At 71.1% G+C, this 230,686-nt stretch carries 196 protein-coding genes, 16 tRNA genes, 1 rRNA gene, 1 other RNA gene, 3 pseudogenes and 1 riboswitch (1 of these 218 cut by a window edge); of the genes and pseudogenes, 102 read left to right on the top strand and 115 right to left on the bottom strand.

From position 1 onward, the window contains the following. A protein-coding gene (locus MB828_RS10290; RefSeq protein WP_301647898.1) for an MATE family efflux transporter crosses the window boundary here: on the bottom strand, positions 1–920 show its 5' portion. It extends 418 nt beyond the left edge of the window; 920 of the gene's 1,338 nt are visible here — the first part of the coding sequence; its start codon is at positions 918–920; its stop codon lies off the left edge, out of view. Positions 921–1,379: 459 nt separating this feature from the next. On the opposite strand from MB828_RS10290, the gene dnaB reads away from it, so the two are divergent. Together dnaB and MB828_RS10280 are read left to right on the top strand one after the other, a co-directional pair. Further along, positions 1,380–2,855 carry a replicative DNA helicase gene (dnaB, locus tag MB828_RS10285; RefSeq protein WP_133023723.1) on the top strand — a complete coding sequence of 492 codons (1,476 nt, stop codon included), beginning with the start codon at positions 1,380–1,382 and terminating at the stop codon, positions 2,853–2,855. An 89-nt stretch (positions 2,856–2,944) separates the two neighbouring features. Further along, complete coding sequence (locus MB828_RS10280) at positions 2,945–4,330, top strand: serine hydrolase domain-containing protein (protein ID WP_301647897.1); 1,386 nt, start codon at positions 2,945–2,947, stop codon at positions 4,328–4,330. An 82-nt stretch (positions 4,331–4,412) separates the two neighbouring features. Here MB828_RS10280 and MB828_RS10275 read toward each other — a convergent pair whose 3' ends face one another. Continuing rightward, on the bottom strand, positions 4,413–4,865 hold the full coding sequence (locus MB828_RS10275; protein ID WP_301647896.1) for a GNAT family N-acetyltransferase: 453 nt from the start codon (positions 4,863–4,865) through the stop codon (positions 4,413–4,415). 9 nt (positions 4,866–4,874) lie between these two features. Continuing rightward, complete coding sequence (locus MB828_RS10270; RefSeq protein ID WP_133023726.1) at positions 4,875–5,333, bottom strand: MarR family winged helix-turn-helix transcriptional regulator; 459 nt, start codon at positions 5,331–5,333, stop codon at positions 4,875–4,877. Positions 5,334–5,476: 143 nt separating this feature from the next. Between MB828_RS10270 and MB828_RS10265 the strand changes: the two genes are divergently transcribed. Both MB828_RS10265 and MB828_RS10260 read left to right on the top strand, forming a co-directional pair. Continuing rightward, complete coding sequence (locus MB828_RS10265) at positions 5,477–6,685, top strand: MFS transporter (protein WP_301647895.1); 1,209 nt, start codon at positions 5,477–5,479, stop codon at positions 6,683–6,685. A 105-nt stretch (positions 6,686–6,790) separates the two neighbouring features. Next, positions 6,791–7,210 (top strand): GlcG/HbpS family heme-binding protein, encoded by a 420-nt coding sequence (locus MB828_RS10260; protein WP_301647894.1) that lies wholly within the window; start codon positions 6,791–6,793, stop codon positions 7,208–7,210. Between the two features lie 84 nt (positions 7,211–7,294). Here MB828_RS10260 and MB828_RS10255 read toward each other — a convergent pair whose 3' ends face one another. Then, the gene (locus MB828_RS10255; RefSeq protein WP_301647893.1) at positions 7,295–8,161 is read right to left on the bottom strand and encodes a GNAT family N-acetyltransferase; all 867 of its coding nucleotides are present in this window, start codon (positions 8,159–8,161) and stop codon (positions 7,295–7,297) included. Positions 8,162–8,328: 167 nt separating this feature from the next. Between MB828_RS10255 and MB828_RS10250 the strand changes: the two genes are divergently transcribed. Both MB828_RS10250 and MB828_RS10245 read left to right on the top strand, forming a co-directional pair. Then, complete coding sequence (locus tag MB828_RS10250; RefSeq protein ID WP_301647892.1) at positions 8,329–8,955, top strand: HAD family hydrolase; 627 nt, start codon at positions 8,329–8,331, stop codon at positions 8,953–8,955. A 309-nt stretch (positions 8,956–9,264) separates the two neighbouring features. Continuing rightward, positions 9,265–10,545, top strand: coding sequence for a globin domain-containing protein (locus tag MB828_RS10245; protein ID WP_301647891.1), 1,281 nt, complete (start codon positions 9,265–9,267; stop codon positions 10,543–10,545). 4 nt (positions 10,546–10,549) lie between these two features. On the opposite strand, the gene MB828_RS10240 is transcribed toward MB828_RS10245, so the two are convergent. From MB828_RS10240 to MB828_RS10220, 5 genes are all read right to left on the bottom strand, one after another. After that, positions 10,550–11,032: an NUDIX domain-containing protein gene (locus MB828_RS10240; protein ID WP_046727581.1), complete on the bottom strand. Its 483-nt coding sequence runs from the start codon at positions 11,030–11,032 to the stop codon at positions 10,550–10,552. A gap of 84 nt (positions 11,033–11,116) precedes the next feature. Then, positions 11,117–12,022, bottom strand: coding sequence for a LysR family transcriptional regulator (locus MB828_RS10235; protein WP_301647890.1), 906 nt, complete (start codon positions 12,020–12,022; stop codon positions 11,117–11,119). Positions 12,023–12,252: 230 nt separating this feature from the next. After that, positions 12,253–13,401: a cystathionine gamma-lyase gene (locus tag MB828_RS10230; protein WP_301647889.1), complete on the bottom strand. Its 1,149-nt coding sequence runs from the start codon at positions 13,399–13,401 to the stop codon at positions 12,253–12,255. Further along, positions 13,398–13,889 carry a low molecular weight protein-tyrosine-phosphatase gene (locus MB828_RS10225; protein ID WP_301647888.1) on the bottom strand — a complete coding sequence of 164 codons (492 nt, stop codon included), beginning with the start codon at positions 13,887–13,889 and terminating at the stop codon, positions 13,398–13,400. The genes MB828_RS10230 and MB828_RS10225 overlap by 4 nt, the downstream gene beginning before the upstream one ends. A gap of 7 nt (positions 13,890–13,896) precedes the next feature. Next, positions 13,897–14,274, bottom strand: coding sequence for a phage holin family protein (locus tag MB828_RS10220; RefSeq protein WP_133023735.1), 378 nt, complete (start codon positions 14,272–14,274; stop codon positions 13,897–13,899). A 59-nt stretch (positions 14,275–14,333) separates the two neighbouring features. Here MB828_RS10220 and MB828_RS10215 point away from each other — a divergent pair, with 59 nt between their 5' ends. From MB828_RS10215 to MB828_RS10200, 4 genes are all read left to right on the top strand, one after another. Then, positions 14,334–14,651, top strand: coding sequence for a cupin domain-containing protein (locus tag MB828_RS10215; protein WP_046727576.1), 318 nt, complete (start codon positions 14,334–14,336; stop codon positions 14,649–14,651). 163 nt (positions 14,652–14,814) lie between these two features. Then, entirely contained in the window at positions 14,815–15,027 is a 213-nt protein-coding gene (locus tag MB828_RS10210) for a DUF5326 family protein (RefSeq protein WP_301647887.1), read from the top strand. 275 nt (positions 15,028–15,302) lie between these two features. Further along, positions 15,303–16,028 (top strand): helix-turn-helix domain-containing protein, encoded by a 726-nt coding sequence (locus MB828_RS10205; RefSeq protein WP_133023961.1) that lies wholly within the window; start codon positions 15,303–15,305, stop codon positions 16,026–16,028. Positions 16,029–16,127: 99 nt separating this feature from the next. Continuing rightward, the gene (locus MB828_RS10200) at positions 16,128–16,565 is read left to right on the top strand and encodes an SsgA family sporulation/cell division regulator (protein WP_046727573.1); all 438 of its coding nucleotides are present in this window, start codon (positions 16,128–16,130) and stop codon (positions 16,563–16,565) included. A gap of 147 nt (positions 16,566–16,712) precedes the next feature. Here the strand turns inward: MB828_RS10200 and MB828_RS10195 are convergent, their stop codons facing one another. After that, complete coding sequence (locus MB828_RS10195; protein ID WP_301647885.1) at positions 16,713–18,311, bottom strand: YibE/F family protein; 1,599 nt, start codon at positions 18,309–18,311, stop codon at positions 16,713–16,715. Positions 18,312–18,552: 241 nt separating this feature from the next. Here MB828_RS10195 and thiC point away from each other — a divergent pair, with 241 nt between their 5' ends. Beyond that, the gene (gene thiC / locus MB828_RS10190) at positions 18,553–20,373 is read left to right on the top strand and encodes a phosphomethylpyrimidine synthase ThiC (protein ID WP_301647884.1); all 1,821 of its coding nucleotides are present in this window, start codon (positions 18,553–18,555) and stop codon (positions 20,371–20,373) included. Between the two features lie 128 nt (positions 20,374–20,501). On the opposite strand, the gene MB828_RS10185 is transcribed toward thiC, so the two are convergent. From MB828_RS10185 to MB828_RS10175, 3 genes are all read right to left on the bottom strand, one after another. After that, a complete protein-coding gene (locus tag MB828_RS10185) occupies positions 20,502–21,371 on the bottom strand; it encodes a hypothetical protein (protein ID WP_301647883.1) in 870 nt (289 codons plus the stop codon). A 181-nt stretch (positions 21,372–21,552) separates the two neighbouring features. Next, complete coding sequence (locus MB828_RS10180) at positions 21,553–22,641, bottom strand: metallophosphoesterase (RefSeq protein WP_301647882.1); 1,089 nt, start codon at positions 22,639–22,641, stop codon at positions 21,553–21,555. A gap of 254 nt (positions 22,642–22,895) precedes the next feature. Further along, positions 22,896–24,008 carry a LacI family DNA-binding transcriptional regulator gene (locus MB828_RS10175; RefSeq protein ID WP_133023741.1) on the bottom strand — a complete coding sequence of 371 codons (1,113 nt, stop codon included), beginning with the start codon at positions 24,006–24,008 and terminating at the stop codon, positions 22,896–22,898. 460 nt (positions 24,009–24,468) lie between these two features. Between MB828_RS10175 and hisC the strand changes: the two genes are divergently transcribed. The 4 genes from hisC (at position 24,469) to cydD (ending at position 31,905) form a co-directional block, all read left to right on the top strand. After that, on the top strand, positions 24,469–25,548 hold the full coding sequence (gene hisC, locus MB828_RS10170; protein ID WP_133023742.1) for a histidinol-phosphate transaminase: 1,080 nt from the start codon (positions 24,469–24,471) through the stop codon (positions 25,546–25,548). A gap of 241 nt (positions 25,549–25,789) precedes the next feature. Continuing rightward, positions 25,790–27,298 (top strand): cytochrome ubiquinol oxidase subunit I, encoded by a 1,509-nt coding sequence (locus MB828_RS10165; RefSeq protein ID WP_301647881.1) that lies wholly within the window; start codon positions 25,790–25,792, stop codon positions 27,296–27,298. A gap of 18 nt (positions 27,299–27,316) precedes the next feature. After that, positions 27,317–28,324, top strand: coding sequence for a cytochrome d ubiquinol oxidase subunit II (cydB, locus tag MB828_RS10160; protein ID WP_301647880.1), 1,008 nt, complete (start codon positions 27,317–27,319; stop codon positions 28,322–28,324). Between the two features lie 59 nt (positions 28,325–28,383). Further along, positions 28,384–31,905 carry a thiol reductant ABC exporter subunit CydD gene (gene cydD / locus MB828_RS10155; RefSeq protein WP_301647879.1) on the top strand — a complete coding sequence of 1,174 codons (3,522 nt, stop codon included), beginning with the start codon at positions 28,384–28,386 and terminating at the stop codon, positions 31,903–31,905. Between the two features lie 87 nt (positions 31,906–31,992). Here cydD and MB828_RS10150 read toward each other — a convergent pair whose 3' ends face one another. The 6 genes from MB828_RS10150 to MB828_RS10125 all read right to left on the bottom strand — a co-directional run bounded on the left by MB828_RS10150 (position 31,993) and on the right by MB828_RS10125 (position 37,879). Continuing rightward, positions 31,993–32,880 carry an HAD hydrolase family protein gene (locus MB828_RS10150; protein WP_301647878.1) on the bottom strand — a complete coding sequence of 296 codons (888 nt, stop codon included), beginning with the start codon at positions 32,878–32,880 and terminating at the stop codon, positions 31,993–31,995. 97 nt (positions 32,881–32,977) lie between these two features. Beyond that, positions 32,978–33,880, bottom strand: a complete 903-nt coding sequence (locus MB828_RS10145; protein ID WP_301647877.1) for an LLM class flavin-dependent oxidoreductase — start codon at positions 33,878–33,880, stop codon at positions 32,978–32,980. A gap of 63 nt (positions 33,881–33,943) precedes the next feature. Beyond that, a complete protein-coding gene (locus tag MB828_RS10140; RefSeq protein WP_301647876.1) occupies positions 33,944–34,411 on the bottom strand; it encodes a hypothetical protein in 468 nt (155 codons plus the stop codon). 19 nt (positions 34,412–34,430) lie between these two features. Beyond that, complete coding sequence (locus MB828_RS10135) at positions 34,431–35,030, bottom strand: RNA 2'-phosphotransferase (protein WP_301647875.1); 600 nt, start codon at positions 35,028–35,030, stop codon at positions 34,431–34,433. A 121-nt stretch (positions 35,031–35,151) separates the two neighbouring features. Next, positions 35,152–36,108 carry a MerR family transcriptional regulator gene (locus MB828_RS10130; RefSeq protein WP_301647874.1) on the bottom strand — a complete coding sequence of 319 codons (957 nt, stop codon included), beginning with the start codon at positions 36,106–36,108 and terminating at the stop codon, positions 35,152–35,154. Positions 36,109–36,118: 10 nt separating this feature from the next. Continuing rightward, a complete protein-coding gene (locus MB828_RS10125) occupies positions 36,119–37,879 on the bottom strand; it encodes an SDR family oxidoreductase (protein ID WP_301647873.1) in 1,761 nt (586 codons plus the stop codon). Positions 37,880–38,159: 280 nt separating this feature from the next. Between MB828_RS10125 and MB828_RS10120 the strand changes: the two genes are divergently transcribed. The 6 genes from MB828_RS10120 to MB828_RS10095 all read left to right on the top strand — a co-directional run bounded on the left by MB828_RS10120 (position 38,160) and on the right by MB828_RS10095 (position 42,306). Beyond that, positions 38,160–39,125, top strand: coding sequence for an ABC transporter ATP-binding protein (locus tag MB828_RS10120; protein ID WP_133023751.1), 966 nt, complete (start codon positions 38,160–38,162; stop codon positions 39,123–39,125). Further along, the gene (locus tag MB828_RS10115; protein WP_046727557.1) at positions 39,115–40,023 is read left to right on the top strand and encodes a membrane protein; all 909 of its coding nucleotides are present in this window, start codon (positions 39,115–39,117) and stop codon (positions 40,021–40,023) included. The genes MB828_RS10120 and MB828_RS10115 overlap by 11 nt, the downstream gene beginning before the upstream one ends. After that, positions 40,020–40,931 (top strand): ABC transporter ATP-binding protein, encoded by a 912-nt coding sequence (locus MB828_RS10110; protein ID WP_133023752.1) that lies wholly within the window; start codon positions 40,020–40,022, stop codon positions 40,929–40,931. The genes MB828_RS10115 and MB828_RS10110 overlap by 4 nt, the downstream gene beginning before the upstream one ends. 10 nt (positions 40,932–40,941) lie before the next feature. Continuing rightward, entirely contained in the window at positions 40,942–41,661 is a 720-nt protein-coding gene (locus tag MB828_RS10105) for an ABC transporter permease subunit (protein WP_301647872.1), read from the top strand. A 79-nt stretch (positions 41,662–41,740) separates the two neighbouring features. Further along, positions 41,741–41,938, top strand: coding sequence for a hypothetical protein (locus MB828_RS10100; RefSeq protein WP_133023754.1), 198 nt, complete (start codon positions 41,741–41,743; stop codon positions 41,936–41,938). Positions 41,939–42,218: 280 nt separating this feature from the next. Then, positions 42,219–42,306, top strand: a tRNA-Ser gene (locus MB828_RS10095). Between the two features lie 116 nt (positions 42,307–42,422). Here the strand turns inward: MB828_RS10095 and MB828_RS10090 are convergent. The 9 genes from MB828_RS10090 to MB828_RS10050 form a co-directional block, all read right to left on the bottom strand. After that, positions 42,423–43,220: an HAD family hydrolase gene (locus MB828_RS10090; protein ID WP_301647871.1), complete on the bottom strand. Its 798-nt coding sequence runs from the start codon at positions 43,218–43,220 to the stop codon at positions 42,423–42,425. Continuing rightward, positions 43,217–44,494: a serine--tRNA ligase gene (gene serS / locus MB828_RS10085; RefSeq protein ID WP_301647870.1), complete on the bottom strand. Its 1,278-nt coding sequence runs from the start codon at positions 44,492–44,494 to the stop codon at positions 43,217–43,219. Before serS ends, MB828_RS10090 begins: the two co-directional genes overlap by 4 nt. 530 nt (positions 44,495–45,024) lie before the next feature. After that, the gene (gene pheA, locus MB828_RS10080; RefSeq protein ID WP_133023756.1) at positions 45,025–45,960 is read right to left on the bottom strand and encodes a prephenate dehydratase; all 936 of its coding nucleotides are present in this window, start codon (positions 45,958–45,960) and stop codon (positions 45,025–45,027) included. Between the two features lie 95 nt (positions 45,961–46,055). After that, entirely contained in the window at positions 46,056–47,333 is a 1,278-nt protein-coding gene (gene efeB, locus MB828_RS10075; protein ID WP_301647869.1) for an iron uptake transporter deferrochelatase/peroxidase subunit, read from the bottom strand. 8 nt (positions 47,334–47,341) lie between these two features. Then, the gene (locus MB828_RS10070) at positions 47,342–49,444 is read right to left on the bottom strand and encodes a copper resistance CopC/CopD family protein (RefSeq protein ID WP_301647868.1); all 2,103 of its coding nucleotides are present in this window, start codon (positions 49,442–49,444) and stop codon (positions 47,342–47,344) included. Positions 49,445–49,458: 14 nt separating this feature from the next. After that, positions 49,459–49,911 carry a copper chaperone PCu(A)C gene (locus MB828_RS10065; protein WP_301647977.1) on the bottom strand — a complete coding sequence of 151 codons (453 nt, stop codon included), beginning with the start codon at positions 49,909–49,911 and terminating at the stop codon, positions 49,459–49,461. A 74-nt stretch (positions 49,912–49,985) separates the two neighbouring features. Then, a complete protein-coding gene (locus MB828_RS10060; protein WP_301647867.1) occupies positions 49,986–50,639 on the bottom strand; it encodes an SCO family protein in 654 nt (217 codons plus the stop codon). Between the two features lie 107 nt (positions 50,640–50,746). Next, positions 50,747–51,493, bottom strand: coding sequence for a YcnI family protein (locus tag MB828_RS10055; RefSeq protein WP_301647866.1), 747 nt, complete (start codon positions 51,491–51,493; stop codon positions 50,747–50,749). A gap of 136 nt (positions 51,494–51,629) precedes the next feature. Continuing rightward, positions 51,630–52,487, bottom strand: coding sequence for a hypothetical protein (locus tag MB828_RS10050; protein ID WP_301647865.1), 858 nt, complete (start codon positions 52,485–52,487; stop codon positions 51,630–51,632). A 404-nt stretch (positions 52,488–52,891) separates the two neighbouring features. Here MB828_RS10050 and MB828_RS10045 point away from each other — a divergent pair, with 404 nt between their 5' ends. The 4 genes from MB828_RS10045 to MB828_RS10030 all read left to right on the top strand — a co-directional run bounded on the left by MB828_RS10045 (position 52,892) and on the right by MB828_RS10030 (position 55,840). Continuing rightward, on the top strand, positions 52,892–53,341 hold the full coding sequence (locus MB828_RS10045; protein ID WP_133023762.1) for an ATP-binding protein: 450 nt from the start codon (positions 52,892–52,894) through the stop codon (positions 53,339–53,341). A 38-nt stretch (positions 53,342–53,379) separates the two neighbouring features. Continuing rightward, positions 53,380–53,955 (top strand): GNAT family N-acetyltransferase, encoded by a 576-nt coding sequence (locus MB828_RS10040; RefSeq protein ID WP_301647864.1) that lies wholly within the window; start codon positions 53,380–53,382, stop codon positions 53,953–53,955. 99 nt (positions 53,956–54,054) lie between these two features. Beyond that, entirely contained in the window at positions 54,055–55,008 is a 954-nt protein-coding gene (locus MB828_RS10035; RefSeq protein WP_301647863.1) for an intradiol ring-cleavage dioxygenase, read from the top strand. 10 nt (positions 55,009–55,018) lie between these two features. Further along, on the top strand, positions 55,019–55,840 hold the full coding sequence (locus MB828_RS10030; RefSeq protein ID WP_301647862.1) for a triphosphoribosyl-dephospho-CoA synthase: 822 nt from the start codon (positions 55,019–55,021) through the stop codon (positions 55,838–55,840). 92 nt (positions 55,841–55,932) lie between these two features. Here MB828_RS10030 and MB828_RS10025 read toward each other — a convergent pair whose 3' ends face one another. Next, complete coding sequence (locus MB828_RS10025; protein ID WP_301647861.1) at positions 55,933–57,420, bottom strand: aminopeptidase P family protein; 1,488 nt, start codon at positions 57,418–57,420, stop codon at positions 55,933–55,935. Positions 57,421–57,536: 116 nt separating this feature from the next. Then, positions 57,537–58,922: a PP2C family protein-serine/threonine phosphatase gene (locus MB828_RS10020; protein WP_133023766.1), complete on the bottom strand. Its 1,386-nt coding sequence runs from the start codon at positions 58,920–58,922 to the stop codon at positions 57,537–57,539. Between the two features lie 614 nt (positions 58,923–59,536). Here MB828_RS10020 and MB828_RS10015 point away from each other — a divergent pair. Further along, a complete protein-coding gene (locus MB828_RS10015) occupies positions 59,537–60,211 on the top strand; it encodes a bifunctional DNA primase/polymerase (RefSeq protein WP_133023767.1) in 675 nt (224 codons plus the stop codon). 55 nt (positions 60,212–60,266) lie between these two features. Next, positions 60,267–60,794: pseudogene (locus MB828_RS10010) on the top strand (hypothetical protein); the annotation flags it as partial. Between the two features lie 503 nt (positions 60,795–61,297). On the opposite strand, the gene MB828_RS10005 reads toward MB828_RS10010, so the two are convergent. From MB828_RS10005 to MB828_RS09995, 3 genes are all read right to left on the bottom strand, one after another. Beyond that, positions 61,298–62,263, bottom strand: a complete 966-nt coding sequence (locus tag MB828_RS10005) for a DUF5926 family protein (protein WP_133023768.1) — start codon at positions 62,261–62,263, stop codon at positions 61,298–61,300. Positions 62,264–62,521: 258 nt separating this feature from the next. Continuing rightward, a complete protein-coding gene (locus MB828_RS10000) occupies positions 62,522–63,160 on the bottom strand; it encodes an ATP-binding protein (protein WP_301647860.1) in 639 nt (212 codons plus the stop codon). A 193-nt stretch (positions 63,161–63,353) separates the two neighbouring features. Continuing rightward, the gene (locus tag MB828_RS09995) at positions 63,354–64,181 is read right to left on the bottom strand and encodes a glycerophosphodiester phosphodiesterase (protein ID WP_133023770.1); all 828 of its coding nucleotides are present in this window, start codon (positions 64,179–64,181) and stop codon (positions 63,354–63,356) included. Positions 64,182–64,438: 257 nt separating this feature from the next. Here MB828_RS09995 and MB828_RS09990 point away from each other — a divergent pair, with 257 nt between their 5' ends. Together MB828_RS09990 and MB828_RS09985 are read left to right on the top strand one after the other, a co-directional pair. Continuing rightward, positions 64,439–65,896 (top strand): S1C family serine protease, encoded by a 1,458-nt coding sequence (locus MB828_RS09990; protein WP_301647859.1) that lies wholly within the window; start codon positions 64,439–64,441, stop codon positions 65,894–65,896. Positions 65,897–65,956: 60 nt separating this feature from the next. Beyond that, positions 65,957–66,043, top strand: a tRNA-Ser gene (locus MB828_RS09985). Between the two features lie 135 nt (positions 66,044–66,178). Here the strand turns inward: MB828_RS09985 and MB828_RS09980 are convergent. Together MB828_RS09980 and MB828_RS09975 are read right to left on the bottom strand one after the other, a co-directional pair. Next, positions 66,179–66,499: a hypothetical protein gene (locus MB828_RS09980; RefSeq protein WP_301647858.1), complete on the bottom strand. Its 321-nt coding sequence runs from the start codon at positions 66,497–66,499 to the stop codon at positions 66,179–66,181. A gap of 254 nt (positions 66,500–66,753) precedes the next feature. Beyond that, the gene (locus tag MB828_RS09975; RefSeq protein WP_301647857.1) at positions 66,754–67,014 is read right to left on the bottom strand and encodes a hypothetical protein; all 261 of its coding nucleotides are present in this window, start codon (positions 67,012–67,014) and stop codon (positions 66,754–66,756) included. A gap of 1,481 nt (positions 67,015–68,495) precedes the next feature. On the opposite strand from MB828_RS09975, the gene MB828_RS09970 reads away from it, so the two are divergent. After that, positions 68,496–68,849, top strand: coding sequence for a DUF6233 domain-containing protein (locus MB828_RS09970; RefSeq protein ID WP_301647856.1), 354 nt, complete (start codon positions 68,496–68,498; stop codon positions 68,847–68,849). 113 nt (positions 68,850–68,962) lie between these two features. On the opposite strand, the pseudogene MB828_RS46825 reads toward MB828_RS09970, so the two are convergent. Then, positions 68,963–69,052: pseudogene (locus MB828_RS46825) on the bottom strand (WhiB family transcriptional regulator); the annotation flags it as partial. A 141-nt stretch (positions 69,053–69,193) separates the two neighbouring features. Here MB828_RS46825 and MB828_RS09965 point away from each other — a divergent pair. Next, positions 69,194–70,291 (top strand): hypothetical protein, encoded by a 1,098-nt coding sequence (locus tag MB828_RS09965; RefSeq protein WP_301647855.1) that lies wholly within the window; start codon positions 69,194–69,196, stop codon positions 70,289–70,291. A 350-nt stretch (positions 70,292–70,641) separates the two neighbouring features. On the opposite strand, the gene MB828_RS09960 is transcribed toward MB828_RS09965, so the two are convergent. From MB828_RS09960 to MB828_RS09880, 17 genes are all read right to left on the bottom strand, one after another. After that, positions 70,642–72,003, bottom strand: a complete 1,362-nt coding sequence (locus MB828_RS09960; protein ID WP_301647854.1) for a tyrosine-type recombinase/integrase — start codon at positions 72,001–72,003, stop codon at positions 70,642–70,644. Between the two features lie 59 nt (positions 72,004–72,062). Continuing rightward, complete coding sequence (locus MB828_RS09955) at positions 72,063–72,248, bottom strand: helix-turn-helix transcriptional regulator (RefSeq protein ID WP_301647853.1); 186 nt, start codon at positions 72,246–72,248, stop codon at positions 72,063–72,065. 156 nt (positions 72,249–72,404) lie between these two features. Next, the gene (locus MB828_RS09950) at positions 72,405–73,661 is read right to left on the bottom strand and encodes a DUF3631 domain-containing protein (RefSeq protein ID WP_301647852.1); all 1,257 of its coding nucleotides are present in this window, start codon (positions 73,659–73,661) and stop codon (positions 72,405–72,407) included. Positions 73,662–73,851: 190 nt separating this feature from the next. After that, positions 73,852–74,778: a bifunctional DNA primase/polymerase gene (locus MB828_RS09945; RefSeq protein WP_301647976.1), complete on the bottom strand. Its 927-nt coding sequence runs from the start codon at positions 74,776–74,778 to the stop codon at positions 73,852–73,854. 131 nt (positions 74,779–74,909) lie between these two features. Then, positions 74,910–75,356 carry a single-stranded DNA-binding protein gene (gene ssb / locus MB828_RS09940; RefSeq protein ID WP_301647851.1) on the bottom strand — a complete coding sequence of 149 codons (447 nt, stop codon included), beginning with the start codon at positions 75,354–75,356 and terminating at the stop codon, positions 74,910–74,912. Positions 75,357–75,358: 2 nt separating this feature from the next. Further along, positions 75,359–75,529: a hypothetical protein gene (locus MB828_RS09935; protein ID WP_301647850.1), complete on the bottom strand. Its 171-nt coding sequence runs from the start codon at positions 75,527–75,529 to the stop codon at positions 75,359–75,361. Between the two features lie 11 nt (positions 75,530–75,540). Next, entirely contained in the window at positions 75,541–76,044 is a 504-nt protein-coding gene (locus tag MB828_RS09930) for a hypothetical protein (protein ID WP_301647849.1), read from the bottom strand. Positions 76,045–76,063: 19 nt separating this feature from the next. Beyond that, a complete protein-coding gene (locus tag MB828_RS09925) occupies positions 76,064–76,255 on the bottom strand; it encodes a hypothetical protein (RefSeq protein ID WP_301647848.1) in 192 nt (63 codons plus the stop codon). A gap of 371 nt (positions 76,256–76,626) precedes the next feature. Next, positions 76,627–78,753, bottom strand: coding sequence for a hypothetical protein (locus MB828_RS09920; RefSeq protein ID WP_301647847.1), 2,127 nt, complete (start codon positions 78,751–78,753; stop codon positions 76,627–76,629). 1 nt (position 78,754) lies between these two features. Then, positions 78,755–80,347 carry a hypothetical protein gene (locus MB828_RS09915; protein WP_301647846.1) on the bottom strand — a complete coding sequence of 531 codons (1,593 nt, stop codon included), beginning with the start codon at positions 80,345–80,347 and terminating at the stop codon, positions 78,755–78,757. 93 nt (positions 80,348–80,440) lie between these two features. Continuing rightward, on the bottom strand, positions 80,441–80,683 hold the full coding sequence (locus tag MB828_RS09910; RefSeq protein WP_301647845.1) for a hypothetical protein: 243 nt from the start codon (positions 80,681–80,683) through the stop codon (positions 80,441–80,443). Between the two features lie 189 nt (positions 80,684–80,872). Further along, positions 80,873–81,883, bottom strand: coding sequence for a hypothetical protein (locus tag MB828_RS09905; RefSeq protein ID WP_301647844.1), 1,011 nt, complete (start codon positions 81,881–81,883; stop codon positions 80,873–80,875). A gap of 14 nt (positions 81,884–81,897) precedes the next feature. Beyond that, positions 81,898–82,266, bottom strand: a complete 369-nt coding sequence (locus MB828_RS09900) for an RRQRL motif-containing zinc-binding protein (RefSeq protein ID WP_301647843.1) — start codon at positions 82,264–82,266, stop codon at positions 81,898–81,900. Next, positions 82,266–82,601, bottom strand: coding sequence for a hypothetical protein (locus MB828_RS09895; RefSeq protein WP_301647842.1), 336 nt, complete (start codon positions 82,599–82,601; stop codon positions 82,266–82,268). Before MB828_RS09895 ends, MB828_RS09900 begins: the two co-directional genes overlap by 1 nt. Then, entirely contained in the window at positions 82,598–82,888 is a 291-nt protein-coding gene (locus MB828_RS09890) for a hypothetical protein (protein ID WP_301647975.1), read from the bottom strand. Before MB828_RS09890 ends, MB828_RS09895 begins: the two co-directional genes overlap by 4 nt. A gap of 532 nt (positions 82,889–83,420) precedes the next feature. After that, positions 83,421–83,600, bottom strand: coding sequence for a hypothetical protein (locus MB828_RS09885; protein ID WP_301647841.1), 180 nt, complete (start codon positions 83,598–83,600; stop codon positions 83,421–83,423). A gap of 90 nt (positions 83,601–83,690) precedes the next feature. Continuing rightward, positions 83,691–84,074, bottom strand: coding sequence for a RapZ C-terminal domain-containing protein (locus tag MB828_RS09880; RefSeq protein ID WP_301647840.1), 384 nt, complete (start codon positions 84,072–84,074; stop codon positions 83,691–83,693). 387 nt (positions 84,075–84,461) lie between these two features. Here MB828_RS09880 and MB828_RS09875 point away from each other — a divergent pair, with 387 nt between their 5' ends. Both MB828_RS09875 and MB828_RS09870 read left to right on the top strand, forming a co-directional pair. Then, on the top strand, positions 84,462–85,271 hold the full coding sequence (locus MB828_RS09875) for a GntR family transcriptional regulator (protein ID WP_301647839.1): 810 nt from the start codon (positions 84,462–84,464) through the stop codon (positions 85,269–85,271). Further along, the gene (locus MB828_RS09870; protein WP_301647838.1) at positions 85,268–85,933 is read left to right on the top strand and encodes a YdcF family protein; all 666 of its coding nucleotides are present in this window, start codon (positions 85,268–85,270) and stop codon (positions 85,931–85,933) included. Before MB828_RS09875 ends, MB828_RS09870 begins: the two co-directional genes overlap by 4 nt. 292 nt (positions 85,934–86,225) lie before the next feature. On the opposite strand, the gene MB828_RS09865 is transcribed toward MB828_RS09870, so the two are convergent. Beyond that, positions 86,226–87,935 carry a replicative DNA helicase gene (locus MB828_RS09865; RefSeq protein WP_301647837.1) on the bottom strand — a complete coding sequence of 570 codons (1,710 nt, stop codon included), beginning with the start codon at positions 87,933–87,935 and terminating at the stop codon, positions 86,226–86,228. Between the two features lie 431 nt (positions 87,936–88,366). Between MB828_RS09865 and MB828_RS09860 the strand changes: the two genes are divergently transcribed. After that, positions 88,367–88,452, top strand: a tRNA-OTHER gene (locus MB828_RS09860). 351 nt (positions 88,453–88,803) lie between these two features. Here the strand turns inward: MB828_RS09860 and MB828_RS09855 are convergent. Together MB828_RS09855 and MB828_RS09850 are read right to left on the bottom strand one after the other, a co-directional pair. Continuing rightward, the gene (locus tag MB828_RS09855) at positions 88,804–89,211 is read right to left on the bottom strand and encodes a hypothetical protein (protein ID WP_301647836.1); all 408 of its coding nucleotides are present in this window, start codon (positions 89,209–89,211) and stop codon (positions 88,804–88,806) included. 421 nt (positions 89,212–89,632) lie between these two features. Beyond that, a complete protein-coding gene (locus MB828_RS09850) occupies positions 89,633–90,553 on the bottom strand; it encodes a bifunctional DNA primase/polymerase (RefSeq protein WP_301647835.1) in 921 nt (306 codons plus the stop codon). Positions 90,554–90,915: 362 nt separating this feature from the next. Between MB828_RS09850 and MB828_RS09845 the strand changes: the two genes are divergently transcribed. The 8 genes and pseudogenes from MB828_RS09845 (at position 90,916) to MB828_RS09810 (ending at position 98,868) form a co-directional block, all read left to right on the top strand. Beyond that, positions 90,916–91,233 (top strand): hypothetical protein, encoded by a 318-nt coding sequence (locus MB828_RS09845; protein WP_133023789.1) that lies wholly within the window; start codon positions 90,916–90,918, stop codon positions 91,231–91,233. Between the two features lie 154 nt (positions 91,234–91,387). Beyond that, entirely contained in the window at positions 91,388–92,560 is a 1,173-nt protein-coding gene (locus MB828_RS09840) for an acyl-CoA dehydrogenase family protein (protein WP_301647834.1), read from the top strand. Then, positions 92,541–93,515: a bifunctional MaoC family dehydratase N-terminal/OB-fold nucleic acid binding domain-containing protein gene (locus MB828_RS09835; RefSeq protein ID WP_301647833.1), complete on the top strand. Its 975-nt coding sequence runs from the start codon at positions 92,541–92,543 to the stop codon at positions 93,513–93,515. Before MB828_RS09840 ends, MB828_RS09835 begins: the two co-directional genes overlap by 20 nt. Position 93,516: 1 nt before the next feature. Beyond that, positions 93,517–94,557, top strand: a complete 1,041-nt coding sequence (locus MB828_RS09830) for an acyl-CoA dehydrogenase family protein (RefSeq protein ID WP_301647832.1) — start codon at positions 93,517–93,519, stop codon at positions 94,555–94,557. 10 nt (positions 94,558–94,567) lie between these two features. Then, positions 94,568–94,963, top strand: a pseudogene (locus MB828_RS09825) (MaoC family dehydratase); the annotation flags it as partial. A 191-nt stretch (positions 94,964–95,154) separates the two neighbouring features. Continuing rightward, positions 95,155–96,321: a lipid-transfer protein gene (locus tag MB828_RS09820; RefSeq protein ID WP_301647831.1), complete on the top strand. Its 1,167-nt coding sequence runs from the start codon at positions 95,155–95,157 to the stop codon at positions 96,319–96,321. Positions 96,322–96,492: 171 nt separating this feature from the next. Next, positions 96,493–97,062 (top strand): SigE family RNA polymerase sigma factor, encoded by a 570-nt coding sequence (locus MB828_RS09815; RefSeq protein ID WP_133023794.1) that lies wholly within the window; start codon positions 96,493–96,495, stop codon positions 97,060–97,062. Positions 97,063–97,212: 150 nt separating this feature from the next. After that, on the top strand, positions 97,213–98,868 hold the full coding sequence (locus tag MB828_RS09810; protein WP_301647830.1) for a long-chain fatty acid--CoA ligase: 1,656 nt from the start codon (positions 97,213–97,215) through the stop codon (positions 98,866–98,868). Positions 98,869–98,971: 103 nt separating this feature from the next. Here the strand turns inward: MB828_RS09810 and MB828_RS09805 are convergent, their stop codons facing one another. Both MB828_RS09805 and MB828_RS09800 read right to left on the bottom strand, forming a co-directional pair. Continuing rightward, on the bottom strand, positions 98,972–103,423 hold the full coding sequence (locus MB828_RS09805; protein ID WP_301647829.1) for a hybrid sensor histidine kinase/response regulator: 4,452 nt from the start codon (positions 103,421–103,423) through the stop codon (positions 98,972–98,974). 240 nt (positions 103,424–103,663) lie between these two features. Next, positions 103,664–104,128, bottom strand: coding sequence for an SSI family serine proteinase inhibitor (locus MB828_RS09800; RefSeq protein WP_301647828.1), 465 nt, complete (start codon positions 104,126–104,128; stop codon positions 103,664–103,666). 167 nt (positions 104,129–104,295) lie between these two features. On the opposite strand from MB828_RS09800, the gene MB828_RS09795 reads away from it, so the two are divergent. Both MB828_RS09795 and MB828_RS09790 read left to right on the top strand, forming a co-directional pair. Further along, a tRNA-Ser gene (locus MB828_RS09795) sits at positions 104,296–104,389 on the top strand. Positions 104,390–104,589: 200 nt separating this feature from the next. Then, positions 104,590–104,662 (top strand) — tRNA-Arg (locus MB828_RS09790). A gap of 55 nt (positions 104,663–104,717) precedes the next feature. Here MB828_RS09790 and MB828_RS09785 read toward each other — a convergent pair. From MB828_RS09785 to MB828_RS09770, 4 genes are all read right to left on the bottom strand, one after another. Further along, positions 104,718–104,942 (bottom strand): hypothetical protein, encoded by a 225-nt coding sequence (locus MB828_RS09785; protein ID WP_133023797.1) that lies wholly within the window; start codon positions 104,940–104,942, stop codon positions 104,718–104,720. A gap of 44 nt (positions 104,943–104,986) precedes the next feature. Beyond that, positions 104,987–105,220, bottom strand: a complete 234-nt coding sequence (locus tag MB828_RS09780) for a hypothetical protein (RefSeq protein ID WP_301647827.1) — start codon at positions 105,218–105,220, stop codon at positions 104,987–104,989. Between the two features lie 112 nt (positions 105,221–105,332). Further along, a complete protein-coding gene (locus MB828_RS09775; RefSeq protein WP_301647826.1) occupies positions 105,333–106,316 on the bottom strand; it encodes a quinone oxidoreductase family protein in 984 nt (327 codons plus the stop codon). A 76-nt stretch (positions 106,317–106,392) separates the two neighbouring features. Then, the gene (locus tag MB828_RS09770; RefSeq protein WP_133023800.1) at positions 106,393–106,890 is read right to left on the bottom strand and encodes a MarR family winged helix-turn-helix transcriptional regulator; all 498 of its coding nucleotides are present in this window, start codon (positions 106,888–106,890) and stop codon (positions 106,393–106,395) included. Between the two features lie 167 nt (positions 106,891–107,057). Here MB828_RS09770 and MB828_RS09765 point away from each other — a divergent pair, with 167 nt between their 5' ends. From MB828_RS09765 to MB828_RS09730, 8 genes are all read left to right on the top strand, one after another. Beyond that, entirely contained in the window at positions 107,058–107,444 is a 387-nt protein-coding gene (locus MB828_RS09765; protein WP_301647825.1) for an HGxxPAAW family protein, read from the top strand. A 657-nt stretch (positions 107,445–108,101) separates the two neighbouring features. Then, positions 108,102–108,974, top strand: coding sequence for a DUF2797 domain-containing protein (locus tag MB828_RS09760; protein WP_301647824.1), 873 nt, complete (start codon positions 108,102–108,104; stop codon positions 108,972–108,974). A gap of 238 nt (positions 108,975–109,212) precedes the next feature. Beyond that, entirely contained in the window at positions 109,213–109,953 is a 741-nt protein-coding gene (locus MB828_RS09755) for a response regulator transcription factor (RefSeq protein WP_046727718.1), read from the top strand. Beyond that, the gene (locus MB828_RS09750) at positions 109,950–111,608 is read left to right on the top strand and encodes a sensor histidine kinase (RefSeq protein ID WP_301647823.1); all 1,659 of its coding nucleotides are present in this window, start codon (positions 109,950–109,952) and stop codon (positions 111,606–111,608) included. The genes MB828_RS09755 and MB828_RS09750 overlap by 4 nt, the downstream gene beginning before the upstream one ends. Before the next feature lie 14 nt (positions 111,609–111,622). Next, complete coding sequence (locus tag MB828_RS09745) at positions 111,623–113,140, top strand: bifunctional glycosyltransferase family 2/GtrA family protein (protein WP_301647822.1); 1,518 nt, start codon at positions 111,623–111,625, stop codon at positions 113,138–113,140. After that, a complete protein-coding gene (locus MB828_RS09740; RefSeq protein ID WP_301647821.1) occupies positions 113,137–115,437 on the top strand; it encodes a glycosyltransferase family 39 protein in 2,301 nt (766 codons plus the stop codon). Before MB828_RS09745 ends, MB828_RS09740 begins: the two co-directional genes overlap by 4 nt. A gap of 116 nt (positions 115,438–115,553) precedes the next feature. Further along, the gene (locus MB828_RS09735; RefSeq protein WP_301647820.1) at positions 115,554–116,936 is read left to right on the top strand and encodes an MFS transporter; all 1,383 of its coding nucleotides are present in this window, start codon (positions 115,554–115,556) and stop codon (positions 116,934–116,936) included. A 133-nt stretch (positions 116,937–117,069) separates the two neighbouring features. Next, positions 117,070–117,876 (top strand): TetR/AcrR family transcriptional regulator, encoded by an 807-nt coding sequence (locus MB828_RS09730; RefSeq protein ID WP_301647819.1) that lies wholly within the window; start codon positions 117,070–117,072, stop codon positions 117,874–117,876. 8 nt (positions 117,877–117,884) lie between these two features. Here the strand turns inward: MB828_RS09730 and MB828_RS09725 are convergent, their stop codons facing one another. The 4 genes from MB828_RS09725 to MB828_RS09710 form a co-directional block, all read right to left on the bottom strand. Further along, positions 117,885–118,346 (bottom strand): PPOX class F420-dependent oxidoreductase, encoded by a 462-nt coding sequence (locus MB828_RS09725; RefSeq protein WP_301647818.1) that lies wholly within the window; start codon positions 118,344–118,346, stop codon positions 117,885–117,887. Between the two features lie 54 nt (positions 118,347–118,400). Then, positions 118,401–119,222 carry a YceI family protein gene (locus tag MB828_RS09720; RefSeq protein ID WP_133023808.1) on the bottom strand — a complete coding sequence of 274 codons (822 nt, stop codon included), beginning with the start codon at positions 119,220–119,222 and terminating at the stop codon, positions 118,401–118,403. Between the two features lie 117 nt (positions 119,223–119,339). Further along, on the bottom strand, positions 119,340–121,904 hold the full coding sequence (locus MB828_RS09715) for an MFS transporter (protein ID WP_301647817.1): 2,565 nt from the start codon (positions 121,902–121,904) through the stop codon (positions 119,340–119,342). A 20-nt stretch (positions 121,905–121,924) separates the two neighbouring features. Beyond that, positions 121,925–122,503, bottom strand: a complete 579-nt coding sequence (locus MB828_RS09710) for a MarR family winged helix-turn-helix transcriptional regulator (RefSeq protein WP_301647816.1) — start codon at positions 122,501–122,503, stop codon at positions 121,925–121,927. 194 nt (positions 122,504–122,697) lie between these two features. Here MB828_RS09710 and MB828_RS09705 point away from each other — a divergent pair, with 194 nt between their 5' ends. Then, the gene (locus MB828_RS09705) at positions 122,698–122,901 is read left to right on the top strand and encodes a hypothetical protein (RefSeq protein ID WP_046726388.1); all 204 of its coding nucleotides are present in this window, start codon (positions 122,698–122,700) and stop codon (positions 122,899–122,901) included. A 306-nt stretch (positions 122,902–123,207) separates the two neighbouring features. Here the strand turns inward: MB828_RS09705 and MB828_RS09700 are convergent, their stop codons facing one another. The 5 genes from MB828_RS09700 to MB828_RS09680 form a co-directional block, all read right to left on the bottom strand. Continuing rightward, entirely contained in the window at positions 123,208–123,948 is a 741-nt protein-coding gene (locus MB828_RS09700; protein ID WP_301647815.1) for a hypothetical protein, read from the bottom strand. Positions 123,949–124,154: 206 nt separating this feature from the next. Continuing rightward, positions 124,155–125,081, bottom strand: coding sequence for an RNA polymerase sigma factor SigF (locus MB828_RS09695; protein WP_133023812.1), 927 nt, complete (start codon positions 125,079–125,081; stop codon positions 124,155–124,157). 331 nt (positions 125,082–125,412) lie between these two features. After that, positions 125,413–126,315 (bottom strand): RNA polymerase sigma factor SigF, encoded by a 903-nt coding sequence (locus tag MB828_RS09690; RefSeq protein ID WP_301647974.1) that lies wholly within the window; start codon positions 126,313–126,315, stop codon positions 125,413–125,415. Between the two features lie 183 nt (positions 126,316–126,498). Next, on the bottom strand, positions 126,499–126,792 hold the full coding sequence (locus tag MB828_RS09685; RefSeq protein WP_133023813.1) for a Dabb family protein: 294 nt from the start codon (positions 126,790–126,792) through the stop codon (positions 126,499–126,501). 18 nt (positions 126,793–126,810) lie between these two features. Beyond that, positions 126,811–126,987 carry a hypothetical protein gene (locus tag MB828_RS09680; RefSeq protein WP_165941485.1) on the bottom strand — a complete coding sequence of 59 codons (177 nt, stop codon included), beginning with the start codon at positions 126,985–126,987 and terminating at the stop codon, positions 126,811–126,813. A gap of 176 nt (positions 126,988–127,163) precedes the next feature. Between MB828_RS09680 and MB828_RS09675 the strand changes: the two genes are divergently transcribed. Further along, complete coding sequence (locus MB828_RS09675; protein ID WP_301647814.1) at positions 127,164–127,367, top strand: PLDc N-terminal domain-containing protein; 204 nt, start codon at positions 127,164–127,166, stop codon at positions 127,365–127,367. Between the two features lie 43 nt (positions 127,368–127,410). On the opposite strand, the gene MB828_RS09670 is transcribed toward MB828_RS09675, so the two are convergent. The 4 genes from MB828_RS09670 to MB828_RS09655 all read right to left on the bottom strand — a co-directional run bounded on the left by MB828_RS09670 (position 127,411) and on the right by MB828_RS09655 (position 129,163). Then, positions 127,411–127,495, bottom strand: a tRNA-Ser gene (locus tag MB828_RS09670). Between the two features lie 78 nt (positions 127,496–127,573). Beyond that, positions 127,574–128,005, bottom strand: coding sequence for a tRNA adenosine(34) deaminase TadA (gene tadA / locus MB828_RS09665; RefSeq protein WP_133023815.1), 432 nt, complete (start codon positions 128,003–128,005; stop codon positions 127,574–127,576). A 59-nt stretch (positions 128,006–128,064) separates the two neighbouring features. Beyond that, the gene (locus MB828_RS09660; RefSeq protein WP_301647813.1) at positions 128,065–128,592 is read right to left on the bottom strand and encodes a hypothetical protein; all 528 of its coding nucleotides are present in this window, start codon (positions 128,590–128,592) and stop codon (positions 128,065–128,067) included. 364 nt (positions 128,593–128,956) lie between these two features. Next, positions 128,957–129,163 carry a hypothetical protein gene (locus MB828_RS09655; RefSeq protein WP_046726395.1) on the bottom strand — a complete coding sequence of 69 codons (207 nt, stop codon included), beginning with the start codon at positions 129,161–129,163 and terminating at the stop codon, positions 128,957–128,959. 126 nt (positions 129,164–129,289) lie between these two features. On the opposite strand from MB828_RS09655, the gene upp reads away from it, so the two are divergent. After that, the gene (gene upp / locus MB828_RS09650; protein WP_133023817.1) at positions 129,290–129,925 is read left to right on the top strand and encodes a uracil phosphoribosyltransferase; all 636 of its coding nucleotides are present in this window, start codon (positions 129,290–129,292) and stop codon (positions 129,923–129,925) included. Between the two features lie 322 nt (positions 129,926–130,247). Here the strand turns inward: upp and MB828_RS09645 are convergent, their stop codons facing one another. Next, positions 130,248–130,901 carry a LytR C-terminal domain-containing protein gene (locus MB828_RS09645; protein WP_301647812.1) on the bottom strand — a complete coding sequence of 218 codons (654 nt, stop codon included), beginning with the start codon at positions 130,899–130,901 and terminating at the stop codon, positions 130,248–130,250. 112 nt (positions 130,902–131,013) lie between these two features. Further along, positions 131,014–131,310, bottom strand: coding sequence for a type II toxin-antitoxin system VapB family antitoxin (locus tag MB828_RS09640; protein ID WP_003999914.1), 297 nt, complete (start codon positions 131,308–131,310; stop codon positions 131,014–131,016). Between the two features lie 113 nt (positions 131,311–131,423). On the opposite strand from MB828_RS09640, the gene MB828_RS09635 reads away from it, so the two are divergent. Beyond that, positions 131,424–132,953, top strand: coding sequence for a helicase HerA-like domain-containing protein (locus tag MB828_RS09635; protein WP_301647811.1), 1,530 nt, complete (start codon positions 131,424–131,426; stop codon positions 132,951–132,953). Between the two features lie 59 nt (positions 132,954–133,012). On the opposite strand, the gene MB828_RS09630 is transcribed toward MB828_RS09635, so the two are convergent. From MB828_RS09630 to MB828_RS09615, 4 genes are all read right to left on the bottom strand, one after another. Then, positions 133,013–133,141 carry a hypothetical protein gene (locus tag MB828_RS09630; protein ID WP_301647810.1) on the bottom strand — a complete coding sequence of 43 codons (129 nt, stop codon included), beginning with the start codon at positions 133,139–133,141 and terminating at the stop codon, positions 133,013–133,015. Between the two features lie 57 nt (positions 133,142–133,198). Next, positions 133,199–133,552 (bottom strand): hypothetical protein, encoded by a 354-nt coding sequence (locus MB828_RS09625; RefSeq protein ID WP_301647809.1) that lies wholly within the window; start codon positions 133,550–133,552, stop codon positions 133,199–133,201. A 94-nt stretch (positions 133,553–133,646) separates the two neighbouring features. Continuing rightward, a complete protein-coding gene (locus MB828_RS09620; RefSeq protein WP_301647808.1) occupies positions 133,647–134,297 on the bottom strand; it encodes an HdeD family acid-resistance protein in 651 nt (216 codons plus the stop codon). Positions 134,298–134,570: 273 nt separating this feature from the next. Then, on the bottom strand, positions 134,571–135,200 hold the full coding sequence (locus MB828_RS09615) for an HhH-GPD-type base excision DNA repair protein (protein ID WP_301647807.1): 630 nt from the start codon (positions 135,198–135,200) through the stop codon (positions 134,571–134,573). Between the two features lie 135 nt (positions 135,201–135,335). Between MB828_RS09615 and MB828_RS09610 the strand changes: the two genes are divergently transcribed. From MB828_RS09610 to MB828_RS09590, 5 genes are all read left to right on the top strand, one after another. After that, on the top strand, positions 135,336–137,435 hold the full coding sequence (locus MB828_RS09610; protein ID WP_301647806.1) for a penicillin acylase family protein: 2,100 nt from the start codon (positions 135,336–135,338) through the stop codon (positions 137,433–137,435). Beyond that, positions 137,428–138,042, top strand: a complete 615-nt coding sequence (locus MB828_RS09605; RefSeq protein WP_301647805.1) for a GNAT family N-acetyltransferase — start codon at positions 137,428–137,430, stop codon at positions 138,040–138,042. The genes MB828_RS09610 and MB828_RS09605 overlap by 8 nt, the downstream gene beginning before the upstream one ends. A 141-nt stretch (positions 138,043–138,183) precedes the next feature. Continuing rightward, positions 138,184–139,986: a copper resistance CopC/CopD family protein gene (locus MB828_RS09600; protein ID WP_430381357.1), complete on the top strand. Its 1,803-nt coding sequence runs from the start codon at positions 138,184–138,186 to the stop codon at positions 139,984–139,986. 138 nt (positions 139,987–140,124) lie between these two features. Further along, on the top strand, positions 140,125–141,858 hold the full coding sequence (locus MB828_RS09595; RefSeq protein WP_301647804.1) for a stealth family protein: 1,734 nt from the start codon (positions 140,125–140,127) through the stop codon (positions 141,856–141,858). Positions 141,859–141,872: 14 nt separating this feature from the next. Next, complete coding sequence (locus tag MB828_RS09590; protein ID WP_301647803.1) at positions 141,873–143,762, top strand: stealth family protein; 1,890 nt, start codon at positions 141,873–141,875, stop codon at positions 143,760–143,762. Between the two features lie 87 nt (positions 143,763–143,849). Here the strand turns inward: MB828_RS09590 and MB828_RS09585 are convergent, their stop codons facing one another. Both MB828_RS09585 and MB828_RS09580 read right to left on the bottom strand, forming a co-directional pair. Next, a complete protein-coding gene (locus MB828_RS09585) occupies positions 143,850–144,731 on the bottom strand; it encodes a hypothetical protein (RefSeq protein ID WP_301647802.1) in 882 nt (293 codons plus the stop codon). Between the two features lie 46 nt (positions 144,732–144,777). After that, the gene (locus tag MB828_RS09580; protein ID WP_301647801.1) at positions 144,778–145,410 is read right to left on the bottom strand and encodes an RNA polymerase sigma factor; all 633 of its coding nucleotides are present in this window, start codon (positions 145,408–145,410) and stop codon (positions 144,778–144,780) included. A 167-nt stretch (positions 145,411–145,577) separates the two neighbouring features. On the opposite strand from MB828_RS09580, the gene MB828_RS09575 reads away from it, so the two are divergent. The 6 genes from MB828_RS09575 (at position 145,578) to MB828_RS09550 (ending at position 151,210) form a co-directional block, all read left to right on the top strand. Continuing rightward, positions 145,578–146,057 carry a DUF1877 domain-containing protein gene (locus MB828_RS09575; RefSeq protein WP_301647800.1) on the top strand — a complete coding sequence of 160 codons (480 nt, stop codon included), beginning with the start codon at positions 145,578–145,580 and terminating at the stop codon, positions 146,055–146,057. Between the two features lie 459 nt (positions 146,058–146,516). After that, positions 146,517–147,704, top strand: coding sequence for an ANTAR domain-containing protein (locus tag MB828_RS09570; protein WP_301647799.1), 1,188 nt, complete (start codon positions 146,517–146,519; stop codon positions 147,702–147,704). Between the two features lie 240 nt (positions 147,705–147,944). Beyond that, on the top strand, positions 147,945–148,406 hold the full coding sequence (locus MB828_RS09565) for an SPW repeat protein (protein ID WP_133023970.1): 462 nt from the start codon (positions 147,945–147,947) through the stop codon (positions 148,404–148,406). 290 nt (positions 148,407–148,696) lie between these two features. Then, positions 148,697–149,350 carry a HemK2/MTQ2 family protein methyltransferase gene (locus MB828_RS09560; RefSeq protein ID WP_301647798.1) on the top strand — a complete coding sequence of 218 codons (654 nt, stop codon included), beginning with the start codon at positions 148,697–148,699 and terminating at the stop codon, positions 149,348–149,350. A gap of 362 nt (positions 149,351–149,712) precedes the next feature. Beyond that, on the top strand, positions 149,713–150,684 hold the full coding sequence (locus tag MB828_RS09555; RefSeq protein WP_430381355.1) for a Rieske 2Fe-2S domain-containing protein: 972 nt from the start codon (positions 149,713–149,715) through the stop codon (positions 150,682–150,684). Beyond that, the gene (locus MB828_RS09550; RefSeq protein ID WP_301647797.1) at positions 150,668–151,210 is read left to right on the top strand and encodes a DUF1360 domain-containing protein; all 543 of its coding nucleotides are present in this window, start codon (positions 150,668–150,670) and stop codon (positions 151,208–151,210) included. The genes MB828_RS09555 and MB828_RS09550 overlap by 17 nt, the downstream gene beginning before the upstream one ends. A gap of 68 nt (positions 151,211–151,278) precedes the next feature. Here MB828_RS09550 and MB828_RS09545 read toward each other — a convergent pair whose 3' ends face one another. Beyond that, positions 151,279–152,373: a carboxylate-amine ligase gene (locus MB828_RS09545; RefSeq protein ID WP_133023832.1), complete on the bottom strand. Its 1,095-nt coding sequence runs from the start codon at positions 152,371–152,373 to the stop codon at positions 151,279–151,281. A 1,004-nt stretch (positions 152,374–153,377) separates the two neighbouring features. Here MB828_RS09545 and MB828_RS09540 point away from each other — a divergent pair. After that, positions 153,378–153,809: a DUF7144 family membrane protein gene (locus MB828_RS09540; RefSeq protein ID WP_301647796.1), complete on the top strand. Its 432-nt coding sequence runs from the start codon at positions 153,378–153,380 to the stop codon at positions 153,807–153,809. Between the two features lie 431 nt (positions 153,810–154,240). Here the strand turns inward: MB828_RS09540 and MB828_RS09535 are convergent, their stop codons facing one another. Both MB828_RS09535 and MB828_RS09530 read right to left on the bottom strand, forming a co-directional pair. Beyond that, positions 154,241–155,662, bottom strand: coding sequence for an ATP-binding protein (locus tag MB828_RS09535; protein WP_301647795.1), 1,422 nt, complete (start codon positions 155,660–155,662; stop codon positions 154,241–154,243). A 636-nt stretch (positions 155,663–156,298) separates the two neighbouring features. Further along, entirely contained in the window at positions 156,299–156,847 is a 549-nt protein-coding gene (locus tag MB828_RS09530; protein ID WP_301647794.1) for a hypothetical protein, read from the bottom strand. Between the two features lie 167 nt (positions 156,848–157,014). Between MB828_RS09530 and MB828_RS09525 the strand changes: the two genes are divergently transcribed. After that, positions 157,015–157,236 carry a hypothetical protein gene (locus MB828_RS09525; protein WP_301647793.1) on the top strand — a complete coding sequence of 74 codons (222 nt, stop codon included), beginning with the start codon at positions 157,015–157,017 and terminating at the stop codon, positions 157,234–157,236. Positions 157,237–158,349: 1,113 nt separating this feature from the next. On the opposite strand, the gene MB828_RS09520 is transcribed toward MB828_RS09525, so the two are convergent. Beyond that, positions 158,350–158,434 (bottom strand) — tRNA-Ser (locus MB828_RS09520). Positions 158,435–158,506: 72 nt separating this feature from the next. Between MB828_RS09520 and ffs the strand changes: the two genes are divergently transcribed. The 6 genes from ffs (at position 158,507) to MB828_RS09490 (ending at position 167,916) form a co-directional block, all read left to right on the top strand. Next, positions 158,507–158,605, top strand: an RNA gene (ffs, locus tag MB828_RS09515) — signal recognition particle sRNA small type. Between the two features lie 58 nt (positions 158,606–158,663). Continuing rightward, on the top strand, positions 158,664–161,000 hold the full coding sequence (locus MB828_RS09510; RefSeq protein WP_301647792.1) for a DNA polymerase III subunit gamma and tau: 2,337 nt from the start codon (positions 158,664–158,666) through the stop codon (positions 160,998–161,000). A 618-nt stretch (positions 161,001–161,618) separates the two neighbouring features. Then, positions 161,619–162,872 (top strand): phosphoribosylamine--glycine ligase, encoded by a 1,254-nt coding sequence (gene purD / locus MB828_RS09505; protein WP_301647791.1) that lies wholly within the window; start codon positions 161,619–161,621, stop codon positions 162,870–162,872. 298 nt (positions 162,873–163,170) lie between these two features. Then, complete coding sequence (locus MB828_RS09500) at positions 163,171–165,177, top strand: hypothetical protein (RefSeq protein WP_301647790.1); 2,007 nt, start codon at positions 163,171–163,173, stop codon at positions 165,175–165,177. Between the two features lie 250 nt (positions 165,178–165,427). Then, complete coding sequence (locus MB828_RS09495; protein WP_301647789.1) at positions 165,428–166,924, top strand: N,N-dimethylformamidase beta subunit family domain-containing protein; 1,497 nt, start codon at positions 165,428–165,430, stop codon at positions 166,922–166,924. A gap of 92 nt (positions 166,925–167,016) precedes the next feature. Continuing rightward, the gene (locus MB828_RS09490) at positions 167,017–167,916 is read left to right on the top strand and encodes a phosphoribosylaminoimidazolesuccinocarboxamide synthase (protein WP_133023836.1); all 900 of its coding nucleotides are present in this window, start codon (positions 167,017–167,019) and stop codon (positions 167,914–167,916) included. A gap of 44 nt (positions 167,917–167,960) precedes the next feature. Here MB828_RS09490 and MB828_RS09485 read toward each other — a convergent pair. The 8 genes from MB828_RS09485 to MB828_RS09450 form a co-directional block, all read right to left on the bottom strand. Continuing rightward, a tRNA-Gly gene (locus MB828_RS09485) sits at positions 167,961–168,033 on the bottom strand. A 22-nt stretch (positions 168,034–168,055) separates the two neighbouring features. Further along, positions 168,056–168,670, bottom strand: coding sequence for a response regulator transcription factor (locus tag MB828_RS09480; RefSeq protein ID WP_046733683.1), 615 nt, complete (start codon positions 168,668–168,670; stop codon positions 168,056–168,058). Further along, a complete protein-coding gene (locus MB828_RS09475; RefSeq protein WP_301647788.1) occupies positions 168,667–169,908 on the bottom strand; it encodes a sensor histidine kinase in 1,242 nt (413 codons plus the stop codon). Before MB828_RS09475 ends, MB828_RS09480 begins: the two co-directional genes overlap by 4 nt. A gap of 17 nt (positions 169,909–169,925) precedes the next feature. Then, positions 169,926–170,756, bottom strand: a complete 831-nt coding sequence (locus MB828_RS09470) for an ABC transporter permease (RefSeq protein WP_301647787.1) — start codon at positions 170,754–170,756, stop codon at positions 169,926–169,928. Further along, entirely contained in the window at positions 170,753–171,691 is a 939-nt protein-coding gene (locus tag MB828_RS09465; RefSeq protein WP_301647786.1) for an ABC transporter ATP-binding protein, read from the bottom strand. The genes MB828_RS09470 and MB828_RS09465 overlap by 4 nt, the downstream gene beginning before the upstream one ends. 136 nt (positions 171,692–171,827) lie before the next feature. Continuing rightward, positions 171,828–171,903 (bottom strand) — tRNA-Gly (locus MB828_RS09460). Between the two features lie 80 nt (positions 171,904–171,983). Then, positions 171,984–172,055 (bottom strand) — tRNA-Gly (locus MB828_RS09455). 134 nt (positions 172,056–172,189) lie between these two features. Then, positions 172,190–172,507 (bottom strand): histone-like nucleoid-structuring protein Lsr2, encoded by a 318-nt coding sequence (locus MB828_RS09450; protein ID WP_046733685.1) that lies wholly within the window; start codon positions 172,505–172,507, stop codon positions 172,190–172,192. Positions 172,508–172,836: 329 nt separating this feature from the next. On the opposite strand from MB828_RS09450, the gene purS reads away from it, so the two are divergent. The 7 genes from purS to purM all read left to right on the top strand — a co-directional run bounded on the left by purS (position 172,837) and on the right by purM (position 180,283). Then, positions 172,837–173,100 (top strand): phosphoribosylformylglycinamidine synthase subunit PurS, encoded by a 264-nt coding sequence (gene purS, locus MB828_RS09445; protein WP_015659417.1) that lies wholly within the window; start codon positions 172,837–172,839, stop codon positions 173,098–173,100. Then, a complete protein-coding gene (gene purQ / locus MB828_RS09440; RefSeq protein ID WP_046733686.1) occupies positions 173,097–173,777 on the top strand; it encodes a phosphoribosylformylglycinamidine synthase subunit PurQ in 681 nt (226 codons plus the stop codon). Before purS ends, purQ begins: the two co-directional genes overlap by 4 nt. Further along, positions 173,774–176,032, top strand: coding sequence for a phosphoribosylformylglycinamidine synthase subunit PurL (gene purL / locus MB828_RS09435; RefSeq protein WP_301647785.1), 2,259 nt, complete (start codon positions 173,774–173,776; stop codon positions 176,030–176,032). Before purQ ends, purL begins: the two co-directional genes overlap by 4 nt. Positions 176,033–176,140: 108 nt before the next feature. Continuing rightward, entirely contained in the window at positions 176,141–176,938 is a 798-nt protein-coding gene (locus MB828_RS09430) for a maleylpyruvate isomerase family mycothiol-dependent enzyme (RefSeq protein ID WP_301647784.1), read from the top strand. Between the two features lie 78 nt (positions 176,939–177,016). Next, positions 177,017–177,427, top strand: a complete 411-nt coding sequence (locus MB828_RS09425; RefSeq protein ID WP_301647783.1) for an META domain-containing protein — start codon at positions 177,017–177,019, stop codon at positions 177,425–177,427. 221 nt (positions 177,428–177,648) lie between these two features. Then, positions 177,649–179,178 (top strand): amidophosphoribosyltransferase, encoded by a 1,530-nt coding sequence (purF, locus tag MB828_RS09420; RefSeq protein ID WP_133023843.1) that lies wholly within the window; start codon positions 177,649–177,651, stop codon positions 179,176–179,178. 34 nt (positions 179,179–179,212) lie between these two features. Beyond that, positions 179,213–180,283, top strand: coding sequence for a phosphoribosylformylglycinamidine cyclo-ligase (gene purM / locus MB828_RS09415; RefSeq protein WP_301647782.1), 1,071 nt, complete (start codon positions 179,213–179,215; stop codon positions 180,281–180,283). A 169-nt stretch (positions 180,284–180,452) separates the two neighbouring features. Here purM and MB828_RS09410 read toward each other — a convergent pair whose 3' ends face one another. Both MB828_RS09410 and MB828_RS09405 read right to left on the bottom strand, forming a co-directional pair. Continuing rightward, entirely contained in the window at positions 180,453–180,716 is a 264-nt protein-coding gene (locus tag MB828_RS09410; RefSeq protein WP_046733692.1) for a DUF3073 domain-containing protein, read from the bottom strand. Positions 180,717–181,016: 300 nt separating this feature from the next. Further along, positions 181,017–182,108 (bottom strand): Leu/Phe/Val dehydrogenase, encoded by a 1,092-nt coding sequence (locus MB828_RS09405; protein WP_133023845.1) that lies wholly within the window; start codon positions 182,106–182,108, stop codon positions 181,017–181,019. A gap of 244 nt (positions 182,109–182,352) precedes the next feature. Between MB828_RS09405 and MB828_RS09400 the strand changes: the two genes are divergently transcribed. Then, a complete protein-coding gene (locus tag MB828_RS09400; RefSeq protein ID WP_301647781.1) occupies positions 182,353–183,195 on the top strand; it encodes a hypothetical protein in 843 nt (280 codons plus the stop codon). Between the two features lie 618 nt (positions 183,196–183,813). After that, positions 183,814–184,020 carry a developmental transcriptional regulator BldC gene (bldC, locus tag MB828_RS09395; RefSeq protein WP_301647780.1) on the top strand — a complete coding sequence of 69 codons (207 nt, stop codon included), beginning with the start codon at positions 183,814–183,816 and terminating at the stop codon, positions 184,018–184,020. Between the two features lie 505 nt (positions 184,021–184,525). Here bldC and MB828_RS09390 read toward each other — a convergent pair. The 4 genes from MB828_RS09390 to MB828_RS09375 form a co-directional block, all read right to left on the bottom strand. Beyond that, positions 184,526–184,726 (bottom strand): DUF6274 family protein, encoded by a 201-nt coding sequence (locus MB828_RS09390; protein WP_301647779.1) that lies wholly within the window; start codon positions 184,724–184,726, stop codon positions 184,526–184,528. A gap of 473 nt (positions 184,727–185,199) precedes the next feature. Beyond that, positions 185,200–185,274: transfer RNA gene (locus MB828_RS09385), tRNA-Asp, on the bottom strand. Positions 185,275–185,367: 93 nt separating this feature from the next. Next, the gene (gene hrpA, locus MB828_RS09380) at positions 185,368–189,312 is read right to left on the bottom strand and encodes an ATP-dependent RNA helicase HrpA (protein WP_301647778.1); all 3,945 of its coding nucleotides are present in this window, start codon (positions 189,310–189,312) and stop codon (positions 185,368–185,370) included. Positions 189,313–189,450: 138 nt separating this feature from the next. After that, positions 189,451–189,864 (bottom strand): hypothetical protein, encoded by a 414-nt coding sequence (locus tag MB828_RS09375; RefSeq protein WP_301647777.1) that lies wholly within the window; start codon positions 189,862–189,864, stop codon positions 189,451–189,453. Positions 189,865–190,069: 205 nt separating this feature from the next. On the opposite strand from MB828_RS09375, the gene MB828_RS09370 reads away from it, so the two are divergent. After that, positions 190,070–190,543: a PH domain-containing protein gene (locus tag MB828_RS09370; RefSeq protein WP_301647776.1), complete on the top strand. Its 474-nt coding sequence runs from the start codon at positions 190,070–190,072 to the stop codon at positions 190,541–190,543. Positions 190,544–190,581: 38 nt separating this feature from the next. Here MB828_RS09370 and MB828_RS09365 read toward each other — a convergent pair. From MB828_RS09365 to MB828_RS09345, 5 genes are all read right to left on the bottom strand, one after another. Beyond that, positions 190,582–190,655, bottom strand: a tRNA-Phe gene (locus MB828_RS09365). A 24-nt stretch (positions 190,656–190,679) separates the two neighbouring features. Further along, positions 190,680–190,754: transfer RNA gene (locus tag MB828_RS09360), tRNA-Asp, on the bottom strand. A gap of 38 nt (positions 190,755–190,792) precedes the next feature. After that, a tRNA-Glu gene (locus tag MB828_RS09355) sits at positions 190,793–190,865 on the bottom strand. Positions 190,866–191,053: 188 nt separating this feature from the next. Continuing rightward, on the bottom strand, positions 191,054–192,514 hold the full coding sequence (locus MB828_RS09350) for a metallophosphoesterase family protein (protein WP_430381354.1): 1,461 nt from the start codon (positions 192,512–192,514) through the stop codon (positions 191,054–191,056). Between the two features lie 70 nt (positions 192,515–192,584). Beyond that, positions 192,585–192,935, bottom strand: a complete 351-nt coding sequence (locus MB828_RS09345) for a metallopeptidase family protein (protein ID WP_046733699.1) — start codon at positions 192,933–192,935, stop codon at positions 192,585–192,587. Between the two features lie 201 nt (positions 192,936–193,136). Between MB828_RS09345 and MB828_RS09340 the strand changes: the two genes are divergently transcribed. The 7 genes from MB828_RS09340 (at position 193,137) to MB828_RS09310 (ending at position 203,708) form a co-directional block, all read left to right on the top strand. Next, positions 193,137–193,667 carry a hypothetical protein gene (locus tag MB828_RS09340; protein ID WP_301647775.1) on the top strand — a complete coding sequence of 177 codons (531 nt, stop codon included), beginning with the start codon at positions 193,137–193,139 and terminating at the stop codon, positions 193,665–193,667. A gap of 643 nt (positions 193,668–194,310) precedes the next feature. Continuing rightward, on the top strand, positions 194,311–196,497 hold the full coding sequence (locus tag MB828_RS09335; RefSeq protein ID WP_301647774.1) for a DEAD/DEAH box helicase: 2,187 nt from the start codon (positions 194,311–194,313) through the stop codon (positions 196,495–196,497). A gap of 162 nt (positions 196,498–196,659) precedes the next feature. Further along, complete coding sequence (locus MB828_RS09330) at positions 196,660–198,186, top strand: amino acid permease (RefSeq protein WP_301647773.1); 1,527 nt, start codon at positions 196,660–196,662, stop codon at positions 198,184–198,186. 98 nt (positions 198,187–198,284) lie between these two features. Continuing rightward, a tRNA-Lys gene (locus tag MB828_RS09325) sits at positions 198,285–198,357 on the top strand. A 264-nt stretch (positions 198,358–198,621) separates the two neighbouring features. Beyond that, complete coding sequence (locus MB828_RS09320) at positions 198,622–199,971, top strand: MFS transporter (RefSeq protein ID WP_301647772.1); 1,350 nt, start codon at positions 198,622–198,624, stop codon at positions 199,969–199,971. 187 nt (positions 199,972–200,158) lie between these two features. Further along, entirely contained in the window at positions 200,159–200,578 is a 420-nt protein-coding gene (locus MB828_RS09315) for an effector-associated constant component EACC1 (protein WP_301647771.1), read from the top strand. After that, on the top strand, positions 200,565–203,708 hold the full coding sequence (locus tag MB828_RS09310) for a caspase family protein (protein WP_301647770.1): 3,144 nt from the start codon (positions 200,565–200,567) through the stop codon (positions 203,706–203,708). The genes MB828_RS09315 and MB828_RS09310 overlap by 14 nt, the downstream gene beginning before the upstream one ends. A 39-nt stretch (positions 203,709–203,747) precedes the next feature. Here MB828_RS09310 and MB828_RS09305 read toward each other — a convergent pair whose 3' ends face one another. Together MB828_RS09305 and MB828_RS09300 are read right to left on the bottom strand one after the other, a co-directional pair. Beyond that, positions 203,748–204,389: a GTP cyclohydrolase II gene (locus MB828_RS09305; RefSeq protein ID WP_133023883.1), complete on the bottom strand. Its 642-nt coding sequence runs from the start codon at positions 204,387–204,389 to the stop codon at positions 203,748–203,750. Positions 204,390–204,555: 166 nt separating this feature from the next. Further along, the gene (locus MB828_RS09300; protein WP_301647769.1) at positions 204,556–205,080 is read right to left on the bottom strand and encodes a MarR family winged helix-turn-helix transcriptional regulator; all 525 of its coding nucleotides are present in this window, start codon (positions 205,078–205,080) and stop codon (positions 204,556–204,558) included. 107 nt (positions 205,081–205,187) lie between these two features. On the opposite strand from MB828_RS09300, the gene MB828_RS09295 reads away from it, so the two are divergent. The 4 genes from MB828_RS09295 to MB828_RS09280 all read left to right on the top strand — a co-directional run bounded on the left by MB828_RS09295 (position 205,188) and on the right by MB828_RS09280 (position 209,130). Next, positions 205,188–206,327: a dihydrofolate reductase family protein gene (locus MB828_RS09295; protein ID WP_301647768.1), complete on the top strand. Its 1,140-nt coding sequence runs from the start codon at positions 205,188–205,190 to the stop codon at positions 206,325–206,327. Between the two features lie 79 nt (positions 206,328–206,406). Next, positions 206,407–206,480, top strand: a tRNA-Met gene (locus MB828_RS09290). Positions 206,481–206,800: 320 nt separating this feature from the next. Then, a riboswitch (cyclic di-AMP (ydaO/yuaA leader) is annotated at positions 206,801–206,960 on the top strand. Between the two features lie 9 nt (positions 206,961–206,969). Beyond that, positions 206,970–208,004 carry a M23 family metallopeptidase gene (locus tag MB828_RS09285; RefSeq protein ID WP_301647767.1) on the top strand — a complete coding sequence of 345 codons (1,035 nt, stop codon included), beginning with the start codon at positions 206,970–206,972 and terminating at the stop codon, positions 208,002–208,004. A 163-nt stretch (positions 208,005–208,167) separates the two neighbouring features. After that, positions 208,168–209,130, top strand: a complete 963-nt coding sequence (locus MB828_RS09280) for an aldo/keto reductase (RefSeq protein WP_133023887.1) — start codon at positions 208,168–208,170, stop codon at positions 209,128–209,130. Between the two features lie 156 nt (positions 209,131–209,286). Here MB828_RS09280 and MB828_RS09275 read toward each other — a convergent pair whose 3' ends face one another. The 4 genes from MB828_RS09275 to MB828_RS09260 form a co-directional block, all read right to left on the bottom strand. Further along, positions 209,287–210,600, bottom strand: coding sequence for a PrsW family intramembrane metalloprotease (locus MB828_RS09275; protein WP_301647766.1), 1,314 nt, complete (start codon positions 210,598–210,600; stop codon positions 209,287–209,289). A gap of 10 nt (positions 210,601–210,610) precedes the next feature. Then, entirely contained in the window at positions 210,611–211,492 is an 882-nt protein-coding gene (gene trmB, locus MB828_RS09270) for a tRNA (guanosine(46)-N7)-methyltransferase TrmB (protein WP_301647765.1), read from the bottom strand. Between the two features lie 53 nt (positions 211,493–211,545). Further along, positions 211,546–212,766, bottom strand: coding sequence for an L-2-hydroxyglutarate oxidase (lhgO, locus tag MB828_RS09265; protein WP_301647764.1), 1,221 nt, complete (start codon positions 212,764–212,766; stop codon positions 211,546–211,548). Between the two features lie 151 nt (positions 212,767–212,917). Continuing rightward, positions 212,918–214,342, bottom strand: a complete 1,425-nt coding sequence (locus MB828_RS09260) for a hypothetical protein (RefSeq protein ID WP_046734475.1) — start codon at positions 214,340–214,342, stop codon at positions 212,918–212,920. A 725-nt stretch (positions 214,343–215,067) separates the two neighbouring features. Between MB828_RS09260 and MB828_RS09255 the strand changes: the two genes are divergently transcribed. Together MB828_RS09255 and MB828_RS09250 are read left to right on the top strand one after the other, a co-directional pair. Beyond that, positions 215,068–217,146: an asparagine synthase-related protein gene (locus MB828_RS09255; RefSeq protein WP_301647763.1), complete on the top strand. Its 2,079-nt coding sequence runs from the start codon at positions 215,068–215,070 to the stop codon at positions 217,144–217,146. A 563-nt stretch (positions 217,147–217,709) separates the two neighbouring features. Further along, positions 217,710–220,997 (top strand): BTAD domain-containing putative transcriptional regulator, encoded by a 3,288-nt coding sequence (locus MB828_RS09250; protein WP_301647762.1) that lies wholly within the window; start codon positions 217,710–217,712, stop codon positions 220,995–220,997. Here MB828_RS09250 and MB828_RS09245 read toward each other — a convergent pair. Both MB828_RS09245 and MB828_RS09240 read right to left on the bottom strand, forming a co-directional pair. Continuing rightward, positions 220,984–222,906 carry a sigma-70 family RNA polymerase sigma factor gene (locus MB828_RS09245; RefSeq protein WP_301647761.1) on the bottom strand — a complete coding sequence of 641 codons (1,923 nt, stop codon included), beginning with the start codon at positions 222,904–222,906 and terminating at the stop codon, positions 220,984–220,986. The two genes, MB828_RS09250 and MB828_RS09245, sit on opposite strands and share 14 nt — an antisense overlap. A gap of 221 nt (positions 222,907–223,127) precedes the next feature. Beyond that, positions 223,128–223,892 (bottom strand): TetR/AcrR family transcriptional regulator, encoded by a 765-nt coding sequence (locus tag MB828_RS09240; RefSeq protein ID WP_301647760.1) that lies wholly within the window; start codon positions 223,890–223,892, stop codon positions 223,128–223,130. A gap of 425 nt (positions 223,893–224,317) precedes the next feature. Here MB828_RS09240 and MB828_RS09235 point away from each other — a divergent pair, with 425 nt between their 5' ends. Both MB828_RS09235 and MB828_RS09230 read left to right on the top strand, forming a co-directional pair. Beyond that, on the top strand, positions 224,318–225,697 hold the full coding sequence (locus MB828_RS09235; RefSeq protein ID WP_301647759.1) for an NAD(P)/FAD-dependent oxidoreductase: 1,380 nt from the start codon (positions 224,318–224,320) through the stop codon (positions 225,695–225,697). Between the two features lie 184 nt (positions 225,698–225,881). Next, positions 225,882–227,528 carry an ATP-binding SpoIIE family protein phosphatase gene (locus tag MB828_RS09230; RefSeq protein WP_301647758.1) on the top strand — a complete coding sequence of 549 codons (1,647 nt, stop codon included), beginning with the start codon at positions 225,882–225,884 and terminating at the stop codon, positions 227,526–227,528. 228 nt (positions 227,529–227,756) lie between these two features. On the opposite strand, the gene MB828_RS09225 is transcribed toward MB828_RS09230, so the two are convergent. Then, the gene (locus tag MB828_RS09225; protein ID WP_301647757.1) at positions 227,757–229,049 is read right to left on the bottom strand and encodes an MFS transporter; all 1,293 of its coding nucleotides are present in this window, start codon (positions 229,047–229,049) and stop codon (positions 227,757–227,759) included. A 122-nt stretch (positions 229,050–229,171) separates the two neighbouring features. Between MB828_RS09225 and MB828_RS09220 the strand changes: the two genes are divergently transcribed. Then, positions 229,172–229,720, top strand: a complete 549-nt coding sequence (locus MB828_RS09220; protein WP_133023899.1) for a MarR family winged helix-turn-helix transcriptional regulator — start codon at positions 229,172–229,174, stop codon at positions 229,718–229,720. Between the two features lie 631 nt (positions 229,721–230,351). Continuing rightward, positions 230,352–230,686: ribosomal RNA gene (locus MB828_RS09215) — 16S ribosomal RNA — on the top strand; the annotation flags it as partial.

Genomic DNA, 230,686 nt, shown 5'->3' with positions numbered 1-230,686 from the left:
GCGTCCTCCGCACCGAGGTAGCGGCCGATGATGGCCTGTCCGGCGATGGCGATCGCGTCCAGGGCGAAGGCCAGCAGGCTCCACAGGGACAACACGATCTGGTGGGCCGCGATGTCGGCGTCACCCAGCCGGGCCGCCACGGCTGTGGCGATCATCAGGATGGCCCGCAGCGAGAGCGTCCGGACGAGCAGGGGCAGGCCGGCCTGCGCCGAGGTCCGGATGCCGGCGGCATCGGGGCGCAGAGAAGCCCCGTGCTTGCGGGCGCCGCGCACGACGACGGTCAGATAGACGGCTGCCATGGCGCACTGGGCGATGACTGTGCCCCAGGCGGAGCCGGCGATGCCCAGTCCGGCGCCGTAGACGAGTGCCACGTTGAGTCCGGCGTTGGCGACGAAGCCCGCGACGGCGACGTACAGCGGGGTCCGGGTGTCCTGGAGGCCGCGCAGGACACCGGTGGCGGCGAGAACGACCAGCATGGCCGGGATACCGAGCGAGGAGATCCGCAGGTAGGTGGTCGCGTAGGGAGCCGCAGTGGCTGAGGCGCCGAAGACGTCCACGATGCCGGGGGCGAGGGGCAGGACCAGGGCGATCACCGCGGCGCCGAGCAGCAGTGCCAGCCAGATGCCGTCCATGCCCTGGCGGATGGCGGCTGGGAGATCACCGGAGCCGACCCGGCGGGCGACCGCGGCCGTGGTGGCGTAGGCCAGGAAGACGAAGACGCTCACCGCGGTGGTGAGGAGGGCTGAGGCGACCCCGAGGCCGGCGAGTTGTGCGGTGCCGAGATGGCCGACGATCGCGCTGTCCGCCATCACGAAAAGCGGCTCGGCGACGAGCGCACCGAAGGCCGGGACGGCGAGGGCGACGATCTCTCGGTCGTGCTGCCGACGGGTGGCCTGGGGGATCGCGGGAGCCTGAGGCATGGACGCTAATCTAATCGTCCACAGGTAAGAGATGCAATCGAGCACTGCCCCTTACTGACAGTTGTGTGCGCCACGCTTTCGCGCGCTGTTCGAAGCGATCTTGGTCCGACTGGGAAAGTTTTTCTTCTGCACAGCCGGTGGACGGGAAAGGGGCAGGTCAGGGCAGGTTGCTCGGAAGGATCGAGGGCTTGTTCACAGGGCTGTCCACCGCGTCGTGCACAGGTTTTGGGGGGTTCTCCACAGCATACGGGCGGTCGTCCACATGGCCTGTGGATAACCAGATTGGCTGACGGTGCCCGCGGGCCTAACGTGGTCCGGCACCCGCTCCTTGTCACGGCCCCGGAAACCTCACGAAACCGACGTGGTCAGAACCGGAATGGGGCGACCTAGTTGTCAGTGCCGTGCCGTAGAAAAGAGGGCATGGCGAGGTCCGCCGGGCGGACGGGAGGAGGTGGCTCGGTGAGCATTTCCGAGCCCTTGGACGATCCGTGGGCCGACGCCGGTCCCAGTGATCGTCTGCCCGCCTCCCGCCGACGCGGCGAGGGCGGCCGCGGCCGGGACGACCGGCACGACCGGGGCCGGGACAGCGGCGACTGGGAGGGCTCGGGCGCCACCTTCGAGCGGATCCCCCCGCAGGACCTGGACGCCGAGCAGTCCGTGCTCGGCGGCATGCTGCTCTCCAAGGACGCCATCGCCGACGTCGTCGAGATCCTCAAGGGCCACGACTTCTACAAGCCCGCACACGAGACGATCTACCAGGCGATCCTCGACGTCTACGCCAAGGGCGAGCCGGCCGACCCCATCACCATCGCGGCCGAGCTGACCAAGCGCGGCGAGATCAACAAGGTCGGCGGTGCCGCGTACCTGCACACCCTCGTCCAGACGGTGCCGACGGCGGCGAACGCCGAGTACTACGCGGAGATCGTCCACGAACGGGCGGTGCTGCGCCGCCTGGTCGAGGCCGGTACGCGCATCACGCAGATGGGATACGCGGCCGACGGCGACATCGACGAGATCGTCAACAGTGCCCAGGCCGAGATCTACGCCGTCACCGAGCAGCGGACCAGCGAGGACTACCTGCCGCTCGGCGACATCATGGAGGGCGCCCTCGACGAGATCGAGGCGATCGGCTCCCGCACCGGCGAGATGACTGGTGTACCCACCGGCTTCACGGACCTGGACTCGCTCACCAACGGGCTGCACCCGGGACAGATGATCGTCATCGCCGCCCGTCCCGCGATGGGCAAGTCCACCCTCGCCCTGGACTTCGCGAGGGCCGCGTCGATCAAGAACAACCTGCCCAGCGTCATCTTCTCCCTCGAGATGGGCCGCAACGAGATCGCGATGCGCCTGCTGTCCGCCGAGGCCCGGGTGGCCCTGCACCACATGCGCTCCGGCACCATGACCGACGACGACTGGACCCGGCTCGCCCGCCGGATGCCGGATGTCTCCGCCGCGCCGCTATACATCGACGACTCGCCGAACCTGTCGATGATGGAGATCCGCGCCAAGTGCCGTCGGCTCAAGCAGCGCAACGACATCAAGCTCGTGATCATCGACTACCTCCAGCTGATGCAGTCCGGCGGCAAGCGCTCCGAGAGCCGTCAGCAGGAGGTCTCGGACATGTCCCGTAACCTCAAGCTGCTGGCGAAGGAGCTGGAGGTCCCGGTGATCGCGCTCTCCCAGCTGAACCGTGGTCCCGAGCAGCGCACGGACAAGAAGCCGATGGTGTCCGACCTGCGTGAGTCCGGCTCCATCGAGCAGGACGCCGACATGGTCATCCTGCTCCACCGTGAGGACGCCTACGAGAAGGAGTCGCCGCGCGCGGGCGAGGCGGACATCATCGTCGGCAAGCACCGTAACGGCCCGACCGCGACGATCACCGTGGCCTTCCAGGGCCACTACTCCCGCTTCGTGGACATGGCAGGGACCTGATCGTTGCCGGTGGGTTCGACTGAGGGGCCGACGGGCCCGTGCCGTGAAATGAACTCGACGCCGGTCCGTGCACCGGGTGGACTGGGCGCATGACGACATTCCAGGAAGAGCTGCTCCCCGCCACCCGGCGGGCCCTGCTGCATCGGATCGCCGTGGCGCAGGCCGAAGGCAGGGCCCCGTCGCTGGTGGCCGCGGTCGTACGAGGCGGCCGGGCCGTCTGGCACGGGGCGCGGACCTCGGTGGACGGGCACGGTCCCGACGAGAACGTGCAGTACCGGATCGGCTCCATCACCAAGACGTTCACCGCCGTCCTGGTGCTCCGGCTGCGTGACGAAGGGCTGCTGGACCTCGGTGACCCGCTGGAGAAGCACCTGCCCGGCACCGGGGCGGGGGAGGCGACGATCGCCGAACTCCTGGCGCACACCGCCGGGTTGGCGGCCGAGTCACCGGCGCCCTGGTGGGAGCGGACCCCGGGCTCGCTGCGGCCGGAGCTGAGCGACGTCCTCGGCGAGCAGCCCTTCCTGCATCCCGTCGGGCGCCGGCACCACTACTCCAACCCCGGCTACACCCTGCTCGGCGCGCTGGTCGAGGAACTCCGCGGTGCCCCCTGGGAGGAGGTCCTGCGGCGGGAGGTGCTGGAGCCCCTGGGCCTCGACCGCACGAGCGGAGAGCCGCAGGCGCCGCACGCGGGTGGCTGGGCGGTGCATCCCTGGGCCGACGTCATGCTCCCGGAGCCGCTGGAGGACCTCGGCCGGATGGCGCCCGCGGGGCAACTCTGGTCGACCACCGGAGACCTGGCCCGCTTCGCCGTCTTCCTGGTGGCCGGCGACGACCGGGTGCTGAGCGCCGAGTCCCTGCGTGAGATGCGGACCCCGGCGGCGCCCGCCGAGCCCGCCGACGTACTGGACGGCAGCACCTACGGTCTCGGCCTGCAGATCCAGCGCCGTGACGGCAGGCTGCTCGTCGGGCACGGCGGCTCGCTGCCCGGCTTCCTGGCCAGCCTCACCATCAGCGTGGACGACGACGTGGCGGCCGTGGTGCTGACGAACTGCACCTCCGGCCCGCTGGTCTCCGCCGTCGGTGCCGACCTCGTCCGTATCGTCGCGGAGGCCGAGCCGCGCATCCCCGAGCCCTGGCGGCCGCTGGGCCAAGTCGATCCGGCCGTGCTGGAGTTGGCGGGGCAGTGGTACTGGGGCACGCACCCCTTCGTGCTGCGGGTGGCGGCCGACGGTCTGGTCTCGCTGGGCCCGCTCTCGGGCACCGGCCGGCGGGCCCGTTTCCGGGCCAACGGCGACGGCACCTGGACCGGCCTGGAGGGCTACTACGCCGGAGAGCTTCTACGGCCCCTGCGGCGGCCGGACGGCACGCTCGACCACCTGGACCTCGGATCGTTCGTGTTCACGCGTCAGCCGTACGACGAGACGTCCTCCGTGCCCGGTGGGGTGGACCCGGAGGGGTGGCGGGGAATCGGCTAGCCGAGAACGGACCGGGGTGGTGTTTCACGTGAAACACCACCCCGGTCCGTTCTCGGCGACATCGTCCGTGCCTCCGCGATGCTCAGATCTCCAGCTTGAAGCCCACGTGCGAGGCGGTGAAACCGAGCCGTTCGTAGAAACGGTGGGCGTCGGTGCGTGAACCGTCCGACGTCAGCTGCACCAACCGGCAGCCCTGACGGCGGGATTCTTCGATCGCCCACTCGATGAAACGGCTGCCCAGTCCGCTGCCGCGTTCGTCGGCGTGGATCCGTACCCCCTCGATGACCGAGCGGGTGGCGCCGCGCCGTGACAGACCGGGAATGATCGTGAGCTGGAGTGTGCCGACGACACGGCCCTCGCGTACGGCGACGACCAGGTGCTGGTTGGGGTCGGCGCTGAGGCGCTCCAGTGCGCTCAGGTAGGGCGCGAGGTCGTCCGGCGACTCCCGCGCGGCGCCGAGCGGGTCGTCGGCGAGCATGCCGACAACGGCCGGGATGTCGTCGGCTTCGGCGGCGCGTATCTCTAGATCACCCATGGCCGCAGCCTATGCGGGCACGCTCAGCGACTCCACGACCTGGACCAGGGGAGCCAGTTCCGGGTTCCTGGCCGCCGCGTCGAGGGCTTCGCGCAGCGCTGTGTCATTGGTGGGGCGGGCCTCTTCGAGCAGGCGCAGCCCGGCTTCGGTGACGTTGGTGTAGATGCCCCGCCGGTCGGTCGGGCAGAGGTAGCGCTCCAGGAGGCCGCGGTCCTCCAGCCGGGTCACCAGCCGGGTGGTCGCGCTCTGGCTGAGTACGACCGCGTCGGCGACCTGCTTCATCTGGAGATGTCCGCCCTCGTCGTCGTGCTGTCTGCTGAGGACGTCGAGCAGGGAGTACTCGCGCACGCTCAGGTCGTGCTTCGCCTGAAGAGCGCGTTCGATATGGGCCTCGATCCTCCCGTGCAGCAAGGAGAGGGCGCACCAGCCCTGGGCGAGGGCGGTCAGTGCGGGGTCCGTGGCAGTCATGGGGGCGTTTCCTCCGTCCCGGAGCGGGTGAACCCAGGATAGAGCAGGTTCGCAATATCCCTCGGTTGCATATAGCCAGCGTCTGCAACTATTGTGGACGCACGTTAAGCGCACCTGCAATCGTCTGGGAAGGTTCTATCCCCATGCCTCTCGCGCTTCTGGCCCTCGCGATCGGGGCCTTCGGAATCGGAACGACCGAGTTCGTGATCATGGGCCTGCTGCCCGAGGTCGCGGGCGACTTCGGGGTCTCCATCCCCACAGCCGGGCTCCTGGTGACCGGCTATGCCCTCGGTGTGGTGATCGGTGCCCCGCTGATGACCGTCCTCGGCACCAAGGTCCCGCGCAAGCGGATGCTGATGCTGCTGATGGGACTGTTCATCGCCGGCAACCTGCTGTCGGCCGTGGCCCCCGTCTTCGCCGTCATGCTGATCGGCCGCGTGGTCGCCTCCCTCGCCCACGGCGCGTTCTTCGGCATCGGCTCGGTGGTGGCTGCCGAACTGGTCGCCCCGAGCAAGAAGGCAGGTGCCATCGCGATGATGTTCACCGGCCTCACCGTCGCCAACGTGATCGGCGTCCCCCTAGGCACCCTCGTGGGCCAGCACGTCGGCTGGCGCGTCACGTTCGCAGTCGTCGCCGCTCTCGGTGTCGTCGGCCTGGCGGGTATCGCCAAGCTGGTGCCCGAACTGCCCAAGCCGGCGGGCGTGCACCTGCGGCACGAACTGGCCGCCTTCAAGAACGCCCAGGTTCTGCTCGCCATGGCGATGACCGTGCTCGGTTTCGGCGGTGTCTTCGCGGCCATCACCTACATCGCCCCGATGATGACCCATGTCGCCGGCTTCGCGGACGGCTCCGTCACCTGGCTACTCGTCCTCTTCGGCCTCGGCATGGTCGGCGGCAACCTCGTCGGCGGCAGGTTCGCCGACCGCGCCCTGATGCCCATGCTGTACGTGTCCCTGGGCGCCCTCGCCGTCGTCCTCGCCCTCTTCACGCTGACCGCGCACAACAAGATCGCGGCCGCCGTGACCGTGGCCCTGATCGGTGCCCTGGGCTTCGCCACCGTGCCGCCGCTCCAGAAGCGCGTCCTCGACCAGGCACACGGCGCACCCACCCTGGCCTCGGCCGTGAACATCGGCGCCTTCAACCTCGGCAACGCGCTCTCCGCCTGGCTCGGCGGCATCGTCATCGCCGCCGGTTACGGCTACACCTCCCCGAACTGGGTCGGCGCCGCCCTCGCCGCGGCCGCCCTCGTCCTCGCTTTCCTGTCGGCCGCGCTGGAGCGCCGCGACACCGCCCCGGCCGCCGTGACCGCCGACGGCGCACCCGCCCGGCAGCACGAGCCGGTCCACCACTGACTCACGGTCCACCACTGAGTTCCGGCCCACCACTGAGTCCCGGTCCGGCGCCGCACGCGACCCACTCCGTTTCCACCTCAGCGACACCCCTTGGAGAACCACCTCATGAGCACCACCACCATCGCCCCGCTCACCATCCAGGACGCCGAGCTGCTGATCGCCGAGGCCCGGCGTGCCGCCGAGACCGCCGGTGTCACCGTCAGCGTCACCGTCCTGGACGCCGGAGGGCATCTGCTGGCCTTCCGCCGGGACGACCGCGCGGTGCTGATCTCCGGCGAGACCAGCACCCGCAAGGCGTACACCGCGCTTCAGCTGAACACCGCGACCGCCGACCTCGTCGACGCCGTTCAGCCCGGCGGTCTCTTCCACACCCTGCCGACGGCGCTCGACCGGCCGCTGCTCTTCATCGCCGGCGGTGTCCCGGTCCAGCGCGACGGCAGGCTGATCGGCGCGATCGGCGTCGGCGGCGGTGCTCCCGACCAGGACCACGGCTTCGCCATCACCGCCGTGAAGGCACTGGTCTGACCGCACGCACGGCCGGACGGCACCACGGCCCAGTACAGAACGCCGGTTCCCTTGGGAGCCGGCGTTCGCTGTACGGAGAAGCTCTCAGCCGGCCGCCACTGTCAGCGGCGCGAACCGCCGTGTCCAGTCGCCCGGCAGCTCCGTGATGCCGTACGTCATGACGGCGTTCATGGCGACCGAGGCCAGTCCGCGCTCCTTCGCCCACGCCAGCAGCTCTTCGTGCCGGGCGTCGACATCGGTTCGCAGCCGCCGGTCGGTGTGCGCGGCGAGCGAGGCGATGAGGGACTTCGCCGTCTCCGTGTCACGCGCGATCAGCGGTCCGACGACATGGGTGTCCATGTTCGGCCAGGCGGCCGCGTAACCCACGATCCGGTCTCCGTCCACGGCCACGCGCAGCTGATCCGAGAACGCGGGCAGCCGTGTGACGAGCGGGGTGCGATCGGTGCCGAACACCTCCGCGTCCAGCCGGAGGACGGCGCCCAGATCCTCGGCCGTGGCCGCCCGGGTCGTCACCCGGGGTTCCGGTCCGCCCGGAGTGAAGTGCCCGGCCAGCATTTCCGAGCGCCCTGTGGTCTTGAACCCCAGCTCCTCGTAGAGCGGACGGCCGTACGGCGTCGCGTACAGGGTCAGGGGGGTCGTCACCATCACCGAGAGAACGTGCCGCATGAGGCGGCGCCCGATGCCCTGACGGGCATGCCGTTCGGCGACCAGGACCATGCCGATCGCACCGAGATCAGGGCGTTCTCCCGGGCCGTACTCCGTCACGACGCAGGCGGCGACCAGGCCACCGCCGGGGTCGTCGATGCCGTATCCCTGTCCGGCCGTCAGCAGGAGGCGCCACTTGTGTTCCTCGCGAGGCCACCCCCGGTCCTCGGACAGGTCCGCGCAGGCGGTGAGATCGCGTGGCGTCAGTCGGCGAATGGGCAGAGCGGTGACGGAAGGTGTTGGCACGCAGGTCAGGCTGGCCGACCGGCGCCCCCCGCGTCCACCTGTTTCAAGGGAGACGCACGTGCTTTTGGCCATGCCGTAGCCCCGAGCACAGACCCTGGACAGATACCGGGTGTTTCACGTGAAACAACGCAGGACGGCCGTCGGCTGTGTGCGACTAGCCTCGGCCCATGACGCGACTCCACCTTTTCGATCTCGACGGCACTCTGCTGCACGGCACCTCCGCACCCGTCGAGATATCCCGTCAACTCGGCCTGGAAGCCCAGACGACGGAGCTCGACCGGGCGATCGTCGCAGGTCTGATCGACCCGCCGGACTATGCGGCGGCGGTGCACGCCCTCTGGGCCGAACTCACCGAAGCGCATGTGGCGGCCGCATTCGACGGTGCGCCGTGGCTGGCCCGCATCCGGGACGTCTGGGCCGAGATCAGGAACACGGGGGACTACTGCGCGGTGATCTCGCTCTCGCCCTCGTTCTTCGTGGAGCGCTTGCTGGACTGGGGAGCCCACGCGGCCTTCGGATCACGCTTTCCGGCGGTGCCGTTCGTGGAACCGGTGAACCCGGCCGGAATACTCACGGCAGCGGCCAAGATGATCATCGCGGACCGTCTGTGTGAGCAGTTCGGGGTCGATCGTGCGGACTGTGTCGCATACGGCGATTCGATGTCGGACAGGGACTTGTTCGCCGCGGTTCCGGTGTCCGTGGCGGTCAACGCGGACGGACATCTGGCCGGTCTCGCGACGTACTCCTATACGGGTCTGGATCTGTGGGATGCCTACGAATTGGCCTGTGAGTAAAGGTAGTTGAGGGAAGCGGTGGTACGCCCGTTGCCTGATTGGGGAGGGATGCGGAGGGTACTTGTGCGCCGGGCGGTGGCCGGTAGTGTCGAGTCCGGTCCAGGGTGGCGGCGGGGTGTCCACCGGGATCAAATGCGGCTCATGTCACACTCTCGCCTTACTTGTCCGTAGACGTGGGGACCACGGGTTCAATGGGGCCCTGCCGGCCTCGGGCCTGACCAGGAGGGGCCGGCCGTCGACGGGGGAACGCAAGCACCTTCCGAGTGAGGTGCGCAGACCGACCGCAAGATGTTCGAGGTGAGGCACACCATGGACGCTCCGACCACCACGTCGACGGGCGACGACGGGGCAGGCGGAGGCGGCTGGTTCACACCGCTCCACGGCAGCCCTCCGGGCGACCCCTCCGCCGGGTCGCCGGTCGTGGTGCCGGATGACGTGCGGGAGGCACCCGGGCACCACGTCCCGCCGCGGCAGGACGCCTCTCCGGACGCGGTCCGCGTGCGCGCCACCATGGCGGAGATACGTCCGATCGCGGACAAGGTCACCTCGTACTTCTACGCGCTGCTCTTCGTCCGCCATCCCGAGCTGCGTTCGCTCTTCCCGGCCGCCATGGACACCCAGCGCGACCGGCTGCTGAAGGCGCTGCTCACGGCCGCCGAGCACATCGACAACCCGCCCGTCCTGGCCGAGTACCTCCGGAACCTGGGCCGCGGGCACCGCAGGTACGGCACCCACGCGGAGCACTACCCGGCCGTCGGCGAGTGCCTCATCGGCGCGCTGAGCAGGTACGCCTCGACCAGCTGGGACCCCGGCACGGAGGCGGCCTGGGTACGGACGTACACGACGATGTCCCAGGTGATGATCGACGCCGCGGCCACGGACGCGCTGCGGGCGCCGGCCTGGTGGCACGCACAGGTCGTCAGGCACGAGCTCAGGACCGCGGACGTCGCGGTGCTCACGCTCCGCCCGGACCAGCCGTACCCCTTCCTCGCCGGGCAGTACGCAGGCATGGAGACTCCCTGGTGGCCGCGGGTCTGGCGGCACTACTCCTTCGCCTCCGCGCCCCGCCCGGACGGACTGCTCACGTTCCATGTGAAGGCCGTCCCGGCGGGCTGGGTCTCCAACGCCCTGGTGCACCGCGCCCGCCCCGGTGACGTGGTCCGCCTCGGGCCGCCCGTCGGCTCGATGACCGTCGACCACACCAAGGACCACGGACTCCTCTGCCTGGGTGGCGGTACCGGCATCGCACCCATCAGGGCGCTGGTCGAGGACGTCGCCGAACGCGGCTCCCACCGCCCGGTCGAGGTGTTCTACGGCGCCCGGACCGACCAGGACCTGTACGACATCGACACCCTGCTCAGGCTCGAGCAGAACCATCCCTGGCTCGCGGTGCGCGCGGTCGTCGACCGGCAGGCACGCGTCCAGCTGCCCGACGCCCTACGCGGGCACGGCCCGTGGCACGGGTACGACGCCTATGTCTCGGGCCCGCCCGGCATGATCCGCAACGGCGTCCACGCCCTCCGGGAGGCCGGCGTCCCCGCCCACCGGATACGGCACGACTCGGTCGAGGAACCGTTCGTCATCCCCTGAGCCGTCACCCGAGGTCGGGGGCGTGCATGGCCCGGACACCCTCGATGTTGCCGTCCAGGTAGTGCCGCAGCGACAGCGGTACGAGGTGCACGGAGGCGATCCCGACCCGGGTGAAGGGGACCCGGACGATCTCGTACTCGCCCGCGGGCTCCTCGATCTCGGGGCCGTGCCGCAGCGCGGGGTCCATGGACTCCAGCCGGCAGACGAAGAAGTGCTGCACCTTCACACCGGTCGCGCTGCCGCTGTCCCCTATGTGTTCCACGGTGTCCACGAAGCAGGGCACGACGTCGGTGATCTTGGCGCCGAGCTCCTCGTCCACCTCGCGGTGCAGGGCGTCGACGACGGTGCTGTCCTCCGGTTCGACCCCGCCACCGGGGGTGACCCAGTAGGGATCGACACCGGGCTTGGTGCGCTTGATCAGAATCAGGTCATCGCCGTCGAGGAGAACGGCACGAGCGGTGCGCTTGACCACGGGTCGGACGGTCATGGGAGAAATGTGGCCCAGCTGGTTCCACGTGAAACATCGTGGGGCGCCATCGGGTCGCCGTACCCGTGAACCCGGGAAACCCGCTCAGGCCCAGCCCACCGCCGCGTGCCGGAGCCATTCGTGCGCCCGCGCCACATGGGGCATGGCGAGTGTGCCGGTGCGCACCACCAGGAAGTACGTCCGCAGGGGAGGCACCGCGGGATCGTGCAGGGCCGTCACCTCACCGCGTTCCAGGGCGGCCGCGCACAGATAGCGGGGCAGGACGGCGAGGCCGGCGCCCGCGATCGTGCACGCGAGGACCGCGCGCAGATCCGGCACCACGACCGTGCCGGAGGCGGCCGGCCGGGCGTCGAAGACGGAACCCCAGTAGCGGGAGACGAAGGGCAGCGACTCATGGACCTCGACCACGGGCAGGTACTCCAGGGCGGGCGCACCCTTGTCTCCCACCGTCCCGGTGCCGATCTCCTCGGCCCAGCGCGGAGCGGCGACCAGCACATGCTCCTCGTCGCAGAGCGCGGTGGCGGTGAGCAGCGCGCCGCGTGGCCGGATCGTACTGATGGCCAGGTCGTGGTGTCCGGCGGACAGTCCCTCCAGGGTCTCCTCGGCGTTTCCGAAGGAGGCGCGCAGCGCGAAGCCCTGGCCGTCCTCGCCGGCGAGCTCCGTGAGGGCGGGCAGAGCGCGTTCGGCGGTGAACTCGGGCGGGCCGGCCAGATGCAGGGTGCGGACCGAGAGGTCGTCTTCGAGGCCGCGCTCCGTGATCTCCACGAGGGCGTCGAGGTGCGGAGCGGCCTTGTGGGCGAGTTCGTCACCGATGGTCGTGGGAGTCACACCACGGGCCTGGCGCAGGAAGAGCGGGCGGCCCAGCTGCCGTTCCAGGGTCCGGATCTGGGAGGTCACGGCCGGCTGCGAGAGGCCGAGCAGGGCGGCGGCACGGGTGAAGGAGCCGGCCCGGTGCACGGTCACGAAGGTGCGCAGCAAGGCCAGATCCATCGCACGCCCTCCCGTTCGCCCTGCCTCGTCTCCCGGCTCTGGACAGGTCCACAACTATAAATAAGTCGATAGGTCTCTGCCGCTACAGTGATTGGACACTGACGCAGAGTCAACTAGCCTTGGTCGCGCGGTTCTTGGCGCGCGAGAACCGGGGCGGTCCGAGCCACGAGGGGGGAGGCTCGGACCGTCCGTCATGCGTAGCCGGAACCGCGCCGGTGTCCGTAATCCGGTCACCGGGCCGACTCGTCGAGTGCGCGCAGCACATCGGCCACCAGGTCCTCGGGGTCCTCGGCTCCCACCGACAGCCGGATGAAGCCCTCCGGCACGTCGTCCCCACCCCAGCGCCGGCGCCGCTCGGCCGTGGAGCGCACCCCGCCGAAGCTCGTCGCGTCGTCGACCAGCCGAAGGGACTGGAGGAACCGCTCGGCACGCGCGCGCGAGGGCAGCGTGAACGAGATCACCGAGCCGTAGCGGCGCATCTGCTGCGAGGCGATCTTGTACGCGGGATCGTCGGTCAGCCCCGGATGGCGCAGCCCGGTCACCTCGGGCCGCGCGCGCAGCGTCTCGGCGAGCAGCAGGGCGGTCGCGTTCTGCCGGTCCACCCGCAACTGGAGAGTCGCGAGGGAGCGGTGCGCCAGCCAGGCCTCCATCGGACCGGCGATCGCACCGATGATCTTGCGCCAGCGGCGTACGGCGGCCATGGCCTCCGCGTCCCGCCCGACGACGTACCCCAGCAGGACATCCCCGTGCCCGGTGAGCTGCTTGGTGCCGCTGGCGACGGAGAAGTCGGCGCCCAGCGCCAGCGGCCGCTGGCCGAGCGGGGTGGCGAGGGTGTTGTCGACGGCGACGAGGGCACCGCGCGCGTGCGCCGCCCCCGCGAGCCGGCGGATGTCGCACACGTCGAGCCCCGGGTTGCAGGGGGACTCGATCAGAAGCAGCCTCGCCCCGTCCAGGACGTCGAGCTGGGCGTCGCCGGCGGTCGGCGCGGTGCGCACCTCGATGCCGTACGCCTCCAGCTGGGCGCGGATCAGGGGCAGCACCTGGTAGCCGTCGGAGGGCAGGACGACCGTGTCCCCGGCACGCAGCTGGGAGAAGAGCACCGCCGAGATCGCGGCCACGCCGGAGGCGAACACCAGCGTCTCGACGTCCTCGCCGGGCGCCTCCAGCTCCCCGACGGCCCGCTCGAGGTGCGTCCAGGTCGGGTTCTCGTCCCGCCCGTAGGCGTACGGGCCGCTCACCTCGCCCGGCAGGTGGAAGTGCGCGGCGAACACCGGCCCGGGCAGGGTCGGCTCGTTCTTGACCGGCTCGGGCAGTCCCGCGCGCACCGCGCGCGTGCCCTCGCCCTGCACGGAACCGGCGTCGAAGCCCGAGTCGCTCATACGGCCGTTCCCTCCACTTCGTCGCGTACGGCGGCGAGCAGCCCCTCGCTCGCCCTCTCCACCATCTCAAGACACTCCTCGAAGCCGTCCAGAGCGCCGTAGTACGGATCCGGTACGTCGAGGTCGTCGCCCGCCGCAGGGTCGTAGGAGCGCAGCAGCCGGATCTTGCGCGCGTCCTCCTCGGTGGGGGCCAGGCGGCGCAGGGCCTTGAGGTGCCCGGAGTCGAGCGCGATCACCAGGTCGAGGCGGGTGAACCAGGACGCCTGGAACTGGCGGGCGGTGTGGGCGCTGTCGTAACCGTGCTCCTCGAGGACGCGGACGGCACGGGGGTCGGCCCCGTCGCCCTCGTGCCAGCCGCCGGTACCGGCGCTGTCGGCCGCCACCCGGTCGTCGAGCCCGGCCTCGGCGGCGCGGGCACGGAAGACGGCTTCGGCCATCGGGGAACGGCAGATGTTGCCGGTGCAGACGAAGCAGACGCGGTAGGTCATCGGGCGCTCAGTCCGAGTCGGGAAGGATCATGTTCAGGGCCCAGGACACGATCGAGATGATCAGGCCGCCCAGCACGGCCGTCCAGAACCCCTCCACGTGGAAGCTCAGGTCGAGCTTGTCGCACACCCACGACGTCAGCAGCAGCATCAGCGCGTTGACCACCAGGGTGATCAGGCCGAGCGTGAGGATGAACAACGGGAAGGTCAGGATCTGCACGATCGGCTTGACCACGAAGTTCACCAGGCCGAAGACCAGGGCGACCAGGATCAGCGTCCAGACCTTCTTGGTGGTGCTGTCGCCGGTGAGGGTGATCTTGTCGAGCAGCCATACGGCGACCGCCAGGGCGCCCGCGTTGGCGATCGTCTTGACTACGAAATTCTTCATGTGTCTGATCGTGACAGACGAGATCGAACGCACGTAGAGAGGCGAGGGCGACAACGGCGATGAAGGCATTCCGGCTGGACGAACTGGAGGCGGAGCGCGCCGCCAACGACGGTGCCTACCTGCAGTTCCTGCGTGAGCGGAACATGTCGGTCGGCCTCTACGCCCTGGACGCGGGCGAGCGGGACCCACAGCAGCCGCACAACCAGGACGAGGTCTACTTCGTCGTCAGCGGACGCGCCTCCATCACCGTCGGCCTGGAGACCACCCAGGTCGCGCGGGGCAGCGTGGTGTACGTGCCGGCCGGGGTGGCCCACAAGTTCCATCACATCAGCGAGGACCTGCGGGTCCTGGTCGTCTTCTCTCCGCCTGAGGCCTGACGCCGGCTCTCGGGGTTCCCTAGGGGGCGGATCAGGGGAGGACAAGGGATCCGGGACCCCCGAACGGCCCCCTCGCGGCTCTAGCATCGAGTGCAGGACATCGCATCGTGCGGGACGCACGAGACATACGTGCCGAGCGCACGAGAAAGCTGAGGACTGGGCAATGCGAGAGATCTTCACGGGTCTGCCGTGGTGGGTGAAGTGGATCGCGGTGCCGGTCATCGCGCTGGTGGTGTTCGGCGGTCTGATCGGCGCGATCGTCGGTTTCCTGGCCTACCTGCTCTTCAAGCTGCTGATCTTCGTGGCGCTGGTCGGCGGACTGATCTACATCGTGCGGAAGTTCATGTCGAACTCCACGTCGAAGAGCGACTGGTGAGGACCGAGGGAATCGGTGACCGGTAACAGGAATCGCCGGTTCCCTCGGGCGAGGGAAGTTTCCCCCAACGGGCCGACCGGAGGCGGCGACAGACGGTTAGAGTCGCTGACCCCCTCGCGCTCCGGGAGCGACTCTTGGCCACGCTTGACGCCACCTCTGCACCCACGGAACACCGCCCACCCCCCGCCCAACGCAGTTCCAGCACACCCCCCGTGCAGCGGCCGCCCGCCCAGGCCGACTCCGCACAGCCGCACTCGGCCACCCTCATCGGCTCCGTGCAACGCGCCATGCGCCTGCTGGAGTGCGTCGCCGGACACGAACACGGCGCGCCCGCCAAGCAACTGGCCCGCGAGACCGGGCTCGCCCTGCCCACCGCCTACCACCTGCTGCGCACCCTCGTGCACGAGGGCTATCTGCACCGCGACAAAGGGCTGTTCTTCCTCGGCGAGGCCGCCGAACGGCTGAGCAGCAGCGGAGCGCAGCAGAAACGTCGCAGCGCGGTTGTCGACACCCTCGCCCGCTGGCGCGATTCCATCGGCGTGCCGGTCTACTACGCGATGTACCGGGACGGCGAGATCGAGGTCAGGTGCGTCTCCGACTCCCCGGGCAGCCCGGCGGTCGAGGAGTGGGCGGACTTCCGTGAGACCGGCCACGCCCACGCCATCGGCCGCTGTCTGCTCTCCCAACTGGACGAGGACGCCCGCCGCGACCATCTCGACCGGTACCCCGTCCAGGCGCTCACTCCGTACACGGTGCGTGACAGCCACGCGCTGCTGCGCCGGCTGGAGCGCACCCGGCGGATGGAGCCGGTGGTGGAGCGCCAGGAGTACGCGCTCGGGACGGTGTGCGCGGCGATTCCCATCACGGTCGGCGCCACGGCCGCCACGATGGCCATCTCCCTCCCCCTGCACCAGGCCGACCGACTGCTGCCCGCGGTGCGGGAGTTGCAAGCCGAGGTCGGACGTCATCTGGGCTCCCTGGCCATCGCTATCAGTATCTGAAAACTCACTCCTTGTGATCTCTCGTGTACGTTGAGCAAGATTTGACCATCATTGAAGGGGTAAATCCCGGCCAGTCGGCGTCATATGACGGGGTAGACGATGCGCGAGTCCGTACAAGCAGAAGTCATGATGAGCTTTCTCGTCTCGGAGGAGCTCTCCTTCCGCATCCCCGTGGAGTTGCGCTACGAGACCTGTGATCCGTATGCCGTACGGCTCACCTTCCATCTGCCCGGGGACGCACCGGTGACCTGGGCCTTCGGCCGTGAGCTGCTGATCGACGGGGTGGGCCGGCCGTGCGGCGAGGGCGACGTGCACATCGCGCCCGCCGACACCGAGGTGCTGGGCGAGGTGCTGATCCGGCTTCAGGTCGGTGGTGACCAGGCGATGTTCCGGTCCTCGGCGCCCCCGTTGGTGGCTTTCCTCGACCGTACGGACAAGCTGGTGCCGCTCGGCCAGGAAGGCGCGCTCGCCGATTTCGACGCCCATCTGGACGAGGCCCTGGACCGCATCCTCGCCGAGGAGCAGAGCACCGGCTGAAGCGTTACGGCACCGGGGGCGAGCCGCACGGCCCGAGCCGGGCGAGGACTGGCAGGAACGCTTCTGCGAGCCCCTGTGGGCCCCTGTCGGCCCTCGCCGAGCCCTGGGAAGCCCTGGAAGCGCTCTTCGGTGGGTCCCCGGTGCCCCTCAGTGCTTCCGGCGTCGCCCGCGGCCGCCACGCGCCGAAGCGTCCCCCGCCGCGACCGCCGCCGTGCCCGGCCGGTCGGCCGACACCACCAGGGCTGCCAGCAGCGTGGTGACCGGCACGGAAGCGACCAGGCCGATCGAGCCGACCAGGGTGCGCACGATCTCCTCGGCCACCAACTCGCTGTTGGCGACCGTCGTCACGCTGCTCTGCGCGATCGAGAAGAGCAGTAGCAGCGGCAGCGCCGCGCCCGCGTAGGCCAGCACGAGGGTGTTGACGACGGAGGCGATGTGGTCGCGGCCGATACGGATGCCCGCCCGGTACAGCCCGCGCCAGCCCATCGTCGGGTTGGCCTCGTGCAGTTCCCAGACGGCCGACGTCTGGGTCACCGTCACGTCGTCCAGGACACCCAGCGAGCCGATGATGACGCCGGCCAGCAGCAGACCGCTCATGTCGATCGACGGGTACAGACCATGGATGAGGCCGGTGTTGTCGTCGGTGTTGCCGGTGAGCGCGGCCCAGTCGATGAACTCCGAACCGAGAAGGCCGATCAGGCACAGCGAGACCAGTGTGCCGAGCACCGCCACCGAGGTACGCGCCGACAGGCCGTGGCACATGTACAGGGCGATCAGCATGATCGCGCTTGACCCGACCACCGCCACCAGCAACGGATTCGAGCCCTGCAAAATCGCCGGCAGGATGAACAGGGTCAGCACCATGAAGCTGACGGCCAGCGCCACCAGCGCCATCACACCGCGCAGCCGGCCCACCACCACGACGGCGAACGCGAAGATCCCGGCCAGCAACGCCATGGGGAACTTCCGGTCCACGTCGGTGACCGAGTACTGCAGGTCCTTGGGCGCCGAGGGCTCGTACGCGACGACGACCTTCTCGCCCTGGTGCAACTGCCGTGACTGGTCGGGCTGCACGATCTCGGTGAAGGTGCGGCCCTTGTCCTTGCCGGTGTCGACCCGGACCGTGGCCTTCTTGCAGGTGCCGCCGTCCTCCTCCGCCGCGGAGGTCCCGTCCCCGGTGGAGGCGTCGCCCGTCGTGCCGCCCCCGGAGGCATTGACGGACTTGCAGCTGACCGAGACGACCTTGACGACCGTGGCCGCCTGCGTCTGCCGGTCGAAACCGACGCCGGTGCGCTCGTGCGGCGGGGCCCCACCGGGCCACAGCACCACCAGACCGACCACGACCGCGGCGGTGAAGGGGATGAGGATCGCCGCGATGACCTTGCGCAGATGCTTCGAGACGGGTGCGGCGGGACCGTGGCTGTGCGAGTGCCCGTGCCCGCCACCGGAACCACCGTGACCGTGCCCGTGACCGGGACCCTGTTCCTGATGCCCGGGCCCTCCATGCCCCGGCCCAGGGACCTGCCCATGGCCGTGACCATGACCTTCCCCATGGCCATGACCCTGTCCCTGCCCGTGACCGTGCCCCTGGTCGTGCCCGTGACCGTGCCCCTGATCGTGGCCGTGTTCCTGGTCATGGGCGGCACCGCCACCATGGCCCCCTTGGCCGGGTCCGCCGCCACGGGGCGCGCCGTTGGCGCGCCTTGGGTCAGGGGGCGGATAGGAGGACTGCTGTGTCGTGGTCACCGCCAGATCATCGCAAGAACGGCAGGGGCCCCCTGTTCACCGCGCCCGAATTGACGCTAGCGTGGAGGCACCTTTGCACACGCGGGAGCTCGGAGCACCGGGCTGAGAGGGCGCTGACCTCCGTATTCGCGATGTTTCACGTGGAACGAGTGATGTTTCACAGGAAGCGCCGCCCCACGGAAGCCGCTGCGTCGACCGCCGAACCTGTTACCGGGTAATGCCGGCGTAGGGAGTAGGTCTCATGACCAACAAGGACGCACGCACGCCTGCCCTCAGCCAGGACGAACAGCCCATTGCGGGCGAAACGTCCGAGAGGGCCGGAGAGTCCATCGGCTGGCACAAGGGGTATGTCGAGGGCTCCCGCCCCGACCTGCGAGTGCCGGTCCGTCAGGTGCACCTCACCAACGGGGAGTCGGTCACGCTCTACGACACCTCGGGCCCGTACACCGATCCGCTCGTCGAGACCGACGTCCGCAGGGGCCTGCCCCCGCTGCGGGAGAACTGGATCATCGGCCGCGGCGACACCGAGGAGTACGCGGGCCGTCCCGTCCGTCCCGAGGACGACGGGATCAAGCACACCTCACCGCGCGGCGGTCTGCGCAACCTGGACGCGGTGTTCCCGGGCCGCCCCCGTCAGCCGCGCCGCGGCCGGACCGGTGAGGCGGTCACCCAGCTCGCGTACGCGCGCCGGGGTGAGATCACGCCCGAGATGGAGTACGTGGCCATCCGGGAGAACGTCACGCCGGAGGTCGTCCGTGAGGAGATCGCGGCGGGGCGGGCCGTGCTGCCGGCCAACGTCAACCACCCGGAGATCGAGCCGATGATCATCGGCAAGCGGTTCCTGGTGAAGGTCAACGCCAACATCGGCAACTCGGCGGTGACCTCCTCGATCGAGGAGGAGGTGGAGAAGATGACGTGGGCGACCCGCTGGGGCGCCGACACGGTCATGGACCTCTCCACCGGTCGCAACATCCACACCACCCGTGAGTGGGTGCTGCGCAACTCCCCCGTCCCCATCGGCACGGTGCCGCTCTACCAGGCGCTGGAGAAGGTCGACGGCCGGGCGGAGGAACTGACCTGGGAGATCTACAAGGACACCGTCGTCGAACAGGCCGAGCAGGGCGTGGACTACATGACCGTCCACGCGGGTGTCCGGCTGCCGTTCGTCCCGCTCACGGCGAACCGCAAGACCGGTATCGTCTCGCGCGGCGGCTCGATCATGGCGGCCTGGTGCCTCGCCCACCACAAGGAATCGTTCCTGTACGAGAACTTCGAGGAACTCTGCGAGATCCTCGCCGCCTACGACGTCACGTACTCGCTGGGCGACGGCCTGCGGCCCGGCTCCATCGCGGACGCCAACGACGAGGCCCAGTTCGCGGAGTTGCGGACGCTCGGGGAACTCAACCGGATCGCCAAGCGTTTCAACGTACAGACCATGATCGAAGGCCCGGGCCATGTCCCGATGCACAAGATCAAGGAGAACATCGACCTTCAGCAGGAGATCTGCGATGAAGCTCCGTTCTATACGCTCGGCCCGCTGACCACGGACGTCGCGCCGGCGTACGACCACATCACCTCCGGCATCGGTGCCGCGATGATCGCCTGGTGGGGTACGGCGATGCTCTGCTACGTGACCCCCAAGGAGCACCTCGGCCTGCCCAACCGGGACGACGTCAAGACCGGTGTCATCACCTACAAGATCGCGGCCCACGCGGCGGACCTCGCCAAGGGCCACCCGGGTGCGCAGGAGTGGGACGACGCGCTGTCCGACGCGCGCTTCGAGTTCCGGTGGGAGGACCAGTTCAACCTCGCCCTGGACCCGGACACGGCCCGTGCGTTCCACGACGAGACCCTTCCGGCGGAGCCGGCGAAGACGGCCCACTTCTGCTCCATGTGCGGGCCGAAGTTCTGCTCGATGAAGATCAGTCAGAGCATCACGGAGCGGTTCGGCGGCGCGGCTGCCGAGGGGGCGTCACCCGAGGAGGTCGCGGAGGGGATGCTCCAGAAGTCGAAGGAGTTCGCGGCCAGCGGGAACAGGGTGTACCTGCCGATCGCGGACTGAGAACGGGGTTCACTGCCGCCGGCCAGGCGGGCATCCTCTGACGCTTTTCTGCTTGCCGGCGATCTCAGGGGCCTGTTCGGCTCGGTCGGGTGTCCGGTCCGCGCCCCCGGGTGGGGGCGCAGACCGGGCTATTCCGGCTGGTGTTCCGGGCCTCCGAAGTCCGGGCTGGTGTAGTCCGGGCTGCTGAAGCTCGGGCGGGACGCGGGCGTCGCGCCGTCGTCGGTGCTGAAGGCGGGGCGGTCGTAGCCGAGGCGCGGCATCCGGCCCGCCGGGCCCGACGGGGCCGTGCGGTGCAGTTCGGCCGGGCCCGCGTCGGTGGCCAGCGCTTCCCGCAGGAAGGGCAGGATGCCACGCTCCAGCAGGGCGTCCCGCCAGGCATCCCGGGCCTTGGCCACCTCCCCGCCGGGTTCGCCGTAGGCTCCGGCCTCCAGCGAGGGGCTGTTGCGCAGTGCGGTGAGCAGCAGCCCCGCGCCCGCCATGAGGATGGCGGCCGCGGTCACGGCGCCGAACACCCAGCCGGCGGTGAGCATGGTCTGGGCGAACGCCGGGGCCGGGTCCAGCATCTTCAGGACGTATCCGACGAGCAGGAAGATCGCGGCGGCGGTGCCCGCGAGCACCGGCGCCAGGACCAGGGCGAGGGCGAAGCCGCCCGCGCCGGTGGTCTCGGCGGCCTCGCCGAGGGTGGCGGCGAGCCCCAGCGCGCCGCCCACGGCCGGCTCGGCGGAGTCGGACTGCTGGGCGGGGGCAGGGGTGGACCGCGCGGGATTGCGCAGTTCCTCGCGGACCTTCACGTAGTGCTGGTACTCGGTCGCCGCGGCCGCCGTGATCAGTGCGGTGGCGTTGAGCGCCATGGTGCGCAGCTGTTCGGAGTTCAAATGCCGGCCCATGGGGGCCAGTTCGGGACGGTAAGGGGCGGAGCGCAGCGCCTCATCGAGGATCCGCTCGTATTCCTGGCGGTCCTCGCTGTGCAGGTGCTGCGGAACGCTGTTCATGTGCATCCCCCGATGCTCCGTAGGGCTTGTGGCTCGCACGCCGGCGAACCGTCGGGCAGAAACGGAGGGGAGCCTGCTACGGATAAACCGATGGTAGAGCCGTTAAGGCACGCGGTGACAGGGGGTTGCCCGAAATTGGGGGTGGCCCGCGTGTGACGCCGGAGGGACAGAACAGCGTACAGAACGCTCAGACGTCCAGAGGGAGTTGCCTCACCAGCAGCTTTCCGGCCATGGTCACTCCGCCGTCCATGGCGATGGCGAGGCCGTCCGCGTAGATGTGCGGACCTTCCACAACGGGCCTGGTGCCCTCTTCGTCGTCCTCGGAGCCGACTTCGCCCAGCAGATAGGGAATCGGGCTGTGTCCGTGAACGATGCGGGTGCCGCCGTACGTATCGAGAAGGGAACGGACGGCGTCTGCACCCCCCTCGTCGCGGAAGGAGAAGCGCTTGGTGAACTTACGGAACAGGTCCCAGACCTCGTCCGCGTCATTGCGGGTGATGGTCTCGCGGATCGTGTCGTTGACCGCCTCGATCGAGTCGCCGTAGTCGAGGTAGGCGGTGGTGTCGGAGTGGACCAGCAGATAGCCGTCGACCTCCTCCACCGCGTCCAGGCGCGCCATCCACTGGAGGTGGTGGTCCTGGAGCCGGTCCATGTCGGTCTTCTGGCCGCCGTTGAGCAGCCAGGCCGCCTGGAAGGTGGCGGTGCCCGCCCCGGAGTGGACGGGGGTGTCGCCGAACCTCTTGGCGCCGAGCAGCAGCAGCTCGTGGTTGCCCATGAGGGCCTTGCAGTAACCGCCGGCCGCCGCGGCCTCGGCGGACAGCCGCATCACGAGGTCGATGACGCCGATGCCGTCCGGGCCGCGGTCGGTGAAGTCGCCGAGGAACCACAGGCGGGCGGTGCCCGCGCACCAGCGGCCGTCGGCGTCGACCAGGCCCTGCTCGCGCAGCGCGGTGAGCAGTTCGTCGAAGTAGCCGTGCACGTCTCCGACGACGTACAGCGGGCCGGGGCCGTCCGCGGGCTGCGCGGCCGGGGCGGCGGCCGGTTCGACCGGCATCTGGAGCGTGTCGCCGCGGTTGATCACGGGCAGGTCGCGCTCGGTCGGGGTGTACCCCTCCGGGTAGTCCTCGGGGTACGGCTCGTCGAGCGGCGGGGCGGCCTCGGCGGGATGGGTGCTGTGGGCGTACGGACCGGTCTCGTTGACGTACGCGGGCACCCGGAAGTCGCGCAACGTCGCCGTCCGTTCCGCCTCGGGTCCCTGACCGGCCCCCTGAGTCATCAGACCCCTCCACCATCGCGCCGCAACTGCACCGGTTCGGACTGCCTGGTCGCAGCGGCCCGCGGTGTCGTGGGCCCATCATAGGAATGCCGGTCGCGCCGTGTGATGACCCAGGGGTGGTGAATCGGGACCGGCCTCCGGTTCGGTGCCGCTTTCGCCCCGGTTGGGCAGGGCTTCGACCGTCGGCCGTTCACCTGCCGGCCCCCGCCCGGCGGTGGCGGGCAGGCGGCCGGGGGCCCCTCCGTGTGTCCGTGCTACTCCTCCTCCGGTGCCCGCGGCGGGCTCACCGTGGTGCGTGGCGCCCGTCGCTGGGAGGAGGTACGCACGATCAGTTCGGTCGGTATCACCTGTTCGACCGGCTGGTCCGACTCGACGCCCTCGATGGCGTCGATGAGGAGCTGCACCACCGCCGTGCCGATCCGGCGCGGCTTCAGCGAGAGCGTGGTGATGGGCGGCTCGGTGTTGGCGTACACGGTGGACTCGCTGCAGCACACCAGCAGCAGGTCGTCGGGGACCCGCAGCCCGTAGCGGCGGGCGGCGGCGAGCAGGTCGGTGCCGTTGGGGTCGAACAGGCCGTAGACGGCGTCGGGCCGGTCCGGGCGGGCGAGCAGCCGGTCGGCGGCGACGGCGCCCGCACACGGGTCGTGCGCCGGGTAGGCCTCGTAGACCGGATCCTGGCCGACGCGCTCGCACCAGCGCAGGTAGGCGGTGGTCGACAGGTGCGTGTAGGTGTCCGTCGTGGTGCCGGTGAGCAGGCCGATCCGGCGGGCGCCCGCGGCGGCGAGATGGTCGAGGATGCCGAGTACGGCGGCCTCGTGGTCGTTGTCCACCCAGGCCGTGACCGGCAGCGAACCGGCCGGGCGGCCGTCGGAGACGACCGGCAGCCCCTGCCGGACCAGCTCGCTGACCACCGGGTCCTGGTCGGAGGGGTCGATGACGACGGTGCCGTCCAGGGCGACGTTGGACCAGACGTCGTGGCGTGAGGTCGCGGGCAGGATGACCAGGGCGTAGCCGCGGGCGAGCGCGGCCGAGGTGGCGGCCCGGGCCATCTCGGCGAAGTACGCGAACTCGGTGAAGGTGAAAGGTTCATCCCCGTACGTCGTCACGGTCAGGCCGATGAGTCCCGACTTGCCGGTACGGAGGGTGCGGGCGGCGGCGGAGGGGCGGTACCCCAGCCGGTCGGCCACCTCGCGGACATGGCGCCGGGTGGCATCCGGAAGCCGGCCCTTGCCGTTCAGGGCGTCGGAGACGGTCGTGATGGAGACTCCGGCGGCGGCGGCCACGTCTCTGATGCCCGCCCGGCCCGGCCGGCTGCCTCGCCGAGAGGTTTCCGCGCGGCTCACCTGGTGCTTCCCTGCTGCTGTCATGGCGAGCCGATAGTAGGGCTCATGCGGTGGGGTAGTGCGGACGCATATGCACGCGTTGACAGGCACGTTTCTGCAAGGTCAAAAAGGGTCAACTACCTTAGAAAGAAAGTCAGTTGAACGATCCAATGGCGAGACGTGACTTGTCGGCACGGATGGGCCTGCCAAGTGCCCGATGTTTCGAAGAGGTCTCAACTCACCTGCACGGGTGATGCGCGCTACGGCGTGAGCCACCGGCGCGTAGATATATGTAGGGCGCGCCCCCGATAAATGCGCCTTCGTACAGTGATGCCCGTGATGCCTGTGGGACCTATGGGGTTGACCACGGCCGGTTCCCGACGCGTCCCGCGCGGCCTCTCGCGCGCTCCGCGACTGTACGCAGTGGCGCCGAATCCTCATAAGGTGAGCAGTATTGGATGCCGGCGGTGCGGACGGTCCGCCGGTGGTCGCGAGGAGGACTGCGGTGAGCGAGACGAGCCCCAAGCTGCGCGCCGAGCTGGAGGGTATCCCCACCTACAAGCCGGGCAAGCCGGCCGCGGCCGACGGGCCGGTCGCGTACAAGCTCTCCTCCAACGAGAACCCGTATCCGCCGCTGCCGGGCGTGATGGAGTCCGTCACCGCGGCCGCCACCGCCTTCAACCGGTACCCGGACATGGCCTGCACCGGGCTGATGAACGAACTGTCGGACCGCTTCGGGGTCCCGCTCGGGCATCTGGCCACCGGCACCGGCTCGGTCGGTGTCGCCCAGCAGCTGATCCAGGCCACCAGCGGTCCCGGCGACGAGGTGATCTACGCCTGGCGGTCCTTCGAGGCCTACCCGATCATCACGCAGATCAGCGGTGCCCGCTCGGTGCAGGTGCCGCTCACCCCCGGTGACGTGCACGACCTGGACGCGATGGCGGACGCCGTCACCGACCGCACCCGCCTGGTCTTCGTCTGCAACCCGAACAACCCGACCGGCACGGTCGTGAACCGTGCGCAGCTGGAACGATTCCTCGACCGGGTGCCGAGTGACGTGCTGGTGGTCCTCGACGAGGCGTACCGGGAGTTCATCCGCGACCCTGAGGTGCCCGACGGCGTCGAGATCTACCGTGAGCGGCCGAACGTCTGTGTCCTGCGGACCTTCTCCAAGGCGTACGGTCTCGCCGGGCTGCGCGTGGGCTTCGCGATCGCCCATGAGCCGGTGGCGGCGGCGTTGCGCAAGACGGCCGTGCCGTTCGGTGTGAGCCAGCTCGCGCAGGAGGCGGCGATCGCCTCGCTGCGGGCCGAGGACGAGCTGCTCGGCCGGGTGGGCTCGCTGGTGTGCGAGCGGCAGCGGGTGGTCGGTGCGCTGCGCGCCCAGGGCTGGACGGTGCCCGAGAGCCAGGCCAACTTCGTGTGGCTGCGGCTGGGGGAGCGCACGACGGCCTTCGCGGGCGCCTGCGAGGAGCACGGCGTGGTGGTCCGGCCGTTCCCGGGCGAGGGTGTGCGGGTCACGATCGGCGAGAACGAGGCGAACGACATCTTCCTCAAGGTGGCGGAGGGCTTCCGCAAGGAGCTCTGACCCCTGGCGGTGTCCACGGGTGCGGGGTCGCGAGGCCGATCAAGGGCCGGGCGGCCCCGCACGTGCGTCAGCGGGGTGCCGAACGGCTCATGCGCCACCCCCCTTCAGGTTCCGACAATCAGTGCGTCATAATGGCTTGTGAATGTGAATGCATTCACAAGCGTCGCCTGTTTGTCGCGTGATGCACGTGACAAAGGGGGCGAATGCCGCTGTACCTCGGCGACGTAAGGAGACTGACGACGTGGACCTGGCTTTGGCGCCGGAGACACTGGCGCGCTGGCAGTTCGGCATCACCACCGTCTACCACTTCCTGTTCGTCCCGCTGACGATCTCGCTGGCCGCGCTCACGGCCGGCCTCCAGACGGCCTGGGTGCGCACGGAGAAGGAGAAGTACCTCCGGGCGACCAAGTTCTGGGGCAAGCTCTTCCTGATCAACATCGCGATGGGCGTGGTCACCGGCATCGTGCAGGAGTTCCAGTTCGGTATGAACTGGTCGGACTACTCGCGGTTCGTCGGCGACATCTTCGGCGCTCCGCTCGCCTTCGAGGCGCTGATCGCGTTCTTCTTCGAGTCCACCTTCATCGGGCTCTGGATCTTCGGCTGGGACAAGCTGCCCAAGAGGATCCACCTGGCCTGCATATGGATGGTCTCCATCGGCACCATCCTGTCGGCGTACTTCATCCTCGCGGCCAACTCGTGGATGCAGCACCCCGTCGGCTACAAGATCGACAAGGCGAAGGGGCGGGCCGAGCTCACCGACTTCTGGGCCGTGCTCACCCAGAACACCGCCCTGGCCCAGGCCTTCCACACGCTGAGCGCCTGCTTCCTGACCGGCGGCGCCTTCATGGTCGGCATCGCCGCCTTCCACCTGTTCCGCAAGAAGCACATCAGTGTGATGAAGACCTCGCTGCGGCTCGGTCTGATCACCGTGGTGATCGGCGGTCTGCTCACCGCGGTCAGCGGTGACACGCTCGGCAAGGTCATGTTCAAGCAGCAGCCGATGAAGATGGCCGCCGCCGAGGCCCTGTGGGACGGCCAGAACTCGGCGCCGTTCTCGATCTTCGCCTACGGCGATGTGAGCAAGGGCCACAACACCGTCGAATTCTCCGTCCCGGGCGTGCTGTCCTTCCTCGCCGACGACGACTTCAACTCGTACGTGCCCGGCATCAACGACACCAACAAGGCCGAGCAGCAGAAGTACGGCGCCGGCGACTACCGGCCGATCATCCCCGTCACCTTCTGGGCGTTCCGCTGGATGATCGGGTTCGGGATGGCGTCCTTCGCCATCGGCCTGGCCGGACTCTGGCTGACCCGCAAGAAGTTCATGCTGCCGCAGCATCTGAGGGTGGGCGAGGACGAGGTGCCGAACCTGGTCCTCTTCAGGAACAAGGCCCTCAGCCCGAAGCTCGGCAGGCTGTACTGGCTGGTGGCGATCTGGACCCTGGGCTTCCCGCTGATCGCCAACTCCTGGGGCTGGATCTTCACCGAGATGGGACGTCAGCCGTGGGTCGTCTACGGCGTCCTGCAGACCCGTGACGCGGTCTCCCCCGGTGTCTCCCAGACCGAGGTCCTCATCTCGATGCTCACCTTCACCGCGCTCTACGCCGTCCTCGCCGTGGTCGAGGTCAAGCTCCTGGTGAAGTACATCAAGGCCGGCCCGCCCGAGCTCACCGAGGCCGACCTGAACCCGCCCACGAAGATCGGCGGCGAGGCCCGTGACGCCGACAAGCCGATGGCCTTCTCGTACTAGGCCGAGGGAGACGCAGTCATGGAACTTCACGACGTCTGGTTCGTCCTGATCGCCGTCCTGTGGACCGGCTACTTCTTCCTGGAGGGCTTCGACTTCGGAGTCGGCATCCTCACCAAGCTGCTCGCCCGCGACCGGCTGGAGAAGCGGGTGCTGATCAACACGATCGGCCCCGTCTGGGACGGCAACGAAGTGTGGCTGCTCACCGCGGGCGGCGCGACCTTCGCCGCCTTCCCCGAGTGGTACGCCACCCTCTTCTCCGGCTTCTACCTGCCGCTGCTGGTCATCCTGGTCTGCCTGATCGTCCGGGGAGTCGCCTTCGAGTACCGGGCGAAGCGGCCTGAGGAGAACTGGCAGCGCAACTGGGAGACCGCGATCTTCTGGACCTCGCTGATCCCGGCGTTCCTGTGGGGCGTGGCCTTCGGGAACATCGTCCACGGCGTGAAGATCGACCGGAACTTCGAGTACGTCGGCACCCTCTGGAACCTCCTCAACCCGTACGCGCTGCTCGGCGGGCTGGTGACGCTGACCCTGTTCACCTTCCACGGGGCGGTGTTCACCGCGCTCAAGACCGTCGGTGACATACGGGTCCGGGCACGGAAGCTGGCGACCAAGGTCGGGCTGCTCACCGCCGTGGTCGCACTGGTCTTCCTGCTGTGGACCCAGATCGACAGTGGTGACGGCAAGAGCCTGGTGGCCGTCGTCGTGGCCGTGGCCGCGCTGCTCGCCGCTCTCGGGGCGAACCTGCGAGGCCGCGAGGGCTGGGCCTTCGCTCTGTCCGGTGTGACCATCGTGGCCGCTGTGGCGATGCTCTTCCTCTCGCTCTTCCCGAACGTCATGCCGTCGTCGCTCAACGGGGACTGGAGTCTCACGGTCACCAACGCCTCGTCGAGCCCGTACACCCTGAAGATCATGACCTGGCTGGCGGTGATCGCCACGCCCCTGGTGATGCTCTACCAGGGCTGGACCTACTGGGTCTTCCGCAAGCGGATCGGTACGCAGCACATCGCGACCGAAGCCGCGCACTGAGTCCGAGGACGGGGTGTTTCACGTGAAACACCCCATCCGGGCCGAAGGGCATGTTTCACGTGAAACCAATCGATCCCCGTCTGCTGCGCTACACGCACGCCACCCGCCTCTTCCTGGTGGCCGTGGTCGGACTCGGTGCCGTCGGTGCCGCACTGGTCATCGCCCAGGCCATGCTCATCGCGGAAGTGGTGGTCGGAGCCTTCCAGCACGGCCACCCGGTCTTCGAACTCCGCACTCCTCTGTTGCTGTTGGCCGCCGTCGCCGTCGGCCGGGCACTGGTCTCCTGGCTCACCGAGCTCGCCGCGCACCGGGCCAGCGCGGCGGTCAAGTCCGACCTGCGAGAACAGCTTCTCGACCGGGCGGTCGCCCTCGGTCCGGACTGGCTGAGCGGCCGGCGGACCGGGTCGCTGGTGACCCTCGCCACGCGCGGTGTCGACGCGCTCGACGACTACTTCTCGCGCTACCTGCCGCAGCTGGGGCTCGCGGTGGTGGTGCCGGTCGCGGTGCTGGCGCGGATCGTCACGGAGGACTGGGTGTCGGCGGCGATCATCGTCGGGACGCTGCCGCTGATCCCGCTCTTCATGGTCCTGATCGGCTGGGCCACGCAGTCCCGGACCGACCGCCAGTGGCGCCTGCTGTCCCGGTTGTCCGGCCACTTCCTGGACGTGGTCGCCGGACTGCCCACGCTGAAGGTGTTCGGCCGGGCCAAGGCGCAGGCCGAGTCGATCCGCCGGATCACCGGCGAGTACCGGCAGGCGACCATGCGGACCCTGCGGATCGCGTTCCTCTCGTCCTTCGCGCTGGAACTGCTCGCCACGCTGTCGGTGGCGCTCGTCGCCGTGACCATCGGGATGCGGCTGGTGCACGGCGACATGGATCTGTACACCGGGCTGGTCATCCTGGTGCTGGCGCCCGAGGCATACCTTCCGCTGCGCCAGGTGGGCGCGCAGTTCCACGCGGCGGCGGAGGGGCTCGCGGCGGCCGAGGAGATCTTCGCGGTGCTGGAGACGCCGGTACCGGTATCGGGCGCCGGTGAGGTGCCTGCCCAGGCTTCCCTCGCCTTCGAAGGGGTGACGGTCCGCTATCCGGGCCGGTCGGCGGACGCGGTCACCGACGTCTCGTTCACGGTCGAACCCGGGGAGACCGTCGCGCTGGTCGGCCCCAGCGGGGTGGGCAAGTCGACCCTGCTGAACGTGCTGCTGGGGTTCGTGCGGCCGGCCGAGGGGCGGGTACGGGCCGGGGGCGCGGATCTCGCCGACGTCGACCTGGAGAAGTGGCGGTCGCGGATCGCGTGGGTGCCGCAGCGGCCCCACCTGTACGCCGGGACGATCGCCGAGAACGTACGGCTCGCGCGTCCCGACGCGGACGACGACGCGGTGCGGGAGGCGTTGCGGGACGCGGGGGCGCTGGAGTTCGTGGACGCGCTGCCGGACGGAGCGGAGACGGTCCTCGGCGAGGACGGGGCGGGCCTGTCCGCGGGGCAGCGGCAGCGGCTGGCCCTGGCACGGGCGTTTCTGGCCGACCGGCCCGTGCTGTTGCTGGACGAGCCGACGGCCGCACTGGACGGGGCGACCGAGGGGGAAGTCGTCGCGGCGGTACGGCGGCTCTCCGAGGGGCGCACCGTGCTGCTGGTGGTGCATCGGCCGGCGTTGCTGTCGGTGGCGGACCGGGTGGTACGGCTCTCCGGTGGCGACGCCTCCGGGAGGCGGAGCCTCCTGGACCCCCGGAACCACACCCCGTCCGTCACCCGACCCGGTTCACCGGACGGGGAGGCCACGGAACGGTCCGTGCGAGCCGTGGACGGCTCCGTGGATCCGGTGTCCGTGCGCCGGCGCGGTGTCCTCGGCCGGGTACGTGCCGCCTCCCGGGCCCGGCAGGGGCGACTGCTGCTCGCGCTGCTGCTGGGGGCTCTCGCGCTCGGCAGCGCCGTCGGTCTGATGGCGACCTCCGGGTGGTTGATCTCACGGGCCTCGCAGCGGCCGCCGGTGCTATACCTGATGGTCGCCGTGACGGCCACCCGGGCCTTCGGGATCGGGCGGGCCGTGTTCCGCTACGGCGAGCGCCTCGTGTCGCACGACGCCGTGCTGCGGATGCTGGCCGATACGCGGGTCGCCGTGTACCGGCGGCTGGAGCGCCTCGCCCCGGCCGGGCTCCGGGCGACCAGGCGGGGCGATCTGCTCAGCCGGCTGGTCGCCGACGTGGACACCCTCCAGGACTACTGGCTCCGATGGCTGCTGCCCGTCGGTGTCGCCGTGGCCGTGTCCGCCGGCGCGGTGGGGTTCACCGCCTGGCTGCTGCCCGAGGCCGGGGCGGCGCTCGCGGCGGGGCTGCTGGCCGCCGGCGTGGGGGTTCCCCTGCTGACCTCCGCCGTCGCCCGCAGGGCCGAGCACCGGCTGGCACCCGCCCGGGGGCTGCTCGCCACCCGGGTGACCGACCTGCTCACCGGCACCGCCGAACTGACCGTCGCCGGTGCGCTGCCCGCCCGGAGCGCTGCGGCCCGGCGGGCCGACGGCACGCTCACCCGGATCGCCTCGCGGGCCGCCACCGCCACCGCGCTCGGGGACGGCCTGACCACCCTGCTGATGGGGCTCACCGTCGCCGCCTCCGCGCTGCTGGGCGCCCAGGGGGTCGCCGACGGGCGGCTGAGCGGGGTGGCGACGGCCGTCGTCGTCCTCACCCCGCTGGCCGCCTTCGAGGCCGTACTGGGCCTGCCTACGGCCGTCCGGCACCGTCAGCGGGTACGCAAGAGCGCCGAGCGCATCTACGAGGTGCTGGACGCGCCCGAGCCGGTACGTGAGCCGGAGCGGCCGCGCCAGGCGCCCGCCCTGCCCTTCCCCGTCGTACTGAAGGGGCTGACGGCCCGGCACCACGGGCAGACACGGGACGCGCTCGCCGGGGTCGACCTCACCCTGCACGAGGGGCGCAGGGTCGCGGTGGTCGGTGCCTCCGGCTCCGGCAAGACGACCCTCGCCCAGGTGCTGCTGCGGTTCCTCGACCCGGACGCGGGCACCTACACGGTCGCCGGCGTGGACGCGTACGGCCTGGACAGCGACGACGTACGGCGGCTGGTCGGACTGTGCGCCCAGGACGCGCACCTCTTCGACAGCTCTGTGCGGGAGAACCTGCTGCTCGCCCGGAAGGACGCCGACGAGGCGGATCTGCGGGACGCGCTGGACCGGGCCCGGCTGCTCGACTGGGTGGACGGGCTGCCCGAGGGGCTCGACACCCTGGTGGGTGAGCACGGGGCGCGGCTGTCCGGCGGGCAGCGCCAGCGGCTGGCGCTCGCCCGGGCGTTGCTCGCGGACTTCCCGGTGCTGGTCCTGGACGAGCCCGCCGAACACCTCGACCTGCCCACGGCGGACGCGCTCACCGCGGATCTGCTGGCGGCGACCGAGGGCCGCACCACGCTGCTCATCACGCACCGGCTGGCGGGCCTGGCCGCGGTGGACGAGGTGATCGTGCTCGACGGGGGACGGGTGGTGCAGCGCGGGCCGTACGCGGAACTGGTCGCGGTGGCCGGCCCGTTGCGGATGATGGCGGAGCGGGAGGCGGCGGCGGAGTCGTTGGTCGGAGCGGCCTGACCCGCCGGACCGCCCTCCCGAATCGGCCGGACCGTCCATCGGAACCGGCCGGAGTGCCCTCCGGAACCGGCCGGACCGGCGTTCGGATCAGTCGCGCGCTGCCAGCAGCTGTTCGATCACGACCGCCACGCCGTCCTCGTTGTTGGCGACCGTGCGGCCGGAGGCGGCGGCGATGACGGCGGGGTGGGCGTTGCCCATCGCGTACGACTGGCCGGCCCAGGTCAGCATCTCGACGTCGTTGGGCATGTCGCCGAAGGCGACGACCTCCTCGTGCGAGATACCGCGCTCGGCGCACTCCAGGGCGAGCGTGCTGGCCTTGGAGACACCCGGGCCGCTGATCTCCAGCAGGGCGCTGGGGCTGGACCGGGTGACGGTGGCGCGGTCGCCGACGGCCAGCCGGGCGAGGGTGAGGAAGGCGTCGGGATCCAGGTCGGGGTGGTAGGCCAGGATCTTGAGCACGGGCTCGCCGGCACTCGGACCGTCGACGGCGAGGATGTCCTCGGCGGCCAGCAGGTGGTCCGGTATCTCCATGTGCAGCTTGGGGTAGGCCGGCTCCTGGTGGAAGCCGTACGTCTGCTCGATCGCGTACACCGTGCCCGGCGCGGCGTCGCGCAGCAGCCGTACGGCGTCCAGCGCGTTCTCCCTGGCCAGCTCGCGCACCTTCACGAAGCGGTGGGCGCCGGGGCCGCCGTGCAGGTCGACCACGGCGGCGCCGTTGCCGCAGATCGCCAGGCCGTGGCCGTGGACGTGGTCGCTGACGACGTCCATCCAGCGGGCCGGGCGGCCGGTCACGAAGAAGACCGCGATTCCCGCCTCCTCGGCGGCCGCCAGTGCGGCGACCGTCCGTGCGGAGACCGACTTGTCGTCGCGCAGCAGGGTGCCGTCGAGATCGGTGGCGATCAGCCGGGGCGGGGTCGCGCAGGCAGGGGTCTCGGGCTGTCGGGTCGCTGAGGYCACCGGGCCATTCTCGCGCATATGCCCGCACGGCAGTGCGGCACGGTGCACAGATGAGACACAGACGACTCCGAAGCGTCCTGGCAGCCGGGCCCGGGACCCCGGCCGGGACCGATGGTCAGCCCAGCTGGGCCGGGGCCTCCATGGCTATCCGCTCGAAGACCTTCTGCTCGGCGGCGAACATCGAGTCGGGGATCGGCCAGTGGATCACCAACTCGGTGAAGCCCAGCTCCTGGTGGCGGCCGGCGAAGTCCACGAAGGCGTCCAGCGACTCCAGCGGACCGCCGCGGTCCGGGGTGAACCCGGTGAGCAGGACCCGGTTCAGCTCCGACACGTCCCGTCCGGCAGCCGCGCAGGCCTCGGTGAGCCGGCCGAGCTGTCCGCGCAGCGCCTCGTAGGACTGCTCGGGCGTGCCCGTCTCGTACAGCTTGGGGTCACCGGTGGTCACCCAGGCCTGGCCGTACCGCGCGGCGAGCCGCAGCCCGCGCGGGCCGGTGGCGGCCACCGCGAAGGGCAGCCGGGGCCGCTGTACACAGCCCGGGATGTCGCGCGCCTCGCCGGCCGAGTAGAACTCGCCCTCGTAGGTCACCGTGTCCTCGGTGAGCAGCCGGTCGAGCAGCGCCACGAACTCGGCGAACCGGTCGGCCCGCTCACGCGGGGTCCACGGCTCCTGGCCCAGTGCGGTGGCGTCGAAACCGGTGCCGCCCGCGCCGATGCCGAGCGTGATCCGGCCGCCGGAGATGTCGTCGAGGGAGATCAGCTCCTTCGCGAGCGTCACCGGGTGCCGGAAGTTCGGGGAGGTGACGAGCGTGCCCAGCCGCAACCGCTCGGTGCGGGCCGCGGCGGCGGTCAGCGTCGGTATCGCACCGAACCACGGGCCGTCCCGGAAGCTGCGCCAGGACAGGTGGTCGTAGGTGTACGCGGTGTGGTAGCCCAGTTCCTCGGCGCGTGTCCAGGCGGCGGAGCCGCCCTCGTTCCAGCGGCGGTACGGGAGGATCACGGTGCTCAGACGCAGACTCATGGGTCCGAGACTAAGGGGGCGCGTCGGCGGGGGACGAAACGGTCACCGGCGGCGCGGGAGCGGTCACCGTACGCGGCTGCTCAGCCAGGGGGTGAGCAGGTGCGCGGCGAGGTGCTCCCGGTAGGTGCGGTCCCCGGGCAGCGGCACGACGAGGGAGGCCGCGGGCGGGAAGCGGCGGCCCCGGACGTGGCTCAGGCCGCCGAAGACGGAGTGCAGGAAGCCGGGGACGTCGTCGCGCGGGACGTCGTGGAACGCGACGCCCTCGACCGTGATCAGCGCGTCGTCCTCCGGGAAGAGCCGCACGCTCACCCGGGGCACCCCGCTGAACTCGGCGTACGCCTCGTGCGGCAGCGAACCGTCCGGGTCCGTGGTGACGCCGAAGCCCGCCGCGCTGCGCCGGGAGGTCCGGTCGGCGCCGATGTCGTGTGTGACCTCGATCTCCAGCCCGTACTGGGCTGCGATCGTGTGGAGAGCGCCGACGGCCGCCTCGGTCGTCGGCAGGTGTTCCCGGTAGTGCCCCGAATGGTCCATACCACTCATGATGCCGGGGTCAGTGCGCTTCGGGGAAGTGCAGGTAGGCGGGTGGTACGGCCTGCGTCAGCCATACCCCGTTCGCGCTGAGGTGGAAGACATGGCCGTCCCGGTGCATCGCGCCCGCGTCGACCGACAGCACGACGGGGCGCCCGCGCCGGGCGCCCACCCGGGTCGCCGTCTCGCGGTCGGCCGACAGGTGCACGTCGTGCCGGTTCATGGGCTTCAGGCCGGCCGTCCGGATCGCGTCCAGGTTCCGTGCGACGGTGCCGTGGTAGAGGTACGGCGGCGGGGTCGCCGGCGGCAGTCCGAGGTCCACGTCGACGCTGTGGCCCTGGCTGGCGCGGATCCGGGTGCCGTCGACCGCGAAGCGCTGCTTGTCGTTGGCGGCGACGACGTGGTCCAGTTCCTCGCGGCTGACCGGGAACCCGTGGGCCGCGGTCGCCGCGAGCAGGGCGTCGATCTCGACCCAGCCGGCCTCGTCCAGCGTCAGTCCGATGCGGTCGGGCTGGTGGCGCAGGTGCTTGGAGAGGTATTTCGACACCTTCACGGTGCGCCGATCTTCGTTCTGTACGGTGCGCCGATCTTCGTTCTGTCTGACGGTCTTCTTGTCGTTCATGCCACCAGCGTGCCGGGAGAGACGCGGATCACGCAGATATTTTTCGTCGCGGGTTTGGTCCACAGCCAAGTGTGGTTATCCACAGGGGAATTGGCGGCACTGTGGACAACGGGCGGGCGTTTCAAGGTGTTTCGTCAAGATCGTTAACAGGCCTGTGATGTGCGGCCAGAGTGTCCAAGTGACGTGAGCGCACCTCGCGTTCGGCGGCGAGCGCGATGAACTCCGGAGTGTGTTCGGGACCAACAAGGCCTCGTACGGCCTGGACCGTCTCGGCGGGCAGCGCCACGGAACGCGTCTCGGCAGGTGCGGTCGACCGCACTTCCGCACCGAGCTGCCTGCGTACCTCGCGGGGCGCGAACAGGCCCATGGCGCGGGCGAGTTCGGCGTCCACGGTCTGCTGGGCCAACGGCCGCAGACGCCGGACCAGGTCGGCCGCCTCGGCCGCTTTCGCGTCGGTGCGCAGGTCCGGGTCGTCGAGATAGCGGGCGAAGACGTGCTCGGTGGTGAACTCCAGGAAACGGGCGGCTATGTGCTCGACCTGGACCCTCAACTCCCGCAGGTGGCCCGCGATCACGGACAGCGGCACCCCGGCTCTGTGCAACTCCGCGGCGACCGCCAGCTCTTGGGGGCTCGGGACGAGGAAGGCGTCCGGGTCGTCGTCCACCGGCTCCAGGACGCCGAGGGCCACGGCCTCCGCCACGGCCGCGTCGTCCGAGGAGCCGCCGAAGCGGGCGGCCAGCTCGGCGCGGGACAGCCGGGCCGGTTCCTCGTCGGTCCAGGGACCCTCCGCCTCGGTGACGAGACCGAGCACGCCGGCCAGGCCGCGGCCGGTGTCCCAGGCGTCGAGGAGTTCCCTGATGGAGGCGAGGGTGTAACCGCGGGCGAGGAGGTCGGCGATCTGGTGGAGCCGGGCCAGGTGGGCGTCGGAGTACAGGTTGGCGCGGCCCCGCCGTTCCGGACGGGGGAGGAGACCCTTGTCCTGGTAGGCGCGGACGGTGCGGACGGAGGTCCGGGAGAGGCGCGCCAGGTCCTCGATCCGGTAGGCGGCCTGGGACGGGAGGCCGGTGAGGTCGGTCATACGGGGCTCCTCACATCCTCGGCTCCACCCTCGCGAGCCGCCGCGACATCCCGGGCACCAGGCGCGAGAGCGCCCGCATCCCCCGCGCCTCCGGCGTCACCGGCACCATCGGACGGTTCCGCTCCACCGCGTCCAGGATCGCCGAAGCCACCTTCTCCGGCGGGTAGTTCCGCATCCCGTACAACCGCGCGGACCGCTGCTGCCGACGCCGTTGCTCCTGCTCGTTCACCCCGGTGAAGCGGGCGGTCGAGGTGATGTTGGTGTTGACGAAGCCGGGGCAGATCGCGCTCACGCCGATGCGCCGGTCCGCGAGTTCCGCGCGCAGGCACTCCGACAGCATCAGGACCGCCGCCTTGGACGTGCTGTAGGCCGGCAGCGCGCGGGAGGGCTGGTACGCGGCCGCCGACGCGACGTTCACGATGTGCCCGCCCTGGCCGCGTTCGGCCATCCGGGCCCCGAAGAGCCGGCAACCGTGGATCACGCCCCACAGGTTCACGTCCAGGACCCGCCGCCAGTCCTCCGGTGTCGTCGTCAAGAAGGAGCCCGACAGGCCGATGCCCGCGTTGTTGACCAGCACGTCCACTACGCCGTACGCGCGGTGGACCTTCTCCGCGAGCTTCTCCATGGCCTGCTCGTCGGAGACGTCGGCGGTCTCGGCCCAGGCGTCCGCCGCGCCGGCCAGCCGGGCCAGTTCGGCGGTGCGGGCGGCGGCCTCCCCGTCCCGGTCCACGGCCACCACCCGCGCGCCCGCCTCCGCGAAGGCGAGCGCGGTCGCCCGCCCGATGCCGCTGCCCGCCCCCGTGACCAGCACCAACTGGCCGCCGAAGCGCTGTGCGTGACGGTCCGCGCGCGGGGGCTGGGTGTCCTGCCCGCTCTCGACGGCCAGCACGAACTGCTCGATCCAGGCGGATACCTGGTCCGGGCGGGTGCGCGGGATCCAGTGCTTGTCGGGCAGGGTGCGCCGGGTGAGCCTCGGAACCCAGTGCTCCAGATCGTCGTAGAGGCGTTCGGAGAGGAAGGCGTCGCCGAGGGGCGTGATGAGCTGCACGGGCGCGTGCGCGTACGCGTCCTCGCGCGGGCGGCGCAGCCGGGGCCGGACGTTGTCGCGGTACAGCCATGCTCCCTGCGCGGCGTCGGAGCGCAGGGAGGCGGTCGGGTAGTCGCCCGTGGGCAGCCCCTCGGCCCGTCGGAGGATCCCGGGCCAGCTCCTGCCGAGCGGGCCGCGCCAGGCCAGTTCGGGGACGACCGGGGTGTGCAGCAGGTACACGTACCAGGACTTGGCGCCCTGGCCCAGGAGCTGGCCCACCCGGCGGGGCGTCGGGCGTTTCACACGCGCGTTCATCCAGTGCCCGAAGTGGTCGAGGGACGGCCCGGACATCGAGGTGAAGGAGGCGATACGGCCCTCGGTGCGGCCCACCGTGACGAACTCCCAGGACTGCACCGATCCCCAGTCGTGGCCGACCAGGTGCACCGGGCGGTCCGGGCTGACCGCGTCCACCACCGCCAGGAAGTCGTCGGTCAGCTTGGCGAGGGTGAAGCCGCCGCGCAGCGGTTTCGGGGCGGTGGAGCGGCCGTGGCCGCGGACGTCGTACAGCACCACGTGGAAGCGGGCGGCCAGCCGGGACGCGACCTCGGACCACACCTCCTTGCTGTCCGGGTAGCCGTGGACGAGGACGACCGTCGGGGCCGACGGGTCTCCCAGCTCCAGCACGCACAGGTCGATCCCGCCCGTGTGCACCCGGCGCTCGCGCGCGTCCTCCAGTGTCGTCACCTGTCCTCCGTCCTCGGGCTCCGCGGTGCGTTCTTCTCTCGGTGCCGTCGTCATCCGCCCCGTCCTCGTCGACTGCGGTACGCGTCCGTAACGTGACAGTGGTGAATGTGACAGTTGTTAGAGGCAGCGTCAATAGGTTCACCAAGGCCTGTGGATAACTCTGTGTAGCCCTCAGGAAGGGGATCCCCTAGGGCCCCGTAATACTCGAGGGTGATGTGAAGACGGCTCTCGGGTCTGACGACCGGGCGTGGTCCAGGTCACTACCTTCGACGTTGTGACTGTGATCGCGACCGAAAGCCTGAGCAAGCGGTTCCCCCGGGTGACCGCGCTCGACCGGCTGTCCGTGGACATCGGACCCGGTGTGACCGGACTCGTCGGAGCCAACGGCGCCGGCAAGTCCACCCTGATCAAGATCCTGCTGGGTCTGTCCCCCGCGACCGAGGGCCGCGCCGAGGTGCTCGGCCTCGACGTCGCGACCAAGGGCGCGGCCATCCGCGAGCGGGTGGGCTACATGCCGGAGCACGACTGCCTGCCGCCCGACGTCTCGGCCACCGAGTTCGTCGTGCACATGGCCCGGATGTCCGGCCTGCCGCCCACCGCCGCCCGCGAGCGCACCGCGGACACCCTGCGCCATGTCGGCCTCTACGAGGAGCGGTACCGCCCCATCGGCGGCTACTCGACCGGCATGAAGCAGCGCGTGAAGCTCGCCCAGGCCCTGGTGCACGACCCGCAGCTGGTCTTCCTGGACGAGCCGACCAACGGCCTCGACCCGGTCGGCCGCGACGAGATGCTCGGTCTGATCCGCCGTATCCACACGGACTTCGGCATCTCGGTCCTGGTCACCTCGCACCTGCTCGGCGAACTGGAGCGCACCTGCGACCACGTGGTCGTCGTCGACGGCGGCAAGCTGCTGCGCTCCAGCTCCACCACGGACTTCACCCAGACCACGACCACCCTCGCGATCGAGGTCACCGACAGCGACGAACACCCGGACGGCACCCGCGCGGTCCGCGAGGCGCTCACCGCGCGCGGGGTGGAGACCGACAACGAGGGCGCAGGTCTGCCCGGCGCCGGCCACATCCTGCTGCTCACCGCCCAGGGCGAGGAGACGTACGACCTGGTCCGGGACGTGGTCGCCGACCTCGGCCTCGGCCTGGTGCGCATGGAGCAGCGCCGGCACCACATCTCCGAAGTGTTCACCAGCAGCGACGAGCAGCGGAAGGAGGCGGCCGTCCATGGCGGTTGAGCAGCCCCTGGCCACCCCCGCGGGGGACCAGTCCCGCATCCACGACATCGGCTACCGCGGCTACGACGGCCCGCGCCTCGGCCGCGGCTACGCCCGGCTCTCCCTGTACTCGCAGACCCTGCGCGGCTCCTACGGCCTCGGCCGCTCGGTCAAGTCCAAGGTGCTGCCGATGCTCCTGTTCGCGGTGATGTGCGTGCCGGCGGCCATCATGGTCGCCGTCGCCGTCGCCACCAAGGCGCACGACCTGCCGGTGTCCTACACCCGGTACGCGATCATCATGCAGGCCGTCATCAGCCTGTACGTCGCCTCGCAGGCACCGCAGGCCGTCTCCCGCGACCTGCGCTTCAAGACCATCCCGCTGTACTTCTCGCGGCCCATCGAGACCGCCGACTACGTCCGGGCCAAGTTCGCGGCCCTGGCCTCCGCCATGTTCATCCTCACCGGTGCCCCGCTGCTCGTGCTGTACCTGGGCGCGCTGCTCAGCAAGATGGACTTCGCCCACCAGAGCAAGGGGTTCGGCCAGGGACTGGTCTCGGTGGCCCTGCTGTCCCTGCTGTTCGCCGGCATCGGCCTGGTCATCGCGTCGGTCACGCCGCGCCGCGGCTTCGGCATCGCCGCCGTGATCGCCGTACTGACCATCTCCTACGGCGCGGTCTCCACCCTCCAGGCCATCGCCGACGCCCAGGGCAGCTCCGGCGCCGTCCCGTGGATCGGCCTGTTCTCGCCGGTCACCCTGATCGGCGGGCTGAGCAGCGGACTGCTCGGCGGCACCAACACCTTCCCGGGCAGCGACGGACCCACGCACGGCCAGGGCGCGGTGTACCTGCTCGTCATCCTCGGTCTCGTCGCCGCGACCTACGGCCTGCTGCTGCGCCGCTACAAGAAGGTGGGACTGTGACCACGCTCTCCATCGACCACGTATCCCGCTGGTTCGGCAACGTGGTGGCCGTCAACGACATCACCATGACCATCGGCCCCGGAGTCACCGGCCTCCTCGGCCCCAACGGCGCCGGGAAGTCCACCCTCATCAACATGATGGGCGGCTTCCTCGCCCCCTCCACCGGCACGGTCACCCTCGACGGCCGGCAGGTCTGGCGCAACGAGGCGATCTACAAGCACATCGGCATCGTCCCCGAGCGCGAGGCGATGTACGACTTCCTCACCGGCCGCGAGTTCGTCGTCGCCAACGCCGAGTTGCACGGACTCGGCGCCAAGGCCGCCCAGAAGGCGCTCGCGACCGTCGAGATGGAGTACGCCCAGGACCGCAAGATCCAGACGTACTCCAAGGGCATGCGTCAGCGCGTGAAGATGGCCTCCGCCCTGGTCCACGACCCGTCCCTGCTCCTGCTCGACGAACCCTTCAACGGCATGGACCCGCGCCAGCGCATGCAGCTGATGGACCTGCTGCGCAGGATGGGCGACGAGGGCCGCACGGTCCTGTTCTCCTCGCACATCCTCGAAGAGGTCGAGCAACTGGCCTGGCACATCGAGGTCGTGGTCGCCGGACGGCACGCGGCCAGCGGCGACTTCCGCAAGATCCGCCGCCTGATGACCGACCGCCCGCACCGCTACCTGGTCCGCTCCAGCGACGACCGGGCGCTCGCGGCGGCGCTCATCGCCGACCCCTCCACCGCGGGCATCGAAGTGGACGTGACCGAGGGCGCGTTGCGCATCCAGGCCGTCGACTTCGGCCGTTTCACCGCGCTGCTGCCCAAGGTCGCCCGCGACCACGGCATCCGGCTGCTCACGGTCTCGCCGTCCGACGAGTCCCTCGAATCCGTGTTCTCGTACCTGGTCGCGGCGTAGGAGGCCCAAGATGTACGACCCCACAGTCGCCCGGCTCACCTACCGGGCCCTGCTCGGCCGTCGCCGGGCCCTCATCCTGGGCGCGCTGCCCCTGCTGCTGATCGTGATCTCCGTGGTCGTCCGCGCCCTCGCCGGAGCCGACGACCAGACGGCCGCCGACCTGCTCGGCGGGCTCGCCCTGGCCACCATGGTGCCGCTCATCGGCGTCATCGCCGGCACCGGCGCGATCGGACCCGAGATCGACGACGGCTCGGTGGTGTACCTGCTGTCCAAGCCGATCAAACGGCCGACGATCATCTTCACCAAGCTGATCGTGGCGATCGCCGTGACGATGGTGTTCTCCGCCCTGCCGACCCTGATCGCCGGCTTCATCCTGAACGGCAACGGCCAGCAGATCGCCGTCGCCTACACGGTGGCCGCGCTGGTCGCGTCGATCACCTACGCGGCGCTCTTCCTGCTCCTCGGCACGGTGTCCCGGCACGCGGTGGTCTTCGGGCTGGTCTACGCGCTGGTCTGGGAGGCGCTGTTCGGCTCCCTGGTCCCCGGTGCGCGGACGCTGAGCGTCCAGCAGTGGTCGCTGGCGGTCGCCCACAAGGTGACGGGCGGCGACCTGGTCACGTCGGACGTGTCCCTGACGACGGCCACGGTGCTGCTGATCGTGGTGACCGTCCTGGCGACCTGGTACGCCGGACAGAAGCTGCGCTCGCTGACACTGGCGGGCGAGGAGTAGACGGCCGGCTTGTTGACGGGGACTTCATCCGTGCCCGGGCAGACTGGGCAACAGGGACGTTCTGTGGAGAGGAACGGGGATGGCGGAGGACTGGGACGGCGTCGTTCTGAACGAGGACTTCATACGGTCGGCCGAGACCTCGGAGCCGTCCGCCCGGGCGCGGATGCTGGCGGCGCGGTGGCGCACGGAGAAGCCGGAGCCACAGCCGTGGCGGTCCGACGAGGCGCCCGCGGGGTGGTTCTTCAGCAAGGCACGGCGCAAGTGGTGGCGCCGGTAAGCCGTTCTTCGGCTGCGCGCCGGTGGGGGCCGGTCGCGCAGTTCATCGCGCCCCTGGCGGGGCGCTTGCGGTGGGCGCCTCTCAGATAATCACTGGCGTCCAACTCGGCGCGGAGGCACAGTTGTTGTGTCACCCACCAGCCGGGAGAGGAGCCGGACGATGTCCATGCACGACAGTACGTCCCGCTCCCGTCAGGGCAGCCTTCGGCGGATCGCCGTGTAGCTGCCCGGGGCGGCCGCTTCGAGCACGCGATGGTCGCTCTCGCGTGGGCCGCCCACCCGGAGGATTGGCCGAGTGGTAAGGCACCGGCTTGCTAAGCCGTGGTCGGGTCTGAAAAGCCCGCGCACGTTCGATTCGTGCATCCTCCGCAGAATTTGTGAGCACGCATGAGTGGTCCCACGCAAGGGGCGCGGGGCTGTATCAATGTGCGGCTCCGCCGCGTGGGCGCGACCAGCCCCCACACACTCGCAGGCAACCGACGACCTCAGCCGAGCAGACGCTCCAGCACCACGGCGATCCCGTCCTCCTCGTTGGAAGACGTCACCTCGTCGGCCACCGCCTTCAGCTCCTGATGGGCGTTGGCCATCGCCACCCCGCGCGCCGCCCACGCGAACATCGGGATGTCGTTCGGCATGTCGCCGAAGGCGATCGTGCCGGCCGCCTTCTGGCCGAGCCGGCGCGCGGCCAGCGACAGGCCCGTGGCCTTCGACAGGCCGAGCGGGAGCAGCTCCACGATGCCCTGGCCCGCCATGGCGACGGTGACGAAGCCACCGGCGGCCTGTCGTGCCGCCTCGGCCAGCTCGTCGTCGGACAGCTCGGGGTGCTGTATGTAGATCTTGTTCAGGGGTGCCGACCACAGGTCCGCGGCGTCCGTGAACGGGGTCGCCGGAAGGTGGCCCGTCACCGCGTACCCCGGGCCCACCAGCACGTCGCCGTCGAGTCCGTCCCGGCTCGCCGCCAGGTACAGCGGGCCCACCTCGGCCTCGATCTTCGCCAGGGCGACCCCGGCCAGCTGACGGTCCAGCGTCACGGAGGTCAGCAGCCGGTGCGACCCGGCGTCGTACACCTGCGCACCCTGGCCGCAGACGGCGAGGCCGTCGTAGCCGAGGTCGTCGAGGATGTGCCGGGTCCAGGGGACCGCGCGGCCGGTGACGACGATGTGCGCGGCGCCCGCCGCGGTGGCCGCGGCGAGCGCGTCACGGGTGCGCCCGGAGATCGACTCGTCGGAGCGCAGCAGCGTCCCGTCGAGGTCGGTGGCGATGAGCCCGTAGGGGAAGGTCACCGGGACACCGGCTCCAGTACCTCCCGGCCGCCCAGGTACGGGCGCAGCACCTCGGGCACGCGCACCGAGCCGTCGGCCAGCTGGTGGTTCTCCAGGATCGCCACGATCGTGCGCGGTACGGCGCACAGCGTGCCGTTGAGCGTCGCGAGCGGCTGCACCTTCTTGCCGTCCCGCATCCGGACGGACAGCCGGCGGGCCTGGAAGCTGTCGCAGTTGGAGGCCGAGGTCAGCTCGCGGTACTTGCCCTGGGTGGGGATCCACGCCTCGCAGTCGTACTTGCGCGAGGCGGACGCGCCGAGGTCGCCGGAGGCCACGTCGATGACCTGGAAGGGCAGCTCGAGGCCGGTCAGCCACTGCTTCTCCCAGTCCAGGAGCCGCTTGTGCTCGTTCTCCGCGTCCTCGGGGGCGACGTAGGAGAACATCTCGACCTTGTCGAACTGGTGCACCCGGAAGATGCCCCGGGTGTCCTTGCCGTACGTGCCCGCCTCACGGCGGAAGCAGGGCGAGAAGCCCGCGTAGCGCAGCGGCAGCTGGTCGGCGTCCAGGATCTCGTCCATGTGGTACGCGGCGAGGGGGACCTCGGAGGTGCCGACCAGGTAGTAGTCGTCCTTCTCCAGGTGGTACACGTTCTCGGCGGCCTGGCCGAGGAAGCCGGTGCCCTCCATGGCGCGCGGGCGGACCAGCGCGGGGGTCAGCATCGGGACGAAGCCGGCCTCGGTGGCCTGCGCGATCGCCGCGTTGACCAGCGCCAGCTCGAGAAGGGCGCCGACACCGGTCAGGTAGTAGAAGCGCGAGCCGGACACCTTGGCGCCGCGTTCCACGTCGATGGCGCCCAGCGCCTCGCCGAGCTCCAGGTGGTCCTTGGGCTCGAAGCCCTCGGCGCCGAAGTCGCGGATGGTGCCGTGCGTCTCCAGGACGACGAAGTCCTCCTCGCCGCCGACCGGGACGTCGGGGTGGACGAGGTTGCCCAGTTGCAGCGCGAGGCGCTTGGTCTCCTCGTCGGCCTCGTGCTGCTCGGCGTCCGCGGCCTTGACGTCGGCGGAGAGCTGGCTCGCCCGCGTCAGCAGTTCGGCCTTCTCGTCGCCCGAGGCCTTGGGAATGAGCTTGCCGAGCGACTTCTGTTCGTTGCGCAGCTCGTCGAAGCGGACGCCCGAGGACCTGCGCCGCTCGTCGGCAGACAGGAGGGAGTCGACGAGCGCGACGTCCTCTCCACGGGCGCGCTGGGACGCGCGCACACGGTCGGGGTCCTCACGGAGCAGGCGAAGGTCAATCACGGAGCCAAGGCTACCGGTGTGGGGTTGCCGCTCACGAATCACTATTCCTACGTGTTCCGATTCGCTACATACGTTCCGTTATGACGGAATTGCCGAGCGTGTCAATAAAAAGTGTCTCACTCCCCGGGACGGGGCACGTCGACGGGCTGCGGTTGACTCGATTTCCTTGTGGAGAGCGGAACTTGGAGGTGTGGTTGTCCACAGGGGCCCGCGCTCTCGCGAAAGTTATCCACAGGGTGTGTGGATGAGGTGTGACCTCCGGAATTGATCACTCCGTAACACCCCTGTGAAGAGAGGAATTCCCGGTTCAAACCGGGACAACACCCACTTTCGAGTGGAAAGGCATCGCTCCAAAAGATGAACCATGGGAAACGAGTGGACGAAGGGTGATGCGGGCGACCGGGGGCGCATCGGCGGCCCGTAGGACGATTTGTCGACAGACTCACGTGGTGCTGTCGACTTGTCCCCAGGTCGAGAAGAGTGCCTGTGGATAACTCCTGTGGATAACGAAGATACGAAGGTGGGACTGGCTAGAAGCGGCCGTCCTGGCAGCGCGCCACCCAGTCCGAGGCGGCCACGAACTCCTCGTCGGACGTCCCGGGCAGCGTCGGGCCCACGGTCTCGCCGGGCCGGACGTCCGCCCGCGGATAGGAGCCCAGGAACCGCACCTGGCGGCAGATCCGCTTCAGCCCCATCAGGGCCTCCGCCACCCGCCGGTCGGAGATGTGCCCCTCGGCGTCGATGCAGAAGCAGTAGTTGCCGATGCCGGCACCGGTCGGCCGGGACTGGAGCAGCATCAGGTTGATGCCCCGGGTGGCGAACTCGCCGAGCAGGTCACGCAGGCCACCGGGGTGGTCCTCGTTCTGCCAGAGCACGATCGAGGTCTTGTCCGCGCCGGTCGGGGCCGCGGGCCGGGCCGGACGGCCGACGAGCACGAACCGGGTCTGCGCGTTCTCCGCGTCGTGGATCCCGGCCTCCAGTACCTCCAGACCGTACCGCTCGGCCGCGAACTCACCGGCGAACGCGGCGTCGTAGCGGCCCTCCTGGACCAGCCGGGCGCCGTCCGCGTTCGAAGCGGCGGACTCCCAGACGGCTTCGGGGAGGTGGGCCCGCAGCCAGTTGCGGACCTGCGGCTGGGCGACCGGATGCGCGGTCACCGTCTTGATCTCGGAGAGCTTGGTGCCCGGCCGGACCAGCAGCGCGAAGGTGATCGACAGCAGCACCTCGCGGTAGATCATCAGCGGCTGGCCGGCGACCAGCTCGTCGAGGGTCGTGGTGACCCCGCCCTCGACGGAGTTCTCGATCGGCACGAACGCGGCCTCGGCCTCGCCGTTCCGTACGGCGTCCAGTGCCGACTGCACGGAGACGTAGGGGACGAGCTCCCGGGTGGCGGACTCCGGAAGCGTGCGCAGAGCGACTTCGGTGAAGGTGCCTTCAGGACCGAGATACGCATAGCTCGCTGGCATGTCCCTCACCCTAATGGGCCCAGGAACGCCAAGCCGACCTGTCTCACCGGAACCACTCGACCGGGTGGTTTGAAACCCGGAAGCGCACCGAGGGATCAGCCTTCCAGCAGCCGCTGCCCCACGTACTCCCCTTCGGCCGCGCCACCCGGCACCGCGAACAGCCCGCTCGCCTCGTGCCGGATGTACTGCGACAGCGCGTCCCCGCGGTCCAGCTTCCGCTGCAACGGCACGAACCCGCGCAGCGGATCCGCCTGCCAGCAGACGAAGAGCAGCCCCGCGTCCGGCGTCCCGTCCGCGTCGATCCCGTCGTGGTACGAGAACGGGCGCCGCAGGATGGCCGCGCCCCCGTTCTGGTCGGGCCGGGTGATCCGGGCATGGGCGTTGACCGGCACCACGTACTCGCCGTCGGACCGCGACTTCTCCAGGTCCATCGGGGTCGTCTCGGTGCCTCCGGACAGCGGTGCCCCGTTCGACTTCTTCCGCCCGATCACGTTCTCCTGGGCCGCGAGCGACAGCTTCTCCCAGTCGTCGAGGAGCATGCGGATCCGTCGTACTACGGCGTAGGAGCCGTTCGCCATCCAGGCGGGCTCGCCGGACGAGGGCACGAAGATCCGTTCGTCGAAGTCCGGGTCGGCCGGCTTCGGATTGCGGGTGCCGTCCAGCTGGCCCATGAGATTGCGGGCCGTCATGGGGTGGGCGGTGGCGCCCGGGGTGCGGTTGAAGCCGTTCATCTGCCAGCGCACCCGGGCCGCGCTGCCCGCGTCCTTCTGGAGGGCGCGCAGGGCGTGGAAGGCGACCAGCGCGTCGTCGGCGCCGATCTGCACCCACAGATCGCCGTTGCTGCGCGACCTGTCCAGGTGGTCGGAGGAGAAGTCGGGCAGCGGGTCCAGGGCGGACGGCCGCTGCTTCTCCAGCCCGGTGCGGGCGAAGAAGCTGTTGCCGAAGCCGAAGGTGATCGTCAGCGACGAGGGACCCGCGTCCCGGGCCACCTCGGTGTCGTCCTGCGTCATTGGCTCGCCCGCCATCAGCCGCCCGGCCGTCGTCGACCAGCGGCGCAGCAGCGCCGCGGCCTGCGCGCGGCCCGCGCCCGCCGCCAGGTCGAAGGCGACCAGATGGCCGCGCGCCTGAAGACCCTCGGTGATGCCCGGCTGATGTTTCCCGTGAAACATCGCCTCGCCGGAGCCCACCGAGCTGAGCGGGGTGGCCTGGGCGGGCGCGGCCGCGTAGCCGACACCCGCGCCCGCGGCGCCGAGCACGAGCCCGGTGGCCCCGGCCGTGCCGAGCAGCGCGCGCCGGCTGACGCCGCCCGTGGCGGTGGCCGAGGGGGCTTCCCCGGTGACCGGGGTACGAAGGGACTGGGACGGTTCAGCCATGGTGCGGTTCAGCCGATCTGCGCGTGCTTGGAGACGGTCACCTGGTCGATGTCGGAGGTCCGCACGGTCACGGAGACCGTCCAGTCTCCGGCCATGGGGATCTGCACGCCGTTGGCGGCCCAGTGCCCGGTGGTGATGTGGTCCGGTGCCACGGGAAGCGGCCCGATCTTCTTGGCGTCGAGCGTGAAGGCGACCTTCACCTCGGGGATGTCGAAGGCGCGTCCGTTGGGCCGCTGGACGTAGACGTGCATCTCGTTGCTGCCCACGGTCGCGGGGTCGAGGTCGACGCGGACGACGCCCTTGCCGTCCTTGCCGCCGGTGTCGAAGGACATGTCGAGGGTCAGCGCACCGGAGGACGAGTCCGACGAGGAGGACGACGAAGACGACGAGGACGCCGAGGACGACGAGGCGGCGGCCTTGGCGTCCAGTTCGGTCCGGCCCGGCTCGGTCTGGGTCAGCACGGTCGTCACCGCGAGCAGGGCGACGGCGACCCCGGCCTCCGCGAGCACCGAGCGGCGCAGGCCGAAGCGGTTGGGGTCGGCGTCCCGGACGCGCTTCTGCCGGGCGAGGTCCTTGGCGGTCTGCTGCCGGGCCAGCTGCGCGGCGCGCTCGGGGTCGGTGTCGTGGTCGCCGGGAGCGGCCTTCCCTGCGGACGCCTCCTCGCCGGGCCCGGTGACCCGGGCGCGGGCCGTGCCGGACGCCTCCTTGGCCGCGGCGGACGCCTTGACCCTCTCCTTCTCGGCCTGCTTCGTCGCGGCGGACGCCTTGACCGTCTCCTCCCCGGCCGACGCCTTTCCGGTCTCTGCCCCGGCCGGCACCTTCGCGGTCTCCTCCCCGCCCGTGGCCCTCCCGGTCTCCTCCCCGGTCTCGGTCAGTGCGGTGTCCGCGAGCCGGCCCGTCCAGCGCCGCGAAATGGACGCGATGCCGACGAGCAGCGCCACGAGCGCGATCTTGACCAGCAGCAGCTGTCCGTACGCGGTGTCGGTGAACGCCGACCAGGAGCCGAGCTGGCGCCAGGACTGGTAGACGCCCGTGCCGACCAGTGCCAGCACGCTCCCGAAGGCGACCTGGGAGAAGCGTCGTACCGCCGCGGACCCGACCGGGGTGTCGGCGGGCGCCCGGTACAGGGCGACCAGCAGGGCGGTGAGGCCGCCGAGCCAGGTGGCGACGGCGAGCAGGTGGACGACGTCGACCGGCATCGCGATGCCCGGCTGGAGTCCGGTGGAGGCGTGCTCGGCCATGGCCCAGCTCGCCGCGAGCCCGGCGGCCACGACGGTCCCGCCGATGGCGAGTCCGAAGGTCAGGTCGCGCTTCTCCGCGCCCTCCTCGCGCTTGTCGTAGGCGCCGAAGAGCACCGCGATGAACAGCGCGGCGGCGGCGAGCAGCAGCAGCCGGGAGACCAGCGCAGCGCCGGTCTTGGTCTGTAGGACCTGGCCGAGCAGGTTCAGGTCGAAGATGTCGCCGACGCTGCCGGAGGTGGTGTAGGAGCCGCGCAGGAGCAGCAGCCACAGGGTGGCCGCGGTGAGCGTCAGCCAGCCGCCGACGACGAGCCGTTGCAGGGCCCGGACACCGGAGCCGCGTTGCCAGCAGGCCAGCACGAACGCGGCGCCGCCGACGAGCACGATGTAGCCGGCGTACGACATGTAGCGCCCGAAGCCGTAGAGCCAGCCGACGAAGCCGCCGCCGGCCTCCTGGTCCCCGACCGAGGCGACGGTCGCGGACGGCGCCCCGACGGAGAAGGTGTAGGCGCCGGCGACGGGGTGGCTGTCCGCCGAGACGACCTGCCAGGCGACGGTGTACGTGCCCTTGCCCAGGCCGGTCTTGAGCTGGACCCCGTAGGTCGTCCCGGACAGGTTGTCCGGCTTGGCGGTGTCGACCCGCTTGCCCTTGGGGTCGAGGACCCGGATCGAGTTGCTGTTCAGCGACACGTTCTCGGAGAACGTGAGGGAGACCTGGTCGGGCGCCTTCGGGACCACCACCCCCTGGGCGGGGTCGCTGCCGGTCAGCGCGGCGTGCGCGGAGGCCGGCCCGGCCCCGGCCAGCAGTGCGCCGGCGACGGCGAGGATCAGCAGCACCAGGGTGCGCAGGCGGGGGGTGATGGTCCGCGTCAAGGTCGGTCCCTCCCTCAGTGTCCGGTCGACGGGTTGTACGTGGCGGACTTCACCGGCATCTCGACCGTGAGCGGACCGGATTCGGCGAACTTGAGTTTCAGCGTGATCGTGTCGCCCTGCTCCGGGCGGTGCTTCAGCTTCTCGAACATCAGATGGTTGCCACCGCTTTTGAACACGAGTTGACCGTGTGCGGGCACCTCGAAGGAGCGGACCTCCTCCATGGCGCCGCCGTTGGTCTCGTGCATGGTGATCTCGCCGGCGGAGTCGCTGGTGACGGAGGTCAGTTCGTCCTTCGTGCCACCCTTGTTGGTGATCGTCAGGAACCCGGCTGCCATGTCGGCGGAGACCGGCTGGGGCATGTAGGAGGCGCCCACCGACAACTCGGCCCCCGAGGCGGCCGAGCCGCCGCAGCCCACCAGGACCAGCGCGCCCGCCAGAGCGGTGCCGGTGGCGGCCACACCGGTCAGCGCAAGCCGCCTTCCGGTCAGGGCCGGACGGCGGACGGTCAGACCCGGACGGCGGACGGTCAGACCCGGGCGCCTCACGGGTTCTCCCCCTTGATCAGCTTGGGGAGGTCCTTGGTGTAGTCGTCGACGGTGGCGTTCTCGCCGTACAGGACGTAACCGCCGTCGGTCTTCGGCGAGAACGCGATGACCTGGGTGCCGTGCACCGAGACGACCTTGCCGGTCTTCTTGTCCTTGTGGGTCGGCTCGATGGAGATGCCGAGGGTCCGGGCGCCGGCCTGGATGGTGGCGAAGTCGCCGGTCAGGCCGACGAAGCTGGAGTCGATGCCCTTGAGCCACTTGCCGAGTTCGGACGGGGTGTCACGGGCCGGGTCGGTGGTGACGAACACGACCCGCAGCTTCGCCTGGTCGGCCTTGGAGAGCGCCTTCTTGGCGACCGCGAGATTGTTCATGGTCAGCGGGCAGACGTCGGGGCAGTGCGTGTAGCCGAAGTAGATCAGCGTGGGCCGGCCCTTGGTCTCGGCGCGCAGGTCGTACTTCTTGCCCTGGGTGTCGGTGAGGACCAGGTCCGGCTTCTCGAACGGCTGGTCCAGGATGGTCGCGGCCTTGTTCGAGTTGTCCCCGGCGACGACGGTGACGGGCGATGTGGCGTCGTCGCCGCTGCCGCAGGCGGAGAGGGTGAGGGTGGCGGCGGCGAGCAGGGCGGCCGCGGCGAACGTCTTCTTGCGCATAGAAAAATGTCCCAGATGTGAGAGATCCGGCGCGCACCGGGGTCGTACGGGGCCGCGGAGCCCCGACAGCCTCGCACGACCCCCTGTGCGCGTCACGGACGTGGTACTCAGGCCTCGGAGCCCGTGGACCGGCGGCGGCCGGCGAGTACGCCGTAGGCGACTCCGGCCGCGCCGACGACGATGCCGACGATGCCGAGGACGCGGGCGGTGGTGTCGCCGCCGGACGAACCGGCGTCGCCGGAGGCCGTGGTCCCGGTCTTGGCGGCGGTCTCCGCGGCGGTGTCCTCGGCGGTCGTGGAGCCGTGGTGGTCGTCGGTGGCGGCGGACAGCGTGAGGACCGGGGCCGGGTTCTCCGGCTCCTCCTGGCCCTTCTGCTGGACCTCGATCCAGCGGACGACCTCCTTGTTGGAGTACGTCTGCAGCGCCTTGAAGACCAGTTCGTCGGTGTTCTCCGGAAGCGCGCCCACGGAGAGCGGGAACTTCTGGAAGTAGCCCGGCTCGATGCCCTTGGCGTCGGAGGCGGTCCAGGTGACCTTGGTGACCGCCTCGCCGATCTTCTCGCCGTGCATCTCCAGCGGCTTGGCCAGCTTGGACTTGGTGACGTCGATCTTCCAGCCGGCCATCGGCTGCGGCATCACGGACGCGATCGGGTGGTCGGCGGGGAAGGTGACCTCGACCTTGGTGGTCGAGGCGTTGTCGCGCTCGTTGGGGACCTTGAAGTCGATGACCGCGTAACCGCCCTTCGCGGCGGTGCCCTCGGGCTGCACACTGACGTGCGCGAACGCGGGCGAGGAGACAGCGAGTACGGCCGTACCCGCGACGGCGGTGACGGCGGCGAGACGAGAAGCCTTCATGGCAGGAGCACTCCACTCCGAGTGAGTTCTGTCGTCGAGGGGGCGTGCGGGCGGATGCGCACGCACGCGCGCGTGCCGCACGACGGCGGCAGGCCCCTCCGGACGAACTCCGGGGGAGTGCTCTGGTCGCGTCGTGTCAGGCGGCGAGAACGAGTGCGGCGGCCGCCGGCGGGCCGCGCCGGAGCAGGGAGTGCTGGAGGGTGACGGTGTGCGGTGCGGGCGGTTCGTCCCAGGCGCCGCGACCGCCTCGCGCGGGCGCCTCGGGCACCGCGACGAGCCCGGCGCACAGTGCGCACGCCAGCGCGAGCGCGCCGCGCAGTGAGCGGACGAGCGCTCCCTCGGCGACTCCGTGCGCCGACAGGTCGACCAGCCGGAGCACTGCCAGATCGCTCCGGCGCAGCAGCCAGCCGGCCACGACGGCCGCCAGCAGGTGACCGAGCAGCATGGACACGGAGGGCAGCATCAGGGCGGAGGACCCGGCGTCCGACGCCGTTCCGCTCATGTCCATGGCCGAGCCGGAGGTGCCGAGGGCCGAGCCCGAGGTGCCGAGGTGCGCGGCGGTGAGGATCTTGTACGCGTGAGCGGGGCTGATCTGCCCCACCCCGGCCCCGCACACCAGCTCGGCGGCCCGCTGGACCAGCGCCGCGTCGCCCGCCGCCGTCGCCGACGACATCCCGGAGCCGGTCATCGCGGAACCGCCGGCCATCGCCGTACCGCCGTGCTGGCCGAGCCCGAACAGCGTGTGCAGCACGGTCTGCAGGACCGCGAGCAGGGCGACGGTCCCCGGCAGCGAGCGGGCCCGCCCGGTCAGCGGGGCGACGAGTGCCAGGGTGCCCAGGAAACCCGCGCCGAGCGTCCACAGCGGAACGGTCGCGCAGGACGCCAGGGTGTGCCCCGCCGCGGCCAGTACGACGCAGAGCGCGGCGAACACCGCGGCCCGCAGGAGCCGCAGTCCGCTTCCGGGACGCGCGGTGCGCGGGCGGGGGGCAGTCATGGCGGGCTCATCATCGCACTGGACCCGGGCCTCCTTGACGGCAGGTCCGGAAGATTCCGTTACGACCGGAAACGCTGGAAGGCCTCGCGGAGGACGGCCGGGACGCCCGGGGCGCCGGGGTCGGACGGGGTCCGGCGGCGGCCGGGAGCCGGCCGGGCGCGGCCGAAGCGGAAGGCGTCGCGCAGGGCGGCGGAGGGCTTTCGGGGCGGGAAACGAGAGGGGAACAGCAGGAGAACAAGAAAGAGAAGCGGAAGATCGATTTTGTCCCGAACCCGCCGCTCATACACCGAAACCTCCCCAGGCGCATCCCCCGGATGGGCGTTCTCACATGAACGGAGTGCTTACACCCGCGCACGGCTGGCAATAGGTATCGGTATGTCGAGCCGCGGCCGGGAGGCTGGAGCATGAGCATCTGGTGGTCACTCCATCTGCGGCGTGAGGCCGCCAGCGTGCCACTCGCCCGCAGGCTGCTGATCGGCACCATGGAGACCGCGGGCGTCGATCCCGACATCTCCTACGACCTCTCCGTCGCCCTCAGCGAGGCCTGCGCGAACGCCGTCGAGCACGGCGGGGCCGGCCGTACCTCGGAGGCGTACCGGGTCACCGCCTACCTGGACGGCGAGAAGTGCCGTATCGAGGTGGCCGATTCGGGTCCGGGCATCGGTCCGGGGTTCGCCCGCACCCAGGACATCAGACCCGCCCGCCTCGACGCCGAACACGGCAGGGGGCTCTGTCTCATCAGGGAACTCGCCGACCACGTCCACATCGGCAGCAAACCGGGCCGCGGCGGCACGGTGGTCAGCTTCGACAAGATCCTCAAGTGGAAGAAAGATCCTTCCCTGCTTTCGGCATGACTCTCGCCCCCGCATAACCCGCGCGCTAGGGTGCGCGCATGTTTCTCAGAATGATTAAAGAAATCCCGGTCCTGCCCGACGTGATATTGCGTCCGCTTGCCGTCGGTGACGCGCGAGCGCTGAGCATCGCATACACCGTCAACCGAAGCCATCTCGAACCCTGGGAGCCGGTCAGACCCGAGTCCTTCTTCACCGTCGAGGGGCAGACCGAACGCATCGACGACCTGCTGAAACAGGCCGCGGACGGGGTCCTGCTCCCGCTGCTCATGGAGTCGGCCGGTACCGGCCGGATCGTCGGTGCGATCACTCTTACCGGAATTTCCCTGGGGCCTTTCTGCAGCTCCTACGTCGGCTATTGGGTGGCCGGCGATCAGCAGGGCCGCGGGCTGGCCACGGCCGCGCTGGAACGGGTCTGCGGGATCGCGAGAGAGGTTGTCGGACTGCACCGGATCGAGGCATCCACCCTCATCGACAACATGACGTCCCAACGCGTGCTGAAGAAATGCGGATTCGAGACGATCGGTGATGCCCCGCAGTATCTGCACATCAATGGCGAGTGGCGGGACAGCCGTCTCTTCCAGCGGATCCTGCACGACCGTGACCCGGCCCTGTGACCAGCGGCTTCCAGCCGGTTTCAGCTTCCTGGGCGTTCACAGGTCGTTCCCAGCTCTTGCCCATGCCCCTGACAAACGGCGTTTCTAGCTTCGTCGCCCATGACGGGAAACCACAAAGACACGTCGATCACCCGCCGCCGCGCCCTCGCGGTGTCCGGCGGCACGGTGGCGGCCGGCGGCCTCGCGGTCGCCGGCTTCCAGTCGGCCTTCGCCGACACGACCGACGGCACCGACGCGGACGCCACGGCCTCCGCGAGCTCCACCAGCAGTGAGTGCATGACGCTGATGACCAGCGTCACGGAGGGCCCGTACTACCTCGATGGTGCCTTGGTGCGCAAGGACATCACCGAGGGCAAGGCCGGCGTTCCGCTGACCCTCCGCCTGACCGTCGTCGACGCCACCGACGGCTGCACCCCGGTCAAGGGCGCGGCGGTCGAGATCTGGCACTGCGACGCCTGGGGCTACTACTCCGGTTACACCACCGCCAACCCCGGCGGCTCCGCCCCCGCGGAAAGCGAGGAGGGCGACTCCGCCAACGACCAGACCTACCTGCGCGGTTACCAGATCGCCAACGCCAACGGGGTCGTCAAGTTCGAGACGATCTTCCCCGGCTGGTACACCCCGCGCACCTGCCACATCCACGTGAAGGTGCACACGGGCGGCGAGAAGGAGGACGGCACCTACGAGGGCGGCATCGTCAACTACACCGGCCAGCTGTTCTTCGACGACGACATCGCCGAGGAGATCTTCGCGCTGGAGCCCTACTCGAAGCACACCGGCAGCTACACCGTCCTCGCCGACGACATGGTGTACGACGGCGGCGGCGCTTCCAGCGGGCTGCTGACCCTGAAGGCGGTGCACAAGAAGGACCCCTCGAAGGGCTACAAGGGCTCGCTGACCCTGGGCATCGACCCGGACGCCGAGAACACGGGCGCCGGCAGCGGCGGTGGCGGTACGCCGCCGAGCGGTGCCCCGAGCGACGCGCCGACGGGCACCCCGCCGAGCGACGCTCCGACCGACAGCGCCTCCCCCTCGGCCTCCGCCTCCTCCTAAGGTAAGGAACATGACAAGCCGCGAGGACGACGCGCTGGCGCTGGCCGCGGTGGCCGCGCTCACCGGGCAGCTGGCCCTGGCCCCGAAGCCGGGGCTGCCCGACCCGCGTGACCTGGACGCCCACAGCACGCGCCGGGAGCACGACAGTCTGCGCTGGTCGGCCAAGGCGCTCGCGCCCGGCCTCGCGGCGATGGCCGCCTCCGCCCGCCGTACCGGCGAACCCTCGCCGGCCCTGCGGGCGGAGCTGGGCGCGATCGGCCGGTGCACCGAGCACTCGGTCGGCCTGGCCGGCGGCGGCCACAAGGGCGCGCTGTGGGCCCTCGGCTTACTGGTCGCCGCGGCGGCCCTCGACCCGCGGGCGAAGGCCCGCGAGATCGCCGCGACGGCCCGCAGGATCGCCGCGTTCAACGACAAGGGCGCCCCCAGACGCCCCTCCCGCGGTTCGACGATCTCCGCGAAGTACGGCGCGGCCGGCGCCCGGGGCGAGGCCAGGGCCGGATTCCCGCACGTGCGCAGGGCTTTGGAGGCACTGGCGACGGCCCGCAGGGCGGGCGCCACCGAGAACGAGGCCCGCCTGGACGCCCTCCTCACCGTGATGTCCACCCTCCAGGACACCGAACTCCTCTACGAAACAGGTCCGTTGGGCCTGCGCCACGTACAGGCGGGCGCGCGGGGAGTGCTGGAGGCGGGCGGCACGTCGACGAAGGCGGGCGCGGAGGCCCTGACAGCCCTGGACGCCGACCTGCACGACCGAGGCTGGAGCCCAAGAGGAAGCGCGGGCCTGCTGGCCGGCGCACTGTTTCTGGACGCCTTGTCTGGAGCGCCCCTTTAGGGGCGCGGGGAACTGCGCGACCAGCCCCCACACACCCGCAGAACGCGACGATGGCCGGGCACCCACCCAGGTACCCGGCCATTCATCTCACGTCAGCTCTTCAGAGAGGCCATCCAGGCTTCCACCTCGTCCGACCGCCGGGGCAGCCCCGCGGACAGGTTCCGGTTCCCGTCCTCGGTCACGAGGATGTCGTCCTCGATCCGCACGCCGATCCCCCGGTACTCCTCCGGCACGGTGAGGTCGTCGGCCTGGAAGTACAGCCCCGGCTCGACGGTGAGCACCATCCCCGGCTCCAGGACGCCCTCCACGTACGTCTCGGTCCGCGCGGCGGCACAGTCGTGGACGTCCAGGCCGAGCATGTGCCCGGTCCCGTGCAGCGTCCACCGGCGCTGCAGGCCCAGCTCCAGCACCCGCTCCACCGGCCCCTCCACGAGCCCCCACTCGACGAGCCGCTCGGCCAGCACCCGCTGTGCGGCATCGTGGAAGTCGCGGTACTTGGCACCCGGCTTCACCGCCGCGATGCCGGCCTCCTGGGCGTCGTACACGGCGTCGTAGATCTTCTTCTGGAGCTCGCTGTACGTGCCGTTGACCGGCAGGGTGCGTGTGACGTCGGCGGTGTACAGGCTGTGCGTCTCGACGCCGGCGTCCAGGAGCAGCAGCTCGCCGGAGCGCACCGGCCCGTCGTTGCGGACCCAGTGCAGCGTGCAGGCGTGCGGGCCGGCTGCGCAGATGGAGCCGTAGCCGATGTCGTTGCCCTCCACGCGCGCGCGGAGGAAGAACGTGCCCTCGATGTACCGCTCGCTGGTGGCCTCGGCCTTGTCGAGGACCTTCACGACGTCCTCGAAGCCGCGCACGGTCGAGTCGACGGCCTTCTGGAGCTCGCCGATCTCCCACTCGTCCTTGAGCAGGCGGGCCTCGGAGAGGAAGACGCGCAGTTCCTCGTCGCGCTCGGCGGTGACCTTGTCGGTCAGCGCGGCCTCGATGCCGGCGTCGTACCCGCGCACGACGCGGACCGGGCCGGTCGCCTCGCGCAGCTTGTCGGCCAGCTCGCGGACGTCGGCGGCGGGGATGCCGTAGAGCGTCTCGGACTCGGTCAGGGAGTGGCGGCGGCCCACCCACAGCTCGCCCTGCCCGGAGAGCCAGAACTCGCCGTTCTCACGGTCGGAGCGGGGCAGCAGGTAGACGGTGGCCACATGGCCGTCGCCCTTCGGCTCCAGGACGAGTACGCCGTCCTCGGTCTGGTTGCCGGTGAGGTAGACGTACTCGACCGACGCACGGAACGGGTACTCCGTGTCGTTCGAGCGGGTCTTCAGGTTGCCTGCCGGGATCACCAGGCGCTCGCCCGGGAAGCGGGCGGACAGCTCCGCGCGGCGGCGGGCGGTGTGCCCGGCCTGCTCGACGGGCTCGAGGCCGCGCAGCTCGGTGTCGGCCCAGCCGGACTTCATGCTGTCGGCGAGCTCGTCGGACACGCCCGGGTACAGGCCGTTCTTGCGCTGCTTGATCGGCTCTTCGTCCGCCGCGTCAGCGGCATGGTCGAGCACACTTTCCGGGGTCTCCGGGAGCTCGTCGGCCACGTTCATCCTCCTCGACACTGCTGTGGATCCCGTCCATCGTACGTTCGTACCGAACGGCGTCCCAGGGACCGGGGACCCATGGCCGTATGAAGGGGGTCGGCCTCCGTCTGCTGACTGGCCGGTCAGTCGAACCGGGCGGCCAGCAGGACGACGTCCTCCTCGCTCTCCGCCGTGTCCAGGCCGTCCGGCAGCACCGTGCGCAGCACGTGGTCGGCGACCGCCCCCGGGTCGTGGCGCAGCGCCCGCGGGATGCTCGCGGCGGCCGTGTGCAGGCGCGCGAAGGCGCGGTCCATGGGGTCGCCGGTGCGGTGCAGCAGCCCGTCGGTGTACAGCAGAACCGTCTCTCCCGCCGCGGCCTGGATCTCCACGCTCGGCGCCTCCCAGCAGGCCAGCATCCCGAGCGGCGCGGACACCGAGGTCTCCGCGAACTCGGTGCGGTGCGGACCGATCAGCAGCGGCGGGCTGTGGCCGGCCCCGGCCAGGGTGACCTTGCGCAGCGCGGGTTCGCAGTACGCGAACAGGGCGGTGGCGGAACGGGCCGGTTCGGTCAGCCTGAGCAGCAGTTCGAGGTCGGAGAGGACCGCGACCGGGTCCTCGCCCTCCATCACCGCGTAAGCCCGCAGGGAGGCCCGCAGCCGGCCCATCGCGGCGACCGCGCTGGGCCCGGAGCCGGTCACCGAGCCGACCGCGAGACCGAGGGCGGCGTCCGGCAGCGGCAGCGCGTCGTACCAGTCGCCGCCGCCGCGCGGGCCGGTCCGGTGCCGGGCGGCCAGCTGGACGCCGCCCACCCGGGGCAGCCGGGACGGCAGCAGTTCCTCGGCGATGGTCGCCATGCACGCGCGCGTGCGCTGCACCTCGAGGAGCCGCACCAGGTGCTCGGCGGCGTGCCGGACGTACAGGCCGATGAGGTGGCGCCGCCGCTCGTTCGGTTCGGCCGGTTCGTCGTAGAGCCAGACGACCGCGCCGAGACGGGCGCCCGCGTCGGCGGCGAGGGGGAGCGCGTAGCTGGCGGCGTAACCGAGGCGGGCGGCGACCTCCCGGTGTCGCGGGTCGAGGCCGTCCTCGGCGAACAGGTCCGGGTGCGCGATCTCGCCGGCGGTACCGCTGTCGTACGGCAGCGCGCCGCGCGGGACGGTCTCCAGGTGGCCGAGGTCCGCGGGACCCAGGCCGAGGCCGATCGTGGTCCGCGGCCCGAGGCCGTCACCGGGCTCCAGCGCTACGAGGCCGCGCCGGGCGCCCACGAGGGCGGCACCGGCGCGCAGCAGCTCCTGGAGGGCGGGCTCCAGTCCGTCGGTCCGGGCGAACCGTTCGGTTAGTTCATGGAGGGTGGTGAGGTCGGAGACCCAGCCGGCCAGCCGGTCCTGGAGGAGGGTGCCGGGGGCCGGGACGGCGGGGGCCTTCGGGACGGAAGGTGCGCCCGGGGCGGGGGGAATCGGCGCGACAGTGTGTGCGGGCGTGGGAACCGTTGAATCGATTCCAGCCACTTTCGGAGGGTGCGGGGCGTTCATCGCGTCCGGCTTTCAGACCTGTGCGTACTGCTCAAAAGCATCGCAAACCCCCATGTCTTTCTGCGCCGCCGGCAGTGTCTCCACATGTACACGCACTCGTAAGGAGATGTCCAGCATTGTCCTGCTGGGATTCCTGGTGTCCGTGGGACCTTGTGGAGGTGTCTCCCGGACGGCTTGCACAAAAGCAAAGTTGGCTTAAAACTGACTCGGGCAACGGTTCATTGCGGTCGACTGGCCTTGCTCCACGGAGCGTCACAACGGTCGTGATGGGTACGTACTCGGTGAAGGCCAGGGGTGGTTGGGGAGCACCCGGAACCTGGCGACGGACCCGGGCGTCTTAACCACCGACGACCGTGCCCCATCCTCCCGTGGCGGAGGCGGAGAGAAACACTCGGAACGGCAAAACGCCAGACTTCGCCACCCCCGCGCCGTGTCCGTGGTTTTGATAGAGGCAGTACGGGACGCGGGTGCGGCCCCCGCTCGACCCCCTGGGGTTCCCCTTGCCCGGCGCAAGGGTGTGATGCGCCAACAGGTACGCACAGTGAAGTGATCGACACATGGTGTGATGTGGTCCTCGGTGTTGCCAGCGGTGCAACGGAAAGGAACGAGCGCTCATGCGCGAGATCCTCAAAAGGCGACGCAGGCTCCTGTCCAAGCGCAACGACAAGGGGCCTGAGTTCCTCGGCGCGGCCCTGACCTTCGCGACGGAATGGCAGTGGCCCGTACTTCCGGGAGTGGCCCCGGATCCGCAGGGCCGGGCCCGGTGCGCCTGCCCCGACCCGGAGTGCACGGTGCCCGGCGCGCACCCCTTCGACCCCGGTCTGCTCGCCGCCACCACCGACGAGCGCATGATCCGCTGGTGGTGGGGCAACCGGCCGACGGCCCCGATCGTGCTCGCCACCGGAGCGGCCGGCGGCAAGGCGCCCTGCGCGGTCAGCCTGCCCGCGCTCGCCGCCTCCCGCGCGCTCACCCTCCTCGACCGCCGCGGCATGCGCCTCGGCCCGGTGGTGGCGGCGCCCAACCGCTGGGCGCTGCTCGTCAAGCCGTACTCCATGGAGCAGTTGGGCGAGTTGCTGTACGCCAAGGACTTCGTCCCCGGCTCGCTGCGCTTCCACGGCGAGGGCGGCTATCTCGCCCTGCCGCCCTCGGAGACCGGGCAGGGCGCCATCCGCTGGGAGCGGGCTCCACTGCCCGGCTCGGCCAAGCCCTGGGTGCCCGATGTGGAGGCCGTGGTGGACGCCGTGGTCGACGCCCTCACTCGTACGGGTGTGAGCGCACCCGAGTTGTGAGGATGTCGGGCGCGCGCGCGTGGCTTGTCCCGTCGTGGTCGTTATCTTCCGCTACATGAACGTACGTCTGCTCGCCCTCGCGGGCGTCGTGGTGTGCGCGGTCGCGCTGCCGCTGACCGTGGCTTCCGCAGGGCAGGTGGGCGACGCCGCCGCACGCCCCTCCGATCCGTCCGGGCGGCGCGACGACGCGAAGCTGCCGGTGCCCGCCCGCTCCCCTCTGGTGCTCGGGCTGGGCCTGGCCACGGCCGCCCGCTGCGGTCCCGAACTCACCTCGCCCGACGGCGTCGAGGCGCAGACCTGTGTGATGACCCAGGGCGCGGACACCTGGGCGCGCACCTACTACCGCAACGCCACCGGGGCCGGCCTGGACTCCGTGCTGAGTCTGATGGGCCCGCACGGCCACACCGTGCAGACGCACTGCGACGCCGGCGCCGACGACGAGCCCGCCACCTGTGAGACACCCCGGGAACACACGCGGGGCGCGCTGGACGCCTACACGGCCGTCTCGGAGTTCGCGGCGCGGGACGACGACGGGCCACTGCTGCTGCGCTCGGCGAGCAACTCCGGGAGCGACTCCCGGAGCGGCTCCGCAGGCAACTCCGGGAGTGACTCCGCGGGCGACTCCGGGAGTGACTCCGCGGGCGACTTCGGGAATGACTCCGCGGGGAACTCCGTGAGCGACAAGCCCGGGGGCGCGTCCGCCAGCGGTTACGAGGCGGGCCGGCGGGGTGGTGCCGGCGGCAATTCCGGGGGCGGCACCGGCATCGGTTCCGCGGATGTTCCCGAGGCCGGCCCCGCGGTGTCGTCAGGCAGCAACTCGAAGTCAGCTCACGGAAGTTGACGCTTCACTGTGGTCCGTACACCGGACGCGGGCATGAAAAAGGCCCGGTTGCTGGCGACGGGGGATGCACCAGCAACCGGGCTACTGAGACCGTAACAAGAGATCGGCGGTTCGCAAATTCGATCTCGGCTATTCGGACACGTATTTGCTTGCCACGTAGGGAAGTTGTGACAGGAGTCACCTGAGCCGACGGACCTGGCACGGCTGACCGGTCGGTCAGCCGCGCCCCGCGTCCGCGCTGATCGTCAGCTGAGCGTGACCTGCCGGTTGGTGAGCCCGCCACGGGCCCGCCGCTCGTCCGCCGTGAGCGGTGCGTCCGAGGCCAGGGCGGCCGTGAGCCGCTCGGCGAACTCCGCGGCCGGCTTCTCCACGTCCTCCGCGCCGACCCCGCTCGGCAGGTCCCAGACCGGCACGGTGAGCCCGTGGGCACGGAAGGAACCGACCAGCCGGGTGCCCTCGCCGAGGCTCGAGCTGCCCGCCGCGTGCAGCCGCGCGAGAGCGTCCAGAAGCTGCTCCTCGGCATACGGCATGACCCAGCGCAGGTGGTTCTTCTCCGGCGTCTCGCACCAGTAGGCGGAGTCCACGCCGGTCAGCTTCACCGTCGGGATGGCCGCGGCGTTGGCCCGCTCCAGGGAGGCGGTCACGTCCGGGGTGGCGTTCTCCGCGTCCGGCACCCAGAACTCGAAGCCCTCGTGCACAACTGGCTCGAACGCGCCCTCGGGGTCGAGTAGGTCCTGCAACCGGGGGCCGTCGGCGGGTGCCCGGCGGCCCTGCACCGGGGTGCCCGGCTCGGCGGCCAGCGCGCGCTGGAGGATGTCGGCGAGGTCGCGGCTGATGTCACCGGACGCCGTGTCGTTCTGCAGGCCGAGCAGGACCGAGCCGTCGTCGCGGCGCAGGGCCGGCCAGGCCATCGGCAGCACCGTCGCGAGCGTGACCGACGGGACGCCCTCGGGGAGGCCGTCCTTCAGGGTGAGCTCGACGGTGGCGGCGGGCACCAGCTCGCGCAGCGCGACCCAGTCGCCCTCGCCCGCCAGCCCCTCGAACGGGCGGTGCACCAGCTCGGTCGCCGCGTGCGCGGCCGCGCGGCCGTGGCACGCCTTGTAGCGCCGGCCGCTGCCGCACGGGCAGGGTTCGCGGGCGCCGACTACCGGGATCTCAGCGTCGCTGAGCTGCGGCCGCGTGGCCTTCGTCTGGGGTCGCTTCTTGGCCATCTGGGTGTCTCCCGGTTACGGCTCGTCTCGTACTGGCGGGAGCCTAGCCGTTCGCGCCCCGGACCACGGGAACCTGTGGACAGAGGCGCGGTGGGAAGCGGTCCGGAAAGGGCCGATCGTGGACGGGGCGCCGGGGAAGGCGGCCCCGTCCGGTCTGCCGGGCATGTCCGTCGCGCCGAACGCGTCCGGGGTATGTGGCTCCCGGTGCGGCGAGCGTGTCCGGGGTATGCGGCTCCCGGTGCGCCGAACGCGTCCGGGTCAGTCCAGGTCGTCGAACGCGTCCGTGAAGTCCAGGTCGGTGAGTTCCGGGCCCGCGGGTGTCGCGACGTGTGCGGCGAAGGTGTCGTGGCGGTCCCGGGTGCGGGGGACGCGCGCGTCCTCGTGCACCACGACCCAGACGGTCACCTCGCCTCGGGCGTCGTCCCGGACACCCCAGTCGTCGGCGAGCGCGGTGATGATGTTCAGCCCGCGGCCGCCGTGTGCCGTGACCGAGGGCGTCATGGGGGCCGGCCGGGTCGGTCCGCCGCCGTCCGTGACCTCGACGACCAGCCGTCCGCGTGGGTCCACCCGCCAGGCGGCCCGGACGTCACCGTCTCCGGCCAGGGCGTCCCCCAAGGGGCGCCCGTGCTTGCAGGCATTGCTCAAAAGCTCGGAAAGGATCAGTACGGCATCATCGATGACCGCTTCCGACAGGCCGCCCGTGCGCAACTGGTCGCGCATACGGTGTCGCGCCTTCCCCACGCCCGCAGGGCCATGGGGAACGGCCATGCTCGACGACGTGGGCACCTCCTGTGCCACCACCAACGCCACCCCCGAGACCTCCTTTGCCCCACGCCACGGTGTGGATGCCCCATCGGCCTGAACCGGAAACCGGCCAATGAATGTCCGGTGACGCATTCGAAACGAGCGAATACGTACCGAACGCGCCGGAGCACTCCCTGTGACGGGTCGTCGCCGCGTCCCCCAGACACGGCTTCGTATGGCTTGATTTCATTGGTGTGGCCGAAAGTGAGAATGGTGCGAGTGGGGCGCCTGGGTCAAGAGGTGCGAGACGTCCTTTACGTGTCTCTTTATCTGAGACATATTCAGCTCACCGTCCCAGCCGGCGCAGCACCGCCGCGGGCCGGTTGGTGATGATCGCGTCGATGCCGAGCTCCACGCACAGGTCCACGTCCTCCGGCTCGTTCACCGTCCACACGTGCACCTGGTGGCCGTTGCGCTTCAACCGCTCGATGTACGAGGGGTGGTTGCGCACGATCCGGATGGAGGGGCCCGCGATCCGCACACCGGCCGGCAGCCGCCCGTCACGCAGCCGGGGCGAGAGGAACTGCAGCAGGTAGACCGTCGGCAGGGTCGGCGAGGCCGCCCGTACCCGGTGCAGCGACCGCGCGGAGAAGCTCATGACGCGCACCGGCGAGTCGGCCGCCGTGGCCGGGGCGTCCAGCCCGAACCGCTTCAGCAGTGTCAGCAGCCGGTCCTCCACCTGGCCCGCCCACCGGGTGGGGTGCTTGGTCTCGATCGCCAGCTCCACCCGCCGCCCGGCGTCCGCGACCAGCTCCAGCAGCCGTTCCAGCGTCAGTACGGAGGTGTCCTCGCGGTCCTCCGGCCGGAACTCCCAGTCGGGCTCCTCGTCCCGCCCCCGCCAGGCCGGGCTCTTCTTCCACGCGCCGAAGTCCAGGGCGGCCAGGTCCGCGAGTTCCAGGGCCGAGACCGCGCCCCGTCCGTTGGACGTACGGTTGACCCGTCGGTCGTGCACGCACACCAGGTGTCCGTCGGCGGTCAGGCGAACGTCGCACTCCAGGGCGTCGGCGCCGTCCTCGATGGCCTTCTTGTAGGCGGCCAGCGTGTGCTCGGGGGCGTCCTCGGAGGCTCCGCGGTGGGCGACGACCTGGATGCGATGCTGTGGTGCGTGGGTCACCGCGACATGGTGCCACCGCCAAGGGGTACCCGGGGGCATCCCCGATGCCAGCAAAGGGAACTTTTGTCGGACAGGCCCTATGTAAAGGTTGTCCGTGTACCCACAGCCACCGCTTATGGTGCTCTGACGGCCTGTGGGAAAAGCTGACGGCATACAAAAGCACATGCACAGCTGAATCGCGCCGGACCGACAACAAGCGTGAACGAGCGTGACCGAGTGCGACCGACAAAAACAGCCGTGGACCGAGGAGAGAAGCTGTGAGCACCGAGAACGAGGGCAACCCGGTACCCCCGGCCCCGTCCACACCTCCAGTGCCGCCGGCGACTCCCGCTGCCTCCCCGCAGCCTGCCGCTTCCGAGGGGGACGCGCCGACCGCACCGATCCCGCCGGCCCCCCAGGGCGCTCCCGCCCCGGCCGCGGGTGACCCGTACGCGGCCGCACCGCCGGCACCCGAGGGCGCCTGGCCGCCCCCGCCGCCCGCGACCCCTTCCTACGCGGACGCCGGAGCGGGTGCCGGAGCCGGCTGGGGTTCGCCGTACGACCAGCAGCACCACCCGTACCAGCAGCCGCAGCCCGCGCCGAAGAAGGGCAGCGGACGCGGCGGCCTGATCGCCGCCGTCCTGGTGGCCGCGCTGGTCGCGGGCGGTGCCGGCGGCGGTCTCGGCTACACGCTGGCCAAGAACAACGACGACAGCGGCTCCACGACCGTCTCCGCGTCCACCGACAGCGGTGTCACCCAGGTCAAGCGCGCCGCCGGCACCATCGCGGCGGTCGCGAACAAGTCGCTGCCCAGCACGGTCACCATCGAGGCCGAGTCCACCAGCGGCGACGGCGGCACCGGCACCGGGTTCGTCTTCGACACCCAGGGCCACATCGTCACGAACAACCACGTGGTGGCCGACGCCCTCGACGGCGGCAAGCTGACCGCGACCTTCCCGAACGGCAAGAAGTACGACGCCGAGGTCGTCGGCCACGCGCAGGGCTACGACGTCGCGGTGATCAAGCTCAAGAACCCGCCGTCGGACCTCAAGCCGCTGCCCCTGGGCGACTCCGACAAGGTGGCCGTCGGCGACGAGACGATCGCGATCGGCGCCCCCTTCGGCCTGTCCAACACCGTCACCACGGGCATCATCAGCGCCAAGAACCGCCCGGTCGCCTCCAGCGACGGCAGCGCCTCCAGCAAGGCGTCCTACATGAGCGCCTTGCAGACCGACGCCTCCATCAACCCGGGCAACTCCGGCGGTCCGCTGCTGGACGCCACGGGCGCGGTGATCGGCATCAACTCGGCGATCCAGTCCGCCTCCAGCGGCGGCCTGGGCAGCACCGGGCAGTCGGGCTCGATCGGCCTCGGCTTCGCCATCCCGATCAACCAGGCCAAGTACGTGGCCCAGCAGCTGATCAAGACCGGCAAGCCGGTGTACGCGAAGATCGGCGCCTCGGTGTCCCTGGAGGACTCGTCGAACGGCGCCCAGATCACGGACTCCGGCTCGGGAGGCTCCGCCGCGGTCGAATCGGGCGGCCCCGCCGCCAAGGCCGGACTCAAGCCCGGCGACGTCATCACCAAGCTGGACGACTCGGTGATCGACAGCGGCCCGACCCTGATCGGCGAGATCTGGACCCACCAGCCCGGTGACAAGGTGGAGATCACCTACAAGCGGGGCGGCTCGGAACACACGGTCACCCTCACCCTCGGCTCCCGAGTGGGCGACAACTGACTCCCACCCGCCCGCACGAACCGGTTACCCTGTTCCCCGCGCCGATCTCGATCAGCGCGGGGTGGGTTGCCCGAGCGGCCTAAGGGAACGGTCTTGAAAACCGTCGTGGCAGCGATGTCACCGTGGGTTCAAATCCCACACCCACCGCAGCAGGTCAGAGACTTGCAGGTCAGAAGGGGTGCCACTCTCCGGAGCGGCACCCCTTCGGCATGACCGTGTCTCACCCTGATTCGCCGGTATCCCGGTTTTGACCAGCATGTGCGGCCAACCTGCGGCCAGGATTTACGGCCCCCGCGTCGAACCGGATGCACTGCTGGGAAGGTCGTCATCGTGGGTGTCGGCTATGAGTTCGGCGAGGGTGAAGTGGGCCTCGTAGTTCGACCATCGGCTTTCGACGCGCACGACGTAGCTGCGCTCGGACACGCGGAAGACCCGTCTTCTCTCACGGCGACGTCCTGCTTCGGTTAAGGCTTCTGCACAGGTGTCGACGATCCGCAGCATCACGGCAAGGGCTTGCGCCTCGGTCCCTTCCACCTCCTTATGGATGTTGTACCGGAAGGCTTCCGCCTCACCGTCAGCCTTCACGATGGCCCATCGAGGCATGGTGTTCTCCAGTCCGTGAGACGACGCGAGCTGCGTAGTCACTAGCCGCGTCGCACAGTCGGTCCGCACGCGACTTCGGGCGTGGAGACCTTGGCGCGGGGAGATTAACGGAAGAGGAAGGGCTCAGGGCCTGCCTTTTGGATCTTCAGTGCTCGCGAGGCTCCTATAGCGGGCCCTACCGGCGAGCGAATAGCGGACGCGCGTGAGCCCCCTCCCTACCGCTGTGGCGGGGAGGGGGCTCGCGCGCGTGGACGTTAGTTGCGGCTGCGCTCGTCCTGGTGGTGGCCGGCTGGGGTCATCCCGCTTCCGCGCCGGTCGAGGGCCTTCGGGGGTTCCGGCTTCTTGCGGGGGATCCAGATGCAGTCGAGTACGACGACGGTGGTGAAGACGGCGGCGGCGGTGCGGATGCCGTACTGCTGGTCGAGCATCCAGGCTTGGGCGGTGGCGAGGAGGGTGATGGCGGGGGTGGGGCGTGTCCACATGACGCCCAGGGGGCGCCAGGCTCGTGGTTCCATGGGTGTGTCCTTCCGGAGTCTTCGCGGTTTTCGGGTGCAGGACGTCGCGGGGGGTCGCCTGTGCCGGGCGGCCCCCCGCTTGTGCGTTGGGGAGTCTTCAGGCCATGCCGTCGTCGCGGGGTGCGGGGGCCTGATGTCGTACGACGGTATGCGATCGGATCTGGCCTTGACTCCATCAAGGGTTTCTGTTGGCCAACTGGCGCGGATCCGCGCCGATGATCTTCGACAAAGTTGCAGGTCAGAGATTTTCTGACATCGGTGTTGGACTGTGACAGCTGATCAAATCCGCAGGTGGGAAATGGCCCGCTTCAGGCTTTCCTAGGTTGGCCGGAAGTGTTCGGTCTGCCCGGTCTCGGTGACCGACCTATCCGGTGTTGGGCGGTGGGTTCAGTGAGGTCCGGGTGATCCGGCAGGTGGCTCAGACCTTTCTTGATGCGGGCCAGGGTGCTACGGGTGCCGCCTGTCGGGATCTGGTGTATCCGGTCGTTCGATCACCGTCAATGCACGCTCTGCTACGCTACGTAACTTCCAGAGCGCCGACGAGCACGGATTCGTTCGGGCGGACGGTTCGTGCGCGCTGACGTTGACGTTAGGCGATCAAATCAGGCCCTGGCTTTGGTGGGAGTTTTCCTCGGCCACTCGTTGCGATCTTGCGGGGCGATCTGCGCGGATCGCCAGGGAGTTCTCGCAGGTCAGAGGGTCTAGAGGGTTTCCTTCAGACATTGTGTGATCGCACAAAACCTCAGCCAGCAGCCGGAGTTGAGGCTTGGCGAGAAATCGACTCCACTCGAATCGGCATGGATCGCCAGATCGAGCGCCGAATGTCCTGTGTCACCGAACCTTGAGCATCTGCCATCGAAGTCTGAGCGGCGAAACTGCAGGCCATCGCCGCCCAGGCACTTAACCGCGAGTGGGCGCCACAGTGTCATCACCGACGGACCGCGCCTACGGTGACGAGATCCCGCCGGGCTACATGTCCTGGCCGGTGTACTCACTCGTGACCATTACATGTAGGGAGCTCCCGCACTGCTTGCAATGGCGGTCCTCGTACTGATAGCTCATCCTGTTGTCCGGGCCACCGCCCCAGTAGCGGGCCATCACCCTGTAGCGGGTGTGCGGGCAGCTATCTCGATGGTGCTCATAGGAGAAGAGACGCCTCAGCCACATTTTGAGCGGGTTCATGGTGCCCCCACTTGGCCTATGGGATACCCGTGCCTCTACGTCCAGGATGACTCATCAGGCGCGCGCACCGATCGTCGGCGACCTGGAAGCTCTACGGCCCAGCGGCCCCCCTTGGTGACTCGCGTGGAGGAGCGGAGACGACATCCAGGACTCAGTGTGGGCAGCTGAGCGGCACACTCAAACTTCGGTGACACGAACTCGCATCTGTCAAAGTTCGATGGCGCACGCCCAAGATTCATTGACACAGGACACCGAGGCGCGCCAGTACGACAGGGTCGTCACAGCCTAGAATCGAACGCGTGACCGATAACCCGCCTTCTCGCCTCGATCTGCTGCTCTTCGCACGCCGTGTGGTGGTGCAGCAGGCGACGGCGAGCTTGCGGCAGATCGACGGCTGGATCGCGGAGGAGGAACGGCGGGAGGCGGAGCGGCGCCGGGGGGAGGAGGCGCGGCCGGCTGAGGCCGAGTGGCTGGTGCAGTGCGGGCTGAACCGGCGGAACGTGGATGCGGTGCACGTGGGTGACTGCTGGGCGGCGAAGAAATCCGGCCGGTGCCGTCCGGTGACCCGGGCGCAGGCGCTGGAGGCTCTGCGGCAGCAGGTGAAGGCGTGCATGCACTGCCGTCCTGATACGACGCTCGGCGTGCTGGACTGACCGCGCAGCGAGAGGCCCCCGCCCGAGTTCGGGCGGGGGCCTCTCGCTGTGTCAGCTCTCGTCGGCGACGGCCGCGGCGGCGCGTTCGCGCGCGAGCTGGTCGCGTTCGTCGACCCCCAGACGCCGTCTCGGTAGTCGTTGGCGATGGCGTAGTCGGTGCGGGCGTCGCGGACGGGGCAGCGGGCGCACATGGCCTTGGCTTCGGTCGTCTTCTCCTTGAGGGGGGACGAACAGGTCCGGTCGTTCTTTGCAGGGGGTGTCGGGGCGGGTGCAGGAAACGGTGGTGCCGCTCGGGGCTCGGCGCCCTATCCTGCTCTGTTCGCTTACAGAGGGGGTAGCACGTCGTGAATAGCCTGATAGATCCGCTCGACGAGGGTCAGCAGTGTCTCGTTGACATCGTCTGGTCGACGTTCGCTGAGCACGGGCGGTTCCCCGCGTTCTTCTACGTGGAGTATGTGATGCGGCGCAACGGGCACGACGCGGCCGCCGTGCTCAGCAGCTTCCCTGCGGTGGGCACGCTTCTCACCCGCCGCTATCGGGCGGTCGATTGGTGGGGAGCTGGTCACAGCCCCGACCGTGATGGGCCAGTCGTCCTGACGATGGCTGGGCTGTATCACGTTCACGATGACCCGACGGCCAAGGTGATCAGGGATGCCCTGCTTGCGTTCATGCGGGAGTGCAGTCGGGAACAGGAGGCGATTCTGGCCTCGCCGTTCACCATGCCGCCCGTTGATCTCGATCTGGATATGTACGTGAAGGTGGCCGGTGTTCCGGGGGCCTACGTGGGGCACATGGCGGAGGTGGCCAAGCATGAGTGGCCTGGAGTCCGCTACAACGAGGGGAGCAGGTCCGGCCATTTGGGCTGGCTGGGCGAGGTCGAGTTCGCCACGGTCGAGGACTATCTGGTCTCGGTCAGTGCAGCGCTGTCGCCGCCCGAGCCGCCGGCCGCGCTGTCGTACGCCGAGCCGCGTGCTCTCCTGCGGGCGATCAACTTCCTCGACGTGACGAGTGAACTCGTCCTCGGTAGTCGGCTCGTGGCTCGACCGCCGATGGACCGGTCCAGTCTCCTGGCCCTGGATGTCGAGGACGAGGCCGGGTTCCATGCTGGCCTGGTGGTGCTGACGGAGATCCTTCGTGACTTCAAGGTGCCGGGCTCGACCCCTCCCTCTGGGCTCGGTCGCCTCGAAAGTCACCTCGTCGGGCTGCTGCCCACGATCGACCGGGCCGTAGTTCATCAGGCTGTGGAGCGCCTTGACCAGATCCGGATTGTGCGGAACTCGGCCGTGCACCCCAAGCCGTCTTCCCGGCTCCTCACTGCTCACCAGGCGCTCGGCCTGCCTTTCCCGGTTCGGGATTTCGCAGCCGCCTGGGACAGCGTCCGTGCCCATGCCGAGCGGGAGCTGAGTCGCGTCCAGGAGGCGGTCCAGGCCGCGCGTCCGTGAGTCGGACTGCGGGCGGCCCGCGCGTGGTCGGTCTACTCTGCAGGGCCCCGCTCGGATGAGGCGGGGCTCATGGGCGTCAGTCCGTGGCGTATGCAGTGGCTCTGTTTCACGAGAAACGACAGCATCTGTTCACCGGTTTGGACGGCACCGGCGTTGCGTGAAAAGTCCCGTCGTTCGCCCGAAGGGCGGGCCGCGCGGCGTCAGGTGCGTGCTCTCGGCGTGCCGGGCGGAAGTCCTCGTACTGGATGTACTTGGGCTTTCGCCCGGTGCGGCGAGTGGGGGTCCCCCCGGCCGGAGGCTGGGGGAGCGTGCATGGCGTCGCGCGGCAGGCGGGACTTTCGCAACACGCCCTAGGCCTCGTGCTCGGCCAAGCCCTGCTCGATCAGCGTGTTCATCCGTTCCTCCTCGCCGTCCAGAACCTTGGCGTAGTAGCGCTGGAGTACGGCCACGCTCTGCCCTGCCCGGCGGGCAGTCTCGGCGAGGCTCACTCCGGAGCGGAGCCAGAAGGACACGCACGCGTGCCGCAGGTCGTACGGGATGGCGGCCAGGGGAGATGCCACCTGCGCGGGCGTTAGCGCCTGGCGGCGAGCCTCCTTCCACACCGCTCCGTACTCCTGCGATCGGATGGGGCCGCCCCGAACCGCGCTGAACAGACGGCCCTCAGCGGTTGTCCCGAACGCTTCGAGATGGGCGCGCAGGATGGCGACCAGGACCGGCGGGATGGGTACCGGCCGGACGGCACGGCGGGCCCGGTGCTTGAGCTGCCTTTCTTCGTACGGCTTGCCATCGTCGGTCCAGGCGGATCCCACCTGGGGCCGGGCGCCGGCGAGCATGAGCCGTCCCCAGCCTTCCGTGGGCAGGTCGCACTGATCAGCGCTCAGCATGGACACTTCCTCGGGTCGCAGTGCCGCGTAGTACATGCACGCGAAGAACGCGACCAGGTGGGCGCCACGCTGACCCTGGGCACGGACCGCGTCCAGCAGCATCCGTGCCTGTGCAGGAGTGGCGACGCTGCGGACGTCCAGCTCTTCTACGGCCTTGGGAGTCTCCCAGTGCACCCGGTGAAGAGGGTTGGCGGGCAACAGCTCCTGCTCCACAGCGAGGCGAAGACAGTTACTCAGAACCGCCCGACGGCGCCGGAACGTGTTCGCCGCGGCTGCCTTGCCGTTCTGGCGTGTGGCCAGGTGCTCCAGCACCACGCGCACGCGCTTCGCGCTGTCCAGGTCGATGACGGCCGGCGAGTTGCTCGCCACCCATGCCAGCGCCTTGGCTTCCGGTTCCGGCGGGTCCTGGTCGTGGCGTCCGGCGTTGAATCCCCACTGGTAGAGCGCACGGCGCAAGAGGTCGTCCGTCGGGCGTCCCTTCCCGTCCGGGCACAGCGCCATGGTGGCGATGGTCAGGCTCTCTGCAATGCTCGCGCGGTGCTTGGCCGCTGCGGTCGGCCACTTCCGTGCAGCGTGGGCACGGGCGTGGGAGTACCAACTCGTACGGTTCCGCTCGCGCACCTCCGAGACGGGCAGTCCCGTCTCTGTGTCGAACGGCTCCCCCTTGCGGGTCGCGGTCAGCAGCTCCGCACGGCGAGCGTCCGCGAGCGTCTTGGTCGCGAACTTCTCCTGATACTCCTCACCGTCGACCAGCCAGCGCAGTTGGAACGGGGCCGCCTTGCTGGAACGCTTCCGGACGTTCCAAATGCGCACGTCGTAGCTATGCATCGTGCTCCTCACAGAGATGGGCCCCGCCGTACGGCGGGGCCCATCGGGTAGTTGAACGGTCAGGCTGCGATCTCGTGCTTTGCCCACCACGCGTCCAGGTCGCTGCGGCGACACCGGATCTGGCCGTTCGGCAGCTTGATGAGCTTGGGAGCCTTGCCGCGGGCGCGCATCCTGTAGAAGGCGGCGCGGCTCATCTCGATCTCTTCGAGGACTTCGGGGAGTTTGAGCATCTCGGGGCGAGCCATCGTTGCTACTCCTCGCTTGGAGCCTTCTGGGGAATCCGCAACATCCGCCACGCCGCAACATTGCTGGTCAGCGGCTTGAATTTGTGGCGGATGGCGATTGTGTTGCGGATAGGTGCCGCCACGGGCGGGGTGGCGGCACCTGTCGAGTGGGCAGCGTCAGCCGACGCTGCGGAGGGCGCGTGTGTCGGATTCCGCAAACATGTGGCGGGTCTCGGAAGGCGTATCCGCCACAGATTCACCCGTGTTGACCTGCGGTGTTGCGGCTGTTGCGGCTGTTGCGGATTCTCCGGGGGGAGGGGGGCAGTAGCGGGCCCACGCGTCGCTGAGATCCTCCGCGTAGTAGCCCTTCGGGGTGGTGCTGCCGACGCGGATTCCCTTGGGCTTGATCGGGGTGTTGTCGGGGCGGACGTACTGGCTGAGGAGCTTGGCCATGGCGCGGGCGGTGAGCGGCTTGATCTGCTGTCCGTCCTCGCTCATGTCGGCCCACGGCGCGTCATCGATGCCGAGCAGGACTTCGAGGATGGCGGCGGTGGGCAGCTTGTCGACCCCGCAGAACACGCGGTCGCGCAGGTCGGTCAGGAGCCGCACCCCGAGGGAGGCTTCGTCGCCTTCCCGCGCGGCCTTGATGAGGGCGACGCAGGCGGCGCGGGCTCGTTCGGGCCAGTGCCCGCCGGCCGCATCCGCCACCGCGAGCAGGGGTTCCCACACGTCGGCCGGACGGTCCGTGACACCTTCGGGCATGTCCGGCCAGGCATTCGCGATCTGGTCGTGCAACGGGGCTGCCCACTCCGCCAGCCGGTCCCGCAGGGCATGGCCCTGCTTCTCGTGGACGCGGCGCCGGTAGGGCTCGCACTTCTCGTTGGGCGCCTTCTTGCGCATCCGGATGATGACGGAGCGGGTCAGGATCGTGTCCGGCAGCGAGCCGAGCCCGGCCATGGCGACCGCGCAGAACGACGGGAGGAACGCGGCTTTCTGGTCGGAGCCGTCCCCGACGCAGCGCAGGGACTTGGCGCCGCGCCGGTAGCCGGAGTTGAGGAACCCGCGGACTTCCTCGTTCCCGCCCGCTTTCGGCCCGAATACGGTGTCGATCTCATCGAACAGCAGCGTCGGGGTGCCCTCATCTGCCGAGACGAGCCGGAACAAGGCGTTGGCGGAGGCGTTGACGGTGGTCGCGGAGCGCGGGGTGAGGGTTTCGATGATCTCCAGTGCCCGTGACTTCCCCGAGCCCGGTTCGGGGCTGAGGAAAGCGATACGGGCGGTGCCGTCGAGCGCGTCCATCAGGTGCGCGTGCGCGTCCCACAGGGTGACGGCGACGTAGGCGTGTTCGGTGGGGAAGACGTTGAAGCGGCGGTGGAAGGCTTCCACCTCATCGAGCAGTGCGGCGCCGTCGATGGGGGCGTTGGGCCTGTTCATGCGGCGTTCCTCCCTTCACGGTGGCGGGACGGGCACGGAGTGCGGTGAATCGAGGGGAAGAGCTGAAAGGACGCCCTTCGGGCGACCTTCTTTCGGCCGCCCACCGTGGTCCCGGCGCGGGCGGGCGGGGCGCCCTGCGGTCCGAACGGGGTGCAGGAGAGGCAATCCAGGAGGGGGGAGCGGGAGGTGGTCATGCGGTTTCCCGCGGTGTGGCGTGCGCGGTGATCCACTCCATGGCGCTGCGGATCGTCGTGCGGCACTCGGCAGCCGACAGGCCCGTCGACTCCCCCGCCGCCTGGATTGCCTCTTCGACCGTGTGCCGGGGGATGTGTCCCCAGGCCACGAACCGGGCCACCTTGCAGGCACTGCGGTACAGCGTGTTGTTGCGCCCGCCGGGCCCACCCTTGGCCGCCGCGGCCACGACCGCGCATTCGCGTTCCAGCGCGGTCCGGGCGGCCTTCGTGCCGTCCCGGACGGGGATCAGGGCGGGCACTGTGGCCGGTTTCGCGGGTTCGGTCAGCAGAGCGCCCAGCCATCCGGGCAGGGGCGCCACGACGGCCGCCTCGGCGACGTCGTAGGCGCCCTGGGGGGTGGTGCTGCCCGCGGCGACGACGTAGCCGCCCCAGGCCCGGGTGTCGATGTGCGGACCGAGCTTCTTCACCGTGCATTTCAGCCGGGTGCCGGGCGGGGCGGTGAAGTACAGGTGTTGGCCCCCGCTGGGAGTCCGCACCCGGTAGGTGAGCGGGAAGGGCTGACCGGCGCGCTCGCAGAGCGCGTTGAAAGAAGTGGCGCCGTCAGGCGCTCCTTCCTGCTCTTGTGGTTTCGGCACGTCCAGGTCGACCACGAGCAGACCGGCCGGGCCGGTCGCGATCCCCACGTTGTAGGCGCGGTTGGCCCACGCGGTCTGGATCAGGTCGGGGTCGGTGGTGGCACGCTGCTCCGGGGTGCGGTGCCCGCCCGCGCACCGCCCGATCCGGGGGCAGTCGCGTTCGGGGTGCCCGGAGGGGCGTTTGGTGCCGGGGTGTAGGGGGATGACGGGCCAGCCGCGCTCTGCGGACAGCAGCGCGGCGGCCAGCAGGTGCAGGCTTTCCAGGGCCACGGTCACCGGCTGGTTCATGCTGCGGTCATCCGCTCGCGGGATGGCGGCGGGTTGGGTCATGCTGGATGCCTCCAACAGGTCTGTTGTGGACTGGTTGGCCGGGGCGGTCGCGTGTCTTTGGCGAGATCGGGCGACCGCCCCGGGCACGGCTAGAACGGCGGTTCGGCGTCCGCGGCGGGAGTGCCCGGGGTGTTCCACGGGTCGCCGGCCGGGGCGGCGCCGCTATTGGTGCGCTTGGCGTTGACGGTGACGGTGGTGAAGCGGACGGACGCGCCGATGTCGTCGATCTCGACGGCGAGCATGGAACGCTTCTCGCCCTGGTCGGTGGTCCAGTCGTGCTGGCGCATCCGGCCGGTGGCCACGACCCGCGAGCCCTTGCTCATGGATTCGGCGACGTGTTCGGCGAGGGTGCGCCAGGCGGCGCAGCGGTAGAAGGCGGTGGTGCCGTCCTTCCACTGGTTCGACGTGCGGTCGAAGCTGCGCGGGGTCACGGCGATGGTGAACTTGGCGAGCGCGGCGCCGCCTTCGGTGAACTTCACCTCGGGGTCGTCGGTCAGGTTGCCGACGAGGGTGATCGGGGTTTCTCCGAACGACATGATCACTCGCTTTCGGGGTTGGTGGGCTGGTGGTCGACGGTGAAGTACAGGCGCACGCGCTGCTGGTCGCGGGTGGGGTACTGCCGTCCCGGGCCGGTGCCGAACGCAGCGGCCAGGGTCTGGCTGACGCGGTCGGCGTCGGCCGGCTCGCAGATGACGCGGATCTCGAACACGACGCTCCCGGTCAGCGGTTGAGTTCGTTGCGGTTGCGGGCGATCAGCCCGTACGCGGGGGCGGTGATCGTGTTGGTCTCCTGCCGCACGGGCCCGACGTAGTGGTGGTGCGTTTCCGTGCGGGTGGTCTTGAGGGAGCGCAGCGCGGATCCGATCGCGGCGACGACACCGGCCACGGCGGCGATAGGGAGGGTGACGAACAGAACCGAGGTGAGGGTGACGGCGGCGAAGCCCTGGCAGGCGAGCCAGATCCCGCATCCGATGCCGACGCAGGTGGCGCCGACGCCGATGCCGGCCACGGCGGTGCCCGCGGCCCAGGCCGGGACGATCCGGTGGTCCGGCTGCGGGACGGGCGGGGTGGTGCCGTAGGCGGGCAGGGGGCTGGTGTCGCGGTAGGAGGTCGGTATCTGGTGGGCGGCCTGGTAGGCATCGGCGATGATCCGGCGGGCTTCCGCGGTGGCTTCGGCGTCGGTCATGCGCGGCTGCCAGGCCGCACTGTGGTCGTACTCGGGCATGGCAGATCTCCTGGCAGGGTCAGGTGAGGTGGCGGGCGGCGTCGGCGAGCGCGAGGCACATTGCGCGGACGGGTCCGGCGGCGCCGGTGCCGGCGGTGAAGAACCCGAACAGGAAGAGCACGGATGCGCTGAACGGTCCGAGGTAGCGGCCGCGCAGCAGGACGAAGGCCAGCACCCCGAAGAGGGCGACGGCGGACAGGGAAACGATCACGAGCGGCCTCCTGGAAAACAGGGCGGGCAGCGCCCGGTGGCCGGGTGCTGCCCGCGTGATGGCTTGTCGCGTTGCTTGTCGTCTGTGCTTGTCGTGCGGCTTGTCGCTTGTCTTGTCTTGTCGCTTGTCGCCTCCCAGTTCACAAGCCGTTTCCGGGCCTCACAGAGCCATCCGGAGCCCTTTCTGGGGGCATGGGTGACAAGCGACATGGGGCATGCAGGAGGTCTTGTCAGTGGCTCTGGTTACTGTGCGGAACGCTTGGCCGGACGGAGATCGTGAAGGACTCGCGGCCATGGGGGGTGGGTAGGAAGGTCCCCGGCACCCAGCCCGGGACTGGAATTGGGATCCGTGGTCCCACCCCCCTTCTCCGTTCATCCGTCGGCACCGGTTCCGGGGGCGTGTTGGCGGTGGACGTAGCGGGCTTTGGTGCCCTCCCCGACGCGGACGGCGGTGCCGTCGCTCACCCATGCCTTGAGCCAGCCGACGACCGTCTGACGGGTCGTGCCGTACTCATCCGCGAGCGCGCGGGCGATCGCGGACGCGCCGGTGCCCTCGGTGCCGGCGCCGAGCAGCAGGGCGAGTGCGGCCTGTTGAGCCGAGTTGTCCTGCTCGCCTCGCAGCGCCGACAGATTCAGCCCCGGCGCCGCGGCCGGCGGCGGCGCCTGCTCGGTCGGGGCGTGCGGGTCGGGCGCGGTCGCGAACTGCGCGTCGATCTCGGCCCGGAAGCGGGCCAGCATCTCGTCTTCCGGCGAGTCCTGCTCGCTCCCACGGCCGTCGTCCAGGGCGGACAACTTCAGGCTCGATGCCGGGCCGTACTGCGTGGCCTTGGTGTCGTTGGTGGGGGTGTGGTCGCGCATCCATGCGGTGCGCTCCGCGTCCCACCGCCGGGCGTAGGCGGATCCGGCGGCCTTCGCGGACACGTCGTCCAGCAGGGGGTGCCGGTCGGAGGTGGCGGCGATGATGTCGCGGATCTGGTTGGGCAGGATCCGCCACGTCTTGAACAGCCCGGCCGAAGACTCGGGGGTGGCCATGAAACCGGCGCCCTTGTAGGGGGCCTGGTCGACGCGCAGGCCGCGGGTGCCGGGGAACATCTTGCTCAGGTCCATGCCCTCGGTCTCACCCCCGGTGAGCGCGACGCGCACCTTGGCTTCCCGGCGGATCATCAGGTTGCCCAGCACGCTGCCGGTCGCTCCGAGGGCGGTCAGGACGGTGCGCAGGCCCATGGCACGGGCGATCCGGATGACTTCGAGGATCTTCTCCGCGAGCTTGCGCATCTGCCGGTCCGGGCTGGCCAGGATCTCCGCACCCTCATCGATCACCAGCATGATCTGCGGAATCTGCGGGCCGATCGGCAGGAGATCGGTGTTGGCCTTGGACAGCAGGTCCTGGTAGCCCATCTTGCGCTGCTTGGCGACCTTCACGGCGGTCTCCAGCATCAGCAAGGCCTCATCGAACGTGCCCGCGAGCCAGTCGACTCCGGGCCGTACCGGCTCGCCATCGCTGCTGTCGATCTGCCCGTTGAGCGCGGGCAGCACCCAGGGCAGACCGGCCGATCCGGCGTTGAGGTCGATCACCCACGTCAGGACGTCTTCGGCGCGGGCGAAGCCGGCCAGGATCGCGTGGACCATGTTGGTCTTGCCCGATCCGGTGGGGCCCACGACCAGAGCGCACTGTTCGCGCAGGTAGGCGAGGATGTTCTCCGCATTGGTGCGGTAGCCCCACGGGATGCCCGTGTGCACCGAGAGCGGGGCGTAGTCGGTGGGGTAGGTGCGCTCTTCCTCCAGGACGTTGACGGTGGTCACGTCGATGATGACCCGGCCCTGGTGGATGCCCGGGGTGGCGACGGCGGTGCAGCCGTGGGGGAGGCGGGCGTCCGCGGACAGGCGCGCGGACTCGGAGGCGATTTTGGCGTAGGTGGCGCCGCCGGGCGGGAGTTCCGCGTCGATGGAGAACCCGGTCCCGGTGGGCCACATCTCGACCCCGAGGACGCGCACGGTCAGGGAGCACACCCGTTGGATGCGGTCGACCCATTCCGCGGCGATGGCCCGGCGCTCCGCGGAGAGTTCCGCGGCGATCTGCCGCTCCTGCGCCGCGATCGCCTCGTCTTCCCGGGCCTCCTCGAACAGCGCGGCGGAGCGGGCGGCGGCGCCGATCCCGACACCGAGGGTGGCCAGCGAGCCGAGAGCGGCCCAGGTCAGGGGGCCGTGGGTCATGGCCCAGGTGGTCCATCCGGCCCCGACGAGCCAGGACGCTGCGCGGGTAGCCAGGGTGCGGCCGGCGTTGCGTACCCGCAGGCCGATCACGGTGTGCCCAAGGGCGCCAGCGGCGCCGACGGCAAGCGCCCAGCCGGGCGGCATGGCGGTGGCGGCGCCGGTCGTGGCGACGGCGAAGGCTCCGGTGGTCGCGGACAGGGCACCGGTCACGGGTCCGTGACCGGCCGCCCAGTCCAGCACCGGGCCACTGCTCTGCTGCGTCTTTGCGATGGCGGTGCTGCTCATCTCAGACGTTCCAGCCCTTCTCTGCCTCGGTGCCGTTGCGAGGGTCTTCGTGGCGGGCGATGTCCTGCGCGTGGACCTTCCGGAACAGCGGGCCCATGTCCTCGGCGACCGCGACGGCGCTCATCAACGCGCCGTAGATGTCGCTGAAGCCGTTGGCGACGTCCTTCTCCAGCGGGAACTCGTTGTCGGAGCGCTCCGCGAGGATCTTCATCACGTTGGCCACGCTGGCCAGTGCGGCCGGGAGCCCTTCGACCATGGCGAGGATCTCCATGCAGTCGTCCGGCTGGTAGGCGTTGGCGGCCTGCTCCATCTCGGAAGCGGCCTCTTCGAACCGGAAACCGGTCACGTGCTCTCCTTCACTGACCTGGACCGTGCTGGGGGCGGGGGTGTGGGTGGGGACCCTGGCGGCGGGCCGCTCGACACGGTCCGCGATGCCTTCCGTGCCGTCGTGGCCGGCCTGCGCGTCGGCGGCGTCCTCCTGCTGCCGCAGGTGCTGGCGGGTGGCTTCGTCGCGCTCCGCGCGCTGGTCAGCCGCCGTCAGCACGAGTCGGCGGAACAGGCGGCGGCCGGGGTGCATCAGGGCCGGGATGTCGAACTTCCGGCCGATGGGGGTGGTGAGCATCCCGAGCAGGCCGGTCGGCAGGGCGAGCAGGGCGGCGAGCAGGCGCCGCCGGTGGAACCGGGCCGCGGACCTGCGCAACGCCTGACGTGCAGCCTTGCGAGCAGGGGCCTTGCGGATGCGGGCGCGCTGAGTGTCGACGGTCCCGCCGTTCTTGGCGTCGCGTTTCGCGCGTTGCTTGGCGACGGCCGCATCCCGCGCGGCACGGGCCTTACGGGCGGTGCCGTCGGCAAGGCGGCCGGTCAGACTAGACCGCTTGCCCGAATGGGTCTTGTTGGAAGGGGTGTTGGTGTTGCGGCGGGCGTCGGCGACCGCGCGGCGGGCCGCGGTGGTCTGTGCCCGTTGCCCGGCACGTGAGCCGGCCGCCTGCTGCTGCGCTGCGCGCAGGGCCCGTATCTGCCGGATCCGGCCCGCGGCCTTGCCGTTCCCGGTGCCGCCCGCACGCGGGGAGGCGCCGCGGCCGGTCGTACTGCTGGTCTTCCCGCTCGGGGTGGTGCCGGTGCTGTTGTGGCGGGCGGCCGGGCCGCTACTGCTGCGGTGCCGGCCCGGTGTGCTGCCGGACCGGCCACCTGCGCGACCGCCACGGGAGCCGGTCAACCCGGTCCCGTTCCTGCCCGTTCCGCCAGCGTTGCCGTGGCGTAGGGCCGTGGTACGGCCGGCGGTGCGGGCGGCGCTCCGGCGGGCGGCGCGGCGGGAGTTGGGGGTGCGGGCGCGGGTGGCGGCGACCGTGCCGAGAACGACCAGCCCGGTCGCGGCGACGGCCGCGGCGATCGGCCCGCCGGCCAGGGAGGTGGCGGCGACCATGCCGACGGTGCTGTTCGCCCCGGACAGGGCGAGCGGGACGACCGGCCAGCCGCCGGGGGTGTGCTCCACCTCCGTCCCGCCCTGCGCCGGGGCGGGCGCGGTCTCGGGCGGCGGGGACGGGTTGGCCGGGGCAGCCTCGACGGCTACCGGCTCGGTGCTGAGTTCCGTCATGCTGTGAGCACTCCTTTGCGGAGTAGAGCAAAGGCCCGGACGCCCTGCCGTCCAAAGCGCGCGTCCGGGCCTTCGCGTTGCGGAAAGCACTGGTCAGAGCTGGTTGGATGCCAGCTCGAAGTAGCCGACCGAGGCACCGCGCAGATTCGCGTCCTGCTCGGTGACGGACCGGTAGATGAAGTGGTAGACGTCCTGCCGGGTGCTGCCCGGCGGGGGCGTGAACGTGCCCTCCTGCGTCACGGAGAACCGGCCCGGCTTCTCCAGCGTGAGGATCCAATGGTGCGTGCCCTGCGCCTGCGGGATGCTGTCGGCGGCGGGGGCGGTCTGCGTGGTCACGGTCTCGGCTCCTGCGTCTCGGTCGGGAGGGGTGATGTTGCTTGCCGGGTCTGCGCGCCGGGTCTGCGAAAGTGCCGCTCGCCGGGGCTCACCGGGTCTGCTTCACTGGTGCTCGACTGCTTCTGGCAGTCGCAACGGCGGCCAGCCCACTAGTCCTGGGCTGGCCGTCATTGGTGTGTGCCGGACGCTCTACGGTTGTGCGTCTTCCGCGTCGATCAGCGCGGCGTACGCCTTGCGCACCCGCTCCTCCTTCGCGGAAAACCCTGCCGCGCGGTATGCGGCCAGGGCCTTGCGGTAGGACAGCGGCGGGTTGTCGGAGTGACGCAGCCACCGCAGCACGACCGTGAGCTGCTCCTCGCTCAGCGGCTCGCCCGGCGCCGGGGTCTCGACACCCGCCACGGCCGCCACGCCAGCGAGCCCGGACAGGTCGACCGGGCCGTGTCCCGCGCCATGCGGGCCGGTCAGTTCGCCGATCGGGGACACGGCACCGACCTGCGGGGACACGGGGGACACACCCGGGGACACACCCTCACCCGACCACTGGCCCAGCACCTGCACCAGATCCTCATCCGAGAACAGCGCCGGAACTTCCCGCACGTCGTCATCGACGGGGTGTTCCTGGGTGAGCTTCGTGAGTTCCGCGGCGGCCTCGTGGCGTACCTTCTGCGCCTTCCCCCGGGCCTTGCGCTCCTCGCGCTCCAGCACGGCCGAGGTCTTGTGCCGGTCAACCTTGGCGCGGGTGACGGCCCGGCCGATAGCGACCTGGTCCCGGGTCGCGCTGCGGACCGCGTCGATCTGCTGCTGCGCTCCGGAGGAAATCCGGGTGGACTCCCGTTCCACGGCCATGATGAGCGTGGCCTTCGCGGCGGCTGGGACCACCGCACCGATGACCGCGACGGCCGCCGTGGCGTACATCAGGCCGTGGGTGAAGAGCACACCGACCGAGGTCACCAGGAACACCCAGCCGAGAACTGCGGGCAGGGTTCCCTTGGAGCCCTGGCGGCGGTGCGCGGTCTCCATGGCCAGCGCGTACAGCCACACCGCGTCGTAGATCCCGGCCACGGTGTACGCGAGCGGTCCGGGCGCCTGGCGGGAGAGGATCTCTCCCACGGCGTAGACGGTCCATCCCAGCGACATGCCGGTCAGCGCGACCGGCAGGCTCCAATGAGCCGCCTTCCGCGCTACTTGCTTGGTTTCCATGTACTTCACTCCGTTCATTGATCGTCGGGATAGGCGCACGGGACGCACACCCCGAGGGATGCGGGGATGACGTATCCGGCGTCTATGCGGCACTGCGGGCAGGTCCGGCGGGCGCGCATCGCGCACTCCAGCGCGCGGCGCCTGGCCGGCGTCATCGGCCGGACCGGCAGGGCCTTGTCGAGCCGGTAGAGGTAGGCGACCAGCGGCCCGCGCCGGTAGCGCGGGCGCAGGATCTGCCCGGCGACCGGCTGCCCGCCGGGGCGCAGACCGCGGGCCCGTAACTGCCGCCTGGTCGCCAGCCCGTCCGGGGCGCAGCGCCAGGGGTAGGTGGGGATGCCGAACCGGGCGCCGTTCGGGTCGAAGCACTTGCCCCACGCGGCCATCAGACCGCGGACCCGACCGGCGCGGGTGCGTGTGCGGGTACGTCGCCGAAGCCGGTCAGCTCCAGCGCGGCGCCCGCGTAGTCGACGGACGCCTTCAACACCCTCGTGCGGCCCCCGCTCTGCTCGCTGTAGACGACGTCGTCCGGGACGATGCCCAGCGCGTCCCGCCAGGTCTCGAAGCCGGCCAGGTCGTCATGGAACCTCAGCCGCAACAGGTCCGGGAACACGGGCGACACGTCGACGTCCGGCGCGGGCAGGTGCCCGAAGTCCACGGCGAGCAGGCGCAGCACCCGCAGCGGCACGGCCAGGCCGTCCAACGTCAGATCCTGGCTCATGCCGCGGCCCCCCGGCGCACCGGACGGCGGCGGGCCGGTCGGGTCAGCGGGACCACGTCGAAGAGCTCCGGGTGGCAGTCGACCACCTGCGCGGCCAGCCGGATCAGGTCCGGCATGCTGCTGTAGTCGGGGTCGGTCAGGATGTCGCGGGCCGCGTCCAGCCGGGCCGCACGCTCCTCCTCCGACTCGCCGTCGACACCGAGCCACAGCTCAAGGGGGGTACCGAGGGCGAGTTCGAGGAAATCCCGAGGATTGTCGGCCCGATGGCCGGACACGAAAGAACGCATGAGAACTCCCAGCTCGAAGAGATGAAAGAGGCCGACGACCGCGAGCAACTCAGCGGCGAGACAGACGGCCGGAAAGGCGGCCACCACCGCGAGCGCGGCGGGCCACAGCGCCCCGACCGGGAGTCGAACCCAGCCTGCGACCATCGGGGCGGTTGAAATCAGCGGCCAGTCAGACCGCGTACGGGTGCGGACCGCGCGGACGTGGCGGCAGCGGATCCTTCGTCTTCTCGTGCTCCGATCCGGCCATCAACGGCTGCCCCGGGCACGGGCGTTGTCCTCACTGCGCTTGTTCTGCTCGGTGTTCTTCCGCGACAGCTCGTCGCGCTGGGCGTCTGTCAAACTGGTGATCACAGGTGCCTCCAACCAGGCGTCTGTGCGCGGGTCCCGGGTTGCCTCCCGGGGCCCGCTCTCGTAACGGAGCCAGCCGATTCCAGCTCCCCCGCCCCGCCCGTACGACCGCCGCGAAGGGCGGGCCGGACGGGCGGGAGAGGCAACCGGCCGCACAGCGGCGGGCCGTGTGCTCAGCGGGTGGTCAGCGGCCCCAGCGGGGAAAGCCGCGGCGCTCGGACTCGTCGATCATTCCGTTCAGGTCCTCGTGGAACGCGGCCTCGCGCTGCTTGTCGCCGTTCTGACGCGCCTCTTCCGCAGCGGCGGCGGCCAGCTCCATGCTCTGCACGAGGTCCGCGTCCGATGCCTTGTTGAACCATGCCATGGCGTGCTCTCCCTGCTCAGGTAGGTTGCGGGTGGAACGCTGAACGGTTCCCCTCACCGCCCGTGCGAGATGGGCGGATCGGGCAGCCGTTCAGCGCTGGACGACGTCTTTGCCCATGTCGCGGTGGCGGACGCTCACCGTGTGGCCGGCGGCGGTCAGCCGGTCGGCCAGGGCGCGGGCGAAGGTGGGGGCACGATGCCGTCCGCCGGCGCAGCCGTCGGCGACCGTCACGGTCCCGGCACTTGGACCGGCCGCGAACGCGGCGACCGCCGTCGCCGTGGCGTCGACCAGCGCGGCGATACCGGGGGTGTCCATCACGGCGGCCCGCACCGGCTCGTCATCGGCGGTCATGTACCGCAACTCCGGGCTCACATGCGGGTCCCGGAAGTGGTGCCGCAAGTCGATGGTGAGATGCGCCGCCGGGGGCGCATCGTGCAGGTAGCCGAACGAGACGATCTCGACAGTCGCGGCCATGCGGACTCCCAGAAGAGTGAAGGGGTGTTCCGGCTCCCCTCAGCGCTGCACGTACGAGACGTGCAGCGGAGGCAACCGGCCCGCAGCTGGTGAGCTGCGGAAACGTTCGATGTCGTGCAGGTGTCTCCTTCGGGAGCGCGCTCCCGTTTCAGGCGTGTGGAGACGTGACCTTTCGGTCTCAAGCCCTCCGGATGACCAGGAGTCCGGGTCCCTCGGCCCGCTCTGTCCCGGGCCCCTAACCGACTGCGGAGGACAGCCAAAGAGGGCTCCCTCCGCCTCGCTGTCCTAGGACTGCGAGCGGCCTGAGAAGAGAATGCATCGCAGTCCTAGGACTGTCAACTGTCCTAGGACTGTGTGCTTCACTTGGATCTGTCGGGAGGAGTCGACATGGCAGCGAAAACGCCAAAGTGGCGGGAACTGGCGGACCGGTATGCCGGGCTGATCAGGAGCGGGGAGATTGCGCCTGACGAGCAGCTTCCGCAGATTCGGGAGCTTGTAGAGGCAGGCGAGGGCTCAAAGGAGACGGTCCACAAGGCCTACAAGACGCTGGAAGCAGAAGGGCTGGTCACGATGACCCGGGGGCGCGGCACCACTGTGCGCCCTCGGCCCCGACTCAAGCGAGTAGGCATCGACCGGTATGACAAAGCCAAATGGCGCGACGGCGATGAGGTCGCGTTCATCGCTGACCGCGTGGCGTCCGGGCGCTCGTACGACCGGAACGAGCAGACTCAGACGGTCAGCCGCGTGAAGGCGCCGGCCGTCGTGGCCGCCGCTTACGGCCTGCATGAGGGCGCCGACGTCTACGCGCGGGCGCGCCTGGTCAAGGAGGGCACGCAGCCGACACACACCCTGACCAGCTACTACCGGCCCGAACACGTAGAAGGAACCCGCATCGTGAACCCTGCTCCGGGTCCGGCCGGGCGGGGCGGCGGGTTCCGCGTCCTGTACGACGCTGGGTACGAGATCGACCACATGACCGAGGAACTGTTCGCGCGCGTGCCCACGGCCGAAGAGGCTCAGCTACTCCAGCTCTCTCCGGGCGAGTGGGTGGTGGAGCTCCACCGGACGACGCGCACGGCAGATGGAACCGTGGTTGAGTTCGCCATCGGGGTGCACGCGGCGACACGGTTCGCATGGTCGTACGACTTCAAGGTGCCCGACTCGGCAAAGACAGAGGTGGAGGGCGAGAGCAAGTGATCTCGGCTCAGGCGTGGGCGGACGCTCAGACACTGTGGGACTTCCAGCAGATGGGCCAGCAGCCCCGTCCATGCTCTGTCGCTGTCGGTCTCGGCAGTCACGACCTGGGGGTGGCTGACACCACAGCGGAGCTGTACCACCGGGGCATGTTCCCGCTCGTCGTCTTCACCGGAGCGACCAGTCGTACGACTCAGGAGCGGATGCCGCGCGGCGAAGCCGAGCACTACCGCGAGCGCGCCATAGAGCTGGGGGTGCCAGCGGAGGCGATCCTCGTGGAGCCCGAAGCGCGGAACACAGGAGACAACATCCGGTTTTCTCGCGCGGCCCTGGAAGAGGTGGGCGTGCCTGTCTCGTCCGTCCTGCTGGTCAGCAAGCCGTACGAGGAACGACGTTCGTACGCGACCGCCCGGAAGCTGTGGCCGGGTGTCGAGTGGGTGTGTGCGTCCACCCCCATGACGCTCCCCGAATACATCGACTCGATCGGAGACGCGCGCCTTGTACTCGACATGATGGTTGGCGCTCAGCAGCGACTCATGATCTACCCCCGGCAGGGGTTCATGATCGAGCAGGAGATTCCCGACGACGTCCGGGCCGCGTTCGAGCGGCTATGCGAAAGCGGCTTCACGAGCCGGCTCGTGCCGGAAACCGCAGATCAGGCCTGACAGGACCGGGGACTACTCCGTCTCCCTTTCCGTCTCATTCACCCCCGTCCGGGGCCGTCCACGGCGGTTCACGCGGCGGACCGGAGTACGGGAATGAACGAGGCTGAACGGCTCCGGATCATGCCCTGACCAGCACGAACAGACCTCGAAAGAGAGCGGGGCGCAAGCGTGAGAGATTGAATGCTTCCCATAGGGAGAAGGGACGCGCAGTTCATCGAAACTAGGCGTCTCTTCGACTGGTCAATCAACGAGCCTGGAGCCCGGGAGGTTATCTCTTCAGGGATCGAACCGTTTAAAGGGCCCCTGTCATGCTTACGAACCTTGCGTAGTGTCCCTGGAAGGCAACTGTGGCTACACCAACAGGACCAGTCCGATTCTTTCCGACGATCAGGTCCGCTTCACCCGCCCTGGGGGACTCGCGGTCGTATGCATCCTCGCGGTGAAGGAGGATCACTGTATCTGCATATTTCTCCAGTGGCCTTGGTACGTCGTGCAGGTCCGGACGCTGGACGGGATATCGATGAGCAGGCCGTTCCGTCTGAAAAAGAGCCACGATAGAGATGTCCAGTCGTTTGGCCAATTTGCGCAACTCGCGAGCCATGAAGGTTAGGTCTCTTTCGTACTCGGCGGGCGAATTCTGAGATTCGAAATCCATGATGTCGATGCTGTCGATTAGAACACACTGCAAATGCTTGAAGCTGCTGAGCCATTCGCAGGATGCCACCAATTCTTGGAAAGTGTAGAGAGGGTCATCCTTCATATATATGGGAGCCTGGGATATGGACGGCATGACCTTTACGAGGCGCTCCCAATCTTCATCTTCCATGGTGGTCGATCTCATGCGATGAAGCGCCACGCGGCCCTCAGCAGACATGATCCGCATTGCCATCTCCTGCTGGCTCATCTGCAAAGACACGAGTAGGCTGGTCCGGGCGTGCCTCAGCGAAATACTGCGCGCGAAGTCGATGGCTAGAGTAGACTTCCCAATCCCAGGGGCGCCGCCCACAATTATGAACTCGCCAGGTTGAAACCCTGAGATCAGTGCGTCAAGTTCGGCGAGTCCGCTTGGAATTGCTTGTCGGGGATGCCTTCTGCCTATTCCCTCGGCTTCATCAAGCGCCGATTCTAGGACAGTGGTGAACCTGCTTATCCTGTGAATTTCTTCAAGGAACGAGAACACCTCGTCCGTGACGCTGTCTACCAGCGAGTCAATATCAGCGATTTGCTCACTGCCTAGTGCTCGGCCAGCCAGGTCTGTGAATGCTCCACCCAGTAGGGCGACCCGTTTCACCTTAGCGATTCGGATGGCTAGGTCCGCGTAGTTCGTCGCATCCGATAGGTCGACATCCATTGCCTGGAGTGAAGTCAGGTACTCTGGCACGTTTATCTCCGTTGAAGTTACCTTCTCGGCAACCTTCTCGCATGAGATATCTTGAGAATCGGCATACAGTTCTAGGAGCGCCCCGTATATCTCCCTGTTGAGTGCAGAGCTAAAGCTATCTGGCGTTATCGGTTCGACGATATCTGCGATTGTCTCGGAAGATTGCAGCATGCAGCTCAATAGGCTTTGCTCAATATGGCTCTCGGCCTCTAGTATTAGCTTGAGAGTGTCTGAAGATGCAATGTTCTCCTTTTTCGATTCTTGGTTGTTGAGATCTTCATTTTTGGCGGTGATGCCCAGTGCGTTATCGTGTGCGGCATCGCGAAGTGTCAGCAGTCTCTGGATGTATTCCTTCGGGTCCTGCGATTCCTCTGATCTGATTTCTCCTTCTCTAATCAACCACAACGCCAGGCTAACTAGTTGCCGAGGGTTGGGTAGCTGTTTACCGTTAAGGATCTTTCCAATAGCCTGATAGTTGACCGTGCCGGGCGCGGAGTTGTCGTTTTTGAGCCCCGTAGATATTTGCCGCAGGCCCGGCCGGCCAGCTTCTGCGTAAGCCTGATGCAGGGCAGCGAGGAGTTGCCGGTGTGGGCCAGCAGGTACCTCTTCCTCGCTTGGCATCGTCAGTCCGCGCTTGCCTCGTGTTGAGCTCAAGTCGCACCCCCGAGTGTCTCCAAGTGTTTCCCAGAGCAGCTTGCCACGCTCACTCGTTGCAGGTCAGGTACTTCGCTGGACTCGCCAAGTGTCTATTTGTGGCGCCAGGCGGATACCTCCCGGGTACGGACGTTGACGCTGGGATTACCGACTACGGAGGGAAGAGCATGCGTCGATGTCAGAAGAGGCGAGCCGATACCGGTCACGGCGACCTTGGGAGGGAGCTCAAGGTGCTTGTGGTTTTGACGGTTGTTCAAGTGACGCTCACTGTTGGTCTCAACGCGCTCACAACGACGGCTCTCTCGTGGGCAAGGTAGCGATGCAGTGAGTCGCATGCGGCCATCCTCTGGCCAGGACACCGACCCTGAGCCTGTTGATTCGAGGGAATGTGCTGGTCAGTGGTGGTCTCGGCTGTAGGGATTGACCGGTCTTGAAAACCGTCGTGGCGAGAGTCACCGTGGGTTCAAATCCCACACCCACCGCATGACACGAACGGCCCCTGACCAGGCAAGACGGTCGGGGGCCGTTGCTGTGTGCGCTCCCCCTCGGGCAGCACTGCCCCCTGGTTTCCCGCTCTGCCGGGCACGGAAGGGACCCGGCTGGGGCACGACCTGAAGGCCTCGGATCATGATCTGAGGTCCCCGGACGGCTCAGGGGATGATCTGCGGCGGATCTGGAACGGGCGCGAGGGGGATGCCGGCGGGTTCCCCGCTGTTCCCCGTGGTTCTTCGCGGGATCTGGCACGCATCTGGCGCGTCCGTCCGGTACATCGCCAGCGGTTGGCAGGGCGCGCGAGTCCTCCGCTGCCGTCCGCGCTTGTCGATGCCAGCTGGTGTCAGATCTCGTCCATGTTCCCCGGGCCCTCGACGCATTTCCCGCTCGGGTCCACTAGGTAGATGACGTCACGGGTCCCCACTGCGCCCTCTGCCTTACCAGGCTCGGGGTTGATGAATGGGCAGACCGACTCCACTCCGCGGACAACGACCTTGTACGTCTGGGGCCACGCGCGTTCCTCGGTCCACCCCATGACGGAACCGCCGCTCTCTCCGGGCTTCCGGTCTGGTTCCCCTTCGACCACAACGCCGAGCTTCCCGCACCCTGGACAACCGAACACGTGGGCATCCCAGGCCGACTCGTTGACCACGTGCACCGGCAGCCCTTTGTCATGGGAACTGCCACACCCCGTAACAGAGACGGCAACGATGCCGAGCGCGACCAGCAGCGAAATACGCGGCCGCTTCATGCGCCGACGGGACACGGCGTCGGGACAGCCTGGTCTCGGAGGCATTCCTGGACTCTCTCGTAATGATGATCCGGACCGAATCATTGCAGGTCACAGCAGAGAAGGACAACGGTCGCCGTTGTCCCTAGACGGTGAGCAGAGCAGAAAGAAGCAGAGCTGCCATCGCAGTGAAGACCCGAGGTTTCCTCCAGCCGGGCCCTGAAGCCTGGCGGTTGAGTTCCCAGGCGCACACGACACCGCCACCCAGGCCAAGCGCGCTTCTCAGCAGGAAGACGGCAGTCTGCATTGTGAGCCTCCAGGAGCGTTCCGGCCGGATGCGGTCGCTCGTGTGTACGTCCGCCGCAGGGGTTCTGTGCAGCCGGGGTTTTCCCAGGCTGCGGAGGTTTTCCCGGGTTGCGGAGGGGGTGGTGTCAGGGGGTGTTCAGGGGCGGTGGCCTGTCATGCGTGCGGCCGAGGCGATTGTCGCGTGGGCTTCGCGTTCTGTCAGGCCCGTGTGGACCGCCGCGTCGATCAGTGGGGCCCGCAGGGCGCGGCCGATGCCGTTCTCGTAGGCGCGGCAGGCCGCCCAGAAGAGGCGGGTGTTGCGCTGGCCCTCGTGGGCGGCGAGGACGAACTGGACCAGGCCCTGGCCGCGGTCGCCGACCGAGGGGTGGGTCGCGGGGTGGGGTGCTCGCGGGGGCGGCAGCAGCAGGCGGAGGAGGGACGGCGGGCAGGGGGCCGGGACCAGGTGGGCGGTGCCGGGGGCGGTGGCGTAGACGCCGTGGTCGGTGCGGGAGCCGGGGCCGACCAGGTAGCCGCCGGCGCCCCTGATGTCGATGCCGGGGGCGAGCCGGCCCGCCGAGTTGGGGATGACGGCGTCCGGTGGTCCGGTCAGCCAGACGTGCCGCCCGCCGCTCGGCGTGAGCACGACGACCGTCGGCGGGATGGTGAACAGGTGCCGCAGCGCCAGTTCGCGCAGGGCGCCGGTGGCGTCCGTGCCGGACTTCACGTCGAGGTCGACGCCGATCAGGCGGTGCGGGGGCAGTCCGCAGGCGATGCCGTAGCCGGTCGCCCAGGGGGCCGCGGCGAACAGCTCGCGGATGCGGGCGGGGTCGGTGGTGGCGTCGTACACCCCGTGTCCGGGACGGCCGCATTCGCCGTGGCAGGGCGGTGGCACGGGTTCCGGGTCGGAGTGCTGGGAGTGGTGGGAGTCCGGGTGTGCGGGTCCGGGCGCGGGGCGGTGCGGGGAGCGCAGCGCCGGGAGCTTGGTCCGGGACAGCGGGATGACGGACAGACCGCGCTCGGCGGCTGACAGGGCGTGTGCGAGGGCCAGCGTCGTGGCCTGCCGGTCGGTGGTGGCCATACCTCCATGTTCGTACGCACGTTCGAAAAAAGAAAGAGGGATTCGCTGTGACACGCCGAGACCGGTGACTTCGTCCGGGATGAACGCCGGAACGGTTCTCCCCTTGTGGTGCTTGAGGGGGTAGATGTCCGGAGTGGTCGTGAGTATGTCGAGAGGCGACCAAAGATGGTGAAAGGGGTTTATCGACTTGTCATCACGCTTGAGGGCGAATAAGGCCTTCCGGGCTGGTTCGCCGGGGATTCGGTGGGCAATTCTGATCTCGCGACGTCGATGACCACCACCGAGGCGGTCGGCCAACTGCCCGGTAAAAAGCCTTACTTGACGTACTCCCGGCACACAGCCGGGCACCGAGAGGAAACAACATGGCAAGCATCCGTACCGCCCGCGTCCTCGCCGCCGTCTCCGCACTTCCGCTCGCCGCGGCTCTCTTTGCCGGTGTCGCGGCAGCGGACAACGGTGCGATCGCGGACAACGGATCGAGCGCCAACGCCGGCGTGGCCGGCATCGTCGGCAGCGGGGTCGGCCACGACAACAACGGCAACTCCTCCACCACCCAGCAGAACGCCGTGGGCAACGGCGCGTCGAACCAGAGCAACACCGCTCAGGTCAACGGCTCCGCCTGGACGGCCCTCCAGCAGGGCAACGACAACGTCGCCGTTCACTTCACCGAGCTGTGGTAGGCCGCGCCTGAACCCTGGTGGGGGGTGTCTGTGGGGATGGCAGCGTGTCCGCGCGGCGGTGCTTCGGCACCGCCGCGCAGGCGTTTTCGGCGCTCCCTCCGCGAGGGCCCGTCCGCCTTGACAGTCGACCGTATCTGACGGACAGTCAGAAACCATGCATCTGGCCCCCACCGAACGCCAGCAGCGGCTGCGTGCCGAACTCCGCGCCTACTTCAGCGACTTGATCCCGTCTCCCGCACCGGAAGCGCCCGGGGACCGCCGTGCCCTGCTGCGCCGCATCGGTGCGGACGGCCTCCTCGGCCTCGGCTGGCCCGTCGAGTACGGCGGTCAAGGCCGGGGCGCCGACGAGCAGTTCGTGTTCTTCGACGAGGCGTACCGGGCGGGCGCACCCGTCTCCATGGTCACCCTGAACACCGTCGGGCCCACGCTGATGAAGTACGGCAGCGCGGAGCAGAAAGCCCGTTTCCTGCCCGGCATCCTCCGCGGCGAACTGGTCTTCGCCATCGGCTACAGCGAACCCTCCGCCGGTACCGACCTCGCCTCGCTGCGCACCCGGGCGGTGCGGGACGGCGAGGGCTGGCGGATCGACGGGCAGAAGATCTTCACCTCGGGTGCCCAGCACGCCGACTGGATCTGGCTGGCCTGCCGCACCGACCCCGAGGCACCCAGGCACCGCGGCATCTCGATCCTCCTGGTCCCGACCGACGCCCCCGGGTTCTCCTGGACGCCGATCGAGACGGTGGGCGGGCAGATCACCACGGCCACGTACTACGACGGTGTCCGCGTCCCCGCCGGGAACCTGGTCGGAACCGAGCACGACGGCTGGTCGCTGATCACCAATCAGCTCAACCACGAGCGGGTCGCCCTCGCCGCGACCGGCATGCAGGCCGAGGACTTCTACACGGCCGCGCTCACCGCCGCCCGCACCCCTGATCCGGTGACGGGACGGCGCCGTGTTGACGAGCCCTGGATTCGTTTCCGGCTGGCCGAAGCGCATGCCCGGCTGGCGGCGAATCGCCTGCTCAGCTGGCGTCTGGTGGGAGACGCGGGGGCGGGCCGGGTGGCGCCCGCGGAGGCCAGCGGAGTGAAGTTCGCGGGAACGGAATCGGCAGTCGCGACGTATCGCATGTGTCAGGAGATCGTCGGCGAGACGGCATTGGTCCGGTCCGGATCGCCGGGGGCGTTCGAGGGCGGCGAGCTGGAGCGGCTCAACAGGGCGGCGCAGATCAACACGTTCGGGGGCGGGGTGAGCGAGGTGCAGCGGGAGATCGTCGCGACGATGCGGCTCGGGATGAGGAGGGGTGGCCGTGACCGAGGGGAGCGATGAGCTGACGGCACGGCTGAGGGGGTACGAGGGGCAGCCGGCCGCCGTCTCGGGCGTGGGCCGTGACCCGGTCAACCTGCCGATGATCCGGCACTGGTGCGAGGCGATGGGCGACACCGACCCGGCCTACCGGGGGCCGGACGCGGTCGCCCCGCCCACCATGCTCCAGGCGTGGACGATGGGCGGCCTGTCGGGACACCTGGGACGCACCGGCGCGTACGACGAGCTGATGGCGCTGCTCGACGAGGCCGGCTGCACCTCGGTGGTCGCCACCGACTGCGAGCAGGAGTACCTGAGGCTCCTGCGGCCGGGCGACGAGGTCGTCTTCGACACGGTGATCGAGTCGGTCTCGGAGCGGAAGACGACCAAGCTGGGCGCGGGCCACTTCGTCACGACCCGCACGGACGTCCGGGTCGGGGGCGACCTCGTCGGCACCCACCGCTTCCGGATCCTCAAGTACGCCCCGCGCCGCAGGCCGCCGGCCGACCGCCCCCGGCGGCCCCGTCCGGTGGTCAACCGGGACAACGCCGGTTTCTGGGAGGGGGTGGCCGAGGGGCGCCTGCTCGTCCAGCGCTGCACCGGGTGCGGAACCCTGCGCCACCCCTGGCTGCCGGGGTGCAACTCCTGCGGTTCCCTCGACTGGGACACGGTCGAGTCGTCCGGCGAGGGCACGGTGTACTCGTACGTCGTCATGCACCACCCGCCCTTCCCGGCCTTCGACCCCCCCTACGCGGTGGGCCTGATCGAACTGGCCGAGGGCGTAAGGATGGTGAGCAACGTGGTGGGGGTGCCGTACGACAAGGTGCGGATCGGGCTGCCGGTACGGGTGGAGTTCCGCCGTTACGACGAGGGGGCGGGGGCCCCGGCCGGGGCCGACGCGCTGACCCTGCCGGTCTTCCGGGTCGTCGAGGGCGCCGAGGGCGTCCAGGGCGCAGACGGTCCCGAAGGGCGGTTCTGACATGGACTTCACGCCCACCGAACCGCAGGCCGAGGCCCGCGGGCTGGCCGCCCGGATCTTCGCCGACCTCGCCACCCACGAGCGGCTGCGGGCCGCCGGCACCGGCAGCGACCCGGAGCTGTGGAAGGCCCTCAGCGCGGCCGGGCTGGTGGCCGCGGTGCCGGAACTTGGCCTGCTGGGCCTGGTGTTGCTCCTCGAGGAGCAGGGCCGCACCACGGCACAGGTGCCGTACGCGGCGAGCTGTGTGTACGGGCAGCTGGCGATCACCGCACACGGCACGGCCGAACAGCGGGAGCGGCTGCTGCCGGGGATCGGCGAGGGCTCCCTGGTGGTGACGGGAGCGTTCCCGGCACAGCCGACGGTACGGCCGTCCGGGCGGGGGCGGCTGAGGGGAGCCGTGCCCGTCGTCCCGTGGCTGCGTGACGCCACGCACGTCCTGGTCGCGGACGCCGAGCGGGAGCTGTGGCTCGTGGTGCTCGGAGAGGGCACCGGTATCGAGGAGGCCGAGCTGACCGCGCCCTGGTCGGCGGGCCGCCTCACGCTCGACGACACACCCGCCGAGCCCCTCGGCTCCGGTACCCCCTCCCGCCCCGGCGCCTACGCCGACGTCCTGGCCACCGCGCGCACCGCCTTCGCCGGGCTCCAGGCCGGGGTCTGCGCGGGTTCCCTCGCCCGGGCCGTCGCGCACACCAACACCCGCGAGCAGTTCGGGCGCCCGCTCGCCACCCGCCAGGCCGTGCAGCTCCGGGCCGCGGACGCCCACATGGACACCGAGGCGATACGGGTGACGGCGTACGAGGCGGCCTGGCGGCGGGACGCGGGGCTGCCGTACGCGACGCATGCGCTGACCGCCGCCTGGTGGGCGTCCGAGGCGGGGCAGCGGGTGGTGCACACGGGCCAGCATCTGCACGGCGGTGCGGGCGCCGACGTCGAGCATCCGGTGCACCGGCACTTCCTGTGGGGGCGCCAGTTGGACGCGTATCTGGGCAGCGGGGGCGAAGCGCTCCAGGAACTGGGGGAGTTGATCGCGAGTGCGGACTGAGACGACACGGGTGGCCGTGGGCACCGAGCTGCCGGCCCTGGAGATCCCGATCACGCGGACGCTGATCGTGGCGGGAGCGATCGCGTCCCGGGACTACCAGGACGTGCACCACGACGCCGAGCTGGCCCGGCACAAGGGCTCGCCGGACATCTTCATGAACATCCTGACGACGAACGGCCTGGTCGGCCGGTACATCACGGACTGCTTCGGACCGGGAGCGGTGCTCCGCAAGGTGGCCATCCGGCTGGGGGCGCCCAACTATCCGGGGGACACGATGGTGCTGACCGGCCGGATCGAGGAGCTGGACGGCGAGACGGCGACGGCGACGGTCCGGGTGGTCGGCGCCAACGCCATCGGCAAGCACGTGACCGGCACGGTGACGGTCACCTTCACCGCCGAGACCGCCGGAACCGCCGAGACCGCCGGAACCGCCGGAACCGCCGGAACCGCCGGAACCGCCGAGACCGCCGGAACCGCCGGAACCGCCGGAACCGCCGAGACCGCCGAGACCGCCGAGACCGCCGGAACCGCCGGAACCGCCGAGACCGGTGAAATAGATGTGGCCTATAAGACCCGTGATGGTGACGAGGCGGGCTCATGAGCGTGCGGGGGCGGGACTCGCTCGGTGGGCGGGCGGCGGTCGTGGGGATCGGGGCCACCGAGTTCTCCAAGGACTCGGGGCGCAGCGAGCTGCGGCTGGCGGCGGAGGCGGTGCGCGCCGCGCTCGCCGACGCCGGGCTGACACCGGCGGACGTGGACGGGATGGTGACGTTCACGATGGACACCAGCCCGGAGATCACCGTGGCCCAGGCCTGCGGGATCGGCGAGCTGTCCTTCTTCTCCCGGGTCCACTACGGCGGCGGCGCGGCCTGCGCCACGGTCCAGCAGGCGGCGCTGGCGATCGCGGCCGGGGTCGCCGAGGTGGTGGTCTGCTACCGCGCCTTCAACGAGAGATCGGGCCGCCGCTTCGGCTCGGGCGTACAGCACCGGGAGCCGTCGGCGGAGGGGGCCGCGCTCGGCTGGGCGCTGCCGTTCGGGCTGCTGACCCCGGCGTCCTGGGTGGCGATGGCGGCACAGCGCTACCTGCACACGTACGGGCTGACCCCGGAGGCGTTCGGGCACGTGGCCGTGCTGGACCGCAGGTACGCGGCGACCAACCCGGCCGCCTACTTCCACGGCCGCCCCATCACCCTCGCCGATCACGCGGCCTCCCGCTGGATCGTCGAGCCGCTGCGGCTGCTGGACTGCTGCCAGGAGACGGACGGCGGCCAGGCCCTCGTGGTCACCTCGGTGGAGCGGGCGCGGGACCTGCCGCAGCGGCCGGCCGTGATCGCGGCGGCCGCGCAGGGGGCGGGCCGGGCCCAGGAGCAGATGACCAGCTTCTACCGGGACGACCTGGCCGGGCTGCCGGAGATGGGCGTGGTGGCCCGGCAGCTGTGGCGCACCTCGGGGCTCGCCCCGGCCGACATCGACGTGGGCATCCTGTACGACCACTTCACCCCGTTCGTGCTGATGCAGCTGGAGGAGTTCGGGTTCTGCGGGCCCGGGGAGGGAGCGGACTTCGTGGCCGGGGAGCGGCTGCCGCTGAACACCCACGGCGGCCAGCTGGGGGAGGCGTACCTGCACGGGATGAACGGGGTGGCGGAGGGGGTGCGTCAGCTGCGCGGCACGGCGGTGAATCCGGTGCCGGGGGCGGACCGGGTGCTGGTCACGGCCGGGACGGGGGTGCCGACGTCCGGGCTGCTGCTGACCTCGGACGAGTGAGCAGGCCCGCTCCGGCGGTGGTGCCCCCTGAGGGGTAAACCCGCAGGAGTACCGCACCCGTACTCCACCTTCAGGAGGTGTAGGCAGCCCTACCCCTACAACCTGAGGGGGAGTCTCCTTCGGGACCTGCGGCCGATCCGCCGGAACGCCGCTCACTCATAGCGTGGAGCCATGACCACACCCGTCTGCACCAGCGCTTCGGACGTCGCCGTCTCGGCGAGGCAGACCGGCGCGTACCAGCGGCCGTATCCGTCGTTCGCGTCGTACGTCAGGGCCCGTCAGCCGGTCCTGTTGCGCACCGCCCGGTCGCTGACCGCGAACCCGAGCGATGCCGAGGACCTTCTCCAGACCGCGCTCGCCAAGACGTACGTGGCCTGGGAGCGGATCGAGGACCACCGGGCGCTCGACGGCTATGTGCGCAGGGCCCTGCTGAACACCCGGACCTCGCAGTGGCGCAAGCGCCGGGTCGACGAGTTCGTGTGCGACGAACTGCCCGAACCGGAGCCGGTGCCCGGGGAGGACGACCCGGCCGAGCGGCAGGCCCTGCACGACGCCATGTGGCGGGCGATCATGAAGCTGCCCGCGCGGCAGCGCGCGATGGTCGTGCTCCGGTACTACGAGGATCTCAGCGAGGTGCAGACGGCCGAGGTGCTCGGAGTGTCGGTGGGCACCGTCAAGTCGGCGGTGTCGCGTGCCCTCGGCAAGCTGCGCGAGGACCCGGAGCTGGTCCTCGCCCGGTAGCCGGCCGGTGGCCGCGGGGCGGTAACCGGCCGGGCGGTCACCGGCCGGGCTTTGTTGCCCGTCCCCTAGTGACATACCGCCTGGTATGTGAGCAGAATCAGCGCAGCCCCTTTACCACCGAGTAGGCGATGACGCCCCCGGGAGGACGCCGTGCTGAGCACCATGCAGGACGTACCGCTGCTGATCTCCAGGACCCTGACCCACGGGTCGCGGGTCCACGGCGAGTCACAGGTGACCACCTGGACGGGCGAGGCCGAGCCGCACCGCCGCAGCTTCGCCGAGGTCGGTGACCGTGCCGCCCAGCTGGCCCACGCCCTGCGCGACGACCTGGGCGTCCGGGACGACGACCGGGTCGCCACCCTCATGTGGAACAACGCGGAACACACCGAGGCGTACTTCGCGATCCCCTCCATGGGCGCGGTCCTGCACACCCTCAACCTGCGGCTGCCCGCCGAACAGCTGGTGTGGATCGTCAACCACGCCGCCGACGGGGTCGTCCTCGTCAACGGCTCGCTGATCCCGATGATCGCCCCGCTGCTGGCCAAGCTGCCGACCGTCCGGCACATCGTGGTCTCCGGCCCCGGTGACCGTGCGCCGCTCGAGGGGGCGACCGCGGCCGTGCACGAGTACGAGGACCTGATCGCCGGGAAGCCGACCACGTACGACTGGCCGGAGCTGGACGAACGCCGGGCCGCCGCCATGTGCTACACCTCCGGCACCACGGGTGACCCCAAGGGCGTGGTGTACAGCCACCGTTCGATCTACCTGCACTCCATGCAGGTCAACATGGCCCAGTCGATGGGCCTGACCGACCAGGACACCTCGCTGGTCGTCGTACCGCAGTTCCACGTCAACGCCTGGGGCCTGCCGCACGCCACCTTCATGACCGGCGTCAACCTGCTCATGCCGGACCGCTTCCTCCAGCCGGCCCCGCTCGCCGAGATGATCGAGAAGGAGCGTCCCTCGCACGCGGCCGCCGTCCCCACCATCTGGCAGGGCCTGCTCGGCGAGCTCACCGCCCGCCCCCGTGACGTCTCCTCGCTCACCCAGGTCACCATCGGCGGTTCGGCCTGTCCGCCGTCGCTCATGGCCGCCTTCGACAAGCTGGGCATGCGGGTCTGCCACGCCTGGGGCATGACCGAGACCTCCCCGCTGGGCACCGTCTCCCGTCCGCCGGCCCATGCGGTGGGCACCGAGCAGGAGTTCGCGTACCGCCTCACGCAGGGCCGCTTCCCGGCCGGCGTCGAGGCCCGGCTCACCGGCCCCGGCGGCGAACGCCTCCCCTGGGACGGCGAGTCGGCGGGCGAACTGGAGGTGCGCGGCCCCTGGATCGCGGGCGCCTACTACAACGGCCCCGACGCCGAACCGCTGCGCCCCGCCGACAAGTTCAGCGAGGACGGCTGGCTGAAGACCGGTGACGTCGGCATCATCTCCGCCGACGGCTTCCTCACCCTCACCGACCGTGCCAAGGACGTCATCAAGTCCGGCGGCGAGTGGATCTCCTCGGTGGAGCTGGAGAACGCGCTGATGTCCCACCCGGACGTCGCCGAGGCAGCGGTCGTCGCCGTCCCCGACGACAAGTGGGGGGAGCGCCCGCTGGCCACGGTCGTCCTGCGGGAGGGCTCCACGGCCACCTTCGAGACCCTGCGCGTCTTCCTCGCCGAGGAAGGCAAGATCGCCAAGTGGCAGCTGCCGGAGCGGTGGACGGTGATCGAGGCGGTGCCGAAGACCAGCGTCGGCAAATTCGACAAGAAGGTGCTGCGGAGGCAGTACGCCGACGGTCAGCTGGACGTCACCAGTCTCTGAACGGGGTTCGGTCCAGGGCGGGGAACTGTCGTCGGTCGGCCGCGGGTTCGTCGTGGTTGGTCGCGCAGTTCCCCGCGCCCCTTTCGGGGCGCTTCAGTGAGCGTCAGTTCGTACCGATCCTGGCCAGCAGGTCCACGATCCGGCTCTGCACCTCGGTGCTCGTCGACCGCTCCGCCAGGAACAGCACCGTCTCGCCGGACGCCAGCCGCGGCAGGTCCGCCTGGTCGACGGCCGCCGTGTAGACGACCAGCGGCGTCCGGTTGAGCTGCCCGTTCGCCCGCAGCCAGTCGATGATCCCGGCCTGCCGGCGGTGCACCTGCATCAGGTCCATCACCACCAGGTTCGGCCGCAACTGCCCCGCCAGCGTCACCGCGTCCGCGTCGCTCGCCGCCCGCGCCACCTGCATACCGCGCCGCTCCAGCGTGGACGTCAGCGCGAGCGCGATCTCCGCGTGCTCCTCGATCAGCAGCACCCGCGGCGGATGCTGCTCGCTGTCCCGGGGCGCGAGCGCCTTCAGCAGTACGGCGGGATCGGCGCCGTACGCCGCCTCGCGCGTCGCCTGGCCCAGCCCCGCCGTGACCATCACCGGCACCTCGGCCGCCACCGCCGCCTGCCGCAGCGACTGCAGCGCGGTGCGCGTGATCGGTCCGGTCAGCGGGTCCACGAACAGTGCCGCCGGGAACGCGGCGATCTGCGCGTCGACCTCGTCGCGGGAGTTCACGATCACCGGGCGGTAGCCGCGGTCGCTCAGCGCCTGCTGGGTGGTGACGTCCGGCGCGGGCCAGACCAGCAGCCGGCGCGGGTTGTCCAGCGGCTCCGGGGGCAGTTCGTCGTCCAGCGGCTGCGGGCGCGGCGGGTCCGCGACCTCGACCGCTCCACCGGGGCCGTCCAGCGGTTCGGGGCCCTCGGCGGCGTTCACGTCCGGTGCGCCTATGGCGTACGACCGTCCGGCGCCGTCGGTGGCACCCACCAGCCGGGACTGCCCGGCAAGGGACGGCTGCGGCAGCGGCTGCCCGGTCACCGGCTGCGCGGTCACCGGCTGGCCGGTCACCGGCTGTTCGGCCGGCGGGTGCGGACGGGCCGACTGCTCGGGCTGTGACTGCTCGGCACCGGCCGGGTCCGGGCGGGTGCCCAGCTTGCGGCGCCGTCCGTTGCCGCCCGGCTGGTGCGGGGGCGGGGTCGCCGTCGGCTGCTGCACCTGCGCGGCCTGCCGGGAGAACGGCACGCCCTGTCCCAGCGTCCGCACACTGAACGCCCGGCCCTGCGTGGAGTCCGGGTCCACCGGCGCGGCCGTCGCCGCCGCCTCGGCGGGCAACGGCTGGGCGGCACGCGCCGGTTGCGGGGTGGTGCCGGGCACGCCGTCGGCGCCCGGCCACTGCTGCGGTACGGGAGCCGCGGGCCCGGCGGACTCGGCCGGGAGCGGCTGGGCGGCGGCCGGGGTGTCCCCGGCGACCGGGGCGGGCGGCACGGGCTGCGCGGACGGTACGGGTGCCGGCTGGGCCGGGATCGGCTGCCCCGGGGCCACCGGAGCGACGCCCTGCGCCTGTGCCGGTACGGCGGCGGCGCCGGGCAGCGAGGGCGGCACCGGCTGGCCGGGCTGAGCCGCCTGCACCGGCCGGCCCACCTGCTGTCCGGGAACCGCTTGCACGCCGGGCAGCCCGGACGGCGCGACGACCTGCGCGGGCCCGGCCTGAACCGGAATACCCGGCCCGGCGAGAACCGGCTGTCCGGGCGGAACCGGCTGCCCGGGCGCGACCGGCTGTCCCGGCGGAACCGGCTGTCCTTGCGGCACCGCCTGTCCGGGCGCGACCGCCTGCGCGGGCACGGCCGGCACGCCCGGCGCACCCGGCACGCCCGGCGCACCCGGCACGCCCGGCGCACCTGGCGTACCAGGCACACCCGGCGCGACCGGCATCATCCCCGGCCCGGCACCCGGCATGCTCGGCCCGGCACCCGGCGTCCCAGCCGCCCCCGGACTGCCCGGCACGCCCGGCGTACCCGGCGCACCCGGTACGCCCGGCGTACCCGGCACCCCCGCCGCTCCCGGTGCCGCGGTCTCCGGCGGCTGGCCCACGGCGCGGCGCCGGCGGCCGGTCGGTGCGCTGGTGGGGTGGGGCTGCGGCGGGGTGTGGTCCTCGCTCTGGTCGTGCGCCACGGCGTCGTGCCGGCCCTCGTCGCCCGCCGCCTCGGCTGCTTCGGGGGCGCGGTCGGCCTCGGCGGGCGGCAGCGCGAAGACCGGCCGCGGGCCCGCATGCTGCTGTGCCTGCTGTTCGGCAGCCCGCTCGGCGGCCGCGGCCAGCGCACGGCGCCGACGTCCGCTCGGCTGCTCCTCATCGGTCTGCCCGGCAGCCTGCCCGGCCGTCTGCCCGGAAGCATGTCCGACAGCCTGCCCGGAAGCATGTCCGGCAGCCGCGGAGGGCAGCGCCGGCGGCAGCGCCTGCCGCTCGTCGGACTCCCGCCGGGCCCGTCGCCCCGACGCCGGCGCGGGCACGCCCTGCGGCGGAACGGTGCCGCCGAGTCCCGTCCCGGAGGCCGCCGTACCGGCACCCTGCTCGGCCGCCGTCACCACGGCACCCTCGGCCGCCGCCCCGGCGTCGCCGTCGGCGGGCCGGCCGCGCCGCCGGCCGGTGCCGCCGGACTCCGCCTCCGCGCTCTCGATCGCGGCGGGCCCGCTCTCCTGCTCCGCCGCCTCGGCGGCACGCCTGCGCCGCCGTCCGGTCGGCACGCCCGGCGTCTCGCCCTCCCCGGCCTCGCCGGGAACGTCGCTCTCCAGGAAGGCGTCCACGGAGGACCGCCGTCCCCGCCGCCGCCCACCGGCACCCGCCTCGTCGGCGGGGACGGGGGCGGGCGCGAACACGGCCATCTCCGCGCCGGGCGGCGCGGGAACGGCCCCGGCGCCACCGCCGATCGGCACCTCCAGCACGAACGCGCTGCCGCTCATGCCGGGCACCTCGTGGGTCTGGAGCACCCCGCCGTGCGCCCGTACGATCCCGCGCACGATCGGCTCGTGCACCGGGTCTCCCCCGGCGTACGGTCCGCGCACCTCGATCCGTACGACCTCGCCGCGCTGGGCGGCCGCGACCACCACGGTGTTGTCCATGTAGCCGCCGGCCGAGACGGGCGCGTTGCCGGTCGCGTCGACGCCGGCCACGTCCGCGATGAGATGCGACAGCGCGACGGCCAGCCGCAGCGGGTCCACCTCGGCCTCGATGGGCGGCGCGTGCACGGCGAACTGCACCCGGCCGGGCCCGATCAGCTCCACCGCGCCGTCCACACCGGCGGCGACGACGGCGTCCAGCATGACCTTCGTACGGGTGATGTCCTCGGTGCCCGCGTCCAGCCGCTGGTAGCCGAGCACGTTGTCGATGAGCTGGGTGATCCGCGAGTACCCGGCCGAAAGATGGTGAAGTACCTGGTTGGCCTCGGGCCACAGCTGCCCGGCGTCGTCGGCGGCGAGCGCGGCCAGTTCCCGGCGCAGTTCGTCGAGCGGCCCGCGCAGCGACTGCGCGAGCAGGGTCAGCAGCTGCTCGTGCCGCCCGTGGAGGGCCTCGTAGCGGTCCTTCTCGCGCTCGCCGAGGGCCGCGTACCGGTCCTCGCCCGCCGCCAGTTCCTCGGCGTGCCGCTCGCGCAGCTCCTCCACCTCGGTGACGTGCTTCTGGCGCAGCGCGGTCAGGTCGGAGGCGTGTTCCTCGGAGAGCTTCTCCAGCTCCTCGGCGTGCGCCTTCTCCAGCGCCGTCTTCTCGTCGACGACGGTGTCGTACGGCCGCCGGTCGGTGAAGGTCATCACGGCGCCGACGAGCTGGTCGCCGTCGCGCACCGGCGCGGTCGTCAGGTCGACCGGCACCTTCTTGTCGCCCTTGGCCCACAGCACCTGCCCGCGCACCCGGTGCTTGCGTCCGGAGCGCAGGGTGTCGGCGAGCGGCGACTCGGCGTACGGGAACGGCGAGCCGTCGGCGCGCGAGTGCAGGACGAGGTCGTGCAGTTCCTTGCCGCCGAGCTCACCGGCCCGGTACCCCAGTATCTGGGCGGCGGCCGGGTTCACGAGGACGATCCGCCCGTCGGTGTCCGTCCCCACGACGCCCTCGCTTGCGGCGCGCAGGATCATCTCGGTCTGCCGCTGCGAACGGGCCAGCTCGGCCTCGGTGTCGACGGTGCCTGTCAGGTCGCGTACGACGATCATCAGCAGCTCGTCGCCGCTGTAGCCGTAACCGTCGTACGCCTGCTGCCCGTTCTCCAGGTTGGCGCTGGTGACCTCGACCGGGAACTCCGTGCCGTCGGTCCGCCGGGCCACCATCCGGGTCGGCTTGGTCCGGCCGCGGGGGTCCATGTGGTCGGGGCGCCGCATCGAACCCGGGATGAGCCGGGAGTCGAACTCCGGGAGCAGGTCGAGCAGCCCGCGCCCCACCAGCGCCGTCCCCGGTGCCTCGAAGGCCTCCAGGGCGATGGTGTTCGCGTTGACGACGGTTCCGTTGGCGTTGACCAGCACCAACGCGTCCGGCAGCGCGTCCAGTATGGCTGCGAGGCGAGCAGCGCCTCGGGATGGCCTGCTGCTCACGAGACGCTTCCTCCCTGTTACCGCACCTTGCCGACCGCTCGGGCCATCTTGCCAACCGGCCCGCGACGTGTCACGCGAGGGAGTCTAAAGGCACCGGTTCCGGTCACGGCGCCGGATGAGAGGGAGGTCGCACGACGAAGTGACGGCGAACATGTGACCGACGCTCCTCACCTCCGCCGTACCTTCGCCGGACCTTTACGCGGGCGGGCTGTCCGCCGTGCGCCGGCTGTGCGGGCGGGGTCAGGGCCCCAGGCCGGGCAGCAGCGGCACCATCCGGTCCCAGCGCCCGATCTCGCAGCCGTTGCTGCGGTCGTACGTCGCGTCGACCGGGCGGCCGGCCCAGGTGCCGGTGACGTGGGCGGTGGCCGGGCCGCCGTAGAGCATGGTGCAGGCGGTGCCGGGCGCGACCGGGGCGAAGGTGTCCCGCCCCCACCGCGTGTTCCGGTCCAGCGCCCGGCACGCCCCGCTCACGTCCGGGTGACTGCCGGCGCCGGGGTGACAGGACAGCTCGTAGGTCCCGTCCCGCCCGTCCCCGGCGTGCGTCACGGTGACGACGAGACGGTCACCCGGCCCGCCGGGCGCGGTGGCCACGGCGCCCGCGGAGGCCGAGGCGGCGGAGGCGGGGGCCGAGGCGGCGGAGGCGGCCAGGAGGGGGAGGACGGCGACGGCGGTCCCGAAGGCACCGCGCACGGTGAGATGAGCCATGCCCTGCCCAACGCGCCGCCCGCCCGGACGTTGCGCGGCGCCCCGCCGACGGAAGGGCTTTGCCCTGCGCACCCGCTGGCTAGTACCGTGGGAGCCGATTGGTGACAGCACGCTCAACTGTGTCATCATCTGCACGCACCACTCGCGCTCACGCGGGCGGCTGTGCTGGAGGCGTCGCCTAGTCCGGTCTATGGCGCCGCACTGCTAATGCGGTTTGGGCCTTAAAGCCCATCGAGGGTTCAAATCCCTCCGCCTCCGCCATCTGATCATCGAAGCCCCGGTCCCACGGACCGGGGCTTCGATGCGTCTGGGCCCGAGAACCGTCGTTGACCATGTTTCCGCAGGCCACAAGGGGTACGCCTAACGGATTTCACATGGCGGCGGCAGTCATGTAATGTTCTTCCTGTCGCCGCGAGCGGGCCGGAAGGGCCGGGAGCGAAGACAGAAAAACAGCAGAACAAGCACTCGTAGCTTAACGGATAGAGCATCTGACTACGGATCAGAAGGTTGCAGGTTCGAATCCTGCCGAGTGCACATAGGTGGAAGGCCCCGGAGAGATCCGGGGCCTTTCGCGTTGTCCGAGGGCGGGTCAGGGGGTCGGTTGCGGGCCCCACTCGTCGGGGCCCGTTCCGCGCCAGTCGATCCACGGGGCCTGCGCCACCTCCGCGGGGTCGATCTCCAGGCCGGCGCGGCGGAGGAACTCCGCCACGTCGGTCGTGTTGTGGGCCAGGCCGAGGATCTCGCCGTCCACGCGGACGCGGCGGCCGCCGGTGGGGGATGGCGGGTGGATGATCACGCGAATCGGTCCGGACATGTCTTCAGGATCGTCCGGGGCGTACGGTCCCGCATTCCAGTACGTCATGGGCGCGGCCGCTCGTAGGTGTCCCCGTGCGCGGGGGACAGGTCGCGCAGTTCCCGCCAGGCCGCGGGGGCCGGGCGGCGCTGCTGCCAGTAGGGGTGGAAGAAGACCTCGACCGACAGCCGGTACAGGCGTCGGCGCAGCTCGGTACGGCCGGGGCGCGCGGCCAGCCGACGGTAGACGGCACTCCACTCCTGCTGTGCCCGGGTGAGGTCGTCGGGGAACGTCCGCATGACCGGATTCAATCACGTGTTCGATTTTTAGGGCCAGCCGAGCCGGGGCCGGCCGAGCCGCAGCGGTAGTCGGCTGTGCGAGCGATTCGTGTGTCCCCGGCCGGCGATCGGGTCAGCGGCGGATCCGCAGTACGGCCTTCCCCTTGTTGGCGCCCGATTCCAGCACTCGCTGGGCCTGTGCCGCGTCGGCCAGGTCGTACTCGGCGGTGATGTCGATCCGTACGGCCCCCGACGCGGCCTCGCCCAGTGCGGCGAGGGCGTGCCGGCGGAGTGCCCCGGGGTCCCGGCGGCTGAGGTCACCGATGTTGTAGCCGGTCAGGGTGCGGTTGTTCTTCCACAGGGAGAGGACCGGCAGAGCGAGGTCGGGATGGCGGGCCGCCTCGCCGTAGACCGCGACCCGCCCGAACGGGGCCAGGATGTCCAGGCTCGCCGACCGGGTGGGGCCGCCGACCGGGTCCAGGACCAGGTCCACGCCCCGGCCGGACGTCGCCTCGCGCACCGCTTCCGGGAAGCCGTCCCGCAGGAAGACGTCGTCGTATCCGAAGCGCCTCGCGTACTCCGCCTTCTCCTGTGTGCTGACGGTGCCGTACACCGCCGCCGCCCCCAGCGTCCGGGCGAGCTGTGCCGCGGCCGAACCGACGCCGCCGGCCGCCGCGTGGATCAGCACGGTGTCGCCGGAGGCGATCCGGCCCGCGCCAGCCAGGACCCCGTACGCCGTGGTCAGTACGAGGGTTGCGGCACCGGCGGTGCGGAGGTCGAGGCCCAGCCCGGCCAGCGGGAAGACGAACGGGGCGGGCGCCACCGCGAACTCCGCGTAGCCGCCGCCGTCCGGGAGGTACGCGGCGACCTCGTCGCCGGGCCGCAGGCCGGTCACGTCCGCGCCCGCCGCGGCCACGGTGCCTGACACCTCCAGACCCGTCACCGTCTCACCGTCGGGAGTGCCGAAGTCGCCCAGGCGGTGCTGCACTTCGCCGTAGTTGACGCCCGCGTACGACACCTGGATCAACACCTCGCCGGGACCGGGTTCCGGGTCGGGCAGCTCCACCGGGCGCAGTACGTCCGGTCCGCCGATCTCCTTGAACGCGACAGCCCGCATGTGTCCCCCTGATCATCGTCGGTCGCTACGACGTCCGGGAACCCGCGCCCGGGGCGCCCTATTCCCGGGGCGGTCGTCAGCAGGGGTCCGCCGAGTCGTTCCGGTTCAGCTTCTCCAGGTAGTCGTGGGCCAGTGCCGTCGCGCGGGTGAACCAGTCGGTGAGGACGGCCAGTTCGTCGGGGGTGTAGTCGGCGAACAGTTCCGTGAGGCGTTCGTAGTAGCCGGCGTACACCGCGGCGACGCGGGTGACGGCGTCGGGGAGCGCGGCGACGCGGACCCGGCGGCGGTCCTTCGGGTCGGGACGGCGGGTGACGTAGCCCGCGCGCTCCAGGCGGTTGAGGATGCCCGTCACCGCGCCCGTGGTCACGTGGGCGCGGGCCGCCAGGTCGCCCGCCGTCAGCAGTTCGTCGCCCGCCTCCAGGACGAAGCCGAAGCAGGTGAGGTCCGTGACGTTCAGCCCGAGCCGCCGGGCCAGTTCCTGCTGGCCGATCACATGGGCCGCGATGAGGTGGTCCATCGCGGACAGCGTCCGGGCCGGGTCGGCGGGCGGTCGAGGTCGAGGTCTGCCGTGCATGGTCGTTCCGATTCCTCGTCGAAGACTTCCCGAATTCCCTTAGCGTGTGAGAGATCTAGGGAGTAAATTTCTTACGCCGTGAGGGATCCGATCCTAGTCTCCCTCGCGTCCGGCGATCGGTACGTCTCCGTCGCCGACGAGGCTGCCTACGAGAGGGAGTCGGGTCCGTGAGTCTGCACGACGAAGGCCATACGGTCGCGGGGTGGACCGGCACCGCGATCGCGACCGCCGGCAGCGGTCTGCTGGGGTGGGGTGTGTGCGCCGTCTCGGTCCCCGCGCTGGTCGCGGGGTTCGCGGTGGGTGCCGTGAGCGTCCTGGTCACCTGGTACCTGCATCTCGCCGGCTGGGGCAAGCCGCCGGGGCCGAGGCCCCGGTCGCAGTGGCCCCTCGGGGTACGGGACGCCGCCGCCCGCGACGGCCACCCCGCCTGCGTGTCCTGCCGCCTCGCCGGCCGCGCCCGCCGCCCGGCCCCCCACCACCGCTACATCCCTCACGGCAGACCCCCAACCGGCAACCGCGGAAACCGGCGTCTGACCGAGGAAGCCGACAGCTAACCGGGGACGCCGGCAGCCGTTCGGGCATGCCAGAGGCTGTTCGGGAACTCCCGAGAGCCGTCGCCAATGGCTGCCCTCGGTCGTCGAAGGCCGTCCCCCGGTCGCCAGCGGCCGTTCCCCGGTCGCCGAAGGCCGTCCCCCGGTCGCCAGCGGCCGTCCCTCGGTCGCCGAAGGCCGTCCCCCGGTCGCCAGCGGCCGTTCCCCGGTCGTCGAAGGCCGCCCCCGGTCGCCAGCGGCCGTTCCCCGGTCGCCAGCAGCCGTCCCTCGGTCGTCGAAGGCCGTCCCCCGGGTCGCCGATGCCCGTTTCTCGGTCGTCGGAGCCGCTTTCGGGAGCCCAATCGCCGTCCCTCGGTCGTCTTGGCCGTCCCCGTTCGCCAGTCGCTGTCCCTCGGTCGATGTGCGTCGCCCTCGGTCGCCAATCTCCGTCCCTCGGTCGACCGGGTCGCCGCCCGGTCACCAACGACCGCCCCTCCGTCGCCGGATGCCGCCCTCCTCCGGTCGTCCGCGGCCTTCGGTCGCCGGGATGCCCCGTCGCCGGAATCCCCCTGGTCGCCGGATGCAGCCCCCGGTCGCCGGATGCCGTCCCCGGTCGTCGGAGGCCGTCGCTCGGGCGGTGTGGGGGCTGGTTGTCAGTGGGGGGCTTTACGCTCGCTGGTGATGGGACAGGTGTGGAAGTGCTCGGGGGTGCGCTGGTCGGGCGGGGGGCCCGTGCTGGTGTGGAGCGGTGGGCGGCGCAGTCCGCTCGGCCGGGGGAGACGGGTGGCCTTCAAGGCCGTCGAGGGGGGTGTGCGGGAGTGCGTGGGCGCGCGCGGGAACCCCTGTCCGGTCCGGGCGGCCGTGCCGGCGCGCAGCACCGGCGCGCGGTGCGAGGAGTGTGCGCGGCTGGACCGGGCGCACTCCGTCGCCGCCGACACCGTCGCCGACGACCCCCGGCCGTACCACGTGTACCTCGCCTGGTTCGGGCCCGGGATGACCAAGGTCGGGATCACGGCGGTCGAGCGCGGACCGGCGCGGCTGCTGGAGCAGGGGGCGGTCTGCTTCAGCTGGCTGGGTGCCGGGCCGTTGATGGCCGCGCGGCGGGCCGAGGAGCTGCTCCGCGCGGCCCTGAAGGTGCCCGACCGGATCCCGTACCGCGACAAGCGCGTCGTACGGTCCGTGCTGCCGGGCAGTGCCGCGGAGCGGGCCGCGGAGATCGAGTCGCTGCACGCTCGTGCCCTCGCGCTGGCCGGCTGGCCGGAGGCGCTCGTCCCCGAGCCGTGCCAAGTCGTCGATCACGTCCGGGTGTTCGGGCTGGCCGGGGTCCCCGCCGCGGTCGGCGAGGTGGCCGGTCTCGTGCCCGGCGCCCGGGTCGGCGGTGAACTCGTCGCGGCCGCCGGGCCGGATCTGCATCTCGCCACCCCGAGCGGGGTGCTCGTCCTCGACACGCGCTTGCTGCCCGGCTGGGAGCTGACCGCCGCCGGGGACGCGGACGGCCCCGGACCGGCGTTGCCCGTGCGGGAGTTCACGGTCCCCCAGGACGGGCTCTTCTGACGCGCCGTGGCGAGCCCGCCCCGGTACGCTCTCATCAGGGCTTCATCGGCGCTTCATCACAGGCTCGCGGCGCACCGCGGAGGGACACGATCCGCACAGCCGGGTGCGATCATGGTCATGACTTCGTGCGCACGTGATGTGATTCCCAGGCGTTCCCTGAGAGGTGCCTGTGTGTTTCTTAGGGAAATCACAGATTAGTGAAAGCGTGTTCTCAGAGGACCCCGACAAGGTGTCCACCATGACCACGACCTCGCCCCAGGGGCGCACCGAACTGCTGAGGCCGGACGGGAGCCCCGTCCGAGTGCTTGTGGTGGACGACGAGCTGTCGATCACCGAACTCCTTTCCATGGCCCTCCGTTACGAGGGCTGGCAGATCAGGAGTGCGGGCGACGGCCAGGGCGCCATCCAGACCGCCCGGGAGTTCCGGCCCGACGCCGTCGTCCTCGACATGATGCTGCCCGACATGGACGGCCTCACGGTCCTCGGCCGCCTGCGGCGTGAACTGCCCGACGTGCCCGTCCTGTTCCTCACCGCCAAGGACGCGGTCGAGGACCGGATCGCCGGTCTCACCGCCGGCGGCGACGACTACGTCACCAAGCCCTTCAGCCTCGAAGAGGTCGTGGCCCGGCTGCGCGGGCTGATCCGGCGTTCCGGTGCCGCCGACCGGCGCTCCGACTCCGTGCTCGTGGTCGGCGACCTCACCCTGGACGAGGACAGCCACGAGGTCTCGCGGGCCGGGGAGGGCATCCACCTCACGGCCACCGAGTTCGAACTGCTGCGCTTCCTCATGCGCAACCCACGGCGCGTCCTCAGCAAGGCCCAGATCCTGGACCGGGTGTGGTCGTACGACTTCGGCGGCCAGGCCAACGTGGTCGAGCTGTACATCTCGTACCTGCGCCGGAAGATAGACGCGGGCCGGGAGCCCATGATCCACACCCGGCGCGGTGCCGGTTACCTGATCAAGCCCGCCGCGTCATGAGCGGGCGACGACGGCCGCGTGCGCAGAAGTGGCGAGCGGGAAAGCCGCGCACGCTGCGGACCCGGCTCGTCGTCGCGTCCGTGACGCTGATCGCGGTGGTCTGCGCGGTGATCGGCACGGTGACCACGCTGGCGCTCCGCTCCCACCTCTACGACCAGCTCAACGGCCAGCTCGGCGAGGTGTCCGCGCGGGCGGCCGGCGGGTTCGGCGAGCCGCCGGACGCGATCAAGAACGGCACGAAGCCGCCCGGTACGCAGGGCACGGGCGCCACAGGCAAGGGTTCGGACGACAGCAAGGCCCAGACCGACCTGACGAAGTTCGTCACCGGCCCGCAGCCCCAGGGCACCATCGTGGCCAGGGTCGTGAACGGCTCGATCACCGACGCCAAGGTCGGCGAGAAGACGAACGACGACCTGAACGTCCCGCAGATGAGCGCGCGGAGCCTGTCGTCGGCCGCGCTCAAGGTGCTCGGATCGGTCGACCAGGACGTCACGAAGCTCCAGACCGTGGACATCCCGGGCATGGGCAGCTACCGGGTCGCCTACGTCGACGGGAACAAGGGCACCTACTACGTCGCCATCCCGACCGCGGACGCCGACAACACCATCAACACCCTGATCCTCGTGGAGATCAGCGTCACCGCGGCCGGCCTGATCGCCGCCACCCTCGCCGGCACCGTCATCGTCGGGGTCGCCACCCGCCCCCTCCGCCGAGTAGCCGCGACCGCCACCCGGGTCTCCGAACTCCCGCTGCACACCGGCGAGGTGAACCTCAGCGAACGGGTACCGGAGTCGGAGTGCGACCCGCACACCGAGGTCGGCCAGGTGGGCTCCGCGCTCAACCGCATGCTCAACCACGTCCACGGGGCGCTGCACGCGCGCCAGCAGAGCGAGATGCGGGTACGGCAGTTCGTCGCCGACGCCAGCCACGAGCTGCGCACCCCGCTGGCCTCCATCCGCGGCTACGCCGAGCTGACCCGGCGCGGACGGGAGCAGGTCGGGCCCGACACCCGGCACGCGCTGGGCCGTATCGAGTCCGAGGCCGGCCGGATGACCCTCCTGGTGGAGGACCTGCTGCTGCTGGCCAGGCTCGACGCCGGCCGGCCGCTCCAGTTCGAGCACACCGACCTCATCCCGCTGGTCGTCGACACCATCAGCGACTCGCGCGCGGCCGGCATGGACCACAACTGGCGGCTCGACCTGCCCGACGAGCCGGCCCTGGTGTCGGCGGACGCGGCCCGCATCCAGCAGGTGCTGGTCAACCTGCTCGGCAACGCGCGCAAGCACACCCCGTCCGGGACCACCGTCACCGCGCGTATCCAGCGGCGCGGTCCGTGGATGTGCGTGGACGTCGAGGACAACGGGCAGGGCATCCCGCCGGATCTGCTGCCGCACGTCTTCGAACGGTTCGCGCGCGGCGACTCCGCGCGTTCGCGGTCCACCGGGTCCACCGGTCTGGGCCTCGCCATCGTGCAGGCGGTCGCGTCCGCGCACGGCGGCGCGGTCACCGTGGACAGCGTTCCCGGCCGCACCGTGTTCACCCTGTATCTGCCCGCGCTCGCCCCGGCGGTCCCCCAGCCGGCGCCCGAAACCAACTGGCAATCGCACTCACAGGCACAGCACAGTGCCACCACATGGGTAGAACAGGGCGCTTGACCAGAGTCGTTCCCATGCGAACCGACTCTTCTCCCGGCACCCTGCCGGCGCGGGAGCACCTCCCGGCCGGAAACGCCGGTACGCCTGTCCTGGACGTAGTGATCCCCGTCTACAACGAGGAGAAGGACCTCGGTCCATGCGTCGTCAGACTGCATGACCACCTCAAGCGCACCTTCCCGTACGCGTTCCGCATCACCGTCGCGGACAACGCGTCCACGGACACCACCCCCCAGGTGGCGCGGCGGCTGGAGGCGGAACTGGCCGAGGTCAGGTCGTTCCGGCTGGAGCAGAAGGGCCGCGGCCGGGCGCTGCGGACCGTCTGGTCCGCCTCGGACGCGCCGATCCTCGCGTACATGGACGTGGACCTGTCGACCGACCTGAACGCGCTGCTGCCGCTGGTGGCGCCGCTCATCTCCGGCCACTCCGACCTGGCGATCGGTTCCCGGCTGGCCCGCTCGTCGCGCGTGGTGCGCGGCGCCAAGCGGGAGTTCATCAGCCGTACGTACAACCTGATCCTGCGCGGCTCGCTCCAGGCCCGCTTCTCCGACGCGCAGTGCGGCTTCAAGGCGATCCGGCGCGATGTCGCGCAGGTGCTGCTGCCGCTCGTCGAGGACACCGGCTGGTTCTTCGACACCGAGATGCTGGTGCTCGCCGAGCGTGCGGGACTGCGCATCCACGAGGTGCCGGTCGACTGGGTCGACGACCCCAACTCGACCGTGCACATCGTGAAGACCGCCACCGACGACCTCAAGGGCGTCTGGCGCGTCGGCAAGGCACTGACCACCGGCGCGCTGCCGCTGGACCGGCTCACCCGCCCGTTCGGCGACGACCCGCGCGACCGCGACGTCCAGGACGTGCCGAAGGGCCTGGCCCGGCAGCTCGTCGGGTTCTGCGTGGTCGGCGGCCTGTCGACCCTCTTCTACCTGGTGCTCTACAGCCTCTTCCGCGAGTTCTCCGGTTCGCAGATCGCCAACGCGCTGGCGCTGCTGGTGTCGGCGGTGGCGAACACCGCGGCCAACCGGCGGCTCACCTTCGGGGTGCGCGGCCGGGGCGGGGCGGTCCGGCACCAGGCGCAGGGCCTGGTCGTCTTCGGCATCGGCCTCGCGCTGACCAGTGGCTCCCTCGCCGCCCTGAACGCGGCGAGCAGCGACCCGGCGCACTCCACCGAGCTGGCGGTGCTGATCGCCGCCAACCTCGCGGCGACCGTGCTGCGATTCCTGCTCTTCCGCGCCTGGGTCTTCCCGGACCGCGACGGCTCCGCCCGGCCGGAGGCGTCCCCGTCCACGGTGGTGGCCACGCACACCCCGTCGTCGCCGACGTACACGACCGGCGGACACCAGCCGTACCAGCCGCAGTACCCGCCGCAGGGCCCGTTCCCGCAGCGTCCGGGGCGCCAGCCGTACGCCCAGGGCGGCACCACGACGACCACCCAATTCCGCGCCGGTGAAGCCGCGGACGGCACCTGGAGGGACAGCACCATGCAGTTGCAGCCGGTGCGTCCCCATGACACCGAGCCGGGGGACCCCCGATGACCACCGACACCGACCGACCGACCGAGTGGGGCCCGGCCCCCTCGTCTCCCCCGCCGCCGCGGTACACCCCCGAGGTCCCGGCGCCGGAGTCGGGCGATCCCCGGCAGCCCTTCGTCCGGAGACTCTGGCGCGGCCGTCCCGAGGACCCCCGCTGGGTACGCCCGGCCTTCCTCGGCCTGCTGGCCGCCACCCTCCTGCTCTACCTGTACGACCTGAGCGCCTCCGGCTACGCCAACTCCTTCTACTCGGCGGCCGTGCAGGCGGGCAGCAAGTCCTGGAAGGCGTTCTTCTTCGGTTCGCTGGACGCCGGCAACGCGATCACCGTCGACAAGCCGCCGGCCTCGCTGTGGCCGATGGAGCTGTCGGTCCGGATCTTCGGCCTCAACTCGTGGGCGATCCTCGTCCCCGAGGTCCTGATGGGCGTCGCGACGGTCGCCGTCGTGTACGCGGGGGTGCGCCGCCGGTTCAGCCCCGCCGCCGGTCTGATCGCGGGCGCCGTGCTCGCGCTCACTCCGGTCGCGGCGCTGATGTTCCGGTTCAACAACCCGGACGCGATGCTCGCGCTGCTGATGGCGGTCGCCTGCTACGCGGTGGTCCGCGCGGTCGAGGACGGCCGGACGAAGTGGCTGGTGTGGGCCGGGGTCGCGATCGGCTTCGCGTTCCTCGCCAAGACCCTTCAGGCGTTCCTGATCCTGCCGCCGCTCGCGATCGTCTACGCGGTCTGCGCGCCGGTGTCGGTGAAGAAGCGGTTCGGTCAGCTGGCGATCGCCACCGGCGCCCTGATCGTCTCCGGCGGCTGGTGGGTCGCGATCGTCGAGCTCTGGCCGGCGTCCTCGCGCCCGTACATCGGCGGCTCGCAGGACAACAGCTTCCTGTCGCTGACCTTCGGCTACAACGGCTTCGGCCGCCTGAGCGGCGACGAGACCGGCAGTGTCGGCGGCGGTGGCGGCGGCAACGGCAGCACCGGGCAGTGGGGCGCGACCGGCTGGGACCGGATGTTCAACTCCGAGATCGGCGGCCAGATCTCCTGGCTGCTGCCCTCCGCGCTGATCCTCCTGGTCGCCGGTCTGGTGGCCACCCGCAAGCTCCAGCGGACGTCGACCACCCGCGCCGCGTTCCTGGTCTGGGGCGGCTCGCTGCTGATCACCATGGTCGTCTTCAGCTACATGGCGGGCATCTTCCACCAGTACTACACGGTCGCCCTGGCCCCCTACCTGGCCGCCGTGACCGGCATGGGCGCCGATGTGCTGTGGAAGCGGCGCGCCGAGATGTGGGCGTCGATCACCCTCGCCGGCTCCGTGGTCGCGGCCGCGGTCTGGGGATACGTCCTGCTCAACCGCACCTCCGACTACCTGCCCTGGCTCAAGTTCCTGGTCCTGGTCGGCGGTCTGGCAGCCGCGCTCGGCCTGGTCTTCGCGGGCCGGATCAGCCGTCAGCTGGCCCTCGGGGCGGCGGCGGTGGGCCTGGTGGCCGCGCTGGCGGGCCCGACCGCGTACACCCTGAGCACCCTCCAGACGGGTCACACCGGTTCCATCGTCACGGCGGGTCCGGCGGGCGCGAGCATGATGGGCGGCGGCCCGGGTGGCGGCGGCGGTATGCGCGGCGGCGGCATGGGCGGCGGTGGCGGCTTCGGCCAGAACCAGCAGAACCAGCAGAACCAGCAGGGCCAACAGGGCCAGCAGGGCCAACAGGGCCAGCAGAACGGCAACGGTGGCACCCAGGGCTTCCCCGGCGGCGGCACCGGCGGCAACAGCACCGGTGGTACCGGCGGTACCGGTGGCTTCGGCGGCGGCATGCCGGGCCAGAACGGCACCGGCGGGACCCAGAACCAGCAGGGCAACGGCACCACCCAGAACGGCAACGGCTTCCCCGGCGGCGGGATGGGCGACGGTGGCGGCATGGGCGGCGGCGGTGGCGTCGGCGGCCTGCTGAACGGCGCGACCGTCAGCTCGCAGGCGAAGCAGCTGCTGGAGAAGGACGCGTCCAAGTACACCTGGGCGGCGGCCGCCATCGGAGCCCAGAACGCGGCGAGCTACCAGCTCTCCACGGGCGACGCGGTGATGGCGATCGGCGGCTTCAACGGCACCGACCCGTCCCCGACGCTGGCCCAGTTCAAGAAGTACGTGGCGGACGGCAGGATCCACTACTTTATCTCGTCCGGCACGGGCGGCGGCATGGGCGGCAGCAGCAGCGGCACGTCCTCGGCGATCACCTCGTGGGTCGAGAAGAACTTCAAGAAGGTGACGGTGGGTTCGGCCACCTTCTACGACCTGACGCAGAAGGCGAGCGGCAGCTGACGTTTCCCTGAGAGGCGCGAGGGCGGTGGCTTCGGCCACCGCCCTTCGTCGTACGACGGCCCTGCTCGCCGAAACCGCGTTGTACGCCGTACAGGAACTGTTCTACGGTGTACAGCATGACTTCTCAGGGCCATCCCCAGCGCTGGCTGATCCTCGGTGTCATCTGCCTCGCGCAGCTCACCGTGCTGCTCGACAACACCGTTCTCAACGTGGCCGTGCCCTCTCTCACCCGAGAGCTGCACGCGGCCACCGCCGACATCCAGTGGATGATCAACGCCTACTCACTGGTCCAGTCCGGCCTGCTCCTGACGGCGGGCAGCGCGGCCGACCGCTACGGCCGCAAGAAGATGCTGATAGCGGGGCTGGTCCTGTTCGGCGCGGGTTCGCTGACCGCGGGCCTGGCCGGTTCCACCGGTCAGCTGATCGCGGCGCGGGCCGGCATGGGCGTGGGCGGCGCGCTCCTGCTCACCACCACCCTGGCCGTGGCGATGCAGATCTTCACCCCCGACGAGCACCCCAGGGCGATCGGGATCTGGAGCGCCGTCAACGCGCTGGGCTTCGCCGCCGGACCGCTGATCGGCGGGTTCATGCTCAACCACTTCTGGTGGGGTGCGATCTTCCTGCTCAACCTCCCGGTGGCGGCGCTGGCCCTGGTGGCGGTCGTCGCCCTGGTGCCCGAGTCGAAGAACCCCCGGGGCGACCGGCCCGACCTGCTCGGCGCGCTGCTCTCCACGATCGGCATGGCCGCCCTGGTCTTCGCGATCATCTCCGGCCCCGGGCACGGCTGGACGTCGGCACGGGTGCTGCCCACGGCGGTCGTCGCGGTCGTGGCCCTGGCGCTGTTCGGGTACTGGGAACTCCGCGTCCCCCACCCCATGCTCGACCCGCACTTCTTCCGGGACCGCCGCTTCACGGGTGCCGTCGCCGGTGCCGTCCTGATCACCTTCGGCATGGGCGGAGCGCTGTTCCTCCTCACCCAGCACCTGCAACTCGTCCTCGGGTACGGCCCCTTGGAAGCGGGCCTGCGGACCGCGCCGCTGGCGCTGACCGTCGTCGCCCTCAACTTCTCGGGTCTGTCGGCGAAGTGGGCGACGCGACTGGGGACGCCGGTGTCGATCGCCCTGGGCATGCTGCTGATGTCGCTGGGGCTGGTCTCCATCGCCGTACTGGACTCCGGCGGGTACGGCGGCACGCTGCTCGGGCTGCTGCTGATCGGCGCGGGGTGCGCGGTCGCCAACCCGGCGATGGCGCACGCCATCATGAGCGCGATTCCCGCGGAGAAGGCCGGGGTGGGGGCCGGGATCAACGGCACGCTGGCCGAGTTCGGGAACGGGCTGGGGGTGGCCGTGCTGGGCGCGGTGCTCAGTTCCTGGGTGGCCTCGGGGAAGTCCGTGTCGGCGGGGCTGGGGGCGGGACAGCTGGTGGGGGCGGCCGCCGTGGTGGCCGGGGGGTTCGTGGCGGCGGGGCTGCTCAGGAGGGCGGAGAAGAATGTCGCCTAGTGGGGAGGGGGTATGTGTCGGTTCGCGGGTGCGAGTTCATCGTGGCTGGTCGCGCAGTTCCTCGCGCCCCTAAAAGCAGGGCGTCGGAGCTTTAGCATCTTGGGAAGTGGTCGTGGTCGAGGAGGGTGTTGCGATGGCGCGGGCCAGTGTGTGGCTGGAGGGGAAGGCCCGCAAGGGCGGGCGTGGCGGGCAGCCCTCCGGGCTCGACCGGGACCGCATCACCTCCGCCACCGTCCGGCTCCTCGATGCCGACGGGCTCGACAAGTTCTCCATGCGGCGGCTGGCGGCCGAGCTCAACGTGACCGCCATGTCCGTGTACTGGTACGTCGACACCAAGGACGAGCTGCTCGAACTCGCCCTCGACGCGGCCTTCGGCGAGCTGCGCCTGCCGGACGCCGACGACGGTGACTGGCGCGCACAGCTCCGCGCGCTGGCCACGGAGTACCGCGCGCTGCTGGTCCGCCACCCCTGGCTCTCCCCGCTGGCCGGCCGCTACCTCAACATCGGCCCGCACTCGCTGGCGTTCTCGCGGGTGGTCCAGCGGGTCGTCCGCCGCGCCGGCCTGCCCGCGCACGGCGTGACCGGGGCGATCTCGGCCGTCTTCCAGTTCGTCTACGGCTACGGCACCATCGAGAGCCACTTCGCCGCCCGGGTGTCCGCGGCCGGCATGACGGCCGACGAGTACTTCAACTCCACGATGGACGCCGTGACCGAGACCCCGGACACGGCGGGGATCATCGAGGAGTCGAGGGACCTCATGGCGGCCCGCGGCGGCGACACCGTCGCCGAGATGCTGGACAGGGACTTCACCTTCGCCCTGGACCTCCTGATCGCAGGAATCGAGGCCAAGGTGCAGAGCCCCGAAAGGGGGGCGGGTAACTGCGCGACCAGCCACAACGTACCCGCACCCGCGAACGAGGACGCACCCCCGAGCGTTTAGGCGTCCGGCTAGGCCAGCCGCGCCGGAAATCCTCCGGTGGCCACCGGCCCCCATCGCTCCGGCGTCACCCGGATGATCGACTTTCCCTGTCGCACCATCGCCGCCCGGTACTCGTCCCAGTCCGGGTGTTCCCCGGAGATGTTCCGGAAGTACTCCACCAGCGGCTCCACCGACTCCGGCGAGTCGATCACCTCGGCCCGTCCGTCCACCTGGACCCACGGCCCGTCCCAGTCGTCGCTCAGGACGATCACGCTCACCCGCTCGTCCCGCTTCGCGTTCCGCGTCTTGGCCCGTTCGGGGTAGGTGGAGGCCACGATCCGCCCGGAGTCGTCGACCCCGCAGGTCAGCGGCGACCCCTGCGGGCTCCCGTCGGCGCGCCGGGTGAGCAGGATCGCGCGGTGGCGGGGTCGTACGAAGTCCAGGAGCTCATCGAGGGAGACGGACGTGTTCGTCGCGATGTTCGGTGCCATGCGGCCAGCCTAGGGCCGGGGCGCCCGCTCAGCCTGTCCCTGGCGTCACCACCCTCACGCCTGTGGCAGTGACTCCCCCTGTACCGCCTGGATCTCCAGCTCCACCTTCAGGGTCGTGCCGATCGCGGCGATGCCCGCCTGCACGACCTGGTTGTAGTTCATCGCGAAGTCCTCGCGGTGCAGCTCGGTCGTCGCGCGGAACGCGGCCCGGGTGCCGCCCCAGGGATCGGCGCCGGTGCCGAGGTAGGCGAGGTCGAGATCGACCGGGCGCACCACACCGTGCAGGGACAGCTCGCCGTGCACCGTCCAGCGGTCCGAGCCCGCGGCCGTCACGCCCGTGGAGACGTAGGTGATCTCCGGGTGGCGTTCGACGTCCAGGAAGTCGGCGGAGCGCAGGTGGGTGTCGCGCATGCCGTTGCCGGTGTCGATGGAGGCGGCCCGGATGACCGCCCGGACGCGGGACTTGGTGACGTCGTCCGGGGCGATCTCGATCGACGCGGAGAAGTCCGTGAAACGGCCGCGCACGCTGGAGATGCCCAGGTGCTGGGCGACCGCGCCGACCGTGGAGTGCGCCGGGTCCACGGTCCACGGACCGGGCGGCGGCAGCTCGGTGCCGCCCTGCCGGGCCAGCGTGACCGTGCCGATCTCGGCGCGGCCGCTCGCGGTGACGATGGCGCTGGCGGCGGCGGGCGCGTAGCCCACGGCGGTGACGATGACGGTGTACGCCCCGGGTACCAGCGGGTTCGGGTCGCGCACCGTGCCCTCGACGTCGGCCTCGGCGCGCAGCACCTGGCTGCCGGTCATGTCGGTCACCGTGACGACCGCGTGCGACACGGCCCATCCGTCCCGGGTGCGGATCCTCGCGGTCAGTCCCATCCCGTTTCTCCCTGCGAATACTCAGAAAAATAAAAAACGATTACAAATCGGCCCTATGGAACCGGCCCGCGGCGGGCGCCTCCTTGTGGGCGCGCCCGCCACGGGCCGGAGTGGGAACTACTCGCCCGGGTGGGAGAGTTCGATGTCGTGGCCGTCGACACCGGCACCGGTGACGTTCAGGGCCGTGGCGACCGGCGGGTAGCCCGTCGCGATCACGGTGTAGTCGCCGCCGTCCAGGTCGGCGAAGGCGTACGCGCCGTCCACGCCGGTGGTGGCGGTGCCGACCACGTTGCCCGCCGCGTCCACGAGGGTGACGCGGGCGTCGGCCAGCGGCCCGTGCGGGGCCCGTACGACACCCTGGAGCTGGGCACCGGCCTCCAGGTCGACCTCGATCCGGGTGACCCCGGTGGTGCCGATCTCGACCGGCAGGGCGCGCGGGCGGTACCCGGCCGCGTTCACCGCGACCGTGACGACACCGGGCACCAGGTCGCCGAAGCGGAAGTCGCCCTGCTCACCGGTGGCCGCGGTGGCCAGCAGGTCGCCGCGCACGTCGGTGACGATGACCATCGCGTCCTTGACCGGCAGCGCGCTGCCCGCCCCCCGCACCACACCGCTCAGCCCGCTGGTGCCGCTGAGCAGGATGTCGTACGACAGCGCGTCCTCGCCCACCACCACGGTGGAGGCCTGCGGCTGGTAGCCGTCGGCGGAGGCGATCAGCACGTACGAGCCCGCACCGGGCGCGTCCAGCCGGTAGGAGCCGTCGTAGCCGGCGACCGCACGGCCGAGCTGGCGGCCGGCCAGCGAGATGAGGGTGACCGCGGCCTGGGGGACCGGGGCGGTCTCGGCACCCCGCACGAAGCCGTGCACCGGGGTGCCGCCGGAGCCCGCGGGCTGACCGGGGGCGTCGAGGGTGGCCACGGCGGCGAACTGCCGGGTGGCCTCGACGGCGTTCTCGGTGCCGCCGTTCACGACCGGGGCGGCCCAGCTGGGGACCTGCTGGTTCGCGACGGGGGCCGCGACGGGGGCCGCGACGGGGGCCGCGGCGACGGCCGTCTCCGCGGGGGTCTCGGCGGGCTGCTCCTGCTCGGCGGCCTGGGCGAGCCCGCCCTTGGTCCGCAACGGGACCTCCTTGATGAACAGGCTGATCACGAACGCGAGGGCGGCGAGACCGCCGGCGATCAGGAAGACGTCGGCGATGGCGTGGCCGTAGGCGCTCTCCATGAGGGTGCGCAGCGGGGCGGGCAGCTTGCCCAGGTCCGGCAGGCTGTCGCTGGAGGAGCTGGAACCGGCCAGGGCGGCCTGGTACTTGGGGGAGAGGGCGGCGGCGCCCTCGGTCACGTAGTGCGTGATCCGGTGGGCCATCACCGCGCCGAGCGCCGAGACGCCGACCGCACCGCCGAGGGACCGGAAGAAGGTGACCGTGGAGCTGGCCGAGCCGAGGTCGGCGGGGGCGACCTGGTTCTGCGTGCAGAGCACCAGGTTCTGCATCATCATGCCGATGCCGAGACCCAGCAGCGCCATGAAGATCGACATCTTCCAGTACGCCGTGTCGTAGCGGATGGTCCCGAGCAGGCCGAGGCCCGCCGTCACCAGGACGCCACCGCTGACCAGCCAGGCCTTCCAGCGTCCCGTGCGGGTGATGAACTGACCGGAGACGGTGGAGGAGACGAACAGACCGCCGATCATCGGGATCGTCATCACACCCGACATCGTCGGGGACTTGTCGCGGGCCAGCTGGAAGTACTGGCTGAAGAACACCGTGCCGGTGAACATGGCGACACCGACGAACAGCGAGGCCAGCGAGGCCAGCGTGATGGTGCGGTTCTTGAACAGCCGCAGCGGGATGATCGGTTCCTTGGCCTTCGACTCGACCAGGATGAAGATCAGCGCGAGGGCGATCGAACCGCCGACCATGGCGTAGGTCTGCCAGGAGATCCAGTCGTACTTGTCACCGGCGAAGGTGACCCAGATCAGCAGCAGCGAGACGGCGGCGGCGACGAAGAAGGCGCCGGACCAGTCGACCTTGACGTCCCGCTTCACGACCGGCAGGTGCAGGGTCTTCTGGAGCACGATCAGCGCGATGACGGCGAACGGGACGCCGACGTAGAAGCACCAGCGCCAGCCCAGCCACGAGGTGTCGGTGATGACACCGCCGAGCAGCGGGCCGCCGACGGTGGCGACGGCGAAGGTCGCGCCGAGGTAGCCGGAGTAACGGCCGCGCTCACGCGGCGAGATCATCGCGGCCATGACGATCTGGGCGAGCGCCGACAGACCGCCGACGCCGATGCCCTGCACGACACGGCAGGCGATCAGCATGCCGGCGTTCTGCGACAGACCGGCGGCGGCGGACCCCGCGACGTAGATGATCAGGGCTATCTGGACGAGCGCCTTCTTGCTGTACAGGTCCGACAGCTTGCCCCACAGCGGGGTGGTCGCGGTCATGGCCAGCAGCGAGGCGCTGACGACCCAGGTGTACGCGGACTGGCCGCCGCCCAGGTCGGTGATGATGTGCGGCAGCGCGTTGGTGACGATCGTGGACGACAGGATCGCCACGAACATGCCGAGCAGGAGGCCGGAGATGGCCTCCATGATCTGCCGGTGCGTCATCGGGGTCTGCTCGACGGAGCCTCCCCCGTGCGGCTTTGCGTGAGCCCGCACACCGGCTGGTGTGGTCGTTGCCATGGGCTTCCTTTTCCTACGTGTTATGCGGGTGTACGGGTGGTCGGTTCGAGAGCGTCGAGTACGGGGGTGGGGGCGCGGGCGGCGGAGGCGAGCGTGGACCCGGTCGTGGCCTTCGGGCTCCCCTGGGCCGGCGCCGTGCCGACGGCGGGCCGGGGATGCGGGGGCGTGGCCCGGCAGTCGCCGAAGCTGGCGCTGAGCCGGGTCATCAGCCGGATCAGCTGCTCGACCTCCTCGTCGGTCCAGTCGCTCAGCCGCTCGGTGAGCAGTGCGGTGCTGCGCCGGGACAGGTCCTGGAGGGTCGCCTCGCCCGTGGGGGTGAGGCGCAGGATGCGGGAACGCTTGTCCGCCGGGTCGGGGGACCGCTCGATCCAGCCGCGCTCGGCGACGTGCGCCACGTGCCGGCTGGTCACGGACATGTCCACGGCGAGCAGCTCGGCGAGCTTGCTCATGCGCATGGAACCGTGGCGGCCGAGCAGCGTCAGCACCGCGGCGGAGCCGGCCGGGCACTCGTGCGGCAGGATCCGCGCGAGGTCCCGTTTCACGGCTCCGACGGCGCTGAGCTGACGCGCCAGCTCCTCGAACTGCGCCTGCTCCGCCATCACACCTCCCGTATTCGTTGCTTGGGGCAACCATAGAACTGCTTGGTTGCCACAGGCAAATAAAACGGCCGGGCTCGGGCTAAAAACTTGGCAAAGGCAAGTATTGCGAACGTAAACACGCAGGTGGGGGCAGAAACGACCCCTGGCAGCCCCCCACTTGGGCGACACCCCTGGATTCGCTAGTGTCTCGGGCCATGGCTAACACCCAGGGCCCCCAGGGCAACCACGACCCCGCAGGCAGCACCCAGATGTTCCGCGCGTTCGTCGACGAGGCCCCCCAGACCTCCCAGCAGACGGCGACCACCTACTCCTCCTCCGGCCCCCGCCTCGGCCTGATCCTCGGCGTCGTCGCCGTGGTGGTCGTGGTGGCGGCGGTCGCCTGGCTCGCGCTCATGTAAGACGGCCGAGGCCGGGGACAAGGACGGGGTTGAGGCCGAGGCCGAGGTCGGGGTCGCCGGTACGACGGTCGCGGCAGCGGCGCGGCAGTGCCGCGGCAACGAAGAACCCGGGGTTCCCCACCCCGGGCTTTCGTCGTGCCCGGGACGGCTCGTACTCGGGGTGGCTCGTGCCCGGGGCTTTCGTCGCGCCCCGGGTGGCTCGTGCCCGGGGCTTTCGCCGTGCCCCCGGTGGCTCGTGCCCGGGGGCTCGTCCTCGGGGCCTTCGTCGTGTCCCCGGTGGCTCGTACGCGGGGCGGCCGCGGTGCCTCAGCTCCAGTCGACCGTCACGATCCGGGTCTCGATGTGCATGCCGAGCGGCACCCGCCAGTCGTCGACGCAGACCGTCCAGGTCTTGTCCGTACGGGACTCGGGGCCGATCGGAGTGGGGAGCGCCCGGGTGGTGGTGATCGTCGACCAGTCGATGCCGAGCAGGTCGATGATGTGCGTGCCGAGCGTGACCGTCCCGGAACGCACTGCCGTGCCACCGGAGTTGCGGAAGGACACCGTCACCTTCTCGCACCAGCGCCGGTCCGTGGCCTCACGGGTGGGGGCGCTCCAGGTGAGGGCGGCGGCTGAAGGGGCGCTGGGTTTAGGGGAGTTCGACTCCGCGGGGCCGGACGGCTGGGGCCGGCCGGTGCCGGGGCGGGAGGCGGAGCCGGAGGGCGACGGAGCCGAAGGCACCGTGCCGGAAACCGAGTTGCCCGCACCGTCCACGGAGCCGCCGGTACCGTCCACGGAGCCGCCGGTGCCGTCCGCCGAGCCGGCGGTGCCGTCCGACGCGGAAGCCGCCCCGCCCGTCGTCGTACCCGCCGGTGCGTGCGTGGACGCTGTCGGTCCGCTCGTCGTGCCTTTCGGGCCGTCCAGCGGGACCAGCGTCACCGAACCCGTGGGTCTCGCCGAGGTCTCCTCCGGGCCGCCGGCCGCACCCACCGCCGTGTAGCCGCCGCCGCTGCCGCCCCCGCAGGCCGTGAGGGAGCCGGCCAGGCACAGCCCGACCAGCGATCCCACCGCGACCCACCGTCTCCGCGTCGCCCCGCACGGGCGCGTGGAGCCGGTGGCCGAGGCCACTGCCACGGGCGGCACCGGGGCCGCCGGCCTCGCTGTGAGGGCCGGCGGCGCCTTGCTCCTGGCGGAGTGTCGGCCGCTCCGGGTCATGGGTGTCCGGCGAGGAGACATCGCGCCAGTGTGGCTGACGCCTCGTCAGTTCGGAACCCTCAGTCCGAGATCAGGCCCTCGCGCAGCTGCGCCAGCGTCCGGGTCAGCAGGCGGGAGACGTGCATCTGGGAGATGCCGACCTCCTCGCCGATCTGGGACTGGGTCATGTTCGCGAAGAAGCGGAGCATGATGATCCGGCGCTCGCGAGGCGGCAGCTTGGCGAGGAGCGGCTTGAGGGACTCGCGGTACTCGACGCCCTCCAGAGCCGTGTCCTCGTAGCCGAGGCGGTCCGCCAGGGAGCCCTCGCCGCCGTCGTCCTCGGGGGCCGGGGAGTCGAGGGAGGAGGCGGTGTACGCGTTGCCGACCGCGAGGCCGTCGACGACGTCCTCCTCGGAGACGCCCAGGACGGCCGCCAGTTCCGTCACCGTGGGGGAACGGTCCAGCTTCTGGGAGAGCTCGTCACTGGCCTTGGTGAGGGCCAGCCGCAGCTCCTGGAGGCGGCGCGGGACGCGGACCGACCACGAGGTGTCCCGGAAGAACCTCTTGATCTCGCCGACCACGGTCGGCATCGCGAACGTCGGGAACTCCACGCCGCGTTCGCAGTCGAAGCGGTCGATCGCCTTGATCAGGCCGATGGTGCCGACCTGGACGATGTCCTCCATCGGTTCGTTGCGGCTGCGGAAGCGGGCTGCCGCGTAGCGCACGAGCGGGAGGTTGAGTTCGATCAGGGTGTCCCGGACGTAGGCACGCTCGGGGCTGTCCTCTTCGAGTGCGGCGAGGCGCAGGAACAGGGAGCGGGACAGGGTGCGGGTGTCGAGGGCCTCCGAGGTACCCGGGAGCTCCGGGGTCGGAGGGGCCTCCAGCGCCGGAGCGCCGTCGATGGCGCCATCGATGCTGTCGAGCACGTCGATGGCGTCGAGCTCCTTGGGCGCTGCCTCGCTCTTCGTGGGCGTGAGCACCTTCGAGCTGCCCTGTTCTGCGGACATGCCACCCCCTTTGGGTCGCGGGACGGTCGCGGCGGTGTTCCCTCGAGAGGAACGATGCCTTCACCTGAATACCGGAGCCGGAGCCCTGGCAAACGCGCTTCCCGCAGAATGTCACATGTCGGCAACACGCTGTAGTGACATGTCGACATGTGAAATGTGAATCAGCCCTGGATACAAGGGGTCTGACGGTTTTTCGCCCCTCAATTGTCGGGAAGTGCGCTGGTGAGCGATTCGCTCGCGGCGGTGATGGCTCGATCCTGTTTGCGGTTACGGCCGTACCGGGCCGTCCGGGGCGGGTCTCGGCCCGGTAACGGACCCGTCGGGCGCGGGGTCAGGCCTCGATGCGGTTCGCCGAGCGCAGGCGCTGGAAGCTGCGGGCGAGGAGACGGGAGACGTGCATCTGGGAGACGCCGAGCTCCGCGCTGATCTGGGACTGGGTGAGGTTGCTGTAGTAGCGCAGCAGCAGGATCCGCTGTTCCCGCTCGGGGAGTTGGACCAGCAGGTGGCGGACCAGGTCGCGGTGTTCCACGCCGTCCAGGGCCGGATCCTCGTACCCGATGCGGTCCAGCAGGCCCGGCAGCCCGTCGCCCTCCTGGGCGGCCTCCAGGGAGGTCGCGTGGTACGACCGGCCGGCCTCGATGCAGGACAGCACCTCGTCCTCGCTGATCCGCAGCCGCTCGGCGATCTCGGCGGTGGAGGGAGAGCGGCCGAAGGCGGTGGTCAGGTCCTCGGTCGCGCTGTTGACCTGGACCCACAGCTCGTGCAGCCGCCGCGGGACGTGCACGGTGCGGACGTTGTCGCGGAAGTAGCGCTTGATCTCACCGACGACGGTGGGCATCGCGAACGTCGGGAACTGTACGCCCCGGTCCGGGTCGAAGCGGTCGATGGCGTTGATCAGACCGATGGTGCCGACCTGGACGACGTCCTCCATGGGCTCGTTGCGGGAGCGGAAACGGGCGGCCGCGTAGCGTACGAGAGGGAGATTGGCCTCGATGAGCGCCGCGCGCACCCGGTTGTGCTCCGGCGTGCCCGGCTTGAGGTCCTTGAGCTGACCGAAGAGCACCTGGGTCAGGGCCCGGGTGTCGGCGCCGCGGCGCTTCTCCGGGGCCGGAGCGGGCGCCTGGGCGGGAGGTTGGGCGGGAGAGGCGGGAGGTTGGGCCGGGTTCTGGTCGGCGGGCTGGGCGGGGGCGGGCGCCTCTTCCTGGGGCGGCGCAGAACTGGCCGACACGGTCAACGCCACCTCTTCATCGGTCAATCATCCGTCAAAAGCGGTCATAGCATCACAAGACATGTGCACTGTGTGCAAGCACCCCGTTACCCCGTGTTGAGTTCAAGTGATGGCAAGTTGGGGCATAGAGCGCACGAAAGCCCCCCGCCTGTCCGGGCGGAGGGCCGTGATCCGAAAAGGGCGGGGCGTTCAGAACTCGTAGTCGGCGATCACCCACGTGGCGAACTCCCGCCACTGCGCGGCGGCCGCCTGGTGGTCCGGGTGCTCCAGGTACCGCTTCAGCGCGGCCGCGTCCTCGACGGCCGAGTTGATCGCGAAGTCGTAGGCGATGGGCCGGTCGGTGACGTTCCAGCCGCACTCCCAGAAGCGCAGGTCCTCGATCACGCCACCGAGCGCGGAGAACGCCGCGGCGCCCGCGACGGCGCGCGGATCGTCCCGCTCGACGCCCTCGTTGAGCTTGAAGAGGACCAGATGGCGGATCATGGGTTACTCCCGGGGGGTCTACTTCGCCCCGTTGGCCAGCCAGGTGAAGAAGTCGCCGACGGCCTTCGCGGCGTCCGATATGCCCTGGAAGACTATCTGGACCCAGTCTGCCGCCCTGGGCGGGTCGGTGATGATCACGTACAGCGCGAAGACCACGAGTGCGTAGACGGCGAGCTTCTTGGCGTTCACCGCCACCTGGCCTCTCCCCTGGTTGCCCCCTGTTGCCGGGCGCGAGTGTAACGCTCCGATCGTTTTGTATGACCGGCGGCACGATGGATGCCGGATTTTTTTCTGCTCCGAAGCGTGAACCGATCGCGGGCGCCGGTCCGATGAGGGGGTGACGAAGCGGAAGCGGGAGAGGGAGAGCGCGGATGATGATGACGGCGACGGCCTACGGACTCGTCACCCTGCTGATCGTGTTCGTGGTGGCGGCGCTGCTCGACTGCGCCCGCACCCCGGCGGAACGGGTCCGGTACGTCCCGAGGTGGCTCTGGCTGCTGTTCATGCTGCACACCCCGGTGTTCGGCGCCCTCGTCTGGAACTACGCGGGCAAGCGCCCCGAGCCGGCCGGCTGACACGCCGAAGGGCCCGGTCCGCCGGACCAGGCCCTTCTCAGAGCGGTAGCGGAGGGATTTGAACCCTCGGTGACTTGCGCCACACTCGCTTTCGAGGCGAGCTCCTTCGGCCGCTCGGACACGCTACCGAGGGAGACCCTACAGCACCGGGGGCCGTGCTCTGAAATCGGTATTCGGGGCCCGGGGCGGGCCTCCGGAGCGGCGGCTCAGCGGGCGCGGAAGAACTCCGTGAGCAGCCGGGCGGATTCCGTGGCGAGGACGCCCTCGACGACCTCGGGACGGTGGTTCAGCCGCCGGTCCCGTACGACGTCCCACAGGGACCCCGCGGCGCCCGCCTTCTCGTCGCGGGCTCCGTAGACGACCCGGTCCACCCGGGCCTGCACCAGGGCGCCGGCGCACATCGTGCAGGGCTCCAGCGTGACGACCAGGGTGCAGCCGGTGAGCCGCCACTCCCCGAGCCTCGCGGCGGCCCGGCGCAGTGCCAGGACCTCGGCGTGCGCGGTGGGATCGCCGGTGGCCTCGCGTTCGTTGTGGCCGGCCGCGAGGACCGTCGTACCGTCCGGGGACAGCACGACGGCGCCGACGGGGACGTCCCCGCCCCGGACGGCCTGCCCGGCCTCGTCCAGGGCGAGTCGCATCGCGGCCCGCCAGCGGTCGCGTACCGGGTCCGGGGGCCCGGATGCCTCGCGGTGGAGCGTCAGCGGACGGTCTCCAGGACGTCGGAGGCGCCCAGGGCCTCCGCGATGTCGCCGAGCGCGTCCTCCTCGAGCGTCAGCAGCTCCTTCGCGCTCACGCCCAGGTCGTCCAGGATCCCGGCGTCGCCGACCGGGCCCGAGGGCACGGCGGAACCGTCCGCGTCGTCGTCGTCCTCCGTTTCCGGCTCACCGTCCTCGGTGCCGTCGAGGTCGAGGGCGTCCAGGTCGGCGACGTCGTCCTTGGGCTCCCTTCCGAGCATTTCGTCGGTGAGCAGGAGCTCGCCGTACGAGCTGCGGGCGGCTGCGGCGGCGTTGGAGACGAAGACCCGGGGGTCCTCCTCACCGTCGACGCGCACGACACCGAACCACGCGTCCTCCTGCTCGATGAAGACGAGCACCGTGTCGTCGGCGTCCGGCGCCGATTCCCGGGCCAGGTCGGCCAGGTCCGACAGGGTCTCCACATCGTCGAGCTCTGTGTCGCTCGCTTCCCACCCGTCTTCGGTGCGCGCGAGCAGTGCGGCGAAGTACACCGTGACTCTCCCACTGGTCTTAGGCGTGCCGGTTGGGGGTCCCCCCGGCGGAGGTTCTGGGCGGAGAGAGCTGTGCTCCGAGCCCCACCCACTCGGAATCGTGGCAGAAACATGGCGCTCAGGGGACGTCTTCGGCTCCCTGTGTCTGGCAGTTTTGATCGCACGTATGCAAAGAGGCATCCATACGTCCGTGACCGCAGTCACCAGCGCACTCGTTGCCGCCACCTGCGGATCGTACGCGGGTTTTCCCGCGGTCCACGCACGGCCTTCCCCGTGCCGGACCGCAACGCGCCACCCGCAGTGGATCTTTGCCGAAGGATCGCCTTTACGACTCTTGCGGACTCTCGCGGACTCCTGCCGACGGCTACCAGCGGAACGTCCGCATGCGCATCGCGTGTCGCAGCCGGGCCACCTTCGCCCGGCGCGGCTGGACCCGGTCGCGCAGCGCCCGCGCCTCGGCGAGATCGCGCAGGAAGCGGGCCCGGCGACGGCGCCGCTCCGCCTCGGTCTCGCCCTCGGGGGCGCCGTACGCGCGGTCGGGCGGTTCAAGCGGTTCAGGAAGTTCGGACACAGTCAGATCACCCCACTCCGACACTCCCACTTTCCCCCGGACGGAGGGTTTGATGCCAGGGTGGAACAGCCCGGACCTGCGCGGGCGGCGGTCGGACGGCGGTCGGGCGCGGTTACTGTTGTCGGCATGCGTCTCCACGTCGTCGACCACCCCCTGGTCGCTCACAAACTCACCACGCTGCGCGACCAGCGCACCGACTCCGCGACGTTCCGGCGGCTCGCCGACGAACTGGTCACCCTGCTCGCCTACGAGGCGACGCGGGACGTGCGGACCGAGGCCGTCGACATCCGGACCCCGGTGGCCGCCACGACCGGCGTCAAGCTCGCCCGGCCGCGCCCGCTGGTGGTGCCGATCCTGCGGGCCGGGCTCGGCATGCTGGACGGCATGGTCCGGCTGCTGCCGACCGCCGAGGTGGGCTTCCTGGGCATGATCCGCGACGAGGAGACGCTCCAGGCGTCCACGTACGCCTCGCGGATGCCGGAGGACCTCTCCGGGCGCCAGGTGTACGTCCTGGACCCGATGCTGGCGACGGGCGGCACGCTGGTGGCGGCGATCCGTGAGCTCATCAGGCGGGGCGCCGACGACGTCACGGCGGTGGTGCTGCTGGCCGCTCCCGAGGGCGTCGAGGTCATGGAGCGCGAGCTGGCGGGGACCCCGGTCACGGTGGTGACGGCGGCGGTCGACGACCACCTCAACGAGCACGGGTACATCGTGCCGGGGCTGGGCGACGCGGGGGACCGCCTCTACGGCGCGGCCGAGTAGACGGCGGGGCGCCTCGACGCGGGGCGCCGTGCGCCTTGGCGCCGTGGAGGGCGTGAGTGCGTCGGCGGCCGCGGGTGCGTCCTGGCCGCTCGCGCAGTTCCCCGCGCCCCTGGCGGGGCGCTGTAGTGCTGGGTGTGTGTCGGCGGCCGCGGGTGCGTCGTGGTCGGTCGCGCAGTTCCCCGCGCTCTGGCGGGGCGCTGTAGTGCTGGGTGTGTGTTGGCGGCTGCGGGTTGTGTCGTGGTCGGTCGCGCAGTTCCCCGCGCCCCTGGCGGGGCGCTGTCGTACGGGGCGGTTCAGATGTGAACGGCGCTGAGTTTTCCTCTTAGCAGTCCTTCTTCGGGGCTGCCTTCGGCTGGGGGTGGGACAGGGCTGTGATGGCCCTGGCGGCTGTTGCCTGGGGGGTGAGGGCCTTGAAGGCGTCGCCGATGATCAGGTCCACCGCGGTGCCCTTGCGGCCCGCCTCCGTGCGCTGGTCGGCCGCCGTCAGCTGGGTGGCCAGGACCGGCAGGGAGGTCTTCAGGGCGGACGCCGGGCCGAGCAGCACCGCCGTGCCCTTGACCTTCGAGTCGAACCTCTCCGGCGCGTTCCCGACGTCACCGATCTTGAAGCCGCGCTTCTTGAGCGCGTCCGCGGTGTCCTTGGCCAGGCCCGTACGGGTGGTCGCGTTGTAGACGTTGACCGTGATCTGCGCGGGCTTCGGCAGCGCCGCGGTGGACGCCCCCGCCGCCGGACTCGGGCTCGCGGCCGCCTGCTTGACGCAGTCACCCGCGGAACCGGCCGCCGAGGCCGTCCCGCCGCCGCCCGTGAAGACGTCGATGAGCTGCAGTGTGCCCCAGCCGACCAGGCCGAGCGCGGTGACGGTGGCGACCACGGAGAGGGTCAGCCGGGCACGCCGCCGGCGCGGGCGCATGCGAGGGTATTTGTCCCCTGTGATCCGGTACTGGCCGCCCATGCCGGGGGGAGTCAGCATGCTCATGAGCGCAGCGTAGTGCGCCGCGGGTGCGTTGACTAATAGATGATCATCCGACGGTGTGCGGTCCAACCCGAAAGGGGCAACCGGCGGGTGGCGAGTGGCGTCCGGACCGGTGTCAGTCGAGTTCGAGCACGCGCGCGTGCAGCACCTGGCGCTGCTGGAGGGCGGCGCGCACCGCGCGGTGCAGTCCGTCCTCCAGGTACAGGTCGCCCTGCCACTTCACGACGTGCGCGAAGAGGTCGCCGTAGAACGTCGAGTCCTCGGCGAGCAGGGTCTCCAGGTCGAGCTGCCCCTTGGTCGTCACGAGCTGATCGAGGCGGACCGGGCGCGGTGCGACGTCCGCCCACTGCCGGGTGCTCTCCCGGCCGTGGTCGGGGTACGGCCGGCCGTTTCCGATGCGCTTGAAGATCACACGGAAAGCCTACCGGTCCTGACGTTCCGGGCGCAGCCATGGCGACCGAGTGCGACGCTGGAAAAGACGCCGTAAAGGTCATCAAAAACACAAAACGGGAAACAGGTGGTCCGATGACGAGTGCCGGCGATGCCGCCGGAGCGGAGGCGGCCGGCGCCCCGGTGCCGCCCCCGGTCGCGGCGATCGCCTCGGGGTACGCCTTCACCGGCCCGGCGCTGGACCTCGGTGCCCTCCTCTGGGACGGCCGGTGCCGCCCCGACGTCCCGGTCCGCGTCCCCCTGTCCGTGCTCAACCGGCACGGCCTGGTCGCCGGCGCCACCGGTACCGGCAAGACCAAGACGCTCCAGCTGATCGCGGAGCAGCTGTCGGCCCACGGCGTCCCGGTGTTCCTGGCGGACGTCAAGGGCGACCTGTCCGGCATCTCCCGCCCCGCGCCGGGCGGCGAGCAGGTCCGGGCCAGGGCGGGGCAGGTGGGCCAGCTATGGACGGCGGCCGGTTTCCCCGCGGAGTTCCTCGCGCTCGGCGGCCTCGGCCACGGCGTCCCCGTCCGCGCCACGGTCACCAGCTTCGGACCGGTGCTGCTCGCCAAGGTGCTCCGGCTCAACCAGACCCAGGAGCAGTCCCTCGGCCTGATCTTCCACTACGCCGACACCAAGGGCCTGGAGCTGATCGACCTCAAGGACCTGCGCGCGGTGGTCGCTTTCCTCACCTCGGACCAGGGCAGGGCCGAACTGCGCGACATCGGCGGCCTGTCGACGGCCACGGCGGGCGTGATCCTCCGCTCCCTGACCGCCTTCGAGGCGCAGGGCATGGCGGACTTCTTCGGCGAACCGGAGTTCGACACGGCCGACCTCCTGCGTACGGCACCGGACGGCCGCGGTGTCGTATCGGTCCTGGAGCTCCCCGCGGTCCAGGAGAAGCCCTTGCTCTTCTCCACCTTCCTGATGTGGCTGCTGGCCGACCTCTTCCACGACCTCCCGGAGATCGGCGACGCCGGCAAGCCGAAGCTGGTCTTCTTCTTCGACGAGGCGCACCTGCTCTTCGACGACGCCTCGAAGGCGTTCCTCGACTCGATCACCCAGACCGTGCGCCTGATTCGCTCGAAAGGGGTCGGCGTCTTCTTCGTCACGCAGACCCCGAAGGACGTACCGTCCGACGTCCTCGCGCAGCTCGGCAGCCGTGTCCAGCATGCGCTCAGGGCGTTCACACCCGAGGACGAGAAGGCGCTGAAGGCGACCGTGCGGACCTTCCCGAAGTCGCCGTACGACCTCGCGGAGCTGCTCACCGGGCTCGGCACCGGCGAGGCCGTGGTCACCGTGCTCAGTGAGAACGGCGCCCCGACGCCGGTCGCGGCGACCCGGCTGCGGGCCCCGGAGTCCCTGATGGGCCCGGTCGACCCGGCTGAGCTGGACGCGGCGGTCCGGGCGTCCGCTCTCCACGGGCGTTATGCACAGGCTGTGGACCGCGAGTCGGCGTACGAGAAGCTCCAGGAGGCCCCGGCCCCGGCGCACGAGGAGGAACCCTCGCTCGTCGAACAGGTCGTGAACAGCGGGATGTTCAAGTCCCTCGCCCGTTCCGTGGGCACCCAGCTCGGCCGGGAGATCACCCGCTCCCTGTTCGGCACGGCCCGCAGGCGCCGGTGAGCGGCAGGCGCCGGTGAGCCGGGCGCCCGTGCGGGCCGCCCGGCTCAGCCCCGGTGGGCTCAACCGCGCTTGGGCTCCTGGAGTCCGGGCCTCTGCGGCTCGGCCGCCTTCTCCGCCGGCTTGGGGGTACTGCGAACGGCCTCGGCGCGCAGCAGGGCGCGCAGGACCGCGTACGGGTCTGAGGACATGACGGTGTTCCTTGCGTAGAGCTGACTGCCTGACTGGGGTGCGGGGTGTCGGGCCGGTCAGCAGCGCAGGACCACGGTGCGCAGCAGGGGTGTGGCGTACGGCGGGCGCGCGGCGGCAGAGCAGGCCGGCCGCCGGTCACGGTCCGCCGGGTCGGTGGGCCCCGTGGCCGGGAGCGGCGCGGGGCGCTGGGGGACGTCGGCGCGGTGGACGGCGCGGCCGGCCGGTCGCAGCGGGGTGTCGAGGACGTCGTGCTCGGCGGTCCCGGCCGAGGAGGAGGCGGCGGTCGGGGCGGTGGCCGCGAGGACCGCCGTGGGGGCGCCGGTCAGCAGCAGGGCGAGCAGCAGCGGTACGAGGGCCCGCAGCCGGACGGAGCCGGGCCGCGGGCGGCCGTACGCGGGTCCGCTGCTCATGGCGGTCATCTCCCCGCGGGGTGGGGGGTGTTCATCGCGCCGGGCGCCAGAACCGCTCGCTCGGCGTATCTGCGGGGCGCGAGGTTGACGCTTTTCACACGGTCCGCGGAATGTGCTGGGCGCGGCCGCGGAGGCCGAACGAGGAGACGATCTCGACGATGCCGACCACGACCAGCCAGATGCCGGCGACCAGGGTCAGTACGGCGACCGACTGGAACGGCGAGACGATCAGCACGATGCCGGCGATGAAGGTGACGATCCCGAGGAAGATCATCCAGCCGCGGGCCGGCATCGCCGGATCGTGCACCGCGGCGATGGTCTGGGTGATGCCGCGGATCAGCCAGCCGATCCCGATCCACAGGGCGAGCAGCAGGATCGACTCCAGCGGGCCGCGGAAACAGAACAGGCCCAGCAGGATGGACAGCGCGCCGCTGATGAAGGCCAGTACGCGCAGCGAGGTCGTCTTGTGCGTGCCGAAGGCGGCGACCAGCTGGAAGATGCCGCTGATCAGCAGGTAGATGCCGAAGAGCACACCGGCGACGAGCAGCGAGGCGCCGGGCCAGACCAGGACCAGGATGCCGAGGATCAGCGAGGCGATCCCGGTGATCAGGACGGTCTGCCAGGCGGCCTTGGCGAGTGAGTGCAGCGGCCCTTCGAACGGCGGTTCGGCCTCATGCCGCCCGGCACCGGCGGCATGAGCCTTCCGGTCGTCGTCGGCGGGGCCGGTGCTGGGAGGCTCGGTCATGTGTCCAGGGGAGCCCCGGACCACGACCGTCGCCACCAGAAGGAGCCCAACCGGGTGACTCCGCCGACCGTCGCCACCCGGACGGGGACGCGACACAACTCCGTCGACCGTCGCCACCCGGACTGGGGCACGTCACAACTCCGTCGACCGTCCCTACCAAAGGGGCGCGGGGAACTGCGCGACCAGCCACGAAGCACCCGCAGCCAACTACGCACCGACGCACACCAGCCCGCTGCACCCACCGTCACCTATCATCGGCCCGCGCAGCCCCCGTCACCCACCGTCGCCCCGCGCAGCCCTCGCAGCCCTCGCAGCCTTCGCCGCCGCCTTCATCTCCTGCTTGTGCGCCCGCACCTTCGCCAACGACTCCGGCCCGGTGATGTCGGCCACCGACCGGAACGCCGCCGCCTCCCCGTACGCCCCCGCCGCCGCCCGCCACCCCGTCGGCCGCACCCCCAGCTGCTTGCCCAGCAGCGCGAGGAAGATCTGCGCCTTCTGCTTCCCGAACCCGGGCAGTTCCTGAAGCCGCCTCAGTAGCTCCGCGCCGCTGTCGACGTCACGCCAGATGCCCTCGGCGTCCCCGTCGTAGTGCTCGACGAGGTACTGGCACAGCTGCTGGATCCGCTTCGCCATGGACCCGGGGTAGCGATGCACCGCGGGCTTCTCGGAGAGCAGCGCGGCGAACGCCTCCGGGTCCTGCGCCGCGATCTCGTGCGCGTCCAGGTCGTCCGTGCCCATGCGGCGCGCGATCGTCGCCGGCCCCTTGAACGCCCACTCCATCGGCACCTGCTGGTCCAGCAGCATCCCGGTGAGCGCGGCCAGCCTGCTGCGGCTGAGGAGTTCGTCGGCCTCGGGATCCTGCGCGAGGCGCAGCCCGGCGGAGTCATTGGTGTCGGCGTCCATGGCTCGATGATCCCGCGCCCGGCCCCGCCCCGCGCGCCCGTGAAACCCCGCTCTCTATGACCCCCTTACCCCTCCCGTACGATTCCCCACGATTCAACTTAGGCAAGGCTAACCTCAGGCAAGGGGTGTCACAGGGTGACCATCGAGACGTACCGCGACGCCTGGGGCATCCCGCATCTGCGCGCCGGGAGCGCCCGCGAACTCGCCCGCGCCCAGGGCCGGGTCACCGCCCACGACCGGGCCTGGCAGCTGGAGGTGGAACGGCACCGGGCCCAGGGCACGTCCGCGTCCTTCCTCGGCCCCTCCGCCGTCGCCTGGGACGTCCTCGCCCGCCGGGCCCGGCTCGCGGACACCGCGAGACGCTGCTTCGAGGCGCTGGAGAGACGGGACCCGGAGACGGCTCAGTGGGTACGGTCGTACACCGCCGGTGTCAACGAGGGACTGCCGGCCGGTGCCGCCCGCACCCCGGAGTTCGCCCGCACCGGCCTGACCCCCGGCACCTGGGAGCCCTGGGATCCGCTCGCCGTCTGGCTCACCACCCACATCCTGTTCGCCGGTTTTCCCGCCAAGCTCTGGCGCGAGCGGGCGATACGGCACCTGGGCCCGGCATCGGTCCCGCTCTTCGCCACGGACGGGCCGGCCACCGCCGGCAGCAACGGCTGGCTGCTGGCGGGCCCCCGCACCACCACCGGCCAGGCTCTGCTCGCCGGCGACCCCCACCGCTACCTCGAGGCCCCCGGCGTCTACCAGCAGATCCGGCTGGCCTGCCCGGAGTTCGACGTCGTGGGCCTCGCGGTCCCCGGGGTCCCCGGTATCGCCCACTTCGCCCACGCGGGCACGGTCGCCTGGTCCATCACCAACGCGATGGCCGACTACCAGGACCTCTACCGGGAACGCCTGCGCCGCACGGAGACCGGCGCGGTGCTGGCGCTCGGCCCCGACGGCGTGTGGACCGAGGCCGAACGCCACACGGAGACGGTGGAGACGGCCGGGCAGCCGCCCCTGCGGATCGAAGTCCTGGAAACCCCCCGGGGGCCGGTGATCACCGAAGTGGCCGGTCCGGCCGCCGGGGGCGAGGCCGAGGCGCTGGCCCTGCGCTACCCGCCCCGGGTCACCCACGACCTCGGCTTCACCGCCCTCCTCCCGCTGCTCCGCGCCCGCCGGGTCGCCGACGTCGACCGGGCCCTCGACGCCTGGGCCGAGCCGGTCAACGTCGTGCACGCGGCCGACACCGCCGGCGGCACCCTGCACCGCGTCGCCGGTCGCGTCCCCCTCCGCTCCCAGGTCAACCGCACCCGCCTCGCACCCGCCTGGCTCCCCGGCCACGAATGGCGGGGCTGGCACGAGACGCCGTACGGCGAACTCACCGACGGCGCCGCCGTGATGGCCAACCAGCGTGGCCTCGCCGCACCCCTCGGCGTCGAGTTCGCCCCGCCCCACCGCGCCGACCGCATCCGCGCCCTCCTCGACGAGCGCCGCACCTGGTCCGCCGCCGACCTGTCCGCGATCCACATGGACACCCACCTCGCCTCCGCGGCCCCCCTCCTGGACCGCCTCGCCGCCCTGGACGGCCTCACCCCCGAGGCCGCCGCCCTCCGCGACCGCCTGCTCGCCTGGGACCGCCGGATGGACGCCGACAGCACGGCCGCCGCCGACTACGCGGCCGTACGCTCCGCGGTCGTACGGCACCTCGCCGCCCACCCCGCCTTCGCCCCCCTCACCGAAACCCCCACCGAGCCCCCCGCCTGCCCGGAGCCCCTGCTCCCCTGGCTGGCCCTCACACCCCGGATCGCCTTCGCACTCGAACACCTGCTCGGCGCCGAGGAGTTGTACGGCATCGACCGCCCCGCCCTGGTACGTGCCGCGCTCGAGGAGACCGCCGCGGACGGGCCGGCCGGCACCTGGGGCGACACCCACCGGCTCGCCCTCTGGCAGGCGCTGCCCGAGCGGTCGTACGACGGGCCCGCCCTCTCCGGCGACCACGACTGCGTGCTGTGCACCACCGCCGTCCCGGGCCTCACCGACCTCTCCGCCCGCGGCCCGGCCGCCCGCTACGTCTGGGACCTGGCCCGCCGCGAGGACAGCCTCTGGGTGGTCCCGCTCGGCGCGGACGGCGTCCCCGGCGCGGCCCATCACACCGACCAACTCGCCTTGTGGACCAAGGGAGAACTGATCCCGGTCGACACCGACTGGGACCGCCTGGAACTCGTGGAGGAGACCGACACCGATGTCTGAGCAGCGACCCGCCTCAGAGTTCGACCACACCGTGCCCGGTTTCGGCACCGTGCGCCTGCGCCCCCTCGACCCTGAGCGCGACGCGGACACCGTCCACTCCTGGGTCGCCGCGGAACGCGCCGCCTTCTGGGGCATGACCGGCCTGACCCGCGCCCAGGTCGCCGAGATCTACGCCCACATGGCCGGCCTCGACACCCACCACGCCCATCTCGCGGAGAAGGACGGCGTCCCGGTCGCCCTCCTCCAGACGTACGAGCCGGCGGCGGACCGGGTGAGCGAGTGCTACGAGGCCCGCCCCGGCGACATCGGCGTGCACGTCCTGCTCGCCCCGGCCGGTCCCGAGGGCCGCCGCCCCGGCTGGACGGCGGCCTTGCTCTCGACGTTCACGGTGTACCTCTTCCGCGCCCTCGGCCGCCGTCGCGTCGTCGTGGACCCGGACGTCCGCAACACGAAGGCGATCGCCCGCTTCCGCCGCCAGGGTTTCGAACTGGGCCCCGTCGTCGTCCTCCCGGAGATCGACCTGCCGGAGGTGTACCTGCCCGCGAAACACGCCCAACTGGCCTTCCTCACCCGGCCGGCCGCCTTCCCGGACCCGGGGGCCGGCTGATCGGCCCCCGCCCGCCCGCGGACAGAATGAGCACGTCGCACCCCGCGTCCGTATGACCCATGAACGTGTTTCCGAACTCAGGACGGTGACGTGAGCGAAGGACACGACCGGCGGCGCACCGCGGCCCCCCACCGGGCCGCCCTGCGCGCCGCCGCCCTGCTGGGGACCCTCCTGGCCGCCCTGTTCCTCGGCTCCGCCGCCCCCGCCTCCGCGCACGCGGCCCTGCGCGGCAGCGACCCCGCCGACGGCGCCGTGCTCAAGTCGGCCCCCACCTCGGTCACCCTGACGTTCACCGAGTCCGTCGGACTGCTCGACGACTCGTTCCGGGTGTACGACCCCACCAACCACCGTGTGACCACCGGTGACGCCGAACACGGTCCCGCCGGTTCGGACACCGCCCGGATCACCTTCCCGAAGCGGCTCGGCACCGGCACGTACACCGTGGCGTGGCGGATCGTGTCGGCGGACAGCCACCCCGTCTCCGGTGCCCTCACCTTCTCCGTGGGCAAACCGTCGGCGACCGTGGCCGCCGTCCCCACCGGCCCGGTCGAGAACCCGGTCACCGAAGGCCTCTACAACATCGGCCGCTACACCGCGTACCTCTCCGTGGCGCTGCTGATCGGCGCGGCGGCCTTCGTCGCCCTGTGCCGGCCCCCGGACTCCGCCCCGCTGCGCAAGCCGGTCCGGGCCGCCTGGTGGGCGCTGCTGGCGGCCACCCTCTTCCTCCTCGTCCTGCGCTCCCCGTACGAGGAGGGCACCTCCCCGGTGACCGCCCTCGACCTCTCCGCCCTCACCAGGTCCGCGACCGGCCGCCCGGGTCTGGCCCTGCTGGCCAGGGTCGCTCTCCTGGCTGTCGTCGCGGTCCTTCACCTGGTGCTCGTCCGCCGGAGCGCGGACCGGTCCCGCCCGCTGCGTCCGTCCCGCCCCCTGCTGGCCGCGGCCACCGTCCTCGCCGTCGCCCTGGCGCTGACCTGGGCGGCGGCGGAGCACGCCTCGGCCGGTATCCAGGTCCCCGTGGCGATGACCTCGACGGTCCTGCACCTGCTGGCGATGGCGCTCTGGCTGGGCGGTCTCACGGCCCTCCTCATCACCCTCCAGCGCGGCTCCGCACCGCTGCCGGCCGTCGTCGTCGCCCGCTTCTCACGGGTGGCCGCCGTCTCGGTGACGGTCCTCGTCGTCACCGGCGTCTACCAGTCCTGGCGGGGCCTCGGATCGTGGCAGGCGCTCACCGACACGTCGTACGGCAGGCTGCTGCTGCTCAAGCTCGCCGCGGTGACCCTGCTGCTGGCCGCGGCCTCCCGGTCCCGCCGCTGGACGGCGAGGCTCGCGACGGCCCCAGTCGTGGCGGCGCGCGTCCGGGAGACGGTCGGCGCCTCGGCACCGGTGCCGCCGGAGGCACCTGAGGCACCTGAGGCGTCCGGAGCGCGGGTGCTTCCGTCCGGGCACGACGCCCGTCGCGCGCTGCGCCGCTCTGTCCTCGCCGAGGTCGGCGTCGGGGTGGTGGTCCTGGTCCTCACCACGATCCTCACCGGCACCCTGCCCGGCCGCGCGGCCGCCGAGGCGGCCGAGTCGGGCGCGGCAACGGCCACGACGGGCATCCCCGCGGCCGCCGTGGCGCTGGTCCCCTTCGACGTCGGCACCCCGAACGGCCACGGCAAGGTGCAGATCACCCTGGACCCGGGCCGGGTCGGCAAGAACTCCGTGGAGGCGGTCGTCCTCGGGCCCGACGGCGGCATCTCCACCGTCCCCGAGCTGCGCCTCTCCTTCACTCTCGGCTCCCAGAGGATCGGCCCGCTGCCCGCCGGCCTGGCCGACCGCGGCGGCTACTGGGCGACCGACGCCGTCAGCATCCCCATCGCGGGCGAGTGGACGATGAACGTGACGGTACGGGTCTCCGACCTGGACCAGGTGACGGTGACGAAGAAGATCAGGATCGCCGCTTAGCACACGTACGTATGAGGGAGTTGTGTGAACGGCTCCCTTTTCCTCAATTCTCGGCGAAGGTTTCTACAACCATCCGCCGTAGATGTCCGTCTGGTTAACACAAGGAAGTGTGAGGGTTGACGTAGAGGAGCCGAGAACGTGACGGTGCGTTCCTTTGCCCGGCGGATGCGGCCGCGAGTCGAGCGGAAGGCGGCCGAGACCGTCTGGCAGCTGCGCACCCAGCGGCGGCGCCGCCGGGCGGCGGTCACGGACCCGGTGCTCCGCCCGGTGGCGGTGCGCGGCCAGCAGCTCTACGGACGGGTGGTCACCCGGTTCAGCGCCGCCGACGCGGCCGCCGCCAACCTCGGCCTGGTCGTCGCCGCGCTGGAGCAGGAGGGCATCCCCTACTTCCTGGTGCCGGCCTCCCGGATCCGGCACACGGTCGGGGTGAACGCCGTCGACCGGGAGCGCCTGCTCACCGCCCTGGAGACGCTGAACGCGGGGAAGGCCGTGTTCATCGGCAGGCCGCTGCCCGGCGGCAAGCTCAGGCACCCCGCGCTGTTCATGGACGGCGTGCTGCCGGCCGCGCTGCGTACCGCCCCGGTCCTGCGGATCGGCGAGAACCACCTGGGTCCCACGGGCCAGCTGCTCGCCGGCCCCGAACTGGCCTGCGACATCGAGTTCTGGGAGGACGGGGCGGCGCTCCTCGCCTCCGACAGCGGCCCCCGGCGACTGGCCTCCGTACAGCCGCAGGCCTCCGAGGACGTCTTCGCCGAATCCCTCGTCGCCCCGCGGAACAACGGCGTCACGGACGTGCTGCCGGCGTCCGAGCAGAAGCCGGCCGTGGTGCGCGTCGGCGACCGCGAACTGCCGAGCTTCGCCGCGCTCACCCTGCCGAGGGTCGACGACGTCACCTTTCCCGTCGACGTCGTATACACCTGGGTGGACGGCGAGGAGCCGGCGATGCGCGCCAAGCGCGCCCGGTACCAGGAGCGCGGCACCGCCGAGATCCTGGACAAGGAGACCAACGCCTCCCGCTACACCAGCCACGACGAACTGAAGTACTCGCTGCGCTCGCTCGCCATGTACGCCGGCTTCGTCCGCCACGTCTACCTGGTGACCGACGGCCAGAAGCCGCACTGGCTGGACGACTCGGCGCCCGGGATCACCGTCGTCGACCACCGTGACATCTTCCCGGAGGGCGTCCTCCCGGTCTTCAACTCGCACGCCATCGAGACCCGGCTGCACCACATCCCGGGCCTGTCCGAGCACTACCTCTACTTCAACGACGACGTGTTCGTCGGCCGCCGGGTCACCCCCGAGCACTTCTTCCACGGCAGCGGCCTGATGAAGATCCCGGTCTCCCCGCTCAAGATCGGCGTCGGCAAGCCGCACGCCGAGGAGACCGCAACCAACTCCGCGAGCAAGAACGTCCGCGAGCTGCTGCTGGCGAAGTTCGGGCGGATGACCACGAACAACTTCATGCACACCCCGCTGCCCCAGCGGCGCGAGACCCTGCGCGCGCTGGAGGACCTCTTCCCGGAGGACATCGCCCGCACCACGGCGTCCCGGTTCCGCTCGCCGCAGGACGTCGCCGTGACGGCCCCGCTGCTCTACCAGTACGCGCTGATGACCGGCCACGGCGTGCCGGGCCGGTTCGGCTTCCGGTACGTCAACATCAGCCGGCCCGACGCCGAGGCGCGCCTGGCCGACCTGCGCCGCAACCGCCGCTTCGACTTCTTCTGCCTCAACGACGTCGACGTGCCGCCCGAGGAACGGGAGCGGGTGGGCGCCCGGATGCACGAGTTCCTGGAGGACTACTTCCCCTTCCCGGGCCCTTTCGAGAAGTCCGGCGAGGCGTCCGGTGAGAAGTCCGGCGAGAAGCTGAAGTGACGGGGCCGGGGGGCATGGACATCCGTCACCGTTTCACGGCACCGTCGGGTCTGCGTGCCGCCCGGGACCTGCTGCTGCGTCTGTGGCTCCGGCTGTCGGCCGGCCTCTGGGCGCTGCGCGCTGCCCGGCCCCGGCGCCGGCTGCGTGCCGTCGTACCGGGGACCCGGCGCATCGCCTTCGGGCCGACCCGGCTGTACGGCCGTACGGTCACCGCCTACACCGCCGCGGACGCCGCCGAAGCCGACCTGGAGCGGGTCTGCACCCTGCTGGAAGGGCTCCGCGTCCCGTATTTCCTGGTCCCCGTCGAGCACGGGCACGGCGTCCCGCGCCAGGTGGTCGGCGTCGAGGAGGCGCACCGTGACGCGGTGCTCGCCCGGGCCGCCCAGCGCTTCGCCGGCACCGTCGGGTACGTGGGCGCCGTCGCCCCGGACGGTGCCGTGACGAGCACGGTGCTGTGGGCCGACGGCAGGCTGCCGCGGGCGCTGTGGCGGGCCCCGGTCCTCCGCACCGGCGTGGTGCGGCTCGGCCCCCGGGGTCAGGTGCTCAGTGGCCTCGAAGCGGGCTGCGACATCGAGTTCTGGCGGCCCGGCCGTGACCTGGGCGCGGCCCCGGCGCCGGACCAGGGACCGGCCCCCGACCCGGCGGCCGAGCAGGTCGCGGCCGCCGGCACGGTGGTCGGGGACCGCGATCCCGCCTGGCTCACCGTGCCGGGCAGCCGTCTCACGGACGTCTTCGGCCCGGCGCTCGTCGCCCCGCGCCGCAACCCCGTGACGGAGGTGCTCCCGGCGGCGGCGCGGCAGCCGGCCGCGGTGGTGGGGCGGCACCGCACCTTCCCGACGTTCGCACCGTTCGCCGAGCCCGGCATCGACGAGGTCCTCTTCCCCGTCGACGCCGTGTACACCTGGGTGGACGGGGACGACCCGGCGATGGCCGCGAAACGCCGTGCGCACCAGCGGCACTCCTCCGGGAACCGCATAGCCGCCCGCGAGACCGGCGCCTCCCGCTACACCAGCCACGACGAACTGAAGTACGCCCTGCGCTCCCTGGAGATGTACGCCGGCTTCGTCCGGCACGTCTACCTGGTGACCGACTCCCAGCTCCCGTCCTGGCTGGACCCGCACGCCGAGGGCCTGACGGTGGTCGACCACCGGGACATCCTCCCGGCGGCCGCGCTGCCCGTCTTCAACTCGCACGCCATAGAGAGCCGCCTGCACCACATCCCGGGCCTGTCGGAGCACTACCTCTACTTCAACGACGACGTCTTCATCAACCGCCCGGTGGGGCCCGAGCACTTCTTCCACGGCAACGGCATCGCCCGCATCCCGCTCTCCCCGCTGAAGCTCGGTGTCGGCGCCCCGCACCCGCTGGAGCCGGCCCCCAACTCCGCGGGCAAGAACGCCCGTGAGGTGATCCGGCGCTTCCACGGCCGGTACGTCACGCACAAGTCGCTGCACACCCCGCACCCCCAACTGCTGTCGGTCATGCTGGAGATGGAGTGCCGCGGCATCGAGGAACTGGAACGCACCGCCTACTCGCGCTTCCGTGCCACCTCCGACGTGGCCCCCGCCTCCACGCTGCACCACCACTGGGCGCTGGCGACCGGCCGGGCCGTCCCCGCGGACTACCGGTTCCGCTACGTCCAGCTGGGCACCCCGGACATGCGCCGCCGGCTGGCCCGCCTCGCGGCCGGGGAGGACGTCGACTTCTTCTGCCTCAACGACGTCGACACGCCCCCGGAGAGCAGACCGGCGGCCCGGACCGCGATCCACGCGTTCCTGGACCGCAAGTACCCCTTCCCCAGCCGCTACGAGGGCGCCTCCCGGACCACGCCCCGTCTCATGGCGCCCCTCACCACGGGCATCCCTTCCCAGCCGACCCGCGAACAGACCCAGCGCCCCGACTGACGCGGGCCCGCCGACGGCGGACCGGCCGTGGCGTCCGCGCGGCTCGGCGGTGGCGTCCGCGCGACTCGGCGATGGCTTGCCCGCGGCCTACTTGTCCTTGCCGTTGCCCTGCCCGCCGCTCGCCTGCCCGCTGCTCGCCTGCCCGCTGCTGCTTCCGTTCCCGCTTCCGGTCCCGCTGCCGGTCCCGCTGCCGTTCCCGCTTCCGGTCCCGCCGCCGTTCCCGTTCCCGTTCTCGCTTCCGTTCCCGGGGGTGCTCTTGTCGGAGGCGCCGGTGCCGTTCTTGGCGGACCTGCCCGAGCCGGTAGAGCCGCTAGAGCCGGTCGAGCCGCTCGTCGTGGCCGTCGTCCCGCTCAGCTGATCGGCGCAGTAGGCGTCGACCCGGTCCGCGCCCCCGGCGGCCGCGACGAGCCGCTGCCAGGCCGTCGAGTCGAGCGCCTTGCCATGGCCCCGGACCTGGTCGTAGGCGCGGCAGTGGGCCTCGGTGTCCTGGGCGGTCGCGGGCCGGTCCGTGGCCCGGGTGCCGCCCGGGGACGGTGACGGCTCCGCGCCGCCCGGCCGGCCGGAGGCGGCCGCCGACGGCCGCGCCGTGTCCCGGCCGGTGTCCGCACCCTCGGTGGAGTTGCCGACGGAACCGACGGCCGCGACCGCCACACCGCTCAGGGCGAGACCGGCGAACACCACGCCGAACGTCAGCTTCAGCGGGCGCCGGGCCCGCCGCTGCCCGGCCGGCCGCCAGTCGTCCCGGCGCCGGGTACGGGCCTCGTGCGCGCCCGAGGCGTGGGCGGCCCGGAAGGCTGCCACGGCCCGCTGCTCGATGCCGGGGGCGAGCTCGTCGGCGCGGATGACGGCGGCGAGGACCGTCTCCAGCGCGCCGGCGTCGTCACGCACGTCCGCCGGGCCGGACCGGGCGTCGCCGTTCCGTGCACGCCGACGGCCGCGTACCCCCTCGCCGTCCCGTCGCTCGCTCATGTCCGCTTCCGTTTCTGTCTCCGACGATCACCGTCACCGACGTCGTTCATGTCGAATCCCCAAGCGTGCGGGAGGTCCCATCCGTCACACCCGCCTCCGCTTCACCGCCGATGCCCAGCTGGCGTGCGAGGCGTCTGAGGCCCCGGTGGGCTGCCGTGCGCACCGCTCCCGGGCGCTTGCCGAGGACCCGAGCGGCGGCGGGACCGTCCAGGCCGACGACGACCCGCAGGAGCACGGCCTCGGCCTGGTCCCGCGGCAGCCCGCGGACCAGCTCCAGCGCGCGCTCGGTCGAGATGGACTCCAGCGCCTGCTCAGGGGTGCTGTGCGGGCTGGGCAGCTCCAGCACGTCCTGGTCGGTCCCGACGGCCTGGGGCCGCACCCGCCGGCGCCGCAGGTGGTCCAGTGCCCGGTGCCGGGCGATGGTCGCGGTCCAGCCGCGGAACCCGGCCCCGTCGCCCTTGAAGCGTCCGATGTCCCGGGCTATCTCCAGCCAGGCGTCCGACGCCACGTCCTCCGCGTCGTCGCCGACGATTCCGCGGAGGTAGCCGAGCAGGTTCGGCTGCACGATCCGGTAGGCGACCGCGAAGGCGGCCTCGTCGCCCTCCTGGGCCCGCGCGACCGCAGCGCCCAGATCCCCGTCGTACTCCTGTACACGCCGGGGTTGCCGTACCTGGCCCAAGATTGCCCTCGTTCACACCGATCACAGCCGAGTCCACGCCGTCCGTCGTGCTCCGGTCCCATCGACGGCCTCATCGTGACCAGCGTGCGATCACACAGAAATGTCACAACGTTCCCGGGCCTCCCGTGCCGGGTGATGCTCCGGCCCCTCCGTGCGCTCCTCCTGGCATGAGCGCGTACCTCCGCCTGCGAGCGGTGCCGGCCCCCGCACTGCGCAACAGCCCGGCGTGGCTGGAACGGCTTTTCACGAATGCCCCCGAGACCGTCCCGCACCGGGCGGGGCGGCACCGCGAGGAGGTGCTGGACACCCGCTGCCCCGACCAGGAGCGCATCTACGCCGGAGCGTCACCGCACGGCCCGGACGTGGTGCTCGGCGGGCGCCCCGTGTTCCGGACGGGCCGGCACGAACCGCCGCTGCTCGTGCTGACGGCCGCCCGGACCCGCGGGGTGGCCGGATTCCTGACGGCCGCCGACTTCGACGTCCTGTGGGACACCGCCAGGGACACGCTGCTGCCCCGCTTCGGAGGGGAGGGCGCGGAGCCCGAGGCACGGCGGGTGTTCGCCGAGGCGCACCAGGAACTGACGGCGTTCTACGTCCACACGGCCGAGCACGGCGACGCGGTGGTGAAGTGGCCGACCCAACCGTGACGGGCACCCGACCACGGCAGGCGCAACGCTCTCGACCCCGCGCGCTCTGCCCCTGCGGACGACCACCTGGATCGCCGGCAGGAACAGGGCCGGGACTCGGGCACACCATCCCGGATGAGGGACCCTGATCCGCCTCGGCGGCCCTTCGAGGCGCGGTACGGGCCTCCGGGATACCTGATGAAGGGTCTCGACTGGCACGGGCCCCGTGTTGTCGGGCGCGGTATCGGCAGGGGTGGGCTGCGGCAGCCGGCCGCGTTCAGGCCGGGCCGAGCGTCGTGCCGAAGCCATCTGGCCCCATGATCCACACCATCGGAGTGCGGCAGGGCGGACACGATTGCTTCCTCGGTCGTGGCGTACGAGAGTGGCATCGATCGGTCAGGCAGCGGCCGGCGGTCCAGTCGAAGGGACGAGCCGGAATCCCGCACGCGCTCTCATCCCACCCGGACTCTGTGACAAGCCATGACGCCCCCCACCCTCTCAGCGCGCGCCGTGGGCAACGGTGTGCTGGTGCTGCGGCTGTCGGGTGCCGTCGACACTCACGATGCCGCCGCCCTCGGGGACGAGCTCTGCGACCGCCTGGTGACTGCCCCCGCAGGACAGCGGCTGGTGCTCGAACTGACGGGCACGGAGGCCATCGGTACCACCGCCTGGCGGATCCTCGACGCCCGGATCCAGCATCTCGGAGAACCCCTGCTCGTCGTCTCCGAGGCGCCGCAGATCGTGGCGGCGTTCGCCGTTCTCCTGCCGCGCGGCCTGCGGCTTCACCCGACGCTCGACGCCGCCCTGGCCGCCCTGCCGGGCACGGCGTCCGCCGCCGGGAGCGCGGGCACCGGCGCCCAGGAGCCCCAGGGCGATCCGTGGAGCGAAGTGTTCGGGCTGCGGGCCAAGTTGCGCTCCCACAGCCTGATCGGCATGGCGCAGGGGATGCTGTACGAGCGTTACCGGCTCAGTCGGCCCGAGGAGGCCTTCGACCAGCTGAGGGACACCTCCCAGCACCACAACGTGCCCCTGCGCGTGCTGGCGTCCGCCGTGCTGACGGCTCCCCCCGCTCCTGCGGCGGACGGTGACTGGTTCCCCGGGCGCCGACCCGTCGTCGCCCCCCACATGAAGCTGCTGGACGTACAGCAGCCGGACGTCCGGGACCGGCGTCACGTGCTGCGCGCCGCCGTCGGCAAGGCCGTGACGATCAGCGCCGCCGACGCGGTGGAACTCCACCTCACCGACCCGGCCCAGCACCACGCCCTCGTCCTGGAGGAGCACGCCAACCTGGATGCCGTCTACCGCGACGCCGTCGCCCATGTCACCGGGCCGCCCGCGCTGTGTGCACAGACCCGCGATCACAAAGGGCCCGTGTCCGTGCCCGACGCGGCGGGGGACCGCCGGCTCAGTGACACGCCGGAGGGCCAGGCGCTGCTCGCCATGGGCAGCCGCGCGCTGCACGTCCTCCCGTGCCTCACCGGCGACGGAGACTGCACCGGCACGCTCACCTTCCACCACGCCCAGCCCGGCGCCTGGCTGACATCCACCCAGCACATCGCCCTGGAGAGGCTCGCCGCCGATCTCGCCGCCTGGCGCTCCTGGTACCGGCGCACCGTCATTCTCGACGCCCTTGAGCGCCTGCACGCCCGCTGCCGGTCCGTCGCCTGAGCGCCGTACTACCGCTTGCCCAGGCAAAGCACGGCCGGACACACGCCCGGACGCGAAGCTCAGGACCCCAGGACCCGGGATTCGGGACCCGGGCCTCGGCGGTGGCCACCAGCCGCTCCGTCCCGTCCCGGGTGGCGATTTCCGTTCACGCTGGTTTGCCTCCGTCCGATGGGTACCCGAGGGCAGGAATGTCCACTTCATTACGAGGTGACCGCAATGACCACTTCTCACGGGCCGTCCATGGAGACCCACCCCGACATCATCGACATGCGGCAACGGCACGAGATCGCCGAACGCGCCACGAGCACCCCGCAAGGCCAGGCCGTCGGCATGCTGGCCTTCCTCACCGGCATCTACCTGGCAGCGTCACCGTGGATCACCGGGTTCAACGGCCTGTCCACCCTGGCGATCAACAACCTCCTCGTGGGCCTCGCCTACGCCCTGCTGATGAGCGGGGGCTTCGGCCGAGCCTACGAACGCACGCACGGCATGGCCTGGGGAGCCTGCCTCCTGGGGGTCTGGACGATCATCGCGCCCTGGGTGGTGGCAGGCAACGTCAGCACCACTAAGACCATCACCAACAACGTCATCACCGGCGCTGTCGCCCTCCTGCTCGCCCTGGCCGCCAGCGCCGCCGCCCGAGCTGCCGAATCACCCAGGACGCGACACGGAACGGCGACGCCGTACACATCGGGCCGCTGACCGACGCGTCCTCGCCGACGCTGCTCCGGCACAGCGGTTCTCGGGCCGCAGGCCCGCATGAAGGCGTCACACGGTGGCGCCTTCTGAACGCGCCTTCTGGATGCACACCTTGGGACAGGCGCCAGGAACCCGGCCCTCCTTCAGCGCCCGCCACCGCGGTCGAGAGGGCCCCACCGACCGGGCTGTTCAGCGATGACCCGGAAAGCCTCGGTTCGTTGTCCGGTCCCCGAGCCACCTCACACCACGAACAGCAGATCCATACGTCCGCAGGTCCCGGGTACTCGGCGCCGGTGAACTTCCTTGTGCTTCCGGGTGTGTACGCTCCGCAGGACGACACCGAGCTGCTGGCCTCGGCTCTCCAAGAGGAGGCTTTTCCGCCCAGGGCGCGGGTACTGGACGTGGGCACCGGGAGCGGCGCGCTGGCGCTGGCAGCGGCCCGGCGGGGCGCCGCGGTGACCGCGGTGGACGTGTCCCGGCGCGCGGTGTGGACGGCGCGGCTGAACGCCTGGCTGACCCGGCTGCCGGTGCGGATCAGGCGCGGCAACCTCTTCGACCCGGTCCAGGGCCAGACGTACGACCTGATCCTGGCGAATCCGCCCTACGTCCCGGCGCCGAACGCCCGGCGAGGTCCGCGTGGCCGGTCCCGGGCCTGGGACGCGGGCCACGACGGGCGGTTGCTGCTGGACCGGATCTGCCGAGACGCGCCCCTGCTGCTGCGCTCCGGGGGCGTGCTGCTCCTCGTGCAGTCCGCGCTCAGCGACACCGAACGCTCCCTCCAGTTCCTACGAGAGGCGGGACTGAAGGCCGCTGTGGTCCGGCGGCGCCGGATCGCCTTCGGGCCGGTGCTGCGCTCCCGCGAGGGCTGGCTGCGCCGACGCGGCCTGCTCGCCGCGTCCGACGAAAGGGAAGAACTGGTGGTCATTCGTGCCGAGCGGGTCCCCTGACGAGCTCGCGGAACGCGATGCGGCCGCGAGGACCACTGCCGGCGACGGACCCTCTGCCGGCCACTAGCCGCGATGGCGTCGAGCGGGACCATCGACTTCCCTCGACTTCCATCGGCTCCCACCAGCTCCCACCAGCTCCCATCGGCTCCCATCGACTCCTATCCGGAAGGCCGCCGGTTCGTTCGGGCCGGGATCCTCACTCGGCCGCCAGCCGACCGCGGCGGAGCCATGCCGTCAGCCAATCCGCCTGCATGGCCGAGGTCCACCGCCGCCCGCTCCAGCGCTGACCACTGTGACCGTGGTCCACCGCCGCCCGCCCCCGCTCCGGTTTGGTGTCTGCGCAGGTGGGGACCCGGCGGACCATGAGCACTACGCCACGCCGTCGAACGCGGATGCGGCAGAGTCGCGTCCTGCGGCTGCTGGACCGACTGGAGCGTGAGCCCAGGGCCGACGCCGTGATCGACGCGGTCCGTACGGGGGTACGGGCCCTGCCGCTCGGCGACGGCCGGGATCTCCTGCACGGCAGATGGCTGGGGCACCCGGTGCATCCGCTGATGGTGCAGGTGCCGATCGGGAGCTGGTTGTCGGCGGCGGTACTGGACCTGTACCCCGGCCGCTCCCGCGAGGCCGGTCTGCTGGTCGGCGTCGGCCTTGCCTCCGCCGCTCCCGCGGCCCTGGCGGGCTGGGTCGACTGGGCGGAGCTGCACCGCCGGCAGCAACGGGTCGGACTCGTGCACGCCCTCGCGAACTCGGCGGCCGTCGGCCTGTACGCCGTCTCGCTCACCAGGCGCGCCAAGGGACGGCACGTGGCAGGCCGGGCCTACGGCTTCCTGGGCCTGACCGCGGTCGCCCTCGGCGGCATGCTGGGCGGCCACCTGGCCTACCGCCAGGCGTCCGGCGCCAACCACGCCGAAGAGGTCTTGCAGGTCGTCACCCCGGGCTGGCACCGGATCGGAGCCGTGGCGGACTTCCCGGTCGGCCGGCCGGTGCGGCGCAGTGTGGACGACACCCCCGTCCTGGTCGTCCGGGAGACCGGAGGGGCGGTCCACGCCCTGGCCGAGCGGTGCAGCCATCTCGCCGGGCCGCTCTCCGAGGGCGCGGTCAGCGACGGATGCGTCGAGTGCCCGTGGCACGGGAGTGTCTTCCGGCTCTCGGACGGCTGGAACGTACGCGGCCCGGCCACCGCACCCCAGCCGGCCTTCGACACCCGAACCACCGACGACGGCCACGTCGAGATCCGCCTGCGCCACCAGGGCCGGGACGGACAGGCACCGGACGACGCCGAAGCGGAGCAGCGACACCCGGAGCCGGAAGCCCATGGTCACGGCAGCTGACGGCCGCCTCGCGCGACGTCTGCACGGGCTGCTGCACCGGACCGCAAGGGAGTACGCGGCAGGGCAGGACCGGCCGCTGGGCGGCTACACCGCGGCCATGACCGGGTTCGCCGCGTACACGACGGCCTGGGCCGCCGCTGTGCGGCTGCGCGGACGGCCGCTGCCCGACCGGCCCGAGCCCTGGGACGTGGTGCTGACCTCGGTCGCCACGTTCCGGCTCAGTCGGCTGCTGGCCAAGGCATCGGTCACCAGTCCGCTGCGCGCTCCCTTCACCAGGTACGTCGCCCAGCAGGGCCCGGCGGAACTGCACGAGGAGGCTCGGTCGGAGGACGGCAAGCACACCCTCGGTGAACTGGCCACCTGCCCCTTCTGCGTGAACGTCTGGGTGGCCTCCACTCTCACCGCGGGCCAACTGCTGTGGCCGCGTGCGACCCGCACCGCCATGGGCGCGCTCACCGCTCTGGCCGGCGCGGACACGCTGCACCTGGCATACAGCGCGCTGGTCGAAAAGGCGGCCGGCGAATGACCCGGCAGCGGACCGCGGTGGGGGGCGGCGGCCCGGGGCGCGGAGCGGGACCGGCGAAGACAACCGAGTCAGGGCACGGTGCTCCTGCCGATGACCAGATCGGTGACGGCGGGCAGGCCACCCTGGGCCAGGGCCTCGCGCTGCCGGTCGGCGCCGGTGCCGCCCTGCAGAAGCCGGTGGACCAGAGCCGTCACCTCTCGACTGTCGCCGGACGCGTCCAGCGTCGGGGCGACGTGGCGCAGCAGCTCGTACAGCATCTCGCCGGCCCGGCGTTGCCGGCCGCCGGGGTCGACCAGGGTGCTGCTCAGGCCGTGCCGGGCCGCGTGCCACATGCTCGCCTGAAGCAGTTCCTGGTCGCAGTCGAGCACCGGGGCGCCCGCGGCGGTCTCCGCCAGCGCGGTCTCCACAAGGGCCCGGACGAGGCCCGCGAGCATCACCGCGTCGTCCGCGCGCAGCTGCACGTCCAGGCACCGCACCTCGACGGTGGGGTACCGGGCCGAGAGCCGGGCCTGCCAGTACAGCTGCCCGGTGTCCGAGATCAGACCGCTGTCCAGCAGTTGCCGTACGCGCCGGTCGTGGTCGGCGACGTCCGAGAAGCGCGGGGGCATGCCGCTGACCGGCCAGCGGCTGAAGATCACGGTACGCCAGCTGGCGAAGCCGGTGTCGTGGCCGTCCCACAGCGGGGAGTTCGCGGACAACGCGGTGAGGGTCGGCAGCCACACCCGGATCCGGTTCAGAATCTGCACACCGGTCTCCCGGCTGGGGACGCCGACATGGACGTGCATGCCGTTGACCAGCTGCTCCGCCACCAGCTGGGGCGCCTGGGTGAGCATGGCCCGGTAACGGGCCAGGTCGGTGACGGCCACGGGGTGCCCGTGACGCAGTGGGGGCGTCGCGCAGGCCGCGAGCCGACAGCCGTGCGCCTCGGCGGCCGCTCCCACGGCGTGCCGCAGCCGGAGCAGATGCCCACCGACCTCCTCCAGCGTGCCGCACACCGGCGTGGCCACCTCGATCTGCGCCTGTAGCAGCTCGCAGTGCACCTCCTGGTCCGCCACCAGATGTCCCAGGCCGGCCGCGGCCCGCACCTTGTCCGCCAGGGGTACCGGCAGACCCGTGACCGGGTCGAGCAGCAGGTACTCCTCTTCCACACCGATCGTCGTCATCGACGGCCTTCTGTTCCGCCCGGCCGCGCTCCCGGACTGGCTCCCGGTGCGCGTGGCCGGGCACCGCACGGCGAGGACTCGCGGGAAGAGCCACTCGCAGTGTCCCGAGTGCCGCACCCCACCGCGCGGTAAACCCTCACCCGCCACCGACGGCGGGCTCGGCGAGGACCGCGGGCGCGGAGGTGTCCCACCTGGCCAGTGTGACCAGAACTGAGACCACGGCACCACGGCACGACGAGGGCCCCGACCAAGATCTGGTTTCGAACTCGTGACGGGTCGCCCCCAACACGCTTTCCAACTGTCCGCGTCCCCGTGAGTCACCGCCCGTTCTGGCACGACAGTGGCACGGCCCGGAGACCGTGCCATGACTCTTCGGCGCCTCCTGCGACGATGCCGCGACAGTGACACTGGTGAGGAGGGGGGAGGAACGGCGTGCTTCTTGGTGGGGTGCTCGCACTGATCGCGGGCGGCGCTTTCATCGTCGTGGCCTGTGGCTGTCGCGGCGTGGACGTCTGGGTGTGGGACTGGGCAGACGTGACCTTTTCGCCGCGTTACAGGACGCGATGGGGGACGCCCTGGAAGAACCTTGAACGCATGAGACTGCAGTTCGGATTCATGGGAGTCGCCTTGGTGATCTTCGGACTGGTGACCTTGACGCGCTGACAGCGCGGCAGCAAGCGATCCTCTCCGTTCCGCTGCTCGCCCTCCTCTTCCTCAACTCACGTCCGGGGGAGGGACCTGCGGCGACGCGCCGTGGCCCCCCTCTGAGCTGGGGGTGATCTGCCAGGTCGATCACGTCGGATGGGCGTACTGCGTCGAGCGTCCTCTGGCTTGGATCGATGGTCCGCTGAGGTTCAGCCGTGACCGCCGCCGGGGGCGAACGCTCCCCATGGCGGGCTGCGGTCGCGGTGCTGAGGGATCGCGGTGATCCTGTCAGGGGAGCGTGGTTGGCGTCGCAGGGGCGTTGTGCGTCGGTGAGTGCGCTGTACAGGAAGGTGACGGCCATGGCAGCGATGCCGAACGAGGCACGGAGAGGGCAGGGGGGGCCGGACAGTAGCGAAAGGCTCAGCGGCGCGTCCCTGTTCGCCGGGGCCATGCTGATGCTCAGCGGGCCGCTCAGCATTCTCATGGGGGCATCCGGCATTGCAGAGGACAACTTGTTCGCCGCGTCCCAGTACGCCTATCGGTTCGACCTGACCGCTTGGGGCTGGATTCACATTGTGGTCGGGCTGGCACTCGTCATTGCCGGCATGGGGATCGTGACAAACAAGAGCTGGGGTCGCGGGGCTGGGGCAGTGGCGGCAGGGATCAGCCTGATCACCCAGTTCATGTTCGTTCCGTACTACCCGCTGTGGGCCATCCCCATGATGGCACTTGACCTTCTGATCATCTTTGCGCTGACGAGGTTCCACGTCGGAACCGACGGTGGTTGGTGACACACCTCAGCCCACCACTCACCTCAGCTGCCATCCCGTTTGCCGTCAACCCACGCATCGTGGAGAGGGCGTGGTTCATGGCGGCTCTGCCTGGGTCGATGGGGGCGGGATGGGAGCCCCAAACGCTCGCCACGATGTGCCCGCGGCCGGGAACGGCGTTCCTCAGGACAACGGGGTGTGAGGACAACGTCGAAGGGCCCCCTGTTTCCAGGGGGCCCTTCGACATCGTGCCCGGTGAGGCACTGGCGGAGTATACGAGATTCGAACTCGTGAGGGGTTGCCCCCAACACGCTTTTCAACTGTTCGTCTGGCTGTACAGCAAGGGCCGGGGGCGTTCTGACCTGCGGCGGAATGGGGCTGGGGCCAAGTGGCGGACGCCGCTGAACAGCGGTGAATGCAACCAGAACTGCAACCAGGGGTTCAGTTCCTGCTCATGCCCTGCGCCAAGCGTTGAGCAGTGCTTCGGGGCCGTACACCGCCTGGAGTCCGGAACAACCGATCCCGCTGCGGGAAACCGCCACGAGCGGTACGGGCTCGTCGGTGACCGCCGCACGGTGCTTCTGCAGTGCTGCCAGGTCGTGGCTGTCGAACGCAGAGTTCTCCAGCCACTTGATCGAGCCGAGGAAGAGCAACTGCTTGGCCACCGGCTGCCGGTCGGCGCCCACCAGGTCGATTTCGACGTCGTTGCTGCGGGTCCAGAACCCGCCGATCGCAGGGGCAGCGGGCAGGAGCCCCTCCGGCAGGAGGCGGGCGAGGGATTCCCGGACCAGGGGCTCGATCGCGCGGCCCCGCCAGCTCGTCCACCGCTCCTTGATCCGGCTCAGCGTGAGATCTCCTCGCATCCTCTCGATCTCCGCCATGTGCGGGTCCAGGAACGCGAGCCAGAATCGCAGGTAGGGGTCGGCCACTCGGTAGCGGCGTTCCTTCGAGGGCCGCAGCGAGAGCGGCAGCTCGGCGGCCACGACCCTTTTCTCGGTCAGGACGTCAGTGGCTCGGGTGAGAGTGGTGTGGGCGATGCCGCCCGCCGCGCGAGCGATGTTGGTGAAGGTTCGCTCCCCGGATCCGATGGCCCGCAGAACCTCTCTGCTCATCGCCTGTGGTGGAAACTCCGCCGCCAGCGAGCGTTCAGCGGAGACCAGCAGCGCCGAGATCGGGTTGTCCAGCGAGTCGCGCAGGAACTCCCAGACATCCGCTCCAGGCCGCCACTCGGCGCAGATCAGGGGGAGGCCCCCCGTGACCAGAGCGGCGTCGAACGCGGCCGCCGGCGGCAGGCCGAGCATCTCGCCGATGTCGGCCGGGTTCAGGGGCCCCACGATCATTTCCCGGCCCCGCTGGTGAAAGGGCCGTTCGTAGCTGTTCAGCGCCTCCATCATCGAGAGATCGGACCCGACCAGGAGGAGAAGCACCGGTTTGCGGCTGAGCAGCCGGTCCCATGCCCGCTGGAGCATGCCCTCGAAGGCGTCGATGCGGTCCATCAGATACGGAACCTCGTCGATGACGACGACGCTGGGAGTGTCGTCGGGCAGGATCTCCGCAAGGAGTCTGAGTGCCGCGTTCCACTGGTCGGGGGTTTCCTCCGAGAACAGTCCCCGCTCCGGCAGGGTGGACCTGGCGACCGCGTCCAGTAGCTCCGTCAGCTCGTCCTCTGCGGTACCGCCCGCCGCGGTGAAGAAGAGGTACGGCGTCCCGGTCCGCCGGATGAGCTCCTCGACGAGGCTGGACTTGCCGACCCTCCGCCGTCCCCGCATGAGGATGCATTGCCCCGGTCTCGCCGACCCGACGGCACTGCGAACCGCCCGCAAGGCGTTGCCGAGCACATTCAGCTCGTGTTCCCGCCCGATGAAACGACGCATTTGAGCCTCCCGATGGCGATAGTATCCCTATCGATACTATCGCCGTCGATACCATTTTTCGGCTCGGACACGAGGGTTATGACGCCGTGGATACGGGTCGCGTTCCCGTATGGTCGGCGGCCATGAGCAGCAGGTCTGCCAGCACGTGGAGGTCGGCGTCGGCGGACTCGTCCGCGGCGCGGGGGTGACGGTACTTCGGGGCCACGGCGCCGCCCGACCTTCCTTCGCGGGGGCGGGACAGCAGCGGCCACCCTGTGCGGCAGGCGCTTTTCGATGCGCACCGTTTCCTTGGTGTCTCGGCTTGGGGGCCGTAGTTCGCGGCGCTCGGTGAGGCGAGCGCCGCTGTGGGTGGACTGCCGCTGATCAGGACTGTCGGGGCGAGCTGTTGGCAGGCGAGCTTGGACAGGCAGCGGGGGGCGGTCAGTTGGCAGCAGGCCGAAGTCGCTTCGGCGCCGAGTTCAAGGATGGCGCCCCTGTCCGTGCCCGACGCGACGAATGGGCAGCAGCAGATCTGCCACGCCGAAGAGCCGAGCCGCAATCACCCGTGTCGGGCACTGCCCTGGCTCGCTCGTCGAGCTCGGCGAAGCAGCCGCAGAGTATTGGTCCACCCTGGCGGCGAAAGCATTCGTCGAATTTCTATTCTTCGCTGACATGAGAAGCGCCATTCTCTACATCATCGGGATGCACGAGGGAGTCCTGGACACCCAAGACGTGCATAAGCGACTTGACCGACACGACCCGGCTATTACCAATCCAGAGCACTCTGAAGGGGAGGGAGCCCTTTCTGGCCATGTTTGATGCCTTCGATTCCGAAAGGCCAACAATATTGGCGGCCTCACTGAAGCCAATATATTGCGGCAGGAGATCAGAAATCCGATAGTAAAGATTCTTCCCGTCCACCCATGATCGCCCTGCCTGTGTAGGAGTAATGGCGGGAGAATCTACCTCATCACGGCAACCGCTGCGGAGTTTTTCGTGAAGGGTCTTGACGTGGTCCATTGCTCCCATTCGTTGCAGCAGGGCTCCTGCGCGCTCCCCGTGAATTCTCTCATCGGCATCAGGATCCCGCACCGTGCTGGCGTCAATGATCGACGAGGCGCGCAGCGTCGAATCTTCCTCATGCGCGGCATCAGGAATCAAATACTCCGAACTTGTTGCACATGTTTCCGAGCTTCCGGATTCCACCAGTTCACGAGCGCTGGTGAACGCGCGATTCGCTCCTGTCGGTCACTCTCTCTTGCCAAAGTGCCCACGGACTCCCAGAGGTGCAAGCTTGCTACGGATGCCGATCGACCAAGTCGAACTTTATCGCGCAAAACTTGATATGTGGGATGGCTCTTCATTGTGCACGCTTGAACATCGCCTACATGCGCGCAGATGGGCTCTCCGTCGCAGTCGCGCAGAACTCGTTCAGTGATGAGAGCGAAGACATCGCGCATGGTTATCCTCTCGCACCGGCGGATCGGGTCTACGGAAAATCATGGGTTGCGGCAACTGTGCTTCGGGGATTTCTGTTGGGATTCATCCCTGATCGAGTGAACTATGTTTGGCGGCGCAACGATATGCGGGCATGAGTAGCGGTACTCGACAGGTGGCATTCGGCCTACGGGAAGGTGGGTCCTCGGCCTCAGGTGGACGCATGTCGACCTCGGTTGCGTTCCAGGGGAATGGTGTACGGGTTCGACCTGATCCGGATGCGAATGCCGTGGCTGCGGATGACGCCTCGTGGTCCACCTCCGCCGGGGTGAGGGACGCCGTTCGCACGGAGGGCGGGAGGAGTTCGGACGTGGCGTGCCATCCGGGCCCGCGCAGCGCGCCACCCGGCCAGCATGCGGGCCGGACTGAAGCGGCCACGGTCCTGCATCAGGAGTCCCCGGTCCAGTGCCCACCGGGCGCCTGGTGCGAGGCCGGGGCCGACAGTGCCGAACAGGATGAACTGCGACTGGCTCGGGCACGGCCGCGGCAAGGCTCGCGAGCAGGTCCCGGGTCGGTCGTCGCCACCACCGCGACGACCCGCTCCCGGTCGCTGTGGTGTTCCACGAGTGCGGCCAGTCGTTGCGGTCGAGCTGTGGCAGGCATGAGGTCACAGACCCCGGGCGCTGAAGACGGTCCGCCAGTGTCCCTACCTACCGCGGCTTCGGAGAGGGCATGGCGTCCCTTCGCGCTCCCGGGCGCTGCCAGACGAGACCGTCGCGGCTGCCCGGCCATGTCACCAGCGTTGATCGGGGCTTCACGCGGGATGCAATCTCATCAGACCACGGAGTCGCAGCGGGGCCGTAATCTCGGCGCCGGGTTCAAGAACGCCGTGTCCCCATAGTTGGCGGGTGCCGCATGAGGGCTGGTTCCCCCAGCGAGCGTGGGCGGTTTGTGGCCCGCCTCGACTGCAACGCGCGGGGCCGACCGGAGCCCGCGCCGGCGGCTCAGGGACGGCTACACCGTCTAGGGCGGCCAACTCATCCTGTGGATCCTGGCCGTCGGTAACCGTCGCGGCGTCTAGTGCCAGTTTCCGTAGGGGTCTGCCACAGCTGGTGCCGGCCAGCCGCCGCGATGTGGAAGCGTGCGCTCGCCCGTTCGCCGATATGCCCTGAATGTCGGCAGTAAGTGCAACCAAAAATGCAACCGGCCCACGCCGAAGAGCCGAGCCGCAATCGCGGCTCGGCTCTTCGTTTCGCCTGGTCAGGCGGGAGCGGAGGATACGAGATTCGAACTCGTGAGGGGTTGCCCCCAACACGCTTTCCAAGCGTGCGCCCTAGGCCTCTAGGCGAATCCTCCGCTGGGAACATTACATGACCGAGAGGAGTGCTCGCGAACTCGTTCTCACCCGCTGACGTCGGGTACTCTGTGCAGAGCCCCTCACGCGGCGCTATCTGACTGAACTCCCCCAGGGCCGGAAGGCAGCAAGGGTAGGTCGGCTCTGGCGGGTGCGTGGGGGGCGCTTGCGTTCGCGGGCCGGAGTCCGCGGCGGGGTGGGTTGTCAGTGGGCGCCTATAACCTCGTATGTGTGTCGTCTCTCGCGCTGTACCGCCGCTATCGCCCGGAGTCGTTCGCCGAGGTCATCGGGCAGGAGCATGTCACCGACCCGTTGCAGCAGGCGCTGCGGAACAACCGGGTCAATCACGCGTACCTGTTCAGCGGGCCGCGTGGGTGCGGGAAGACCACCAGCGCGCGGATCCTGGCGCGGTGCCTGAACTGCGAGCAGGGGCCGACGCCGACGCCCTGCGGCGAATGCCAGTCCTGTCGCGACCTGGCCAGGAACGGCCCGGGATCCATCGACGTCATCGAGATCGACGCGGCCTCTCACGGTGGTGTGGACGACGCCCGTGACCTGCGCGAGAAGGCCTTCTTCGGACCCGCGGGCAGCCGCTACAAGATCTACATCATCGACGAGGCCCACATGGTCACGTCGGCCGGCTTCAACGCCCTGCTCAAGGTCGTCGAGGAGCCCCCGGAGCATCTGAAGTTCATCTTCGCCACCACCGAGCCCGAGAAGGTCATCGGGACCATCCGGTCGCGGACCCATCACTACCCCTTCCGGCTGGTGCCGCCCGGGACACTGCGGGAGTACCTCGGTGAGGTGTGCGGCAAGGAGCAGATCCCTGTCGAGGAGGGTGTGCTGCCGCTCGTCGTGCGTGCCGGTGCCGGGTCCGTGCGTGACTCCATGTCCGTCATGGACCAGCTGCTCGCCGGGGCGGGCGAGGCCGGTGTGACGTATGCCATGGCCACCTCCCTGCTCGGGTACACCGACGGCTCGCTGCTCGACTCCGTCGTCGAGGCCTTCGCCACCGGGGACGGCGCCGCCGCCTTCGAGGTCGTGGACCGCGTCATCGAGGGCGGCAACGACCCGCGGCGCTTCGTCGCCGACCTCCTGGAGCGGCTGCGGGACCTGGTGATCCTCGCCGCCGTCCCGGACGCCGCGGAGAAGGGGCTCTTCGACGCCCCCGCCGACGTCCTCGAACGCATGCGGGCCCAGGCCGGCATCTTCGGTGCCGCCGAGCTCAGCCGCGCCGCCGACCTCGTCAACGAGGGGCTGACCGAGATGCGCGGTGCCACCTCCCCGCGCCTCCAGCTGGAGCTCATCTGCGCCCGTGTGCTGCTGCCCGCCGCGTACGGGGACGAGCGGTCCGTCATGGCCCGCCTCGACCGGCTGGAGCGGGGCGTCAACTTCTCGGGCGGGGGCGGCGCACCCGCCATGGGGTACGTCCCAGGACCCGACGCCCACGCGCAGGCTCCGGGCGGCGTTCCGGCGGGCCCACCGATTCCGCCGGGGGGCGGCATGGCGGCGGCGCGGGCGGCCGCGCGAGGGGGAGCGGCACCCGCGGCCACTCCCTCCGCACCCCAGCCTCCGGCGCAGCAGCCTCCCGTCCAGCAGGCTCCAAGCCAGCAGGCCCCGGCCCAGCAGGCTCCAGTCCAGCAGGCCCCGGCTCCCGCGCCAGTTCACCCCGTCCAGCAGCCCCCGGCTCACGCCCCGGCCGCACCGCCGTCGGCTGCCGGTGCGTCCACTCCCGCGTCCGCTCCGGCTGGCGCGCCCGGTGCCTGGCCCACGGCGGCCTCCGCGGGTGGCGGCGCCCGTCGGCCCGGCGGCTGGCCCACGGGTCCGAGCGCGGGCGCGGGCAGCAGCCCGCCCGCCCAGCAGCCCCCCGCCTCCGCCCCCACGCCGTCTCCGGCCCAGGCCCCGGCGGCACCTGCCCCTGGCGCCGCCCCCGCCGGCGGGCTCGACCCCCGTGTCCTGTGGCCGAACATCCTGGAGGCCGTCAAGAACCGCCGCCGTTTCACCTGGATCCTGCTGAGCCAGAACGCCCAGGTCACCGGCTTCGACGGCACCAACCTCCAGCTCGGCTTCGTCAATGCCGGCGCCCGGGACAACTTCGCGAGCAGCGGCAGTGAGGACGTGCTGCGGCAGGCGCTGTCCGAGCAGTTCGGCGTGCAGTGGCGGATCGAGGCGGTCGTCGACCCGACCGGCGGTGGCGGTGGCCCGGTCGGCTCCGCCCCGGCAGGCTCCGGCTACGGCGGGGGCCAGTCCGGCGGCGGCTACGGCGGCGCGCCCGCGGCATCCGGCTACGGCGGCGGCTACGGCGGCCCCGCCGCGTCCGTTCCCGCCCGCCCGGCGGCTCCCCAGCCCGGACCGGCCCAGTCCGCCCCGGCGTCCCAGGCGCCGATGTCCGCCCCGGCGCCCGCCGCGCCCCCGTCCAGCGCCCCCGAGCCACCACCCCCGGTTTCCCCCGAGGACGACATCCCGGAGGAGGACGACCCCGACCTCGACGAGTCGGCCCTCTCCGGCCCCGAACTGATCATGCGGGAACTGGGGGCGACGGTGGTGGAGGAAATCCGCAACGAGTAGCGGCCCAACCGCGCGGAGAGTCGGTCAAGCAAGTCCCCCCGGCGGCCAGGCCGGGCACCCCCGTCCGCTCAGAGGGGGCCGGTAGGGCCGAGTGCCCCCGTCCGCTCGGAGGGTCGGTCAGACCGGACGCCTTGGGCCGCCCGGAGAGTCGATCGGGCCGAGTGCCCCGCGGCAGGCCGGCACCCCTGGTGGCCAGTCCGGCACCCCCGTCCGCCCGGAGGGGCGGTCGTGCGCCCCCCCGTCGGCTCGGAGGGTCGGTCGAGCCCCCCGTCGGCTCAGAGGGGGTCGGTCAACCGGACACCTTGGGCCGCCCGGAGTGTCGATCGGGCCGAGTACCCCGCGGCAGGCCGGCACCCCTGGTGGCCAGTCCGGCACCCCCGTCCGCCCGGAGGGGCGGTCGTGCGCCCCCGTCGGCTCGGAGGGTCGGTCAACCGGACACCTTGGTCCGCTCGGAGGGTCGGTCAGACCGGGCGCCTTGGGCCGCCCGGAGAGTCGGTCGGGCCGAGTGCTCCCGCTTGCGGTCGGGCCGAACGCTCCGGCCGCGTCGGAGGTCGGTCGTGGCGGGTGGTCTGGGCCTTGGAGGATCCTCCAGTCGGCCTGCCCGGTTACGCTGGGCCCGTGAAGGTCCTCGTCATCGGTAACGGCGCCCGCGAACACGCCCTGTGCCGCTCCCTGTCCCTCGATTCCGACGTCACCGCGCTGCACTGCGCCCCCGGCAACGCCGGTATCGCCGAGGTGGCCGAGCTGCACCAGGTCGACGCCCTGGACGGGCCAGCCGTGGCCGCGCTCGCCACGGAACTCGGCGCCGACCTCGTGGTCGTCGGCCCGGAGGCCCCGCTCGTCGCCGGGGTCGCCGACGCCGTACGTGCCGTGGGCATCCCGGTCTTCGGCCCCTCCGGGGAGGCCGCGCGGATCGAGGGGTCCAAGGCGTTCGCCAAGGACGTGATGGCCGGGGCCGGTGTCCCCACCGCCCGTTCGTACGTCTGCACGAACGCCGCGGAGGTCGCCGAGGCTCTCGACGCCTTCGGGGCGCCGTACGTCGTCAAGGACGACGGTCTCGCGGCCGGCAAGGGTGTCGTCGTCACCGACGACCTCGACGCGGCCAAGGCGCACGCCGCCGCGTGTGAGCGGGTCGTCATCGAGGAGTTCCTCGACGGCCCCGAGGTCTCCCTCTTCGCGATCACGGACGGCGAGACGGTCCTCCCGCTCCAGCCCGCGCAGGACTTCAAGCGCGCCCTGGACGGCGACGAGGGCCCGAACACCGGCGGCATGGGGGCGTACTCCCCGCTGCCCTGGGCCGAGCCCAAGCTCGTCGACGAGGTCCTGGAGACCGTTCTCCAGCCGACCGTGGACGAGATGCGGCGGCGCGGCACCCCGTTCTCCGGACTGCTCTACGCCGGCCTCGCGATCACCTCGCGCGGGGTCCGGGTCATCGAGTTCAACGCCCGCTTCGGCGACCCGGAGACCCAGGTGGTCCTCGCCCGCCTGAAGACCCCGCTGGCCCGCGTCCTGCTGGCGGCCGCCGAAGGCACCCTCGACGACCTGCCCCCGCTGCGCTGGCGCGAGGACGCCGCCGTCACCGTGGTCATCGCCTCCCACAACTACCCCGGCAGCCCGCGCACCGGTGACCCCATCACCGGCCTCGGCACGGTGGCCGCCGAGGACGCCCCGCACGCCTACGTCCTGCACGCGGGGACCAGGCGGGACGGCGACGCGGTCGTCAGCGCCGGTGGCCGCGTCCTCTCCGTCACCGCGACCGGCAAGGACCTGACCGAGGCCCGTGAGCGCGCGTACACCGCCGTGGCCCGGATCGACCTCGACGGTTCCCAGCACCGTACGGACATCGCGGCGAAGGCGGCGGCCGAGGCCTGAGCCCCGGCAGCAGCGCTTTCCGTACTCTCCTGTCACTCTCCTGTCCCTGATCAGGCCCCGGACCCGAAATCCGGGGCCTGATCTTTGCTGTCTGTCGATCACCTCTGACCAAAGCCATTCCATCGAGTGACCGATGCCCCATCCGGCTGACGGGGGCCGGGGCCCCAACTAGGGTGCGGCGCAAGCGTTCCGGCACTTGGCCCACCGGCATTGCGATGTCAGTGACGGGTGCCACAGTGGGGGAGTGGGCAACAGCCAGCACAGCACCAGGACAGCAGGGAGAGGGTGACGTCCGGTCGTGACCGGAATCGGTGTGGAGGCAGGAGCACAGGCGGCCCGTACGCGGGCGCTCGCCGTGCTGCGCGTCCGCGGCCGTGCCCTGGCCGTGGCGCTGCTGCCCACGGCGGCCGCGGTGATCCTGCTGGCCGGCGGCTTTACCGGCCACTTCGTGGGCCGGGGCTGGGACACCGCCCGCTGGGCCGTCGGCGCGCTCGCCCTGGTCGTGCTGCTGGCCGCCGCCGGTATCGCCCTGGTCGTGGCCCGCGCCCGCCCGGCCGTGACCCCCACCGTCCCGATCCCGGAGGAGTCCGCCCCGGACCTGTACCGGATGGTCCGCGACCTCGCCGACCGTCTCGACGTCCCGGCGCCCTCCGCCATAGCGCTCACCCCGGACTGTGACAGCTGGCTGGAGGACCGCACCCACCCGGCCCACGGCCCGCCCGTTCCCCGCAGCGGCGACGAACTGGGCGACGCCGGGTCGCACCGCCGTACCCCCGCCGCGCCCGTCCTCGTCATCGGCTCCCCGTTCCTGTGGTGGATGCGCGTCGGTGAGCTCCGCGCGGTCCTCGCCCCGGTCGTCGCCGGTACGGGACCCTCGGCACACCCCGACATAGCGGCCGCCCGCCGTTTCGTCCGTGGCCTGGACGCCGCGGTGGCCGTCGCCGCCCTGCCCGGCCGCTGTCCGGCGACCCGGCTGGTGTGCGGGGGGCTCGGCTGGGTGGCCCGGCTGCTGCTGCGCGGCTGCCGGGAGCACGCGACCCTCATGGAGCGCGGGGTGGCCGCCGCCGCGGCCGAGCGCGCCCAGGCCGTGGACTACGGACTGCGGATCGTCGCCCAGGAGCAGGTCGGCCTGGCGTACGCGGGCTGGGACCGGCTGCTCACCCGGGTCGCGCTGCCCGCGTGGCGGATGGGCCGCTGGCCCTCCCGGCTGGACGCGGGCGTGGTCGCGGCCCTCACCGAACTGTCCCGGCGCGACCGGCTGGCGGAGGGGTTCGCCTCCCGCCTTGGCGAGCGGCCGGCCTGCGACCTGCTGGAGGAGCCGGGTCTGGTGGACGAGGCGACCTCGCTGCTCGCCGCCCGCCTCTTCCACGGCGGCCCCGCCGAGCCCGGCCCGGCCTGGGCGCCGGTGGACTGGCAGGAGTACCCGGACGAGGTCGTCGACCGCACCTGGCGGACCGAGGCGGCCAGGCTGCACCGCGTCCTGGACTCCCTCGGCGTCCGCGCGACCCTGGACCCGGCCGCCCCCGACCCCGGCGGCCCCACCCTGGCCCGAGTCCTGGACCACCTCACCGCCCCCACCAGCAGCACACCCCGCACCGCGATACCCAAAGGCACCGCCGCCACCGCCACCGGCGAAGCCGACCGCCCCCCGGCCGACGGAGAGCGCGCCCAGGCCGACCCCGAGCACCTCCCGGCCAACGCCGGAGTCGCCCCGGCCAACGCCGGAGTCGCCCCGGCCGGAGTCGCCCAGGCCGACGCCGAACACCTCCCGCCCCACGCCGAACACCCCCCGTCCTACGACGACGAACCCACCGGTACCGAACGCAGTGCCGCCCTCGCGGCCGGTCTCACCGCGGCCCTCGCCCGCGAGGAACGCGAGCAGGCCACCACCGGTGCCCCGGCCACCACCGCCACGGCACCCACCTCCACCACCCCCACGGCCGCCACCGCCGGCGCCTGTCCCGGCTCGGCCGTCGCCGCGGCCCCCGGTCAGGGCGCCGCCGCCGGCAGCCCCCGCTGGGACGACGGCGCGCTGCCGCTCTTCCCGCTCCAGCCCCCGCGCACCGCGCGGGAACTCCTGGCCGACCACGTCAAGGCGATGGTGTGCTGCGCGGCCATGGACACCGCCGGGGCCGTCCCCGGCCTGGACTGGCTCGACGGCCCGTCCCTGCTGGTCGACGGCGAACGGGCCGCCGACCTGACGCCCAGAGTCCTCAGCCTGATCGAGGAGGGAGACCCGGCCCCGCTGCGCGCCTGGCTGGTCAAGTCCGGGATACGGCCCGAGAAGCCGGTACGCCTGGTCTGACCTGCGCGTTTCGGGGCCTTAGCGGAGTGAAGTGTTCCACTTCAGGCAAATTCGCAACGAACCGTGACAGGACGCGTGCGTTATGTGATGTGCTGGGACCGTTCGGTGAACTGGCAAGCGCATCCGACATAAGACAAACGCAACCGGCATGAGCGACACGAGGACAGGCGCCACGGTCACCGCCCGAACAGCAAGCGCACGTCGACTCGTATCAGCACACCTCACGGGGGCACGAGGGAGGGGAGCCACCATGGCATCGGACCACATCCGCCGCTGGGAGTCGGGAGCACTCGCGCACGCCGTCACGGACCCCTTCGGCCTGGGGCCCGTCCCCTGGCTGCGCGGCAGCGAGACCTATTTCGACGACACCGGACACGTCGTCCCGTGGTACGTGGACCCGAGCAGGCCACAGCCCACCGGCGAGAACCCGCGGGTGCCCGCACCCCGCAGCGCCGTCAACGGGCCCCGCTCGGCGGACGACGTGCACCGCCAGATCAAGGGATTCACCTCGACCGGCGCGGTCGCCCCCGGCGAGGCCGTCGACTTCCACATCACGGTCGACCCGCCGCAGGAGTTCAGCGTCGACATCTACCGCATCGGCCACTACGGCGGCGACGGCGCATCGAAGATCACCACCAGTCCCCGGCTGTCCGGCATCGTCCAGCCGCCACCGCTGGCAGCCGACCGCACCGTCTCCTGCCACCACTGGTGGCTGTCCTGGCGGTTGCAGGTGCCGACGTACTGGAGCATCGGCGCGTACGTCGCCGTCCTCACCACGGCCGACGGCTACCGGTCCCACGTCCCGTTCACGATCCGCGACAACCACCCGGCGGACCTGCTGCTCCTGCTGCCCGACATCACCTGGCAGGCGTACAACCTCTACCCGGAGGACGGCCGCACCGGCGCCAGCCTCTACCACGCCTGGGACGAGCGGGGCCGGCTGCTCGGCGAGGCCGACGCGGCGACCACCGTCTCCTTCGACCGGCCCTACGCGGGCGCGGGCCTGCCCCTGCACGTCGGGCACGCCTACGACTTCATCCGCTGGGCCGAGCGCTACGGCTACGACATCGCCTACGCCGACGCCCGCGACCTGCACGCCGGCCGCGTCGACCCGACCCGCTACCGGGGCCTGGTCTTCCCCGGCCACGACGAGTACTGGTCGTCGCAGATGCGCCGGACCGTCGAGCTGGCCCGCGACAGCGGCACCAGCCTGGTCTTCCTCTCCGCCAACACCATGTACTGGCAGGTGGAGTTGGGGCCCTCCCCGTCCGGGGTCGCGGACCGCCTGCTGACCTGCCGAAAGCGCAGGGGACCCGGCAGGCCCGTGCTCTGGCGCGAGATCGACCGGCCCGAGCAGCAGACGGTCGGCATCCAGTACGCGGGCCGGGTGCCCGAGCCGTCCCCGCTGATCGTGCGCAACGCCCGCCACTGGCTCTGGGACGCCACCGGCGCGCACGAGGGCGACGAACTCCCCGGCCTGGTGGCCGGCGAGGCCGACCGCTACTTCCCGCGCACCGCGCTCCCCGAGCACGAGGAGCGCATCCTGCTCGCCCACTCCCCCTACACCGACAACGACGGCGCCCTCCGCCACCAGGAGACGTCGCTCTACCGCGCCCCGTCCGGCGCGCTGGTCTTCGCCTCGGGGACCTTCGCCTGGTCACCGGCCCTGGACCGCCCCGGCCACATCGACCCCCGGGTCCAGCGCGCCACCGCCAACCTCCTGGACCGCATCTGCAAACGGGACTGACCCGTACCCGCGTTCCCACCGCCCCCGTGTCCGCGCACAACCCGGCATACGGGAGAATCGAGGGCACCTGTACAGAACCACGGGGAGGAACCGTGTCCGGATTCGTCGAAAAGCCCGAGCCCGTGGAGGTCCCGGGTCTGGTGCATCTGCACACCGGAAAGGTGCGCGAGCTGTACCAGAACGAGGCGGGCGACCTCGTGATGGTGGCCAGCGACCGCCTGTCCGCGTACGACTGGGTGCTGCCGACCGAGATCCCCGACAAGGGCCGGGTGCTCACCCAGCTCTCCCTGTGGTGGTTCGACCGGCTGGCCGACCTGGTGCCCAGCCACGTGCTCAGCACCGACCTGCCCGCGGGCGCCCCCGCCGACTGGGCGGGCCGCACCCTGATCTGCAAGTCCCTGAAGATGCTCCCGGTCGAGTGCGTGGCCCGCGGCTACCTCACCGGCTCGGGCCTCGCCGAGTACCAGGAGTCCCGTACGGTCTGCGGGCTCGCGCTCCCCGAGGGCCTGGTCGACGGCTCCGAGCTGCCCGCCCCGATCTTCACCCCGGCCACCAAGGCCGAGGTCGGCGAGCACGACGAGAACGTGTCGTACGAGGAGGTCGCCCGTCAGGTCGGCGCCGAGACGGCGGCGCAGCTGCGGCAGGCCACCCTCGCCGTCTACGGCAGGGCGCGGGGCATCGCCCGGGACCGGGGGATCATCCTGGCCGACACCAAGTTCGAGTTCGGCTTCGACAACGACACCCTGGTCCTCGCCGACGAGGTGCTGACCCCGGACTCGTCCCGGTTCTGGCCAGCCGACGAGTGGCAGCCGGGCCGCGCGCAGCCGTCGTTCGACAAGCAGTACGTGCGCGACTGGCTGACCTCGGCCGAGTCGGGCTGGGACCGCAAGAGCGAGCAGCCGCCGCCGGCGCTGCCTGAGCGGGTGGTCGAGGCCACCCGGGCGAAGTACATCGAGGCGTACGAGCGCCTGACCGGTCAGAGCTGGTCCTAGCGCACGAAGAAGACCCCGGTCCGATGGACCGGGGTCTTTTCCTGAGCGGACGACGAGGCTCGAACTCGCGACCTCAACCTTGGCAAGGTTGCGCTCTACCAACTGAGCTACGTCCGCATGCGCCGTGGCGCGAGAGCAACTATACCCAACCTCGCTCCCGTGCGAGACGCACCGCCGCATGACGGTTCTCCGCACCGAGTTTGGTGACGGCGGAGGAGAGGTAGTTGCGCACGGTTCCCGGGGACAGCGCGGCCCGCTCGGCGATCTCGGTGACCGGCGCCCCGTCGGCCGCCAGTTCCAGCACCTCGGCCTCCCGCGAGGTCAGCGGCGAGTCCCCGGCGGAGATGGCGTCCGCGGCCAACTCCGGGTCGACGTACCGGTGTCCGGCGTGCACGGTCCGGATGATCTCGGCGAGCCGCTGGGCGCTGACCGTCTTCGGGACGAACCCCCGGACACCGGCCGCGAGCGCCCGTTTCAGATGGCCGGGCCGCCCGTGACCGGTGACGATCAGCACCTGGCAGCCGGGCAGTTCGGTCCGCAGCGATGTGGCCACCTTCACACCGTCCGCACCGGGCATCTGGAGATCCAGGACCGCCACGTCGGGCCGGTGGGCCCGCGCCATGGCCAGCGCCTCCGGTCCGCTCGCCGCCTCCGCGACCACGACCAGGTCGTCCTCCAGGCCCAGCAGCGCGGCCAGCGCGCCCCGGATCAGATGCTCGTCGTCGGCGAGCAGAAGCCGTACCGCAGCCGTCATGAGGTGACTCCGCTCACACTCGGGTCGGCCGAGCGGCCGGCCAGCGGCACGGCGGCCACCACCCGGAACCCGTCCGCTCCCACCGGCCCGGCCTCCAGTGTCCCGTCCACCACCGCGAGCCGCTCCCGCAGCCCGGCGAGCCCGGACCCGTCCCTGCCGGCGGACCCGGCAGTCCCGGCCCCGTCGTTCTCCACCGTCAGCACCACACACCCCTCTCGTACCCGCAGCCCCACCGTGCACCGTTCCGCGTCGCCGTGCCGCAGCACGTTGGTGGTCGCCTCCCGTACCACCCAGCCGAGCGCCGACTGCACCTCCGCGGGCAGCCCCGAAGCGTCCCCCGTGACCTCGCAGGAGATCCCGGCCGCGGCCAGCACCCCCTGCGCCCCGGAGAGTTCGGCGCCCAGGTCGGCGTCCCGGTAGCCCCGTACGACGGCCCGTACCTCCCGTTGCGACTCCTGGGCGATCCGCTGCACCTCGACCATCTGCTCGACGGCCTCGGGGCGTTCGCGCCGGGCCAGTTGCACGGCCAGCTCGCTCTTGAGGGCGATGACGGCCAGGTTCCGGCCGAGGACGTCGTGCAGATCGCGCCCGAACCGCAGGCGCTCCTCGGCGACGGCCAGCCGGGCGCGGGTCTCGCGGGCCTCGTCGAGCGCGTAGACGGCGTCCAGCAGCCAGACGGAGAACATCGAGGTGGCGGCGAGGAAACCGCCGGACAGGAGCACCACGAACGCCGCGACCAGCGCCGCGGGACCGGGCACGCCCAGCGGGAGGGAGACCACGCCGGACCCGCACGCGAAGCCCGCGACGGTGGTCACCACCCGGCGCCGGTCCCGGACGCCGACCGCCAGGGTGCCGGCGCCGAAGGCCAGGACGCCGACGAAGACGGTGGCCGCCACACTGTGCGGGCCCTCGCCCGGGCCGCCGTACTCGCGCAGCACCAGCGCCGCGACGGCGAACACGTAGGTGGCCGTGCCGAGCAGCCACAGCAGCCGCGTCGGCTGCTCCCGCCGGCCGCGCGACCAGTCCAGGGCCCGGGAGGCGGTCAGCGCGCAGAGCGCCGCGTGGACGGTGACCAGCGCGAGCAGCCAGCCCGCGGACCGCGGCCCGGCCGCCCCGAAGACCGGCAGCCCGATCGCCGAGACCTCGATCAGCGCGAAGAAGTGGAACGACCACCGTGTGTACGTCTCGACCTTGGCGGGGGTGGTCTTGCCCCGCCACCAGCCGCCTGCCCCGCTCATCCCGGTCCCGTCCTCCGTCAGCGCCGAGGTTCCCAGCGGAACCACCGCCGTACAGCAAACACGGCCACGACGGTCCAGGCCAGGGCGGTGAGGACGGTGCCGAACGCCTCGTACGCGGTCAGCTCGCCGGTCCAGCCGGCCCGGACCAGCCGGACGGCGGGGGAGAGCGGGAGGAACTCGCAGACGGCGGCCGCCCGGTGGGGCAGGAGGTCCGTGGGCAGCGCGATGCCCGAGCCGATCATGGACACGACCACCATGGGCAGCGCGGTGACCTGGGCGCTCTCGGTGGTACGGGTGAACACCGAGGTCAGCGCGGCGAGCGCGGCGCTGAGCGGCAGTCCGGTGAGCAGTCCGAGCACGGTGAGCCAGGGGGCCCTGGGCGCACCCGCGTCGAGCAGGACCGCGCAGCCGAGGGCCAGCACCAGCGCCTGTGCCAGGCCGAGGCAGACGGCGGGCAGGGCGGTGCCGCCCAGGATCTCGACATCCGTCGGCTCCCCGGTGCGCAGCCGTTTGAGGACGAGTTCCTCCCGGCGGGCCACGTACGCGCTCACCAGGGAGGTGTACACGGCGAAGAGGAAGGAGAAGCCGATGGCGGCGGTCAGCATCAGGGTGCCGAGGTTCACGTCCCGGAAACCGGCCTGGTCGATCGCGGGCCGCACGCTGAACGGCAGTGCGAGCGGCACGAGCAGTGCGGTCGCCACGGCGCTCCGGTTACGGCCGAGCAGTGCGAACTCCGCCCCCGCCAGCGCCCGGACCCGCCGCCGGGACCGGCTGGTGAACAGGCCGCTCCCGAGGGCGGGGAGTCTCCCGACGGCCGTACGGCGGTCCTCTCCGGTGATGCCGCTCATGCCGCTGCCTCCCGCTCCCGCGCGATGCCCAGGAACGCCTCCTCCAGGGAGGCCGAGCGCATGTCGAGGGCGTGCAGTTCCACCCGTGACCGCTCGGCCCAGGCCAGCAGGCCGGTGGCCGTGCGCTGCAACTCCCTTGTCCGCAGGCGCACCATGTCCCCGTCCGCCTCGTGTCCGCTCACCCCCAGCGGGCCGAGCGGCGGCAGGTCGCCCAGGAAGTAGCCCGGGGGCAGCCGGAAGGAGATCCGGGCCGGCTGGGCGGCGGTCACCTCGGCCGGGGTGCCGGTCACCGCGATCCGCCCCGCGTGCAGGATCGCGAGCCGGTCGGCCAGGTCCTCGGCCTCCTCCAGGTAGTGGGTGGTGAGCAGCACGGTCGTACCGGAGTCGCGCAGCGCGCGCACCAACTCCCAGGTGTCCCGGCGCCCTTCGGCGTCGAGTCCGGTGGTGGGCTCGTCCAGGAACAGCACCTCGGGCCGGCCGAGCAGGGCCAGCGCCAGGTCGAGACGGCGCCGCTCGCCGCCGGAGAGCTGCTTGACGCGTACGTCCGTGCGGGCGCCGAGCCCGACCAGGCCGAGCGCCTCGGCCGGCGGCCGGGCTCCGGTCGTACAGCCGGCCCACATCCTGACCGTCTCGCCGACGGTCAGTTCGGCGGGGAAGCCACCCTCCTGGAGCATCACGCCGGTGCGCGGCCGTACGGCGGTCCGCTCGCGGTAGGGGTCGTGGCCCAGGACCCGTACCCGGCCGCCGTCCGGTGGTGCGAGGCCTTCGAGGAGTTCGACCGTCGAGGTCTTTCCGGCGCCGTTGGTGCCCAGCAGTGCGTAGATCTCGCCGCGGGCCACGGAGAGGGTGATTCCGCGGACCGCCTCGAACCCGCCCCCGTAGACACGGCGGAGATCTGTGACCTCAATCACGTGTTCGTGTTCGCTGTGTTCCATGGCTCAAGCGTCCCGGCGGCGGCACCGCAGGAGCAGTGCGCGGTGTCATCGCTCGCCGTGACAAATGTCAGGGGCCACCACCGGATCGGGGCGCATGAAAAAACCCCAGTCATTGACTGGGGTTTCTTGTGGAGCATGGAGCGGACGACGAGGCTCGAACTCGCGACCTCAACCTTGGCAAGGTTGCGCTCTACCAACTGAGCTACGTCCGCACTGCTCCCGACCGGCTCCCACCGATCGGTGCGAGCACCAGCCTACCTGATCCACAAGCTGATCAGGACCGGCGGTGCAGAGCGGGTGACAGGAATTGCACACTGCGCCTTCCCCCTGGAAGGGGGATGTTCTACTACTGAACTACACCCGCATGTACTCCGTGGGCTTCGGCTTTTCGGCCTCGCCCCTCGGCGTGCTCCAGACATTAGCTGATCAGCAGGGGGGTAGCGCAAGTCGGCTGCCCCCAGGGGTCGCTGACGCTCCCCGGAGGCAGCCGACCGCCCGTCACTGGGCGGCGCTGAACGCCTCGTAGACCTTCTTCGGAATACGGCCGCGCGCCGGGACGTCCATCTTGTTCGCCTGCGCCCAGGCGCGGACGGCCGCCGGGTCGGGGGCGACCTCCGTCTGCTTGTACGCCTTGCCCGACTTCGACCGCTTGCGGCCGGCGACCACGTACGGCTCCAGGGCGGTACGCAGTTTCTTGGCGTTGGCTTGATTCAGATCGATCTCGTACGACTTGCCGTCGAGTCCGAAGGCGATCGTTTCCGCCGCTTCCGAGCCGTCGATGTCGTCAAAGAGAGTGACCACGACCTTCTGCGCCACGAATATCGGTCCCTTCGTGTGGCACGTCTATACAGCTCATCACAGCTCAACGGTGATGCGGCGATGACGTGCCGAGTATCGGCTATTGCCAATTCATTTGTACAGTGCCTGGCAATACAAAGTGAAGCCCGACTAAATCCGCCGCGTGTCACACGCGCAATAGATGTTGCGGGCGAACCCGGGGAACTTTCCCAGAACTTTTCGTGTGGATCCCCCACTGTCACCCGATCGTGACGCGGCTCACGTAGTTTCCTACAACTCTACCCGCGTAGAAATTTGGTACGGGTAGTCTGAAGGAACCAGCTCAGCACCACACACCGGGAGTGCCAGTGGCACGCGTCGTAGTCGACGTCATGCTCAAGCCGGAGATCCTCGACCCCCAGGGCCAGGCGGTCCAGCGTGCGCTGCCGCGCCTGGGTTTCGAAGGCATCTCCGATGTACGGCAGGGAAAGCGATTCGAACTGGAAGTTGACGGGCCGGTCGACGAGGCCGCGCTCGCCCGCATCCACGATCTTGCGGAATCCTTCCTCGCCAACACCGTGATCGAGGACTTCACCGTCAAGGTGGAGGAAGTCGCGGAGGCCGCGAAGTGACCGCTCGTATTGGCGTCGTCACTTTCCCGGGAAGTCTCGACGACCGGGACACACAGCGTGCGATCCGCCTCGCGGGCGCCGAACCGGTCGCCCTCTGGCACAAGGACAAGGACCTCCACCAGGTCGACGCGGTGGTCCTTCCGGGCGGTTTCTCCTACGGCGACTATCTGCGGGCCGGCGCCATCTCCCGCTTCTCGCCGGTGATGGAGACCGTCATCGAGCAGGCGAAGGCCGGCCTCCCGGTCCTCGGAATCTGCAACGGCTTCCAGGTCCTCACCGAGGCCCATCTGCTCCCGGGCGGCATGCTCGGCAACGACCACCTCCACTTCATCTGCCGGGACCAGAAGCTGCGGGTGGAGAACACCTCCAGCGCCTGGACGACGGACTACTCCGCGGGCCAGGAGATCCACATCCCGCTGAAGAACATGGACGGCCGGTACGTCGCCGACGAGTACACGCTCGACAAGCTGGAGGCCGAGGGCCGGGTCGCGTTCCGGTACGTGGACTTCAACCCGAACGGCTCGCTGCGCGACATCGCCGGCATCACCAACGAGGCCGGCAACGTCGTGGGCCTCATGCCGCACCCGGAGCACGCCGTCGAGCCGCTGATCGGTTCCGGCCGCACCGACGGTCTCCCGTTCTTCACCTCGATCCTCAAGAAGCTGGTGGGCGCATGAGCCGGACGCCTCTGGACACGGTCGAGCACGCGGCCGCGACCCCCGACGTCGAGCTGCCCTGGGCCGAACTCGGCCTGAAGAAGGACGAGTACGAGCGGGTGGTGGAGATCCTCGGCCGCCGCCCGACCGGCGCCGAGCTCGCCATGTACTCGGTCATGTGGTCCGAGCACTGCTCGTACAAGTCCTCCAAGGTCCACCTCCGCCAGTTCGGCGAGAAGGCCCCGCAGTCCGACGCGCTGCTCGTCGGCATCGGCGAGAACGCGGGCGTCGTCGACGTCGGCCAGGGCTACGCGGTCACCTTCAAGGTCGAGTCGCACAACCACCCGTCGTACGTCGAGCCCTACCAGGGCGCCGCGACCGGTGTCGGCGGCATCGTCCGCGACATCATCGCGATGGGCGCGCGGCCGGTCGCGGTCGTGGACCCGCTGCGGTTCGGCGCGGCCGACCACCCCGACACCAAGCGCGTCCTGCCCGGTGTCGTCGCCGGCATCGGCGGCTACGGCAACTGCCTGGGCCTGCCGAACATCGGCGGCGAGGTCGTCTTCGACGCCTGCTACCAGGGCAACCCGCTGGTCAACGCCGGTGCCATCGGCGTCATGCGGCACGAGGACATCCACCTCGCGAAGGCCTCCGGCGCGGGCAACCAGGTCATCCTGTACGGCGCCCGGACCGGCGGCGACGGCATCGGCGGCGCGTCCATCCTGGCCTCCGAGACCTTCGACGACGCCAAGCCGTCGAAACGCCCCGCCGTCCAGGTCGGCGACCCCTTCCAGGAGAAGCTCCTCATCGAGTGCACCCTGGAGGCGTTCCGGGAGAAGCTGGTCGTCGGCATCCAGGACCTCGGTGCGGCGGGCCTGTCCTGCGCCACCTCCGAGCTGGCGTCGAACGGCTCCGGCGGCATGACCGTCACCCTGGACGACGTCCCGCTGCGCGACTCCACGCTCTCGCCCGAGGAGATCCTCATGAGCGAGTCGCAGGAGCGCATGTGCGCGGTGGTCGAGCCGGCGAAGGTCGCCCGCTTCCTGGAGATCTGCGAGAAGTGGGACGTCATCGCCACCGTCATCGGTGAGGTGACCGACGGCGACCGGCTTGAGATCTTCTGGCACGGCGAGAAGATCGTGGACGTCGACCCGCGCACGGTCGCGCACGACGGCCCGGTCTACGAGCGCCCGTACGCCCGCCCGTCCTGGCAGGACGAGCTCCAGGCGGACGACGCGAACAAGCTGCCGCGGCCCGCGACGGCGGAGGAGCTGAAGCAGCAGGTCCTGAAGCTGGTCGGCTCCCCGAACCAGGCCTCCAAGAAGTGGATCACCTCGCAGTACGACCACTTCGTGCAGGGCAACACGGTCCTCGCCCAGCCCGAGGACTCGGGCATGATCCGCATCGACGAGGAGACCGGTCTCGGCGTCGCCATCGCCACCGACGGCAACGGCCGGTACGCCAAGCTGGACCCGTACGCGGGCGCCCAGCTGGCGCTCTCGGAGGCCTACCGGAACGTGGCGACCACGGGCGCGAAGCCGCTGGCCGTCTCCGACTGCCTGAACTTCGGCTCGCCCGAGGACCCGGCGGTGATGTGGCAGTTCGCCGAGGCCATCCGCGGTCTCGCCGACGCCTGCCAGCAGCTGGGCACCCCGGTGACCGGCGGCAACGTCTCCCTCTACAACCAGACGGGCGAGGCGGCCATCCACCCGACCCCGGTGGTCGCGGTCCTCGGCGTGATCGACGACGTCGCCCGCCGTACGCCGGTCGCCTTCCAGGAGGAGGGGCAGCTGCTCTACCTCCTCGGCGACACCCGGGAGGAGTTCGGCGGCTCGGCCTGGTCCCAGGTCGTCCACGACCACCTGGGCGGCCTGCCCCCGAAGGTGGACCTGGAGCGGGAGCGGCTGCTCGCCGAGATCCTGATCTCCGCCTCCCGCGACGGCATGATCGACTCCGCGCACGACCTGTCCGACGGCGGTCTGGTGCAGGCGGTCGTGGAGTCGGCGCTGCTCGGCGGCAAGGGCGCGCGCCTGGTCGTACCCGACGGCCTGGACGCGTTCACCTTCCTGTTCTCCGAGTCGGCCGGCCGCGCGGTCGTCGCGGTGCCGCGCTCGGAGGAGGTCCGCTTCAACGACATGTGCGGTGCCCGGGGTCTGCCGGTCGCCCGCATCGGTGTCGTGGACGGCGACTCGGTCGAGATCCAGGGAGAGTTCGAGCTGTCGCTGGACGAACTGCGCGAGGCACACGAGGGCACGATCGAGGCCCTGCTCGCGTAACCGGCCGTACGACGACGAAGGCCCCGCCCGAATGCTTCCGGGCGGGGCCTTCTCGGCTGAGTACCGGTTCCGGCGGTGCGGGGGCCGTTTTCGCATACGCTCGCCGCCATGCCTCCCGCCAAGAAGCGCGCCCGGACGTACGACCCCGCCAAGACCCGTACGGCGGTCCTCGCCCAGCTCTCGAACGTGCGGGACGCCGTGCGCGCGCTCACCCCCGAGCAGCTCGCCCGCCCCACCCGGCTCGGCGAGTGGACCGTACGGGAACTCGTCGCCCACCTCGGCATGGCGGTCACCGCCGTCCACCGGGCCCTGGCCGAGCCCGAGCCGTCCCGCGCGGACGCCACCCCGCTCGACTGGCCGTTCCGCACCGCCGCCAACTCGGCCGCCATCGCCGACTTCACCCGGCGGCTCGCCGCCGACCACCCCGACCTCGACGCCTACCTCGCCGACGTCGACGCGAGCTTCCGCGCCCTGCTCGCCGAGCACCCCGGCACCCGGCTGCTCGCCACCAGCGCCGGCGCGATGTCCCTGGACGACTACCTGGTCACCCGTACCGTCGAACTGGTGGTCCACACCGACGACCTGCACGCGGCCGTCCCCGCGCTCGACGTCCGCTACGACCGGCAGGCCCTGGCCGCCTGCACCCGGCTGCTCGCCGACGCCCTCGCGGTGAAGGCGCCCGGCGGCTCCACCGAGGTCCGCGTGCCGCCGTACGCCGTGGTGCAGTGCGTCGAGGGGCCCCGGCACACCCGGGGCACCCCGCCGAACGTGGTCGAGACCGACCCGCTGACCTGGATCCGGCTGGCCACCGGGCGGCTGGAGTGGGCGGAGGCCGTGGCGGAGGCCAAGGTCAGCGCGAGCGGGGAGCGGGCGGACATCGGGCCGTACCTGCCCCTGATGGGCTGACGGAACCGATCACCCTGTGCGTTCCGTCGAACCGGCATGAACGGGTACAAGCAGCGCACGCGGCCCAGGACCCCGACCATGACAGCCGTCGCCCTGCTCGCCACGCTGGCGGTGGCGTGCGGGGGCGAGCAGGATGTTGCCGTGAGCACACCGCGGCCCGTGACCGGGATCGACTGGACCGTCGACAGCGTGACCGTCGACGGCACCACCCGGCACGCCCCGGCGCACGCCCATGTGAGGTTCGAGGACGGCCGGGCCGCCGGCAACTACGGCTGCAACCAGTTCAGCGCCACCGCCCAGGTCACCGACGGCCGGATCCGGCTCAGCCACGCCCGCACCACCCGGATGGCCTGCGACGACGCACGGATGACCTTCGAGCGGGCGCTGGCGCGGACGCTCACCGCCGGACCGCTGACCATGAAGACCGAGGGGTCGAAGCTCACCCTCACCACGGCCGGCGGCGACCGGGTCCAGCTGTCCAGGAAGTGAACCTCCGCCGCCCGAATCATGTGCGACACCTCACTCAGAGATACGGTGTGAGGGGGTTGCGCGGACCCCGGTCCGCACGAACAGGTCGCGCCTGGAGAATCGTCCCACCGCGCTGACCTGCAAAAATGGAGAAAGCTACGACGGCCTCCGCGATCGTAGATCCATTACGGCCGGGTATCCCCAATTCGGACCAGTGGTCGATCTCGCCTACACTCGGTGTCGTGCCACGTGGTGACGGTCTCCTCAATCACGATCTGCTCCCCGGTGAGAAGGGCCCCCAGGACGCTTGCGGCGTCTTCGGTGTCTGGGCTCCCGGTGAAGAGGTCGCCAAGCTCACGTACTTCGGGCTGTACGCCCTCCAGCATCGGGGCCAGGAATCCGCGGGTATCGCGGTCAGCAACGGCTCCCAGATCCTCGTCTTCAAGGACATGGGCCTCGTCTCCCAGGTCTTCGACGAGACCTCCCTGGGTTCCCTCCAGGGTCATATCGCGGTCGGACACGCCCGCTACTCGACCACCGGGGCCTCCGTGTGGGAGAACGCCCAGCCGACGTTCCGCGCCACCGCGCACGGTTCGATCGCGCTCGGCCACAACGGCAACCTGGTCAACACGGCGCAGCTCGCCGAGATGGTCGCCGAACTCCCCAAGGACTCCAACGGCCGCTCCACCCGGGTCGCGGCCACCAACGACACCGACCTGCTCACCGCGCTGCTCGCGGCCCAGGTCGACGAGAACGGCAAGCCGCTGACCATCGAGGAGGCCGCCCACGCGGTCCTCCCGAAGGTGCGCGGTGCCTTCTCCCTCGTCTTCATGGACGAGCACACCCTCTACGCCGCCCGCGACCCGCAGGGCATCCGCCCGTTGGTCCTCGGCCGTCTCGAGCGCGGCTGGGTGGTCGCCTCCGAGTCCGCCGCGCTCGACATCTGCGGCGCCAGCTACGTGCGCGAGATCGAGCCGGGCGAGTTCGTCGCCATCGACGAGAACGGCCTGCGCACCTCCCGGTTCGCGGACGCGAAGCCCAAGGGCTGTGTCTTCGAGTACGTGTACCTGGCCCGCCCCGACACCGACATCGCCGGCCGGAACGTGTACCTCTCCCGCGTGGAGATGGGCCGGATGCTCGCCAAGGAAGCCCCGGTCGACGCCGACATGGTGATAGCGACCCCGGAGTCCGGCACCCCCGCGGCCATCGGCTACGCGGAGGCCTCCGGCATCCCCTTCGGCAACGGCCTGGTCAAGAACGCGTACGTCGGCCGGACCTTCATCCAGCCCTCGCAGACCATCCGGCAGCTCGGCATCCGCCTGAAGCTGAACCCGCTGAAGGAAGTCATCCGCGGCAAGCGGCTGGTCGTCGTCGACGACTCGATCGTGCGCGGCAACACCCAGCGCGCGCTGGTGCGGATGCTCCGCGAGGCGGGCGCGGCCGAGGTCCACATCCGGATCTCCTCGCCGCCGGTGAAGTGGCCGTGCTTCTTCGGCATCGACTTCGCCACCCGCGCCGAGCTCATCGCCAACGGCATGACCATCGAGGAGATCGGCACCTCGCTCGGCGCCGACTCCCTGGCGTACATCTCCATCGACGGCATGATCGAGGCGACCACCATCGCCAAGCCGAACCTGTGCCGCGCCTGCTTCGACGGCGAGTACCCGATGGAGCTCCCGGACCCCGAGCTGCTCGGCAAGCAGCTCCTGGAGACCGAGCTGGCGGCCGGTCCGGCAGCCACGGCCGCGGCCGACGCGATCCGTCGCCCGTAAGCCTCGTAGAAACCAACCCGAAAGATCCCAGGCAATGTCTGAGAACTCTGTTCCCGGTGCTTCCTACGCGGCTGCCGGAGTCGACATCGAGGCGGGCGACCGCGCCGTAGAGCTGATGAAGGAGTGGGTGAAGAAGACGCAGCGCCCCGAGGTCCTGGGTGGCCTCGGCGGCTTCGCCGGCCTCTTCGACGCCTCCGCGCTGAAGAACTACGAGCGTCCGCTGCTCGCCTCCGCGACCGACGGCGTGGGCACGAAGGTGGACATCGCCCGGCAGCTGGGCGTGTACGACACCATCGGCCACGACCTGGTCGCCATGGTCATGGACGACATCGTGGTGTGCGGCGCCGAGCCGCTGTTCATGACCGACTACATCTGCGTCGGCAAGGTCCACCCCGAGCGGGTCGCCGCGATCGTCAAGGGCATCGCCGAGGGCTGTGTGCTGGCCGGCTGCGCCCTGGTGGGTGGCGAGACCGCAGAGCACCCGGGCCTGCTCGGCGCGGACGACTTCGACGTCGCAGGCGCCGGTACGGGCGTGGTGGAGGCCGACCGGCTGCTCGGCGCGGATCGTATCCGTACGGGTGACGCGGTGATCGCCATGGCGTCCTCCGGGCTTCACTCGAACGGGTACTCCCTGGTCCGGCACGTGCTGCTGAACCAGGCCGGCCTCGCCCTCGACGCGCACATCGAGGAGCTGGGCCGCACCCTCGGCGAGGAACTGCTGGAGCCGACCAGGATCTACTCGCTGGACTGCCTGGCCCTCATGCGCACCGCCGAGGTGCACGCCTTCAGCCATGTGACCGGCGGCGGACTCGCGGCGAACCTGGCCCGGGTGATCCCGGACCACCTGCACGCGATCGTCGACCGCGCCACCTGGACCCCGGGCCCGATCTTCGGCCTGGTGGGACGCACCGGTGACGTCGAGCGGCTGGAACTGGAGAAGACGCTCAACATGGGCGTCGGCATGATCGCGATCGTCCCGCAGGAGTCGGTGGACGTGGCGCTGGCCGCGCTGGCCGACCGCGGGGTCGAGGCGTGGGTCGCCGGCGAGATCACCGAGCGCGGCGAGCACACCACGGGCGCCGAACTGGTCGGGGACTACGCATAAGCCCGGCCCCCCGGTGTCCGAGGAGCGGGTGCCGGGGAGCGGGGTCCGAAAGGCGGCGTCCGCTCCGGGGAGCGGGGTCCGGGGCCGAGTCCCGCGGGGCAGCACAAAACCCGGTCCGGCGTGGAAACCCCGGACCGGGTAAGTGGAAGCGGCTCAGCAGCCGCTGAAGTCAAGCACCGCGACGATGCTGGGAGTGCGGACCGGACTGGTCGTCCTCGTCCTCGTCCTCATCGTCGTCGTTGTAGAGATCCGCGTACTGGGCGTACGGGTCGTCGTCCTCGTCGTCGTCCTCGAACGGCTCGCCGTTCGGCGGCTGGCTCGAAGTCGATGCGCCCAGCTCGCTGGCCAGACGTGACAGGTCAGTCCCACCGCTGTTGTACTTCAGCTGGCGGGCGACCTTCGTCTGCTTGGCCTTGGCCCGGCCGCGCCCCATGGCTCGACCCCCTCGGTGACGGGGCTCGACGGCCCCAGAGTCTGACACGCGTTCATGATCCGGAACGGGCTCTCCTCGGAGAGACCGGTCCGTAGGGCTTCCACGGTACCTGAGCCCGCGCCCATACGGTACGTCGCCCGCACCACGCGCCTGACTCCGTGACCCGCGGGGCGCCCCGTCCCCGCTGGTCAACGACGATTTTAACCACTTCCTGGCGGGCGACCCGCCGACGAACGTGAGAGTTCTCTCCAACCGTCCGCCGACGGGTACCGAAAACGCGTCCGGAAACCCGGTGTTCGATCAGCGGCCGTCCGCCGTTTTCGCTTCGTGCATCCGCTGTTCGGCGATCCGGTCGGCCGCGGCGGCCGGCGGGATCCCGTCTTCCTTCGCACGTGCGAAGATGGCCAGCGTGGTGTCGAAGATCTTCGCCGCCTTGGCCTTGCACCGGTCGAAGTCGAACCCGTGGAGTTCGTCGGCGACCTGGATGACCCCGCCGGCGTTCACCACGTAGTCCGGCGCGTAGAGGATCCCGCGGTCGGCGAGGTCCTTCTCGACGCCCGGGTGGGCGAGCTGGTTGTTGGCCGCGCCGCACACCACCTGGGCGGTCAGCACCGGCACGGACTCGTCGCTCAGGGCCCCGCCGAGCGCACAGGGGGCGTAGATGTCGAGGCCTTCGACGCGGATCAGGGCATCCGTGTCGGCCGCGACCCGCACCTGCGGGTGCCGGTCGGAGATCCGGCCGACGGCCTCCCGGCGGACGTCGGTGACGACCACCCGGGCGCCCTCCTCCAGAAGGTGCTCCACCAGGTGGTGACCCACCTTGCCGACGCCCGCGATGCCGACGGTACGGCCGCGCAGCGACGGGTCGCCCCACAGGTGCTGGGCGCTGGCGCGCATGCCCTGGTAGACGCCGTAGGCGGTGAGGACGGAGGAGTCGCCGGCGCCGCCGTTCTCCGGGGAGCGGCCGGTGGTCCAGCGGCACTCGCGGGCCACCACGTCCATGTCGGCGACGTAGGTGCCGACGTCGCAGGCGGTGACGTACCGGCCGCCGAGCGAGGCCACGAAACGCCCGTAGGCGAGCAGCAGCTCCTCGGTCTTGTCCCGGTCCGGATCCCCGATGATCACGGCCTTGCCGCCACCGTGGTCGAGCCCGGCCATGGCGTTCTTGTACGACATCCCGCGCGCGAGGTTGAGGGCGTCGGCGACGGCCTCCTCCTCGTTCGCGTAGGGGTAGAAGCGGGTGCCGCCGAGGGCGGGGCCCAGTGCGGTGGAGTGGATGGCGATGACGGCCTTCAGGCCGCTTCTGCGGTCCTGGCAGAGCACGACCTGCTCGTGACCGCCCTGGTCCGAGTGGAACAGGGTGTGCAGGACGCCGGTGGAAACGTCGGTCACTGTGGTGACTCCCGGTTGGGTCGCGGCGAGTGGAAGCTGGGGCTCCCGTAAGGGTGGCGGGGGCCTGGCACGAGCGTAGAGCTATTGCCCGCCCGCCATCCGCGCAGTGTTCAGGATCACTCTGCCGTGCCGCGAGCGCACGCATGAGCATGGGACGATTTGCTGTGGTTTCCCGGTCGGCGCCGGTCGGCTCCGCCGCGGGTCCCGCTGGTTTCGAGCCCGGTCCGATGGGGAGGGAGCAGGCGTGCCCAAGGTGTCCTCGGTGGTCGTGCCCTACGCGACGTACCTGCGTGTGTACGAGCCGCTGGCCGCCTTCCCGGAGTCGGAGCGCGACCACTGGGCGCGCTACGCCCGCCGCTCGGGCCGGCCCTCCTATCAGGACGAGCTGCGCCGCTCGCTGGCCGACCTGCTCCCCACCCCGCCGGTCCCGGTACCGGTCCAGGAGAGCGCCGACGCCTTCGTGCTGGAGGTGGACGGTGTCGTGTGCGTCTGCCCCTGGCGGACCCGGCTGCGCGGCTGGCAGGCCCTCCAGGAGCTGCCCGAGGAGCTGTCCAAGCCGGTCCTGGACGCGATGCTGCCCCCGGTGGTGCGGCGCCAGGCCACGATGGACTACGAGCGCTGGCTGGCCGGCAACCCGGACTCGCGGCCCTGGATCCGCACGGCGACCTGGCAGGTGCCGCTGAACTGGTTCGTGCTGGTCTCCGACGAGGAGCGGCGGTACGAGAAGGGCACCGGGGAGATCCCGCCGATGCTGCGCTACCGCACGCCGATGGTGCAGGCCCGGCGGCGGGTGGCCCGGGCGCTGCGCACGCTCAAGGACACCGTGGAGGAAGGGCCGCTGATCGACGGGCTGGTGGACGTCGGCCGCTGGCTGGAGGAGTTCCACCCGCGCTCGCTGGTCGAACTGGACTACGGCGGACTCGTGCACGCCCTGCCGGCCGGTGACCTGGAGGGCGATCATTCGGCGGCCGACGTGGCGGCGGGCGTCGAGGCGCTGCGCCTGGGCGACGGGGCCGCGGCCGGCGAGGCGTACGGGCGGCTGGTGGAGCGGTGGCGGGCGGTGCGGGACCGCCGGTCGGCGAACTGAGTGCCGGTCTGAGCAGCGATGCCCGGTGATCCGTACTGGATGGCGGGCCGTCCGACGGTGCTTGCGGCCGGATGACAGCTGGGTGACGGCTGGGCGGTGAGTGACGTACGTCACGGCCCGGATGCTGTGAAACAACGTACCTTGACGGCACTTCAGTGAACTCACGGGACGTTGGGCCCGATCCGGGCTTTTATTCCAAGGGTGACGGATAGCACTTACGCGGCCCTTGCGCCTCTTGCCACTCCTCGTGCCAAAATAGGACAAGGAGTCCGGGGAAGGCTCCTTCCGTCCAAGTGTGGTGCACTGTGGGCGGATTCTCAGCATTACGTGCTTTGGGGGGTCTGGTGACTCCTGATCGTCCTGTGACTGATCGTCACAGTGGCGTGACTGTCCGCTATGGCATGGTCCATCGGCTTCCGCGGCTGATGACTACCTGGGAGGGCAATTCCATCGGTTTGGCCGACGCGGCTGGACAGATGGTGTAGTTGTAGTGCCGAGGACAAGCCGTTCGTCCTATAACCGACTCGACTCGCGTCCGCCATTTCGGGCAACGCGGGTCAAGGTGCAGAATTTAGAGGAAAGAACCGAGAAGGTTCGGTTCTCCCGAGGAGGCCGCTCATGACCGCTCGCACCCCTGATGCCGAGCCGCTGCYGACCCCGGCTGAGGTCGCCACCATGTTCCGTGTCGACCCCAAGACGGTCACGCGGTGGGCGAAGGCCGGCAAGCTCACGTCGATTCGCACGCTCGGCGGACACCGCCGTTACCGCGAGGCTGAGGTCCGCGCTCTGCTCGCGGGTATCCCGCAGCAGCGCAGCGAGGCCTGACCAACTGAATAGCGGGCAAACCGACCGGTCCCCCAACTGGCCGAGGCGCCCGAAACCCTAGCTCCAAGCGACGCGGGACCTGCCCCAACAGGACCCACGCCCAGGCCGACGAGAACTTCACAGGCAAGCGACACAGGGTGCGTCGTAGATCGCGCTGGACTCCGCCGGGTCCAGCGCGATCTTTTTTGTGCGCCGGTGGCGTCTTGTGGCGTCTTCGACCACCCTGACCGGCGCCTCTGTGAGCAGCCTTGTCGCACTCTGGGGAGGGCTGTCGGATCCGCTGTGCGTACGCCCAGAGGGTGCCGGGGCGGAGTCGACAGGGTGGTGCAATTGCACATATTAAATTGACTAGTTGTAGGAGGGGGGTAAGTACCGCCCTTTCCGGAACTCATGCGGTGACTCCCGTCACATACCGCACGGGTTGTTTGTACCGCCCCGGGTGCGCTAATGGAGTCGCGGACGCCACCACCCCACGGGGGAACGGCCGTTGGGCCCGGGGCCTCTCTCACGCCCCGACGGGCTCCTCGCCCTCCACGGCCTCCTCGAAGGCTTCGAGGGCTTCGGGGGTGTGCGGAGCGGAGTCCATGGCCAGCCGCAGCAACTGGTGGCAGACGGGACAGTGGCGGGTCAGATGCCGGTACGACGAGGCGGCCGCCAGATGAGCCCTCAGCAGGGCCCGCGTCTCATGCCGCACCGAAGCCGCCATACGCCACCTCCAGAGGGGGCCGGGGAAAGCGAGCCCTCTCTTCTGGGTACCGACCGGATGTGACGCCGTCAATGGCCCACGCGAAAGCCCCCGCTCCCGAAGCCCCGCGCTCCCGCCGGCGCCCCCACCAGGATCAGGTCACGCGCGTGTGACCCGCGGCCCTCGCGCCGACCTCGCAGCTCACCAGCATGAGACGCCCGCTTCCCCTGCGGGAACCCCACGGGTCACACGCCTGAGGCCCGCTTCCTCCGCGAGGCGCCGGCCGCTCGTTGCGGCGCTGCCGCTGGGCATACGTCTGAGGCCCGCTTCCCTTGGGGGATGCGGGCCTCTTCTTGCGGTCCTGACGGGATTTGCTGAGTCTGATTGCGGCTGCGCCGCGGGCGCGGCCGCTGGTGGGGTGGGGCGGCGGGCGGGGTCGGCGCTGGTCATACGTTTGAGGCCCGCTTCCCTTGGGGGATGCGGGCCTCTTCTTGCGGTCCTGACGGGATTTGAACCCGCGGCCTCCACCTTGACAGGGTGGCGAGCACTCCAAACTGCTCCACAGGACCAGGTTTCGCGGCACTTTGTCTGCGCTGTGCTGCGAGAAGGACTGTACAGGAGGGTGAGGGTGCTGGTCGAACTCACTCAGCGTGCCCGGTCTGTTACGGAGCCGCCGTGTCGATCGCCTTCACGATCCGCTTGTCGGAGACCGGGTACGCCGTGCCCAGCGCGTGCGCGAAGTAGCTGACCCGGAGCTCCTCCAGCATCCAGCGGATGTCCAGGACCTGTTGCGGCACCGGCCGGCCCCGGGGGAGCTGCTCCAGGAGCCAGGCGTACTCGTCCTGCATCTCGTGGACCTTCTCCATCCGGGTGGTGTCCCGCTGGACGTTGGCCGGCATCTGCTGGAGGCGGCGGTCCGCCGCGACCAGATAGCGCATCAGGTCGGGCAGCCGACGTATACCGGCCCAGGTCACGAAGCCGGGCTTCACGAGGGCGTCCAGCTGCTTGCGGACGTCCGTCAGGTTGGCCAGCAGCGCGGGGCTCCGTACCGCCTTCAGACGGCGTTCACAGGCCTGCCAGGCGGCGAGCACCTGCTGCACCTGCGTGACCGTCCGGACCGTCGTGTCGACGATCTCGGCGCGCACCTTGTCGTACAGCTTCCGGTACGACTCCTCGTCCCACGCCGGCCCGCCGAAGTCGGCGATCAGCTTGTCGGCCGCGGCCATGGCGCAGTCGTCGAACAGGGCCTGGACCGTGCCGTGCGGGTTCGCTGACAGGGCGAGCTTCTGGGCGTTCGTCAGCTTCTCCGAGGCGAACTTCGCCGGGTTCACCGGGATGTTGCGCAGGATCAGCCGCCGGGTGCCCTTCCACATCGCCTCGGCCTGTTCCTCCTCGGTGTCGAAGAGGCGTACGGAGACGGTGTCGCCGTCGTCCACGAGGGCCGGGTAGGCCTTCACCGGCTGTCCGGCCCTGCGGGTCTCGAAGACGCGGGTGAGCGTGCCGATCGTCCAGTCGGTGAGGCCCTTGCGTTCCAGGGACTCGCCGCCCTCCCGGGACGCGGTGGCGGCGGCCGCCTGGGAGAGGGCCTGCCGCGCCTTCGGCTTCAGCCGGAGCTTCAGCGCCTCCAGGTCCTTGTCCTCGGCCAGCTTCCGGCGCCGCTCGTCGACGATCCGGAACGTGATCTTCAGATGGTCCGGGACCTTCGCCCAGTCGAAGTCCTCGGCCTCGAAGGGGACGCCGACCATCCGCTTCAGCTCGCGGGCCATCGTGGTGGTCAGGGGCTCCTGGAGCGGCACCGCCGCGTCCAGGAAGCGCTTGGCGAAGTTCGGCGCCGGCACGTAGTTGCGGCGGATCGGCTTCGGCAGGCTCCGGATCAGCTCCGTGACCACGTCCTCGCGCAGGCCCGGGATCTGCCAGTCGAAGCCCTCGTCCGTGACCTGGTTGAGCACCTGGAGCGGGATGTGGACGGTCACGCCGTCCGCGTCCGCGCCCGGCTCGAACTGGTAGGTCACCCGGAACTTGAGCTGCCCCTGCCGCCAGGAGTCCGGGTAGTCGGCCTTGGTGACCGCCTCCGCCGACTCCCGGATCAGCATCTCCCGCTCGAAGTCCAGGTACTCCGGCTGCTCGTGCCGCTTGTGCTTCCACCAGGAGTCGAAGTGCGCGCCGGAGACGACGTGTTCGGGTACCCGTTGGTCGTAGAAGTCGAAGAGCGTGTCGTCGTCGACGACGATGTCCCGGCGCCGGGCGCGGTGTTCGAGCTCCTCGACCTCGCTCAGCAGCCTGCGGTTGTCGGCGAAGAACTTGTGGTGGGTACGCCAGTCACCCTCCACCAGGGCGTTGCGGATGAAAAGCTCGCGGCTGACCTCGGGGTCGATGCGGCCGTAGTTCACCTTGCGGTCGGCGACGATCGGCACGCCGTACAGCGTGACCTTCTCGAAGGCCATCACGGCCGCCTGGTCCTTCTCCCAGTGCGGTTCGCTGTACGTCCGCTTGAGGAGGTGCCCGGCGAGGGGTTCCACCCACTCCGGCTCGATCTTCGCGTTGACCCGGGCCCAGAGTCTGCTGGTCTCCACCAGCTCGGCCGACATCACGAACCGGGGCGTCTTCTTGAACAGCGCCGAGCCGGGGAAGATCGCGAACTTGGCGTTGCGTGCGCCCAGGTACTCGTTCTTCGCGCCGTCCTTCACGTCCTTCATCCCGATGTGGGAGAGGAGGCCGGCGAGGAGGGAGACGTGCACGCGGTCGCCGGGGGCGTCCTCCTCGTTGAGGTGGATGCCCATCTGCTTGGCGACCGTGCGCAGCTGCGTGTAGATGTCCTGCCATTCGCGGATGCGCAGGAAGTTCAGGTACTCCTGCTTGCACATCCGCCGGAAGGAGCTGGAGCCGCGCTCCTTCTGCTGCTCCCTGACGTACCGCCACAGGTTGAGGAAGGCGAGGAAGTCGCTGGTCTCGTCCCGGAAGCGGGCGTGCTGCTGGTCGGCCTGGGTCTGCTTGTCGGCCGGGCGTTCCCGCGGGTCCTGGATGGAGAGCGCGGCGGCGATGACCATGACCTCGCGGACACAGCCGTTCTTGTCGGCCTCCAGCACCATGCGCGCGAGCCGCGGGTCGACCGGCAGCTGGGCCAGCTTGCGGCCGCTGTCGGTGAGCCGCTTGCGGACGTCCTTCTCGTCGGGGTTCAGCGCGCCCAGCTCCTGGAGCAGCTGCACGCCGTCGCGGATGTTGCGGTGGTCCGGCGGGTCGATGAAGGGGAACTTCTCGATGTCGCCGAGGCCGGCCGCGGTCATCTGGAGGATGACGGAGGCGAGGTTCGTACGCAGGATCTCGGCGTCCGTGAACTCCGGCCGGCCGAGGAAGTCCTCCTCGTCGTACAGCCGGATGCAGATGCCGTCGGAGGTACGGCCGCAGCGGCCCTTGCGCTGGTTGGCGCTGGCCTGGCTGATCGGCTCGATGGGCAGCCGCTGGACCTTGGTGCGGTGGCTGTAGCGGCTGATCCGGGCGAAGCCGGGGTCGATGACGTACTTGATGCCGGGGACGGTGAGGGAGGTCTCGGCGACGTTGGTCGCCAGCACGATCCTGCGGCCGGTGTGCGGCTGGAAGACCCGGTGCTGCTCGGCGTGCGAGAGCCGGGCGTACAGGGGGAGGACCTCGGTGAACCGGTACTTCTTCTTTTCGAGGGCGTCGGCGGTGTCCCGGATCTCCCGCTCTCCGGAGAGGAAGACGAGGATGTCGCCCTTTCCCTCGCCCTGGAGTTCCTCCACGGCGTCGCAGATGGCGGTGATCTGGTCCCGGTCGGCGTCCTCGGAGTCCTCTTCGAGGAGCGGCCGGTAGCGCACCTCCACGGGATACGTCCGGCCGCTGACCTCGACGATCGGGGCGTCGCCGAAGTGCCGGGAGAAGCGCTCGGGGTCGATGGTGGCGGAGGTGATGACCACCTTCAGGTCCGGGCGCTTCGGCAGCAGCTGGGCCAGGTAGCCGAGCAGGAAGTCGATGTTCAGGGACCGCTCGTGGGCCTCGTCGATGATGATCGTGTCGTAGGCGCGCAGCTCGCGGTCGGTCTGGATCTCGGCGAGCAGGATGCCGTCCGTCATCAGCTTGATGAAGGTGGCGTCCGGGTTCACCTGGTCGGTGAAGCGGACCTTCCAGCCGACGGACTCCCCGAGGGGCGTGCGCAGTTCCTCGGCGACGCGCTCGGCGACCGTACGGGCCGCGATCCGGCGGGGCTGGGTGTGCCCGATCATGCCGCGCACCCCCCGCCCCAGCTCCAGACAGATCTTCGGGATCTGCGTGGTCTTGCCGGAACCGGTCTCACCGGCCACGATCACGACCTGGTGGTCGCGGATCGCGGCGGCGATCTCGTCCTTCTTCTGGCTGACCGGCAGCTGCTCGGGATACGACACGGCGGGCACGACGGCGCGGCGGCCGGCCATCCGTTCCTCGGCCCTGGCCACCTCTGCCTCGATCTCGGCGAGGACGGCGGCGCGGGCCTCCGGCTTACGGATCTTGCGCGCACCTTCCAGCCTGCGCCCGAGCCGGTGCGCGTCGCGCAGCGAAAGCTCGGTCAGGCGGGGGGCGAGAGTGCCGAGGGCGGAAGCGGGATGCGTAGACATACGCGGTCCAGGATCTCACCTCGGGGAAATCCGTGGCGAACGCTTTTGCCTCCGGCGGTTCAGCCGGGTTCGGTTGGGTTCGGCTGGGCTCAGCTGGGCTCCGCCGGGGTGCAGGTGCGGGGCGGGTCACTGACCGCGCTACGCGGGCGGGGCGGCCGTTTCGGCGGTGGTGGGAGCGGGGGTGGCGGCCGTGGTCGGGGTGGCGGCCGTGGTGGGGGTGGCAGGCGTGGTGGGCGTGGCGGAGGTGGTGGGCGTGGCGGGCGCGGGCGGGGTGGGGGCGGCTGCCGCGGCCACCGCCGAGGACGCGATCGACTTCGCCGTGTTCGATACGGCCTTGATCCCCAGGTAGGCCGTGGTCATGCTGCTCACCGCGGTGAACGCGGCGGTGAGCACGCCGATGACGACCGATGTGTCGCCGTCGAGCCGCCAGACGCCGAACAGCGCGATCCCGGCGATCGCGAGGTTGCTGATGACGACGGCGAGCAGCCCGTAGCGCGCACGGCTCTTCTCCAGCTCGACGTCCTGGCTGACTCTGTCCTGGTCCCCGCTCATCGTCCCCGCCCCTGGTCCGTCTGGTCCCTCTGATCCGTTGCGACGACGCCGAAGGTAGCGTCACGCGGTCCGGTGGCCAAGCGGCCGGGTGGTCAGCCGGCCGGGAAGACGTCGTAGTCGCCGCCGGACCGCAAAGGAACGCCATGATCCGCTCCAGTCCTGCTCAAAACGGGGTCGTCCGGCGGAGCGCTGTCAGGCTGCGCGTATGAGTGAGACGGTCTTTCGGTACACGGGCAGACAACGCCTGGTCATGTGGGGATGGGCGCTGCTGATGGCGGCATGGGCGGGGGCTGTCACGGTGGACGCCGGCCGGGACCTGGCCGACCACCGGATCGGTACGGCCGTACCCCTGTGGCTGGTGCTGGGGCTGGCGCCGACCGTGCTGTTCGTGGTGCTGGCCGGGATGTCGACGGGGGTCACGCGCATCGACGCCGAGGGTCTGCGCACGCGTGGGATGACGGGGAGGCGGCGGGTGGCCTGGTCGGACGTCGAGAGCGTCCATGACCTCCCGGGGCGGGGGCGCCGGGGCACGATCACGCAGATCGGCGTCACCAGGACTGACGGCACGTCCTTCCTGCTGCCCATCCCCTACACGTCCGGGGTCATCCTCGAAGACCCCGACTTCTACGACAAGCTCGAACTGATCCGCCGGGAGTGGCGGCGGGGTCGCAGCACATGAGAACAGCCCCTCCGGAATTCCGGAGGGGCTGTCTGTTGTGGCTGGGGCCGGGGTCGAACCGGCGACCTATCGCTTTTCAGGCGATCGCTCGTACCAACTGAGCTACCCAGCCACGAGGTTTCACGTGAAACCTCAGCGGTCCTGACGGGATTTGAACCCGCGGCCTCCACCTTGACAGGGTGGCGAGCACTCCAAACTGCTCCACAGGACCAAGCTTGTGTGTGCAACAGTGTCGCACACGATCTTGCGTGCCCCCAACGGGATTCGAACCCGTGCTACCGCCTTGAAAGGGCGGCGTCCTAGGCCGCTAGACGATGAGGGCTATCGGCCCGCCTGGGCGCTTCTCAGCGCGTCGGGGACGTGAGAAGCATATGGGATGGCGGGGAGGATCGCCAAAACGGTTTACGGCGACGAGAACGACGACGAGAACGGCGACGAGAACGACGGGGTGGAGGGCGGGACGGAGGACGGGGTGGAAGCCGGTCGGCTCCCGGTGGGGCCGCTGATCGGTCAGGTGGTGGGGAGGTGGCGGCTGACCTCGGCCGTCGTCTGGCCCAGGCCGCCCAGTTTGATCTCGTCCCAGGCCTGGAGGCGGTGGGTGCCCCGGTCGAGGTAGAGGATCGAGGCCTCCACGGGATCCGGGTACTTGCGCTCGACCGCGCGCAGCCCGCTGCCGCCGGTGGAGCCCTCCACGCGCAGCCGGGTGCCGTGCGGCAGCAGCTCCGTCTGCTCGTGGTGCAGGTGGCCCGCCAGGACCAGGGGAACCTCGCCGTCCGTCATCCGGGCCGCCGTCGGCTCGTGCGCGATCGCCACGTCCACCGGGGTGCCGGCCGCCCGCTGCTCCCGCAGGGCGGTGGCGAGGCGGTCGCCGGCCTGCTCCTCGGCCGCGTCCCCGCCCGGCACCGTGGAGCGGTCGGGGGTGAACTGGGGATCGCCGATACCGGCGAACCGCAGCCCGGCGACCGTCTCGGCCCGGCCGTCGTCCAGGACGTGCACGTTCTTCATCCGGGCCAGGTACCGCTGGGTGACCGCGGAGTCGTGGTTCCCGCGCACCCAGACATAGGGCACGCCGAGGTCCTCGACCGGGTCCAGGAAACCGTTCTCGGCGGCCGTGCCGTGGTCCATGGTGTCGCCGGAGTCGACGATCACGTTCACCTTGTACTGCCGCACCAGCGAGGCGATGATCTTCCAGCTCGCCGGGTTGAGATGGATGTCTGAGACGTGCAGGACACGCAGGGTGGCCGGGTCCGGGGAGTAGGCGGGGAGCGTGGACGTGACGTCGTACAGCTTGGTCACGTTCGTCACCAGGCGGGCCAGCTCCTTCTGGTAGGTGTCGAAGTCGGTGACGATGCTGCGCGCGTTGCCGACCACGGCCGGGGCGGAGGAGAGCAGGCCGGAGAACCTCGGTTCCAGGACCGAGTCGGGGTTCCAGGTGGCGTACGCGGTCGCGCCGGACGTGGCGAGCAGACCGAGGGCGAGGCCGCCGGCGGCCAGGGCGCGGCGGGGCCGGCGGTAGACCGCCAGGCCGAGGGCGGTGGCGCCGGCGACGACCGCCACGCAGGAGCGTTCGGCGAGGTCGAGGGTGCCGTGCTCGACGTCGTGGGCGACCTCGTCCTGGAGGCCGGCGAGACGCTCGGGGTGGTCGACGAGGGCCTGGGAGCGGACCGGGTCCAGCTGGTCGACGTTGACGTCGAGACGGACCGGTCCGTTGTGGGTGTCCAGGTAGAGGGCGCCCAGCGGGGAGACGTTGATCTTCGTGCCCCCGCTGAGGGACGGGCGCAGGGTCATCGTGGTGTCCATCGGGCCGACCTGGGCGCGGACGTTCCCGACGATCAGGAGGCCCAGCCACGCGCCGAGGAGGACGACGGCCGTCAGGCCGAGGACGCGGCTCCAGGCGGGCGGTTCGTGTGCGTGCGGGTCGAGTTCCAGGACGGGCGGACGGGCTTGGGCTCGGGTTCGGGCGCGGGCCATTGGGGCCGTATGCCCCGGCTCGGGAGCTGATATGCGACGGTTCGCTCCCTGCCTGCCCGCGGGGTGCGGATCAGCCCCAGCCGAGTTCGTGGAGGCGGTCGTCGTTGATGCCGAAGTGGTGGGCGATCTCGTGGATCACGGTCACGGAGACCTCGTGCACCACGTCCTCGGGGGTCTCGCAGTGGCGCAGCGTCGGGCCCATGTAGATGGAGACACGGTCCGGGAGCACACCGGCGTACCACTCGCCGCGGTCGGTGAGCGGGGTTCCCTCGTACAGGCCCAGCAGGTCGGGGTCGTCGGCGGGGGGCTCGTCCTCGACGAACACGGCCACGTTGTCCATCACCCGGGTCAGCTCCGGGGGGATCCGGTCCAGGGCCTGGCTGACGAGTTCCTCGAACGATTCGCGTGTCATCTCCAGCACAGGGCCATTGTCAGGGACCGGGCGCACGGGTGGAGGGGTGTGGGGGCGCCGGCTTCGGGAGCGCGGGTGCCGCGGGCGGTGCGGGCCGGGTGGCGGGGCGATGCTTCGGTCGTTTGTCCCCGGCGCGCGGTCAGCGTGTCCTCTTGCGGGCGGCGGGAGTTGGGCAGGTCGACTTCTTACTTCCCCCCGGAGGTGGCCGCCGTGCGCCCCTTGAACGTACCCGTCCGTCTGGCCGTCACGGTGATGGCCGTCGCGGCCGCCGCCGGCTGTGTGAACGTGGGCGACGACGCGGGGAAGGCCAAGCCGTCGCACTCGGCGGGGCGCCGGGGCGGTGACGGGGCCGGCGCCGGCCCCGGGGTGTCGGGTGAGGGCGGCGCGGGGTACGGCGGTGCGGTGGCCGACGGCAAGCGGGGGCATGCGGGGAAGCCGAAGCCGGGGGAGTCGGCGTCGGCGTCCGCGCGGTCGGTGCGGGGCGGCGGCAGCGCGGGGCCGGACGCGCCGGTGCAGCCGGGGCAGAGCGCGCCGCCGGGGGTGCCGGCCGGGCCGCCGACGGGCGCACCGGCGTCCCCCACGCCGCCGGCGGACACCCCCACGCCGCCACCGGCTTCGCCCCCGCCGCCGCCCCCGGCGACGGACCCGCCGTCGGCCGAGCCGTCCTCGTCGGCACACGAGGAAACCGGCCCCCAACTGACCCAACGAGAACCAGCCCCAGCAGCAGGCACCCCGGCATAGAACACCCCCAGGGCCCCCAGGGCCCCCAGCCGCCCCGGCAACACCACCCCAAGCCACCGTCCACCGCCCGCCCCCGGCGATACCGCCTCCGCTCCCATCTACCGGCCGACCCTCGCCGATACCGCCGGGACCTCACCGCCCGGCCACCGACCGCCGGCGGCACCGCCACCACCTCACGGTCCGCCGACCCCGCCAACACCACCCCCACCCCACCGGACCGGTCGGCGGCCGACCCGGGCGTTTGTGTACCGGTGTGTGGGGAGCGGGAAGAAGTCGGTGGGGGTGGGTGTTGGTGGAGGGGTAAGCAAGCGCGTCTGGTCTGTGTGGCTGTCCGGGTGTCGCGGCGGGGCACGGGTGCGTGCGTCGGCGCGGTGGTCCGGGAGCCGCGGGGCCGAGGCGAACCGTTCGCTCCGCTGCCCGGCCGTACCGCTGTGAGCTGCGAGATTGGGGCTCGGTTTGCCTTGGGGGGTGGTGGGTGCGTATGGTGGTAGATCGTTTGATCCCATTTGCCCGGCGCCACCGCAGAGCGCGCCGTGTGGCGCGTACTCTCCCTTGCCGTGGCGGACCGCATTGAGGCGGTCGTGAGCGAATCACGGAGTTGACGGGCGCGTGCCGAAGAGACTCCGGAAGGTTTCGCATTCGCATGTCCGTGTCCAGTACTGATCAGTTCGTCGTGTCCGAGAACGAGTTCGAGAACGAGCTCGAGAACGACGACCTGGCGACCGAGGCCTCCGAAGAGGCCGCTGACACCACCGACACCACCCCCCAGACCACCTTCGCCGACCTCGGTCTCCCCGAGGGCGTCGTGCGCAAGCTCGCGCAGAACGGCGTGACCACCCCCTTCCCGATCCAGGCCGCGACCATCCCGGACGCCCTGGTCGGCAAGGACATCCTCGGCCGCGGCCGCACCGGCTCCGGCAAGACCCTCTCCTTCGGTCTGCCCACCCTGGCCACGCTGGCCGGCGGCCGCACCGAGAAGAAGCGGCCGCGTGCCGTGATCCTGACCCCCACGCGCGAGCTGGCGATGCAGGTCGCCGACGCGCTCCAGCCCTACGGCGACGTCCTCGGCCTGAAGATGAAGGTCGTCTGCGGCGGTACGTCCATGGGCAACCAGATCTACGCCCTGGAGCGCGGCGTCGACATCCTCGTCGCCACCCCGGGCCGCCTGCGCGACATCATCAACCGCGGCGCCTGCTCCCTCGAGGACGTGCAGATCGCCGTCCTCGACGAGGCCGACCAGATGTCCGACCTGGGCTTCCTGCCCGAGGTCACCGAGCTGCTCGACCAGGTCCCGGCCGGCGGCCAGCGCATGCTCTTCTCCGCCACCATGGAGAACGAGATCTCCACGCTGGTCAAGCGCTACCTGGTCGACCCGGTCTCGCACGAGGTCGACGCCGCCCAGGGCGCGGTCACGACCATGTCCCACCACATCCTCATCGTGAAGCCCAAGGACAAGGCGCCGGTCACCGCCGCGATCGCCTCTCGCAAGGGCCGCACGATCATCTTCGTCCGCACCCAGCTGGGCGCCGACCGCGTCGCCGAGCAGCTGCGCGACTCCGGCGTGAAGGCCGACGCGCTGCACGGCGGCATGACCCAGGGCGCCCGGACCCGGACCCTCGCCGACTTCAAGGACGGTTACGTCAACGTCCTCGTCGCCACCGACGTCGCCGCGCGCGGCATCCACGTCGACGGCATCGACCTGGTCCTGAACGTGGACCCGGCCGGCGACCACAAGGACTACCTGCACCGGGCCGGCCGTACCGCCCGCGCGGGCCGCACCGGCACGGTCGTCTCCCTCTCCCTGCCGCACCAGCGGCGCCAGATCTTCCGGCTGATGGAGGACGCGGGCGTCGACGCCGGGCGTCACATCATCAACTCCGGTACGGCCTTCGACCCCGAGGTCGCCGAGATCACCGGCGCCCGTTCGATGACCGAGGTGCAGGCCGAGTCCGCGGGCAACGCGGCGCAGCAGGCCGAGCGCGAGGTCACCCAGCTCACCAAGGAGCTGGAGCGGGCGCAGCGCCGGGCCGCGGAACTGCGCGAGGAGGCCGACCGCCTCGTCGCCCGTGCCGCCCGCGAGCGCGGTGACGACCCGGAGACGGCGGTCGCCGAGGCGCAGGCCGAGGCCGTGGTCGAGGAGGCCGTGACGGAGGCGCAGCCGGAGGTTCCGGCGGCGCGCGACAACCGCGAGCGCGGTTTCGACCGTCGTGACGACCGTGGTGGCCGTTCCTTCGAGCGTCGTGACGACCGCCGTGACGACCGCGGTGGCCGTTCCTTCGAGCGTCGTGACGACCGGGGTGGCCGCCCCTTCGAGCGCCGCGAAAACCGCGACCGCGGTTTCGAGCGTCGGGACGACCGTCGTGACGACCGTGGTGGCCGTTCCTTCGACCGGGACCGCGACCGCACCGACCGTCCGTTCAACCGCGACCGCCGTGACGACCGTGGCGGCCGTTCCTTCGAGCGTCGTGACGACCGCCGTGACGACCGCGGTGGCCGCTCCTTCGAGCGCCGTGACGACCGTGGCGGCGACCGAGGTGGCCGTTCCTTCGACCGGGACCGTGACGACCGAGGTGGCCGTTCCTTCGAGCGCCGTGACGACCGTGGCGGCTTCCGCCGTGACGAGCGCGGTGGCCACCGTGGCAGCGACCGTCCGTTCAACCGCGACCGCCGTGACGACCGTCCGGGCTTCCGCAGCGGTGGTCACGACCGCCCCGGTCACGACCGTCCGGGCCACGACCGTCCGTTCGGCCGCCGTGACGACCACCGTGGTTCGTCCTCCGGCTCCTTCGGGCGCCGCGACGACAAGCCGCGCTGGAAGCGCAACGGCTGACGTTCCGTGACACCCGCCTGAGCGCCGCGTCCCGCACCGGGACGCGGCGCTCAGCCGTTTCCCGGAGATCGTCCGGCCGACGGCTGTTTCGTGCCCGTTCCAGGTTCTTTTCGGCCATGCTGTGACGCATGTCACGACCTCGCCGGGGGAATCGCTGGGGGCATGACAGAAGACGCGATAGGCACGTCGCCTTCCGGCGGCCTCTCCGACGAGGAGCGGCTGGCCCAGCTCGGTTACACCCAGGTTCTGGCCCGTCGTATGTCGGCGTTCTCGAACTACGCGGTCTCGTTCACGATCATCTCCGTCCTGTCCGGCTGTCTCACCCTCTACCTGTTCGGCATGATCACCGGCGGTCCCGCGGTGATCACCTGGGGCTGGGTGGCCGTGGGCCTGATGACCCTGTTCGTGGGCCTCTCGATGGCCGAGATCTGTTCCGCCTACCCCACCTCCGCGGGCCTCTACTTCTGGGCCCACCGGCTGGCCCCGCCCCGCTCGGCCGCGGCCTGGGCGTGGTTCACGGGCTGGTTCAACGTGCTGGGCCAGGTGGCGGTGACCGCGGGCATCGACTTCGGCGCCGCGTCCTTCCTGGGCGCGTACCTGAACCTGCAGTTCGACTTCGAGGTGACTCCGGGCCGTACGATCCTGCTCTTCGCGGCGATCCTGGTTCTGCACGGCCTCCTCAACACCTTCGGCGTCCGCATCGTCGCGTTCCTGAACAGCGTGAGCGTGTGGTGGCACGTGCTCGGCGTCCTGGTGATCGTCGGCGCGCTGACCTTCGTACCCGACCACCACCAGTCCGCGTCCTTCGTCTTCACGAAGTTCGTGAACGAGACCGGCTGGAGCAGCGGCCCGTACGTCGTCCTGCTGGGGCTGCTGATGGCCCAGTACACGTTCACGGGGTACGACGCCTCGGCGCACATGACGGAGGAGACCCACGACGCGTCGACGGCGGGTCCGAAGGGCATCGTCCGCTCCATCTGGACGTCCTGGATCGCCGGCTTCGTCCTCCTCCTCGGCTTCACGTTCGCGATCCAGTCGTACGGCTCGGAGCTGAAGTCCCCGACCGGCGCGCCCCCGGCGCAGATCCTCCTGGACGCGCTCGGCGCGACGACCGGCAAGCTCCTCCTCCTGGTGGTGATCGGCGCCCAGCTCTTCTGCGGGATGGCGTCGGTGACGGCCAACAGCCGCATGATCTACGCCTTCTCGCGCGACGGCGCGCTGCCCTTCTCCCGTGTCTGGCACACGGTCAGCCCGCGCACCCGCACTCCCGTCGCGGCGGTCTGGCTCGCGGCCCTGTCTGCGCTCGCCCTGGGCCTGCCCTACTTGATCAACTACACGGCCTACGCCGCCGTGACGTCGATCGCGGTGATCGGCCTGTACGTGGCGTACGTGATCCCGACGCTGCTGCGGGTGCGCAAGGGGGACGAGTTCCAGCGCGGCCCGTGGCACCTGGGCCGCTGGTCACGCGTGATCGGGGTCGTCTCGGTGACCTGGGTCGCTGTCATCACGGTCCTCTTCATGCTCCCGCAGGTCTCTCCGGTCACCTGGGAGACCTTCAACTACGCCCCGGTCGCCGTCCTCGCGGTCCTCGGCTTCGCCGCGGTCTGGTGGCAGGCCTCGGCCCGCCACTGGTTCCTGAACCCGGACAGAGCACGCCACGAGAGCACCGCCAAACTGGTCGATCTCTGACGCTCCGGCCCACTTCTGCCACCCGACGCGGCCGTGACCCCGATACCCGATCGGCGACACGGCTCCGTCCGGCTATGCTCGGGGAGGCAACATCGCCTGGGCCGTTAGCTCAATTGGCAGAGCAGTGGACTTTTAATCCATTGGTTGTGGGTTCGAGTCCCACACGGCCTACAGGTTGCGGGCGGGGGATCCAACCCCCTGACCTGCCGTACGGCGCCCGATCCGACTCCGGTCGGCTCGGGCGCCGCCGCGTTCTCGGGCGGCTCCGGCGGAGCACGCGGAGAGCAAGGGGTTGCTAAAGGTTCGTCCGGTGGCGGAATGACCGCGTGAGCCGCGGATACGACGTGACGCGTCCGTGCCCCATCTCCGTGCCCCGTGTCCGTGCCCAACATCTGTGTCCGACCTTCGTGTCGGGGTCCGCAGCCGGGAGGGTCTTTGACAGCGTCAGGGCGGCGTCCCGCGCGGTCCTCGCGGAACAAGGCGCGGAACACGGCGCGGAACACGGCGGGGACCGCGGTCTTCCTCGTGCTGATGGTCGACTCCGTCGTCACCGGGCTGTTCGTCCCGTTGTCCCTGCTGTACCTGTCGGCGAGTTCGGACGCCTCGCTGGTCCGGGTCGGGACCCTGCTGAGCCTGGCCGGCCTGCTCTCGCTGCCGCTGCCGCTGTGGATCGGCCCCCTCGTCGACCGGCACGGGCCCCGGCCGACCGTGCTGGCCGCGCAGTTGCTCCAGGCGGCCGGTTTCCTCGGATACCTCGTGGTCCGCGACGACGTCGGGATCCTCGTGGCCGCGACCATCGCCTCACTGGGGCAACGGGCCTTCTGGTCCTCGGCGTTCACCCTGGTCAGCAATGTGTCCGACGGCGACCCCGGCGGGCACTCCCGCGAGCGGTGGTTCGGCATCGCCGGCTCGTTGCGTGCGGCGGGCTACGGCGTCGGCGCCGTCGCCGCGGGCGTCGCCCTGTCGGTGAAGTCCGGTCCGGTGTACCGCGGGGCGATCGGCACGTGTGCCGTGCTGCTGCTGATGGCCGCCCTGCTGCTGGTGCGTGGGGTGCCGCGGAGCGCGACGCTGCCGGCCCTCACGGGCCACGCCGAGCCGGGTGCCCCGGCCGCGCGCGGCCGCGGATACCGGGAGCTGTGGGCCGACCGCCCCTACCTGGGGCTGGTGGCGCTGAACACGGCGTTCGCGCTGTGCAACGTCATGCTCAGCATCGCCTTCCCGCCGTTCGTCGAACGCCGGCTGCCCGAGGTGACCTGGGCGGTCGGACCGCTGCTGGCGATGAACACGGTGGTCCAGGCGGTGCTGCAGACGACGGTGGTCCGGCTGATCCGGCCGCTGCCCCGGCACCGGTCACTGTGCCTGGCCGGGGTGCTCTGGGCCGCGTGGGCGGGCCTGACGGCGGGTCCGCTGTGGCTGCCCCGGGGCCTGTGGGTCCCCTGCCTGACGGTGGCCGTGCTCTGCTACTCGGCGGCTCAGCTCGTGCACTCGCCCGTGTCCAACGCCCTGTCCGCCGACGCCGCGCCCGCCGGGATCCGCGGCCGCTACATCGCCGTCTTCCAGTACTCCTTCGCCGTCGCAACGGTCGTGGCCCCGCTGCTGTTCTCACTGCTGCTCGACGTGTCGGGCGTCGCCCCCTGGGTCACCCTCGCCGCACTGGCCCTGGTGACGGTCCCGGGCGCCCTGGCCCTGGCCCCGCGCCTGCCCCCGTCCGCGCTCATGACAGCCGGAGCCGACGGGCCGTCGAACCCCGCGGCGTCCCCCCACCGCAGGACGGAACGACGCTGACCCGGGCGCTCAGCCCACCCGCACCGCGGTGGGTTCCGGGTACGAGCACCGGTGCGGTCCGCGGCCGGGCCGGGGCCGGTGTCCTCCCAACCGGCGGGCGACGATTGGGGCATTCGTGGTGTCCGGGGGTGAGTGCCGCCCTACACTCACGGCTGCGGATCGTTGCAGGGGGTTATGGGGGAACACAATGCGTGCCACGATCACCGGTCCCGATCACGAGGACGGGCATCTGATCGTCAGCGAACTCCACGACTGGCTCGTCGGGGACGCCGAGTTGCGCCGGTCGGCGCGGATACACCGGGTCACTCGCGAGTCGGCCGGGACGATGGGGGCGCTGGACGTCATCGAGGTGGTGCTCGGCCAGGGCATCGCCGCCGCCAACCTGGCGCTGGCGTACGCGTCCTGGCGCTCGACCCGCCCGGTGCCGCCCCGTGTGCGTGTGACCCTGCCGGGCGGGACGCTGACCTTGACGGACGACAGCCCGGAGGCGTTGGAGCGGATCCTGGCGGCTCTCCGGGAACCGCCACCGGGAGCGCCCGCCGGAACCACGGGTGCGCGGGACGCCGACAGCGCCCGGGCGGAGGCGGGCGGCGATGGCGCAGCCTGAGCCCTCGGCCTCCCGGGCGGTCATCGTCGGCGTCCAGGGCTACCAGCACCTGGACCCGCTTCCCGCCGTCGCCAACAACGTCCGGCGCATGGCGGAACTCCTGCGCGACCCGGACCTGTGGGGGCTGCCGGAAGAGAACTGCACGGTCCTGCTGGACCCGACGTCCGACCGCGAGGTCCTCGAAGCGGTGCACGAGGCGGCCTCGCAGGCACAGGACGGGTTCCTGCTGTACTTCGCGGGACACGGACTGCCCGAGCAGCCCGACGGACTCCAACTGGCACTGCCGGACACCAGCAGCGAGCACCTGTTCCGGGCCCTGTCGTACGACCGGGTCCGGTCGGTCATCCTCCGGTACTGCACGGCGCTGCACAAAGTGGTCATCCTCGACACCTGCTTCAGCGGGCGGGCCCTCAAGGGCGTGATGGGTCCGGACGTGGGCGTCGCCGACTTCGCCGAGGTGGACGGCACGTTCCTGATGACCTCCTCGGCGGAGAACCGGACCTCGATGGCACCGGTCGGCGCCGAGTTCACGCTGTTCACCGGGGAACTCGTCAGGGTGCTTGACCAGGGGCATCCCGATACCGGCGACCTCCTGGACATGGACACGATCTACCGCTCGGTGGACCGCGCCCTGCGGGCGGGCGGCGGTCCCGTTCCGCAGCAGCGCGCCCGTAACGCGGGTGCCCGCATCACCTTCGTCCGCAACCGGGCCCACCTCGGCGAGCGCCGCGGCCCCCGGATCCCGGCGCCGCGCGACACCGTCGTACCGGCCGGCTACGAGGCACTGCTGGACGAGACCGTGCCGGGGCTGATCGAGCGGCTGGCGGGGCTGACGAAGTCGGGGCGCGGTGCCGAGGCGGACGCCGTTCTCACCGCCGTGGCCACCCGCTGGCCCGAGCAGGAGGCGGCCGCGCTCCTCGGCGAGCTGCGCTCGGCCGGACTCGGCCGGGAGACGAAGCTCGCGTGCGAGGCAGTCGCCGCGCGGCCCGCCGCGCAGGTCACGGAGTGCCTGCACGTCCTCGAACAGATCGGTGAAGGCCACGTGGCCGACATGATGTTCGAGGCGCTGGCGCGCACCGGTCCCACGGCGGTCGCGGCGGCCGCCCGCAGCCTGCGCGACCTGGGCCTGACGGTCACGGAGCGACTGGTGCGGCCCGCCCTCGCCATGGGCGGTCCCGACGGCTCGGCCGACCTGGTGGTCGCCCTCCACCAGCAGGGACTCGGCGACGAGGCCATGGCCGGCCTGCGCATGCTGGTGGCCCGCGAACCCGACCCGGAGTACGTGCGCGTCGCCGATGCCCTGCTGGAACGGGACTCGGCCGAGTCCGCGTACGCGCTGTACCTGGCGCTGCCCGCGGCGCTCGCCGCCTCCCGGTCGAGGGAGGAGACCGCCCGGCTGCTGCTCTCCATGAAGGAGCAGGGTGCACAGCCGCAGGCGGAGGAGCTCCTCCGCGCCCTGCTCGCCGCCGAGCCGGAGGAGCGGGTCGGCTGGGCACTCGCCCTGCACACGGTGGGCCTCGCCTGGGGCGACGAAGCGGCCCGCGACCTGCTGCGCCGGGCCTCCGCCGAGAAAGTGCTGCGGATCATGGAGAAGATCCGCAGGACCCGCCCCGACGCCCTCGTCACGGTGGTGCGGTGGGCGACCTCGGGCCCCCGCGGGGCCGCCGACACCGTGGCCTTCATGACGGCGCTGCGCCGGTTCGGCCGGCCCCTGGACGCCATGCGGCTGCTCACCGACGTGGCCGACTCCGGACCCGAGCAGGCCGCCGCCCTCATCGCGGCCCTGCGCGACCTCGGGCACGAGGCGGTGGACAGACTCCTGGAACGCGCTGCCGGCCGCCCCGCCGCACAGCGCGTCGTCCTGGTCACGGCGATGCGTGCGCACGGTGCCCGGGACGACGCCGACCGGATGCTCGCCGACCTCCTGAACAGCGCGGACGAGGAACTGCTCGGGGCGCTGCCCGCCCTCGCCGCCGAAGTCGACGTCGAGACGCTCCACGCGCACATCGCGGGCTCCGCCGGAGGCGAGGACGTGGCGCCCGTTGTCCGGCGCTACTTGCGCGACGAACGGTTCGCGGACGTGGACCGCCTCCTCGACCTGCTCGCCGAGCGTTCCGAACCGCTCCTGGAGGAGATCCTCGCGGAACTCCCCGTCCTCTGTTCGCCCGACGAGTGCCGGCACCTCGCGGCCTCGATGACCCGCCTCGGCCTCCGGGCGGTCGTGCGTGTCACCGCGTGGGCGGCCACGGAGCCGGGGGCGAGCGACAGCGACGGGAGCCCGCTGAGCGGCGTCGTCGCCGAGGGCCTGATCCGGCTGCCGCGCTCCGTGCTGCTGCCCTTGATCGCGGAACTCCGGCGCCTCTATCCGGAGGACGGCGGCCGCGCAGCCGTGTGGGCGCTGGGTGAAGCACTGGCCGGGCGGGACGACGCGCCCCGGGCGCTCCTGGAACTCTGGCAGAGCGAACGTCCTGTCGCCTGGCTCCCGCTTGACCTCCGGACCCTGATGGAAGTCGCCCCGGCGGACCGGGTGGTGGCGGTCTACCGGGTCATGGCGGAGTCCGGGGTGCCCCAGGACGAGTCGGTGCTCGCCGGGCTCGGCCTGCGGGCCGATCTGCCGGCCGTGCTCACCAGGCTGCGCAGGGCGGGGCTGCCGCGGGGGGACGCGGTGCGGGTGCTGCGCTCGTCGGCGCGGCGCCATACCGAGGTGCACGATCCGGCGGTCGCGCGCGTTCTCGAGGAAGGACTGGCGAGACCCTTCGACGCCGCGGACGTGGACCGGGCCAGGAGGGTGCTGTGGCAGGCGGCTCGGGCCCTCCAGCCGTACCAGCTGGCGGAGTTGCTCGGCGCCCTGTACCTCCAGGAGAAGGAGGCCGATGTCGCCTGGGTCGTCACCTCGGCCGTGGAGCGTGTCCCGCTGGAGGACTGGCTGCCCGATGTGCTCGCCGAGCTGGGCGGCGCGCGTCTCGACGAGGTGGCCCGCTTGTTGATCCAGGCGGTGGTCCGCCGCTCGAAGGCCTGGGAGGTGCGGGGCACGGCGGCCATCCTGCGCGAGGACGGCATGGACGAGTACGCGGACCAGCTGGACGACGCGAGCCGGGGTAAGCGGATGACGCGTTGGCTGCGCATGTGACCCTCGCCGGCCCGGGCGCCGCGATCCCCGGCGGACCGGTCAGCCCGCGTTGAGTTCCGTCAGTTCGGCCAGCGGGAGCGTGTGCTGGGTGTGCAGGACCTTGGCGCGCAGGTAGCGGACGTTGTGGGCGGTGCTGAAGACGCCGGTCGGGACGCGGTCGCGGACCGTGATGCCCAGGCCGCGCAACTGCTCGGCCTTGTCGGGGTTGTTGGAGAGCAGATCCAGCTCGTCGTGGCCGAGGGCCTGGAGCATCTGGGCGGCGGCGGTGTAGTCGCGGGCGTCCTCGGGCAGCCCGAGGGCGGCGTTCGCCTCGTAGGTGTCGAGGCCCTGGTCCTGGAGGGCGTACGCGTCGAGCTTGTTGTAGAGGCCGATGCCGCGGCCCTCCTGGCGCAGGTAGAGCAGGATGCCGCCGCGGTCGGCGATGCGCTCGACGGCCTCGCGCAGCTGGGGTCCGCAGTCGCAGCGGGCCGAGCCGAAGACGTCCCCGGTCAGGCACTCGGAGTGCAGGCGGACCAGCGGGAGGGTACCGGGGGCCGGGTCGCCGAGGATGACGGCGACGTGCTCCTGGCCGTCGGTCAGACCGTGGAAGGTGACGAGTTCGGAGTTGACGCTGTAACCGTCGGCGAAGCGCAGCGGGACCCGGACGCGGGCGCGCTGGGTGGCGGCGGGGAAGTCGGTCATCGGGGTCTCCTGTGTCCGGGTGCGGGACTGCTGTCCCGGTGTGGGACGTCGTGCCTGCTTCAGATTTGAAACAGATCCACGGCTGGAACCATACCCCGTGTTTTAAATTTGAAGCAACAGGTTTACGTGAGGTCGGAGAAATGCGTGAGGTCGGAGAAACCGGGGTTCACGAACCGGAACAGGGTGACGACCGCCGTCGCCACGGCACCTCGTCCGCCGTCGGCCGCGGGGTCGACGCGTCGCCCTCCAGCGCCCGCGCGATCACGGAGCTGATCTCCTCCAACTGCCCCACCTGGTCCTCGGAGAGCCGGTCGAACACCGCCGCCCGTACCGTCTCCACATGGCCCGGCGCGGTGCGCTCCAGCACCGCCATGCCCTCGTCCGTCAGGATCGCGAAGCTGCTCCGCTTGTCCCACTGGCAGTCCTCGCGCCGGATCAGCCCGTCCTTCTCCAGCCGGGTGACGGCGTACGTCAGCCGGCTCCGGGTGATCTTCGCCCTCGCCGCGAGGTCGGTCATCCGCAGCTTGCGCTCGGGTTCCTCGGAGAGGTTGGCCAGGATGCCGTAGTAGAGATGCGGCATGCCGGCGTCCTGCTGGAGCTGGCGGTCGATCGCGTCCTCCAGGAGGTTCGTCGCCGCCATGAACGCGCGCCAGGCGCGCTGCTCCTTCGGGGTGAGCCAGCGAGTCGTCATAAGGCCAGTGTAGGTTTGTTTCAAACTTTAACCAAGCTTCCGGTTCACACCCCGCCCGCCGCCGGAAGTGTTCACACCCCGCCCGCCGCCGAGAGTGAGCGCGTCCGATGCCGTACCCCCACGTCCTGCTGTCCGCCGCCGTCTCCCTCGACGGCTACCTCGACGACACCGGTCCCGAGCGGTTGCTGCTCTCCTCCCCGGCCGACTTCGACCGCGTCGACGAGGTGCGGTCCACCGCCGACGCGGTCCTGGTCGGCGCCGGCACGATCCGCGCGGACAACCCCCGCCTCCTGGTGTACTCCGAGGAGCGCCGCGCCGCCCGGCTCGCCGCCGGCCGGCCCGAGTACCCGCTCAAGGTCACGGTCACCGCGACCGGCGACCTCGACCCGGACGCGCGGTTCTGGCACACGGGCGGCGAGAAGATCCTCTACACGACGGATGCGGGCGCCGAGCGGGCGCTGGCGCTGGGCATCGCCGCCGACGTCGTCCCGCTGGGCCCCGACCTCGACTGGCCCGCGCTGCTGACCCACCTCCACGAGGTGCGGGGCGTGGACCGCCTGATGGTGGAGGGTGGTGGCACCGTGCACACCCAGCTGCTCCAGCAGGGCCTCGCCGACGAGCTCCAGCTGGTCCTCGCCCCTGTCCTGGTCGGCGACCCGAAGGCGCCGCGTCTGTTCGGCCCCGGCGGCTACCAGGGCGGCCGCCTGCGCCTGCTGGAGACCCGCCGGATCGAGGACGTCGTCCTGGCCCGCTACGAGCCCACCGCGCCCGGCGTGGGCGGCTCGGCGTCCGCCGCCGACCGGCACTGGCTGCGGCTCGCCTGCGAGCTGGCGGCCGAGTGCCCGCCCTCGCGGACCGCGTTCAGCGTCGGCGCGGTGGTGGTCGCCGCCGATGGCACGGAGCTGGCCCGCGGCCACTCCCGGGAGGCCGGTGACCCGGCGGCCCACGCGGAGGAGGCGGCGCTGGCCAAGATCTCCCCGGCCGACCCCCGGCTGTCCACGGCCACGGTCTACACCAGCCTGGAACCCTGCACCCACCGCGCCTCCCGCCCGCACCCGTGCGCCGAGCTGATCCTCGCGGCGGGGGTACGCCGGGTGGTCACGGCCTGGCGCGAACCCGACACGTTCGTACGGGCGGCCGACGGGACGGGGATGCTGCGGGAGCAGGGGGTGGCGGTGCTGGTGCTGGGGCAGTACGAGGCCCTGGCCAAGGCGCCCAACGCCCACCTGGAGACGCCTCCCGCCTAGCGCTCGGCCACCGGCCGCGGCCCCCTCCCGTAACTGATGTGACTCGCACTCTTCCGATGACGTATGCTGGTGTCACCGACGCGGGGTGGAGCAGCTCGGTAGCTCGCTGGGCTCATAACCCAGAGGTCGCAGGTTCAAATCCTGTCCCCGCTACTGAAACCCAGGGCCGGAATCCGATGATGGATTCCGGCCCTGGGTCTTTTTGTACGCGCCCTCAGGCGTCGTCAGGCGTCGTCACGCAGGGTGCGCGGACGACGCCCCTCCGCATCACATCTGAGTCACCATCAAAACGCGTGTGACACCTGATCCGATCGGAGAGTGCGGTCGACTCGACCGTTTTCGACCGGTCATGGCAGGTAAGTCCATGCTGTGGAAGCTTAATGATCAAGGCGAATGGCTTGGAATCTGACAGCCGGGTCTATTAACGTTCGATAACGCAGCGCGGTCGTCCCAGCCGTCACCCGAGTCGGCTCCGTGCGCACGCGCCGAATCCCGTCAAGGGAACCGGGGAACCACCACCTTGGGGTGAATCGCACGGCTGCCGCCGAGTACGAATCGGCCGGTATACGCGCGTAGGAGACCTTCCCGCTCCGAACCCGTCAGCTAACCCGGTAGGCGGCGGAAGGAAAGGAGTGCGCCCGCGTGGCGTCCAACCCGTCTGCCCCCACAGCCCCGTTCGCACCCGGCCGGCGTCAGCCCGACACCTTCGGCTACGGCAGCTACCGCAGCGACGAGGGCCCCTGGGAGGAGTGGAACCCCACCGAGGAGTCCCTCGCCCCCGAACGAGGCCGGCACCGGGTCGCCAAGCAGCGCGGCGGCGGGCTCGCCCGCAGCTCCACGGTCCTCGGCGTCGGCGTGATCGCCGCCGTCGGCGCGGGCGGCATGGCCAGCGCCAACACCGGCCACCGGCCGGTCTCCATCTCCCTGCCGGACCTGCCGTCCGTCGGCTCCCTGCTCGGTGAGGACGGCGGCCACCAGGCCACGCAGACCGCGCTCAGCAGCGTCACCACGACGACCGCCACCGACGCGGACGACTCCTCCGCCGACGCGGGCGAGGCGCTGCGCAGCCGGATCATCGCCCAGGCCGAGCGGCAGCAGAGCCAGCTCGACAGCAAGGCCAGTGCCAAGGCCGTGGCCGCCGCCGACAAGGCGGTCGCCACCGCGGAGGCCAAGGCAGAACAGGCCGCCGCCGCCAAGGCGAGCGACGCCAAGGACAAGGCCGTCGCCGCGGCCAAGCAGAAGGCCGAGCAGGCCCGGCTCGCCGCGCTGGCCAAGCAGTACACGCTGCCGGTCGTGTCGTACACGATCACCGGCACGTTCGGTCAGGCCGGGTCCATGTGGTCCTCCGGCTACCACACCGGCCTCGACTTCGCCGCGCCCACCGGCACCATCATCAAGGCCGTCCACGGCGGCACGATCACCGAGGCGGGCTGGGCCGGTTCCTACGGCTACCGCACGATCCTCACCCTGGACGACGGCACCGAGCTGTGGTTCTGCCACCAGTCCTCGATCGGCGTCAAGGTCGGCCAGAAGGTCGCCACCGGTGATGTCATCGGCCGTGTCGGCGCCACCGGCAACGTCACCGGCCCGCACCTCCACCTGGAGGTCCACCCCGGCGGCCAGGCCACCGGCATCGACCCCATGACCTGGCTCCGCGGCAAGGGCCTCAACCCCTGACGGAACCTCCACCTGTCCCCGGCGGCCCGACGGCACCCCCCGATGTCGAGGCCGCCGGTCAGGTGTCTCCGGCGCGCCTCGGGCCCGCGCCCGGACCTCCGCTTTTACGAGAACTTCGTATCGCGTGGGATGGCCGGCCTGCCTGGGCGCGTTGGAATGGAGCATGACTGCTTCTTCCGCTTCCCCCGTTCTCCGTAAGCTCGGCGCCTCCGACCTGGAGGTCTTCCCGCTCGCCCTCGGTGGCAACGTCTTCGGCTGGACCGCCGACGAGGCCACCTCCTTCGCCGTCCTCGACGCGTACGCGGCCGCGGGCGGCAACTTCGTCGACACCGCCGACTCCTACTCGGCGTGGATCGAGGGCAACCAGGGCGGCGAGTCCGAGACGATCATCGGCAGGTGGGTCAAGGCCCGCGGCAACCGCGACGACGTCGTGATCGCCACGAAGGTCAGCCAGCACCCCGAGTACCAGGGGCTGTCCGCCGCCAACATCAAGGCCGCCGCCGACGCGTCCCTGCGCCGCCTCGGCACCGACCACATCGACCTCTACTACACGCACTTCGACAAGCCCGAGGTGCCGGTCGAGGAGATCATCGGAGCGCTGGACGAGCTGGTGCGGGCGGGCAAGGTACGGCACATCGCCGCGTCCAACATCAGCGCCGAGCGGCTCCAGGAGTCCCTCGACTTCTCCGACCGCGAGGGCCTGGCCCGGTACGTCGCCCTCCAGCCCCACTACAACCTGGTCTCCCGGGACACCTACGAGGGCCCCCTCCAGGACCTCGCCTCCCGCACCGGCCTCGCCGCGGTTCCGTACTACGCCCTGGCCTCCGGCTTCCTCACCGGCAAGTACCGCCCCGGTACGACGGTCGACAGCGCCCGCGCGGGCGGCGCCGCCAAGCACCTGGAGTCCGAGCGCGGGCAGCGGGTCCTGACCGCGCTGGACGAGGTCGCCGAGGCCCACGCGGCCCCCGTCCCCACGGTCGCCCTGGCCTGGCTGGCCGCCCAGCCCACCGTCGCGGCCCCGATCGCCTCGGCCCGCACGGTGGACCAGCTCCCGGCCCTGCTGGAAGTGGCGAACCTGACCCTGACGGAGCAGGACCTGCAAAAACTGACGACGGCTTCTGCCTGACGGTGACGAAGGCCGCGGCCTGAAGGTGGCGGGGCGGTGGCCCGGCTGCTCTCCGCTCCCCCCCTTCTCCGTCGGCGCTCGCGTTCGTCTTCGCCGCGACGGTGTTCGGCCACGGCGGTGCGGGTCGGCGGTGTCAGGGCGGGCCGCGCCCCGTGCCTACGACCGGTACGGGTTGTAGGCCGGTGCCGGGACTGCCGATCCGTACCAGGCCGGTGCCCCGTAGACCGGGGTGACCGGGTAGCCGTACCCCGCGCCCGCCGTCCGGGCCGCGTACTCCAGGGCGGGGCGGGCGAGTTCCCGCCGGCTCCACAGCTCGGTCAGCAGTTCCCGTTCCCGTACGACGAAGTCGGCCTCCGCCCGCCCCCGCTGCCCCCGGCGCCGCAGCAGCGCCAGCGTCGTCGCGTACCCCTCGTACTCGGCGACCGCCCGCCCCGCCGGCTTCCCGAAGTGGTACGCGGCGTACTCCCGGGCCATCTGCCGGGCCCGCATCGACCCGAGGACGAACGGCTCGGCCGCGCCCAGCCAGCCCGCGTAGACGTACGCGGGCAGCTCCTCCCGCACGGCCCGCAGCTCCCGCTGCCGCGTCCAGATCGCCAGCCAGGTCAGCAGCCCGAACGACGGCACCATGAACATGCCGTACACGGCGAAGAACCCGAACTGCCCGAAGGTCGACGACCCGTTCCAGAACGCGTGCATGCTCATCGCGAGCAGCAGCCCGGCGACCGGCGCCAGCGCCCGCCGCGCCCGCTGCCGGCGCCCGGAGAGCGCGGCGATGCCGAAGCCGATCCCGGTGAGGACGGTGAACAGGGGATGCGCGAAGGGCGACATGACGATGCGTACGAAGAAGGTGGCCGCGGTGACGGAGGCGATCCCGCTGTCACCGGTCAGCTGATCGGTCCCGAAGGCCGTGCCGAGGTAGAGGATGTTCTCGGTGAACGCGAACCCGGTGGCGGTGACCCCGGCTATCACCACCCCGTCGACGATCCCGGTGAAGTCCCGTCTGCGGAACAGGAAGACCAGCAGCACGGCCGCCGCCTTCGCGGACTCCTCGACGATCGGCGCTATCACGGTCGCCCCGAGGGTGTTCGCACCGGTCGGGTCCGCGGTCGCGGTCGCTATCCAGCGCGTCGCGAAGCTGTTGGCGACGATGGCTATCAGCGCGGCCGCGCAGGCACCCCAGGCGAAGGCGAACAGCACGTTCCGCCAGGGACCCGGCTGTACCCGGTCGAGCCAGCGGAACGCGCCCACCAGCAACGGCACGGGCAGCACGGCGAGCCCGAGCCCGACGAGGAACCCCTCCGTCCCCGTCTGCTCCCGCACCAGCGCGAGGATGACGAGCCCGGAGACGGCCAGCAGGGTGCCCAGCGCCCCGTACCGCACCCAGCGCCGCTGCCACCAGCGGGGATGCCGCAGGCCCTGGTCGGCGGGGTGCGGGGGATACGGCGGGTACGGCGGCGAATAGGTGGCCACGGCATCGACCCTAACGAGGTGACTCCAGTCGGTGCTGCTCGCTCTGCCGCACCCGATGCTGTACGCGACGGAAGAGCAGATCGTTCACCACATGTCCCTTGTCCAGTCCCTGACCCTCGAAACGGGTCAGCGGCCGGTACCGCGGACGTGGCGCGAAACCGCCGTCGGCCTGCGTGTTCTCGAACTCGGGATGCGCTTCGAGCACGGCGAGCATCTGCTCGGCGTACGGCTCCCAGTCCGTCGCGCAGTGCACGGTCGCCCCCGGCTTGAGGCGGGTCGCGGCGAGGTCGAGGAACTCGGGCTGGATCAGCCGCCGCTTGTGGTGCCGCTTCTTCGGCCAGGGGTCGGGGAAGTAGACGCGCAGCCCGTCGAGCGAGTCGGGCGTGAGCATCTCCCGGAGCAGGATGATCGCGTCGCCGTTGCCGACCCGGACGTTGGACAGCCCCTGCTGGTCGGCGAGGTTGAGCAGGTTCCCCTGCCCCGGCGTGTGCACGTCCACGGCGAGGATGTTGACGCCCTGGTCCTCGGCGGCCATCTGCGCGGTCGCCTCGCCCATCCCGAACCCGATCTCCAGCACCACCGGGTGGCCGTTGCCGAACAGCTCACCGAGGTCGATGACCCGCTGCCCGTCGATGTCCAGCCCCCACTTGGGCCACAGCCGCTGGAGCGCGTCGGCCTGCCCGGCGGTCACCCGGCTGCGGCGCGGCTGGAAGCTGCGGATCCGGCGCTCGAAGTGCGACCCGGCGGGATCGGCCCTGGGCCCGTCGGGGAACCGGGGTTCCCCCTTGGCCCGGGTGTGCCGGACGGACACCCCGGGGGTGTGGTGGGAGCCGGCGCCGGGGACGGTCCCGGTGGGCTGGGGGGCTTCGGGGGCATTGAGCGAGTCAGACACAGTGCATCCGATTTTACGGCCCGTACCGGACGCGGACGGGCCCCCTGCGGGAGTCACACCGAACCCAGCATCTCCAGCGCCCGCCGCGCCACCTCACGCCCGATCGGCAGCGAGGCCGTCGCCGCGGGCGAGGGCGCGTTCAGCACGTGCACCGCGCGCGGGCCCTCCTTGATCAGGAAGTCGTCGACGAGCGTGCCGTCCCGCAGCACGGCCTGCGCCCGCACCCCGGCCGCCGTCCGCACCAGGTCCCCCTCGTCCACGGCGGGCAGCAGCCGCCGTACGGCCGTGGTGAACGCCCGCTTCGACACCGACCGGCGCAGCTCCCCGCCGCCGTACCGCCAGTGCCGCCGTGCCAGCGTCCACGAGCCCGGCCAGGCCAGCGTGCCGGCGACCTCCCGGGGCCGTACGACGTTCCACCCGTATCCCTCCCGGGCCAGCGCCGGGACCGCGTTGGGGCCGACGTGGACACCGCCGTCGATCCCGCGCGTGAGATGCACCCCGAGGAACGGGAACGCCGGATCCGGCACCGGATACACCAGGCCCCGCACCAGCTCCGGCCGTGCCAGCTCGAAGTACTCGCCCCGGAACGGCACGATCCGCATCCCCGGTTCGTCCCCGGTCAGGCGGGCGAGTTCGTCGCAGTACAGCCCGGCGCAGTTCACCAGCACGCGGGCGCGTACGACGTCGCCGCGCGAGGTGAGCACGGCCACGCCCCGCTCCGGCCGCCGGTCCACCCGGACGACCTGCGCGCCGTACCGGATCTCCGCCCCCGAGGCCGTGCCGAGCTGCCGGGCCACCCCCACGAAGTCGCACACCCCGGTGGTCCCGACGTGTATGGCGGCCAGGCCGCGCACCTCCGGCTCGTACTCCCCGATCCCCGTGGCCCCCAGCTCCCGCACCGGTATGCCGTTCTCCCGGCCGCGCTGCACGAGGGCGTGCAGCCGGGGCAGCTCGGCCCGCTCGGTGGCCACGATCAGCTTGCCGGTGACGGCGTGCGCGATGCCGTACTCCGCGCAGAACTTGACCATCTCGGCGGCGCCCTTGACCGCGTACCGGGCCTTCAGCGACCCGGGACGGTAGTAGATCCCGCTGTGGATGACCCCGCTGTTCCGCCCGGTCTGGTGCCGGGCCGCCCCGGCCTCCTTCTCCAGCACGGTGACCCGGGTGCCGGGCGCGGCACGGCTGATCGCGTACGCCGTGGACAGCCCGACGATCCCACCCCCGACGACGAGCACGTCACAGTCGTAAGCGATCCCGGCCGGCACCTGCACCACCTCCCACGTCGATAGTGCACTGCGCCACTGACATCACTTTGAAACGTGCTTGAGGAAAGCGCCCCGTAAGGGGCGCGGGGAACTGCGCGACCAGCCCCCACGCACCCGCACTCGCCATGCGACATGGACCCCGCAGACGACTAGGCGTCTCTCACGCCGGCGCCATCAGCAACGGCCGGGCCCGTTCCCGAAGCTCCACCACCCGCGGCTCGTCCCCGTACGGCTCCAGCCGGTGCAGCAGGTCCTTCACGTACTCCGTCGTCCGTGCCGACGAGATCCGCCCGGCCACCTCCACGGCTCGCACCCCCTGCTCGCATGCCGCGTCGAGGTTCCCGGACTCCAGTTCGGCAACGGCCGACACCACCAGCCGCAGCCCGTGCGACCGCACGAACTCCTCCGTCGGCTTGGACAGCGCCTGCTCGGTGAAGCGCCGCACCTGCCGCGGCGCCTTCAGGTCGCGGTAGCACTCCGCCGCGTCCGCGGCGAACCGGTCGTAGCCGTAGAAGCCGAGCCAGGAGGGGTCGTTGTCCCCCTCCCGGGCCCGCTCCAGCCAGCCCTCCGAGGCCTTCAGCGCGGCCCCCGCGGCCTGTGCGTCACCGGCACGCGCGTGTGCCCGCGCCTCGACCAGCCGGAAGAAGCTCATGGTCCGCGCCGTCGCCAGTCCCCGGTTGCGCTCCACGGCGGCCTGCGCGAGATCGACGCCCTCGTCGCCGAACCCGCGGTAGGTCGCCTGCAACGACATCGATGCCAGGACATACCCGCCGAGCGGCACGTCCGCGGCGGCGCGGGCGAGCCGCAGCGCCTGGATGTAGTACCGCTGCGCGGCCTCCTGCTGGCCCGTGTCGAACGCCATCCACCCGGCCAGCCGCGTCAGTTCGGCACTCGCCCCGAACAGCGCCCGCCCGACCTCGTCGGAGTACGCGCCGAGCAGCAGCGGTGCGGCCTCCACCCGTAAACACTCGGGGACCATCGAAGAACGCCAGTCGCCGCCCCCGTACTTGGAGTCCCAGCGCCTGGCGTCCTCGGCGGCCTCCCGCAGCTTCTGCACATCACTGTGGCCGACTTTGAGCGGTGCGCCCGCACCCTCGGCGCCGAACGCCTCGCGCGCGACCGAACTGTCGGCGGGGGTTATCAGCCAGCGCGAGGCGGGCGTTGCGTATGCGCTCACTGCGAACGAACCGGCCAGGGACTGCCAGATGCCACCCGTGCCGGCCCGGCGGCCGGCGAGGTCGAGACGGTACAGCTCGGTCGCCGACCGCACCGCCTGTCCGACGTCTCTGGGGAAGGCGAGGCCCACTTCGGGCGCGGGGTCCGCGTCCGCCAGGCCGATCTCGTGGAGCGGCACCGGGCGGCCGAGCTTCTGGCCGATCGCGGCCGCGATGAGGTGCGGCGCGGCGCCCTGCGGCACCATGCCCTTCGACACCCAGCGCGCCACCGACGTCTTGTCGTAGCGAAGAGTCAACCCGCGTTGAGCGCCAAGGTCGTTGACGCGTCGCGCGAGTCCTGCGTTGCTGATTCCCGCGAGGGCGAGAACGGCGCCGAGCTTTTCGTTCGGCCCGCGTTGCTCCCTGGACATGCGCCACCCCTCGACACAGACGGCTGCCGCACTGGCATAACCACGCGGCATTCGTAAACCCAGCGTAGTTCGCCGCATCCCAAGCGTTAAGGGGCATTGTTCCGGATGGCGGGATTGTGGTCCGTACGCGAGTGCGGCCCATGTACGCACCGTGCACGGCCCGTCGCGACGTGCCCCCGCCGTGTGGCCGTGCGCCCGTCCGTGCGCTCTTCTCCGGCCATGGGGGGAGCGATTCCATGGTTCTGCGTGGGTCGGCCCGCTGTACTGGATCCAGTGGGCTGGGGGACACCGCCACCTTCATCCCCGCGGGTGGCGGACCGGTCCGGGAGGCGATGCCCGCCTCCCGGACTGTGCGTGTCCGGGCACGCGCGCGTGTGGTGCGCAAAGCATGTACGGAGCGTGCGCAAGCCCACGCGGCCTTCGCCGATTTGGCCGAAAATCGACCCCGTCTTTCGCGGGCGATCAACGCTCCTACCACGGGAATTGAGGGCGCGAAGGGCGTTCTGGGGGAGCGTACGGGGGGCGCATTCGCGTCGCAGTCGCCTTGTGCCGTACGGCGGTTCGGCTCTTCCGAGGCATCGACGCGGGCCCTCGTCAGCCGCGACTCCCCGCCGTCCGCGCGGGATCAAAGGAACCCCCACCGGCGCTACGAAGCGCGCCCTTCATGGCAGCATGGGGACCCGGTTCGTACCGTGCATGGTTGTCCACAGCCTGTGGAGGCGTCGATGCGGTGGTTGGTGGGATGGAGCAGCACCGCCTCCGGTGCCGCCACGATCGGCTCCGCCGGCGCCATGGGATACGACGGCGAGACCGTCCACCCGGTGGGCTCCATGCTCCTGTGGGGCGACCCCGACCCGCTCTGGGCGGTCGGCGACTGGCGCCCCGACGAGGTACGCGTCATCAAGGCCGACGCGCAGAACCGCATCGCCGTCCTCGGCACCTGCGGCGCCACCGACGAGGAACTGCGCCTCGGCCTCTTCACGGCGCGCGGGGGCGCACTCCGGCACCTGACCGCCTGGCCCGGCAGCTACACGGCCGTCGTCCAGGTCGGCCGCCGGGTCACCGTCTGCGGCGACCTCGCGGGCGCCCGCCCGGTCTTCTACAGCCCCTGGGCAGGCGGAACGGCCTACGCGACGGCCGCGCTGCCGCTCGCCGACCTCATCGAGGCCAACCTCGACTACGGCCACCTCGCCGCGCTGCTCGCCGCCCCCGACGTGCCCGCCGCGCTGCACGACTCCACCCCGTACGAGGGGGTGCGGCGCATCCCGCCGGGCCATGCGCTGATCCTGCGCACCGGGGCGCGCGAGGTGGCCGGCTACGAGCAGGTCGCCTCGCTGGCCGTCGCCGCCCCCTCCGCCGATCCCGACAGCGCCGTGGACGCCGTACGGGACGCACTCGTAGAAGCCGTACGCGCACGGCTGTCGGCACCCCGGCACGTCCCGGACATCGACCCTGGTCCGGTGCCCGGAATGGGTCCCGCCGAGCGGCGCGCGGCCCGCGGGATGCCGGTCCCGGGCATCGGCGCGGACCTCTCCGGCGGCCCGGCCTCGGGGACGCTGGCGCTGCTCGCCGCCGGGCTGCCCGGCATGCCGGGCACCGTTCTCGGCCACGGCACGGGCGCCGGCGAACGTCTCCTCGCCGTCACCTTCAACGACCTCGCCGTGGCCGGCCGCGAGTCGGAACTCGAACGGGCGGGCACCCTGGCGGCCAACCCGCGTCTGCACCACGTGGTGGTGACCGGCGGCGAGGAGATCCTCCCGTACGCCGACCTGGACGGCCCGCTCACCGACGAACCGGGGCCGTCCCTGATCTCCGCGGCCCGGCACCGGGCCCGGCTCGCCGCGGGCAGCGCCGACCACTTCACCGGCTACGGGGCCCGCCAGGTCCTGGACGCGCACCCGGCCCGCCTCGCCGACCTGCTCATGGACCGCAAGCGGCGCCACCTGGTGCGCCCGGTGGCCGCCCTCGCCAAGGCCGACGGTTCGGTGATGGTCCCCGCGCGCGTGTACAGCGCGGCGCGCAGACTGGCGCGCACGCCGTACCGCGCGGGTGTGGAGTCCCTGGCGGAGCGCCTGCTGCGGCGCCGCTTCGACGACCCCGGCGGGGCGGTCGGCGCCTCCCTCGCTGCGCTCACCTGGGCGAGACCCGGCCCCGCGGCGCGCTGGCTGACAGGCGAGGCGCTGGCAGAAGTATCGGTTCTCCTCCAGGGCTCGGCGAACCGCTCCGGCGTCGGACCGGGCCAGCGTCCCGGAGACTACCGCGCGCGGGCGGCACTGGCCCGGCACGCGGCCGACATCCGCGTCCTGGAACAGGCCGCCGAGATCCGCTCCCAGCGTCTGCACACCCCTTTTCTCGACAACCAGGTGGTCCGCGCCTGCCGCGCCCTGCCCGAGGCGCTGCGCGTCCAGCCGGGCGCCCGCGCGGCCATCCTCCGCACGGTCCTGGAGGGTGCCGGCGTCACCGACCTGCCGCCGGGCTGGGGCGCCCCCTCCCACGCGTCCTCGGCGGCCGCCACCCGTACGGGGCTGCGCGTGGCCGCCGACGACCTGATCGACCTCTTCGCCACGCCGTTGCTGGCACAGGCGGGGCTGGTGGAGGCGAGGGTGGTCCGCAAGGCGCTGCGCGCGGCGGCGGCGGGTGAACCGCTGCCGCTGGACGGTCTGGCCGACCTGGTCTCCCTGGAGCTGTGGCTACGGCGGCTGCTGTCCCGCCGGGGCACCTGCTGGACGGGCACCCCGGCCCGGGCACGCGCGGTACCGGCGGGCATCCGGCCGATGAGGGGTGCGCTGGCCTCGGGAGCGTGACCTGTCGAGGTGGGCCGCTGTCCCTGGGGGCTGCCGCCCCCAGACCCCGGCTTGCGGAGGACGGACACGCCGAATCTCGACCGCGGGCCGGTGGGGGCTGGTCGCGCAGTTCCCCGCGCCCCTTACGGGGGCGGTTTGCGTCGGCCGTTTCTCGTGTTCGGGACGGGTGCGTCGGATTTCGGCCGTGGGCCGGTGGGGGCTGGTCGCGCAGTTCCCCGCGCCCCTTACGGGGCGCTTGCGTCGGCCGTTTCTCGTGTTCGGGACGGGCGGGTCGGATTTCGGGCGTGGGCCGGTGGGGGCTGGTCGCGCAGTTCCCCGCGCCCCTTACGGGGCGCTTGCGTCGGCCGTTTCTCGGATTCGGGACGGGCGGGTCGGATTTCGGGCGTGGGCCGGTGGGGGCTGGTCGCGCAGTTCCCCGCGCCCCTTACGGGGCGCTGCACCGGCCGATTCTCGTACGGCCGCGGGCAGTCATGCCTTCCCCTCCAGCGTTCAGCCGGGGCGGCCGAAAGGCGGTGGGGTCGAAACTCCGTGCCCCAGGTGGTCGGTCCGGTGACAATGAGCCGGTGCGGTACCGAATTCTGGGCGTGGCCCAAGTCGACGACGACCAGGGCGCTCCCATATCCGTCGGCGGCCCGCGCCTCCGCGCGCTGCTGACCGTCCTCGCCCTGAACCCCGCCCGTACCCTCACCCCCGACACCCTCGTCGAGGAGATCTGGGCGGCGGAGGACGCCCCGCCCCAGGACGCCCCCGCCGCCCTCCAGGCCCTCGTCGGCCGGCTCCGCAGGACCCTCGGCAAGGACAGCGTCATCTCCACCCCCGGCGGCTACCGGCTGGCCGCCGCCGAGGACGACGTCGACCTGCACGTCTTCGAGCGCCGGGTCCGCGAAGGCACCGAAGCCCTGGCCGGCGGCGACCCGGCGACCGCCCACCGCGTCCTCACCGAGGCCCTCGCCCTGTGGCACGGCCCCGCCCTCGCCGACCTGCCGGACCGCGCGACGGCCGCCGCCCGCCCGGAGGCGCTCCGCATGGAGGCCACCCGCGCCCGCGCCGACGCCGCCCTCCGTCTCGGCCGCGCCCCCGACGTCGTACCGGAGCTGACCGAACTCACCGGTGCCCACCCGTACGACGAACCGCTGCACGCCCTCCTGATCCGTGCCCTGCGCGACAGCGGCCGCCCGGCGGAGGCCCTCGCCGCGTACGAGACCGCCCGCCGCGCCCTCGCCGACGGCCTCGGCACCGACCCCGGACCGGAACTGCGGGCCCTGCACGAGTCGTTGCTGACACCGGAATCCGCGCCGCTCGCCGCGCCCCCGCCCCGCACCGGCAACCTCCGTCCACGTCTTACCTCTTTCGTGGGCCGGGAACCCGAGCTCGAAGCCGTTCGTTCCGAATTGCACAGGGCCCGCCTCGTCACCCTCACCGGACCGGGCGGCTCCGGAAAGACCCGTCTCGCCGAGGAGGCCGCCGCCGGGCTCCCGCAGGCATGGCTGGTCGAGCTCGCTCCGCTCGACCGGCCGGAGGCGGTGCCGGGCGCGGTGGTCAGCGCGCTCGGCCTGCGCGAGACCGTGCTCAGGACCAACGAGCTGGCGGCCCCGCAGGCCGACCCCACGGCCCTGCTCGTCGAGTACTGCGCACGGCGCAGCCAACTCCTGATCCTTGACAACTGCGAACATGTCATCGAAGCGGCGGCGGCCCTGGCCGAGACCCTGCTCACCCGCTGTCCGGGGCTCACGATCCTCGCCACCAGCCGTGAACCCCTGGGCGTCCCGGGCGAGTCGGTCCGCCCGGTCGAGCCCCTCGCCCCCGAGCAGGCGCACCGCCTCTTCGAGGAGCGTGCCGCCACCGTCCGCCCCGACGCCGCCGTACCGCCGGCCGACGCGGCGGCGGTCGACGAGATCTGCCGCCGTCTGGACGGACTGCCGCTGGCGATCGAGCTCGCGGCGGCCCGGCTGCGCCTGCTGACGCCCCGGCAGATCGCCGACCGGCTCGACGACCGTTTCCGCCTGCTCACCTCCGGCAGCCGGACGGTCCTGCCCCGCCAGCAGACCCTGCGCGCGGTCGTCGACTGGTCCTGGGACCTGCTCGACGAGCGGGAGCGGACGGTCCTGCGCGAGGTGTCCGTCTTCGCCGGCGGCTGGGACCTGGCGGCGGCGGAGGCCGTGTGCACGGGCCCCGCGGCCGACCTGATCGGCGCGCTCGTCGACAAGTCCCTGATCGTGGCCGCCCCGGAGGCACCGGAGGGCACCGGCGGCATGCGCTACCGCATGCTGGAGACCATCCACGAGTACGCCGTGGAGCGGGCGGCCGAGACCCCCGCGCTGCGTGCCGCGGCGGAGCTGCGGCACCGGGCGTGGGTGCGCGCCTTGGTGGAGGAGGCGGAGCCGAAGCTGCGGTCCGGGGAGCAACTGCCGTGGATCCGCCGTCTGGAGACCGACCTGGACAACATCCGTGCCGCCCTCGACCGCGCGGTGCACGCGGGCGACGAGATACAGGCGGGCGCGATCGTGATGGCCGTCTGCTGGTTCTGGTGGCTGCGCAATTACCGCCAGGAGGCGATGGCCTCGGTGCGTGCGGTGCTGCGCCTGGGCATCGCCCGGGACACCCTGCCCGAGGGCGCCGGGCCGGACGAACTGCGGGCGCTCGCCGCCACGGTCGACCCGGTCGGCGCGCTGCTGGCCGTCTCCGAGGAGGTGGCGGCCGCGCATCCGCTGCACGAGCTGCGCATGGACCTGCGGCTGTACGACCTCTTCCTGATGTCCGAGGCCGACCCCTCGGACATGCTGTCGGACACCCGGGTCCGGCCGTACCTCGCCCGGGTACGCGCCGCCTACGAGGGCGGTGGTCCGTCCGCCGCGCGGCTGCCGGGCCTCATCTGGCCGCTGACCGCCTGGTTCCTGGGCGGCCCGGCGGACATCGGTCCCGACATGGCCGCCGTCGTCGCCAACTGCCGGGTGCACGGCGGGGCCTGGGAGGTCGGTGTCACGCTGATGTACCGCACCCACGTCCGGGTCGACTCGCCGGGCAACCTGCGGGGTGTCGACGAGGACCTGGCCGAGCTGCGGGTCCTCAGCCGGCGGGTCGGGGACCGCTGGATGCGGGCCCAGGTGTGCAGCGCGGCCGGCGAGGCGGACATGGCACGGGGCAGGTACGACCGGGCGACGGGCGAGTACGAGGAGGGGCTGCGGCTCGCCCACGAGGTGGGCGCGTACGCCGAGACGCCGTTCCTGCTCGCGCGGCTCGCCGAGATCTCCCTCCGGTCCGGTGACCGGGCGGGCGCCCGGGCCGTCCTGGACCGTGCGGACGACGCCTCCGAGCGGTACGGGGTGGCGGAGACGAAGGCCTACGTGGCGCTGCTGCGGGCGAGCCTCGCTTACCAGGAGGGGGATGTCGTCCGGGCCCGCGAGTCCTACGAGGCCGCCCGTGCGGCCACGGCCGGCGGCACCCCGCCCCCGCAGTTCCTGGCGGCGTTCCACGGGGTCGAGGCGCTGCTCGTGGCCGTGGAGCACGGCCCGGCACGGGGCCTGCCGATCGTGGCCGACGCGCTGCGCGAGGCGGTGGAGCAGCGGTGCGCCGAGGGCATCACGGCGGCGCTCGCGGACATCGGCGCCGACCTGCTGGCCCGGCTCGGCGACCTGGCGGGCGCGGTACGGCTGTACGCGGCCGCCGACCACTGGCGTGACGGATGCCCCCGGCCCGAACCGGAGCGCATCCGCGCCGAGGAGGTCGACGTGGCCGCCCGCGCGGTGCTGCCCCCGCCGCGCTACACGGCCGAGCGCTCCCGCGGCGCGTCCCTCACCACGGAGGACGCCCTGAGCGAGCTGGGCAGGGCTCCGACGGCTACCGGCAGCTGAACTTCGACGCGGCCCAGTCGGCGAGCGCCAGTGTGTCGAAGGCGCCGTTCTCCGGCTCGACCACCAGACGCACGGTCCTGCGCCCCGTGAGGTCCACATGGACGGGTACGGCGGCCTGTCCGCCCTCGACCACCGCGGACCGCCACAGCCGTACCCCGTCCGCGTAGACGGCGAAGGAGACCCGGCCGAGGCCGAGGGTCATGTCGTCGACCCCGGCCATCGCGTCGTAGGCGGTGCACTGCCGGTTGAGGTCGACGGTGACGGAGGACCGGCCGTGCACGGTGACACCCGGCTCGTACTCCTTGTCGGCGACCGTCACGCCGTAGCGCTGCCACACCCAGCTGCTCTCGCCGAGCCGGATCTCGGGCCGGGTGCCGTCGCCGGTGACGTCGAAACGCAGCTCGCTCAGCTGGTAGGCGACCGGGGCGGGCGGTGGCGTGGGTGCGGGCGTCGGTTCCGGGCTGGGCGTCTGCGCCGGGGTGGGGGTCGGGCTCGGGCTCGGCTTCGGGCGCGGCGTGGGCTTGGCGGCCGGGGGCGGGGAAGGCGTAGGTGTCGGGGTCGGGGTCGGGGTCGGGGCCGGCTCGGGGGCGAGGACCACCGGCTCGGGCGCCGGCTGCTTCCTCGACGGGACCGGGGCCGGTGTCTCCGGCTGGACGGCCGGTCGGGACGGGGTGGGTCTCGCGAGCTCCTTCGCCGGGTGGCTGTCGTTCGCCAGGGCGAGGGCCACGGCGGCGATCGCCGCGGCGACCACGCCGGCGGCGACACCGGCCTTCACCGGCGCCCCCAGCCCCTCGGCGGCGGCCCCGCCGCCCGCCCCGCCGCCGGACGAGCCGCCCGTCGCGGCGGCCGCGCCCGCCGCCCCGGCCCCGGTGCCGCCCGCGACGATCGCGAGTGCCTTGGCGTACCCGGCGGCCCCGAACCAGCCGATGACCGCGACCGGTACGACGGCCGGGATACCGGCGGCGACCTCCTCGATCTGGGCGGCGGCCAGCCGGCACTTGGCGCACTCCTCCAGATGCTTGCGCAGCCCCCGCTCCGCGCGGATACGCAGCTTCCCGCGGGCGTAGCCGCCGAGCTGGTCGGCGTAGCGGGCGCACGCCTCGTCGTCGATGAGGGAGGCGCTGACGTGGGCCTGGAGGTAGGCCTGCTTCAGGCCCTCGCGGGCCCGGCTGGCGAGCACCCGGGTCCCGTTGGCGTCGAGCCCGAAGAGGGTGGCCACCTCGCTCGGCGACTCGTCCTCGACCTCGGTGTGCCAGAGCACGGCCTGCCAGCGCTCGGGCAGCGAACGGAAGGCCCGCATCGCCATGGACTGCTCGGCCTCGTGCATCGCGCGGACGTCGGCCCCGAGGCCGAGGGTGTCGCCGTCGGCCGCCTCGGAGCCGTGCGCGGCCTGGGCCGCGAACACCGCGAAGTCGTCGACCAGCTGCTCGCGCCGGGCCGACCTGACCCACTGCGCCGCCACCCGCCGTACGGAGGTGAGCAGATACGCGCGTACCGCGTGCTCGGGGCCGTGACCGCCGCGCACGGCCTGGAGCATCCGGGCGAACACCTCGGCGGTCAGGTCGTCGGCGGTGTGCGCGTCCCGGCAGCAGCCGCGCGCGTACCGCCGTACCGCGTCGGCGTGCCGCCGGTACAGCTCCTCGTACGCCGAGTCTTCGCCGCCCCGCATGCGTTCGATCAGCTGGCTGTCGGCGGGCGGCAGTTCCCGGGGCGGCGGCAGCACGCTGCCGCCGCGCTGTGCCGGAACGTTCCCCTCCGGCGGGGGGCCCGGGTGCGGCACGCCCGGGAGAGGGCCGGCCGGGCGAGGGCCGGCCGGGTGCGGCACATCGGCACGTCCGCCCTGGCTCGGCACCTGCGGCGAGGCCGTCCCGTCCCCGACGGAGGACTCGTCCCATCCGTCAACGCTCACTGCGGACGCCCCCGATGCCTGCGCGAACCGACCGAATCACCGGGTCAGACTCCCACAGAGGCCCCTGTTCCGGCCCCGGGAGACGGACGGACCACTCGTCCGAGCGCACTTGTCAATGCGCCGCACTGATGATCACCCGTTCGGGGAAGCATCAACTGTCGTGCCTCGCAGAGGGAGCGCGGCGGCGACCGCTGTGCGGCCACCGCCGCCACCGCGCACCGTCAGGGCCGCGACCGCAGCCCCTCCAGCAGGATGTCCAGCAACCGGGACGAAGCCGCCGCCTGCTGCGCGGGATCCGGCAGCGACGGCGCCGCCGTGGCGATCACCAGCAGCACGTCGGAGACCGAGACGTCCGGCCGGAGTTCGCCCGCCGCCCGCGCCCGGTCCACCAGCCGCCCCACCACCTCGAGCAGCGCGGCCGCCCCCGCGTCGTCGGCGTCGGCCACCGGTTCCTCGGCCACCAGCCGCAACTCACCGGCCCCCGGCTGGGTGCGCTGCTGCGGCACCCGGGCCCCCTCGGCGCCGGCACCCGGGGCGCCGACCTCCTCAGGGACGCCGACCCGCAGCACCTGCGGCGGCAGCAGCCGCCCCGCGCCCGACGCCACCGACGTGCGCAGGAAGCGCGACAGCGCCGACCACGGCTCGTCCTCCTGACCGAGCGCGGCCCGCGCCTGGTCGGTCAGCCGGGAGGTCTCCTCCTCGGCTATTCGCCGTACCAGCACGTCCTTGCTCGGGAACCGCCGGTACACCGTGCCGACGCCGACCCGGGCCCGCCGCGCCACGTCCTCCATCGGCGCGCCGTACCCGAGTTCACCGAAGACCTCGCGGGCCGCCCGCAGCACGTGCTCCAGATTGCGCTGTGCGTCCACCCGCAGCGGCGTCGTACGCGGCCCGTCACCGCGTCCGTTGCCCGCCGCCGCGCCCACCGCTCCGCCGCCCGGTGCGAGGGCGGAAGCCGTTGACCAATGTGTGTCCTGAATGTGCATCTGTGTTCCCCCGGTTAATGACGTCTCCCCCCGGAGACTCTCCCCGCCACTGATAGCCGGAGCGAGTGGAACTGACGCCGGTCCATGACCGACCGACAACCGGACCATGACCGATCCATGGACCGTCGGCCGGGCGGACCGCCCGTCGCGGGCCGTTCGACCACATCCCCTACACCCCGTCGACACACGAACATAGTTGAGAGACTGTCAATTCAGAAGGGGGACGTTCCGCACGGTGCGCCCCCCGATCGGAGTACGAGTCGCCTACGCCCCGATTCGGCGCCTTCGCGTCCCCGCGCCCGCCCCCGCTGACCTGGCCCCTTTCGTCCGGTCCTGACCATACTCCCGACGCCCCGCGCGGCCGCCCGCCGGTCACACAAATTGTCGGGGCTGTGGACAAACAAGAGTCACGGGTGCGTCATGGGATGGTGAAGGAACGTGCGCGCATTCTCGTTGTCGGCGGCGGCTACGTCGGGATGTACACGGCCCTGCGGCTGCAACGGAGACTGAAGCGGGAGCTCAGCCGGGGCGAGGTCGACATCACTGTCGTCGCGCCTGATCCCTACATGACGTACCAGCCGTTCCTGCCGGAGGCGGCCGCAGGTTCGATTTCCCCTCGTCACGTCGTCGTACCCCTGCGGCGCGTCCTGGACCGGTGCCATGTCGTCATCGGCGAGGTGACTGCCGTGGAACACGCCAAGCGGACCGCCGCCGTCACCACGCTCGCCACCGCCGAGGAGCGAAAAGGCGCCACTTTCCTGGAGTACGACGAACTGGTCCTCGCGCCCGGCTCGATCGCCCGCACCCTGCCCGTCCCGGGTCTCGCCGAGCACGGCATCGGCTTCAAGACCGTCGAGGAGGCCATCGGGCTGCGCAACCACGTCATCGAGCAGATGGACATCGCCTCCTCCACCCGCGACCCCGCGATCCGCGACGCCGCCCTCACCTTCGTCTTCGTCGGCGGCGGCTACGCGGGCGTGGAGGCCCTCGGCGAACTGGAGGACATGGCCCGCTACACCGCGCGGTACTACCACAACATCCGGCCCGAGGACATGAAGTGGATCCTCGTCGAGGCCACCGACCGGATCCTCCCCGAGGTCGGCCACGAACTCGGCCGCTACACCGTCACCGAACTGCGCGGCCGCAACATCCAGGTACTGCTCGGCACCCGGCTCGAATCCTGCGTCGACCGCGTCGCCGTCCTCAGCGACGGCCAGCGCTTCCCGACCCGCACCCTCGTCTGGACGGCCGGCGTCAAACCGCACCCCCTGCTCGCCGCCACCGACCTTCCGCTCACCGCGCGCGGGCGGCTGAAGTGCACCGCCGAGCTGACCGTCGACGGCGTCGACCACGCGTGGGCCGCGGGCGACGCCGCCGCCGTCCCCGACGTCACCGCCCCCGAACCCGGAACCGAGACCGCCCCCAACGCCCAGCACGCGGTCCGCCAGGCCAAGGTCCTCGGCGACAACATCGTGCACTCCCTGCGCGGCGAACCCCTCGACACCTACGAGCACGCCTACGTCGGCTCGGTCGCCTCCCTCGGCCTGCACAAGGGCGTCGCCCAGGTCTACGGACGCAAGCTGAAGGGCTACCCTGCCTGGTTCATGCACCGCGTCTACCACCTGAGCCGGGTGCCCACCTTCAACCGCAAGGCCCGCGTGCTCGCCGAATGGACCCTCTCCGGGCTCTTCAAACGGGAGATCGTCTCGCTCGGATCACTCGAACATCCCCGAGCGGAGTTCGAACTCGCGGCCGGTGGAAAGCCTCCTCACAGTCCCTCCGGCGACTCGAACGGGTCGTCCTGACGGAACTCAGGAACTCCACGGCCCGCCCCGGCGTCTGACGAATGTCGCCGCCCACGGCCACCCTGCCAGACTGCCCTGCGACCGAGCACAAGGCTTCTCCCCAGAACTGCACCGGGGGACCTCCCCCGGACTCCCCGGCCGCTCCCGTTAGCCGGCCGGAGACGACGACACGAGGCAAGGATTCGTGAACTTCACGCGCTGGAGCGCCCGGCTCCCCGGAACGCAGCGCCGCGCCGCAGCGCGGACCGAGCACACGGTCCCTACGGACCGACGGGGAGAAGGCTCCGTGCCGGCTGCCCGCGCCGAACAACTGACCGACGACCCGCCCTGTGTTCCCGCCGTCGACGAACTGCCCGCCCGCGACGTCCTGGACCACGTGCCGGCCCTGGTCGCCCTCGTCCACGGCCCCGACCACCACATCGCCTACGTCAACGACGCCTATACGACGGCATTCGGCGTCCGACCCGTGGGCACCCCGGCGCGCGAATCCCTGCCCGAACTCGCCGAGCTGGGTCTCCTCCCGCTCCTCGACCAGGTGCTCCGCAGCGGCAAGCCCCGCACGCTCAAGTCCCGCAAGGCGCTCGACGGCCGCACCTACACCTTCACCTGCACTCCCGTAGTCGAGAGCGGCGACCGCGACGGCGGCGTCCTGCTCTTCGCCACCGACGTCACCGACCACGCGGAAGCGGCGGAGCGGCTGCGCGCGAGCGAACGCCGCCAGCGCGAGACGGCGGTCACCCTCCAGCGCAGCCTGCTCCCGCAGGAACTCGAACAACCGGACGACCTGCGTATCGCCGCCACCTACCAGCCCGGCGGCACCGAAGCCGCGGTCGGCGGTGACTGGTACGACGTGATCACCCTCGGCGGCGGCCGCACGGCCCTCGTCATCGGCGACGTCATGGGCCGCGGCGTCCGCGCGGCGGCCGTCATGGGCCAGCTCCGTACGGCGGTCCGCGCCTACGCCCGCCTGGACCTCCCCCCGCACGAGGTCCTCCAGCTCCTCGACGGCCTCGCCGCCGAGATCGACCCCAACCAGATCGCCACCTGCGTCTACGCCGTCCACGACCCGAACGAGGGCCGGCTGGTGTACGCCTCCGCCGGCCACCTGCCGATCCTGGTCCGCGACGAGAACGGCACCGTGCTGCGCACCGACGAGCCGACGGGACCGCCGCTCGGCACCGGCGGCTGGATCCACGCCTCGGGCTCGGTACCGCTGGGACCCGGCTCCACGGCCGTCCTCTACACGGACGGCCTGGTGGAACGCCGTGACGAGGACCTGGACGAGGGCATCGCGGCCCTGGAACGCGCGCTCTCGGGAGCGACCGGCACCCCGCAGGTCGTCTGCGACCGCCTGGTCCGCTCCGCCGGCGTCACGGCCGACCACTACGACGACGTCGCCGTGCTGGTCCTCCAGCACCCGGCCCGCACCGGCCCGGACGGCGAGCTGTTCCGCAACGCCGCGCTGGAGCTCCTCGGCGGCATCGAGGCGGCGCCCCGCGCGCGGGCGTTCGCCTCCGGCGTGCTGACCAGCTGGCGCTTCCCGGCCGACCTCCACGACCTGGGCGTCCTCGCCACGAGCGAGCTGGTCGCCAACTCCCTCCAGCACGGCACCCCGCCCATGCGGCTGCGGCTCCGCCGCACCGACCGCCGGCTGATCATCGAGGTGACCGACGGCGACGACCACCTGCCGCGGCGCAGACGCGCGGAACCGGGGGACGAGTCGGGCCGTGGGATCGACATCGTGGCGACGATCGCGTCCGGGTGGGGGGCGAGAAGGACCCCCGGCGGCGGAAAGGCCGTGTGGTGCGAGTTCCTCCTGCCGAAGGGATAGCGCCGTAGGGGTGCGGCTCCTGTGTCCCGGCCGCGGGTGGTTCGTGGCTGATCGCGCAGTTCCTCGCGCCCCTGGCGGGGCGCCGCACCGGCCGTTTCTCGTAAAGCCGCGCGGGCAGTCGTGCCTCCCCCCAGAGCCCAAAGACCTGGGGGGACCTCCAGGCGGCACGGGAGGGCGCGGGCGTACTGGGCGAGCGCCGGTGAGTGTCGGCCCCAGCGCTCGCCCCCACTACGCGGAGACGGACTCCGTTGTCGCGCCGCCTCGTGCCACGACCTTGGTCCTGGCGAGCCAGGGCTGGTCCTGGGCTGTGGTCAGCCGCTTTCCGAGGCGTATCGCCAGGACGCTGATGCCCAGTGAGAACAGCAGGAACGTCACGATGTACGGAGCCGGCAGCGAGGCCGCCAGCGGGCCGCCCACCGCCGGGCCGACCGCCAGCGCCAGCTGCTTCACCAGGGCGAACGCCGAGTTGTACTGGCCGGCCATCCCGGACGGCGCGAGGTCGGCCACCAGCGGGGCGACCGTCGGCGACAGCATCGCCTCCCCCAGCCCGAACAGCGCGTACGTCGACACGAACGCGGCCGTCGCCATCTCCTGGCTGCCATGGCCCAGCCCCGCGTACCCGGCCACGACCCATGCCACGGCCCAGATCAGTCCGACCCCGGCGATCACCCGCGACCGCCGCCGACGCTCCACGAACCTGAGCACGGCGAACTGCGCGACGACGATCATCAGCGTGTTCGCGGCCAGCGCGGTCCCCAGCGCGGACGTCGATATCCCCGCCGCCTCGACGCCGTACGCGCTCAGCCCGGACTCGAACTGTCCGTAGCACGCGAAGAACAGCACGAATCCCAGCACGGACAGCTGCACCATCGCCCGGTTCTCCAGCAGCTGCTTCCAGCTGCCCTTGCCCTTCGCGGCGGAGGCCGGAGCGTCCGCGATCCGCGGCGAGTGCGGCGTACGCACCGTCGACATCACCACGACCAGCAGCAGGAACATCGCCGCCTCGATCGCGAAGAGGAGCGTGAAGGACGAGACCCGGGTCGTGTCGACGAGGTGACCGCCGATGAGACCACCGACGCCAAGGCCGAGGTTCTGCAGGAAGAACTGGGTCGCGAAGGCCCGCGAGCGGGTCTCGGCCGACGAGCAGTCCACGATCATCGTCGCCAGCGCCGGCTGCATCACGGCCTGCCCGGCCCCGAGCAGCGCGGCGGCGCCCAGTACGGCCGGTGCGTTCCCCGCCAGGCCCAGGCTCAGCGCCCCGACCGCCGCCGTGACCAGGGCGGCGACCAGGACCGGCAGTGGGCCGCGTCGCACGATCGCCCGGCCGGCCAGCGGCAGGACCATCAGCGCGGCCACGGCGAAGACGGCGAGCACGAGCCCCGCCGTCATGGCACCCAGTCCCCGCACCTGCGCCACATAGACGTACAGGTAGGGGACGGTGAAGCCGAGCCCGAACGCGCTGAGTGCGTTGCCCACGTGGATCCGGCGCATCGCTGCGCCCATCGCCCTGGTCACGTTCACCTCTCTCAGGTAGTCAAGTCCCGGACTGCTGAAGTCTGAAGACTTTGAAGCTAAAGTTCGATGCTAAAGAGTACATCTCGAAGGACTTCAACGCCAAGCGCGTCCGTGCGATACTTCGACGCATGGCCGACACCCCCGGCGCCGGCGAGCCGACACTCGACGAGCAGATCGCCGCCTACCAGCGCGAGTTCCAGGACCTCGACCCGCAGGTCGAGCAGGTCGTCTCGGCGCTGTCCCGGCTCAACCGCCGGATGAACGTCGCCTACGGCCGTCAGACCGCCGCCCTCGGCATCAGCAACGCGGAGTGGGAGGTCCTGAAGGCCCTCGTCCTCTCCGGTGCCCCCTACCGCCTGGGTCCCAGCGATCTGGCCAAGCGCCTCGGCCTCACTCCGGCCGCCATGACCCACCGCATCGACCGGATGGTCGCCGAAGGGCTCGTCACCCGGGAGAGGGACGAGAACAACCGCGTCCGGGTGATCGTCGAGCTGACTCCCGAGGGCCGTGAGAAGTGGCTGGAGGCCATGCGCCTCGCCTCCGTCTTCGAGGAGGACCTGCTCCAGGACCTCTCACCGGCGGAGCGGGCCGTCCTCGGCGAGGTCCTCACCAGGCTGCTGCGCCGCGTGGAGCACGCTCAGCCCGACGCCGGTGGCCGGCTCACCGACCTGAACTAAAAGATCTTGACAGGGGGTGCTTGACACGCCCCTGGCTGATCCGTAGAGTTCTTCGGGTTGCCGCCGAGCCGGAACGGTTCTCCGGCAGCACCTCCGCCGCCTTGAGCGGCACCTCAAACCACAGCACGATCTCCTGACGGATTGTTTTCGGCGTGCCCGAATTCAATTCGAATAGGGATCGGCGGCCCCGATTGGGAATCGCCGAGCGGATCCGCTAAGGTTTGGGACGTCGGAACGGCCAACGGCCGGGAAGACAACTCCCGCTGACTGGGAATCAGACGCCGAAAGGATCTGATAGAGTCGGAAACGCCGGAAAGGGAAACGCGAGAGCGGAAACCTGGAAAGCACCGAGGAAATCGGATCGAGAAAAGATCTGATAGAGTCGAAACGCAAGACCGAAGGGAAGCCCGGAGGAAAGCCCGAGAGGGTGAGTACAAAGGAAGCGACCGTTCCTTGAGAACTCAACAGCGTGCCAAAAGTCAACGCCAGATATGTTGATACCCCGTCTCCGGCCGACATCGGCTGGGACGTGGTTCCTTTGAAGAAATAACACAGCGAGGACGCTGTGAACGGTCGGATCATTCCTCCGATCGTTCCGCTCTCGTGGTGTCGTCCCGATTACGGGAAAACATTCACGGAGAGTTTGATCCTGGCTCAGGACGAACGCTGGCGGCGTGCTTAACACATGCAAGTCGAACGATGAACCACTTCGGTGGGGATTAGTGGCGAACGGGTGAGTAACACGTGGGCAATCTGCCCTTCACTCTGGGACAAGCCCTGGAAACGGGGTCTAATACCGGATAACACTCTTGCAGGCATCTGTGAGGGTTAAAAGCTCCGGCGGTGAAGGATGAGCCCGCGGCCTATCAGCTTGTTGGTGAGGTAGTGGCTCACCAAGGCGACGACGGGTAGCCGGCCTGAGAGGGCGACCGGCCACACTGGGACTGAGACACGGCCCAGACTCCT

It is taken from the genome of Streptomyces arenae (assembly GCF_022343545.1).
Lineage (GTDB): Bacteria > Actinomycetota > Actinomycetes > Streptomycetales > Streptomycetaceae > Streptomyces > Streptomyces humi.
Note: the sequence above shows the minus strand (reverse complement) of the source record. Positions and strands in the feature narration are given on the sequence as shown.

Bases quoted from the DNA above. Each gene is read 5' to 3' on its own strand.
- MB828_RS10280 (WP_301647897.1), top strand. From the start codon at position 2,945: ATGACGACATTCCAGGAAGAGCTGCTCCCCGCCACCCGGCGGGCCCTG.
- MB828_RS10275 (WP_301647896.1), bottom strand. From the start codon at position 4,865: ATGGGTGATCTAGAGATACGCGCCGCCGAAGCCGACGACATCCCGGCC.
- MB828_RS10270 (WP_133023726.1), bottom strand. From the start codon at position 5,333: ATGACTGCCACGGACCCCGCACTGACCGCCCTCGCCCAGGGCTGGTGC.
- MB828_RS10265 (WP_301647895.1), top strand. From the start codon at position 5,477: ATGCCTCTCGCGCTTCTGGCCCTCGCGATCGGGGCCTTCGGAATCGGA.
- MB828_RS10260 (WP_301647894.1), top strand. From the start codon at position 6,791: ATGAGCACCACCACCATCGCCCCGCTCACCATCCAGGACGCCGAGCTG.
- MB828_RS10250 (WP_301647892.1), top strand. From the start codon at position 8,329: ATGACGCGACTCCACCTTTTCGATCTCGACGGCACTCTGCTGCACGGC.
- MB828_RS10245 (WP_301647891.1), top strand. From the start codon at position 9,265: ATGGACGCTCCGACCACCACGTCGACGGGCGACGACGGGGCAGGCGGA.
- MB828_RS10240 (WP_046727581.1), bottom strand. From the start codon at position 11,032: ATGACCGTCCGACCCGTGGTCAAGCGCACCGCTCGTGCCGTTCTCCTC.
- MB828_RS10235 (WP_301647890.1), bottom strand. From the start codon at position 12,022: ATGGATCTGGCCTTGCTGCGCACCTTCGTGACCGTGCACCGGGCCGGC.
- MB828_RS10230 (WP_301647889.1), bottom strand. From the start codon at position 13,401: ATGAGCGACTCGGGCTTCGACGCCGGTTCCGTGCAGGGCGAGGGCACG.
- MB828_RS10225 (WP_301647888.1), bottom strand. From the start codon at position 13,889: ATGACCTACCGCGTCTGCTTCGTCTGCACCGGCAACATCTGCCGTTCC.
- MB828_RS10220 (WP_133023735.1), bottom strand. From the start codon at position 14,274: ATGAAGAATTTCGTAGTCAAGACGATCGCCAACGCGGGCGCCCTGGCG.
- MB828_RS10215 (WP_046727576.1), top strand. From the start codon at position 14,334: ATGAAGGCATTCCGGCTGGACGAACTGGAGGCGGAGCGCGCCGCCAAC.
- MB828_RS10210 (WP_301647887.1), top strand. From the start codon at position 14,815: ATGCGAGAGATCTTCACGGGTCTGCCGTGGTGGGTGAAGTGGATCGCG.
- MB828_RS10200 (WP_046727573.1), top strand. From the start codon at position 16,128: ATGCGCGAGTCCGTACAAGCAGAAGTCATGATGAGCTTTCTCGTCTCG.
- thiC (WP_301647884.1), top strand. From the start codon at position 18,553: ATGACCAACAAGGACGCACGCACGCCTGCCCTCAGCCAGGACGAACAG.
- MB828_RS10185 (WP_301647883.1), bottom strand. From the start codon at position 21,371: ATGCACATGAACAGCGTTCCGCAGCACCTGCACAGCGAGGACCGCCAG.
- MB828_RS10180 (WP_301647882.1), bottom strand. From the start codon at position 22,641: ATGACTCAGGGGGCCGGTCAGGGACCCGAGGCGGAACGGACGGCGACG.
- MB828_RS10175 (WP_133023741.1), bottom strand. From the start codon at position 24,008: ATGACAGCAGCAGGGAAGCACCAGGTGAGCCGCGCGGAAACCTCTCGG.
- cydB (WP_301647880.1), top strand. From the start codon at position 27,317: ATGGAACTTCACGACGTCTGGTTCGTCCTGATCGCCGTCCTGTGGACC.
- MB828_RS10145 (WP_301647877.1), bottom strand. From the start codon at position 33,880: ATGAGTCTGCGTCTGAGCACCGTGATCCTCCCGTACCGCCGCTGGAAC.
- MB828_RS10140 (WP_301647876.1), bottom strand. From the start codon at position 34,411: ATGGACCATTCGGGGCACTACCGGGAACACCTGCCGACGACCGAGGCG.
- MB828_RS10135 (WP_301647875.1), bottom strand. From the start codon at position 35,030: ATGAACGACAAGAAGACCGTCAGACAGAACGAAGATCGGCGCACCGTA.
- MB828_RS10130 (WP_301647874.1), bottom strand. From the start codon at position 36,108: ATGACCGACCTCACCGGCCTCCCGTCCCAGGCCGCCTACCGGATCGAG.
- MB828_RS10115 (WP_046727557.1), top strand. From the start codon at position 39,115: ATGGCGGTTGAGCAGCCCCTGGCCACCCCCGCGGGGGACCAGTCCCGC.
- MB828_RS10105 (WP_301647872.1), top strand. From the start codon at position 40,942: ATGTACGACCCCACAGTCGCCCGGCTCACCTACCGGGCCCTGCTCGGC.
- MB828_RS10100 (WP_133023754.1), top strand. From the start codon at position 41,741: ATGGCGGAGGACTGGGACGGCGTCGTTCTGAACGAGGACTTCATACGG.
- pheA (WP_133023756.1), bottom strand. From the start codon at position 45,960: ATGCCAGCGAGCTATGCGTATCTCGGTCCTGAAGGCACCTTCACCGAA.
- efeB (WP_301647869.1), bottom strand. From the start codon at position 47,333: ATGGCTGAACCGTCCCAGTCCCTTCGTACCCCGGTCACCGGGGAAGCC.
- MB828_RS10060 (WP_301647867.1), bottom strand. From the start codon at position 50,639: ATGCGCAAGAAGACGTTCGCCGCGGCCGCCCTGCTCGCCGCCGCCACC.
- MB828_RS10055 (WP_301647866.1), bottom strand. From the start codon at position 51,493: ATGAAGGCTTCTCGTCTCGCCGCCGTCACCGCCGTCGCGGGTACGGCC.
- MB828_RS10050 (WP_301647865.1), bottom strand. From the start codon at position 52,487: ATGACTGCCCCCCGCCCGCGCACCGCGCGTCCCGGAAGCGGACTGCGG.
- MB828_RS10045 (WP_133023762.1), top strand. From the start codon at position 52,892: ATGAGCATCTGGTGGTCACTCCATCTGCGGCGTGAGGCCGCCAGCGTG.
- MB828_RS10040 (WP_301647864.1), top strand. From the start codon at position 53,380: ATGTTTCTCAGAATGATTAAAGAAATCCCGGTCCTGCCCGACGTGATA.
- MB828_RS10035 (WP_301647863.1), top strand. From the start codon at position 54,055: ATGACGGGAAACCACAAAGACACGTCGATCACCCGCCGCCGCGCCCTC.
- MB828_RS10030 (WP_301647862.1), top strand. From the start codon at position 55,019: ATGACAAGCCGCGAGGACGACGCGCTGGCGCTGGCCGCGGTGGCCGCG.
- MB828_RS10025 (WP_301647861.1), bottom strand. From the start codon at position 57,420: ATGAACGTGGCCGACGAGCTCCCGGAGACCCCGGAAAGTGTGCTCGAC.
- MB828_RS10020 (WP_133023766.1), bottom strand. From the start codon at position 58,922: ATGAACGCCCCGCACCCTCCGAAAGTGGCTGGAATCGATTCAACGGTT.
- MB828_RS10015 (WP_133023767.1), top strand. From the start codon at position 59,537: ATGCGCGAGATCCTCAAAAGGCGACGCAGGCTCCTGTCCAAGCGCAAC.
- MB828_RS10005 (WP_133023768.1), bottom strand. From the start codon at position 62,263: ATGGCCAAGAAGCGACCCCAGACGAAGGCCACGCGGCCGCAGCTCAGC.
- MB828_RS10000 (WP_301647860.1), bottom strand. From the start codon at position 63,160: ATGCGTCACCGGACATTCATTGGCCGGTTTCCGGTTCAGGCCGATGGG.
- MB828_RS09980 (WP_301647858.1), bottom strand. From the start codon at position 66,499: ATGCCTCGATGGGCCATCGTGAAGGCTGACGGTGAGGCGGAAGCCTTC.
- MB828_RS09975 (WP_301647857.1), bottom strand. From the start codon at position 67,014: ATGGAACCACGAGCCTGGCGCCCCCTGGGCGTCATGTGGACACGCCCC.
- MB828_RS09960 (WP_301647854.1), bottom strand. From the start codon at position 72,003: ATGCATAGCTACGACGTGCGCATTTGGAACGTCCGGAAGCGTTCCAGC.
- MB828_RS09955 (WP_301647853.1), bottom strand. From the start codon at position 72,248: ATGGCTCGCCCCGAGATGCTCAAACTCCCCGAAGTCCTCGAAGAGATC.
- MB828_RS09950 (WP_301647852.1), bottom strand. From the start codon at position 73,661: ATGAACAGGCCCAACGCCCCCATCGACGGCGCCGCACTGCTCGATGAG.
- MB828_RS09945 (WP_301647976.1), bottom strand. From the start codon at position 74,778: ATGAACCAGCCGGTGACCGTGGCCCTGGAAAGCCTGCACCTGCTGGCC.
- ssb (WP_301647851.1), bottom strand. From the start codon at position 75,356: ATGTCGTTCGGAGAAACCCCGATCACCCTCGTCGGCAACCTGACCGAC.
- MB828_RS09930 (WP_301647849.1), bottom strand. From the start codon at position 76,044: ATGCCCGAGTACGACCACAGTGCGGCCTGGCAGCCGCGCATGACCGAC.
- MB828_RS09920 (WP_301647847.1), bottom strand. From the start codon at position 78,753: ATGAGCAGCACCGCCATCGCAAAGACGCAGCAGAGCAGTGGCCCGGTG.
- MB828_RS09915 (WP_301647846.1), bottom strand. From the start codon at position 80,347: ATGACGGAACTCAGCACCGAGCCGGTAGCCGTCGAGGCTGCCCCGGCC.
- MB828_RS09905 (WP_301647844.1), bottom strand. From the start codon at position 81,883: ATGGAAACCAAGCAAGTAGCGCGGAAGGCGGCTCATTGGAGCCTGCCG.
- MB828_RS09900 (WP_301647843.1), bottom strand. From the start codon at position 82,266: ATGGCCGCGTGGGGCAAGTGCTTCGACCCGAACGGCGCCCGGTTCGGC.
- MB828_RS09895 (WP_301647842.1), bottom strand. From the start codon at position 82,601: ATGAGCCAGGATCTGACGTTGGACGGCCTGGCCGTGCCGCTGCGGGTG.
- MB828_RS09890 (WP_301647975.1), bottom strand. From the start codon at position 82,888: ATGCGTTCTTTCGTGTCCGGCCATCGGGCCGACAATCCTCGGGATTTC.
- MB828_RS09885 (WP_301647841.1), bottom strand. From the start codon at position 83,600: ATGGCATGGTTCAACAAGGCATCGGACGCGGACCTCGTGCAGAGCATG.
- MB828_RS09880 (WP_301647840.1), bottom strand. From the start codon at position 84,074: ATGGCCGCGACTGTCGAGATCGTCTCGTTCGGCTACCTGCACGATGCG.
- MB828_RS09875 (WP_301647839.1), top strand. From the start codon at position 84,462: ATGGCAGCGAAAACGCCAAAGTGGCGGGAACTGGCGGACCGGTATGCC.
- MB828_RS09865 (WP_301647837.1), bottom strand. From the start codon at position 87,935: ATGCCAAGCGAGGAAGAGGTACCTGCTGGCCCACACCGGCAACTCCTC.
- MB828_RS09855 (WP_301647836.1), bottom strand. From the start codon at position 89,211: ATGAAGCGGCCGCGTATTTCGCTGCTGGTCGCGCTCGGCATCGTTGCC.
- MB828_RS09850 (WP_301647835.1), bottom strand. From the start codon at position 90,553: ATGGCCACCACCGACCGGCAGGCCACGACGCTGGCCCTCGCACACGCC.
- MB828_RS09845 (WP_133023789.1), top strand. From the start codon at position 90,916: ATGGCAAGCATCCGTACCGCCCGCGTCCTCGCCGCCGTCTCCGCACTT.
- MB828_RS09840 (WP_301647834.1), top strand. From the start codon at position 91,388: ATGCATCTGGCCCCCACCGAACGCCAGCAGCGGCTGCGTGCCGAACTC.
- MB828_RS09830 (WP_301647832.1), top strand. From the start codon at position 93,517: ATGGACTTCACGCCCACCGAACCGCAGGCCGAGGCCCGCGGGCTGGCC.
- MB828_RS09820 (WP_301647831.1), top strand. From the start codon at position 95,155: ATGAGCGTGCGGGGGCGGGACTCGCTCGGTGGGCGGGCGGCGGTCGTG.
- MB828_RS09815 (WP_133023794.1), top strand. From the start codon at position 96,493: ATGACCACACCCGTCTGCACCAGCGCTTCGGACGTCGCCGTCTCGGCG.
- MB828_RS09800 (WP_301647828.1), bottom strand. From the start codon at position 104,128: ATGGCTCATCTCACCGTGCGCGGTGCCTTCGGGACCGCCGTCGCCGTC.
- MB828_RS09785 (WP_133023797.1), bottom strand. From the start codon at position 104,942: ATGTCCGGACCGATTCGCGTGATCATCCACCCGCCATCCCCCACCGGC.
- MB828_RS09780 (WP_301647827.1), bottom strand. From the start codon at position 105,220: ATGCGGACGTTCCCCGACGACCTCACCCGGGCACAGCAGGAGTGGAGT.
- MB828_RS09775 (WP_301647826.1), bottom strand. From the start codon at position 106,316: ATGCGGGCTGTCGCGTTCAAGGAGATCGGCGGACCGGACGTACTGCGC.
- MB828_RS09770 (WP_133023800.1), bottom strand. From the start codon at position 106,890: ATGCACGGCAGACCTCGACCTCGACCGCCCGCCGACCCGGCCCGGACG.
- MB828_RS09760 (WP_301647824.1), top strand. From the start codon at position 108,102: ATGGGACAGGTGTGGAAGTGCTCGGGGGTGCGCTGGTCGGGCGGGGGG.
- MB828_RS09755 (WP_046727718.1), top strand. From the start codon at position 109,213: ATGACCACGACCTCGCCCCAGGGGCGCACCGAACTGCTGAGGCCGGAC.
- MB828_RS09750 (WP_301647823.1), top strand. From the start codon at position 109,950: ATGAGCGGGCGACGACGGCCGCGTGCGCAGAAGTGGCGAGCGGGAAAG.
- MB828_RS09745 (WP_301647822.1), top strand. From the start codon at position 111,623: ATGCGAACCGACTCTTCTCCCGGCACCCTGCCGGCGCGGGAGCACCTC.
- MB828_RS09740 (WP_301647821.1), top strand. From the start codon at position 113,137: ATGACCACCGACACCGACCGACCGACCGAGTGGGGCCCGGCCCCCTCG.
- MB828_RS09735 (WP_301647820.1), top strand. From the start codon at position 115,554: ATGACTTCTCAGGGCCATCCCCAGCGCTGGCTGATCCTCGGTGTCATC.
- MB828_RS09730 (WP_301647819.1), top strand. From the start codon at position 117,070: ATGGCGCGGGCCAGTGTGTGGCTGGAGGGGAAGGCCCGCAAGGGCGGG.
- MB828_RS09725 (WP_301647818.1), bottom strand. From the start codon at position 118,346: ATGGCACCGAACATCGCGACGAACACGTCCGTCTCCCTCGATGAGCTC.
- MB828_RS09720 (WP_133023808.1), bottom strand. From the start codon at position 119,222: ATGGGACTGACCGCGAGGATCCGCACCCGGGACGGATGGGCCGTGTCG.
- MB828_RS09715 (WP_301647817.1), bottom strand. From the start codon at position 121,904: ATGGCAACGACCACACCAGCCGGTGTGCGGGCTCACGCAAAGCCGCAC.
- MB828_RS09710 (WP_301647816.1), bottom strand. From the start codon at position 122,503: ATGGCGGAGCAGGCGCAGTTCGAGGAGCTGGCGCGTCAGCTCAGCGCC.
- MB828_RS09705 (WP_046726388.1), top strand. From the start codon at position 122,698: ATGGCTAACACCCAGGGCCCCCAGGGCAACCACGACCCCGCAGGCAGC.
- MB828_RS09695 (WP_133023812.1), bottom strand. From the start codon at position 125,081: ATGTCCGCAGAACAGGGCAGCTCGAAGGTGCTCACGCCCACGAAGAGC.
- MB828_RS09685 (WP_133023813.1), bottom strand. From the start codon at position 126,792: ATGATCCGCCATCTGGTCCTCTTCAAGCTCAACGAGGGCGTCGAGCGG.
- MB828_RS09675 (WP_301647814.1), top strand. From the start codon at position 127,164: ATGATGATGACGGCGACGGCCTACGGACTCGTCACCCTGCTGATCGTG.
- tadA (WP_133023815.1), bottom strand. From the start codon at position 128,005: ATGCGACTCGCCCTGGACGAGGCCGGGCAGGCCGTCCGGGGCGGGGAC.
- upp (WP_133023817.1), top strand. From the start codon at position 129,290: ATGCGTCTCCACGTCGTCGACCACCCCCTGGTCGCTCACAAACTCACC.
- MB828_RS09645 (WP_301647812.1), bottom strand. From the start codon at position 130,901: ATGAGCATGCTGACTCCCCCCGGCATGGGCGGCCAGTACCGGATCACA.
- MB828_RS09635 (WP_301647811.1), top strand. From the start codon at position 131,424: ATGACGAGTGCCGGCGATGCCGCCGGAGCGGAGGCGGCCGGCGCCCCG.
- MB828_RS09630 (WP_301647810.1), bottom strand. From the start codon at position 133,141: ATGTCCTCAGACCCGTACGCGGTCCTGCGCGCCCTGCTGCGCGCCGAG.
- MB828_RS09625 (WP_301647809.1), bottom strand. From the start codon at position 133,552: ATGAGCAGCGGACCCGCGTACGGCCGCCCGCGGCCCGGCTCCGTCCGG.
- MB828_RS09620 (WP_301647808.1), bottom strand. From the start codon at position 134,297: ATGACCGAGCCTCCCAGCACCGGCCCCGCCGACGACGACCGGAAGGCT.
- MB828_RS09615 (WP_301647807.1), bottom strand. From the start codon at position 135,200: ATGGACGCCGACACCAATGACTCCGCCGGGCTGCGCCTCGCGCAGGAT.
- MB828_RS09605 (WP_301647805.1), top strand. From the start codon at position 137,428: ATGTCTGAGCAGCGACCCGCCTCAGAGTTCGACCACACCGTGCCCGGT.
- MB828_RS09590 (WP_301647803.1), top strand. From the start codon at position 141,873: ATGGACATCCGTCACCGTTTCACGGCACCGTCGGGTCTGCGTGCCGCC.
- MB828_RS09585 (WP_301647802.1), bottom strand. From the start codon at position 144,731: ATGAGCGAGCGACGGGACGGCGAGGGGGTACGCGGCCGTCGGCGTGCA.
- MB828_RS09575 (WP_301647800.1), top strand. From the start codon at position 145,578: ATGAGCGCGTACCTCCGCCTGCGAGCGGTGCCGGCCCCCGCACTGCGC.
- MB828_RS09570 (WP_301647799.1), top strand. From the start codon at position 146,517: ATGACGCCCCCCACCCTCTCAGCGCGCGCCGTGGGCAACGGTGTGCTG.
- MB828_RS09565 (WP_133023970.1), top strand. From the start codon at position 147,945: ATGGAGACCCACCCCGACATCATCGACATGCGGCAACGGCACGAGATC.
- MB828_RS09555 (WP_430381355.1), top strand. From the start codon at position 149,713: ATGAGCACTACGCCACGCCGTCGAACGCGGATGCGGCAGAGTCGCGTC.
- MB828_RS09550 (WP_301647797.1), top strand. From the start codon at position 150,668: ATGGTCACGGCAGCTGACGGCCGCCTCGCGCGACGTCTGCACGGGCTG.
- MB828_RS09545 (WP_133023832.1), bottom strand. From the start codon at position 152,373: ATGACGACGATCGGTGTGGAAGAGGAGTACCTGCTGCTCGACCCGGTC.
- MB828_RS09540 (WP_301647796.1), top strand. From the start codon at position 153,378: ATGGCAGCGATGCCGAACGAGGCACGGAGAGGGCAGGGGGGGCCGGAC.
- MB828_RS09535 (WP_301647795.1), bottom strand. From the start codon at position 155,662: ATGCGTCGTTTCATCGGGCGGGAACACGAGCTGAATGTGCTCGGCAAC.
- MB828_RS09495 (WP_301647789.1), top strand. From the start codon at position 165,428: ATGGCATCGGACCACATCCGCCGCTGGGAGTCGGGAGCACTCGCGCAC.
- MB828_RS09480 (WP_046733683.1), bottom strand. From the start codon at position 168,670: ATGACGGCTGCGGTACGGCTTCTGCTCGCCGACGACGAGCATCTGATC.
- MB828_RS09475 (WP_301647788.1), bottom strand. From the start codon at position 169,908: ATGAGCGGGGCAGGCGGCTGGTGGCGGGGCAAGACCACCCCCGCCAAG.
- MB828_RS09470 (WP_301647787.1), bottom strand. From the start codon at position 170,756: ATGAGCGGCATCACCGGAGAGGACCGCCGTACGGCCGTCGGGAGACTC.
- MB828_RS09465 (WP_301647786.1), bottom strand. From the start codon at position 171,691: ATGGAACACAGCGAACACGAACACGTGATTGAGGTCACAGATCTCCGC.
- purL (WP_301647785.1), top strand. From the start codon at position 173,774: ATGAGCCGGACGCCTCTGGACACGGTCGAGCACGCGGCCGCGACCCCC.
- MB828_RS09430 (WP_301647784.1), top strand. From the start codon at position 176,141: ATGCCTCCCGCCAAGAAGCGCGCCCGGACGTACGACCCCGCCAAGACC.
- MB828_RS09425 (WP_301647783.1), top strand. From the start codon at position 177,017: ATGACAGCCGTCGCCCTGCTCGCCACGCTGGCGGTGGCGTGCGGGGGC.
- purM (WP_301647782.1), top strand. From the start codon at position 179,213: ATGTCTGAGAACTCTGTTCCCGGTGCTTCCTACGCGGCTGCCGGAGTC.
- MB828_RS09410 (WP_046733692.1), bottom strand. From the start codon at position 180,716: ATGGGGCGCGGCCGGGCCAAGGCCAAGCAGACGAAGGTCGCCCGCCAG.
- MB828_RS09390 (WP_301647779.1), bottom strand. From the start codon at position 184,726: ATGGCGGCTTCGGTGCGGCATGAGACGCGGGCCCTGCTGAGGGCTCAT.
- hrpA (WP_301647778.1), bottom strand. From the start codon at position 189,312: ATGTCTACGCATCCCGCTTCCGCCCTCGGCACTCTCGCCCCCCGCCTG.
- MB828_RS09375 (WP_301647777.1), bottom strand. From the start codon at position 189,864: ATGAGCGGGGACCAGGACAGAGTCAGCCAGGACGTCGAGCTGGAGAAG.
- MB828_RS09370 (WP_301647776.1), top strand. From the start codon at position 190,070: ATGAGTGAGACGGTCTTTCGGTACACGGGCAGACAACGCCTGGTCATG.
- MB828_RS09350 (WP_430381354.1), bottom strand. From the start codon at position 192,514: ATGGCCCGCGCCCGAACCCGAGCCCAAGCCCGTCCGCCCGTCCTGGAA.
- MB828_RS09335 (WP_301647774.1), top strand. From the start codon at position 194,311: ATGTCCGTGTCCAGTACTGATCAGTTCGTCGTGTCCGAGAACGAGTTC.
- MB828_RS09330 (WP_301647773.1), top strand. From the start codon at position 196,660: ATGACAGAAGACGCGATAGGCACGTCGCCTTCCGGCGGCCTCTCCGAC.
- MB828_RS09315 (WP_301647771.1), top strand. From the start codon at position 200,159: ATGCGTGCCACGATCACCGGTCCCGATCACGAGGACGGGCATCTGATC.
- MB828_RS09310 (WP_301647770.1), top strand. From the start codon at position 200,565: ATGGCGCAGCCTGAGCCCTCGGCCTCCCGGGCGGTCATCGTCGGCGTC.
- MB828_RS09305 (WP_133023883.1), bottom strand. From the start codon at position 204,389: ATGACCGACTTCCCCGCCGCCACCCAGCGCGCCCGCGTCCGGGTCCCG.
- MB828_RS09300 (WP_301647769.1), bottom strand. From the start codon at position 205,080: ATGACGACTCGCTGGCTCACCCCGAAGGAGCAGCGCGCCTGGCGCGCG.
- MB828_RS09295 (WP_301647768.1), top strand. From the start codon at position 205,188: ATGCCGTACCCCCACGTCCTGCTGTCCGCCGCCGTCTCCCTCGACGGC.
- MB828_RS09280 (WP_133023887.1), top strand. From the start codon at position 208,168: ATGACTGCTTCTTCCGCTTCCCCCGTTCTCCGTAAGCTCGGCGCCTCC.
- MB828_RS09260 (WP_046734475.1), bottom strand. From the start codon at position 214,342: ATGTCCAGGGAGCAACGCGGGCCGAACGAAAAGCTCGGCGCCGTTCTC.
- MB828_RS09255 (WP_301647763.1), top strand. From the start codon at position 215,068: ATGCGGTGGTTGGTGGGATGGAGCAGCACCGCCTCCGGTGCCGCCACG.
- MB828_RS09240 (WP_301647760.1), bottom strand. From the start codon at position 223,892: ATGCACATTCAGGACACACATTGGTCAACGGCTTCCGCCCTCGCACCG.
- MB828_RS09235 (WP_301647759.1), top strand. From the start codon at position 224,318: ATGGTGAAGGAACGTGCGCGCATTCTCGTTGTCGGCGGCGGCTACGTC.
- MB828_RS09220 (WP_133023899.1), top strand. From the start codon at position 229,172: ATGGCCGACACCCCCGGCGCCGGCGAGCCGACACTCGACGAGCAGATC.